This window comes from Faecalicatena orotica (assembly GCF_905197545.1).
Lineage (GTDB): Bacteria > Bacillota > Clostridia > Lachnospirales > Lachnospiraceae > Faecalicatena_A > Faecalicatena_A orotica.
Genome location: NZ_CAJJZH010000001.1, coordinates 1 through 230,686, shown reverse-complemented (window position 1 = coordinate 230,686; position 230,686 = coordinate 1). Strand labels below are relative to the sequence as shown.

The 230,686-nt window shown below is 45.3% G+C and carries 194 protein-coding genes, 1 tRNA gene, 3 CRISPR repeat arrays, 3 riboswitches and 1 other annotated feature (1 of these 202 cut by a window edge); of the genes, 44 read left to right on the top strand and 151 right to left on the bottom strand.

The window, feature by feature from the left end:
• From ABIN22_RS00975 to ABIN22_RS00930, 10 genes are all read right to left on the bottom strand, one after another.
• A protein-coding gene (locus tag ABIN22_RS00975; protein WP_346906114.1) for a metallophosphoesterase crosses the window boundary here: on the bottom strand, positions 1 to 879 show its 5' portion. Its footprint begins 258 nt before the window's first position; only the first 879 of its 1,137 coding nucleotides appear in the window; it begins with the start codon at positions 877 to 879; its stop codon lies beyond the left edge, outside the window.
• 12 nt (positions 880 to 891) lie between these two features.
• The gene (locus ABIN22_RS00970; RefSeq protein ID WP_346906113.1) at positions 892 to 1,608 is read right to left on the bottom strand and encodes a nitroreductase family protein; all 717 of its coding nucleotides are present in this window, start codon (positions 1,606 to 1,608) and stop codon (positions 892 to 894) included.
• A 153-nt stretch (positions 1,609 to 1,761) separates the two neighbouring features.
• A complete protein-coding gene (locus tag ABIN22_RS00965; RefSeq protein WP_346906112.1) occupies positions 1,762 to 2,799 on the bottom strand; it encodes a LacI family DNA-binding transcriptional regulator in 1,038 nt (345 codons plus the stop codon).
• A gap of 44 nt (positions 2,800 to 2,843) precedes the next feature.
• Positions 2,844 to 5,195 (bottom strand): YyaL domain-containing protein, encoded by a 2,352-nt coding sequence (locus ABIN22_RS00960; RefSeq protein WP_346906111.1) that lies wholly within the window; start codon positions 5,193 to 5,195, stop codon positions 2,844 to 2,846.
• 25 nt (positions 5,196 to 5,220) lie between these two features.
• Entirely contained in the window at positions 5,221 to 6,822 is a 1,602-nt protein-coding gene (locus tag ABIN22_RS00955; RefSeq protein ID WP_346906110.1) for a glycoside hydrolase family 43 protein, read from the bottom strand.
• Positions 6,823 to 6,837: 15 nt separating this feature from the next.
• The gene (locus ABIN22_RS00950) at positions 6,838 to 9,156 is read right to left on the bottom strand and encodes a glycoside hydrolase family protein (protein WP_346906109.1); all 2,319 of its coding nucleotides are present in this window, start codon (positions 9,154 to 9,156) and stop codon (positions 6,838 to 6,840) included.
• Between the two features lie 2 nt (positions 9,157 to 9,158).
• Positions 9,159 to 10,148 carry an ABC transporter permease gene (locus tag ABIN22_RS00945; RefSeq protein ID WP_207657845.1) on the bottom strand — a complete coding sequence of 330 codons (990 nt, stop codon included), beginning with the start codon at positions 10,146 to 10,148 and terminating at the stop codon, positions 9,159 to 9,161.
• Entirely contained in the window at positions 10,129 to 11,649 is a 1,521-nt protein-coding gene (locus ABIN22_RS00940; RefSeq protein WP_118621222.1) for a sugar ABC transporter ATP-binding protein, read from the bottom strand. Before ABIN22_RS00940 ends, ABIN22_RS00945 begins: the two co-directional genes overlap by 20 nt.
• A gap of 31 nt (positions 11,650 to 11,680) precedes the next feature.
• Positions 11,681 to 12,658, bottom strand: a complete 978-nt coding sequence (locus ABIN22_RS00935) for a sugar ABC transporter substrate-binding protein (RefSeq protein WP_346906108.1) — start codon at positions 12,656 to 12,658, stop codon at positions 11,681 to 11,683.
• A gap of 207 nt (positions 12,659 to 12,865) precedes the next feature.
• Complete coding sequence (locus ABIN22_RS00930) at positions 12,866 to 13,792, bottom strand: alpha/beta hydrolase (protein WP_118621220.1); 927 nt, start codon at positions 13,790 to 13,792, stop codon at positions 12,866 to 12,868.
• A gap of 279 nt (positions 13,793 to 14,071) precedes the next feature.
• On the opposite strand from ABIN22_RS00930, the gene ABIN22_RS00925 reads away from it, so the two are divergent.
• On the top strand, positions 14,072 to 14,374 hold the full coding sequence (locus ABIN22_RS00925) for a hypothetical protein (RefSeq protein WP_109729755.1): 303 nt from the start codon (positions 14,072 to 14,074) through the stop codon (positions 14,372 to 14,374).
• 101 nt (positions 14,375 to 14,475) lie between these two features.
• Here the strand turns inward: ABIN22_RS00925 and ABIN22_RS00920 are convergent, their stop codons facing one another.
• Positions 14,476 to 14,706 (bottom strand): hypothetical protein, encoded by a 231-nt coding sequence (locus tag ABIN22_RS00920; RefSeq protein WP_181368565.1) that lies wholly within the window; start codon positions 14,704 to 14,706, stop codon positions 14,476 to 14,478.
• Positions 14,707 to 15,257: 551 nt separating this feature from the next.
• A riboswitch (purine riboswitch) is annotated at positions 15,258 to 15,353 on the top strand.
• On the opposite strand from ABIN22_RS00920, the gene ABIN22_RS00915 reads away from it, so the two are divergent.
• Both ABIN22_RS00915 and ABIN22_RS00910 read left to right on the top strand, forming a co-directional pair.
• Positions 15,353 to 15,604 carry a hypothetical protein gene (locus ABIN22_RS00915; RefSeq protein WP_146203252.1) on the top strand — a complete coding sequence of 84 codons (252 nt, stop codon included), beginning with the start codon at positions 15,353 to 15,355 and terminating at the stop codon, positions 15,602 to 15,604. It overlaps the preceding riboswitch by 1 nt.
• A 69-nt stretch (positions 15,605 to 15,673) precedes the next feature.
• Positions 15,674 to 17,047 (top strand): NCS2 family permease, encoded by a 1,374-nt coding sequence (locus ABIN22_RS00910; RefSeq protein ID WP_118620635.1) that lies wholly within the window; start codon positions 15,674 to 15,676, stop codon positions 17,045 to 17,047.
• 57 nt (positions 17,048 to 17,104) lie between these two features.
• Here ABIN22_RS00910 and ABIN22_RS00905 read toward each other — a convergent pair whose 3' ends face one another.
• Positions 17,105 to 17,812: a DUF975 family protein gene (locus ABIN22_RS00905; RefSeq protein ID WP_346906107.1), complete on the bottom strand. Its 708-nt coding sequence runs from the start codon at positions 17,810 to 17,812 to the stop codon at positions 17,105 to 17,107.
• Between the two features lie 93 nt (positions 17,813 to 17,905).
• A complete protein-coding gene (locus ABIN22_RS00900) occupies positions 17,906 to 20,647 on the bottom strand; it encodes a family 78 glycoside hydrolase catalytic domain (protein ID WP_346906106.1) in 2,742 nt (913 codons plus the stop codon).
• A gap of 169 nt (positions 20,648 to 20,816) precedes the next feature.
• On the opposite strand from ABIN22_RS00900, the gene ABIN22_RS00895 reads away from it, so the two are divergent.
• Positions 20,817 to 21,881 carry an AraC family transcriptional regulator gene (locus tag ABIN22_RS00895; protein WP_118620632.1) on the top strand — a complete coding sequence of 355 codons (1,065 nt, stop codon included), beginning with the start codon at positions 20,817 to 20,819 and terminating at the stop codon, positions 21,879 to 21,881.
• A 57-nt stretch (positions 21,882 to 21,938) separates the two neighbouring features.
• Here the strand turns inward: ABIN22_RS00895 and ABIN22_RS00890 are convergent, their stop codons facing one another.
• A complete protein-coding gene (locus ABIN22_RS00890; RefSeq protein ID WP_182440691.1) occupies positions 21,939 to 23,324 on the bottom strand; it encodes an MFS transporter in 1,386 nt (461 codons plus the stop codon).
• A gap of 178 nt (positions 23,325 to 23,502) precedes the next feature.
• Positions 23,503 to 24,240, bottom strand: coding sequence for an AraC family transcriptional regulator (locus tag ABIN22_RS00885; RefSeq protein WP_346906105.1), 738 nt, complete (start codon positions 24,238 to 24,240; stop codon positions 23,503 to 23,505).
• A 235-nt stretch (positions 24,241 to 24,475) separates the two neighbouring features.
• On the opposite strand from ABIN22_RS00885, the gene ABIN22_RS00880 reads away from it, so the two are divergent.
• Both ABIN22_RS00880 and ABIN22_RS00875 read left to right on the top strand, forming a co-directional pair.
• Complete coding sequence (locus ABIN22_RS00880; RefSeq protein WP_118620629.1) at positions 24,476 to 25,381, top strand: SGNH/GDSL hydrolase family protein; 906 nt, start codon at positions 24,476 to 24,478, stop codon at positions 25,379 to 25,381.
• A 250-nt stretch (positions 25,382 to 25,631) separates the two neighbouring features.
• Positions 25,632 to 26,504 (top strand): alpha/beta hydrolase, encoded by an 873-nt coding sequence (locus tag ABIN22_RS00875; protein WP_346906104.1) that lies wholly within the window; start codon positions 25,632 to 25,634, stop codon positions 26,502 to 26,504.
• A gap of 152 nt (positions 26,505 to 26,656) precedes the next feature.
• On the opposite strand, the gene ABIN22_RS00870 is transcribed toward ABIN22_RS00875, so the two are convergent.
• The 4 genes from ABIN22_RS00870 to ABIN22_RS00855 form a co-directional block, all read right to left on the bottom strand.
• On the bottom strand, positions 26,657 to 27,883 hold the full coding sequence (locus ABIN22_RS00870; protein ID WP_118620626.1) for an NAD(P)-dependent oxidoreductase: 1,227 nt from the start codon (positions 27,881 to 27,883) through the stop codon (positions 26,657 to 26,659).
• 90 nt (positions 27,884 to 27,973) lie between these two features.
• Positions 27,974 to 29,383: an MFS transporter gene (locus ABIN22_RS00865; protein WP_109729759.1), complete on the bottom strand. Its 1,410-nt coding sequence runs from the start codon at positions 29,381 to 29,383 to the stop codon at positions 27,974 to 27,976.
• Between the two features lie 29 nt (positions 29,384 to 29,412).
• Positions 29,413 to 31,122 (bottom strand): glycoside hydrolase family 3 protein, encoded by a 1,710-nt coding sequence (locus ABIN22_RS00860; RefSeq protein ID WP_346906103.1) that lies wholly within the window; start codon positions 31,120 to 31,122, stop codon positions 29,413 to 29,415.
• A 75-nt stretch (positions 31,123 to 31,197) separates the two neighbouring features.
• Entirely contained in the window at positions 31,198 to 32,043 is an 846-nt protein-coding gene (locus tag ABIN22_RS00855; protein WP_346906102.1) for an HAD family hydrolase, read from the bottom strand.
• Between the two features lie 169 nt (positions 32,044 to 32,212).
• Here ABIN22_RS00855 and ABIN22_RS00850 point away from each other — a divergent pair, with 169 nt between their 5' ends.
• The 4 genes from ABIN22_RS00850 to ABIN22_RS00835 all read left to right on the top strand — a co-directional run bounded on the left by ABIN22_RS00850 (position 32,213) and on the right by ABIN22_RS00835 (position 36,630).
• On the top strand, positions 32,213 to 33,445 hold the full coding sequence (locus ABIN22_RS00850; RefSeq protein WP_346906101.1) for a helix-turn-helix domain-containing protein: 1,233 nt from the start codon (positions 32,213 to 32,215) through the stop codon (positions 33,443 to 33,445).
• A gap of 160 nt (positions 33,446 to 33,605) precedes the next feature.
• Positions 33,606 to 34,886, top strand: coding sequence for a sugar ABC transporter substrate-binding protein (locus ABIN22_RS00845; protein WP_346906100.1), 1,281 nt, complete (start codon positions 33,606 to 33,608; stop codon positions 34,884 to 34,886).
• A 29-nt stretch (positions 34,887 to 34,915) separates the two neighbouring features.
• A complete protein-coding gene (locus tag ABIN22_RS00840; protein ID WP_109729764.1) occupies positions 34,916 to 35,791 on the top strand; it encodes a carbohydrate ABC transporter permease in 876 nt (291 codons plus the stop codon).
• Positions 35,791 to 36,630: a carbohydrate ABC transporter permease gene (locus tag ABIN22_RS00835; RefSeq protein WP_346906099.1), complete on the top strand. Its 840-nt coding sequence runs from the start codon at positions 35,791 to 35,793 to the stop codon at positions 36,628 to 36,630. Before ABIN22_RS00840 ends, ABIN22_RS00835 begins: the two co-directional genes overlap by 1 nt.
• Positions 36,631 to 37,003: 373 nt before the next feature.
• Here the strand turns inward: ABIN22_RS00835 and xdh are convergent, their stop codons facing one another.
• The 6 genes from xdh to ssnA form a co-directional block, all read right to left on the bottom strand.
• Complete coding sequence (gene xdh, locus ABIN22_RS00830; RefSeq protein WP_346906098.1) at positions 37,004 to 39,568, bottom strand: selenium-dependent xanthine dehydrogenase; 2,565 nt, start codon at positions 39,566 to 39,568, stop codon at positions 37,004 to 37,006.
• Positions 39,569 to 39,645: 77 nt separating this feature from the next.
• Complete coding sequence (yqeB, locus tag ABIN22_RS00825; protein WP_118620620.1) at positions 39,646 to 41,004, bottom strand: selenium-dependent molybdenum cofactor biosynthesis protein YqeB; 1,359 nt, start codon at positions 41,002 to 41,004, stop codon at positions 39,646 to 39,648.
• A 31-nt stretch (positions 41,005 to 41,035) separates the two neighbouring features.
• Positions 41,036 to 41,785, bottom strand: a complete 750-nt coding sequence (gene yqeC / locus ABIN22_RS00820) for a selenium cofactor biosynthesis protein YqeC (RefSeq protein ID WP_346906097.1) — start codon at positions 41,783 to 41,785, stop codon at positions 41,036 to 41,038.
• A 72-nt stretch (positions 41,786 to 41,857) separates the two neighbouring features.
• Positions 41,858 to 43,228 carry a dihydropyrimidinase gene (hydA, locus tag ABIN22_RS00815; protein ID WP_346906096.1) on the bottom strand — a complete coding sequence of 457 codons (1,371 nt, stop codon included), beginning with the start codon at positions 43,226 to 43,228 and terminating at the stop codon, positions 41,858 to 41,860.
• A gap of 71 nt (positions 43,229 to 43,299) precedes the next feature.
• Positions 43,300 to 46,293, bottom strand: a complete 2,994-nt coding sequence (ygfK, locus tag ABIN22_RS00810; RefSeq protein ID WP_346906095.1) for a putative selenate reductase subunit YgfK — start codon at positions 46,291 to 46,293, stop codon at positions 43,300 to 43,302.
• A gap of 72 nt (positions 46,294 to 46,365) precedes the next feature.
• Positions 46,366 to 47,697: a putative aminohydrolase SsnA gene (gene ssnA, locus ABIN22_RS00805; RefSeq protein ID WP_346906094.1), complete on the bottom strand. Its 1,332-nt coding sequence runs from the start codon at positions 47,695 to 47,697 to the stop codon at positions 46,366 to 46,368.
• A gap of 336 nt (positions 47,698 to 48,033) precedes the next feature.
• Here ssnA and ABIN22_RS00800 point away from each other — a divergent pair, with 336 nt between their 5' ends.
• From ABIN22_RS00800 to ABIN22_RS00770, 7 genes are all read left to right on the top strand, one after another.
• Positions 48,034 to 48,681, top strand: a complete 648-nt coding sequence (locus ABIN22_RS00800) for a helix-turn-helix transcriptional regulator (protein ID WP_109729865.1) — start codon at positions 48,034 to 48,036, stop codon at positions 48,679 to 48,681.
• Between the two features lie 74 nt (positions 48,682 to 48,755).
• Positions 48,756 to 49,961, top strand: coding sequence for a diaminopropionate ammonia-lyase (gene dpaL, locus ABIN22_RS00795; RefSeq protein WP_346906093.1), 1,206 nt, complete (start codon positions 48,756 to 48,758; stop codon positions 49,959 to 49,961).
• Positions 49,962 to 50,019: 58 nt separating this feature from the next.
• On the top strand, positions 50,020 to 51,330 hold the full coding sequence (locus ABIN22_RS00790) for a YgeY family selenium metabolism-linked hydrolase (RefSeq protein WP_109729772.1): 1,311 nt from the start codon (positions 50,020 to 50,022) through the stop codon (positions 51,328 to 51,330).
• Between the two features lie 70 nt (positions 51,331 to 51,400).
• Positions 51,401 to 52,594: a knotted carbamoyltransferase YgeW gene (gene ygeW / locus ABIN22_RS00785; RefSeq protein ID WP_346906092.1), complete on the top strand. Its 1,194-nt coding sequence runs from the start codon at positions 51,401 to 51,403 to the stop codon at positions 52,592 to 52,594.
• A gap of 61 nt (positions 52,595 to 52,655) precedes the next feature.
• Positions 52,656 to 53,036, top strand: a complete 381-nt coding sequence (locus ABIN22_RS00780) for a RidA family protein (RefSeq protein WP_346906091.1) — start codon at positions 52,656 to 52,658, stop codon at positions 53,034 to 53,036.
• Positions 53,037 to 53,081: 45 nt separating this feature from the next.
• The gene (gene arcC / locus ABIN22_RS00775; protein WP_109729866.1) at positions 53,082 to 54,029 is read left to right on the top strand and encodes a carbamate kinase; all 948 of its coding nucleotides are present in this window, start codon (positions 53,082 to 53,084) and stop codon (positions 54,027 to 54,029) included.
• A gap of 14 nt (positions 54,030 to 54,043) precedes the next feature.
• Complete coding sequence (locus ABIN22_RS00770; RefSeq protein WP_109729775.1) at positions 54,044 to 55,399, top strand: uracil-xanthine permease family protein; 1,356 nt, start codon at positions 54,044 to 54,046, stop codon at positions 55,397 to 55,399.
• Between the two features lie 85 nt (positions 55,400 to 55,484).
• Here the strand turns inward: ABIN22_RS00770 and xdhC are convergent, their stop codons facing one another.
• Genes xdhC through ABIN22_RS00750 form a run of 4 tightly spaced genes read right to left on the bottom strand, consistent with a single transcriptional unit; the run spans position 55,485 to position 60,507 of the window.
• Entirely contained in the window at positions 55,485 to 55,976 is a 492-nt protein-coding gene (xdhC, locus tag ABIN22_RS00765; RefSeq protein ID WP_346906090.1) for a xanthine dehydrogenase subunit XdhC, read from the bottom strand.
• On the bottom strand, positions 55,969 to 56,856 hold the full coding sequence (gene xdhB, locus ABIN22_RS00760; protein WP_346906089.1) for a xanthine dehydrogenase subunit XdhB: 888 nt from the start codon (positions 56,854 to 56,856) through the stop codon (positions 55,969 to 55,971). The genes xdhC and xdhB overlap by 8 nt, the downstream gene beginning before the upstream one ends.
• A 54-nt stretch (positions 56,857 to 56,910) precedes the next feature.
• Positions 56,911 to 59,208, bottom strand: coding sequence for a xanthine dehydrogenase subunit XdhA (gene xdhA / locus ABIN22_RS00755; RefSeq protein WP_346906088.1), 2,298 nt, complete (start codon positions 59,206 to 59,208; stop codon positions 56,911 to 56,913).
• Between the two features lie 18 nt (positions 59,209 to 59,226).
• The gene (locus tag ABIN22_RS00750; protein ID WP_346906087.1) at positions 59,227 to 60,507 is read right to left on the bottom strand and encodes an amidohydrolase family protein; all 1,281 of its coding nucleotides are present in this window, start codon (positions 60,505 to 60,507) and stop codon (positions 59,227 to 59,229) included.
• 49 nt (positions 60,508 to 60,556) lie between these two features.
• Positions 60,557 to 60,652: riboswitch (purine riboswitch) on the bottom strand.
• 131 nt (positions 60,653 to 60,783) lie between these two features.
• Here ABIN22_RS00750 and ABIN22_RS00745 point away from each other — a divergent pair.
• A complete protein-coding gene (locus ABIN22_RS00745; protein WP_346906086.1) occupies positions 60,784 to 61,617 on the top strand; it encodes a helix-turn-helix domain-containing protein in 834 nt (277 codons plus the stop codon).
• Positions 61,618 to 61,694: 77 nt separating this feature from the next.
• The gene (locus ABIN22_RS00740) at positions 61,695 to 63,779 is read left to right on the top strand and encodes a HelD family protein (protein WP_346906085.1); all 2,085 of its coding nucleotides are present in this window, start codon (positions 61,695 to 61,697) and stop codon (positions 63,777 to 63,779) included.
• A gap of 114 nt (positions 63,780 to 63,893) precedes the next feature.
• Here the strand turns inward: ABIN22_RS00740 and ABIN22_RS00735 are convergent, their stop codons facing one another.
• The 15 genes from ABIN22_RS00735 to ABIN22_RS00665 form a co-directional block, all read right to left on the bottom strand.
• Complete coding sequence (locus ABIN22_RS00735; protein ID WP_346906084.1) at positions 63,894 to 64,427, bottom strand: hypothetical protein; 534 nt, start codon at positions 64,425 to 64,427, stop codon at positions 63,894 to 63,896.
• A gap of 66 nt (positions 64,428 to 64,493) precedes the next feature.
• Entirely contained in the window at positions 64,494 to 65,243 is a 750-nt protein-coding gene (locus ABIN22_RS00730) for a MurR/RpiR family transcriptional regulator (protein WP_118620609.1), read from the bottom strand.
• A 13-nt stretch (positions 65,244 to 65,256) separates the two neighbouring features.
• On the bottom strand, positions 65,257 to 66,084 hold the full coding sequence (locus ABIN22_RS00725; RefSeq protein ID WP_346906083.1) for a sugar phosphate isomerase/epimerase family protein: 828 nt from the start codon (positions 66,082 to 66,084) through the stop codon (positions 65,257 to 65,259).
• The gene (locus ABIN22_RS00720) at positions 66,081 to 66,698 is read right to left on the bottom strand and encodes an HAD-IA family hydrolase (protein ID WP_346906082.1); all 618 of its coding nucleotides are present in this window, start codon (positions 66,696 to 66,698) and stop codon (positions 66,081 to 66,083) included. The genes ABIN22_RS00725 and ABIN22_RS00720 overlap by 4 nt, the downstream gene beginning before the upstream one ends.
• The gene (locus ABIN22_RS00715) at positions 66,691 to 67,107 is read right to left on the bottom strand and encodes a PTS sugar transporter subunit IIA (protein ID WP_346906081.1); all 417 of its coding nucleotides are present in this window, start codon (positions 67,105 to 67,107) and stop codon (positions 66,691 to 66,693) included. The genes ABIN22_RS00720 and ABIN22_RS00715 overlap by 8 nt, the downstream gene beginning before the upstream one ends.
• 26 nt (positions 67,108 to 67,133) lie before the next feature.
• Entirely contained in the window at positions 67,134 to 68,054 is a 921-nt protein-coding gene (locus tag ABIN22_RS00710; RefSeq protein ID WP_109729786.1) for a sugar phosphate isomerase/epimerase family protein, read from the bottom strand.
• Between the two features lie 8 nt (positions 68,055 to 68,062).
• On the bottom strand, positions 68,063 to 68,545 hold the full coding sequence (locus tag ABIN22_RS00705) for a PTS sugar transporter subunit IIB (protein ID WP_109729787.1): 483 nt from the start codon (positions 68,543 to 68,545) through the stop codon (positions 68,063 to 68,065).
• 61 nt (positions 68,546 to 68,606) lie between these two features.
• Positions 68,607 to 69,437 carry a PTS system mannose/fructose/sorbose family transporter subunit IID gene (locus tag ABIN22_RS00700; RefSeq protein WP_346906080.1) on the bottom strand — a complete coding sequence of 277 codons (831 nt, stop codon included), beginning with the start codon at positions 69,435 to 69,437 and terminating at the stop codon, positions 68,607 to 68,609.
• Positions 69,430 to 70,209: a PTS mannose/fructose/sorbose/N-acetylgalactosamine transporter subunit IIC gene (locus ABIN22_RS00695; protein WP_109729789.1), complete on the bottom strand. Its 780-nt coding sequence runs from the start codon at positions 70,207 to 70,209 to the stop codon at positions 69,430 to 69,432. The genes ABIN22_RS00700 and ABIN22_RS00695 overlap by 8 nt, the downstream gene beginning before the upstream one ends.
• A 365-nt stretch (positions 70,210 to 70,574) precedes the next feature.
• Entirely contained in the window at positions 70,575 to 71,417 is an 843-nt protein-coding gene (locus tag ABIN22_RS00690) for a MurR/RpiR family transcriptional regulator (protein ID WP_118620603.1), read from the bottom strand.
• A gap of 259 nt (positions 71,418 to 71,676) precedes the next feature.
• Positions 71,677 to 72,414, bottom strand: coding sequence for a phosphatase (locus ABIN22_RS00685; RefSeq protein ID WP_346906079.1), 738 nt, complete (start codon positions 72,412 to 72,414; stop codon positions 71,677 to 71,679).
• Between the two features lie 271 nt (positions 72,415 to 72,685).
• On the bottom strand, positions 72,686 to 73,705 hold the full coding sequence (locus ABIN22_RS00680; protein WP_109729792.1) for a molybdopterin-binding protein: 1,020 nt from the start codon (positions 73,703 to 73,705) through the stop codon (positions 72,686 to 72,688).
• A gap of 21 nt (positions 73,706 to 73,726) precedes the next feature.
• The gene (locus ABIN22_RS00675) at positions 73,727 to 75,649 is read right to left on the bottom strand and encodes an NAD(+) synthase (RefSeq protein ID WP_346906078.1); all 1,923 of its coding nucleotides are present in this window, start codon (positions 75,647 to 75,649) and stop codon (positions 73,727 to 73,729) included.
• Between the two features lie 25 nt (positions 75,650 to 75,674).
• Positions 75,675 to 76,550 carry an Hsp33 family molecular chaperone HslO gene (gene hslO, locus ABIN22_RS00670; protein WP_118620600.1) on the bottom strand — a complete coding sequence of 292 codons (876 nt, stop codon included), beginning with the start codon at positions 76,548 to 76,550 and terminating at the stop codon, positions 75,675 to 75,677.
• On the bottom strand, positions 76,550 to 77,338 hold the full coding sequence (locus ABIN22_RS00665) for a class I SAM-dependent DNA methyltransferase (RefSeq protein ID WP_346906077.1): 789 nt from the start codon (positions 77,336 to 77,338) through the stop codon (positions 76,550 to 76,552). Before ABIN22_RS00665 ends, hslO begins: the two co-directional genes overlap by 1 nt.
• Positions 77,339 to 77,703: 365 nt before the next feature.
• Here ABIN22_RS00665 and ABIN22_RS00660 point away from each other — a divergent pair, with 365 nt between their 5' ends.
• Complete coding sequence (locus ABIN22_RS00660; protein WP_346906076.1) at positions 77,704 to 78,327, top strand: DUF3862 domain-containing protein; 624 nt, start codon at positions 77,704 to 77,706, stop codon at positions 78,325 to 78,327.
• 111 nt (positions 78,328 to 78,438) lie between these two features.
• Positions 78,439 to 78,608, top strand: a riboswitch (M-box (ykoK) riboswitch).
• A gap of 157 nt (positions 78,609 to 78,765) precedes the next feature.
• Positions 78,766 to 80,097, top strand: coding sequence for a magnesium transporter (mgtE, locus tag ABIN22_RS00655; protein WP_118620644.1), 1,332 nt, complete (start codon positions 78,766 to 78,768; stop codon positions 80,095 to 80,097).
• An 87-nt stretch (positions 80,098 to 80,184) separates the two neighbouring features.
• Here the strand turns inward: mgtE and ABIN22_RS00650 are convergent, their stop codons facing one another.
• The 11 genes from ABIN22_RS00650 to ABIN22_RS00600 form a co-directional block, all read right to left on the bottom strand.
• Positions 80,185 to 81,210: a branched-chain amino acid aminotransferase gene (locus ABIN22_RS00650; protein ID WP_430517186.1), complete on the bottom strand. Its 1,026-nt coding sequence runs from the start codon at positions 81,208 to 81,210 to the stop codon at positions 80,185 to 80,187.
• A gap of 137 nt (positions 81,211 to 81,347) precedes the next feature.
• Positions 81,348 to 81,857: an acetolactate synthase small subunit gene (ilvN, locus tag ABIN22_RS00645; RefSeq protein WP_109729803.1), complete on the bottom strand. Its 510-nt coding sequence runs from the start codon at positions 81,855 to 81,857 to the stop codon at positions 81,348 to 81,350.
• 59 nt (positions 81,858 to 81,916) lie between these two features.
• The gene (ilvB, locus tag ABIN22_RS00640; protein WP_346906074.1) at positions 81,917 to 83,635 is read right to left on the bottom strand and encodes a biosynthetic-type acetolactate synthase large subunit; all 1,719 of its coding nucleotides are present in this window, start codon (positions 83,633 to 83,635) and stop codon (positions 81,917 to 81,919) included.
• 215 nt (positions 83,636 to 83,850) lie between these two features.
• Positions 83,851 to 84,103, bottom strand: a binding site (T-box leader).
• A 117-nt stretch (positions 84,104 to 84,220) separates the two neighbouring features.
• Positions 84,221 to 84,856 (bottom strand): lysoplasmalogenase, encoded by a 636-nt coding sequence (locus tag ABIN22_RS00635; RefSeq protein WP_109729805.1) that lies wholly within the window; start codon positions 84,854 to 84,856, stop codon positions 84,221 to 84,223.
• A 78-nt stretch (positions 84,857 to 84,934) separates the two neighbouring features.
• Complete coding sequence (locus ABIN22_RS00630; RefSeq protein ID WP_109729806.1) at positions 84,935 to 85,768, bottom strand: metal ABC transporter permease; 834 nt, start codon at positions 85,766 to 85,768, stop codon at positions 84,935 to 84,937.
• Positions 85,761 to 86,474 carry a metal ABC transporter ATP-binding protein gene (locus ABIN22_RS00625; RefSeq protein WP_109729807.1) on the bottom strand — a complete coding sequence of 238 codons (714 nt, stop codon included), beginning with the start codon at positions 86,472 to 86,474 and terminating at the stop codon, positions 85,761 to 85,763. Before ABIN22_RS00625 ends, ABIN22_RS00630 begins: the two co-directional genes overlap by 8 nt.
• Positions 86,461 to 87,474 (bottom strand): metal ABC transporter substrate-binding protein, encoded by a 1,014-nt coding sequence (locus tag ABIN22_RS00620; protein WP_346906611.1) that lies wholly within the window; start codon positions 87,472 to 87,474, stop codon positions 86,461 to 86,463. The genes ABIN22_RS00625 and ABIN22_RS00620 overlap by 14 nt, the downstream gene beginning before the upstream one ends.
• 44 nt (positions 87,475 to 87,518) lie before the next feature.
• Positions 87,519 to 88,010 carry a dihydrofolate reductase gene (locus ABIN22_RS00615; RefSeq protein ID WP_109729808.1) on the bottom strand — a complete coding sequence of 164 codons (492 nt, stop codon included), beginning with the start codon at positions 88,008 to 88,010 and terminating at the stop codon, positions 87,519 to 87,521.
• A gap of 18 nt (positions 88,011 to 88,028) precedes the next feature.
• Positions 88,029 to 88,877 (bottom strand): thymidylate synthase, encoded by an 849-nt coding sequence (thyA, locus tag ABIN22_RS00610; protein ID WP_346906073.1) that lies wholly within the window; start codon positions 88,875 to 88,877, stop codon positions 88,029 to 88,031.
• Positions 88,878 to 88,953: 76 nt separating this feature from the next.
• On the bottom strand, positions 88,954 to 89,388 hold the full coding sequence (locus ABIN22_RS00605) for a MarR family winged helix-turn-helix transcriptional regulator (RefSeq protein WP_109729810.1): 435 nt from the start codon (positions 89,386 to 89,388) through the stop codon (positions 88,954 to 88,956).
• 146 nt (positions 89,389 to 89,534) lie between these two features.
• The gene (locus tag ABIN22_RS00600; protein WP_346906072.1) at positions 89,535 to 90,833 is read right to left on the bottom strand and encodes a homoserine dehydrogenase; all 1,299 of its coding nucleotides are present in this window, start codon (positions 90,831 to 90,833) and stop codon (positions 89,535 to 89,537) included.
• 655 nt (positions 90,834 to 91,488) lie between these two features.
• Between ABIN22_RS00600 and ABIN22_RS00595 the strand changes: the two genes are divergently transcribed.
• Together ABIN22_RS00595 and ABIN22_RS00590 are read left to right on the top strand one after the other, a co-directional pair.
• Positions 91,489 to 91,680, top strand: coding sequence for a helix-turn-helix transcriptional regulator (locus tag ABIN22_RS00595; RefSeq protein WP_109733711.1), 192 nt, complete (start codon positions 91,489 to 91,491; stop codon positions 91,678 to 91,680).
• Positions 91,681 to 91,743: 63 nt separating this feature from the next.
• Positions 91,744 to 91,962, top strand: a complete 219-nt coding sequence (locus ABIN22_RS00590; protein WP_109733710.1) for a helix-turn-helix transcriptional regulator — start codon at positions 91,744 to 91,746, stop codon at positions 91,960 to 91,962.
• Between the two features lie 132 nt (positions 91,963 to 92,094).
• Here the strand turns inward: ABIN22_RS00590 and ABIN22_RS00585 are convergent.
• Positions 92,095 to 92,167, bottom strand: a tRNA-Gly gene (locus tag ABIN22_RS00585).
• A gap of 272 nt (positions 92,168 to 92,439) precedes the next feature.
• Here ABIN22_RS00585 and ABIN22_RS00580 point away from each other — a divergent pair.
• Positions 92,440 to 92,703, top strand: coding sequence for a helix-turn-helix domain-containing protein (locus ABIN22_RS00580; protein WP_242996257.1), 264 nt, complete (start codon positions 92,440 to 92,442; stop codon positions 92,701 to 92,703).
• Positions 92,704 to 92,760: 57 nt separating this feature from the next.
• Here ABIN22_RS00580 and aspS read toward each other — a convergent pair whose 3' ends face one another.
• From aspS to ABIN22_RS00510, 14 genes are all read right to left on the bottom strand, one after another.
• A complete protein-coding gene (aspS, locus tag ABIN22_RS00575) occupies positions 92,761 to 94,545 on the bottom strand; it encodes an aspartate--tRNA ligase (RefSeq protein ID WP_346906071.1) in 1,785 nt (594 codons plus the stop codon).
• Positions 94,546 to 94,622: 77 nt separating this feature from the next.
• Positions 94,623 to 95,888 (bottom strand): histidine--tRNA ligase, encoded by a 1,266-nt coding sequence (hisS, locus tag ABIN22_RS00570; RefSeq protein WP_109733709.1) that lies wholly within the window; start codon positions 95,886 to 95,888, stop codon positions 94,623 to 94,625.
• Positions 95,879 to 97,306: a coproporphyrinogen dehydrogenase HemZ gene (gene hemZ, locus ABIN22_RS00565; RefSeq protein WP_346906070.1), complete on the bottom strand. Its 1,428-nt coding sequence runs from the start codon at positions 97,304 to 97,306 to the stop codon at positions 95,879 to 95,881. The genes hisS and hemZ overlap by 10 nt, the downstream gene beginning before the upstream one ends.
• Before the next feature lie 54 nt (positions 97,307 to 97,360).
• On the bottom strand, positions 97,361 to 97,981 hold the full coding sequence (locus ABIN22_RS00560) for an MBL fold metallo-hydrolase (protein WP_346906069.1): 621 nt from the start codon (positions 97,979 to 97,981) through the stop codon (positions 97,361 to 97,363).
• A gap of 6 nt (positions 97,982 to 97,987) precedes the next feature.
• Complete coding sequence (locus ABIN22_RS00555) at positions 97,988 to 100,294, bottom strand: RelA/SpoT family protein (protein ID WP_109733706.1); 2,307 nt, start codon at positions 100,292 to 100,294, stop codon at positions 97,988 to 97,990.
• A 113-nt stretch (positions 100,295 to 100,407) separates the two neighbouring features.
• On the bottom strand, positions 100,408 to 102,120 hold the full coding sequence (recJ, locus tag ABIN22_RS00550; protein ID WP_109733705.1) for a single-stranded-DNA-specific exonuclease RecJ: 1,713 nt from the start codon (positions 102,118 to 102,120) through the stop codon (positions 100,408 to 100,410).
• Between the two features lie 111 nt (positions 102,121 to 102,231).
• A complete protein-coding gene (gene secD, locus ABIN22_RS00545) occupies positions 102,232 to 104,469 on the bottom strand; it encodes a protein translocase subunit SecD (RefSeq protein ID WP_346906068.1) in 2,238 nt (745 codons plus the stop codon).
• Entirely contained in the window at positions 104,456 to 105,877 is a 1,422-nt protein-coding gene (gene scfB / locus ABIN22_RS00540) for a thioether cross-link-forming SCIFF peptide maturase (RefSeq protein WP_346906067.1), read from the bottom strand. The genes secD and scfB overlap by 14 nt, the downstream gene beginning before the upstream one ends.
• 118 nt (positions 105,878 to 105,995) lie before the next feature.
• On the bottom strand, positions 105,996 to 106,139 hold the full coding sequence (gene scfA, locus ABIN22_RS00535) for a six-cysteine ranthipeptide SCIFF (protein WP_009002406.1): 144 nt from the start codon (positions 106,137 to 106,139) through the stop codon (positions 105,996 to 105,998).
• 126 nt (positions 106,140 to 106,265) lie between these two features.
• Complete coding sequence (locus ABIN22_RS00530; protein ID WP_109733703.1) at positions 106,266 to 106,652, bottom strand: TIGR04086 family membrane protein; 387 nt, start codon at positions 106,650 to 106,652, stop codon at positions 106,266 to 106,268.
• A gap of 327 nt (positions 106,653 to 106,979) precedes the next feature.
• Entirely contained in the window at positions 106,980 to 107,306 is a 327-nt protein-coding gene (locus ABIN22_RS00525; protein ID WP_346906066.1) for an RNA polymerase sigma factor, read from the bottom strand.
• Between the two features lie 355 nt (positions 107,307 to 107,661).
• Positions 107,662 to 107,850 carry a cysteine-rich KTR domain-containing protein gene (locus ABIN22_RS00520; protein ID WP_346906065.1) on the bottom strand — a complete coding sequence of 63 codons (189 nt, stop codon included), beginning with the start codon at positions 107,848 to 107,850 and terminating at the stop codon, positions 107,662 to 107,664.
• A gap of 7 nt (positions 107,851 to 107,857) precedes the next feature.
• Entirely contained in the window at positions 107,858 to 108,457 is a 600-nt protein-coding gene (locus ABIN22_RS00515; RefSeq protein ID WP_346906064.1) for a hypothetical protein, read from the bottom strand.
• Positions 108,450 to 109,034 (bottom strand): TetR/AcrR family transcriptional regulator, encoded by a 585-nt coding sequence (locus ABIN22_RS00510; protein WP_346906063.1) that lies wholly within the window; start codon positions 109,032 to 109,034, stop codon positions 108,450 to 108,452. The genes ABIN22_RS00515 and ABIN22_RS00510 overlap by 8 nt, the downstream gene beginning before the upstream one ends.
• Before the next feature lie 307 nt (positions 109,035 to 109,341).
• Between ABIN22_RS00510 and ABIN22_RS00505 the strand changes: the two genes are divergently transcribed.
• From ABIN22_RS00505 to ABIN22_RS00495, 3 genes are all read left to right on the top strand, one after another.
• Complete coding sequence (locus tag ABIN22_RS00505; protein ID WP_346906062.1) at positions 109,342 to 109,683, top strand: plasmid mobilization protein; 342 nt, start codon at positions 109,342 to 109,344, stop codon at positions 109,681 to 109,683.
• Positions 109,684 to 109,800: 117 nt separating this feature from the next.
• Positions 109,801 to 110,058, top strand: coding sequence for a hypothetical protein (locus tag ABIN22_RS00500; protein ID WP_346906061.1), 258 nt, complete (start codon positions 109,801 to 109,803; stop codon positions 110,056 to 110,058).
• On the top strand, positions 110,055 to 110,882 hold the full coding sequence (locus ABIN22_RS00495; RefSeq protein WP_346906060.1) for a DUF4368 domain-containing protein: 828 nt from the start codon (positions 110,055 to 110,057) through the stop codon (positions 110,880 to 110,882). Before ABIN22_RS00500 ends, ABIN22_RS00495 begins: the two co-directional genes overlap by 4 nt.
• 95 nt (positions 110,883 to 110,977) lie before the next feature.
• Here the strand turns inward: ABIN22_RS00495 and spoVT are convergent, their stop codons facing one another.
• Together spoVT and ABIN22_RS00485 are read right to left on the bottom strand one after the other, a co-directional pair.
• Positions 110,978 to 111,523, bottom strand: a complete 546-nt coding sequence (gene spoVT, locus ABIN22_RS00490; RefSeq protein WP_109733696.1) for a stage V sporulation protein T — start codon at positions 111,521 to 111,523, stop codon at positions 110,978 to 110,980.
• 84 nt (positions 111,524 to 111,607) lie between these two features.
• Complete coding sequence (locus tag ABIN22_RS00485) at positions 111,608 to 113,239, bottom strand: Na/Pi cotransporter family protein (protein WP_346906059.1); 1,632 nt, start codon at positions 113,237 to 113,239, stop codon at positions 111,608 to 111,610.
• Between the two features lie 390 nt (positions 113,240 to 113,629).
• Between ABIN22_RS00485 and pduL the strand changes: the two genes are divergently transcribed.
• Both pduL and ABIN22_RS00475 read left to right on the top strand, forming a co-directional pair.
• Complete coding sequence (gene pduL, locus ABIN22_RS00480; RefSeq protein WP_346906058.1) at positions 113,630 to 114,271, top strand: phosphate propanoyltransferase; 642 nt, start codon at positions 113,630 to 113,632, stop codon at positions 114,269 to 114,271.
• Positions 114,272 to 114,334: 63 nt separating this feature from the next.
• Entirely contained in the window at positions 114,335 to 114,781 is a 447-nt protein-coding gene (locus ABIN22_RS00475; RefSeq protein WP_346906057.1) for a GatB/YqeY domain-containing protein, read from the top strand.
• Between the two features lie 406 nt (positions 114,782 to 115,187).
• Here ABIN22_RS00475 and ABIN22_RS00470 read toward each other — a convergent pair whose 3' ends face one another.
• From ABIN22_RS00470 to rhmD, 6 genes are all read right to left on the bottom strand, one after another.
• Positions 115,188 to 116,339 carry a zinc-binding dehydrogenase gene (locus tag ABIN22_RS00470; protein ID WP_346906056.1) on the bottom strand — a complete coding sequence of 384 codons (1,152 nt, stop codon included), beginning with the start codon at positions 116,337 to 116,339 and terminating at the stop codon, positions 115,188 to 115,190.
• A gap of 12 nt (positions 116,340 to 116,351) precedes the next feature.
• Complete coding sequence (locus ABIN22_RS00465; RefSeq protein ID WP_346906055.1) at positions 116,352 to 116,858, bottom strand: NanQ anomerase/TabA/YiaL family protein; 507 nt, start codon at positions 116,856 to 116,858, stop codon at positions 116,352 to 116,354.
• A 27-nt stretch (positions 116,859 to 116,885) separates the two neighbouring features.
• Positions 116,886 to 117,782 carry a dihydrodipicolinate synthase family protein gene (locus ABIN22_RS00460; RefSeq protein ID WP_346906054.1) on the bottom strand — a complete coding sequence of 299 codons (897 nt, stop codon included), beginning with the start codon at positions 117,780 to 117,782 and terminating at the stop codon, positions 116,886 to 116,888.
• A 1-nt stretch (position 117,783) separates the two neighbouring features.
• Positions 117,784 to 118,542: an IclR family transcriptional regulator gene (locus ABIN22_RS00455; protein ID WP_109733689.1), complete on the bottom strand. Its 759-nt coding sequence runs from the start codon at positions 118,540 to 118,542 to the stop codon at positions 117,784 to 117,786.
• A 282-nt stretch (positions 118,543 to 118,824) separates the two neighbouring features.
• Complete coding sequence (locus tag ABIN22_RS00450; RefSeq protein ID WP_109733688.1) at positions 118,825 to 120,207, bottom strand: GntP family permease; 1,383 nt, start codon at positions 120,205 to 120,207, stop codon at positions 118,825 to 118,827.
• A 48-nt stretch (positions 120,208 to 120,255) separates the two neighbouring features.
• The gene (gene rhmD / locus ABIN22_RS00445; protein WP_346906053.1) at positions 120,256 to 121,449 is read right to left on the bottom strand and encodes an L-rhamnonate dehydratase; all 1,194 of its coding nucleotides are present in this window, start codon (positions 121,447 to 121,449) and stop codon (positions 120,256 to 120,258) included.
• Positions 121,450 to 121,714: 265 nt separating this feature from the next.
• On the opposite strand from rhmD, the gene ABIN22_RS00440 reads away from it, so the two are divergent.
• A complete protein-coding gene (locus tag ABIN22_RS00440) occupies positions 121,715 to 122,635 on the top strand; it encodes an AEC family transporter (RefSeq protein ID WP_346906052.1) in 921 nt (306 codons plus the stop codon).
• 84 nt (positions 122,636 to 122,719) lie between these two features.
• Here the strand turns inward: ABIN22_RS00440 and ABIN22_RS00435 are convergent, their stop codons facing one another.
• From ABIN22_RS00435 to ABIN22_RS00415, 5 genes are all read right to left on the bottom strand, one after another.
• Complete coding sequence (locus tag ABIN22_RS00435; protein ID WP_346906051.1) at positions 122,720 to 123,796, bottom strand: ComEC/Rec2 family competence protein; 1,077 nt, start codon at positions 123,794 to 123,796, stop codon at positions 122,720 to 122,722.
• A gap of 46 nt (positions 123,797 to 123,842) precedes the next feature.
• Positions 123,843 to 124,157, bottom strand: coding sequence for a YbjQ family protein (locus ABIN22_RS00430; protein WP_109733684.1), 315 nt, complete (start codon positions 124,155 to 124,157; stop codon positions 123,843 to 123,845).
• Positions 124,138 to 124,365 carry a hypothetical protein gene (locus ABIN22_RS00425; RefSeq protein WP_109733683.1) on the bottom strand — a complete coding sequence of 76 codons (228 nt, stop codon included), beginning with the start codon at positions 124,363 to 124,365 and terminating at the stop codon, positions 124,138 to 124,140. The genes ABIN22_RS00430 and ABIN22_RS00425 overlap by 20 nt, the downstream gene beginning before the upstream one ends.
• The gene (locus tag ABIN22_RS00420) at positions 124,365 to 124,997 is read right to left on the bottom strand and encodes a cytidylate kinase-like family protein (protein WP_109733682.1); all 633 of its coding nucleotides are present in this window, start codon (positions 124,995 to 124,997) and stop codon (positions 124,365 to 124,367) included. The genes ABIN22_RS00425 and ABIN22_RS00420 overlap by 1 nt, the downstream gene beginning before the upstream one ends.
• Before the next feature lie 88 nt (positions 124,998 to 125,085).
• Positions 125,086 to 126,993, bottom strand: coding sequence for an EAL domain-containing protein (locus ABIN22_RS00415; RefSeq protein ID WP_346906050.1), 1,908 nt, complete (start codon positions 126,991 to 126,993; stop codon positions 125,086 to 125,088).
• Between the two features lie 238 nt (positions 126,994 to 127,231).
• Here ABIN22_RS00415 and ABIN22_RS00410 point away from each other — a divergent pair, with 238 nt between their 5' ends.
• On the top strand, positions 127,232 to 128,128 hold the full coding sequence (locus ABIN22_RS00410) for a YitT family protein (RefSeq protein ID WP_118620570.1): 897 nt from the start codon (positions 127,232 to 127,234) through the stop codon (positions 128,126 to 128,128).
• Between the two features lie 37 nt (positions 128,129 to 128,165).
• Here the strand turns inward: ABIN22_RS00410 and ABIN22_RS00405 are convergent, their stop codons facing one another.
• Entirely contained in the window at positions 128,166 to 129,539 is a 1,374-nt protein-coding gene (locus tag ABIN22_RS00405) for an MATE family efflux transporter (protein WP_118620569.1), read from the bottom strand.
• Positions 129,540 to 129,887: 348 nt separating this feature from the next.
• Here ABIN22_RS00405 and ABIN22_RS00400 point away from each other — a divergent pair, with 348 nt between their 5' ends.
• Positions 129,888 to 130,742, top strand: coding sequence for an AraC family transcriptional regulator (locus ABIN22_RS00400; RefSeq protein WP_109733677.1), 855 nt, complete (start codon positions 129,888 to 129,890; stop codon positions 130,740 to 130,742).
• Positions 130,743 to 130,951: 209 nt separating this feature from the next.
• Positions 130,952 to 131,315: direct repeats of the CRISPR family, unit length 32 nt; unit sequence ATTTCAATCCACGTTCCCGCGAAGGGAACGAC.
• A 415-nt stretch (positions 131,316 to 131,730) separates the two neighbouring features.
• Here ABIN22_RS00400 and ABIN22_RS00395 read toward each other — a convergent pair.
• From ABIN22_RS00395 to licT, 15 genes are all read right to left on the bottom strand, one after another.
• Positions 131,731 to 131,934, bottom strand: a complete 204-nt coding sequence (locus ABIN22_RS00395; RefSeq protein WP_109733676.1) for a hypothetical protein — start codon at positions 131,932 to 131,934, stop codon at positions 131,731 to 131,733.
• Positions 131,935 to 131,962: 28 nt separating this feature from the next.
• Complete coding sequence (locus ABIN22_RS00390) at positions 131,963 to 132,223, bottom strand: type II toxin-antitoxin system RelE family toxin (protein ID WP_109733675.1); 261 nt, start codon at positions 132,221 to 132,223, stop codon at positions 131,963 to 131,965.
• A gap of 77 nt (positions 132,224 to 132,300) precedes the next feature.
• A complete protein-coding gene (locus ABIN22_RS00385; protein WP_109733674.1) occupies positions 132,301 to 132,495 on the bottom strand; it encodes a hypothetical protein in 195 nt (64 codons plus the stop codon).
• A 150-nt stretch (positions 132,496 to 132,645) separates the two neighbouring features.
• Positions 132,646 to 133,006: direct repeats of the CRISPR family, unit length 32 nt; unit sequence GTTTCAATCCACGTTCCCACGAAGGGAACGAC.
• A 488-nt stretch (positions 133,007 to 133,494) separates the two neighbouring features.
• Positions 133,495 to 133,785 (bottom strand): CRISPR-associated endonuclease Cas2, encoded by a 291-nt coding sequence (cas2, locus tag ABIN22_RS00380; protein WP_109733673.1) that lies wholly within the window; start codon positions 133,783 to 133,785, stop codon positions 133,495 to 133,497.
• 9 nt (positions 133,786 to 133,794) lie between these two features.
• Positions 133,795 to 134,826, bottom strand: coding sequence for a type I-C CRISPR-associated endonuclease Cas1c (gene cas1c, locus ABIN22_RS00375; RefSeq protein ID WP_346906049.1), 1,032 nt, complete (start codon positions 134,824 to 134,826; stop codon positions 133,795 to 133,797).
• Positions 134,823 to 135,488, bottom strand: coding sequence for a CRISPR-associated protein Cas4 (gene cas4, locus ABIN22_RS00370; RefSeq protein ID WP_346906048.1), 666 nt, complete (start codon positions 135,486 to 135,488; stop codon positions 134,823 to 134,825). The genes cas1c and cas4 overlap by 4 nt, the downstream gene beginning before the upstream one ends.
• Positions 135,488 to 136,387 carry a type I-C CRISPR-associated protein Cas7/Csd2 gene (gene cas7c / locus ABIN22_RS00365; RefSeq protein WP_109733670.1) on the bottom strand — a complete coding sequence of 300 codons (900 nt, stop codon included), beginning with the start codon at positions 136,385 to 136,387 and terminating at the stop codon, positions 135,488 to 135,490. Before cas7c ends, cas4 begins: the two co-directional genes overlap by 1 nt.
• A complete protein-coding gene (gene cas8c / locus ABIN22_RS00360) occupies positions 136,388 to 138,118 on the bottom strand; it encodes a type I-C CRISPR-associated protein Cas8c/Csd1 (protein WP_346906047.1) in 1,731 nt (576 codons plus the stop codon).
• The gene (gene cas5c / locus ABIN22_RS00355) at positions 138,115 to 138,777 is read right to left on the bottom strand and encodes a type I-C CRISPR-associated protein Cas5c (RefSeq protein WP_346906046.1); all 663 of its coding nucleotides are present in this window, start codon (positions 138,775 to 138,777) and stop codon (positions 138,115 to 138,117) included. Before cas5c ends, cas8c begins: the two co-directional genes overlap by 4 nt.
• Before the next feature lie 61 nt (positions 138,778 to 138,838).
• Positions 138,839 to 139,529: a CRISPR direct-repeat array (repeat unit 32 nt; unit sequence ATTTCAATCCACGTCCCCGCGAGGGGAACGAC).
• A gap of 495 nt (positions 139,530 to 140,024) precedes the next feature.
• Positions 140,025 to 142,163 (bottom strand): CRISPR-associated helicase Cas3', encoded by a 2,139-nt coding sequence (gene cas3 / locus ABIN22_RS00350; protein WP_346906045.1) that lies wholly within the window; start codon positions 142,161 to 142,163, stop codon positions 140,025 to 140,027.
• A 24-nt stretch (positions 142,164 to 142,187) separates the two neighbouring features.
• Positions 142,188 to 143,021, bottom strand: coding sequence for a helix-turn-helix transcriptional regulator (locus ABIN22_RS00345; RefSeq protein WP_346906044.1), 834 nt, complete (start codon positions 143,019 to 143,021; stop codon positions 142,188 to 142,190).
• Between the two features lie 79 nt (positions 143,022 to 143,100).
• Complete coding sequence (locus ABIN22_RS00340; RefSeq protein ID WP_346906043.1) at positions 143,101 to 143,442, bottom strand: HIRAN domain-containing protein; 342 nt, start codon at positions 143,440 to 143,442, stop codon at positions 143,101 to 143,103.
• Between the two features lie 154 nt (positions 143,443 to 143,596).
• On the bottom strand, positions 143,597 to 145,021 hold the full coding sequence (locus ABIN22_RS00335; protein WP_346906042.1) for a 6-phospho-beta-glucosidase: 1,425 nt from the start codon (positions 145,019 to 145,021) through the stop codon (positions 143,597 to 143,599).
• A gap of 11 nt (positions 145,022 to 145,032) precedes the next feature.
• The gene (locus ABIN22_RS00330) at positions 145,033 to 147,015 is read right to left on the bottom strand and encodes a beta-glucoside-specific PTS transporter subunit IIABC (protein ID WP_346906041.1); all 1,983 of its coding nucleotides are present in this window, start codon (positions 147,013 to 147,015) and stop codon (positions 145,033 to 145,035) included.
• Positions 147,016 to 147,111: 96 nt separating this feature from the next.
• A complete protein-coding gene (licT, locus tag ABIN22_RS00325) occupies positions 147,112 to 147,957 on the bottom strand; it encodes a BglG family transcription antiterminator LicT (RefSeq protein ID WP_346906040.1) in 846 nt (281 codons plus the stop codon).
• A gap of 417 nt (positions 147,958 to 148,374) precedes the next feature.
• Here licT and ABIN22_RS00320 point away from each other — a divergent pair, with 417 nt between their 5' ends.
• Positions 148,375 to 149,682 (top strand): DUF4474 domain-containing protein, encoded by a 1,308-nt coding sequence (locus tag ABIN22_RS00320; protein WP_346906039.1) that lies wholly within the window; start codon positions 148,375 to 148,377, stop codon positions 149,680 to 149,682.
• A 96-nt stretch (positions 149,683 to 149,778) separates the two neighbouring features.
• On the opposite strand, the gene ABIN22_RS00315 is transcribed toward ABIN22_RS00320, so the two are convergent.
• A complete protein-coding gene (locus ABIN22_RS00315; protein WP_346906038.1) occupies positions 149,779 to 152,367 on the bottom strand; it encodes an ABC transporter permease in 2,589 nt (862 codons plus the stop codon).
• 123 nt (positions 152,368 to 152,490) lie between these two features.
• On the bottom strand, positions 152,491 to 153,420 hold the full coding sequence (locus tag ABIN22_RS00310; RefSeq protein ID WP_346906037.1) for a CPBP family intramembrane glutamic endopeptidase: 930 nt from the start codon (positions 153,418 to 153,420) through the stop codon (positions 152,491 to 152,493).
• A gap of 244 nt (positions 153,421 to 153,664) precedes the next feature.
• On the opposite strand from ABIN22_RS00310, the gene ABIN22_RS00305 reads away from it, so the two are divergent.
• The 4 genes from ABIN22_RS00305 (at position 153,665) to ABIN22_RS00290 (ending at position 159,147) form a co-directional block, all read left to right on the top strand.
• Positions 153,665 to 154,369 (top strand): response regulator transcription factor, encoded by a 705-nt coding sequence (locus tag ABIN22_RS00305; RefSeq protein WP_109733660.1) that lies wholly within the window; start codon positions 153,665 to 153,667, stop codon positions 154,367 to 154,369.
• Complete coding sequence (locus ABIN22_RS00300; protein ID WP_109733659.1) at positions 154,370 to 155,782, top strand: sensor histidine kinase; 1,413 nt, start codon at positions 154,370 to 154,372, stop codon at positions 155,780 to 155,782.
• Positions 155,783 to 155,970: 188 nt separating this feature from the next.
• Complete coding sequence (locus tag ABIN22_RS00295; RefSeq protein WP_416388293.1) at positions 155,971 to 158,442, top strand: ABC transporter permease; 2,472 nt, start codon at positions 155,971 to 155,973, stop codon at positions 158,440 to 158,442.
• A gap of 18 nt (positions 158,443 to 158,460) precedes the next feature.
• Entirely contained in the window at positions 158,461 to 159,147 is a 687-nt protein-coding gene (locus ABIN22_RS00290) for an ABC transporter ATP-binding protein (protein ID WP_346906036.1), read from the top strand.
• A gap of 79 nt (positions 159,148 to 159,226) precedes the next feature.
• Here ABIN22_RS00290 and ABIN22_RS00285 read toward each other — a convergent pair whose 3' ends face one another.
• From ABIN22_RS00285 to ABIN22_RS00265, 5 genes are all read right to left on the bottom strand, one after another.
• Positions 159,227 to 161,917 carry a glycosyl hydrolase gene (locus ABIN22_RS00285; RefSeq protein WP_346906035.1) on the bottom strand — a complete coding sequence of 897 codons (2,691 nt, stop codon included), beginning with the start codon at positions 161,915 to 161,917 and terminating at the stop codon, positions 159,227 to 159,229.
• A 23-nt stretch (positions 161,918 to 161,940) separates the two neighbouring features.
• Positions 161,941 to 163,116 (bottom strand): trans-sulfuration enzyme family protein, encoded by a 1,176-nt coding sequence (locus ABIN22_RS00280; RefSeq protein WP_346906034.1) that lies wholly within the window; start codon positions 163,114 to 163,116, stop codon positions 161,941 to 161,943.
• 3 nt (positions 163,117 to 163,119) lie between these two features.
• Positions 163,120 to 163,962: a carbohydrate ABC transporter permease gene (locus ABIN22_RS00275; protein WP_109733655.1), complete on the bottom strand. Its 843-nt coding sequence runs from the start codon at positions 163,960 to 163,962 to the stop codon at positions 163,120 to 163,122.
• Positions 163,962 to 164,840 (bottom strand): carbohydrate ABC transporter permease, encoded by an 879-nt coding sequence (locus ABIN22_RS00270; protein WP_109733654.1) that lies wholly within the window; start codon positions 164,838 to 164,840, stop codon positions 163,962 to 163,964. The genes ABIN22_RS00275 and ABIN22_RS00270 overlap by 1 nt, the downstream gene beginning before the upstream one ends.
• A 170-nt stretch (positions 164,841 to 165,010) precedes the next feature.
• Entirely contained in the window at positions 165,011 to 166,384 is a 1,374-nt protein-coding gene (locus ABIN22_RS00265; RefSeq protein WP_346906033.1) for an ABC transporter substrate-binding protein, read from the bottom strand.
• A gap of 532 nt (positions 166,385 to 166,916) precedes the next feature.
• Between ABIN22_RS00265 and ABIN22_RS00260 the strand changes: the two genes are divergently transcribed.
• Positions 166,917 to 168,989: an alpha-L-fucosidase gene (locus ABIN22_RS00260; protein WP_346906032.1), complete on the top strand. Its 2,073-nt coding sequence runs from the start codon at positions 166,917 to 166,919 to the stop codon at positions 168,987 to 168,989.
• A 46-nt stretch (positions 168,990 to 169,035) separates the two neighbouring features.
• Positions 169,036 to 170,151 carry a uroporphyrinogen decarboxylase/cobalamine-independent methonine synthase family protein gene (locus tag ABIN22_RS00255; RefSeq protein ID WP_346906031.1) on the top strand — a complete coding sequence of 372 codons (1,116 nt, stop codon included), beginning with the start codon at positions 169,036 to 169,038 and terminating at the stop codon, positions 170,149 to 170,151.
• A 61-nt stretch (positions 170,152 to 170,212) separates the two neighbouring features.
• On the opposite strand, the gene ABIN22_RS00250 is transcribed toward ABIN22_RS00255, so the two are convergent.
• From ABIN22_RS00250 to phnG, 20 genes are all read right to left on the bottom strand, one after another.
• Positions 170,213 to 170,920, bottom strand: a complete 708-nt coding sequence (locus tag ABIN22_RS00250; protein WP_109733651.1) for a FadR/GntR family transcriptional regulator — start codon at positions 170,918 to 170,920, stop codon at positions 170,213 to 170,215.
• A 204-nt stretch (positions 170,921 to 171,124) separates the two neighbouring features.
• Complete coding sequence (ppdK, locus tag ABIN22_RS00245; protein ID WP_118620550.1) at positions 171,125 to 173,755, bottom strand: pyruvate, phosphate dikinase; 2,631 nt, start codon at positions 173,753 to 173,755, stop codon at positions 171,125 to 171,127.
• A 449-nt stretch (positions 173,756 to 174,204) separates the two neighbouring features.
• The gene (locus ABIN22_RS00240; protein ID WP_109733639.1) at positions 174,205 to 175,647 is read right to left on the bottom strand and encodes an aminopeptidase; all 1,443 of its coding nucleotides are present in this window, start codon (positions 175,645 to 175,647) and stop codon (positions 174,205 to 174,207) included.
• Between the two features lie 237 nt (positions 175,648 to 175,884).
• Complete coding sequence (locus ABIN22_RS00235; protein WP_346906030.1) at positions 175,885 to 177,255, bottom strand: aminopeptidase; 1,371 nt, start codon at positions 177,253 to 177,255, stop codon at positions 175,885 to 175,887.
• A 97-nt stretch (positions 177,256 to 177,352) separates the two neighbouring features.
• Positions 177,353 to 178,120 carry a transposase gene (locus ABIN22_RS00230; RefSeq protein WP_346906029.1) on the bottom strand — a complete coding sequence of 256 codons (768 nt, stop codon included), beginning with the start codon at positions 178,118 to 178,120 and terminating at the stop codon, positions 177,353 to 177,355.
• Between the two features lie 115 nt (positions 178,121 to 178,235).
• Positions 178,236 to 179,627: a glycine--tRNA ligase gene (locus ABIN22_RS00225; protein ID WP_118620547.1), complete on the bottom strand. Its 1,392-nt coding sequence runs from the start codon at positions 179,625 to 179,627 to the stop codon at positions 178,236 to 178,238.
• Between the two features lie 200 nt (positions 179,628 to 179,827).
• Entirely contained in the window at positions 179,828 to 180,544 is a 717-nt protein-coding gene (recO, locus tag ABIN22_RS00220) for a DNA repair protein RecO (protein ID WP_118620546.1), read from the bottom strand.
• A 314-nt stretch (positions 180,545 to 180,858) separates the two neighbouring features.
• A complete protein-coding gene (era, locus tag ABIN22_RS00215) occupies positions 180,859 to 181,758 on the bottom strand; it encodes a GTPase Era (RefSeq protein WP_346906028.1) in 900 nt (299 codons plus the stop codon).
• Positions 181,759 to 181,830: 72 nt separating this feature from the next.
• On the bottom strand, positions 181,831 to 184,758 hold the full coding sequence (locus ABIN22_RS00210; RefSeq protein WP_346906027.1) for an insulinase family protein: 2,928 nt from the start codon (positions 184,756 to 184,758) through the stop codon (positions 181,831 to 181,833).
• Between the two features lie 165 nt (positions 184,759 to 184,923).
• Positions 184,924 to 186,627, bottom strand: a complete 1,704-nt coding sequence (locus tag ABIN22_RS00205; RefSeq protein WP_346906026.1) for a putative 2-aminoethylphosphonate ABC transporter permease subunit — start codon at positions 186,625 to 186,627, stop codon at positions 184,924 to 184,926.
• A 22-nt stretch (positions 186,628 to 186,649) separates the two neighbouring features.
• A complete protein-coding gene (locus ABIN22_RS00200; RefSeq protein ID WP_109731102.1) occupies positions 186,650 to 187,672 on the bottom strand; it encodes an ABC transporter ATP-binding protein in 1,023 nt (340 codons plus the stop codon).
• Between the two features lie 10 nt (positions 187,673 to 187,682).
• The gene (locus ABIN22_RS00195) at positions 187,683 to 188,771 is read right to left on the bottom strand and encodes a putative 2-aminoethylphosphonate ABC transporter substrate-binding protein (RefSeq protein WP_118620542.1); all 1,089 of its coding nucleotides are present in this window, start codon (positions 188,769 to 188,771) and stop codon (positions 187,683 to 187,685) included.
• A 111-nt stretch (positions 188,772 to 188,882) separates the two neighbouring features.
• A complete protein-coding gene (locus tag ABIN22_RS00190; RefSeq protein ID WP_118620541.1) occupies positions 188,883 to 189,695 on the bottom strand; it encodes a PHP domain-containing protein in 813 nt (270 codons plus the stop codon).
• Positions 189,695 to 190,405, bottom strand: coding sequence for a phosphonate C-P lyase system protein PhnL (locus tag ABIN22_RS00185; protein WP_118620540.1), 711 nt, complete (start codon positions 190,403 to 190,405; stop codon positions 189,695 to 189,697). The genes ABIN22_RS00190 and ABIN22_RS00185 overlap by 1 nt, the downstream gene beginning before the upstream one ends.
• A gap of 8 nt (positions 190,406 to 190,413) precedes the next feature.
• Positions 190,414 to 191,601: an alpha-D-ribose 1-methylphosphonate 5-triphosphate diphosphatase gene (locus ABIN22_RS00180; protein ID WP_346906025.1), complete on the bottom strand. Its 1,188-nt coding sequence runs from the start codon at positions 191,599 to 191,601 to the stop codon at positions 190,414 to 190,416.
• 59 nt (positions 191,602 to 191,660) lie between these two features.
• Positions 191,661 to 192,539: an ATP-binding cassette domain-containing protein gene (locus ABIN22_RS00175; protein ID WP_346906024.1), complete on the bottom strand. Its 879-nt coding sequence runs from the start codon at positions 192,537 to 192,539 to the stop codon at positions 191,661 to 191,663.
• Positions 192,491 to 193,336: an alpha-D-ribose 1-methylphosphonate 5-phosphate C-P-lyase PhnJ gene (locus tag ABIN22_RS00170; RefSeq protein ID WP_109731097.1), complete on the bottom strand. Its 846-nt coding sequence runs from the start codon at positions 193,334 to 193,336 to the stop codon at positions 192,491 to 192,493. Before ABIN22_RS00170 ends, ABIN22_RS00175 begins: the two co-directional genes overlap by 49 nt.
• The gene (locus tag ABIN22_RS00165; RefSeq protein WP_346906023.1) at positions 193,329 to 194,432 is read right to left on the bottom strand and encodes a carbon-phosphorus lyase complex subunit PhnI; all 1,104 of its coding nucleotides are present in this window, start codon (positions 194,430 to 194,432) and stop codon (positions 193,329 to 193,331) included. Before ABIN22_RS00165 ends, ABIN22_RS00170 begins: the two co-directional genes overlap by 8 nt.
• 41 nt (positions 194,433 to 194,473) lie before the next feature.
• A complete protein-coding gene (phnH, locus tag ABIN22_RS00160; RefSeq protein ID WP_346906022.1) occupies positions 194,474 to 195,070 on the bottom strand; it encodes a phosphonate C-P lyase system protein PhnH in 597 nt (198 codons plus the stop codon).
• Positions 195,071 to 195,073: 3 nt separating this feature from the next.
• A complete protein-coding gene (gene phnG, locus ABIN22_RS00155) occupies positions 195,074 to 195,502 on the bottom strand; it encodes a phosphonate C-P lyase system protein PhnG (protein ID WP_346906021.1) in 429 nt (142 codons plus the stop codon).
• Positions 195,503 to 195,736: 234 nt separating this feature from the next.
• On the opposite strand from phnG, the gene ABIN22_RS00150 reads away from it, so the two are divergent.
• Entirely contained in the window at positions 195,737 to 196,444 is a 708-nt protein-coding gene (locus ABIN22_RS00150; RefSeq protein WP_346906020.1) for a GntR family transcriptional regulator, read from the top strand.
• A 209-nt stretch (positions 196,445 to 196,653) separates the two neighbouring features.
• On the opposite strand, the gene ABIN22_RS00145 is transcribed toward ABIN22_RS00150, so the two are convergent.
• From ABIN22_RS00145 to ABIN22_RS00075, 15 genes are all read right to left on the bottom strand, one after another.
• The gene (locus ABIN22_RS00145) at positions 196,654 to 197,019 is read right to left on the bottom strand and encodes a DUF1667 domain-containing protein (RefSeq protein ID WP_346906019.1); all 366 of its coding nucleotides are present in this window, start codon (positions 197,017 to 197,019) and stop codon (positions 196,654 to 196,656) included.
• A 3-nt stretch (positions 197,020 to 197,022) separates the two neighbouring features.
• Positions 197,023 to 198,327 (bottom strand): NAD(P)/FAD-dependent oxidoreductase, encoded by a 1,305-nt coding sequence (locus tag ABIN22_RS00140; protein ID WP_346906018.1) that lies wholly within the window; start codon positions 198,325 to 198,327, stop codon positions 197,023 to 197,025.
• 44 nt (positions 198,328 to 198,371) lie between these two features.
• Positions 198,372 to 199,808: an NAD(P)/FAD-dependent oxidoreductase gene (locus tag ABIN22_RS00135; protein WP_346906017.1), complete on the bottom strand. Its 1,437-nt coding sequence runs from the start codon at positions 199,806 to 199,808 to the stop codon at positions 198,372 to 198,374.
• 166 nt (positions 199,809 to 199,974) lie between these two features.
• On the bottom strand, positions 199,975 to 200,919 hold the full coding sequence (locus tag ABIN22_RS00130; protein WP_346906016.1) for an aldo/keto reductase: 945 nt from the start codon (positions 200,917 to 200,919) through the stop codon (positions 199,975 to 199,977).
• Positions 200,920 to 200,989: 70 nt separating this feature from the next.
• Entirely contained in the window at positions 200,990 to 201,835 is an 846-nt protein-coding gene (locus ABIN22_RS00125; RefSeq protein ID WP_109731089.1) for a carbohydrate ABC transporter permease, read from the bottom strand.
• Entirely contained in the window at positions 201,832 to 202,674 is an 843-nt protein-coding gene (locus ABIN22_RS00120; protein WP_109731088.1) for a carbohydrate ABC transporter permease, read from the bottom strand. The genes ABIN22_RS00125 and ABIN22_RS00120 overlap by 4 nt, the downstream gene beginning before the upstream one ends.
• A 94-nt stretch (positions 202,675 to 202,768) precedes the next feature.
• The gene (locus tag ABIN22_RS00115) at positions 202,769 to 204,106 is read right to left on the bottom strand and encodes an ABC transporter substrate-binding protein (RefSeq protein WP_109731087.1); all 1,338 of its coding nucleotides are present in this window, start codon (positions 204,104 to 204,106) and stop codon (positions 202,769 to 202,771) included.
• Between the two features lie 61 nt (positions 204,107 to 204,167).
• A complete protein-coding gene (locus tag ABIN22_RS00110) occupies positions 204,168 to 205,127 on the bottom strand; it encodes an aldose 1-epimerase (RefSeq protein WP_346906015.1) in 960 nt (319 codons plus the stop codon).
• A gap of 43 nt (positions 205,128 to 205,170) precedes the next feature.
• The gene (locus ABIN22_RS00105) at positions 205,171 to 205,821 is read right to left on the bottom strand and encodes a DUF4867 family protein (RefSeq protein WP_346906014.1); all 651 of its coding nucleotides are present in this window, start codon (positions 205,819 to 205,821) and stop codon (positions 205,171 to 205,173) included.
• A gap of 13 nt (positions 205,822 to 205,834) precedes the next feature.
• Positions 205,835 to 206,833, bottom strand: a complete 999-nt coding sequence (locus ABIN22_RS00100) for a LacI family DNA-binding transcriptional regulator (protein WP_109731084.1) — start codon at positions 206,831 to 206,833, stop codon at positions 205,835 to 205,837.
• 70 nt (positions 206,834 to 206,903) lie between these two features.
• Entirely contained in the window at positions 206,904 to 207,860 is a 957-nt protein-coding gene (locus ABIN22_RS00095) for a carbohydrate kinase family protein (RefSeq protein WP_181368654.1), read from the bottom strand.
• Positions 207,861 to 207,875: 15 nt separating this feature from the next.
• Complete coding sequence (locus tag ABIN22_RS00090; protein WP_109731082.1) at positions 207,876 to 209,300, bottom strand: L-fucose/L-arabinose isomerase family protein; 1,425 nt, start codon at positions 209,298 to 209,300, stop codon at positions 207,876 to 207,878.
• A gap of 3 nt (positions 209,301 to 209,303) precedes the next feature.
• The gene (locus tag ABIN22_RS00085; RefSeq protein WP_109731081.1) at positions 209,304 to 210,488 is read right to left on the bottom strand and encodes an iron-containing alcohol dehydrogenase; all 1,185 of its coding nucleotides are present in this window, start codon (positions 210,486 to 210,488) and stop codon (positions 209,304 to 209,306) included.
• Positions 210,489 to 210,512: 24 nt separating this feature from the next.
• Positions 210,513 to 211,232 carry a radical SAM protein gene (locus tag ABIN22_RS00080; protein WP_346906013.1) on the bottom strand — a complete coding sequence of 240 codons (720 nt, stop codon included), beginning with the start codon at positions 211,230 to 211,232 and terminating at the stop codon, positions 210,513 to 210,515.
• Positions 211,233 to 211,284: 52 nt separating this feature from the next.
• Entirely contained in the window at positions 211,285 to 213,351 is a 2,067-nt protein-coding gene (locus ABIN22_RS00075) for a pyruvate formate lyase family protein (RefSeq protein WP_346906012.1), read from the bottom strand.
• Between the two features lie 148 nt (positions 213,352 to 213,499).
• Here ABIN22_RS00075 and ABIN22_RS00070 point away from each other — a divergent pair, with 148 nt between their 5' ends.
• Positions 213,500 to 214,363: a class II fructose-bisphosphate aldolase gene (locus ABIN22_RS00070; RefSeq protein WP_109731078.1), complete on the top strand. Its 864-nt coding sequence runs from the start codon at positions 213,500 to 213,502 to the stop codon at positions 214,361 to 214,363.
• A gap of 160 nt (positions 214,364 to 214,523) precedes the next feature.
• Here ABIN22_RS00070 and ABIN22_RS00065 read toward each other — a convergent pair whose 3' ends face one another.
• From ABIN22_RS00065 to ABIN22_RS00050, 4 genes are all read right to left on the bottom strand, one after another.
• Positions 214,524 to 215,015, bottom strand: a complete 492-nt coding sequence (locus tag ABIN22_RS00065) for an L-2-amino-thiazoline-4-carboxylic acid hydrolase (RefSeq protein WP_109731077.1) — start codon at positions 215,013 to 215,015, stop codon at positions 214,524 to 214,526.
• Positions 215,016 to 215,049: 34 nt separating this feature from the next.
• Positions 215,050 to 216,546 (bottom strand): glycerol kinase GlpK, encoded by a 1,497-nt coding sequence (gene glpK, locus ABIN22_RS00060; protein ID WP_346906011.1) that lies wholly within the window; start codon positions 216,544 to 216,546, stop codon positions 215,050 to 215,052.
• Positions 216,547 to 216,619: 73 nt separating this feature from the next.
• Complete coding sequence (locus tag ABIN22_RS00055) at positions 216,620 to 217,195, bottom strand: glycerol-3-phosphate responsive antiterminator (protein ID WP_346906608.1); 576 nt, start codon at positions 217,193 to 217,195, stop codon at positions 216,620 to 216,622.
• A 201-nt stretch (positions 217,196 to 217,396) separates the two neighbouring features.
• The gene (locus ABIN22_RS00050) at positions 217,397 to 219,058 is read right to left on the bottom strand and encodes a MutS-related protein (protein ID WP_346906010.1); all 1,662 of its coding nucleotides are present in this window, start codon (positions 219,056 to 219,058) and stop codon (positions 217,397 to 217,399) included.
• A gap of 154 nt (positions 219,059 to 219,212) precedes the next feature.
• On the opposite strand from ABIN22_RS00050, the gene ABIN22_RS00045 reads away from it, so the two are divergent.
• The gene (locus ABIN22_RS00045) at positions 219,213 to 220,136 is read left to right on the top strand and encodes a magnesium transporter CorA family protein (protein WP_243099284.1); all 924 of its coding nucleotides are present in this window, start codon (positions 219,213 to 219,215) and stop codon (positions 220,134 to 220,136) included.
• A gap of 61 nt (positions 220,137 to 220,197) precedes the next feature.
• On the opposite strand, the gene ABIN22_RS00040 is transcribed toward ABIN22_RS00045, so the two are convergent.
• Genes ABIN22_RS00040 through ABIN22_RS00025 form a run of 4 tightly spaced genes read right to left on the bottom strand, consistent with a single transcriptional unit; the run spans position 220,198 to position 225,642 of the window.
• Positions 220,198 to 221,376, bottom strand: a complete 1,179-nt coding sequence (locus tag ABIN22_RS00040; RefSeq protein ID WP_346906009.1) for a trimethylamine corrinoid protein 2 — start codon at positions 221,374 to 221,376, stop codon at positions 220,198 to 220,200.
• A 48-nt stretch (positions 221,377 to 221,424) separates the two neighbouring features.
• Complete coding sequence (locus ABIN22_RS00035; protein ID WP_346906008.1) at positions 221,425 to 223,878, bottom strand: glycoside hydrolase family 31 protein; 2,454 nt, start codon at positions 223,876 to 223,878, stop codon at positions 221,425 to 221,427.
• Between the two features lie 58 nt (positions 223,879 to 223,936).
• Entirely contained in the window at positions 223,937 to 224,767 is an 831-nt protein-coding gene (locus ABIN22_RS00030; RefSeq protein WP_109731072.1) for a carbohydrate ABC transporter permease, read from the bottom strand.
• Entirely contained in the window at positions 224,767 to 225,642 is an 876-nt protein-coding gene (locus tag ABIN22_RS00025) for a carbohydrate ABC transporter permease (RefSeq protein ID WP_118620134.1), read from the bottom strand. Before ABIN22_RS00025 ends, ABIN22_RS00030 begins: the two co-directional genes overlap by 1 nt.
• 194 nt (positions 225,643 to 225,836) lie before the next feature.
• On the opposite strand from ABIN22_RS00025, the gene ABIN22_RS00020 reads away from it, so the two are divergent.
• Together ABIN22_RS00020 and ABIN22_RS00015 are read left to right on the top strand one after the other, a co-directional pair.
• Entirely contained in the window at positions 225,837 to 227,642 is a 1,806-nt protein-coding gene (locus ABIN22_RS00020; RefSeq protein ID WP_346906007.1) for a sensor histidine kinase, read from the top strand.
• On the top strand, positions 227,620 to 228,378 hold the full coding sequence (locus ABIN22_RS00015; RefSeq protein ID WP_118620133.1) for a response regulator transcription factor: 759 nt from the start codon (positions 227,620 to 227,622) through the stop codon (positions 228,376 to 228,378). Before ABIN22_RS00020 ends, ABIN22_RS00015 begins: the two co-directional genes overlap by 23 nt.
• Before the next feature lie 258 nt (positions 228,379 to 228,636).
• Here ABIN22_RS00015 and ABIN22_RS00010 read toward each other — a convergent pair whose 3' ends face one another.
• Together ABIN22_RS00010 and ABIN22_RS00005 are read right to left on the bottom strand one after the other, a co-directional pair.
• Positions 228,637 to 229,857: an ABC transporter substrate-binding protein gene (locus ABIN22_RS00010; protein WP_346906006.1), complete on the bottom strand. Its 1,221-nt coding sequence runs from the start codon at positions 229,855 to 229,857 to the stop codon at positions 228,637 to 228,639.
• A 263-nt stretch (positions 229,858 to 230,120) separates the two neighbouring features.
• Positions 230,121 to 230,686, bottom strand: a 566-nt coding sequence (locus tag ABIN22_RS00005; RefSeq protein ID WP_346906005.1) for a thiamine pyrophosphate-dependent enzyme, incomplete at its 5' end; no start/stop codon positions are given.

Genomic DNA, 230,686 nt, shown 5'->3' with positions numbered 1-230,686 from the left:
CCTTGGCAGATTCTCTTTCTTCGCAGTATCGTCAAGCTCTGCTCTGTCTGAGCCCTGATTACCGATCGGTCCCGAATCCTTTCTGCCCGCCAGAATCAGCCTGCCGTCAATCACCACCTCTTCATCCTGAAGCAGGCGTACATGCGCTTTCTCCAGAAACTCCAGCATTCCTTCATATCCCGCCCCGGCATCATGATTTCCAAGACAGGCATAGACGCCATAGGGGGCGTTTATTTCCCGGAATAGTTTTTGAAGACCAGACGGATTCTCCAATGCCGTAATATCTCCGTCAAATATATCTCCCGCTATACATACGAGATCTGGTTCCGCCGCATTTACTGCCGCAACGATTTTTTCCAAATGTGTTTCCCCTACGACATATCCCAGATGTATATCGCTGATCAGGGCAATTTTCATCGAATCTGCTTTCCCGTCTTCCTTTAGTACAACCTCATAGTTTTTCGTCTGAATCCCCGACGCATGAATCCCTCCGTATACAGATAGCACCACGGATAAAACCAATGCAGCCGTTCCCGCCGAAAAAGCCGCCCCCTTCGGCAGTGGTGACGTAAGCATCCGGCTCAGCCTGAGCACGAATAAAACGAAATCTGTAAAGTTTACAAATATCACCAAATACACAGCCACACCCAATGCATAATGGTCTGCAAGGAAAACCTCTCTTGGAATCCGGCTGTCCGGCAAGCGGCTGAGTACAAATAAGACAATGACAGAAGTCATAATAATGCCATATATTACCCCGAATGCAAGAGGACTGGTGCCTGAAAGAAGCGGCCTGAACCAAAGAAAAAGTTTTCTGCCCGTATTTACAATCAGCCCTATAAAAGCCCCTAAAAATACTAGAATCATTAGAATCTGCATTATTCTTTTCTCCTATTTGACAGTTCCTACATAAGAAAACCCGGACGGCGGTGCCGGAACTCCCTCTTCCATTACAGCAAATTCAAACGTCCTTCCCTCATGTTCGCCTGCCACGGCTAAATGGCAGAGGGCAATGCCTACATCCAAGTCAGTAAGATTATACATCTTGCTGAGCAGGCCGCCGAGATTTGGTTTGTAATAAGTATGGATCTTTCCGCCATCCACAATAAAATACCAGGGCTGGCCGTTCATGCCGGACGGTGCAAGCCTCGCCGCTTCCAGGCGTGAATCCCTCCCACCTGTTATTTCACTCATTGCTTTACGTTTAAATTCTTCCGTTTTCCTCACAGCCGGCTCTGCCGGTTTTCCGAATGCAATCCCTATAATATAGTCCGGATCCGGCTCTTTTGGTTTCACACCTGCAAGCCACCGGGTCGCATATCCCTGTGCATACAGCCAGAGCTCGGCATGCTGGTATAAATATCCCGCCGCCGTATTGCGCAGCGGATGCTTTTTGCCGGAAATCAGCAGAAAATGGGGTGCTTTCGGAAGAGCCATCCCTTTCACATCCCTGCCTGACACGATCTCATGTTTCAGTTCCACATCGGGCAGCAACGGTTTTACCTCCCCCAAAAAGTCACCAAGCTTTGAAAGAATATCCTTAGGAAGCGGTGACGGGTCAAATTTGCGCGTAGAAGCGCGGGTAAATATTGGTGAATATAAATCCATAGTTTTTCTCCTTTGACTAAACTCGTATAGTTTGAATTATACTCGGCCCAGTCAGAAATGCAACCGGCACTTACTCCGATTTGTTCAAAATCAAAGGTAAAATTGAAGATCCGGGCACACCTTTTTCGATGTGCCCGGATCTTTCCTCATTCTCTACACTTTACCTGCTATGTTTTGCTTTATATGGATAGAAAGTTCTGTTAAATATTGATTTGCAGGTTCTATCCCCAAACCTATAAAATCATACAGAATCTGAAGCGGCAGTGCCCCTTGTTTTTCCGGCTGCTGACCGATTGTCGCAGAAATGATGCCTCTGTCCATAAAGCTTTTCTGTTTATTATTCACGTCATTTGTAATGATTTTGATTCTTCTTTCTTTGTCCAGCTTCTCAACTTCTTCACAAATGCTGTAGTCTCCCGGATTGATGATATATAAAGCCTCCAAATGGCCCTCCCTTTTCACCACATCCAGAATGTTTGAATAATCGCCCTTCTGAAAAACAAAATTAGAGTCTCTGTTAACAATCTCTATCTGTGGATATTCCTCATCAAGCTCTTTAATAAAGCCCTCCAGCCTCTGTCTGAAAGCCGGTGACTGTTCATCAAAGCTGGTTGCCAGAGCGATCCTCCCCTTTTCCCGCGTTACCAGGGATATCAAACCGGCAGCTACTTTTCCTGAATCGTAATAATCACATCCTACATAAGAAAGTCTTTGGACATCTTCCATATCAAGGTTGAAAAATACCATAGGAACCTTTCGGGCATTCATTTTATTCACAAATGTCTGTATGGACGACATCTTAAGCGGCACCAGTGCAATTCCATCCAGATCGTCTTCCTCTGCTTCCCTGAGAAGTGGTGCGATAAACTTATCTGACAATTCTTTTATCAGGTAAAAGTGAACAGTAACACCATATGTCTTTAACTCTTCCGCTTTTTTGCAAGCCGCCCTGTACACGTCTGCGAAGAACAAATCCACCGGGGTATCGCACACAATGAATCCCAGCCTGATCTTCTTCTTCCTTGCCGCCAGCATCTGCCCGGCCATATTGGGTTCATAGCCTAACTTATCTGCTATTTCTTTTACCTTGTGATATGTTTCCGCATTCACCCCGGGCCGGTTATTCAGCACCCTGTCCACTGTTCCTCTTGATACACCTGCTATTTCTGCTATCTTCTTAATCGTTACCATACCTTCATCCTCATCTGTGTGATTCTTTTGCTTTCATAAGTATATCACGCCTTCGGCCATTCTTGTTTAATTCTCATGAAAATTTTTCCAAAATCCAGCGTATCATAATTTTTCCCGAGAGAATCCAGATTCAGAAGTGCCATACCATTTACAAAACCGTTACACGTATCGTTATCATCCCCTTTATTCTTTGCCGCAGCTCCCGAAAATTCTTTATACTCCGTATCTGCCAGCCACAAGGAAGTCATATATCCCTCACACTGGACTCCGGGCATCGCATAGCCATACATATCTGCCGGAGACGAAAGCCCGTACTGCATCCCTTTTGTCACGGCCTCAGCAAGTTTTACAAGCTTCTCATCCCTGCAGTATTCTGCCAGCCTTAAAAGTTCCGGAACCACTTCCTGAAAGGAACAGTCCACATAACTTCCGGCAGGTATTACATCACATCCGGCCCAGCCTGTTGTCTTGAATTTATGCCTGCCTAAAAGTGTATTTTCATCAAACGGGATATTCCACAGATAAGTCCAGCTTGCAAGAATTCTTGCGGCATCTAATGCACCGGAAAGGTACTCCACGTTTTTAGTCTCTTCATATACCGCCAGCAGGCTCCTCATGACAAACATGACGCTTGCAGCATCCAATTTCACTGACTTTTTATGGGATGTATCATTAATGCCCCCTATATATTCTGCCTCTGCGACATAATTCGCAAGGATAAAATCTGCTGCCCTTTCCGCCGCATCCAAGTACTTCTTCTCCCCTGTATACCGGCTGACTTCCACAAGCAGGGGGATCGGGAAAATCGCACCAGAACCACGTTCTTTTTCTGAACTCCCGAACCATTCCAGAGGATATACCAATGGTTCTCCCTCCATCGTATACCCGCGGTTCCATGAACCGTTCGTATTCTGCATCTTAAGAAGCCTTTCACAGAAATCCAGAACGGCTGCGAGCCATTTCGGATGCTCCTGTCCATTTTCCTTCTCCGCCAGATAACACTTCATCAGATAGTACATCGTATCCGTCATGGATCTGGAATAATTTCCCTTTACTTTGCCAAGTTCCCCTGCAATACTCATCAATGCCACGACCACTTGATTTCCGAGGTAATTTTCCAATTCTTTTCTGTCATTTGAATATTGGAAAGGAAGTAATATTCCTGTCCACCAATACACCGTTTTTTCTTTATCCACATGATACAGCCCCACAGGAAGACCAGACTTTTCTATACAGTTTTCCACAAAATAGTCCAATGTCTTTAGCGCGCTTTCCCGATAATCTTCCCGGCAGGTCACACCGTCCGCTCCTTCCCATGCAGCCGTAAGCATATCCAGTGCCAGCAGCGTCTGCGCACCGCAAAAACCATATTCCAGAAGATTCTGTTCCCCATAGCCCTGCCGCGGGGAAAAATGAATAAAATATCCGGCCGGTTTTCCTTTCTTATCAGGAAATTCCCGGAAACTATGAAGAACCATTTCCCTTCTGTAATGTCTTGATTCCTCCAGCCCAACCGGCGGCCTTATCTCACCATGAAGGAGCCGCTCCATCTGCAGAGCTGTTGTCTGCCACGAGGCGTCCGTAAGGTTTCGTGCCTTCCCAGTCTGCAATAAGTAAGACATTTCAGAAGCCATTCCTTCCTTTACTGCTTTGTAAGCCTCCCACCCGGAACCATCCACATTCAGACAGAATGTATTCCGTTCACAAAATGGATAATCACAGCGCAGAATATACTCTCCTGCGTGGTATTCTGAAGGTGCCATGCCCAGAGACCCAATATCCGTATCATGGATAAAATGCCGTTTCTGAATCTGCCGGCGCGTAATGGTCGTATCTTTTTGTGGAAGATCCGCTCTGATCAGGGATACATAATATTTGCTTTTCCGGGCATAAGAGGTTACGGATAAAGAAGGGTTTCTGTCATCCTTATAATCCTGACTGTATGTGCAAAGGTAATCCTCCACCCCGTCTTCATCTGTATCATTCTTATTATAAAATGCCCCCGGGACGATAAACTGATAATCATCAAAAGACTTTTCCAGACCGCCCCTGCACCTGAACTCAGTCGTCAGGTGAATTCCCGTTTCTTTCACACACCGGATACACTCCAGTTTCCTGTCCAGCCTTACCGCCTCTTCTTCCACCGTCCATAAATCTGTTATCTTATACTGGCTGCCATATAAATCTTTGGCCTCCACCTCTCCTAAGTATCCATCTTTTGTTGTACTCCACACATCATAGCGCAGTTTCTTTTTAGCTCCTTTTATGTCTTTGAGTACAACCGGGAAATCCAGAAAGATACTGAAAGCCGGATCCTGACCGTTTCTGTCATCCCCTGCAGTAATCAGCAGCGAATATTTTTCATACCGGCGGATAAACTCAATTTTAGTGTCCAATACTTTCGCTCCCTTCCAAGGCGTATCATGCCTCCCCGCCTGAAGGCGAATAAGTCAGATACTCAAATTCTGCCGGACAGCGCTGCCCTGAGGTATCCTGACAGCATAGTACAATGAATGTCCCTGTAAATCTCAGGCCATGCTCGGCCTCATTATAATAATCATCCGACAGCTTCGTAGCGTCCAGCTCTTCCCCGATCTCAAAATAGTTTTCTCCATCCGGTGACCAGCTAAACTGCGCCGTCTTATTCTTTACCTTCATTCTCATGTATACATTGTCTTCTCCCTCAGCTATCTGGCATCTTTCTCCGCTTACACTTATTTCCCCGTGGTCGCAGACAATCATGGATACCGTTCTTCCCAGCACTTCATCCCAGGAAACATTCAGGTAAAAATAGTTCGTAGTATCATAGTACAATGCCATTCCTGCCATCTGCTGGTAATTCACCGGCCAAAACCGTACACTTGTCTCTGCCATAAAATCGAAGTGTTCTCTGCGTATTCCAACCAGACTCTGTGTATGTAAAGATTCCATAGACTCTTTCCCATACAAAACCAGTGACTGCCTCTCCTCGTTAAAAGCCATCCACCTTTGGTCAAGAGGAATACGCAGAGTTTGGAATTCATCCGGAAGTTTCGCCGGGAACACCCTTTTTACAGGCCTCTCGCTGACAATAAAATCCGGAAGGCCCGGAGACGGAACTTCATTCTGTGGCAGCCCGGACGGGTGGTCGATTACAAACCAGCCATCCTCTGTCATCTTAAGTTTCTGGATAGATGTCTCCCTGCCCAGCATGCATCGCTTATGGACGCCTTCCGGTCTGCCGCACAGGTGCGCCATATACCACTCCCCATTCTGTGTACATACCAGACTTCCGTGTCCACATTTCTGCAGGCGCAGTTCCGGATGTCCGTACGATGTCATCAATGGATGGTATGGTGACAGTTCATATGGCCCCTCTATATTTTTTGACCGTGCAACGGTCACTGCATGTTCATAAAATGTTCCGCCCTCTGCACACACTAAATAGTACATGCCGTTTATTTTATACAGGTGGGGACCTTCCGTCACTCCTATGCTGCTCCCTTTGAATATCTGCACAGGCTCCCCCTTCATACATTGCTGTTCTGGGTCATACTCCTGCAGCGCAATCCCGTCGAATGGATCGTTTTTATCCCGGTGGTCCCAGATCTGATTTAAGATATATTTTTTCCCGTTATCATCGTGGAAAAGGGAAGGGTCAAACCCACTGCTGTTGAGGTACACAGGATCGGACCACGGGCCATGTATATCCCTGCTGCATGTTAAAAAGTTATCCACATCTTTATGATAATTACGGAATGTTTTCACATTAGAATATACAAGATAGAACATCCCGTCCTCATATGTAAGACAAGGCGCCCACACCCCTCCGGAATCCGGCACCCCGGTCATATCAAGCAGCCGCTTTTCATCCAGCGGCCGGCCGGTAAACTCCCAATGTACTAAATCCCTGCTGTGGTACAATTCCACCCCGGGAAACCATTGAAACGTTGACGTTGCAATATAATAATCATCTCCGGCCCTGCATATGCATGGATCCGGGTGAAATCCCCGCAGAACCGGATTTTTAATCATTTCTACCATATAGCTCCTCCATCCCTACCCGGCCATAATCTGCCGTATGATTGTGTCAAAATCCATTGTCCTGTATTCTCTGGACAAATAATCAAGATTCAGCAGCGCCTGTCCATTCACCAGACCATTGCACGTATCGTTATCGTCCCCTTTGTTTTTCGCCGCTGCTCCCGAAAATCCTTTATACTCCGTATCTGCCAGCCATAAGGAAGTCATATACCCTTCACACTGTACCCCCGGCATTGCATATCCATACATATTCTGAGGCATCGACAGACCGTGCTGCATCCCCCTTGTCACGATCTTTGCCAGTACAGCCAGATCTTCATCCTTACAGTATTCTGCAATACGCAGCAGTTCCGGAATAAATTCAACAAATTCACAGTCCACATAGCTTCCTGCCGGGATGACATCACATACGGCCCAGCCTGTAGTTTTAAATCCATATTTTCCAAGAAGTGTATCCTTATCAAACGGAATATCCCAGAGATATGTCCAGCTTGCTAAAATACGTGCCGCATCACGCGCGCCTGCAAGAAGTTTTACATCTCGTGTCTGCTCATACACGACCAGCATGGTACGCATTGCAAACATAACGCCGACTGCATCAATCTTCACAGACTTCCTGTGGGTCGTATCATTGAGGCCTCCGATGTATTCTACATTTCCGGCATAATTATCATATACGAAATACGCGGCCCTTTCGGCTGCCCTCAAATATTTTTCTTCCTTAGTAAACCGGTACAGTTCCGTCAGGACCTGGGCCGGGAAGATTGCACCTGACCCCTGTTCCTTTTCAGAGGCGCCAAACCACTGCGGCGGGTTCGTAATCGGCTTCCCGTCCATCGTATATCCACGGTTCCACGAACCATTTCCATTCTGCATTTCTAAGAGCTTGTCACAGAATTTCACAACGGCTTCCAGCCATTTTGGATGCTCAATCCCGCTTTCCTTCTCAAACAGATAACATCTCAGCAGATAGTGCATGGAATCTACCATAGACCTGCAATAATTACCCTTTACTTTTCTAAGTTCCCCTGCAATTTCCATCAGAGAACTTACGACCTGGTTCCCAAGATAGGCTTCCAGCTCATCCCGGTCATCTGAGTACTGGAATGGGAAAAGAATCCCGGTCCACCAGTACACATACTCTTCTTTATCTACATTATAAATCCCATTTGGAAGCCCGGATTCTTCTATGCAGTTTTCCACAAAATAATCGACCGTCTTTACAGCCCTTTCCCTATATTCCTCAGAGCCGTTCTCCTTTGCCGCTTCCATCATATCTAAACTCAACAGAGTCTGTGCTCCGCAGAAGCCGTATTCAAGCAGATTCTGCTCACCATAGCGGCTGCGCGGGGAAAAATGGACAAAGTACCCCGCCGGCTTTCCTTTTTTATCCGGAAATTCCCTGTAACTGTTATGTATCATTTCACGTCTGTAATGCTGTGCTTCTTCCAGAGTAAACGATAATTCTACATCTGGGTCCATAATTCTTTGCATCTGAAGACGGGTCGTATTCCAGGACGCTTCCGTCAGACTTCCTGCCTCCCGGGCATATAGCAGATATTCCATACAAAAAACCTGATTCTCTACTACTTCTTTATATGCTGACCATTCTGAGCCATCCACGTTCAGGCAGAATGAATTTCTTTCATAAAAAGGATAGTCACATCTTAAGATAAATTCCTGTGTCCTGTACTCCGATGGCGAGATCCCTAATGACCCGATATCCGTATGGTGTATAAAATGCCTTGCACGGATCTGTTCCCGCGTTATTGTCTCATCTGTCTTTGGCAAATCACCCCTGATCAGTGAAACAAACCATCTGCTCTTTTTCCCATATGCAGTAACTGAAAGCGAAGGATTCCTATCGTCTTTATAATCCTGGTTAAAGGTCCCCAGATAATCATCCATGCCGTCCCCGTCTGTATCATTTTGATTGTATAAAGCTCCGGGGATTATGAATTGGTAATCGGAAAAATCTGCCGCTTCCAGATCTCTGCAGCGAAACTCGGATGTCAGTCGAATCCCTGTCTTTTCTTTTATTTCTTTACATGCAACCTGACGGCTGAGCTTATATCCGTTTTCTTCCTGACTCCATACATCTGTTATTTCATACTTATTGCCATATAAATCTTCGGCAGATGCCAAAGCTTCATATCCATTTTCTTTCTTCTCATAGCTGTCATACCGAAGTTTTTTTCCCGCACCTGAAATGTCCTGTAACACTACCGGGAAATCAAGAAATATCTCCAGTTTTTGCTCACCTTCCTGATGAAATCCTTTTATGACGATAGAATATTTTTCATACTGTCTGACAAATTCTAAATCTGTAAACATATTTAACCTCTTTTCTTAATGTGTAAACGTTTATTATTCCTTAAAGTATCCAGATATACTGCCAATAATATAAGAAGGCCTTTTACGATAATCTGCCAATATGATGTCACATGCAGCATATTCAGTCCATTATTCATAAAGCCGATTATAAGCACACCTATCATAACGCCTCCGGCAGTTCCGATTCCCCCGTTAAAGCTGACGCCGCCCAATACGGCTGCTGCAATTGCATTACATTCATATCCCGCACCGGATGCAGGCTGTGCGGAATAAACTCTGGATGCCAGCATGATACCCGCCATAGCGCTCATAACCCCTGTAAAGATAAACACACAGGCGGTTATTTTCCTTACCTTGATTCCTGCATACACGGCCGCACTCTTATTACCACCTATTGCGTACATTCCTCTTCCAAATTTTGTCTTATTCAGCAGAATGCAGGTAAAGGCCAGGCAGACAATAATCACGATTCCCAAAATGGGGACAGGGCCTATATACCCGGTGCCGATCGCACTAAATTTTTCATCATAGCACATGATAGATTTGCCATTCGTCATTAAATATGCCGCTCCCCTGAAACACTGCTGTGTAGCCAGAGTGATGATAAAACTGGGAATCGTTGTAAATGTTGCAAGCAATCCATTGATCATCCCGCAGAAAGCACCAAATACCAGCGTAATAATAAGCGCCGCCTCCGTAGGTATACCGCCTTCTATCATGGAAACACATACACAGCCGCTCAGTGCAAGCACACTGCCTACAGAAAGGTCAATGCATCCTATAATCAGTACCATTGCCATCCCAAATGCCAATACCGAATCCACACTGATCTGCCGCATGACTGATAAAATATTATCTGTTGTCAGAAACGTATCTGTAAATATTGACAGTGCCGATACAATCAGCAGCAGAGCTATCAGTATCATAGAATTACGCTTCAGGAACTTTAGCAGGCTTTTTTGATTTGTTATCTTATCCGTTATAGGTTTCATGTTCATATCCTCCTGTTGCATAATGCATTATCTGCTCCTGTGTAACCTCTTCTTTATCCGGTTCAAAAAACCTGACCAGCTTTCCTTCACACATCACGCCTATTCTGGAGCTCATATTCATAACCTCTGGTAATTCTGACGAAATCAGGATAATTGCTACTCCTGTTTCTGCGATTTTACATATCAAATGATATATATCAGATTTTGCCCCCACATCCACGCCTCTGGTAGGCTCGTCCAGAATCAGTATTTTAGGATTGGACGCCAGCCATTTTGAAATCACAATTTTCTGCTGGTTCCCCCCGCTCAGTTCCACGGCAAGCTGCTCTGTACCTGCCATTTTTATTTCGAGCTGGCTGATATATTCCTCTAATATCTGTTTTTCCTTTTTGGCATCAACAGATATTCCCTTTATGAACTCATCCATGACTGTAACGGTCATATTGAAGGAAATTGAATTTTCCAAAAATAAACCATTCTCTTTCCGGTCCTCCGGCACAAGCGCTATCTTTTTCCTGATTGCTTCCCCCGGCGATTTTATCGTGCATTTCTTACCATCTATATAGAGACTGCCGGAAAGAATCTCATCCAGTCCAAAGACCGCCTTTGCCAGTTCTGTACGCCCGGCTCCCATGAGTCCTGTTATTCCCAAGATTTCACCTTCTGCAAGGGAAAAACTGATGTCCTCTACCTTTTCCGTTGTCAGGTGTTCAACCCTGAGTATTTCTTTTCCAAGCCTGACTTTATAATCCGGATAGTAATCTTCTATTTTATGTCCCACCATATTCTGGATAATCTGCTCATAACTGATATCCCGGATGGAAGTAGTCAGAATATGATGACCGTCCCGCATAATTGTTATGCTGTCCGCGATCTGACTGATTTCCTCCATTTTGTGGGAAATGTAAATGATCGATACTCCTTTCCGGCTCAATGTTTTTATCTGCTCAAACAGAAACTCTACTTCTCTGTCAGTCAGGGAAGAGGTCGGCTCGTCCATGACTAAAATTCTGGAATTGGTGGAAAGTGCTTTCGCAATTTCCACCATCTGCTGCTGTGATATGCTCAGTTCTCTGACAATCGTATCCGGGCGAAGGCTTTCAAGGCCTATCCTCCCAAGAATCTCCGCCGCTTCCCTGTATATTTTCTGATAATCGATGAACCCCATTCTCGTCTTAAATTCCCGCCCAAGAAATATATTTTCACCGACTGTCATATCCTGCACAAGCACGATTTCCTGATGTATTATGGATACCCCCCGCTTCTGTGCGTCTTCAACAGAACCTATGCTGGTCTTCTCCCCGTCTATCAGGACCTCACCTGAATCACAGTCATAAATGCCTCCCAGTATTTTCATCAAAGTAGACTTTCCGGCACCATTCTCACCCGCCAAGGCCCTTACTTCTCCGGCATGCATACTAAAATCCACATCATACAGTACCTGTACTCCGCCGAAACTCTTGTTTATGCCTTTCATCTGCAGAATGTAATCCTCATTCATCATCCACTTCTCCTTTGCGAAGCATTTTCTGCTACTCTATTCCCCAGTATTCTTTATATGTATCGAGGTCGTCAATCGTACACAGACTAAATTTCAAACGTGGGTCCTCACCGCATTTTCCTGTTTTCAGTACTTCAACCGCCCGTTCAGATGCCGCTGCTGCAAGCTCCTTCATCGGATAAACAGCCGTCACATCCAGTGCACCGTCTTCCATGTTCCGGATATCCGCGGAAAGCCCGTCCACATTGGCAACCAGAATATCATCAACCTTGCCTGCTGACCTGACTGCCGCCGCTATTCCAACACCGCAGTTTGAATTGTTTCCAAAGATTGCAGTAACATCTGGATACTGCTGCAGCCAGTCTTCCGTTTTCTTCATGGCTTCATCTTCTGTACATACTCCGTCGAAGACTTCCAGCACTTCAATCCCTTCATTTTCAGCCATAGCATCCTTGAATCCGTCTCCTCTTTCCCTGCATACAAAAGCCACATCATAAGTAAGAATGCATACCTTCCCTTTTCCATCCAGTTCTTTTGCAACTTCTTTACCTACTTCATATCCTGCCGTATAGTTATCACTTGTAACAGAACCCGTAACAAGCTCCAAAAGATCATCGCCAAGTATCTGGTTTACGCTCAGAACAGGGATTTCTGCCTTGTTGCATAGCTCAAATGCGGATTTTACACCTACGGAATCACATGCCTCTACGATAATCAGCTTGGCTCCCTGACTGATAAAATCTTCTACATCCTTTGTCTGCTGTGCCTGATCCAGATTTGCGTCTTTGATAACTGCCTGATAGCCCTCTTCCTCTACCTTTTCTTTGATCGTGTCACACATGATTGTAAGTCCTTCATTCGTATACATAGAGGTGGTTATCCCAATAAGCCCTTTATCTCCTCCCTCTGATTCCTTAGTGGTGCCCTCTTCTTTTTTACCTCCTGAACTACATGCACACATAGAAATAATGACACCGATACATAACATAATACTAAGAATTTTTTTCATAAAATTTACTCCTTTCAAATAAATATTCTGACTTTTTGTTTATTGTGCCCGTGCACGGACTTTCTTTTTTTCAGAATAGCACCCGTATTTTTAAATGTCAATTGTTTTTTGCTTTTCAATTTATTTTTGTATAATTTCGATATTTTTTGCTTGTAAATTTCTCTGTTTTTACCAATAAAAAAGGACCGTGCAAAATTGCACACAGTCCTATATTCCCCCTGCTGTTTCCTGAAACAGTTCTTTTAACGCCTCCTTATATGCTTCTTCGTCCTTCAGAAAGCTCATGCAGTGATCCGCCCCTTCCACAAGAAGCAGCTTTTTCTGAGCTGTACATGCCTCATAATTACGCACTGTCATCTCATATGGCACGAAAGTGTCTGCTTTTCCGTGGATAAACAGAACCGGTACCCTGCAGTGCCCCATCGCCTCCAGTGTACTGTATTCCTTCAGGCCATATCCGGCCCTTCTTTTAAACAGCCAGTTCAGCTGATCCATAACCGGATGTTCCGTGAGTTTGAAATTCAGCTTACCGAACCGGTATACCATCTCATAGGGAGATGTGAATCCGCAGTCAGCTATAACACCTTTTACATCCCCGGAAAGTTCCTCCCCCGCTGCCATGAGCACTGTTGCGGCCCCCATTGACACCCCATACAGGTAGACCGGGAGTCCGCCCTGATTCCGCTTAATCAGCCAGTCCATCCATGCATGGCAGTCCTCCCTTTCCAGAACACCGAATCCCATATATCTGCCTTCACTTTCCCCCTGCGCCCTCTGGTCCACGAGAAGAAGACTCGTCCCCTCCTCGTAAAGCCACCTGATGCAGGGCCCGAAATCATGTCCCCAGGACCCCCTCCACCCATGAAACAGGGCAGCAATCCGTTTTGGGTTCTCAGCTTCCAGATAATATCCTTTCAGCTTCAGTCCGTCCCTGCTTTCGATCACTGCTTTTTCAGGGTTCATCCCTTCCATCCAGCAGACGCCCTCAGTACGCTTTAACTCCGGCTCTTTCTTCTTCCTTAAAAATACACATCGCCGCCCTGCTGCCAGATTAAAGAAGGCACCGACCGCCAGCACGTCAGCCGCTCCCAGTACCCCTGCCATAATTGAAAGCCCTTTCCACACACGTTTCATATTACTGCCATCCCTTTCTTCACAATTTATTATATATATGTTTACAATTCATTCAAATTTGTATCACAGTTTTTACACAAGTAAATCTTATACTATAATTGTTCAAAAGATAAGAACACTTTTTCATAAACTTTTTCCCCCTTAGAGTCACACACGGTGTGGCTCTTTCCTTTTGTATATCACACATATATCTCCTAAAAGTCTTAAAATGTTTTTCCAATTTAAAATTTATGCTATAATGTTCACGTTACTATATACTTCGGAAGGAGGAATTAACCCATGATTGATAAAAAGCTGATCCCCGTCCCGGGTTTGAAAAAGGAGCCCTTCTCCGGCTGTCACAAAGGCATGAGATACTATTTTGAAGCCGCCGCTGATAAAGAGACCTTTCTTGTCACGGTCTATCCCGAGCCCTGGTCCTTTGACAAGACACCGGATGAGAATAAAGAGCATGCATCTTTCCCGATGTCAGATGAGGGAATGGATTCTGCAATCCAGTGGCTCCATGAGATGTATGAGAAGAAGAAAGACTTCTGGCAGGACTCTGTCAGCAACAGTATGCATATTGTATATAAAAAATAAGAAGCTGCTGCAAAATGTTAGTTCTGTACAGGCTTTTCCTGACCCTGACTCTGGTCCGGGCAGTCTCCTGACAGTTCTTCACATTTTACGGCAGCCTCTTTTTATTCATCGAATTCCAATATTACACATTTCCCCATGAGGCTGGACTGAATATCCACTACGGTTCCCCGGGTTGTTTTCAGCCTTTCACGGTTCGGATAATTCCCGCTCATGGCAATCGCATGTTCTATCGTGTAGTAATAGGAACTGGGAAGTTTCCCTTCAATCACATTCACCTGATCTCCAATCTTCACTAACCCATCCCTGTCCATCGTAAATTCCATTCTTCTCATAAATCTCCACTCCTGCTGTTTTATCTCGTCATACATAATGCATTCTTCGCCGCAAATATGATAAAAGAATTATAACCCTTTCCCTGTCTGGATTCAATTATCTCTACTCCTCTTTTTCACCTTTTATAAATATCTTATATTAAATTAATAAATATTTCCATTTCTCGTCACAATGCATTCACAATTGGTTGTTATTCTATATACATGAAAAACAGAAGACGATGGCTGCACTTGCAGCGTGCATCTGCGGCCATTGGACTTCGCCTAAAACTTACAATTAACAATTTCAGATAGATTTTCCCTTTTCTCTGGGCTGCTGCATGTATGACATGTCAGCAGTCCTTTCCTTTTCCTGCCCCAGCCTATTTTATCTGGGATAAGTTCCCTGACTGTTTTTCACCCCCGCTTATTTAGTACTTTTTCACAATTTCTCTCTTCTTTTTTGGTCATCCACTATAATTTTCACAACTAATTTTCAATTTAGGATTGCATTTTCCCGGCAAATAGTGTATGGTAATTATAGGTTCCAAACGAATTTTTAGATAAACTAAATAATTTTTAGGTCGTAAATTTATATATGCCCATAATTGGTTGGGCGTCTCTACCAGCTACCGTAATAGCTGTCTATAAATTTCCCGTATGGATCATGGTGCAGGGAAATATAGACGAGTCCGGTAGTTTTTTTGTATCCAGATATTTCCTATCATCTCATCCATTTAGAATCATCGTACCTGTTCTGCTTCAGGAACAGTTACATACGGCATCAGATACAACAGCAGCCAACAGCCAGAATTCAGGAAAAAGGAGGTGTGTAAAACATAAGTTTCTCTCGAGAAACTCACGCCTGCGTCAGGCGCAGGACGGCATCTGCCATAACAGGCATGCTTTGACTGCTTAGAATATCAACCTAGAAAAAATGATTAGCTCACAGGGAAGATTTCCCGGGGAGTGGAGGTAGGAGGGAATTATGAATTTAGACAAAATATTTCATCTAAAAGAAAATCACACAGACGTTAAAACAGAGATTCTGGCGGGTATTACGACATTTATGACAATGGCTTACATCCTGGCCGTCAACCCTAACATTCTGGCTGAATCGGGAATGGACCGGGGGGCTGTATTTACGGCAACCGCCCTGGCAGCCTTTATCGCGACCTGCCTGATGGCCATCCTGTCCAATTACCCATTTGTTCTGGCTCCCGGTATGGGACTGAATGCTTACTTTACATACACGGTAGTCATGGGTATGGGATATAAGTGGCAGATGGCACTGAGTGCAGTATTTATTGAAGGTATTATTTTTATCGTTCTGTCACTGACAAATGTCCGCGAAGCAATCTTTAATGCGATTCCTATGAATCTGAAGCACGCTGTTTCTGTAGGTATTGGATTATTTATCGCATTCATCGGACTTCAGAATGCCAAGATCGTTGTAGATTCCTCTACACTGGTTGGCGTATTCTCCTTTAAGAGTTCCATCGAGAACGGAACATTCAACACAGAAGGGATTACGGTGCTGCTGGCACTTGTCGGGCTTCTGATCACTGCCATCCTTCTTGTAAAGAAGGTAAAAGGCAATATCCTGTGGGGAATCCTGATCACCTGGCTGCTCGGCATCGTCTGTCAGCTCGTCGGAATATACAAACCGACACCAGAGGCCGGATGGTTCAGCCTGCTCCCTGATTTTTCAGCAGGTATTTCTGTCCCGAGTCTTGCTCCGACATTCATGCACATGGATTTCTCAAAGGTATTTACACTGGACTTCGTAATCATCATGTTTGCATTCCTGTTTGTAGATATGTTCGATACGCTTGGAACCCTCATTGGTGTTGCATCCAAGGCTGATATGCTTGACAAAGACGGGAAACTCCCGAGAATAAAAGGCGCCCTTATGGCAGACGCTGTCGGAACATCTGTTGGTGCCGCACTCGGAACATCTACGACAACTACATTTGTGGAAAGTGCATCCGGAGTATCTGAAGGCGGACGTACAGGACTGACAAGTATCACTGCTGCACTGCTCTTTGGACTGTCCCTGTTCCTGTCACCGATCTTCCTTGCAATCCCGTCGTTCGCAACTGCACCGGCGCTGATTATCGTAGGATTCCTGATGCTGACATCCATCGTTAAGATTGACTTTGAAGATTACACAGAGACCATCCCGGCATTCATCTGTATCATTGCAATGCCGTTTATGTACAGCATTTCCGAAGGCATCTCATTCGGAGTTATCTCTTATGTAGTCATCAATCTTGTAACAGGAAAGGCAAAAGAGAAAAAGATTAGTTTACTTATGTATATACTGGCCATATTGTTCGTTTTGAAATATGTACTGATTTAAAAACGCAAAAAAGACGGGAAATGTTTTGGCTGACATTTCCCGTCTTTTTTTGTCCGTTTATCTGATATATCCGTTCTGATATGCCATTGCACGATTAAATGAATATAATTCCGCAAATGTGGCCTGACGGTATGGTTCTGCATAGAAGACACCGACAATCCCGCCTGTCATGACTGTGAGGATGCCCCAGCCGATGAAGGACAAATCCAGTACAAATGCCTCCCACTTCTGCCCCATCATCATCTTATTACTGATGAGGAAGGCTTCTTCTCTCGGCATTCCCGGATTCTCCGCAATGATGTATGGCACCATGAGATATTCATAGTGTTTTATGATACCCGGTACTATGAATAAGAGCGACCACAGGGCGGTAAACAAGTCTCTGAGGAACATAATCAGAACGATATTACCATAATTTCCCGACTTGAATCCGTAAGCAAGGGTTCCTGCCGTAACCGGTTCGGTCTGGTTCAGTACAAAGAAGCGGCAGCCTCCTGCAATCAGTACATTTCCGACAAATACATCAAATACAACCATCCCCGCTCCGAGAACCCCTGCCGCAGCTATGACTGTGGCATAGATCAGAGAAGATTCAGAGAAATAGCCTCCCCCGTAAAAGGAATGGCGTCCGCGCGCGCCATTGGAACCTGATGCATAAAATATTGTTGTTATGATTGACATGACCAGCGCTACGGCAACAGCTGACCAGTAATTTCTCCGGAACGCCTGTTTGGCCCTCATTTTTAGGCTCATTCGATTCCACATAATAATATCACCCTCCTGTATAATGAGCATTCTTAACTTAAGTCTTTTTCATTATACTCTGCGCGGAGATTAAAATCCACCAAAATATTCTTATTATATTTCGTAACTATATGATCCACTTCCAATTTCATGAATCGTTCCATCCGGCAATTCAACCGAAGCGGTTGTATTCACTGGAATCTCAAAGTTAAACACATATCCTTTTTCCGTTTTCTTCCACTTGGAAAGAATCATACCATATGGACTATCAAATTCTGCTTTTGCAAAAGTAAGTGTTCCACCAGGAATCGGTTTAATTTCAAAATGTTTGTATCCCGGTGTTTTAAGTAATGGCTGTACTCCACATGTCACTCCGAATAAGAAGTCACATACTGCTCCATAGCTATAATGATTGTATGAATTAATATGATTATCGAGTCCTGCCCATTCTTCCAGAATAGTAGTCGCTCCTAATGTTACTGCATGCAGCCAGCTTGGATTCTTTGTTTGTTCAAGAACCTGGTATGCTTCCTCTGTGTAGCCATTCTCCACTAACTGGTATAATAAGAATGGTGTTGACAAAAAGCCTGTGTTTAAACACATACCATTATCCCTTACTGCCTGAATTAATTTATCCGCAACTTTTTTCTTATTCTCTTCGTTACATAATCCAAATTGAAGAGCACGTACATAGGATGCTTGTTTGTTCTCTATAATCGTTCCATCTTCCTGTATATAGTATTTGTTATATACGCGTTTAATTTGTTTTGCTTTTTCCTCGTAATATGTCTTATCTTCTTCCTTTCCAAGTATCTCTGCCATCTGTGCAACCAATGTTGATGAATAGTACATGTATGCGGTTGCCACTATTGCATCATTGGGTTTTGTTGCAGAAGACATATCCTGATTAGCCGGATCTCCTGACTCCTCTGACAATGGTTCTAACCACTCGCCAAAGTGAAATTTTGTATCAAAAATATAATCTGCGTCTCTGACACCATCACAAAATGTATGATATTCAGGACGATCTAATCTTTCAGGATTTTCATCTTTTGCAGATGTCAGCATATAATCCCCCCATTTTTTTGAACTTTCATACTGATTCTCTAATACCTGAACATCTCCATAGCACAGGTACATCATAAACGGCACGATTGTCGCTGCATCCCCCCATCCAGAAGAACCGTCAAACATACCTGGCTTTCCGTCCGGCCCCGCAATACCCGGGATAATAAATCCACATTTATCTTCACGTATCAGTCTCTCAACCTCTTCAGCAAAATGCATGGACGTTGTAGCCGGAACAGAGTTTGCAACCATGCCATTACGATACTGTTCTGTTTTCACATCTTTTAGCCATTTCTCAAAGAATGCATACACGTCCATAAAGCGGGATGCTGTCTTCGCGTAGACCTGTGCGTCTCCTGTCCACGGACTTCGCTCACGGGTCGGACAATCTGTCGGAACATCAAGGAAATTACCTTTTTGACTCCAGCGGCTGTTTTTCACAAGTTGATTAATTAGATCGTTTGAACATATGAAATCACCTGTTTGTTCCATATCTGAATAAACTGCAATTGCCTCAAATTCTGGCTGGTTTTTTTCAAAATCAACCCCTTCCACTTTGACATAACGGAATCCTGAGATTGAAAACGACGATTTATAGCTTTCTTCGGCATCTCCTCTTGCAATATAATCAATCTGCTGATAATGCGTATTATCCTGAAGCGCGGTACACACATTTCCTAAATAGAAAGCACCATCTTTCAAACCTTCTGTATGTGTAATCGTAACTTTCTGACCACGTTTTAAATTCTTGAATTTCATGTCTACATAACCAACAAGATTCTGCCCAAAATCAAGAACGGTATCCCCTTGTGTATCTGTAAAAATAACTGGTTTAAAATGTTCTTTTTCTTTACTTGCCAGTCCTGTCTGAGAAATAAGAACACTTTTTTCTAAATGTTCCCCTTCTGCTTTTCTGACCTGCATCCATGAAGAATCATCGAATCCCGGTTTCTTCCAGTTTTCAGGCTCCATAGCTGCATCAAAGATCTCACCAAACTTCATATCACTCATTCGAAGGCCTAACTGTGCCCATTTAAATGATTCATCTGTTCCGATAATTTCTCTTGATCCGTCTTCATAATCAAGTATAATCTGACCTAAAAACTGCAATGTGTAGCCAAATGTATTGCGGTATAACCCGCCGCACATACCGCGCCACCACCCGTCGGCAACAGTAACCGCCCATGCATTGCGGCCCTCTGCCAGCAGGTTTGTAATGTCGTATATCTGATACTGCATGCGGTGATAATAACTTGTAAAACCAGGCTTGAATACTTCATCTGTTCCCAGTGCCCCATTAATCCAGAATTCATAGAGGCCATGAGCCGTCTGACAAATCTGGGCCTGACGTAATCCTTTTTTCACTGAAAATTCTTTTCTTAGATTTGAAGCAGGCTGCATTTTCTCAATATCTTCATCTGGCATAGATACATCAATCCAATCTGCCTGCCATTCATCCTCAGAAAGCATTGCCATTTTAAATTCTGCCATTTCACTTTCAGCCGAGTCACCTGCAGCCTCCACTTTCACTTTCCAGTATAATTTCTGCAGACTTTTCAACTCTTCCCCGGCATATCTGACATTTTGTGAAGCATCTGACCTTACTTCACAACTGTCCCAAATCACATGTTCAAAGCATTCATCAGCAGCTACCTGAATACGATATGTCTCCTGTTTCACATTTTGTTTGCTGCTTTTTAATTTCCATGAAAATCTTGGTTTCTGTGAATCAATCCCTGTAGGATTTATTCGATGTTCTACTCTTAAATCATATACTTCTAAACTCATTTATTACGTCTCCTCCTCGATCCAGCCAAATGGCAGGTTCTTTCTATAATTTTTCTATATGTCCTGTAAAAACAAACAAAATATAAGTCTTGTTATCCACATTAAAAAGGGTTATGATAAAATCGAAAACTAAAAAATAAATTTTTCCCGATTTGGAGTATCCCTTATCATGTACGAAAATTTTTATCAGCTTGATTCTTTGGAAATCGAATACAAAAAATTTTACGAAGCCAGCGGCAAACAGTATTTTATAAAGCCTATGACTTATAGCGAATTCGAGCAGCTTGATCCTCACATAAAAGAAACTTATAAAATAATGGTGCAGCATCACCGCCACGCGGGGAACAATCTGGACGATTCTACTGCGTACAATGTTTTTCATGCACCAGACGATCGTGTAGAGATTATTCGTCACAGTCGTTATAGTTTCCCGATTCTCCACAACCACGAATTTGTAGAGCTCATTTATGTATATAAAGGAGTATGTACTCATTTTATCGAAGATCAGGAACTTAAAATGGTGACAGGTGACCTTTGTATTCTGGCGCCAAATGCCATTCATGCGGTTTCAGCTACAGACGATGACACAATTGTTATTAATATACTAATGAGTCAGAAGTTGTTTGACCAATCTTTTATGCAGCTGATGAACCGTTTTCCAACACTTTTGCAGTTTTTCGAAAGTATTTTATACACGCATTCCGTGACACCGTATATCCTCTATCCTACCGGATCTGACCGGTGGATGCATGAACTGATGTATCAAATCTATCTGGAACGCAGTGATAAGGATTATTTATATAACGAATGTGTTGCCCTCATTGTCCGGCAGATTTTTATTCATATCCTTAGAAATTTTGAATTAATGGCCGTTGTTGCCGATCCATACAATGACAAGCCAAATGATTTGATTATTTCACTGATCGGATATATTACTGTTAATGCCAAAAATATTTCGCTTCAGACAACTGCTGATTTTTTTGGCTATAACAAATCTTATTTAAGCCGTCTGCTAAATAAATACACTGGAAAATCATTTGTGAACTTTGTAAATGAAATCACCATGAAACAAGCTGCTTCCCTTCTCTTAGAAAGCGAGATGAGTGTTACAGAAATAGCACAGGAATACGGTTGTTTTGATGCAAGCCACTTTAATCGCAAATTTACAAAAATTTTTCATATGTCACCGAATGAATATCGGAAGTTAAATCAGAAAAAAGAGGAGAAAACTTGATTATTCCATATATTTCTTCGTTTTCTCCTTTTTAATCTTCCAAAGCACAAGTCTCTATTATTCGGCTTCTTTTCCTGCGTGTTTTGCTGTAAGAATTTCCTGATTTCTCGCTGCTTTTTCTCTACTCATGGTGATAAAGAAATAGGGAATAGTTGCTAATAAAAGCAATAACGCTGGTACAAGATTAATTACAGCATTCATAGCCATTTTTGTTTCTGGTGACTGTACGGCATTTGCTACATATCCTACAGCACCTAAAAGAAGAACTCCTACGGTGCCTGCTAATGCATTTCCTACTTTAACAGAGAATGAAGTGACTGATAATACAACAGCGTCTGCCCGTTTTCCAGTACGTACTTCCATATCATCCACGATTTCTGCAATTAATCCATACGAGAATGTTCCAACAGCCCCTCCGCATCCGTGGAATACGGCTGTTCCAATGAGAATAAGCGGCAGGCTCATCATATTTCCTCCAAGGAATAAGACTCCGCCACCTACTGCGCCCAGAGCTAAGCAGGCCATCATCAATTTCTTCTTTTCAAATTTCTTTGCAAGGAATGGTGCTATAAAGTTCGGTACTGCCATCGCAGCCGTCATCACAACACCTGCTGTCGCAAGCCACATTGGTTTTTCAACTACATATAAGAAGAAATAGACCATAACTCCAATTCTGAAGAAGATACCACACATATAAAGAAGGTATCCGATTAAAAGTTTACGAATATTGCTGTCACTAAAAGCAAGCTTCAAACTATCAAGCATTGGAACTTTGGGAGCATCCACTTCCGGAACAATCACTTCCTTTGTACCGGCGAATGTAATCCAGTAACAAATCGTACCTAAAATAGCATAAATGACAACTGCGCTGAAATATCCTCTTGCACTTGATGCATCTCCATTACCAAAGAATAAAATCAGAGGCATAGTTGCCGCACTTGTAATTAAATTAGCAATTTGCGAAATCACACCTCTGAATGAAATCAGAACCATTCTTTCCTGATTATTTCGAGTAAGTACATTTGCAAGAGCCGTTCCTGCAACTCCTGTTGCCGTATAGCACATACCACAAAGGATATATGTCATTGCACTATAAAAGATCTGTGCCGGTCCTGTCCACCCGGGACAAGTAAAGGTTAATACTGTTAATAATCCAAGAATTGGAGCTCCAAATAACAAATATGGTCTGTATTTTCCCCACCTTGTACGGGTTTTCTCAGCAATCATCCCCATCATTGGATCATTGATGCCATCCCAGATACGGGCAACCAGCATGATAATACTGATTACCGCAGGTGTAAGACCTACAACATCTGTGTAAAATACGGTTAGGTAAGAGCTCACCATAGTAAACGAAAATCCTCCGCCTGCATCTACAAAACCGTAGCAAATTCGACGTCCTACTGAAAGTCTCCCGTCTTCTTGTTTTGAATTGTTACCCACAATCATTTCCTCCTTTTGTTAACCATTGCTGCTCCTTTTCAATAGCCGGAACAACATTTGTTGTTTCTGATATAGAGTATAATTGTATTTTTACGCAAGGACATGTATTTTTGAGATATGTTTATTGTACAAAATAGACTTTATACTGCTTCAAATAGTATAAATGGTTTTCAATCCATCAAAGTTTTATTATGTACTGTTGTGGTGAAACTCCATAACGTTTTTTAAATATTCGGCTAAAATAGTAAGGGTCTGTATATCCACATTGAAAAGCAATCTCCTTAATTGGAATTCTGTCCTTAAATTGGCGAAAGAGGTCCCCGGCATGATCGAGACGTCTTCTAGTAATAAATTCATTTGGAGTTAAGCCAGTTTCATCACGAAACATTTTTCGAAAATGATTCATGGTATATCCCGTCATTGTAATTACATTTCTTACATCATAATCAGCATTAGTATAATTTTTATTTATATCATTAATCACTTCAAATACTTCTGCGTTAATTTTACGCAGGCGGCTGCCGACAGCAACCAGTGCAGTAAACATAAGCTGATTGATTAATTCATTTATATTCTCATAAAATGGAAGAGTAATATCATGATTTTCAAGACCAAGATCGTAAAGCTTATGTATTAGTGCGGTATCTTTAGCCGGAAAAACATAAGGTGTTAGTATCGCCGACTCAAAATTTTTCAGCTCTATCAGGCCAAATAATAAGCTATTTTGTGGATCACAGCTGAAAGCAGCTTCTACATTTATTGGAATTAATGCGAGATCATGCTGTGAGAGTTCAAATGTCTGATTCTCTATATGGTAAAAACCTTTCCCTTTTAAAAGCAGCAGATAACGGAAATAATCTACTGGTGAAAGAACTTCATTATCCGAAATAATTACTGCTGAAAAATCCATCTTCATACGTTAAATCCTCCATCTAATAAAGTGAATAACCATTAATATAATTATTTTATACTAAAAAATAATTTAATAATTGTACTATTCGAACTCATGTAATGAAAATTAAAGTATATAATTATCCATTTTTTATAATTACTTACTCCATTTCACAAATAGACAAATCACCTTATACTTATTGCATATTGATATAACTATTTATATCGTATTTATTAAAATCGAAAATAAGGAGGGTAAAATGAAAACAACCTTCAGAATCAGGCAGCCTTATTCAGACATATTTATGCAATGTGCGGATAAGTTTGCAAATCAAAGCCCTGTAAAACCGGAACGATTTATCCAAAAGATGAAGACGAATACTGGTATGGCTGGTAGTCTATTTGGTTTTACAGATGATGACGGACTGGAGCGTAAAAATCCAGTAATTGTAGCACTTGGTGATTCTGTCACAGCGGGACATTTTGAAAGTATCATGACCCAAGAAATTCAGCAACAGATGGAATCACTATTCACAAGACTTGAGTCTTGTGTGGACCTCGAAGAAATAAGAATGGAAATTGAGCACATGGGAGGATTGCCTGTAGTCGAAATCTATGATGCCAGAGAAAGCTATATTGAGAAATTCAGGCAAAAATTGATTGATCAATATGAACTTACGTCTGTCTCTATTATCAATGCCGGCATCGCTGGAGACAACATGCTGTCAATGATGAACCGATTAGACAGAGATGTGGTCCGCTATAGTCCAGATTTAGTTTTAATTAACGGTTCATTAAATTGGGATGATGATAAGTTTGGTAATGCCGAAGTTTATAAGACTTTATTACGCAAAATGGTACAAAAACTAAAGAGAAAAACAAACGCAGACATTATTCTGCTTACACCTAATGGTGATCTTCCTAATAAACTACTTTCAGATTCATCTGCGACAGTATGTAATCCGACGACAGAGCAGAGAGCTCAGAAAATACGGGAGACTGCGCAGGAAGAACAAGTATGCTTAGCTGATGTAAGAGCTGTTTGGAACGCTGCAAAGGGCGCCGGCTGCCCTTGGGAAGAACTTCTTGCCAATAGAATTAATCACCCATCTGTCGAGGGACATGAAGTATATGCAAAGGTACTAATGAAACTATTTGAAGACTAACACACAACAGACACCACCTGTAAAACTAGCAATGAATGCAGTTATAAACATACTCCCTAGTGTACTGTTCCTATTAGCTATTATTCCATTTTTAATGATTAAAATGGATAACAAAAAGGCTGCTAAAAATACTAAAATTTTACTGGAACGTAATCAGGAAAAGATGTAGAAAAGAACCGTACAAATTTTGAAGAGTAACAATAATTTTGCTCAGCTATATTTATTATAAATAATTTTAGGATGGTAAAAAATGGATAAAGAAAGACAAAAAGCAATTTCAGTCGTAAAGAAAATGCAGCCAGCTGTAATGGAACAACTTAAATCAGAAAAAGCTGATTGGACATATTATGGTAAACATATAACATTCTCTGTAAATGGACAAGAACGAACCATTTATCACTTCTCTTCCGGCAAAGAAGCAGCTCCGGTATATTTCGATATTCATGGCGGCGGATTTGCATGGGGAACAATAGAAGATGGTAATTTCTATTGTCATGAATTGGCCAAAACACTGAAGATGAATGTATATTCATTGGATTATCCACTCAGTCCGGATAATGTATATCCAAGCCAGTTAGATTATCTAATAGAAACCATTAACTATATGGTAACACATCCTGAAAAATTTGGGATTGATCCTCAAAAAATCTTCGTTGGCGGTAGAAGCGCCGGTGGCAATCTTGCAGCTGCACTGTGTTTAAGAACTATAAATCAGAAAAATTGGAGTTTTCGTGGGCAAGTGCTGGATCACCCGTGGCTGGATTTAAAAGAACTCATCCCAGATGAAGAACGTTTTATACCAGAAGGGATTAATATGATGGATAATCTACGATGCCTGGGAAGAGCTTACGCGAGCGCCAAACAGAGAGAAACTGCAGATTGTTCCCCCATCGCAGCAGATAAAGATATGATCACTCTTCTTCCACCAGCTGTAATACAAACTTGTGAAATGGACAGCTTACGTAATGACGGAGACATGTATGCCAAAATACTAAAAGAGGCAGGAGTACAAGTCATCCACCGAGTAGCCCCAAAGGTTGGTCACGGTTTTACAGAACATAACACCCCAAGTGCAGAAGAAGGTAGAAAATGGCTGATTAAATCACTAATTTCTTTTCTATGAAATTGACTTTGAATATGATTCATTACTAATTGAAAAAGCTGCCGCATCAACTGATAAGTATATCATGATTGAATACTCGTGAAGCGACAGCTTTCTTAGTAGAATACAGGTCAGTTAAATCCATAAACTTCCAGAATTTGTTATAATATACCTTAAGAGGAAATCCCCCTCATATACAGGTCCATAGACTCTGCCACTGTCTTGGAGTGGGCGACCGCCTCAACGACAGTACGTGCCCCGTTTACAACATCCCCACTTGCAAAAATCTCCGGCCTTGAGGTCCGGCCTTTTTCATCGGCCAGCAGTAAACCGCGAGGGTTTGCTTCCAGGCCTTTAGTCGTGTTCACCAGCTGGTTCCGTGGTCCCTGGCTGATTGAGATGATGACACTGTCAGCGTGGTACAATCTTTCTGTACCGGGAATCTGTTCTACCGTACCGTCCTCATTTTCTCTCGCATCGGCAAAAATGACCCCTTCATCGGTGATTTCGAGCGGAATTTTCAGGTATATGAATTCGACGCCCTCTAATACCGCATAATCGAATTCATGCCGGCTTGCTGCCGCCGTGGATTCCCGTGAAAAACACTGAAGCTCCCTGACTCCTTTCCTCAGCGCTGTTCTGGCTACGTCCATCGCCGCATTTCCTGCCCCGATTACGATAACCTTCTCCCCAAGGTGAAAACTGTCCGGATTGTTCAGGTAGTTGATGCCGTAGTGCACGTGGCCCAGCGTCTCGCCTTTGATATGCAGGGCATTCGGACGCCACACACCGGTACCGATGAAGATGGAACGGTAGCCGTCTCTTAAAAGGTCGTCAATCGTGATGGCACCTCCGATCGTTGTATTCGGCCTGACTTTAATTCCCTTCAGAAGCAGGTGCCGGTACTCAAAGTCATCCAGTATACTTTTCGGCAGGCGGAACTCCGGTATTCCGTAACGGAGCACCCCGCCGATTTTATCTTTGCTTTCGAATATGGTTACCTGATAGCCTTTTCTGGCAAGGAGTACGGCTATGGTAAGCCCTGCCGGGCCAGAGCCGATAATGGCTGTACGCATCCCGTTGGATGGCGCCGGGCCTTTTACCATTTTAGAACTGTATGTGCCGGAAATATAATTTTCAATCGTAGAAAAATGTACCGGCGCACCTTTCCTTGCGAGTACACAGTGTCCCTCGCATTGCTTCTCATGATTGCAGATCAGACTGCATACCGTGGTCAGAGGGTTATTCTCAAACAGCTTCCAGCCCGCCTCATCCAGATGCCCATCCAGCATCAGCCGGATGACTTCCGGTATCGGAGTGCCGATGGGACATCCCTTCTGGCACTGCGGATTTTTGCAGTTCAGGCAGCGGTTCGCCTCATCAAGTACATGTGCCGCCATAGTATATTTCCTCCTTCACTTTTGATATCTCTACCATACTAAATTTTCCGTGAAAGCATTATAAAAATTTTTATTGATTCTAGTACAATTTTATGCCTGATTCTTTCCCTCTCTCTTTGCCCTGAGGAATTCTACGTTGGCTTCTACCTTCTTCTTTGTCAGCGGATATACAAAGATCAGCATTAAGGCAACACAGATAAACAGGATTCCCGGGACAATCGTTGCCAGCTTATAAAGGCCGCTTAATACTTCTGCCGTCTGGGTTTTTGCGGCAGATGCATAACCAATGATGCCAAGCGCATACCCCCCGAGTCCCCCTGCGAGTGCCTGCCCTACTTTTCTTGCAAAAGAATAGACCGCATAGACTGTTCCATCCTCTCTTTTACCGCTCTTTACTTCCACATCATCGATGACGTCAATAATGTTTGCCCAGATAATCAGGTTAAAGTAGTTGACCCCGAGGTAGCCAACTGCTGCCGCAATAGCAAATACCCATACGTTTTTTACATTCAGGAAGCCAAGTGCAAGGAAAACCGCCCCTGTAAAAATGGTTGCAACGGCCGCTGATTCTTTTTTCCCGTATTTCTTAACAACGACTCCTGTAATTGTCGCCATGAGCAGGGAGCATACCATCGTGATCATATTGTAAACAGAAAGTGCCTTTATGTTACTAAAATAGTCCGCATAGAGATAGGTGTTGACGCTGGAAAGCATCAGCGAACTCAGCAGAAGGAAAATGGCTGCGCCTATAATCCCAAGCAGCGCCCTGTTGGAGAAAATCGCTCCAAACGTCTTTGCCAGGGAGATTTTCTCCGCATTCGGGTCTGGCTGGATCTTGATACGCTCTGTCGTACACTTGTAGCAGATGATGTAGCAGATAATCGCGCATACTGAGAAGATTCCTGCAACTACCGGGAAAATTTTCCCGTCATTCCGGATCACCTGGTTGCCGGCTGCATCGGTCATATAGATGATCATCGGACCGCCCACACCGATAACAAGCTGTGCCAGTGTTGCACCGATACTTCTGAATGTAGAAAGTGCGGTACGCTCTTCCGGGACATCTGTGATCGCAGATGCCATAGAACCATATGGTATATTGATCCCGGTATAGCAGATACTGCCCCACAGGATGTATGTAGCATACATATAGATCATCTTTACAGTCATGGAAGCGTCTGCCAGAGATGACTGGTACATCAGGAAGCTGGCAATTGCCACCGGACCTGCCATGATCCGGATCCAGCGCCTGAATTTCCCGTCTTTTCCCGGCTTGCATGTATCCACGATTCTGCCCATTGTTACATCCGTGAATGCATCCACAAACCTAGCCACAAGGAATAATGTCCCCACGGCCGCCCCGCTGATACCCAGCACCTTCATGTAAAATACCATGAGAAAAGTACTGGAAAATATAAATGTGAAATCATTTCCGAAATCACCGAACATATAGCCGATTTTATCTTTCAGCCCAAATGGCTTTACTGCTTTTTCATTCATCTTCTTTCCCTCCTGAAATGATCCTTGTATTAGAATCTTGTCTCCCATCTTCCGCAGAATACATTTTCATTGTACCGTCCCTTAAACTCGCTTCTGCCCATCATCTTCTCCAGTGTTGCCGCGAAGCTCTCGTGATGGTCCATATAAGAATTGATGTAACATCTTGCCATCGGCACATCAATCAGGTTGTTTGTATTGCTTAAGGATACCACGAATGTCGGGAGTTCTGACATATACCACGGCTGTTTTGCAGGCTCATCCCATTTCACGCGCATGGTATTGTACTGGGCGAATCCCTGTACATTGAGAATCAGGAGTACACAGTCATAGTTCTTTTTAAACTCCTCTATTTTACCTTTCTTTGCCGGGACCTCAGAGTCCACCTCGAATCCTGCTTCTTCAAGCTGGGAAACGATATCCGCGATGATGTTCTTATCATTGGACTCAAACTTCATACCCGCGATCACGGTAGCCTCCGAACCGATATACATCAGTTTTATTCTTTTATATTTTTCCGGTGTCATCGGCAGGTAGTGCAGACGGTCTTTCACCAGTGTCACATACTTATCAGCGAATTCCTTTGACGCCCTGTGGTGTTCCTCACACCCGACCACTGAAAGGTTCTCCTTCGGTGCCGTCAGAGTGCCTTCCTTCTGAAGCGTGTGAAGGTTCAGTGCCGCTTTCACACCGAGGATCCTGTGAAGTGCATCATGCAGGCGTTCCTCCGTAATCGTTCCGTTTTTGTAGCCTTCCATCATGTAACCGAAATCTTCCTCCCTGTCATTGAAAAACAGGTACATGTCGCAGCCTGCCGCTATTGCCTGCGGAACCTGGCGGCTTCTTGGTATTGTCGCACCGAACATTCCGATCATGTGGGAAGCATCTGTTACAACAAGGCCGTTGAATCCCAGCTGCCCCTTTAAAAGACCGGTAATCAGTTCCGGTGCCAGTGTTGCCGGAAGGATATCCTCGTCCTTGATGCCGGGGCACAGCTTCTTAGAATATGCAGGAAGTGCAATATGTCCAGCCATGATTGTCATGACTCCTTCCTCAATCAGTTCCCTGTAAACCTTACCGTATGTCTGGTCCCACTTCTCACAGTCGAACTCATTGATTCCCATAATGAGGTGCTGGTCATTTTCCTCTGTTCCGTCTCCCGGGAAATGCTTCATACAGGTAGCCATATTCTGCGTCTTCATTCCCTTAAAAAATGACTTTGCATAACGGATGACATCGTCCGGATTATCATTGAATGCCCGCAGCTGCACAATTGTATTTCTCCAGTTGTAGGTCAGGTCTACAATCGGTGCAAAGTTCCAGTTGCATCCTACCGCAGCTGCTTCCCGCGCGGATATTTCCGCCATCTTAAATACTGCTTCCTCTGAATCGATCGCTGCCATAGCCGCCCCGTTTGCAATCGGCGTCCCGCCCTGTGTTCCGCCATTTCCGCCTGCTTCACAATTCGATGCAATCAGAAGTGGGATTTTTGTCGTCTTCTGCAGGCAGTCTGCCATCTCCCACAGTTCTTCCTTCGGCGCATTGTGGTAACGGATTGCCCCCGGATGGTAGGTATCCAGAATCTTTTTGATGTTCTCCGGTTTTCTTTCTTCCTCGTTTGATACCATGTTGACAAAAAGCTGCCCGATTTTTTCCTCCGTGCTCATCCCCGCAATCGTGTTTTCCACCCACTGGATCTGTTCCTCGTTCAGATAATAAGGTTTTTCTTTTAAATTTACCATGTTGGTTCCTCCTGCTCTTTCAAGAATATTTTCTATCTGTTTCTTTCTTCTTAATTTGTTATAGCCTCGTCTTTGTTATGGCCTCGTCAGGTTATCCACAAACTGCCGTATCAGTCCCGCCTGATATTCACCCTGGAATGTATTGTTTTTCACCTTTTCCACCGCTGCCTCAAGCTGTTCCCAGCTTTCGGACTCATGGGATACGAGAATCGGATAATACAGGACACCGTTTGATTGTGCCGCATCCATGTCTCCCGGTGCATCTCCAGTCATCAGGACATGTTCCTTCGCATATCCATAAGTCAGCAGCCTTTCGATACAGCTTTTCTTGGACCCTGCATTCTGCGCCAGAAGCACATCCACATATGTGAGAAGTCCGAATCTCGTCCATTCTTCCTTCACAGCCTCATAATTGGCCGAGGATACAATGGCTATATCACATGTTTCATGAAGCTTCCTGATGACATCCTGAACATGTTCAAATGGCCTGATATCCTCTTTCGGCAGTTCCGTAATTGCCTTATTTACTTCCCGTGACCAGTTCAGTGCCTTTTTCATACAAATACTGCCCGTTTCGTCAATCGCCTGTTGAAGCGCTGCATTAGACAGCTCATCGGAATCCTCCGTCCATTTTACAAATGTCTGTACATCTTCGATCTTTGCATATAGCCGGTCCGCTTCCTCAAGAGCCGCCGCAAGGCCCTTGAAACGGTTGATCCCTCTTGTCATAGAATAGAGGTTTACCTGATTCCAGCGCTTCAGGATTTCCTCCATGTGGGCATCCAGCCCCCATTCTGTTATCATACACGGCCCAAAACAGCGGATATGTTTGATATCCATGCTGTCTATGGCACATCCGTCCGAATCAATGCAGACAAGATATTCTTTCTTTTTACTAAAATCTGAAAAGGGATTACTCATTGTTCCATGTCCTCTCTTTCTCTTCTGATATAGTTAGCATACCCGTTTTTCCTCTATAAAAGAATAATAATATCCATTGTTTTTAGCACAATATTATGCTATTTTATAAATACAAACTATTTTGTCATATTTTGACGAATTATATATTTCCTTTACGAGGTGGCAAACTATGGAACATAAACAACTGGAACTATTTTGTCAGGCTGTCACTGCCTGTAATGTAGGCTGCTGTGTAATCTTTAAAGATAACTCGAATCTCTCCCAGACTGACAACGGACTGCGTCTTCGTCTATATGAGGACTATAATTACCAGACTCTTCAGGTTTTTCTGGAACAATACATAACACCCGGCAGGCTCGTCCGATATGAAGATGCTTTCGGGATGTTCCACATGCTCCTGCATATCCCTTCCCAGTATTTGTATGATTACGAATCTCCTCATTTTGTGATCGGCCCTTATCTTGAAAGCAGGCCGCCAGAGGAACAGGTACAGCAGGTTATGGAGCGGATGCACATCCCGGACCAGCTGTATCAGGACATCCGGCTCTTTTATGACTCCACGCCGGTACTCCCCGATATGGAGAGTTTTGAGTCTCTCGTTCTAAACCTGTCACAGGGACTGTTCCACACGGAATATACAGTCTTGCACCTGCCAGACAAGAATGAACTTTATATGGAAAACTCCCCCATGATTTTAAAGCTGCGTGAGAGGCCGCAGATTTCTGTCAGTACAATTGAGGAGCGCTACGAGGTGGAGAACCAGATGCTGGCTGCCGTATCCGCAGGTGATGACAAGAGCGCTCATGAATTATACCAGAAGTTCCAGACCTTCCAGCTTCGGCCCAGATCAGACAACGCCCTGCAGAATAAAAGGCATGGGGTCATTATCCTGAATACACTCTTTCGCAAGGCCGTGGAATCCGGAGGGGTGCCCCCGCTTTATATCGACGACCTTTCCGGGAAATTTGCCATCCTGATCAATGAAGCCCGGACAGAAAGGGCGCTGGACCACCTTTCTACAGATATGGTACACAAATACTGCCTGATGGTGAAAAATCATTCTATGTCCGGCTACTCCAAGGTCGTGAAGGAAGTCATTTCCTATATCGACTTTCACTATGCAGAGGATTTAAGTCTCGCATTTTTCGCGGAGATGTTCAGTATGAGTAAAAACTACCTCTCCGGGCTCTTTAAAAAAGAAACCGGGACCACCCTGACTGATTATATTCATCAGGTACGTATACGAAGGGCGGTCACACTGATTAATTCCTCTTCCCTGTCAATCACGACCGTTGCCGCTTCCTGCGGATACAACGATATCAATTATTTTATACGGATCTTCCGGCGTTCCCTCGGAATGTCGCCGAAGCAGTACCAGAAGTCCATCCTGCACCCGGAGTAGGTGGGATTATGTATATAGATAAAATCAATAAAAGCGCCTGATATATGTGAATAAATTATCATGAAATCCATCCTGTGTCTTGAAACCGGATGCTGAATTGGATATACTGAAAGGACATGGATAAAAAATGTGTCGAATCCTGACACATAAGGAGGGCTTTATGAAAAAGAAACTGTTAAGTGTGCTTCTGTGCACAGCCTTAATCGGAACGCTTGCGGCAGGATGCAGTTCGAAAAAAGGTGCAGAGGCATCACCAAAAGAAGATTCAAAAACTGAGGGAAAAGAAATCACGGTTATGGTCCCGGAATGGGCCGTGCCGAGTGATGACATGCTAGATGCATTCACAGAAGACAGCGGAATCAACGTGGTTATGAATGTGGTCAGCTGGGATGATATCCGCGATAAGGTTGCAATCGCAGCTTCAGGCGGCACAGCCGCTGCTGATGTAATAGAGGTCGACTGGTCATGGGTCGGTGAGATGAACAGCGCCGGATGGCTCGAAGAGATTGAGATGACCGACGAAGACAAGGCAGATATGCCAACACTTGAGACATTTTCCATTGACGGGAAGGTACTGGCAGTGCCTTATGCCAATGACTACAGAATTGCCTACTATAACAAAGAACATTTCAAGGCGGCCGGAATCGAGAAGGCCCCCCAGACATGGGATGAAGTATATGATGCACTGAAGAAGATCAAAGATGCCGGAATCGTGGAGTATCCTTATACGATGCCGATGAATGCGGATGAATCCGCTACAACCTCCATGATGTGGATGGCATTTTCCAGAAGCGGGCAGGTCTTCAATGATGACGGAACATTGAATAAAGATGCCGTCAGTGATGCCCTTGAATTTGAAAAGAAACTGGTCGACGAAGGATTCACAGACCCGGCCTCCAAGACTGCATCCGGCATGGATGCCTACCGCAAGCTTACGGCGGGTGAGGCAAGTTTTATGGTAGGGCCTACAAAGTTTGTCGGCATCAGCAACAACGAAGAGGAATGCAGCGTGGTAGGACAGATCGAAGCGATCCTCCTGCCGGGCAAAGACGGGACTTCCCCGCAGACGATGCCTCTTCCGGAAGCAGTCGGCATTACGAAGTTTTCCGAGAACAAGGATGCAGCTAAAGAATTCGTGAAATGGTATACTTCGGCAGAGACACAGAAAGAGCTGTATCAGGCAAACAGTTCCATTCCTACAAGAAACGCTGTGCTCAGTGACCTGATCGATGACGGAACGATCCAGAATGCGGGAGCCATGCTCGAAGAGGCAAAGCTGATTAAATCCCCGTTCCCGAACGGAATCCCGTCCTATTACTCTGAGATGAGCAATGCTATCTACAACAATGTTAACAAGATGGTGCTCGGAGAGATTTCCGCACAGGAAGCGTTCGACGCGATGGATAAGAAGGTAACCGAATTAGCCGGCAATGAAGAATAACAAGGCAAAAGAAGCGGAGAATCGAATACATGAAGAGAAAAACCAAAGGAGCGCTGGGCATTGCGCTCCTTTTGCCGATTATTATTATCATGGCAGTACTTGTGTACTACCCGATCATTAAGACATTTTCATACAGTATGCAGAAGATGAAGCTGACTGCCCCGCAGGATACCGGTTTTGTAGGCTGGGCGAATTATCAGGCCGTACTGAAATCTGATTCGTTCTGGTACAGTCTTCAAAATACGCTCTTTTTACTCGTTGTGGTCGTTCTGATCACAACTGTTTTTGGTATCTGTGTGGCACTCATGCTGAATGTGGATACGAAGATTTCCGGTGTCCTGATGGCCGCGGCCGTCCTTCCCTGGGCGCTGCCGCCTGTTGTGAATGGGATTATCTGGCGTTTTATCTTCTATCCGGGTTACGGTTTTATGAATAAGCTGCTAATTGGCATTGGCGTAATCGACAGCCCAATCGAATGGATGTCCCGCCGTTTCCTCCTGCTCTTTGTCGTGGCACTCGTCGTCGCATGGCGCAGTATCCCGTTTACAGCCATTGTATGTCTCGCGGGCCTGCGTGCCATCCCGCACGACCTCTATGAGGCCGCAAGGATCGACGGGGCAGGAAGGTGGTCCGCGTTCCGCCATATTACAGGACCGCTCATGGTCCCCTTTGTCGGGATCGGAATCACATCCGCATCCATCACGGCAATCAACATCTTCGATGAGATCGTGGCCCTTGCCGGATACAGCGACCTCGGAAAGAACCTTCTGATCGAGAGCTACCTCACCACGTTCTCGTTCCTCGATTTCGGAAAAGGCAGTGCCCTGACCTATATTATCATGCTGATCTCTGCAGTGCTCGGATTCTTCTATCTTAAGAACCTGACGAGGGAGGTGGAATACTAATGAAAACAAAAAGCGGAAAAGTATTGTATGTCATCGTTGTGGCATTGTTTCTGGTATTCACAATTGGCCCCTTTGTCTGGGCTTTCTTAATCTCGGTGACACCTGAATTTGAGATGTTCAAGAACACAATGAAGATGCTGCCAAGCAAGGTGAACTGGGAGAATTATATCACCCTGTTCACGACCTCCTCACGGCAGAGTAAGATTCTGTTTCAGGGAATGTCAAACTCCCTCAAGGCGGTCGGCATCACCCTCCTGATCGGCCTCCCGGTCGCTATGATGTCCGCCTACGCGCTTGCCAGACTGGAATTTAGGGGAAAGAAATTGATTAAAAATGCAGTCCTCATCACAATGGTAATCCCTGTATTTGCCACGGTTATCCCCCTTTACAGGATCTTTGTGTCCTACCATCTGCTGGATAAGATCTTCTGGCTCAGCCTCGTGTATGCAAGTTCCTTTTTGCCCATGAGTGTCTGGCTGATGCTTAATTACTTCAGCACAATACCCGTGGAAATAGAAGAAGCCGCCCGTGTGGACGGCTGCGGCAGGATTCGGACCTTCTTCGAGATTCTGCTCCCGGTTGCCTACCCGGTCGTGATATCCAGTGCACTCATCATGTTCCTGAGCGCCTGGAACCAGTTCCAGATTCCGCTGATCCTTGCCTCTTCTTTCCAGACGAAACCAGTGTCCATCGTCACCAGCGAGTTCATGGTGAAGGACTCCATACAATACGGGATCACGGCCGCAGCCGGGCTGCTCGCAATCGTACCACCTGCGGCCACGGCACTCATCCTTCGGAAATACCTCGTGTCCGGAATGACGCGGGGGACTGGGAAGTAAATTTGCTCGGTATGGATGATACAGGACGCCTGCCGGGGAATGGAAATGTACCCGCATGGATACGGGTTTGCACGATAAATGCCCCTAAATCAAAACGGAAACCGGCACGATGAACATCGCCGACAAACGCGAGAATGCTGATGCATTCTTGCTAAGTCGGCTGAACGGCAGGACTGGTGGTCCTGCCGTTCGTTCATGTGCTGGTTTCTGTTTTGATGAAGGGGCATTAATGGTGCAAAGACGCATCCTTGCGGGTACATTTTCATTCCCCGGCAGGCTGGTTCATCCAGTCGGAAGAGGAAATTTCGTTCCCAGCTATTGCCCCCGATATAACTAAGCAAGTGTTAGTTAGTTGCTGATATGATGTCTTTTGTTACTTATTTTTTCCCCTCTTCTCGTATGGCGTGCCGGTGAGGGGGAGGGTGGTTTGGAATTGTTTGTTCCATTTGTAGTAGGCTGCGGCTATGGCGGGGGCGGTGGGGATGGAGGTGATTTCTCCGATTCCGATGGCTCCGTATCCGACGTCTACTCCGGGTTTTTCTACTATGATGGATTCAAGCTCAGGCACTTTATCGGCTTTGAACAGGCCCAGTGTACCGAACCGGGATACCGGATATCCGTCTTTGATCTCATACTGCTCTGTGAGGGCATATCCCATTCCCATGACGACTCCGCCTTCTATCTGGCCTTCTACGCTGACGGGGTTGACTGCCTTGCCTACGTCATGTGCTGCTACCATTTTCTTTATGGTGCCGTCTTCGTTTAGGACACACATCTGTGTCGCATAACCATATGCCACGTGGGATACCGGGTTTGGCACGTCACTTCCCATTTTATCGGTTTTTGCCAGATATTCTCCAAGGAATTCACTGCCTTCCAGTTCCTCCATTGTCTCTGTCTTCAAAGCTTCCAACAGTTTTTCGGAGGCTCTTTTTGCCGCTTCCCCCGTGATCAGAGTCTGGCGGGAACCGGATGTCGTACCGGAATCTGGTGAATCCGCCGTATTCGGACGGCAGTATTTGATTTTGTCAACCGGTAGATTCAGTGTCTCTGAAACGACCTGGGTCAGCACGGTTCCGAGTCCCTGACCGATGCAGGACGCCCCGGCATGTATCTCTACGATTCCGTCCCTGATCAGCAGACGGCAGCGTCCCCAGTCGGGAAGTCCTACTCCTACTCCTGCATTCTTCATGGCACAGGCGATGCCTGCATATGGCTCGCTCTCATAAATTTCTTTTACTGCTTCAAGTGTCTCTGCCACACCGGTAGATTCATCGGCGATCTGTCCATTCGGAAGCACCTGTCCCGGGCGGACTGCATTGCGGTAGCGGATCTCCCACGGTGAGATGCCCACCATCTCAGCCAGCAGGTCCAGATTGCGCTCTGAGCCGAAACAGGTCTGAGTTACCCCGAACCCGCGGAATGCCCCCGCCGGCGGATTGTTTGTATAGACTGCTTTTCCATCAATATCCACGACCTGGAAGTTATAAGGCCCTGCGGCATGGGTACAGGCTCTCTGCAGGACCGGTCCCCCCAGTGATGCGTACGCCCCTGTATCCGAGACAACGACTGCCTTCATTGCCGTGAGGTAACCGTTCTCGTCACAGGCCGTAGTAATGTCCATCCACATCGGGTGGCGCTTCGGATGCACTACAATGCTCTCCTGTCTGGACAGCTTTACTTTTACGATCCGCTTCGTCAGATAGGCCAGCAGTGCTGCATGATGCTGTACACTGACATCTTCTTTTCCGCCGAATCCACCGCCGACTAATTTGTTTTCCACAATCACTTTTTCTGGTGGAAGGCCCAGCATGATACAGCACTCATGCTGTGTATCATAGGTTCCCTGATCCGTGGAATAGATGAACACACCGTCATCAAACGGCATGGCAACCGCACATTCAGGTTCAAGAAATGCATGTTCTGTCCACGGCGTCTCGTAATGCCTTGTGACCTGATATTTCGATCCGGCAATGACTTCATCCGCATTTCCCCTCACGAGGTGTTCATGTGCGAGGACGTTGCCTGACTCATGCACGAGCGGCGCACCTTCCTTCATGGCATCAAACGGGTCCAGAACGGGATCGAGCACTTCGTAATCGACCTTTACCAGACTCTTCGCCCGCTCAAGTATATCCTGATTCTCGGCAGCCACAAGACAGATAGCGTCACCTAAGTAATGTGTAACTTTACCTACCGGGATCATCGTATCCCAGTCCTGCTTCAGATGTCCGACCTTGACATTTCCCGGAATATCCTCCGCGGTAAATACTCCGATCACACCTTCCAGCGCTTCTGCTTCTTCTTTATGTATCGCAAGCACCCTTGCCCTCGGGTATTCCGACCTTACTGCACTTCCGTAGATCATCTCGTCCAGATAGATGTCATCTGGGTATTCCCCGGTTCCAAGCACCTTTTCCGAAGCATCGATCCTTCGGATGGCGTCCCCTACAAGCACGACGCCTTCATCATCCGTGGCAGGCAGATTTTCGCGGAACATTTTTGCACTTAAAAGGATACCGTCAATGATTTTCTTATATCCCGTACAGCGGCAGATATTATTGCGTATCGCAGCGATGACTTCCAGACGGGTCGGGTCCGGATTCACATCGATCAGGCCTTTTGCACACATCACCATCCCGGGGATACAGAAACCGCACTGCACCGCACCTGCCCGGCCAAATGCATATGCATAGACCTCCTGCTCCCGCTTTGATAATCCCTCGACTGTTACAATTTTCTTCCCCTCTAACTTAGAAAGCATCGGGATACATGCGCGTGTCGCCTTCCCGTCCACCAGAACCGTACAGGTGCCACATGCGCCCTGACTGCATCCGTCCTTGACAGATGTCAGCCTTAAATCGTCCCTTAAGAAACGCATCAGTTTTTTATCCTGTCCGGCCTGATAATCCTTTCCGTTTACATGAACAGTAATCATGATATTACCTTCCTTTCTTTCATAGAGTTTCGCAAGCGAAACCCGCGCCTGCGGCGGCCGTCCGTCGGTCCCGGACCTTATTCCTGCAAATCATTTTTTTGATCGATATCTTTTAATTCCTCTGGCTGCGCCTCTACATATCTGACTTTTTCCTGTAGTCCTGACATGATCTGTCTTCCTCCGTTATCGCCTGTCAGGTTACGCAGGTCGTCAAAAAATGCACGGTCCCACAGTACCGGGTTTCCCGGCCTGCCCGGATTTCCCGCGCAGATGATCCGACCTTTATGCACGCCTGCCATATTCAAAATTTTCTGTATTGTGGCCGTCTTTAAATTTGGCTGGTCACAGACCGAGAACAGAACTCCCTCGATATCCGGATTCTGCCTCAGGCATTCTTCAAGGCCAAGCAGGATAGAACGGGAGATGCCGAGCTCCGGCTCTTTGTTGATTACAGTCCTGATCCCCTGTCTTTCTGCCTCCTCTGCTATTGCCTCATACCCCGTCACCAGATACTGCGGATAATCCTGGAATGCACGCATCCGTTCCAGCGTATGCCGGTACAGCGGCTTTCCGGAAACGACCGCCAGCAGTTTGTTTTCTCCGAACCGTACACTTCTTCCCGCGGCAAGTATGATGACCGCGTATTTCCTGCGCATATGTTCAAACCTTGTCACGGCTTCCAGCACGCCTCCTCCGACAGACCTTGCCTTGTCGGAAATGGTGAAGCAGTGGAATGTTTCGCACCGCGCATCGATATCTCCGATCTTCAGATTTTCCCATACCCGGACCCCGGGCTGGAGCATGCCCCTGACAATACCATCCATCTTCGCACAAACTTCTTTTCCGCCAGTCAGTGCCACGGCCTGCCCTTTTTTCACGACATCGCCGATTGACACAAGAGGTTCGATTACGCCCTCAGCACTTGCACGGATCAGGCGTTCTGTCGTGTATCCCCCGACATTTCCCGGTACACCTGTATTGGGAATGGCACTGCCTTCGTAAATCGTATCGCCCAGCGTATGCCCCCGCTTTGTCTCAACGACACAGTGGCAGTCTTCCCCCGCCGTAAAGCCGGGGCCGACACCGATGACTAACGGTGCATCTGTAATTTTTGTCCCTAAATTTTTCTTTGCAAGAATCGCGTCTATGATTACATCGGGCTGATATCCATCCGCTGTCCGGGCACACGGGTCTACAATGACCGGGATATCCCCCGCCTCCATGATGGTGAGTGCCTCTTTCATTGAGGATACAAGAACACCTCTCATATCTTCAACGACTGCCTCCCCTTCATAAACGGCTCTGGACAGTGAAACCATCCTGCGTACAGTCAGAGGGACCTCTATCTCCGTCATAATGATCTGATGCCCGCTGCGGTACAGGCGGGAGGCTATCCCTGTTGCCAGATCACCTGCCCCCTTGATTAGTATTTTCATTTCCTGCTGCCTTCCTCTTGTTTTAATGACTTTATTGGTTACTGTTCCCCCGGGCCAGTACCGTGATTCCTGTATGCCCCTGTGCTTCTGCCAGACGGCAGATCCGGTATGCTGTCTGTTCCCTTTTCGTATTGTCTGCTTTATTCAGGATGACCCGGTATTCCATATATGGCAGGACGCCTTTCCTGCCGCCTCTGGAATCAAAAGCTAGTTTTGCAAGATCACGTTCCTTAACCGGGTCAGTTATCTTCATATCCAGGATTTCCGCCGCGGTACCTGTCCTGAAACATACCTCCGAAAGAGGCCTTCCGACCGCATCCAGACCATATAGACAGAGTACATGGGTTGTTTCTGGCAGGATCACCGGTTCATGGTCAGCCGGCACCTTCATCGGAAGTCTTTTCGCGCCGTCTGCTTCGATCAGTACCGGATACCCAAGTGTCAGCAGACGGTCTAAAAACTTCTCAGGCAGTGTCTTTATTTTCCCGTGTTCTGCCGGCAGGCCGGCCCACACCATTCCTTCTGCTTTCAAAATCTGTACCGCCTTCTCTTCAGACGGCTCCGTAAGAAACCACGGCCTGTCTTCTGCCAGCATATGGGTCGAAGTCGTTACTATGACAGGTATCTTCCTTTTCCTGTATTCCTCCGCCATTGCTTTGATCAGCGTTGTTTTACCACCGGCCCCCGTGACAGAAATAACCGGGTTTTTACTGTTTATATGCAAGGCTTCTGACAGAGAGTCCTGTTCTGTCAGAAGCCCTTCCTCATAATTCTTTACCATAAACGATATCCTTAATCTTCTTTCAACGATCTGGACAACCATCAGGAGTCCCTGGTGAGTCACATCCGCGGCCTATGAAATACCGCGCGGCACGTACCGGCCGGTTTTCTCTGCTATAATTTCTCCATTCTCAGCGGCCAGCTGCCCCCTCAGGAAAACCTTTTCGGCACGTCCTTTGATCTTCGTGCCTTCCATTGGGCAGTAGTCGATATTCGTCTGTTGGTGTTCTTTCGAAATCGTCCACTCCGTCTCTGGATTCCACACCACAATGTCCGCATCGCTTCCCGGTGAAAGTGTACCCTTCTGCGGATACATACGATACAGTTTTGCCGGATTCTCTGAAAGATATTTACACATCTGTTCCAGCGTAATCCGCCCTTCATTTACCCCGAACTGGTAAATCAGTGCAGGACGTTCTTCCCCTCCCGGCATTCCGCACGGTGTTTTGGAAAAGTCCTCCGCTCCCATGTTCTTCTGTGCGGTATCGAAGCTGCAGTGGTCGGTACAGATCGTCTGTATCCGCCCTTCCGAGAGCGCCTCCCATAAAACCTGCTGGTTCTTCTTTTTACGAAGCGGCGGGGCAATCATGTATTTACGCCCCTCCCCGTCGGGAAGGAAATACTTACTTTCATCCATCAGCAGGTACTGCGGACATGTTTCTACATATACCGTCTGCCCGTCTTCCCTTGCATGCTGGATCTCACGGTAGCCCTCCGCAGAGCTTAAATGTACGACTATGACCGGTGTATCTACGCATTTTGCAATTTTCAGCAGACGGTTGATTGCTTCTGCTTCTGCTGCAGGCGGCCTTGTGCCCGGATAGTCCGCCGTGTCGAGACGGTTCCCTTTTTCCTGAAGGACCTCATTGAGTCTCGCGGCTATGATACCATTGTTTTCACAGTGTACGCCTGCGATTCCCCCCAGTTCTTTCAGACGGGTCAGAATCTCATACATCGTCTTATCATCTACAATCATGTTGTCGTATGTCATATATAATTTGAAAGAAGGAATGCCGTCAGCCACAACCTGGGCGAGCTCCTCGCTCACCTTTTCATTCCAGTCGGAAATTGCCAGATGAAATGCATAGTCACAGGAGGACTCACCGTCCGCCTTTTTATGCCAGTTATCGAGAGCCTCTTTCAGAGACTCTCCTTTATTCTGGGTTGCAAAATCTACGATGCATGTCGTACCGCCTGCGATCTCGGCCTTTGTCCCCGTGTCAAATTTGTCCGCGGTTATGGTGCCGCTGACTTCCAGCGCCATATGGGTATGTGCGTCGATAAAGCCGGGGAACAGATACTTTCCTCTGACGTCCTCTATCTCGGCATCCCGAAATTCCAGATCTTCTCCTACTGCCAGAATTTTTTCCCCTTTTACGAGGATATCCAGCTGTTTCATTCCTTCTCCGCTTACAATTGTACCGCCTTTAAACAAACGTTTCATAACCATTCCTTCTTTCTGTCATTGCACTTTTGTTTCCTGTTGATTATGCCGTATACCGTCCCTGCTTATTTTTATACAAGCAGGTAGGGGTATTCACGAATGACTGTTTCGATCAGATTCTGAAGTCCTTCCGGTAGCTTTGTCTCCTCTCCCTTTGTCCAGGTGAAGGTTTCTCCAAGATATCTGACTTTACAGCTTACCTTTTCTTCATCCAATACAGTGAAGCCCTGATTTTTGCTGTCTTCCATGTCTTTTTCTGATGCAAATAATGTAAATTTATCCAGATATGGTGCGCTGTCATATGGGCAGAAGCTTCTGCAGTTGCCGCATTCGTTGCACATGTAATCTACGTGGATAATCTGGTGTTTTTCCATTCCCGGAACCCGTATGGAGAGGTTCGCACGGTTTGGACAGACTTCTGCACAATTCTCACAGATGCTGGAGCATCCAAGGCAGCGCCCGGTCTCTTTTGTGCCTTCCTCTGTTTCCTTGAGGACACCTCTTCTTGCATAAACCTTTGCCTCATCTGCCTGTTTATCAAAGTCTCTTGTAAGTGTCTTTCCGATGATGGCTTCGGCTGCTTTCTTTCCGTCCCGGATTCCTTCCACAACTGTAGCCGGCCCGCCTAACGCGTCTCCCGCAATATAGACATCTGCCTGGTTCGTCTCACATGTTTCTTCATTTACAAGGGCTTTCCCGCGCTCATTTACATGGATTCCATTTGCCTGATAGAAGTCTGAAGGTACTTTTTCACCGACTGCAACGATCACTGTGTCCGCCGGTACCTCGCGGATTTCTTCGGTCTCCACGACACCACGTCTTCCCGATGCATCGAAATCACCGAGTTTCATCACTTTGCATGTCAGCACTCCGTCTGATAGTTTCACCGGTGCAAGCAGTTCCTTGAAATCCACACCGTCTTCCACTGCCATCAGTAATTCTTCCTCATCGGCCGGCATGTAGCGTTTTGTCCTTCTGTATACAAGGGAAACATTTTCTACGCCCTTCGTGCGTTTCGCCGCCCTTGCAGTATCCATTGCCGTATTTCCGCCGCCGATAACAACTACATTTTTCCCGATATCGAGGCGTCCGTTTGTGTCTTTAAATTGTGCAAGGAATTCAAGCGCATTAACGGTCTCTCCCTCTTCCAGCTTCAGGGTTCCCGGTACAGACGCGCCGACTGCCAGCACTACGGCTGTATAGCCCTTTTCCTTTAATTCCTGTACACTTTCGATTCTGACATTATAGCGGATTTCCACACCTGCTGCTTCCAGAATCGCAGCATCTTTATCGATTGCCACGCCGGCAATCCTGAACTCGGGTATTACATGGCGTACGACTCCGCCCAGGGAATCGGTCTGTTCAAATAAGGTCACTTCCATGCCGCCGCGTCTTAAGAAATAAGCTGCTGCCATTCCTGCCGGACCGCCGCCGACGACTGCTGCTTTCCCTTTTTCCGTCACGTTAACAGGAGTCACTGTTCTCAGCCAGTCTGCATAGCCGTTTTCAGCAGCCTCCAGTTTCATTGCGCGGATATGTACGGGTTCCTCATAGAAATTACGGGTGCATTTGCTCATACAATTGTGTGCACAGATTGTTCCTGTAATAAACGGAAGCGGGTTTTTCTCTGTGATGACACGCATTGCTTCTTCATATTCACCTGCACTGACTAACTGCAGATATGTTGTGATATCCTGATGGATCGGGCATCCTTCCTTGCAAGGTGCTACAAAACAGTCCAGAAGAGGTACCTGCTGTTTCATTTTGCGGGACGGCAGCGGTTTTACGGCTTTCAGGTGGTGGGAGCTTACTTTTGCCTCCTCTGCAAGGATTTTTGCCGCTTTAGCGCTGACGCCTGTAAATACGTCGTTTTCTTTCTCCAGTATCTGTGCGATCTGGGACATTCTCTGGTATCCGCCCGGTTTCAGCAGTGTTGTTGCCACGGTTACCGGCCAGATTCCCGCATCTACGATTCCCCTGATATTATAGAAGTCCGCACCGCCGGAATAGGAAATTCTCAGTTTTCCGTCAAATTCCTCTGCCAGCCTGGCCGCCAGTGAGATGGACAGTGGGTACAAGGATTTACCAGACATATACATCTCTTCACTTGGAAGTTCGTTCTGCTTTACATCAACCGGGAACGTATTCGTGATCTTCACTCCAAATTCCAGACCGCGCTCTGCACAGACATCCATCAGGCGGGTGAGCATCGGCACTGCATCTTCGTACTGAAGGTCATCTTTGAAATGGAAGTCGCCGAACGCGATGTAATCGTATCCCATCTCATCCATCGTCTTTCTTGCGAATTCGTATCCTAATAATGTAGGGTTACATTTGATAAAGGTGTGGAACCCTTTTTCCGTAATCAGGTACATGGCGATCTTCTCGATCTCCTGCGGCGGGCAGCCGTGGAGCGTGGAGATGGTCACGGAATTACAGATTTCTGACTGGATTGACTCAATGTCTTCCTTCGTCACTTTTTTAAACCGGTCTGCATGGTCCAGCAGATACTGCCTGCATGACTGGAATACTTCGGAATCCTTCGCATCCTTCATCGTATTCAGGAACTGGTCGATCTTCGGAGACTGAATGCCCTGCAGGTCGTAACCCACACTGATATTAAACTGAAATCCGTCCATACTTCCCAGATCATATTCCTTTGCCATAACTTTCAGAAGGAACCATGCCTTGATATACTCTTCCATTGCCTGCGGGACATACAGCTCTGTTGACCACTCGCAGTTATAGCACTCATCATCCGCCTTGATACATGGTTTGCTTACACACGCAGAAAGCTCCGCACCGTCCATGACCTGTACGGTCTTCAGTTCAAAGAAACGGCTGCCCGTATAATAAGCGGCCACAATATTCTGCGTCAGCTGGGTATGCGGTCCCGCCGCCGGTCCCACCGGTGTCTCCAGCGGACGTCCAAAAATGGTCCTGTTAAACTTCGCATCCGCCTTATACGCATCATGCTCTCCGAATACAGTACCGTATTTCTCATGCTCTGTCATAATCCAATCCAATAACTGCCCGAAAGACATCGGGGTCATAATATCACTCATCTGTAAAAACCTCCTATATAATCTGAATATTCTGAAAATGGGGGTGCAAAGGGGTCAGACCCCTTTGAAAAACTACCCATTAATTCGCTTCCAAAGGGCTCCTGACGCTTCTTGGCAGTCAGCCATTACTTTTTCTTCATCGATCCCCTGCAGTTCACGGTCCTTCATCAGGACTTTTCCGTTTGCAACTGTTGTAACAACTTTGCTTCCGTTCATCCCGAACAGGATGTGTCCGTTTGCGTTATCTGCCCCGAGTGGTGTCAGCGGGTTGTAATCTACAATGATGACATCCCCGGCTGCGCCTTCTTTCAGGACGCCGAGCTCCTGTTTGAAGTAGCGGTTTGCGATCTTCGCATTATTGTAAAAAAGCATCTGCGGTACTTCTCCCCATGCTGCATTCGCGTCACAGAGGTGGTGCTTGTGCAGGACATTGGCAACTTTGAAGGATTCTGTCATATCGTGGGTGTATCCGTCGGTTCCGAGTCCTGTCAGTATCCCGCGGTGCACCAGTTCCATTGTCGGAGGGCATCCGCAGGCGTTGCCCATATTGGATTCCGGATTATGTACCACCATTGTATTTGTGTCCCTGATCAGGTCCATCTCATGTCCGTTGATATAGATACAGTGGCCGAGCAGTGTCTTCTCCCCAAGAATATCCCAGTCCATCAGACGGTCTACGATTCTCTTTCCGTAATGTTTCAGGCAGTGGTGCAGGTCCTCGATTCCTTCCGCTACATGGATGTGATAGCCTGCCCCGTCTGGTTTGTTTGCCGCCGCCAGTTCCATCGTCTCGTCGGAGATGGTAAACTGTGCATGCATTCCCATCATACCGGCTATCATGCCGCTGTCATCCTTCTGTGCATATCTGATGAATTCTGCATTCTCCATGACGGAATCTCTTGCCTTATCCTTCCCATCCCTGTCCGAAATCTCATAGCACAGGCAGGAGCGCACGCCCGTCTCCTTCGCCGCCTTTTCAATATGAAAGAGTGAATCTCTGATAGAGCCGAAGCTTGCATGGTGGTCGAAGATCGTCGTGACACCATTCCTGATACAGTCAATATACGTTGCCATAGCACTTAAATATGTGTCCTGAAGTGTAAGGTTCCGGTCGATTGTCCACCACATGCCGTCCAGAATATCAAGAAATCCTTTCGGGTCGTATCCTTTTACGGAAAGACCTCTTGCAAATGCGCTGTAGATATGTTCATGCGCATTGATAAATGCAGGCATGATCACTTTTCCCCCTGCATCAATAAAGTCCGCATCCGGATACGCTGCCCTGACCTCTTCAAGGCCCCCTACTTTCTGAATCGTGGTTCCCTCGATCGCCACGGCACCTTTCTCCAGAAACGGATTCTTCTCGTCTCGTGTGATTACCCTTCCATTTCCTAAAATCAGCATACTTTCTTCTCCTTTTCTTCTTTCATGAATTCTGTTGAAGCTGTCCAGGTATACAAATTCTACAAGGGTGTTACTTTCCTTGCACGTCGCACTATATTTTGTATATTTGTAAAAACAGCCCTTTCTTTTTCGAACAGATATTTTGGACTGCTTTTGTTGTCTATAGAATACCATTAATATAAGATAATTGCAATACAAATCCTAAATAATTTTTAGGCAACCTAAAAAATTTTTAGAAAAAGTATTGATTTATATTTTTTTTATGCTATGATGGGTTTAAGGGCGAGGTAATTCCTCAACCAGGAAGCAGCAAAATACGCGAAAGGAATGATGACTTTGAGCCAGAAATTAGAACTACTGAAACAGATCGCACACGGCCTGGCCGTACAGTTTGGCAGCTCCTGCGAGATTGTCATACACGATCTGAGAAAGAAAGAACTGGAAAGTTCCATCGTCTACATTGAGAACGGACACATTTCCAACAGAAAGTTAGGTGACGGTCCTTCCAGCGTCGTTTTGGAGACTCTGAGCCGGGATCCCTCACAGATCCAGGACCGTCTCTCTTATCTTACGAAAACGGATGACGGGCGTATTCTTAAATCAAGCACCATGTATATCAGGGACGAGGACAACACGATCGCATACATATTTTCCCTGAATTACGACATCACCGCACTGCTCACTATCGAAACTGCCATCCAGTCATTAATCAGCACCGACACAGAAAAAGAACAGGAAAATGAAAATAACCAGCCGCAAAAAATCACCCATAACGTGAATGAACTGCTCGACACGCTGATCGAACAGGCACTTTCACTCGTCGGCAAACCTGTTGCTTTGATGAACAAGGATGACAAAGTCGCAGTGGTGCAGTACCTCAACAATGCAGGTGCTTTCCTGATCACCAAATCCGGAGACAAGATTGCTTCTCTTTTAGGAATTTCAAAATTTACACTTTACAGCTATATGGATGCGGGCAAATAATCCTGCCACATCCCCGCACCAGAAGGCGGGAAACGGAACAGTTAACAGTTATTTATGAAGGAGGTTTTTCAAACATGGAAACAATCAAATGGGCAGTGAACCATATGCCTAAGACAGACGATGCACAGCTTAAGGTTATGGCACTTTCCGAGGTAGAAAAGGCGAGGGCTTTCCACGAAAGCTTTCCGCAGTACAGCATCACACCGCTTGCAAAGCTTGACAAGATGGCCGGAAGACTTGGCCTGAAAGAGATTTATGTCAAAGACGAGTCCTACAGATTCGGACTGAATGCATTCAAAGTGCTGGGCGGCTCTTTCGCAATGGCACGCTACATAGCACAGCAGGTCGGTAAGGATGTCTCAGAACTTCCCTATCAGGTACTGACTTCTGAAGAATTGAAAAAAGAGTTCGGCCAGGCAACCTTCTTCACGGCAACAGACGGCAACCACGGACGCGGTGTCGCATGGGCCGCAAATAAACTGGGGCAGAAATCCGTTGTCCTGATGCCGAAGGGCACGACACAGACCCGCCTGAATAACATTCTTGCAGAAGGTGCACAGGCTACGATCGAAGAGTATAACTATGATGAATGTGTCCGTATGGCTGCTGCTATGGCTGCGGAAACGGAAAACGGGATCATGGTACAGGATACCGCATGGGACGGATACGAAGAGATCCCGGCATGGATCATGCAGGGATACGGGACGATGGCAATGGAGGCCAATGAACAGCTGCAGGAATACGGCTGTGAAAGACCGACACATGTGTTTATCCAGGCAGGCGTAGGTTCCCTCGCCGGAGCCGTTCAGGGATATTTTGCAAACCGTTATCCTGAGAACCCGCCGAAAGTGATCGTCGTGGAAGCCGAGGCTGCTGCCTGCCTCTACAAAGGAGCCGCATTAGGAGACGGAAGCATCCAGATCGTGGACGGTGATATGGTAACCATCATGGCCGGCCTTGCCTGCGGAGAACCGAACACAATCTCCTGGGATATTCTGAAGAACCACGTAGATACATTCATCGCTTCACCTGACTGGGTAGCTGCAAGGGGAATGCGTATGCTGGCAGCTCCTGTCAAAGGAGATACCCCTGTCACTTCAGGAGAATCGGGAGCAGCACCGTTCGGCACACTGGCATGCATCATGTGTATGGATGAATATAAAGAGTTAAGAGAACATCTCGGACTGGATGAGAATTCAAGAGTCCTCCTCTTCTCAACAGAGGGCGACACAGACCCTGAAAGATATGAATCTATTGTCTGGGGCGGAAACAACCGCTAAATAATAAGTTTAAACAATAAATCAATTATTTCTATAAATAAAAAAGGAGCGTATAAAAATGGATTTTAACAAGATCAAAGAAGCTGCACAAAACTATCAGGCGGACATGACAAAATTCTTACGGGACATCGTAAGAAACCCGGGCGAGAGCTGTGATGAGAAGGCTCACATCGAACGCATCGCCGAAGAGATGAGAAAACTCGAATTTGACAAAGTTGTCATCGACCCGCAGGGCAACGTTCTCGGATACATGGGAACAGGCGAAAAGATTATCGGATTCGATGCCCACATCGACACCGTGGGAATCGGAAATATTGACAACTGGACTTTCGATCCATATGAAGGATACGAAAATGATGAAGAAATTGGCGGACGCGGCGTTTCTGACCAGTGTGGCGGTATTGTTTCTGCAGTATATGGTGCAAAGATCATGAAAGACCTTGGCCTGTTAAGTGACAAATACACCGTACTCGTAACAGGAACTGTTCAGGAAGAAGACTGTGACGGCCTCTGCTGGCAGTACATCATCAACGAAGACAAAGTACGCCCTGAATTCGTCGTTTCCACAGAGCCTACAGACGGCGGCATTTACCGCGGACAGCGCGGACGTATGGAAATCCGTGTCGATGTCAAAGGTGTTTCCTGCCACGGTTCCGCACCGGAACGCGGTGACAACGCAATCTACAAGATGGCTGACATTCTCCAGGATGTACGTGCATTGAATGAGAATGATGCAGAAGACGGAACCGAAGTCAAAGGCCTCGTAAAGATGCTGGATGAAAAATACAATCCGCAGTGGAAAGAAGCACGCTTCCTTGGAAGAGGAACCGTCACAACATCCGAGATCTTCTTTACTTCCCCGAGCCGCTGTGCTGTTGCCGACTCCTGCTCCGTTTCACTCGACCGCCGCATGACAGCAGGCGAGACATGGGAAAGCTGTCTGGATGAGATCCGCGCACTCCCAAGTGTAAAGAAATACGGCGACGATGTCATCGTTTCCATGTATAACTATGACCGTCCTTCCTACACAGGATGCGTATATCCGATCGAGTGCTACTTCCCGACATGGGTAATCCCGGAAGACCATGCAGTAACAAAGGCACTGGAAGACGCTTATAAGAACCTCTACGGAGAGAGCAGAATTGGAAACGCCGAGACAGAGGCAATGAGAAAAGCACGACCTCTGACAGACAAATGGACATTCTCCACAAACGGCGTATCCATCATGGGAAGAAACGGCATTCCATGTATCGGTTTCGGACCTGGTGCAGAAGCACAGGCACATGCACCGAATGAGAAGACATGGAAACAGGATTTAGTTGTATGCGCTGCTGTATACGCTGCACTTCCGACACTTTACTGCAAATAATTTCAAAGGGGTCAGACCCTTTTGCCCACCAAATTCAGAATATTCTTAAAATTTAGGAGGATTTACTACTATGAAAACTTTACAGGATTATATCGACAAATTGAACGCGCTTAACTTCAAGGAAATGTACAACGGTGACTTTTTCCTCACATGGGAAAAGACAGATGACGAGCTCGAGGCTGTCTTCACAATCGCTGATGCACTTCGTTTTATGAGAGAGAACAATATCTCTACAAAAGTATTCGAGAGCGGGCTTGGAATCTCTTTATTCCGTGATAATTCTACACGTACACGCTTCTCTTTCGCTTCTGCCTGCAACCTGCTCGGTCTGGAGGTACAGGATTTAGACGAGGGGAAATCCCAGGTGGCTCACGGTGAGACTGTCCGTGAAACTGCAAACATGATCTCTTTCATGGCTGATGTTATCGGTATTCGTGATGATATGTACATCGGCAAGGGAAATGCATATATGCATGAAGTTGTTGATTCTGTAACTCAGGGAAATAAGGACGGCATTCTCGAGCAGAAACCTACCCTTGTTAACCTGCAGTGCGATATTGACCACCCGACACAGGCTATGGCCGACATGCTCCACATCATCCATGAATTCGGCGGTGTTGAGAACCTGAAAGGCAAGAAGCTTGCCATGACATGGGCTTACTCTCCTTCTTATGGTAAACCTCTCTCTGTTCCGCAGGGAATCATCGGCCTGATGACACGTTTCGGAATGGACGTTGTCCTTGCACATCCTGAGGGATATGAGGTATTCCCGGAAGTAGAAGCAGTTGCGGCAGACAATGCAAAGAAATCCGGCGGTACATTTACAAAGACAAATAACATGGCAGAGGCATTCAAGGACGCTGATATCGTTTATCCTAAGAGCTGGGCTCCGTTCGCAGCTATGGAAAAACGTACAGAGCTTTACGGAAACGGTGATTTCGAAGGAATCGACAAACTGGAAAAAGAACTGCTTGCACAGAATGCAGAGCATAAAGACTGGGCATGTACAGAAGAACTGATGTCCACGACAAAAGACGGAAAAGCGCTCTACATGCACTGCCTGCCTGCAGACATCACAGGCGTAAGCTGTGAGACCGGTGAGGTAGATGCAAGCGTATTTGACCGCTACAGAACTCCTCTTTATAAAGAAGCAAGCTTCAAACCATACATCATTGCTGCCATGATCTTCCTCGCAAAATTCGCTGATCCGGCTGATGTATTAAAAAAACTGGAAGAAAAAAGCACCCCAAGAGTCTTTGAATAAACCGTAAACATCGTATTTATGGTATGATAGGAAAGAAAAAACAATTTAGGAGGTATTTGACATGTTAAATTATGTTGAAACAAAAAACGCACCAGCAGCAATCGGACCATATTCCCAGGGTATCGTAGTAAATGATATCGCATTCTTTTCCGGACAGATTCCACTTTCTCCTGAAACCGGGAATGTCGTAGGCACAACGATTCAGGAACAGACAGAGCAGGTTATGAAAAATATAGCCGCTTTACTGGAAAGTCAGGGCGCTGAATTCAAAGATGTCGTAAAGACTACCTGTTTCCTCGCTGATATGGCAGACTTCGCAGCATTCAACGAAATCTATGCAAAATATTTTGTCGGAAAACCGGCACGTTCCTGTGTCGCAGTAAAAGACCTGCCAAAGGGCGTTTTATGCGAAGTAGAGACAATCGCCTATATAGGAAAATAATTCTTTTTACATCATAGGTCGATGAAAAAATCGGAGGAAAAGAAAATGGCAAAAAAGAAACGGATTGTCATCGCCCTGGGGGGGAATGCACTCGGCAATACCCTCCCCGAGCAGATGGCTGCGGTAAAGATTACCGCACGTGCCATTGTAGACCTGATCGAAGAGGGCTGTGAAGTCGTGGTTGCCCACGGCAACGGCCCCCAGGTCGGAATGGTAAACAACGCAATGCTGGCACTGACCCACGAAGACCCGCAGCAGCCGAACACACCGCTGTCTGTCTGTGTGGCAATGAGTCAGGCATACATAGGATACGATCTGCAGAATGCCCTGCGCGAAGAGCTTCTGAACCGAAATATCGATAACATCCCTGTGGCAACAATGATCACACAGGTACGCGTGGATGAAGACGACCCGGCATTTGAAAATCCATCCAAGCCGATCGGACGTTTCTTATCAAAAGAACAGGCTGACAGCATGGCTGAAAAATATGACTACATCATGAAGGAAGATTCCGGACGCGGATACCGCCGTGTGGTAGCTTCCCCAAGACCTCAGGAAATCATCGAGATCGGGACGATCCGTACAATGGTAGAATCCGGTGACCTTGTCATCGCATGCGGAGGAGGCGGTATTCCTGTGACACGCCAGGGAAACCACCTGAAAGGCGCCAGCGCGGTTATCGATAAAGACTTTGCAAGCAGCCTTCTCGCACGCGAACTGGATGCAGATTTCCTCATTATACTGACAGCGGTAGAAAAAGTTGCTGTAAACTTCGGAAAGCCTGAAGTAAAATGGCTGGATCATATAACTGTAGATGAAGCAAAACAATATATGACTGAAGGCCATTTCGCACCCGGTTCTATGCTGCCAAAAGTACAGGCTGCCGTAGAATTCGCAGAATCAAAACCGGGCCGCCAGGCTCTGATCACCTTACTGGAAAAAGCCAAAGACGGAATCCAGGGCACAACAGGTACCAGAATCAGTCAGGCTTAAAGGGGGATTATAGCGTGAAAAAAGAAGTAACCCGCTCAACTATATTTGAACTAAACGGTGTGCCGAGCTTTAAACAGGCGTTTCCACTTGCCCTCCAGCATGTTGTCGCCATGATTGTAGGCTGTGTTACCCCGGCCATACTTGTTGCCGGGGTAGGCGGCCTCTCCGAGAAAGAATCCGTCATCCTCATACAGGCAGCTTTGATTGTATCGGCACTGTCCACACTGCTCCAGCTGTTCCCGATCTTCCGGACAAAATGGCTCGCCATCGGTTCCGGACTTCCAGTCATCATGGGTGTCAGTTTCGCATATCTGCCAAGCATGCAGTCCATTGCCTCGGATTTTGACATCCCGACCATATTAGGAGCACAGATCGTCGGCGGATGTGTGGCAATCCTTGTAGGAATTTTCATAAAGAAAATCCGCCGCTTTTTCCCGCCTCTGATCGCAGGAACTGTCGTTTTTACAATCGGCCTTTCCCTTTATCCGACTGCCATCAACTACATGGCCGGAGGAACCGGAAGTCCTGACTACGGCTCCTGGCAGAACTGGCTTGTAGCAATTATTACATTAATCATCGTAACCGTTTTAAACCACTATGGAAAAGGAATCTGGAAACTGGCATCCATCCTGATCGGTATCATCGGAGGATATATCGTCGCGCTGTTCTTTGGTATGGTAGACTTCACCGCCATCTCACAGGCATCTGCATTCCAGCTCCCAATGCCCCTGCACTTTGGGGTAAAGTTTGAAGTTTCCTCCTGCGTGGCAATAGGCCTGCTGTTTGCGATCAACTCCATTCAGGCAATCGGAGACTTCTCCGCAACAACAAGCGGCGGACTCAACCGTATGCCTTCAGACAATGAACTTCAGGGCGGTATCGTCGGCTATGGTATAACAAATATCCTCGGCGCCCTTTTAGGCGGGCTTCCGACTGCAACCTACAGCCAGAACGTGGGTATCGTGGCAACAACTAAGGTTGTCAACCGCTGTGTACTCGGCCTTGCAGCAGTCATTCTGCTTGTAGCCGGACTGATTCCGAAGTTCTCATCTGTCCTGACCACGATTCCATACTGCGTGCTCGGCGGAGCGACCGTATCCGTATTCGCATCCATCGCCATGACTGGTATGAAACTGATCACCTCAGAGAATATGTCCTACCGGAATACTTCCATCGTTGGACTAGCAGCCGCACTGGGAATGGGAATCTCTCAGGCGAACGGTGCACTCGCAACCTTCCCGGACTGGTTCGTTATGATCTTCGGAAAGTCACCGGTTGTTATCGCAACACTGCTGGCAGTACTGCTTAATATCATTCTTCCGAAGGATAAAGAAACACCACTGGAACCTGCACCGGCAGATGACAAATAATATCTCTCATGTTAAACAGCCCGCGGGCATAAAGAAACAGCCGAAAAAGGATGAAAAATTCCTTTTTCGGCTACTTTTTTTTAAATCAGCGTCTCTCTAACCGTTTGTGCATCGTCTTTTCTACCGCATTGAGGATATTTTCATATCCTGTACATCTGCACAGGTGTCCGGACAGCAGTTTGCGCAGTTCATCTCTTGTATACTCTTTCCCGGATTCCAGTATCTCCACAGCGCTCATGATTACGCCGGGCGTACAGAATCCGCACTGTACAGCTGTCTCGTCGATGAATGCCTGCTGGATATCTGAAAGTTCCCCGTCCGGCCCCATAAGGCTTTCCAGTGTCCGGATTTCTTTTCCGTCTGCCCAGACTGCCAGGTAGATACAGGAGTTAAAACATTCTCCGTCTATGATCACATTACAGGCCCCGCACTCTCCTACCTCGCAGCCTTTTTTGACACTGGTCAGGCGGTAGTCATTCCGCAGCATATCTGTCAGGGACGCCCTGACGTCCACCATTGTTTCTCGTTTTTCACCGTTGATCGTGCATCTTACCAGCTTATACTGTATCTCACTCATGAATCACACCTCCCGCCAGTCTGACCGACTCTTTCAAGGCACGTTTGCATAAAACCTTTGCGATATGTTCCCGGAAGGCCTTACTTGCCCTCCAGCTGTCACGCGGGGTAACATCTTCGAGGACCGTATCCCCGATCTTCTCGATCGAATCTGCACTGACTAAAACTCCTCTTCCGGCCTCTTCTGCATGGACTGCACGCATTGGAACCGGTCCTGCAACGCCATATGCAATCCTGACGTCCTCCAGTGTGCTCCTGTCATCTGAGAGTTTCACATTAACAGAGCATCCCAGTGTTGCAATATCCATTGCATTACGCATTGCATACTTGATATAGTGTCCGTAATATCCTTCATAAGATGCCTTTGGTATGAGAATCCCTGTCTGGATCTCTGCCGGCGCCAGTGCAACTTTACCTGCTTTGATGTAGAACTCGCGGATCGGCATTGTGCGGATTCCTTCCGGACCTGTCAGTTCTACGACGGCATCCCACGCAAACAGTGTAGCCGCTGAATCTGCGGAGGTCACCCCGTTGCATGTGTTTCCTCCGATTGTACCGATATTCCTGATCTGGGGCCCTCCTGCCTTGTCTACTGCTTCCCCGAGCACATTGATATATTTCTGGATAACCGGGTCCTTCGTAATATGGGAAAAACTGGTCAGGGACCCGATCCGGATCGTCCCGTCTTCTTCCATTTTTACACCGCGCAGTTCATCCAGTCCATATATGCTGACCAGTTCCGCACCGGCACGCTTTCCTTCTCTCATCTGCACCAGGACATCACTTCCGCCGGCAATAATCTGGGCTTCTGGGTGTTCTTTAAGCAGCTGTATGGCATGAGGCACGCTTTCGGCCTCGTATAATGCTTTCATATCATACATGTTTTCTTTCCTCCCTTCCGGGGCATGCCAGTGCATCACACTGGCTGCCCCTTTCTATACTAAGCCCTCTTCTTTGAATCGTTTAAACAATATGTGCGGTGTCAGCGGTATCTCGTCTACTGCTACACCAGTCGCCTGCAGAACGGCATTGCGGATGGCCGGGGCAACAGAACATACCGGAGGCTCTCCCAGAGCTTTTGTGCCGTATGCACTGGTCGGCTCATAGTTTTCCACAAACTGCCCTTCCAGATGCGGGTGATCCATGAATGTCGACAGCTTATAATCCAGAAGGTTATTATTCAGCGGTTTCCCGGTTTTCTCATCAAAGATCAGTCTCTCGGTCAAACCATACCCGATACCCATGCTCATGCCGCCATGTACCTGAGCCAGCGCCAGTGACGGGTTAATCAGCTGCCCGCAGTCGTGTACATTGATGATATTCGTAAGCTCTGCCCTGCATGCCGGAATATCGACTTCTACCTCGGCAAACGTGCATCCGAAGGAATAAGCATTGGTTTTCGCCTGATAAGTACTCTCCGCCGTCAGATGACCGTTGTTCGTCAGACTGTACAGCTTCTCCATCGCCAGATCGGCAAGGCTCATCAGAACCTCTCCGTCCCCTCTGCGTATGATTTTACCATTGATAATATCCAGACTTTCCTTTGTATGTCTCGTCAGCTCCTGTGCGGTATCCAGAATATGGCTCTTTAACAGGGCCGCTGTCTGATTGATGGAAAATCCCGCCATGTACGTCTGTCTGGAAGCATATGCCCCAGTGCCGAACGGCGTAATGTCCGTATCCTGTACCGTCATCACATGGACCTGGTCCACGGGAACACCGAGTGTCTCGGCCGCCATCTGTGCAAATGCGGTGTCAGCCCCCTGGCCGATCTCGGTCTCACCTACCTGCACCTGAATAGAACCGTCCTGATTCAGTACCATACGGCAGGAAGAAGTCTCCAGTGAAATTGGCCATACACCAGTGTTGTACCAGAATGCAGCCACACCGATTCCTTTTCGGACTTCCCCGGTCTGGTTCTCATATTCTTTTACTTTCCTGTCGTAATCTATGTAAGCCTTTCCCTTTTCCATACATTGATGGAAGGTATCATAATAATTAACGTTCTTTGAAAATCCATCCGTATACCCCACCGGCATCAGATATTTCCAGCGGAATTCATATGGTGACATGCCCACGGCCTTTGCCACATCATCCGTGTGGCTTTCCAGTGCAAACATTGCCTGCGGGATACCGTACCCCCTCATGGCCCCGGATACCGGCTTGTTTGTAAATACCGTATAGGCGTCTCCGTCCACATTCGGGCATGGATACAGCTGTGGAAATGCTCCCAGCCCCTTTGCGGCGATACTATGCCCGTGGGACGCGTATGCCCCCTGGTCGGAAAAGCATTCAATCTTTCTTGCCGCAAAACTCCCGTCCGGCCTCACATAAGAAATGATATGCGTACGGACAGCATGGCGTACCCTGTTGGATACAAATGTCTCTTCCCTTGAGACATCCAGCTTCACCAGTCTCCCTCCCACTACTGTGCTTAAATATGCACAGAGAGGTTCGTACAGAATATCCTGCTTGTTTCCAAATCCACCGCCGATATAAGGCTTGATCACCCTGACTTTGCCCCAGGGGATGCCAAGCGCCTGCCCGACAACTCTCCGGCAGATATGGGGAATCTGCGTGGATGATACGACAACAATCCGGCCCTGTTCCATATATGCATAACAGATAAAATTCTCAATATGGCAGTGCTGTACGGTTGGCGTGTCATACCATCCCTCTACCTTGATCAGGCCCGGCTCTTTTCTTGCCTCTTCATAGCTGCCGTTCCGGATCGTCGTATGTTTTAGGATATTATTCGGATATTCCTCGTGAATCTGGGGTGCGGTATCCTCCATTGCCTTCTGTACATCAAGCACAAAGGGCAGTTCCTCGTATTCCACCTTCATCGCACGCACAGCCTGTGCAGCCGCCACTTCATTCTCAGCGACAACAGCCGCGACATCGTCGCCATAAAATTTCACATGTTCCTGAAGAAGCAGCCTGTCAGCCACATCCTGATGTGCCGGCTCTGTAGACCAGGGATGCCCTGCCGTCGGGAAGTAATTCTTCGGCACGTCAAAACAAGTCACGACCTTCACAACTCCGGGGATCTTTTCCGCCTCCGAGGTATCCACCGACTTCACAATCCCGTGTGCCACCGTAGAATGCAGGATTCTGACTACATAGGCGCTCTTATCACACAGGTCATCGGTATACTTCGCGCGTCCGGTCACCTTTTCAAAGGCATCCACACGCTTCACACTTTTACCTACTGCATGTTCCCTTTCTTCCATTTTCCCATCTCCTCTTATTTATAAAATCTGTACACCTGCCACATATTTTGCACAGATTTCTCTGTCATCTGAAAAATAGATCATTCTTTCTAGCCTTTTTTTCACATCAAGATCCTGCGGGCGTCTCAGACGCGTATCATCCAGAACGACTGCGTCCAGCTCATATCCCGGCTCAAAACTGCCGACTTTACCGAAGAATTCCCCACCGCCTTTCGTTGCCATGAAAAAGGCTTCTTCAACTGTCAGAGGCTTTAACGATTCATCCTGTAACCTCCAGCGCAGCTTCGATGCCTGAATGGCATGTGCCATTGCCGTGAAAATACTCTCCGTGGAACCTCCTGCCACGTCACTTCCCATTCCTACATGGACGCCTTCATCCAGAAACTTCCTGACTGGGGCTACACCGGATGCAATATTCATATTGGATTCCGGACAATGGGCAACGAAAACACCGTTTTCCTTCATCCTTGCAATCTCCCTGTCGTCGGAATAAACACAGTGGGCCATCACCGTCGGGCAGTCCGCACCGAATAATCCGAACTTATCATATGCATCACCATAGAATTCAGACCACGGGCACAACTCCTTTACCCATGATATCTCACCCGGGTTTTCTGACAAATGTGACTGTAACGGCAGACTATAGCGCATCTGTATCATCTTCAGTTTCTCCATCAGCTCATCCGTACAGCTCGGTGTAAAGCGCGGTGTCAGGATTGGTTTTGTATGCTTATACTTCTTATGCAGAACATCCTTGATCCATTCCACCGTTTCCGCCGCAGATTCCTCTGCCGATGCCTCCCTCAGATAATCCGGGCTGTTCCTGTCCATATTCACTTTTCCAACCATTGTGTCGAGTCCCGCTTCCTCGAGCATATCCATCAGAAGCAGCGTGGCCTGCCTGTGTATCGTCGCAAAAATACAGGCCCTCGTAGTTGCACTCTTCTTCAAATTCTCAACAAAGATCCCGTAAGCTTTGCGTGCATACTCCATATCACAAAACTTGGATTCCTCCGGAAATGTATTCGTCTCCAGCCATTCCAGAAGCTCCATATCCATCCCCAGTCCGCGGAATGAATACTGCGGCGCATGCACGTGCAGGTCCACCAGTCCCGGGATAATCAGCCGGTCCCCGTAATCCTCGACCGGGTATCCTCCGTATTCGAACGGCAGTGTCTTATAAATCCCCCTTACCACGCCATCCTCACACACGAGATAACTGTTCTCACATACCTCAAGTTCTTTCGCGCTCTTACTGTAGATCAAGTTTCCTTTCAAAATAAAAATAGATTCATTCATCTGCTGACGCCTCCTTCCTTACATCCCTGTGCCCACAAGTAACTACAGAGATGCCTCTGCAGATACTTATAGTCAACTATTCCGGTAGTTGGTAGAAACGTTCACCCGATTATGAACCTATATAAGTATTAGTAAAATTTGATATATTTTTTGTTAATTTTATCCTAACATTTATTAAAATTGATGTCAACCAAATTTATTTTTAAAACCGCAAGAAAGATTAAACATATCCCCCTAATTGCGGCTATAATAATAGTCTGGAAGGAGGGAATATGTATGCCAGTCCAAAATATTCAGAATATTATTTCAACAATTGATTATCTGGAGGCGCATCTAACTGATTGTCCGAATCTTGATATGGCCGCGGAAGCGCTCCACTATTCCAAATATCATCTACACCGGATGTTTACGGATACTGTGGGCCTTACTATCCACGAATATGTTTTGCGCAGGAGGCTTACGGAAGCCGCAAAGCTGCTTGTTTTTTCTGATAAACCGGTTCTTGATGTGGCGATGGCGGCAGGTTACGGCAGCCAGCAGGCATTTACTAAGATTTTTACGGCCATGTACAAGCTTCCACCAAATAAATACCGGGAAAATGAGAAGTTTTATCCCTTGCAGCTTAAATATAAATTAGAGGGGAGTTATCATATGCTGGACAACCGGGAGTTTACAGAACAGGATATTGCATTTGCTAAAGAAAAGGACATTCCCTGCTGGATGGAGCTGGTACGGCTTGTGGTCGATGGTTTTCCGAATCTGGATGAAGAAGAATATATCCATGTCCTGAGAGAAATGATCCGAAAAAGGCAGGCCCTGATTTTAAAGGATGGGGACACTGCCATCGGGATTATGATTTTTTCTGAAAACAGAGGCAGTATTGATTTCATGGGTACCCACCCTCTTTATCGGAAAAAGGGGATTCCAAAGGCATTTCTTGATAAGGTCATGGGGGAACTGCTGAAGGGGAAGGAAATTAGCATCACAACCTACCGCGAAGGCGACCGGGCAGATACAGGGCACCGCAGTGAGATTAAAGAACTCGGCTTTGCAGAGGCGGAGCTGCTTGTGGAGTATGGTTATCCAACCCAGCGTTTTGTCCTGAAATGAAGCAAAACATATGTGCCACCGTAGATTTACCGAAACCTACTTGAACTTAAAAATCAAAGACAGCAAGGAGCACTACTATGAATGAGCAACAGAAACCATCAAAAGACAAAGAGATAGCAAAAGACCCGGTCCCCTTTCCTGATGAAGTCATTCATCTGGAAGTGACCATGCAGAAACTGGATACCGCGCTTAAAAGAGCCGAAGAGGATGTCAGCCGGATTGACACGGAATACAGGGATTCCAAAAGGTATATGGCGGAATACAGAGGGGAAATCGACCCTCATGAAATGTTTCAAAACGAACTGCTTCTCAGGCAGACAGACCGTACAGGTGCCTTTGCCGTGAGTGTCCGGGACAGGCTGGCAAAGTTGAAGAAATCCCCTTATTTTGCAAGGATCGATTTTCAGGAGGAATCAAAAGAAGCCGACCGGTTATATATCGGACGTTTTACATTCAGATTTGAAGAGGAAATGCTAGTCATTGACTGGCGCGCGCCCGCTGCCGGCATGTTTTATGATTATGAACCGGGACCGGCGGGTTATGACGCACCAACGGGCAGGATTGACGGGAAACTTATCCGGAAAAGGCAGTTTAAAATCAAGGACGGCATTATGGAATACGCGCTGGAAAGTGCCTCCCATATACAGGATGACATTTTACAGCGGGAGCTTTCCCATACTTCGGATGAAAGAATGAAGTCCATCATCTCGACCATTCAGAAGGAGCAAAACCAGATTATCCGCAGTGAAAATACAGGAACAATGATTATACAGGGAGCGGCGGGTTCCGGAAAGACTTCTGTCGCCCTGCACCGGATTGCCTTCCTGCTCTATCGGTTCAGGAACCAGCTGAATTCCCAAAATGTCGCCATCATCTCCCCAAATAAAGTATTCGGAGACTATATCTCCGGCGTCATCCCTGAACTTGGGGAGGAACCGGTCTATGAGCTAAGTTTCCCGGATATTGCGGAAATCCAGCTTCAAAATACACTCCGTTTCGAGCCGGATAAGGACCCGCTGGAATCGGAAGACAGGGCGTGGGCACAGCGGGTACTGTTCAAATCTACTGCCGGTTTTGTCCGGTTGATGAATACATTTATGGAGACACTGCCCGAGAGGATATTTTCGCCTGCGGATTACACATTTGGCAGGTTTAACGCGGACAAAAGCTGGATACAGAAGCGTTTTCTGGCATACAAAGCATACCCGGTTAAACAGAGACTTGCAATGACGGCAGAGGATATCCGCAGCCATTTTGAATCCGGCAACATCATGGGAGACCCCCTGCCCGGAAAAAGACAGATTCTGAAAGCACTCACTTCCATGCTCACAGTTAAAACACCGATTTCTCTATATCAATATTTTTATAAAAGCATAGGGAAACCCGAACTCCTGTGCCTGCCGGCAAAAAAGACGCTGGAATGGGCCGATGTCTTCCCGTTCCTGTATCTGAACTCAGAATTTGAAGGGTTAAAAGAAAGTCGGAGCACAAAGCATCTGGTTATCGATGAAATGCAGGACTACACCCCCATACAGTATGCCGTGATCAACAAAATCTTCCCATGCCGGAAAACCATTCTCGGGGACTTCGGCCAGCTTCTGAATCCAAACCACTCTCACACTCTAAATGACCTGTTGGACCTTTATACAGATGCCCGATTTACAGAGCTGAAAAAAAGCTATCGTTCTACATACGAGATTATCACTTTTGCAAAGCGCATCCTAAACACGGACTCACCTGAACCGATTGAACGTCACGGAGATGCACCGGACGTTATTTACTGCGGCAGTAAAGAGGAAGAGCTTAGGGAAATTTCAAAGGCCATTCAGGATTTTTACCACAGCGGACATACATCAATGGGTATCATACTGAAAACGAACAGAGATGCCAGAGAGCTTTTTGATATGCTGCCGCCGAAACCGGAAGTTCACCTGATCACGCCGGAAAGCAGCTGTTTTCAGAACGGTGTGTCCGTCATATCTGTTCAGATGTCGAAGGGGCTGGAATTCGACGAGGTAATCATTCCTGATACAGACCAGTCCCGCTATTTCACGGACTATGACAGGAATCTCCTTTATATAGCCTGTACCCGGGCGATGCACCGGCTGACACTGCTGTACACAAAAGAGCTCTCAGCTCTGATTCCCGACAAAACCGCATAACCTGAAACACGGCAGGCGGCGCTTAAGCTCACAGAAAAGTCTGTAAACTGTAACGCCGCCTGTTTACTGTTACTGTTTTCCGCCTTGGTTTACGCAGTAACTGCCTCTGTCTGCTCATGTTGTCCTTCTGTGTTTCTTATGCTTCTTATATTCCTTCAGCTCATTACGCAGCATTTTCCGAAGCTCTTTTTTGCTCATCCCCTGTGCCGCCTTTGCATAAATCCGAAACTGTTCCTCCCCATTTTCCAGATCTGACACGATCTTTCCTGCGCTTATTCCCAGTTCCATATGGTACTTCTCAAACATATACTTCGAATAGACGTTGCTGACTTCATACCCGCGTACCTCAAGGTCTTCTGCGGCACAGCGGATCGCCGTAAGCTCCCGGTTCCCTCCCGTGACAGCCAGAAAGTACTGCCCCTTCTTATTCATAATGATCCGCCATATAATGTGTCTGACAGCATAAGGCACATTATCCTTATCGCTCTCAAAAACAAATCCCACCGCGGAATTTTCCTCATAAATCAGAGGGTACCCAATATATTCAGAAGCCGGTTTGCATAAGATTCCCTCATACTGTCCAAACAGCTTTGCATATTCCCTGCAGCTGCTCTTCGTGTCATCATAATAGACCGTGCACCAGTTCATAAATCCTCTCCCTTCATTACTCCTTTTATAATATATGAGAAGAAATATCCGCACATTCTAATATAATCACAGTTCTGTGAATAAAATATCAAGCATAACCAACGTTGAAATCTGTAATGAACCCGCATAATTATAACCGATGCAATCTATTGTTGGAAGTTCTATTATTTCAGAACACAAGTTTTTATAATTTCCAGTATTACCTCCGGTAAATAGTACAGTCTTTGCCTTTTTATAGTTTGCCTCTTGAAGCAATCTAAACACATCTTGATCGTTCCCCTCAAAATCAAATGCAATTACCATAGCCGTTTTATCCAAGCGGGCTATTTGCGTTTTAATCATATCTGTACCTGTAAGCATAACCACATTAAACCCTTCCTGCATGAAACGCAGGGCGGTTTCCTTTACAGAAAACTCAGAGCTCTCTTTTCCACAAACTAAGACTCTTTCAGAACATTTGATCTTTTTTAGAATTTGCCCCAATTTTTTATTATCAATATTACTGCATATCTCGATTAATAATTCTTGGTATACACGGCAAATTTTGTAGGTATTCTGGTTCGCAGTTTCTCCATAATTTCTAAAAGCTGCTTCATATTGATATCTTAATTCCTTATATCCATGATAGCCACACTTTTGTGCAAATCTAGAAAGTGATGCTTTTGATACATACAATTTGTTTGACACAGCTTTGGAGGAAAAATCTATTTTTTCCTGGTTATAAAGAAAGAAATCACCTATTTTTTCTTCTACTGATGTAAAGTTTTCATAATGTTCCTTAATATTCGACAGAACAGAGCTATAATAATATTCCATTTTATCACTCTTTCTATAAATATCTCATTAAAATTTCCTTGCTTTTAACCAGCTCATCATACGTACTATGATACAACTCCATCATACAAATCCCCTGATAGTTAACATCCTTTAATGCCTTACAAAAACTCCTCCAGTCAATCGTTCCGGCCCCTACTGCAAGATGTTCATCTTTTGAACCATGATTGTCATGAAGATGGAGATGTCTTAACCATTTATTGCACTTTAAAATTTCATCTGACACATTATGACTTGTGAAATGTCCATGCCCGGTATCATATACAATATAAAGATTTTTCTCATCTACATCCCTGATATAACGTTGTAATTGTTCTGCATTTTGTATTAACATATTATCCGTTAAATTTTCTGTGTAGACTAAAATATTATACTTTGCTGCAATTTGACATGCTTTTTTCATTGTCTCCACCGAAAGTTTCCACATTTTTTCATATACTTCTGTGTGTGTCTGCCTTGATCCATCCTTATGCCTTATAGAAATATGCATCAACTTTCTGCTTCCACAATGCATTATTATTTCATGTCCGTTAAATGCTTTAATATATTTACAGCAATTTTCAAACTCATCCAAAATAGCATTTTGCAATATTATATTTTCTTCCGACAGATTAAAATCAGAAATATGTACCAGTACTTTGGTTTTATACATATCAACTAATTCGAAGATTGCCTGATTATATGAAGTAGTATCAATATGCCGCATATGCTCTGAGTATGTCACCTCAATAGCCTGAAATTCATTCGTTTTAAGCAGCAGCTTTCCCAACTCCAGAATTTCATTTCTGCTATGACGCATGCTTATATTAAAACCATAATTCATTCCAAATTCAGCTCCTTAAACAATTCTGTTTTTACTGTAATAATATTGGTAAATACAATCCCTTTCATCCCAAGTTGAATTCCTTTGTCGATATTCTCTTTTTTATCGTCTATAAAGATACCTTCTCCGGGATCTAAATGATATTTTTCAAAAAGAGCTAAATATATCTTTGAATCAGGTTTATTGGAGTGAACCTCATAAGAAAATACACTGCCGTCAATAAGTTCGAAATCTTTAAACTTATCAAATATTTGTTCTTTCCATTCCTTCCCCATCGTAGATAGAATATATACTGGAATTTTATATTCTTTCAATTCTTTAAGCATCTCCCAGCTTTCATCCATATAAGTGGTAAGTTCCTCCCAATGATTGACTGTTCTTTTAATTTCCTTTATATGGCTTGGGAATCGCTTACCATATATATCAATCAATTCTTCATTGGTGTACATCCCTTTTTCATACTCTGCAAACTCTGGCTGATGGAATACTTCACTAACGAGTTGTTCCGCAGTATCTTTCTCATAAATCTGTTGTAAATACTCTCTGTGTGTCGCTTTTAAAAGAACATTTCCAATATCAAATACAACATACTTTGTTTGTGAATTATTATTCATCGTCCCCATTCTGTCGTTCCGCTTTTCCGCTCCTTATTCCATCAATCCCGGCTTTTTTTACAGTTTCTGCAAGGCTTAATAAATCCATTGTTCCTTTTGACATAAGCGCTTCTACCAGCATGGGCAGGTTTAGACCTGTTACGATTTCTGCTGCATGACTTTTCTGTGCTATCATGAACGAGGCATTAAAAGGCGTGCCGCCGAACAAGTCAACCAAAAATAAAACACCATCCTCCGAATTCAGTTCTTCAACTGCTTCTTCAAGTTTTATCTTTAGCATCTGTCCGTCCTCATTCTCAAAAAATGGCACCGCCTTAACGTTTTCTTGTTTTCCAAAAATCATTTCTGCAGAATCAAGTAATGACTGGGCTGCCTCCTTATGTGTAACTGCTATAACTCCTATACTCATTAGATTGCTCCTTCATCTAACATTTCCTACTTCCAATCCGACGTAAAGTACCCATTTTCCTGAATTTTTTCTAGGCTTTCCCAGAACATAATAGAATTTTTTATTCCCACGACCCGGTCTACATAAGGCCATCTAAAGAATTCATACGTTGCTGTCCCTTGATAACCAATGTCCTTTAAAGCCCTGATGATACTAATCCATTCTAAATTGCCGAAGCCTATAGGCAAATGTTGATCTTCCTTTCCATTATTGTCATGTAAATGTACTTCAAATAGTTTACTACCCATTCTCCTGATGGTCTCCGGTATATCCACATGATCAAGATTGGCATGCCCACTGTCCAAGCAATAACCGACATTGTCTAAGGCAACTCCTTCAACCAGGCCAATTAATTCTTCTACATTGCTATAAAAACGACCCTGGAATAAATTTTCAACAGCTATTTTTATATCATATTTGGCTGCTAATTTTCCAAAATGGCGAAGATTCTCAATTAGCATGGCATGAGTTTTTTCTCTCCCCCATTTATCAACAGCTTTTTGATGAGCTATTTTGTTGCATTTAAAGCCCCCTTCACCATATGTTCCCGGATGAACCACAATACTGCCTGGTTTACAATCCGCAAAAATCTTCAGTGTTCTTTCCATATAAAATCTTACTTTATTTTGTGATTCGTCATAACAATCCAGTACTGATCCGACAAAATGAAACGATGACATTTTGATATCCATTTCTTTCATTCGCCGCGATAATATTTTTGCAAATAGGATATCGTCTTCATCAGACTGCGGATAAACGTCGTCATTGCACCATGTATTAAAATATTTAATTCCAAGTGATTTCATTAATGTAAATGCTTCTAATGCCCGTTTTTCAGAAAACATTTTATTTCCATTTACTTCTTCTTTAAAATCAAAATGTAATGAGATATCAAATTGTGTTTTCATAGGGCCACCTACAATAGATCTTTAATTTTTTTCGCTTTATCTTCAGGCGCCATCTGCACAGTTATATCTACCCCTCTGCTTAACAATTCTTTAAAAATTTCTTCTTCCTCCTGTGTAATACTAATAGAAGAGGTTATTACCCTTGTATTATCACGCGTAGCCATGTTACCAACATTAATTGCCTTAATATCAATACCATTATCCATAAGGTATTTTAAGTAATACGGCGTTTTAACTAACAGGAGGACCCTCTGATTTGCATATTTGCCCGTTTTGATATTTTCAAGTGCTTTCTCCTTGGCTAACAATGATGTGGCTACTCCGGCCGGTGCCACCATGCGGAGCAGCTCTTTCTGCATATCATCAACAGCAACCTCATCATCTATCACCATGATTCTGGATGCCTGTAAATAGCCTGTCCAGAATCCCGCAACCTGTCCGTGAATAAGTCTTGTATCAATTCTAATGTGCACAAAACCTTTTAACTCCATTCTTTTATCCCTCTCTTTTTTGGTATAATCTGTTTTCTATGAAACCTGCTTATTTTGAAAGCTATCCCATAATGTTTAATGCATTCAAAATCACGCATAGAGCCATAACAATGAAAATAACACGTGTAGAATTCATATTTTTACGCCCCAGCAGCCAATAAACAAAACAGACAATACCAACAGGAATGATGTTCGGCATCATTGGATCAAATATTTGTTCTTGAATATTAATAACATTTTCTCCAATCTGGGGCTGCAAAGTAACTGTTGCTTTTATTACTGAGGGGACTAATGCTCCAACTACAGTTATCCCCAGAATAGTAGCTGCATTTGTGATTTTCTTTAACGCTCCGCTAACTGTAGATACTGCTTTCTTTCCATGCGCATATGCTAAATGTGTAAACCATCTTGCAAACCCTAATTTTACAAATCCAGCCAACAGCCACAGAATAACCCCGATGGGGTTTCCTTCCAAAGCCATGTATGTAGCAATGGAACCAAGAATTGTATTAATAGTGACAGAAAAAAATGTGTCTCCGATACCCGCCAAAGGACCCATGAGTCCCGTTTTTAGTGCCGGAATCATATCCTTGGCTTTGTATCCCTGCTCTGCTTCAACTGCCATGTCAGCACCAATAACAAAACCTCCGGTCGTAACGTTCGTGTTGTAGTACTGTGAATGCAGCTTAACCATTTCTTTTAATTCAGCAGGATCCTTGTAATTTTTCTTTAAGAATGGCAGCATTGTACAGCAATATCCCAATCCCTGCATTGTCTCATAGTTCCATCCTGCCTGTGATCTCGTTATCCATCGAAACCAGGCTCTGTCAATATCCTTTTTTGTGATTTCAATTTCTTCCTGAGGCCGATTATTATCATTTGTATTATTCATCTTCATTACCTCCTGCATTCGCCTGAACTACTGCCGGCTCCCTTTCTGAATCCCTCTGATAAGTAACTACTGCTATTACAATTCCGATCAAAGCTACCCCCAACATTGGCATGTTTACATAAGAGAATAATACAAATCCCAAAATTAAATATGGAAAATATTTCTTCACTGGCATAAATTTAAGCAGCATCGATATACCTACTGCCGGTAAAACTACTCCTGCAAATTTAAGTCCGGAGAGCAGCCAGTCCGGCGATACATCCAAAATGGCCTGTACAAATGAAGAGCCAAAGGTAAGGGCCAGAAAAACAGGAAGCCCACGGGATGCCCCCCAGCCGATCATACCGCAAAAATTGTATCTGTCTAATAGATGATATTGCTCTTTCTCAATCGCTGCCTGAGCTTTCTTATTCCAGAAGATATTTACTGTCCTCGCTATGATATCCAGCTGTGTCAGCAAAAGACCAATAGGAACTCCCAGGCCAATTGCAAAGTCAACATCTTTTCCAGCCACAATCGCCAGTGGAGTGGCAATAAGTGCTGCTGAAGTATAATCAGGAATCGTGGCCCCGCCAAAATTACTGACACCTAAAATCATCAATTGGAGTGTGGCCCCAATAATCAGCCCTGTTCCAAGATCCCCCATGACAAGGCCTGCAAAAGCGCCTGCCATCATAGGTTTATTCAATTCAAATTTCGTATTCAGTCCATCATATATACCAATGATAGAATACAAAGTTAATAATATAATTTGCCAAACCTGAATATGCATAAATTCCTCCTACTCTTCCTTTTTGAATCCTTCATAATTTGAATTCTTCAATTTTTAAACGACATTTTTATCCGCCCCTGCATACGAAACTCTGCATATGAAAACTTGACAAATGTATCAAAAAGTGCTACATTTTGCTCTATAGCTATAAGTAAATAGTGTTTCCTGCTTATTGAGTCTTATAGCTGTACAGTTGGGCGGATCTGTTCCCAAACCTTTTCTTATCGGAAATAAAGATGTTATCTCTAAGGTGTTCATCCATGGGCCAACATGGTACTACAATTTTTAGAATAGTATAAGTGATTAATCTACATCTTTTATAATGGTTACCAGAGGGCTTAAGAATCCGCCCAGTCTTTCATTTTTTATCCAATAGAAGTGTAAACATCCCTTATCATTTTCAAACGATGCTTTAAATCTTTCTTGATTATTCCTAAAAATAAGATATCAACAATTGAGAAAAATGCTATTCTGGAACTCATTGCCGCGGTTCTGAATATAGTTTCATTAGAGATTATCTCCAGCGTTAAACCAGCAAGCTTTCCCATCGTACTTTTTACATTTTTAGTTACTAGAATTATTTTTGCATTATTTTTTTTAGCATTCTGTAATATCCTGACTATTTCCTTGGTTTCCCCGCTAAAAGAAAACACAATGAATAGTGCTTGTTTGTCTGCTGACAAGGATGCTGCTTCTACCGACTCCAAATCTTGATACCATAATACAGGTAATCCCAGCTTCATCAGTTTACTAGATAAATCTTGTGCAGGCAGGGTTGATGAACCTTTTCCACAAATGTAAATTCTTGGTGAACTATCTATCCATTCGATTGCCTGATTAAACGAGTCTAAATCCATGATGTCGAAAGATTTTGTCAAGGCAGATATAGATTCGGATACAATTGCTTTTGCCACATCCTCCAGTGGTGCCTCCAATGATATATCATCGTGGGTTAACGGAAGAATATTTTCATCTCTTACAAAAGATTGGCTCAACTGAATTTTGAAATCCATAAATCCGTTGAATCCGCATTTCTTAACAAATTTTATAATCGTAGATTGACCAACACCCAATTCTTCTGCTACTTCTGTCGAACTCATCTGAGAGAAATTGTGCCCCTTATTTAAAATATATGTTGCAATTTTCTTCTCTGTCTGAGTAAATTCTGAGTCTTTTCTTGATAATTCTTTTCTAATATCAATACCCATCTTTTTTTCCTTCCTAATGCTTGTTTAGAATATAATATCCTCCTTTCTTTTAATTTGGAATATTTTATTCTTCCGTTGTTTAAAGAATAGCACATGTTATACAAATTGTAAATAAATAATTTTATATTTTCTTGTATCCTAATGTTAATTTTTTAAATAAATACAGCCCTATTTCACTTTATATGCAAAATAGGGCTGTATAGCTTGTATTTACTTTAATAAATATTTCTTAATATTGAATTTCAAAACGTCCATTTTACTAATACAATACATTAATCGAATTCAAATACTCAGCAATTCGATCTTCATTAATGTTAATTATCAATTCCTCTGGAAATTTTATATCCTCGAGCATTGCAAAGGCATTATCGCATGATCCCACATCGTATTGGGAATGTGCGTCTGAATTCACCATGATTCTGAACCCATATTTTTTACACAATTTAGCTATTGTAATGCAATTGCTAATTGATTTTTTTCTGCATTTAAATGTATGGTCATTAATTTCAAAAACCTTTTTTGCTTCTCCTAATACGGGGACCACCTTTTCATAATCAAATGCAAAATTTTCAGTTCCGGCATGGCCAATAATGTTAATGTAAGGGTTTTTGGCTAATTGCAGATACGACTCTGTATGCTGCTGTACAGTTCCGGGCCTGGTACATGATGTATGATAGGATGCAATAACTATATCTAGTTTTTTTAACGTTTCTACAGGCATGTCTACTTCGCCTTTGAAATTCATTATATTTGCTTCAACTCCTGTTAAGACTCTAACCCCGTCCACAACTTTAGGCAGTGAAGGTAAATTTTCAAAATAGCTAAGACTGGGGGAATCCTCAGTCCCAATTGCATGGTCAGTGATTGCCAGGGCCTTTAGCCCTTTCACTTTTGCTGCCTCAATATTTTCACCAATGGTACTATATGCATGAACAGATGCTAAACTATGGCAGTGAAAATCTCCAACTAACGTGTGTATTTTTTTGATGTATGACATATTTTTCCCTCTCTTTTTCTGATACTATTTATATTGATTTTAAGTATATGTGCCTAAAAGATTATTTCAATAGTATTCTCAGAGACTGGTTCCTGTTTCACAAAAACCTTCAAAGGGTAATATATATCTTTCAAAATACTAAAAAAATGAAACTCGTTTCAGTATACACAAGCCTCACGCCAAAATATGCCGTGGAACCATCCACGGCATTCGTAAATTTTAATATTTTGACTATGTCTAGTATATCCTCTTCCTTTCTTCCAGACGTCGCTTAGCCTTTCCCAAACCCACAGTTGGGATATGTACAGGTCTCGCAGTTCAGGCACAGACCGCCCTGTCCCAGTACGGTAAAGTCCCCGATCCCCAGACGTTCTCCTGCCACGATTCTTGGCAGGACCAGATCGAATATCGTCCGTCTTGCGTACATGACACAGCCCGGCAGTCCCATCACCGGGACTTCTCCCGCGTATGCCAGCATGAACATCGCCCCCGGCAGGACCGGTGCGCCATATGTAATCACTTCGTCGGCTGCATTGCGTATGGAAAGAGGCGTCCTGTCATCCGGGTCAACGCTCATCCCACCTGTACAGACTACCATATCCACGTCCTGTTCCAGCCAGTTTTTAATCGCTCCTGTCACCATATCCGAGTCATCATTACATACAGTATTCCCAAGCACCTCCACGCCGCATTCTTCCAGTTTTTCAACCACGACCGGTGTAAAACTGTCCTGAATCCGTCCGTGATATACTTCACTTCCGGTTGTTACAATTCCCGCCTTCATCTTCTTGAAAGGCAGGATCTGGAATACCGGTGTTTCACCGCAGGATTCTTTCACCCGGTTCATCTTTTCTTCTTCGATGACCAGAGGAACAACCCGCATACCTGCGATCTTATCGCCCTTCTTAACCGCAAAATTCCCGTGGCGGGAGGCAATCACGATCTGGCCCATTGCATTGAGCATATTTAATTTTTCCCGGTCTACCTTCAGCAGCCCGTCACAGGCAGCCTTCAGGTCAATCTTCCCTTCTTTTGCCTCGGAAGGTTCCATATAATCGCCCTGACACACCTGGCGCAGTACCTCCGCCGCGTCGTTTTCGTGGAGCATCCCTTCCTGCTTTTCCCATACATAAAGATTTTCTTTTCCCACAGAAAGCAGGACCGGGATATCTTCCTTCGTTACGACATGTCCTTTTCTGAATACCGCATCTTTTGTCACACCGCGGATGATCTGCGTGATGTCATGACACAGCACGCAGCCTTCCGCTTCTTCCGTTCTGATCAGCTTCATAAGATAAGTCTCCTTCTATTTTCAATCTGCCAGTGCTATTTGCTCCAGATCATTCAGCCAGACTGCCGCACACGCGTCACTCGGCATTCTCCAGTCCCCCCTCGGTGAGAGTGCAACCGTACCTACTTTCGGGCCGTCAGGCAGGCAGGAACGCTTGAACTGCTGTGAGAAAAATCTTCTGCAGAAGATCTCCAGCCACTTTAATATGGCTGCCTTATCATAGCTGCCCTCAAAAGTCTCCTCCGCCAGTCTGAATATCTTACTCGGCTCATAGCCGAATCGTACCATGTAGTAAAGGAAGAAGTCATGAAGCTCATAAGGTCCCACCAAATCCTCCGTCTTCTGTGCAATATTGCCGTCCTTAGGGGGCAGAAGTTCGGGGCTGACCGGGGTATCCAGCACATCATAGAGCACTGCTTTCAGCTGCTCGTCCGGCGTCACATCGGCCGCATACTTTACAAGATGCCGCACAAGCGTCTTCGGAACCGATGCATTGACTCCGTACATGGACATATGGTCTCCATTGTAAGTCGCCCATCCCAAAGCAAGCTCAGACATATCGCCCGTACCAATGACCATACCGCCCCTCTCATTTGCAATATCCATTAATACCTGTGTCCTTTCTCTTGCCTGAGAATTTTCATAGGTCACACTGTGGTCCCCAGGGTCATGCCCGATGTCTCTGAAATGTACGCTGACCGCATCTGCAATCCGCACCTCCATGAGTTCTGCCCCGAGCTGTACCGCCATTTTGCACGCGTTCTGATAGGTCCTGTCTGTTGTCCCGAAACATGGCATCGTAACAGCAGTAATGTCTTTCTTGTCACGTCCAAGCATTTCGAACGCACGCGCCGTCACAATCAGCGCAAGCGTGGAATCCAGCCCTCCTGAAATACCGACTACCGCACTCTTGGCGTGGGTATGGGCAATCCTCTTCTTCAGTCCCATTGCCTGAATCGTCAGGATTTCCTCACACCTTCTTGCTCTCTCTTCCTCATTTGCCGGAACGAACGGCTGCTTTGGGAAATGTCTTGTCAGCACAGTTTTTTCCCGCTCAATATAAAACGGAACGCGGATTAACTTTCTATCCTCTGACGTTTTAAATGTCGTATTTTTACGCCTTTCGCCTAGCAGACGATATATATCAATTTCGGAGTAAATAATATCGTTTCTGAAGCGCTTTGCCTCACTCAGTACAGCGCCGTTTTCCGTAATCAGGTTATGCCCGCCGAAAACAAGGTCAGTTGTAGATTCGCCTTCCCCTGCGTTGGCATATACATATCCTGCGATGAGCCGCGCAGACTGTCCCGCAATCAGCTCACGGCGGTACCTGTCTTTTCCGATCGTTTCGTCGCTCGCGGAACAGTTGACAATCACAGTTGCCCCTTCCATCGCCGCCTGAATACTCGGCGGAATCGGTGACCAGACATCCTCACAGATTTCAGCGGAAACGATCAGTTCTTCCATTGAAGATGCCTGAAACAAAATCTGGGGACCGAACGGGACCCGTTTTCCTTCAAATAAAATCTCACGGGCCTTTTCCGGGCCGGGCGTGAACTGGCGCATCTCATAGAATTCCGCATAATTTGGCAGGAATGTCTTTGTCGTCAGTCCCAGAATCTCCCCGCGGTTCAGCGCCGCCGCCACATTATAGAGTTCACCGTCAACAGAAAGCGGAACCCCGACAAACGCCAGAATATCCTTATCCGCTGTGAAATCCGCTATTTTCAGAAGAGCGGCCCTTGCATCGCGCAGCAGCACATCCTGCGTAAACAAATCCCCGCATGTGTACCCTGTGACACACAATTCCGGGAACACCACGATCTTCGCCTTTTCCCCTGCGGCTGCTTCGATTGCCTCACAGATTTTCTCCGTATTATATTTGACATCCGCTACCCGGATATCCGGTGTCGCTGCCGCTGCTTTTACAAATCCCTGATTCATTTCCTACCTCCTGGTTCAATAACCTCTATCTGCTCTTTTTCAAAAGTTCTTTCAGCTCATCCACTGTATAATTGTAGGCAGTATTGCAAAAATGACATTTCACTTCAATGTCCTCGCCGTCATCAATCATAGACTGGATATCCTTTTTCCCAATACTGATGATCGCCTTTTCAATCCGTTCCTTTGAACAATTACAGGAAAACTGTGCAGGCAGTGTATCCACAACCTCAACATTCAGCCCTTCCAGCACCTGTTCAAGCATCTCCTCCGGAGTATGCCCGTTGTCGAGCATTGCCGTCACAGACTGGATATTCTGGATATTTTTCTCCAGCCTGTCCAGTACCTCATCCTCTATAAACGGCATGACCTGAACGATGAATCCGCCCGCACATCTCACCGTATTATCCTTTTCCATCAGTACACCGAGCCCTACCGAAGACGGGACCTGCTCGGATGTTGCAAAATAATAAGTCAGGTCTTCTGCGATTTCCCCTGTCTGGAGGATCGTCTGTCCGGAGTAAGGCTCCTTTAATCCCATGTCTTTAATAACATTCAAAAAACCTGGCCCCAGCGCGCCTCCCACATCCAGCTTGCCGTTCTTTGCAGGAAGCATCACATCGGGATTATTCACATATCCCTTGACACTTCCCTGACTGTCAGCAGTGACCGTCAGCCCCCCGATCGGTCCGCCGCACTGCACCTGAAGTGTCAGTACATCAGTCGGGTTTTTCATCATGCTTCCCATCATCACACCGCCTGTCAAAAGACGTCCCAATGCCGCCGTCGCTACCGGGCTTGTATTATGGTGCCGCCTTGCCTGCTCCACCAGCTCCGTCGTCGATGCTGCAAATGCACGGATCTGTGTATTCGCAGCGGTTGCCCTTACAATATAGTCTGCCATTATTCTTCTCCTTTTCCTGCAATAATATAGATTCTTTCACTTGTTTCAGATGGTGCTTCTCTGGTAAATGCATCATATGCAGCCAGAAAACGCAGGCCTGCTGCTGACAGCAGTTCTTTCATCTCTTCCAGTGTATAGCTTCTCTGATAATGAGTTTCCTGATAACGCCGGTAAATCTCACTGCCGCCTTTTGACAGCTCCTCATCCCGGATAAACAGGCTCAGTTCATACTCATTGATGCGCTCCTCTTCATAATAATAGTTGTCCCAGATAAAACTGCATTCTTCCCTGCTTTCCGCGATTGTCTGGTCCCCAAGGATCTCTCTGTATTTATATTCTGTGTTAAAATCAAAAATAAAAACCCCGTCCGGATCAAGATAATTATCCGCCCAGTAAAAAACCTGCTTTAGTTCCTCAGGTTCTGTTATATAATTCAGCGAATCGCAGATGCTCACAATCGCACGCACAGTCCCGTACAATTCAAATTCACGCATATCCTGCTCAAGATACAGAATATCATGCCCGGATTCCACTCTTTTTTCCATCGCAATCTCGAGCATGTCCTCAGAATTGTCCACCCCGATCATATCATATCCGCGACCGGCAAGATATTCCGTCATCGTTCCCGTACCGCACCCCAAGTCCAGCACAAGTCCGTCACATATGCCATATTCTTTCAACAGTCCATACAGATAGTCACCCCATTCATCATATGGCACGTTGTCCATAAACAGGTCGTAGACAGAAGCGAAAGTACCGTAGGCGTTAGATTTATAAGTATTTATCATTATAGAAACCTTCCTTTACTACAGATTTTGTTTTCTATTTATCTTTTATATGATCTTGATTCATTATCGCTATCCGCTTCGCGTCCGCACATTCTGGTATGTCGCCCTACAATGTGCTTAACGTGTTCACTAGTGCTTTTTTGTCTCGTAGACAATTATAAAACAGCGTCAGCACATTGTCCACTATTTAATTTTGGGGAAGCTGTAACTTCAGTACTATATGCCTCTGTCTTCGTCATGCTCTCACTGTCAGTTCGAAAGATCACAATTACGAGAATAATCCTACTGGTTTTAGCTGTAAGACTGTTGCTTTTTATGACGACATTTACTATAATCAAAGTATCATATAAAGGGGGACTTCATCCATGAAGAAAAAATTATGTATCGTAATGCTTTCCTTATGTCTGGCTTCCAGCTTTACAGCTTGTGGCTCTAAGGAAGAACCGGCGAAACCAGCGGAGACAGAAAGCCCGAAAACAGAAGAATCTGAGATGGAAACACCGGCTGAAACGCCTGTTGAAAAACCGGCGGAGGACGAAATCCAGAACGTGGATAACCCGATAGACCTTATCAGTACCGGAATGACATATGAAGAAGTAGTTAAGGCTTTCGGGGTAGAGGGCGGGAAAATGTCAGAAACTACCGTATCAGGTTCCACAGTTACTCAATGGTTTTGGAATTACGCCGACGGAAGCGGCTACATAGCCGTAACCACACAGGACGGCATTGTTACAGCAAAGAACGACGTAAGGATTAATACAACCACCTCAAATATTACTTTAGACATCTTCAACCAGATTACTACCGGGATGACTTACGAAGAAGTGAAAAATCTAATAGGAAGTGACGGTACTCTAACGACTGATACCAATATTGGCGGCGTACAGTCCACAATGTATATGTGGAAAGCTGCTGACGGTATAGGAATAGCTTCTATCATGTTCCAGAATGACGCCGTAGTATCAGCCAGCCAGACTGGACTCAAATAATAGCCCCCCCCAGAGCGTCATGTTCTGGGGGTATTTCTATTCATGTCAATAGTATATCCCCCAATTTTTTCTTGACACATCCCGCTCTTTGCTCTACAATGAGTACGAATAGAATCATTTCGGTAGGTGAGGCTACCACAGGGATTGGGATTTTCCTTAAGATTGCTGCCGCGAGATTGTGGAGACACAACAAGTTGGTTAGCAGGCTATGTCGTGAAGGCATAACCTAATGCAATTGATATGCCCTGTGATGCTAAAGCTTGAACGGTGAGTAATTTTTTTGGAGTGCATATTTAGCTCCGTCATTGTTCAGGCAGTGACGGAGCTTTTTTAACTCTTTTTTTAATCAGTAGAAAGGTGGTGAGGTTATGGACGCTGGCGCCAGTTATCATTCGCAGAAACTAATAGAATTGAATACAGATTGGAGATGTAATAATGATGGACAAAAATATTTTTGTAGAACTCCTTATCCAGCACCAGTTCAAGGCTGTGAGGAGTATTTTGGATGTCATGAACGAAGTGGACATAGCCTCCCTTCTTTCAGAATTAGATGACAAAGAGCTGGCACTCGCATTCCGCCTGATTTCCAAAGATAAGGCAGCGGAAGTTTTCGCTAACATGAATAATTCCATGCAGACTTATCTTGTGGAAATGTTTACAGAAAAGGAACTGCGGGAGCTGCTGGACGATTTATATATGGATGATACTGTGGACCTGCTGGAGGAACTCCCGGCAAATTTGGTTACCCGTATTCTGGATACGGTCAGCCAGTCAGAGAGAAATATGATCAACCTTCTCTTAAATTACCCGGACGACAGCGCAGGAAGTATCATGACAACAGAATACGTGGGTCTGAGACAGTCAATGACTGTTGATGAATCGATGGCCCATATTAAGAGAACCGGGATCCACAAGGAAACCATTTATACCTGTTATGTAACAGATAAAAGAAAACTGATCGGAATCGTCACTGCAAAAGAACTGATGACCTCCGATGACAATGCCGTGATCAGCGACCTGATGGAAACAGAGATCATTTCCGTCAGCACGCATACAGATAAGGAAGAAGTTGCACAGCTTTTCAGAAAGTATGACCTGCTGGCAATTCCCGTTCTGGATGCAGAGGGATTGATGGTCGGAATCGTTACCTTCGACGATGCAATGGACGTTATGGTAGAAGAGGCAACTGAAGATATCACAAAGATGGCCGCTATGAGCCCGAGTGAGCAGAGTTACTTTGAGACATCCGTGTTCAGCCACGCAAAACACCGTATTGCATGGCTGCTTGTCCTGATGTTCTCCGCGACACTCACAGGAACCATCATCACGAAGTACGAGGATGCGTTCGCCGCGATTCCCCTGCTTGTATCATTTATCCCCATGCTGATGGACACCGGCGGTAACTGCGGTTCCCAGAGTTCAACACTGATTATCCGCGGTATCGCGCTGAACGAAATCCAGTTCCGGGATATTTTCCGCGTCATGTTTAAGGAATTCCGCGTCTCGATTATAGTCGGAGTCGTACTGGCGCTGGCTAACGGAGTGCGTATCCTGATTATGTACCACGATGTGTCACTGGCACTGGTCATTGGATTGTCCCTTTCTGTGACAATCGTTATATCAAAACTGATCGGCTGCATGCTGCCGCTCCTTGCAAAAAAGGTAAATCTGGACCCGGCCATCATGGCAGCACCGCTGATTACTACGATGGTAGATACTTGTTCTATACTTGTATACTTTAACATTGCGACACATGTATTTGCTTTATGAACCAATACACTTTCCGGCAGGAAAAAACGGCTGGCGCAAAAGAATTTTTCATTCCTTTGCACCAGCCAATTTTATTTTCGATATTTTCTATTCAATTACTCTGATCCATCCCTCAGGTGCCTCGATATGCCCCATCTGGATTCCGGTCAGGGTATCGTACAACTTCTGGATCGTCGGTCCCATCTTTTCCATGCCGCTTGGCAGGCAGATTTCCTTGCCGCGGTCTACAATCTTGCCGACCGGTGAGATGACAGCAGCCGTTCCACACAATCCGCATTCGGCAAAATCCTTCACCTCTTCCAGATATACGTCTCTCTCTTCCACTTCCAGTCCCAGATAGTGTTCTGCCACATAAAGCAGGGAACGTCTTGTAATGGAAGGAAGGATCGTGTCAGAATGAGGTGTTACAACTTTATTATCCTTTGTTATAAAGATAAAGTTCGCCCCTCCTGTCTCTTCTACTTTTGTTCTCGTTGCTGAATCGAGGTACATATTCTCATCAAATCCATTGGCATGTGCTGTTACGATAGCATGAAGGCTCATTGCATAGTTAAGGCCTGCCTTGATATGCCCTGTTCCTCTCGGCGCTGCCCTGTCGAAATCTGATACGCAGAGAGTCAGAGGCTTTACACCGCCCTTGAAGTACGGGCCCACCGGTGTTGCAAATACACGGAACTGGTACTCATCTGCCGGTTTTACTCCAATGACCGGATTGATTCCAAACATATATGGCCTAATATATAAAGTCGCTCCTGATCCATATGGCGGCACATAGGCTGCATTGGCTCTGACAACCTGCTCCACAGCCTCCACAAAACGGTCAGCCGGGAAAGACGGCATCTCGAGTCTCTTTGCAGAATCAACCATACGCTGGGCATTCAGGTCCGGGCGGAATGTGACGATACGTCCGTCCTCTGTCGTATATGCCTTTAACCCTTCAAAAATCGTCTGTGCGTACTGGAGCACGCCTGCACACTCACTCATCGTAATGTTGGCATCCTCTGTCAGTCCGCCTTCATCCCATTTACCATCTTTAAAATTGGAAACATATCTCTTGTCTGTTGTGATGTATCCAAACCCCAGATTCTCCCAGTCAATGTTTTTCTTATCCATCCGTATCTCCTCCATTCCTCTGCTTTCATGCAGTCCAAAACTGTCTTTGTGCCAATTATAATACTTTCATTTGCAAAATTCAAGAGTGCGCTCTGTTTTTTATTCCTTTTCACGCCTTATAAATTATCAAACACACTCTAACGTTCCATCATGCTGATTGATTCGATTCCAACGCTTCCCCCGCGTACTACTTCTATATTCTTAAACTCTTCTTTCATCAGCTTGATGACCGCATCATTCTTCGTTGCAGTCTGCACAAATTCCAGAAGAAGGCTGTCTTTTCCATAATCTATGACCCTTGCCTTGAAAGTCTCGGCGATCTGGAACAGCTCCACTTTATCTTCCTGCGTGCACTTTCTGACTTTGACATACAGGATTTCCTTCATCCTCACAAATATATCAGTAAAATCAATCACCTTTATGACTTCCACCAGACGGTTCAGCTGCTTTTTAATCTGTTCAAATGTCTCATCGTCACTAACCGTTGCTATGGTCATCCTTGAAATCGTCGGATCTTCCGTCGTACCTACTGTCAGACTGTCCAGGTTATATGACTTTCCGGAAAACAGTCCTGATATTTTAGACAGCACGCCCACCTGGTTCTCTACATATAATGAAATCCATCTCTTTTTTAAGTTATTATCCATACTCTTCTCTCCTTTCGCGGGCAGAAAGCAGCTTTTCCTTCCTGCCCCGCCATTTACGTTTAGCAGTCCATGATCATCTCTTCCAGTGTACCGCCCGGCTGGATCATCGGATATACCATCTCTTCCGGGTCAATGATAAATTCAATCAAAGTCGGAACTTTCGTATTCTTCTTTGCTTCCTCAAAAGCAGCCGCAATTTCCTCTTTCTTCGTTACCCGGATGCCTTTTGCCCCGTAGCTCTCTGCCAGTTTTACAAAATCCGGCGTGTACTCCGGCATCTCCTGTCCTTCTGTCCTGCGGAACAGTGCTCCGGAACGCAGATTTGTCATTCCATATCTTTTGCCATAAAATAGTTTCTGCCACTGACGTACCATGCCGAGATATGTGTTATTAAATACACAGAGCACCATCGGAAGTTCTTCCAGTACTGCCGTTGCAAATTCCTGAATATTCATCTGCATTCCGCCGTCGCCGGAGATTGCAATGACCGGTGTATCCGGATTACCCAGTTTCGCCCCGATTGCTCCCGGGAAACCGTATCCCATTGTACCGAGACCGCCGGACATAATGATTTTTTTCTTAGCCGTAATCTCCACATACTGCGCCGCAAACATCTGGTGCTGCCCTACATCTGTTACTACGATTGCCTCGTCAAACTGGCGGTTCAGTTCATCTATGATATCCTTCGGGCCCATCTGTGCATGCTTTTTCATGGTCAGGGGATGTTCTTCCTGCCATGAATCAATTACTTTCAGCCATTCCCCTGTATCGCATGGTTCAACATACTCCTGCATTTTTAAAACTGCTTCTTTCGCATCGGCAACGATTGGAATATCAACATGGATGTTTCTGGATATCGCCGCCGTGTCTATATCGATATGTACGATTTGTGCCTTCGGGGCAAATGCATGCAGTTTGCCTGTGATCCTGTCATTAAATCTGGTGCCGATAGAAAACAAAAGGTCGCATTCGCTGACAGCCATATTCGCCGCATATGCACCGTGCATACCGAGATTTCCGATATAAAGAGGATGATTTGTCGGGATGGCGCCTCTTCCCATTACTGTTGTGATAACCGGTATATTTGTCTTCTCCGCAACCTCGGTAAAAATATCGTTGGCATGTGCGATGTTCACTCCCCCGCCCGCAAGGAACAGCGGGCGCTCTGCTTTATTCAGCATCTTGATCGCTTTTTTCAGCTGGCCGATATGAACACTTGTGTTCGGCTTATAGCCGCGGATATTCACATCTGCCGGATATTCCGGGCTTCCCAGCTCTGACATAACATCTTTGGGCAGGTCAATCAGTACAGGCCCCGGCTTGCCTGTTCTTGCGATATAAAAGGCTTCTTTGATGATTCGTCCGAGGTCTTCTCTATTCCGTACTGTCACACCGTATTTTGTAATGCTTCTTGTAATCCCTACAATATCTACTTCCTGAAATGCATCGTTTCCAATCAGATGCCTTGCCACCTGGCCGGTAAAACATACAAGCGGAACGCTGTCATAGTTCGCGGTTGCGAGCCCTGTCACAAGGTTTGTCGCTCCCGGTCCGCTCGTTACCAGACAAACGCCGACTTTCCCCGTCGTCCTCGCGTAAGCATCTGCCTCATGCACAAGCGCCTGCTCATGTCTCGGAAGGATCACCCGGATATCACTCTGCTTATACAATTCATCACTGATATCGATTGTACAAGCTCCCGGATAACCGAAGAGTGTGTCCACTCCCTCCTCTTTCAATGCCTTCACCAACAATTTGTTACCTGAAATCTGTCTCATACATATACCTCCTTTAACTTCCCCAGTGGTTTTCTTTCCAGAGGCCCTGAATAATCCCCTGTAAGCTAAAATAGAGTTTCGCTTGCGAAACTCGCGCCTGCGGCGGTCGCACTGCGACATCTACAGCTTACGCCGCAGTGCGCATCCCGCCGGGAAGACTTTTTATTTCATAGGACGTACTTCCCTATGAAATAAAAAGCCCTAAGCTATAATTAGCTTAGGGCGAATCTGCAATCCGTGTTACCACCTAACTTCAGAGAGTCTTCTCTCTGCACTCTGCCAGTACGGGAACTTCTTCCGATACTGCTTCCCTGTAACGTAGGAACTACGTTGGAGCCTACTTAGGATTCTTCCTGTTCGGTCCACTGCTCAGAGGCTACTTCCATAATCCCTTCACGAAGGCTTCCACCTGCCGCCTTCTCTCTTGGCATCTGAGAATTATGTACTCCTCCCCGTCTTAGCATTTCACCAGTTATGTTTTCATAAAAGTTAGTTTTAATTATAATGTGTGTATTTAACTTTGTCAATGCCGGATTCTTGATGTTTCTTATCTTTTATCAAAATGAACAGTAACAAACAATACTTCTATGCCACAAAATACTGCCCAGCTGCAAGAAGATACACCGCCAGATAGTACAGCACAAGCAGGACCGCGCTGTATGCACGCCGGCGTTTTCCACTCAAATGGCTCCATCCAAGGATCGTGTCCGAAACAACAAAGCAGACGCCCCCGATCCCGGTCAGCACGGCAGGAAGAGCAAAATGCTGTATGCCAAGTGACACCGCCATTGCTGCCATCACACAGAGCAGGGCCGCATAGGCCAGCCCCGGAACCAGCAGGTTCTCAAGGTCTTTTAAATAACGCCTCACGGCCACAAACATCATACCGTAAAGAATCACAAAACATCCGGCCACATACCACGATGCCGCACCCATGTATAAAAATCCTGTAATTACACAGATATGGCCGATACCAAAGGAAGCCACTCCTGTGAGGAACCAGATTTCCAGAAGGACATCGGCCGCCATATAAAAGACCACGCCTGCAAAAATCCACCAGGCTGAAACTTCCTCCGTCACCGCCGCACGGTACAGTGCAAGCAGCACAGGCATAAAGGTGGCGAGTGCCTTGAATACAAGCGGCTTCCTGCTTCCGCTTTCCTTCCAGAAAAAGTAAATCAACCCGAAACCGGCCATCAGGACCGCAGCTGCAGCTAACATGAGTTTCCCTCCCTAAGCAGATTACTGGTTACTGTTCAAATGATGCTGTGCATCCCCGCAGGGCGTGCACAGTAACGTTTATTTTTTGCGCAGGGCACCGCTCTTAACCCCACCGGCGATCGTATAGACAAGCAGGGCACCCATGTTTACAATCACGACACTCGCTCCTGCCGGAGTCGCGCACAGGTAGGAAATAGATATCCCGACAAACAAACAGATCACCGACACTATTGCAGAGTTTATTATGACACTTTTAAATGTCTTGCACACTCTCATGGACGTCAGTGCCGGGAAGATGATCAGGCTGGAAATCAGCAATGCCCCCATCATGCGCATTCCCAGCACAATCGTGACTGCTGTTAGAACCGCGATCAGAGTATTATACAGATTCGCCTTTACACCGGTCGCCTGTGCAAATGTCTCGTCAAAAGTAATCGCAAATATTTTGTTATAAAAGATCACATACAGAATCAATACGGCAGCTGAAAGTGCGATACTCAGCTCCACATCCCCGCTGCTCATTGCGAGTATACTGCCGAACATATAATTGTAAACATCCGTATTCATCCCGGTTGTCATGGAAATCACCATGACCCCCACGGCCAGCGCTCCTGTAGAAATCAGCGCAATCGCTGCATCCCCTTTTATCTTGCTGTTCCCGCTGATTCGAAGAAGCAGCACAGCCGCCAGAATAACAATCGGTATGGCAACAGCAAGCGGGGCCGCATTCATTGCAGTAGCAATCGCGAGCGCACCGAACCCGACATGTGAAAGCCCGTCCCCGATCATGGAATAACGCTTCAATACAAGGCTGACCCCCAGAAGTGCCGAACACAGAGACACCAGTGACCCGACCAGAATTGCCCGGACCATAAAGGGATAAGAAAACATCTCGATCAGTTTCTCAGCCATGATACTCACCGCCCTTCAAAAATGCTTTACCGACCTCACTGTTTTTATATTCCCCGGCACGGCCGAAAAACAGGGCCGTCTCCTGAAGGTGGAGGATATGGCTCGCATATTCCATCGTACTTTCTATATCATGGGACACCATAACAACGGCAATCCCTGATCTTTTATTGATTTCATTAATCAACTGGTAGAATTCCTGTGTCACGATTGGGTCCAGCCCGGTTACGGGTTCATCCAGAAGCAGCAGTTTTTTTGTCGCGCACAGCGCCCTTGCAAGGAGGACCCTCTGCTTCTGTCCGCCGGAAAGGTCCCGGAAGCACTGCTTTTCAAGATCACGGATACCCAAAAGTTCCATGTTCTCCCGCGCCTTTTCTTTATCGGCTGCTGTGTAAAACGGGCGAAAGCCCCTGCTGTTGAGCCGCCCGGACAGCACGACTTCATAAACACTCGCCGGAAAATCCTTTTGCACATCATTTTGCTGCGGCAGATAACCGATCTCATTCTGTTTCAGTCCGTCTCCTAATGTAATGCATCCTTTCACAGGCGACTTCAGTCCCAGAAGGCTCTTAACCAGTGTACTTTTCCCGGACCCATTTTCACCCACGATGCAAAGATAGTCAGCCTGTCCGACCTCGAAAGATAAATCGTGTACGACGGTCTGTCCCTCATAGGCGATGGACAGGTCCTCACATTTAATTAATGCCATCCGACAGCGCCTCCTTTAATGTCCCAACATTCTTCTCCATCATACTCAGATATGTTTCACCTGCACGGAACTGTTCAGCTGTGATATTGTGGCAGCTGTAAAAAACTTTCACCTCTGCTCCTGTAGCTTCTGCAATTGCTTTCGCAATATTATCATTGCTCAGTTCCATTTTTAACACAACAGGTATCTTCTCTTCCTTCACTTTATTAATCAGATATGCCATTGTTGCGGCACTTGGCTCTGTATCTGACGCACAGCCTGGAAACGCCGCATAATAATCAAGCCCGTATGCATCGGCAAAATACCGGAACGGGAAACGGTCCCCGAACAGTACAGTATGTCCCGGCGCGTCTTTCACAACCTTTCGGAATTCACTGTCAAGATTTCTTAATTTTTCCGTATATGTTTTTTCCGCCTGCCTGTACGTTTCCTCATTCACAGAATCTTCCTGACAGAGAATTTCTGTAATGTTTTCCACAATCTTTACCGCATTCTTAGGAGATGTCCACACATGTTCGTCAAAAGCCCCCTCTTCTTCCTCTTCATGGCGTTCTTCCTTCATACCTGCAACGTGTTCTTCCTCTACAGTATCCACACAGTCAACCAGGCGCAGTGTCCTGAGCTGTCCGCGGTCCACAGAGTCCAGAATATCCTCGACCCATTCATCATTCTCACCGCCTACGTAGATAAACAGGTCACATTTCTGGATATCAATGATATCTTTCGGCGTCGGTTCATAGGAATGACTCTCCTCACCCGGCTTCAGGAGCATCTTCAAATCAACCTTGTCCCCCGCAATCTGACGTACAAAATCGTACTGCGGAAAGATGGTCGTAACCACTTTCAGTTTTTCCATGTGCGCAGAGCCATTTTCCTGTTCCTCCTTTGCACACCCCTGCAGGAAGACCGCCGAAAGAACCAGTATGAGGATCAGGCTGCATACCTTTCCACGTTCCGCCCAGTCAGAAAACTTCCTGCATTTTAACCATTTATATATCATCATTCAATATTCACTTACCTTCTATCGTCAGATATCCCGCTTCTTTACAGACGGTTTTCATATTTCGTGAACATATATTCCAGATCAAAGCATGTCTGCTCCTCACTCACCTGTGTCATCTCCCAGTTTTCCATTTCATCCAGATTAGGGAAAAACGTATCTGCCTGAAATGCATGGTCGATCTTGGTAATATATGCCGTGTCACAGTAAGGAAGAAGCTGGCGGTACACGCTTTCCCCTCCTATCACATAGATATCGTCCGAATTATATTTTTCCAGTTCCTTATGCAGTTCCTCTAAAGTATGCACAATAATTGCATCTTTAACACGGTAATCTTTGTTGGATGTCAGTACAATGTTTGTCCTGTTCTTCAACGGCATCCCGTTCGGAAAGCTTTCCAGTGTCTTCCTGCCCATAACAATCACCTTCCCGGTCGTTGTCTCACGGAAAAACTTCATATCAGACGGTATGCTTACAAGTAACTTATTCTTATAGCCAATTCCCCAGTTTTTATCAGCTGCTGCAATTAGATTCATTGTTCTTTCCTCCCTTTATTAAACCGCAATCGGTATATTCTTAATCTGCGGATGTGTCTGATAATCATCCAGACGCACATCCTCCCTCGTAAACTTATAGAAATCCTTTACATCCGGGTTGAGCCAGAACTTCGGCGCCGGATATGGCTCCCTCGAGATCAGTTCCTCAATCAGTGGGATATGGCGGTCATAGATGTGTGCATCCGCAATCACATGGACAAATTCCCCGGCCTTCATATCACATACCTGTGCCAGCATATGCAGAAGTACGGCGTACTGGCATACATTCCAGTTATTTGCCGCAAGTACATCCTGAGAACGCTGGTTCAGGATTCCGTTCAGCGTCAGCTTGTCACTGCCCTTTTCCTTTGTCACATTGAACGTCATGCTGTATGCACACGGGTACAGATTCATCTCATGCAGGTCCTGAAGCACATATATGTTCGTCATAATCCTGCGGCTGTACGGATTATTCTTCAGGTCATAGATCACCCTGTCCACCTGGTCCATCATCCCTTCCCTGTACTCGTGCTTCACGCCCATCTGGTAGCCATAGGCTTTTCCGATCGATCCATCTTCATCCGCCCAGCTGTCCCATATATGACTATTCAGGTCATGGATATTATTCGACTTCTTCTGCCAGATCCAGAGCATCTCATCCACACAGCTCTTAATCCCCGTACGCCGCAGCGTCAGGGCCGGGAACTCCTTCGAGAGATCATAACGGTTCACCACCCCGAACTTCTTAACCGTATAAGCGGACGTCCCATCCTCCCATACCGGGCGCACCTTCTCCCCCTCAGTACTCGTACCATTCTCAATAATATCACGGCACATATCAATAAAAATACGATCTGCATTACTCATAATTTCGTCTCCCTTCTGTAAATTCCGCAAAGGGGTCTGACCCCTTTGCCCTCCGTTTTCTGATAATTCTGAAAATTTATGGATCAGCTATATTATACAGCATCTTTTCAAGACCTCTTGTTAAAGCTGCTATTTCCTTTTTTGTCATTCCGCGTGTCATTTCTCTGTCCATTTTCCTGCGGTCCGCCTCCATCCTGCGCTGGATGTCATAGGCTTTTTCTGTCAGATAAATGTTCTTTTTGCGTTTATCTGTTGTATTTGGAACGCAGAAGATAAATCCTTTTTCATCCAGCCTTTTAAGCAGTCCTGTCACAGTAGGATTCTTCAGGCTCAAATGGCGCTCCACATCACGCTGGCTTACCTCTTCCTTGTTCGTGTGGAACAGGTAATCCAGAACCGCGCACTGCGATGCTGTAATTCCAATTGTTTTCAGCTTTTCATTCAAATCTTTTTCAAATACGTTATTGATCTGCTTAATGGTAAAACCGATCGGCTGGTTTCTTCGCTCCATGCTTTTCTCCTCTCCATGAAATTTACCAGATACCGACGCCTTTTATATATATAGCGTGCTATATTCTGTTATACCATTATAAAAGAGGTGTGTCAACTTCACACCTCTTCCACGGACAAAACTACGCTCTGGCAGCATCCTGTGCCCTAGTACTCGCGTATCAGGCTGCTGATGTCCAAAATACTGTCTATTCCTCTTAATTCCCCCAGAGCGTCCTTTAAATGGTATTCCTTTACCTTATCAGTTACAATAACCAGCTCCGCCTCATTTTCCTTCACATGTTTCTGCACAACCCGCGCGATGCTGACCTTATGGTCTCCAAAGACCTTTGCAATGCAGGCCAGAACGCCGGGCTGGTTTTTCACCTGCATCCTGAGGAAGAACTTATTCTTCACATCATCAAAATCTTTGATCGGAAGCTCTTTATAACAGGTACAGCTGATTCTACCGTTACAATGATACTGAATATCCCTGGCCACATCAATGATATCCCCCATCACCGCACTTGCAGTCGGCAGTTCTCCGGCACCCCTGCCGTAGAACATGGCGTCATCCACGGCATCGCCGTGAACAAACACCGCATTGAAAGAATCACGCACGGACGCCAGCGGATGGTCTTTATTCAAAAGCATCGGGTAAACACCGACTTCGATACCATTTTCCGTATTATGGGCCACTCCAAGCAGCTTGATTACACTGTCAAACTCTTTCGCATAAGCGATATCTTTGGAAGTAATCTTCGTGATCCCCTCCGTATAAACATCCTTAAAAACAACTCTGGAATGAAAGGCAATGGAAGCCATGATCGCAACCTTGCGCCCTGCATCCAGTCCCTCAACATCAGCAGTCGGGTCGGCCTCAGCATACCCAAGCTCCGTCGCCTTTGCCAGAGCTTCTTCAAAGCTCATATTATCTTCAAACATCTTTGTTAAAATATAGTTTGTTGTACCGTTTACAATTCCGATCACTTCGGAAATCTCATTTCCGGCCAGACACTGTTTCAGAGGACGGATAATCGGAATTCCGCCTGCCACAGCGGCCTCGAAGAGGAAATCACACTTTCCGGCTTCTGCCGCATCCAACAGCTCCTTGCCATACTCTGCCACAAGGTCCTTGTTCGCCGTAACGACGTGTTTTCCCGCATGAAGCGCATCCAGTATCATGGTACGGGCTGGTTCGATGCCTCCCATCACCTCTATCACAATCTGAATCTCATCATCAGCCAGAATCTCCTGCCACTTATCTGTCAAAAGAGATGCATCAATACCCGGACGCTCTTTCTTCAGGCTATGTACCAGAATCCGGGAAATCTCAAGTTCAGCACCAATCGTGCGCTCCATCACATCCCCTCTTCTGTGTATGAGTTTATAAACGCCTGTGCCAACCGTTCCCAGTCCAAGCAGGGCCACTTTTATCTTATTTTCTTTTATCTTATTTTCTTCCATCTCTGCACCTCTTCATCGCTAAGTATTATATCCTGCCAGAAGTTTCCCCTCCGGAATAACCGCCCCCTGCGGGCGGGCAAAGCATACAGACGCATAACATCACGCACATCAGAACGCATGCTCCGCCGCAAAAACACCGGGGCGTATTTGAATGGGACATATTATAGCATAAATATGCAGAAAATACCAGCGGGTTTTAACAGAACATCTGGATATGCACAAACTAATTTAGTGATCACAGGCACGTTTATAAACAGTCTCACAAAAATACACGGTGCCGTCGAATCGGTACCGATAATGATTACAAAGTGAAAAGATATAAATAGTTCTTTAATTTTCTAAAACAAGATGGTATTCTAAATGAATACATGAGAAAGTATTATAAATAAAAAAATTATTAATAACATACAATATTAAACAGTCTTAACTTCATAACAACTGGCAGTACCCCGGCTATCATGAAGAGACCTGTTTCAAGTCTCTTTTCTATAGACAAAAATAGTCCCTCGTTAATATAACAACTGAATTTATGGAACCTTACGAAATTTGTCAAAAAAAGTCGACAGATATCGGTCATCTTTATGTGGTAATATTTGGTATGTAAACGAAGGCTGGGATTTACGCATACTAAATAATTAACCAGGTGTGTAAATATATGAACAATAGACTGCAAGCAATACGTTGGGAAAAAGACTGGTCTCAGGAAAAACTGAGCAGATTGAGCGGTGTTCCAAGAACTACAATATCAGCAATTGAATCTGGTACTACAACGAATCCATCCGTAGAGACTGCACTTCTTCTCTCCAAGGCACTTGGTATCCCTGTTGAGAATATATTTGTTCTTTAAAGAACGCGTATATTTGCATACAAGGGTGATATTACTTAAAGCAAAAAATGGTTGGTGAAGGATATGACAGAAAAAGAACTAGGAAACAGGCTGAGAATGTATCGGACGGCCCGCAGAATGACTCAGGTTGATCTGGCAAAGCCGCTGAATATGACACGCCAGACCGTGTCTACATATGAGACAGGAAGCCGCATCCCGGATATCTATACTTTATGGGCGATGGCGGACATCTACAATATAACTATCGATGAATTGATAGGGCGGAGAACCGGGCACCATTAGCCGGGGCTCCGTCTTTTTGTTTGCTTCACTTTGTTTCATAAAATGAACTTTCCTTTGAAATAAAAACAAGTGTTAAATAATCGTCTCTAAACAGATTACCTAACACTTGTCTTTTCTTTCTGAAGCCTTAAGAGCGATAGACGGGATTCGAACCCGCGACCCCGACCTTGGCAAGGTCGTACTCTACCAACTGAGCCACTATCGCGTATGTTGTATATTTCCTGACCGGAACAATAATTACTATACTATATGAAGTTCAGATTGTCAACACATTTTTTAAAGTTTTTTATATTTTTTTAAATTTCTAATTTTTTGCTCAGTTTGGATTTCTCCCCCGATTATTTATTTCTTACTAACGCATAACCATGTCATCATTATGATGCCCGCCTACCACGCTTTTCCATTTGTAATTTCACAGGCTATCATATAGAATGAACATAGAATTTAATAACTCCGTGCAAAAATTTGGTGAAAATAATGATAACTAATGATACGATTGGCCGAAATATTAGACGGCTGCGCAAAGAACGCAACATGACACAATTAAATTTAGCTCGAAAGATCAACCTGCATCGTGCCACTTTATCCGCTTATGAACTCGGGAAACGTCTCCCTGATATTTTTATCCTAATATCAATTGCAGACGCATTTCATGTAAGCCTTGACGTGCTGGTGGACAGGGATTTTCGCCCTGCCTCGCCGGCACTTTCCGATTCTGAAAAGAATATTCCGAAAATCTAAGGCCTATCTGACTTCTATTTTATTGATAATCGACACTGAACGACCTTATCCTCAACTTTATTCAGCAGAGCATTTTTCCAGTCCCAATTCCTCAAGCTGTTTATCATCAACCTCACTTGGTGCTTCCGTCATCAGGCAGGAAGCATCCTTTACCTTCGGGAATGCCATGACATCACGGATGCTGTCCTCTTTTGCCATGAGCATGACCAAACGGTCCAGACCATATGCAAGGCCTGCGTGAGGGGGCACACCGTATTTAAACGCATCCAGAAGGAAACCGAACTGCTCATATGCCTGTTCTTTTGTGAACCCAAGCACTTCAAACATCTTTTCCTGAATATCATTCTGGAAGATTCTGACGCTTCCCCCGCCGATCTCGTTCCCGTTCAGTACGATATCGTAAGCTTTGGCACGGACCCTTCCCGGATCGTCATCGATGTACTTAAGGTCTTCCTCCATCGGCATGGTAAACGGATGGTGCATTGCCATGAAACGGTTCTGTTCATCGCTCCACTCGAGAAGCGGGAACTCTGTGACCCATACAAACTTATATTCATCCTTATTCAGGATTTCCATCTGTTTCGCAATTTCCAGACGCAGGTTCCCAAGTACATCCCAGACAACTTTATTCTTGTCTGCTGCAAAGAGAAGTAAGTCTCCCGGCTCTCCGGCCATTGCCTGAATCAGGTTCTGCATCTGCTCTTCTGTCATGAATTTTGCAAACGATGACTTCACCGTCCCATCCGTCTGGAGTGCAATATAGGCAAGTCCCTTTGCCCCGAAATCCTTTGCAAAATCAACCAGCTTGTCGATCTTTTTACGCGGCATGCCGCCCTGTCCCTTAGCGTTGATGCCCCGGACAGTTCCGCCGTTTTCAATAGCGCCTTTAAAGACAACAAATTCACAATCCTTTACCGTATCCGTTACATCTGTCAGCTCCATGCCGAAACGGGTGTCCGGCTTGTCAGAGCCATAACGGTCCATCGCTTCCTGCCAGGTCATTCTTGGAATCGGGAGTGTAACCTCCACATCCAGAACTTCTTTGAACAACTTCGCCAGAAGCCTCTCATTCACATCAATCACATCGTCCACATCCACAAAGGAAAGTTCCATGTCGATCTGTGTAAACTCAGGCTGCCGGTCGGCACGCAGGTCCTCGTCACGGAAACATTTTGCAATCTGGAAATAACGGTCATATCCTGAGCACATCAGCAGCTGCTTGAACAGCTGTGGTGACTGCGGAAGTCCATAAAAACTGCCCGGATGTATACGGCTCGGTACCAGATAATCCCTTGCGCCTTCCGGCGTACTCTTTCCAAGCACCGGTGTCTCAATCTCTAAGAACCCTTCCTCTGACAGGAACTGGCGTGTCAGAGTCGCAACCTTGCTTCTCATCATCAGGTTCCGCTGGAGATCCGGCCTTCTCAGGTCCAGATAACGGTATTTCAGACGGAGTTCTTCCTTCGTCTTGCTGTTTTCTTCAATCGGGAACGGAGGGGTTTCTGATTCTGAAAGAATCCGCAGTTCCTCTGCCCTTATTTCAATCTCACCGGTAGCCAGATTCTCGTTCACTGCCCCGCTTCGGGCTTCAACATTACCTACAACTGCGATAACAAACTCACTCCGGAGTTTTGCCGCCTTTTCGATCAGTTCTGCCTTATCTTCGCCTTCAAATACAATCTGCAGGATACCAGAACGGTCACGGAGGTCCACAAACACAATGCCGCCTTTATTCCGGTTCTTCTGAACCCATCCCATTACAGTCACTTTCTCACCGGTATTTACGCTTGACAGCTCCGCACAGCGGTGAGTTCTCTTCAAGCCCTTCATTGATTCTGCCATAATTTCCATCCTCTCTTCTTCAGAGGGGTCTGACCCTTTTGCAAAGGGGTCAGACCCCCGACACACTTTTTTCACATTTACAGTTCGTTTATGGAGTCGCGGTAGCATTCAACAATGTCTTCATATCCCTGCTCCACCAGTTGTTCCTTCTGGAATTTTTTATTTTTCTTCATATTAACGATCATGACCTGTTTTCCTGCCGCGCGTTCTTCTTTTGCAAGGCTTAATACTTTCAGCATGCCTTCCTGAGGCATGTTCTTCTCGATGAGGAACGCCTTTTTAGACCTGCTTGTCGGCACTTGATAGCCTCTTTCCAGCAGGAGCATGACAATTCGTTCGAACCCGATTGAGAAACCTACCGCAGGGGTATTCTGTCCCGTGAATTTCCCGATCATCTCGTCGTAACGTCCGCCGCCGCCTACAGAACCGCCGAACTCGTCCATAGAGATTTCGAAAATAGTCCCGGTATAATAGGACATTCCACGTACGAGTGTGGGGTCGAAGCTGATCTTGAAATCAGCCTCTCTTGCCGTTTCCACACTTGTAATAATCATTTCCAGTGAAGACGCTGCTTCATCCGGGAGAAAGCCTTCCAGTTTCTCTTTGCAGTAGCGTACGCCCTCCACGTTGTTTGTAATTTCTTTGAAAAGCTGAAGATATTTTTCCACCGATTCTTTCTCATATCCGCACTCCTCTAATTCAGATGCAACACCGTCCATGCCGATCTTGTCCATCTTGTCCAGTATAATGAATACATTCTCGTAGTCTTCTTCTTTGAAACCGCTGTAAGCCGCCATCGCCTTCAAAAATCTGCGGTCATTGATGCGGATCGTGAAATTTCTGAAATCCAGCTTTCCAAGCAGCGTGGATGTCGCAAGAATCAGCTCGATCTCCGCGAGATTGCCCGGTTCGCCCAAAATGTCGATGTCACACTGCATAAACTGACGGAAACGCCCTCTCTGCGGTCTGTCGGCGCGCCACACATTCCCCATCTGCAGTGCCTTGAAAGGTGACGGGAGGTCGTTGGCATTATTTGAATAATACCGTGACAGCGGCACGGTCAGGTCATAACGCAGTCCCCCGTCAACCAGGTCACTCTCTGTCTGTGCTGTATCGATCTTTAACTTTTCGCCTCTTTTTAGTATCTTGAAAATCAGCTTTTCATTATCCCCGCCCTGCTTGCTGCACAGGTTTTCAATATGTTCCACACAGGGAGTCTCTATGGATGAAAATCCAAATGCTTTGTAAGTTTCTTTGATGAGCCCTATCACGTAATCTCTGATCTCCATCTCAGCGGGCATCATGTCCTTCATTCCGGTGACCGGTTTCTTCTTTAACGCCATAACCATTCTCCTTTTCGCTCTATCATTTCGTCAATACGGCCGATATATTCCGTAATGTCTTTCACATTCTCAATCCTGACCAGGTTGCTCTTCTTCCCGTTCTCCATCTGTACCTTCTCCGGGAGCACGATCTTTGTAGAAGAACCTGCCCCGGCCGCAAGGATTGTCTGTTTTTCTTCCATAATAAGTATATTGTATATTCCGGCTTTGTCAACCTTTGCGTAACCAACATTTTCAAAATTTCCCGCAATATTCTTCTGCCGGTACAGATAATAAGGAACAAGCCCCATCCTCTCTGCCGCCCCGGCGCTGTCCTCCACCATCTGTTCAATCTCGCTGTGCAGGTCAATCCTGCAGTGTTCCTGTCCTAGACGGGCAGCCCGTTTGATTGCGAGCGCATGTACGGTCAGGCTGTCCGGCCCCAGTGCTTCTATCTGTCTTAAGGTATCACGCATATCCCCTGCATTCTCACCGGGCAGTCCTGCAATCAGGTCCATGTTAATATTGTCAAATCCAAGTTTCCTCGCCATATGGAACACATCTTTCACATCCTGAACAGTATGTCTGCGCCCCACCTCATCCAGAGTTTTCTGCTGCATGGTCTGCGGGTTGATAGAAATACGCGTTACCGGATACCGGGAAAGCACTTCCAGTTTCTCCCTTGTGATACTGTCCGGTCTGCCGGCTTCTACCGTAAACTCCTTCAGTTCCCCGTAAGAAAAGGTGTCCCCCAGATGCAGAAGCAGCCGTTCCAGCTGATCCGCCTCAAGGGTCGTCGGAGTCCCGCCGCCTATATAAATGGTATTCAGTTTCTTTCCCTGTACCGCCCTGCCAATTGCCATAATCTCCCTGCAAAGCGCGTCCAGATAAGCGTCCATCCGGTCTTTCCATTTTTCGAGAGGTGAGGAACTAAAAGAACAGTAGGAACAGATGCTCGGACAAAACGGGATCCCCACATACAGACTGTACCCATTGTCATAGTCCAGACGGTCCAGCTGCGCCTTTTCTCTCTTTGCAATCTCCAGTCCGAGCTGTGCCTTCTTCGCGCTGACCGCGTATTCTTTTTTCAGAAACTGAATAATTTCTTTTTCATGCATTCCTGTTTCCACTTGCTGCATGATGAGTTTCGTGGGCCTTACACCGGTGAGCATCCCCCACGCAAGCTGTATCCCAGTCTCTTTGGACAGCCAGTCATACACATGTCTGGTCACAAACTTCTTGCGCTCCTGCCGGTCCGTAAGGGCGTTGATTTCACCTTCGGTAATGGAAAAGCAAGAGCCCCCTTCCAACGTTAGTTTTACCAGAGGTTCTTGCCCTTCATCCACCTTTTGCCCGATCTCCGTGTTCGGGAAAAAGGCCTTCGTGATATGATATAAATTATACATATACAGTGTATCTTTACTGCTTATTTCAATCATAATAGTTTTAAAAATCCCGCTTTCTGCTATTCATTCGCAATCTGGTACCCTATATTAAAGAAACGGATTGTTCTTCTTCTCAAAAGCAATCGTCGTCTCGTCCATATGTCCCGGATATACCTTTGTCTCATCCGGAAGGCACATCAGCCTTTCCTGGATGGAACGGATCAGCTGTCCCGCACTTCCTGTCGGGAAGTCTGATCTGCCAATGGAGGAACAAAATAAAGTGTCCCCGGAAAACAGTACACCTTCTGCCGGAATATAGTAGCAGCAGCCTCCTATTGTATGCCCCGGCGTATAGATAACTTCAATATCGAATCCCGCTGCTTTAAGCTTCTCCTTGTCCTTCACATATACGGCATCCGAAAATGTATATCCCGGTCCGTATGTGGCGGATGAATTCAGCGAGGCATCATTTAGCAGTGCCTCCTCTTTTTCATGTGCATAAACGGGTACAGGGAATTCCTTCAGGAACCCGTCCACACCCATGATGTGGTCGAAATGCCCGTGTGTCAGCAGAATGGCTGTCAGCTTCAGCCCCTGGTTCTTAATATGGCTCACAATCTCCGCCCTCAAAACCGCGGGATCTATCAGAATACATTCCTTTGTGTCTTCATTCTGCACAAGATAGCAATTCGTGCCTATGATACCTATTGCAAACTTTTCTATCTTCATCTTAATTTAACCTGCCGTTCGTTCAATATCCATCACGCCGTCTAACTGGCGCAGTTTCTCAATTACTTTGTTCAGCTCATCCCGTCCGTGCACGATGAATCCCATGTCCAGTGTGGCTGTGCCTTTCTTACTGGTACGGATATTCATGGACTTCACGTCTAATTTCGCCTCTGTAAAGATCTTAGAAATGTCCATCAGAAGTCCCTGCCTGTCATGGGCATACATCTTCAGCTCGGCCAGATACTGCCCGCCGCTCTCCGCCTCTGCAGTCTCTTCCCATTCGGCATCGATCAGGCGTTCTCTTTCCTTCTCTGACAGATGGAGCATATTCACACAGTCCGTCCTATGGATCGACATTCCGCGCCCGCGGGTGACAAATCCAACGATCTCATCTCCCGGAACCGGATTACAGCATTTCGAAAAACGTACCGCCATATCATCGATTCCTTTTACAACAATACCACTCTTGGACTTGGCAATGTGGACTTTCTGATTATTCGCTTCTGAAATCTTCTCCAGAATCGTCTCATCCGTGATCGTCTTCTTGTGTTCCTTCTCGTACTCTTCTACAAGGCGGTTCACAACCTGGCCTTCCTTCAGCCCGCCGTGCCCCAGCGCAGCCAGAACGGCATCCCAGTCTCTGAAACCGTACTTCTTCTGCACAATCTGCTGGTACTTCGGCTTCATGATATTCGTCAGACTAATCGTCTTCGCCTTGCAGTAGGCATTAATCAACTCCTTGCCGCGCACGATATTGTCTTCTTTAAATTCTTTCTTAAACCACTGGTTGATCTTATTCTTTGCCTGTGTGCTCTTAACGATATTCAGCCAGTCCCGGCTCGGTCCCTTGGAATTCTGGGAAGTCAGAATCTCTATCCTGTCACCGTTCTGGATCTTATAGTCTATATTCACCAGCTTTCCGTTTACTCTGGCGCCGACCATCTTATTGCCTACCGCACTGTGGATCGCATATGCAAAATCAACCGGCGTCGAACCATTCGGCAGGTTCTTCACATCACCGTTTGGGGTAAAGCAGTATACATCCTCCGCGAACAGGTCCAAATCACCTTTGAGCAGGCTTAAAAACTCCCGGTTGTCTGACATGTCACGCTGCCACTCCAGAATTTGGCGCAGCCAGCTCAACTTCTCTTCCTCCTGGGCCTTCACACTCTTCGTGGAGTCTCCGCTTTCCTTGTATTTCCAGTGTGCCGCAATACCGTACTCAGCGGTCTTGTGCATCTCCTCGGTGCGGATCTGAATCTCGAACGGCTGTCCTGACGGCCCCATCAGTGTCGTGTGGAGGGACTGGTACATATTCGCCTTTGGCATGGCAATATAATCTTTAAATCGGCCCGGTATAGGTGTGTACATCTCATGAATTACACCGAGGGCCGCATAGCAGTCCTTCACGGAATCAACAATGATGCGGACTGCAAACAGGTCATATACCTGATCCAGAGTCTTATTCTGGTTCACCATCTTCTTATAGATACTGAAGAAATGCTTTACACGCCCGTAAACCTTCGCGTTAATATGAGAATTCCTCATATGTGAAGAAACTTCCGCCACGATCTGCTGTACAAAATCCTCGCGCTCAGTCTTCCTCTCATTTAAATCTTTTACCAGGTCATAATATACTTCGGGCTGATAATACTTTAATGACAGATCGTCCAGTTCTGTCTTAATCTTGGAGATACCGAGGCGCTGCGCGATGGGCGCGTAAATGTCCATCGTCTCCCTTGCCTTTTCCTTCTGCTTGGCCTCTACCATAAATTCCAGCGTCCGCATATTATGGAGCCGGTCAGCCAGTTTAATGATAATGACACGGATATCCTTTGCCATTGCAAGGAACATCTTCCGCAGATTCTCCGCCTGAACCTCCAGTTTATCCTGGGAATAGGACAACTGTCCCAATTTTGTGACACCATCCACGAGAAGTGCAACCTCATCTCCGAATTCTTTCGCCACGTCTTCGAGAGTCATCTCCGTATCTTCTACTGCATCGTGCAGCATGCCTGCCACGATCGTCTCCTTATCCATCTCAAGGTCCGCCAGAATAATCCCGACCCACAGAGGATGGATAATATAAGGTTCGCCAGACTTGCGCACCTGACCGTTATGTGCCTGATTTCCGACCCTGTATGCTTTCTCAATCATTGTAATATCCGCAGACGGATGATATTTCCTGACTCTGGCAATCAAGGCCTGATATAATTGTTCAGGGTCTTGATAATCTTCGGGCGCTTTTACGGCATGCCCGTCTACGATCTCCAGATTCATATTCAGCAATTCATATTCCGGAGTCCCCGCCATATCAATTCCCCCTTTCTTCCATCGTAAGTTTCATATTCCTAAGTATACCATCATTTTTATTTTTTTCAAACTATTTCAAACAGAAAATGGCGCAAAAACGCCAAAAAATGACCTTACTGGTAGTTGGTCACCGTAATCTGAAGCGTACGGTTTCCCATATATTCGTTTATTGACGGATAAAAGGTAAACGACATCTCCGGTTTCCCCCGCATATACTCCATACATGCGGCAGCATCACCGAAATAAACTGCCTCCATCTGATTGCCCCGCTGATCCTGTACCCTGAACTTTAGAACATTCTGATTCTTGCCGATAATTTTCGGGCTGATTACTTTCAGATTTTTTTCTGCGAACACGGGTTTCGTATTTCCCTTGCCGAACGGTTCTAAAAGTTCCAGTTCGGAAACAAGTTCTTCCGTCACATAAGGAAGCGGAAGCTGCATGTCTATAGAAACCTTCGGCAGCATGTCCTCCTCAGACAGGTCCGCAAGCTCATTAATCACCTCCCGGAACCGCCCTACATTCTCCTCTTTGAGGGAAAGCCCCGCCGCCAGCTTATGTCCGCCGAACTTAGTAAACAGGGCTCGGCATTTGCACATTTCCTCAAACATATTATAGGCCTCGATGGAACGTCCCGAGCCCTTCACACCTTCCTCACCTGCCGTCAGAACAAAGGTCGGCCTGTAATACCTCTCTTTAATTCTTCCCGCTATAATCCCGGCTATACTCTCATGGCAGTCCGGAAGATAGATAACGAGAACCTTATCCTCACCCATAGAGGTATTTTCGATCTGCTCCACAGCTTCTTCAACACCCTTTTCGGTCATCTCCTTGCGGCTGTCATTCAGGGCTTTTAAGTCTTCCGCCAGCATGACCGCTTCACGGCGGTTCGGCGCATTTAAAAGCTCAAGCGCCCGTTTTGCAGTGTCCAGACGGCCGCTTGCGTTGATGCACGGCCCGATTACAAAACCAATATGGTAAGCTGACAGACGGTCCACGGGCACACCCGTACATTCCATCAGTGCTTTCAGGCCGTGATTATTCGTTCGTTTCAGCATTTCCAGACCCTGCTTTACAAAAATCCGGTTCTCACCGACAAGGTCCATCACGTCACCAACGGTCGCAATTGCCACATTTTGCATCAGGTAATCCACATCGTCCACATCGCGCTGCATCACCTCATATAATGCCTCCACCAGCTTGTAGGCAACTGCCGCCCCGCATAAGCCCTTAAACGGATAGTCACAGTCTGCCCGGTGCGGGTCAATGACCGCATCTGCCTGTGGAAGAAGGTACTCCCGCCCGCTTCCGGCATCCAGATAAGGCACTTCATGATGATCCGTCACGATGATTGTGAGCCCCTGCTTCTTCCCATAGGCAATCTCCTCCGATGCGGCGATCCCGTTATCACAAGTAATAATGGTATCGATCCCCTCATCCAGTGCCCGGTCGATCAGCATACGGTTCAGCCCGTAACCATCCTTAATCCGGTCCGGAATATCCGTATCCACATCTCCGCCAAGCTTCGCGATCCCCTCCTGGAGTACATATGTCGCGTTGACACCGTCTATATCATAATCGCCAATTACGCGGATTGGCGCTCCCTCACGAATTTTCTCCGCCAAAATCTCTACTGCTTTATCCATATCCTTCATAAGCATGCCATCAAATAAGTCTGCGATCGTACCATTCAGATAAAAATCAATCTCCTGATCCGACGTCATATCCCGGTTCCTGATCAGCCTTGCAAGAATCGGAGATATCCGGTACTTTTCGGCAATCTGGTTAAAATCTGCTTTTTTCATAGAAACAAACCATTTTTCCACCCTTTATCCTCCTTGTGTATAAAATTTTATCAGAAATACCTGTGGGGTAATCTAATTCTGCAAAGGGGGCACCGCCAATTCACGGCGGTGCCCCCTCCTGCATATACGTTCTTACTTCTTTTCCTGTTTCAGTCCCTTGCCTTTCATCACATACCAGAGTGCGCCTGTGATACATACGGATGAATATGCCCCGCAGATAATACCTACCATCAGCGGCAATGCAAATTCTTTAATCGAACTTACACCCATAACATATAATACTGCAACCATCACGAACGTTGTCAGTGAGGTATAAATACTACGTGTCAATGTACGTGTAATACATCTGTTCACGAGATCTGAGAGTTCCTCGCCGCGTTTCTTTGTCTTCATCTCCTCACGGATACGGTCAAAGATAACGATCGTGGCATTGATGGAGTAACCTACGATTGTCAGCATACATGCGATAAATGTATTACCTACTGATACCCTTGCAACAACGTAGAATGCAAGTACGACCAGAACATCGTGCAGCAGCGCCAGCACGGCACTCGTTGCAAAACGGATGTCCTTAAACCTAAACCAGATATAGAGCAGCATACAAATTGTTGCAATCAGAACTGCAACGATGGCATCCTGTCTCATCTCCGAACTTACAGTTGAACTGATATTCTCTGTTGTAATCTCGTCCTCATTTACATTGAACTCATCTGTCATCGCCTTATTAAATGCTTCACGTCTGTCAAGTTCAAGTGTCTTTGTCTTGAAGATTACCTGATTGGTTCCTTCTACTTTCTGAACCTGTACATTATTGTCCCCTGTTGCATCTTCAATCAGAGGCACGATATTCTTGTCGATCTCCTCCAGACTGTAATCTTTATCAAAGGTCACGTTGGTTGAGGTACCGCCCTTAAACTCAAGGCTGTAATTTAATGCACCCTTGCCCTGGCTGCTGTTAATTCCCATAAATGCAAATCCAGCCAGAACAATTACAATTGATATTGCAAAGAATATTTTTTTCTTACTTAGGAAGTCTATTGGCTTACGTTCCGGTTTTACACGGCCATAAACCTTTGTATTGCGGATTCCCACTGCATAGAAGGAATACACAATCAGACGTGTAATCACCAGTGCGGTAAACATGGAAACCACGATACCAAGTGCCAGTGTCTGTGCGAATCCTTTTACACTTCCACTTCCCTTCAGCCACAGCACGGCCGCTGCAATCAGGGTTGTAATATTTCCGTCCAGAATCGCCGACATCGCCTTATGGAAACCTGCATTCAGCGCAGCCCTTACGTTCTTGCCGGCCGACAGTTCCTCACGGACTCTGGCGAAAATGATAACGTTCGCATCCACCGCCATACCGATACCAAGGATAATACCTGCGATACCCGGAAGTGTCAGTGTAATATCAAATGCATTCAGCAGGACAAGAATCAGCCCCGTATAAATGAGCAGTGCAATACTTGCCGCAAATCCCGGAAGCAGGTATACAAAACACATGAAAATAAACACAATTGCAAGTCCGATCGCGCCGGCCTTTAAACTGGTGCTGATCGCTTCCTGCCCCAGCTGTGCACCAACAACATTGGAACGCAGCTCCTCGAGTTCCAGACTCAGTCCACCGATACGGATCGTGGATGCCAGCTGTTCTGCCGCTTCAAAATCCATACTTCCTGAGATCTGGGCCTGCCCGTCAAGGATTTCATTCTCCACATTCGGCACACTGACGAGTTCTCCATCATAGTAAATTGCAATCGTCTCTTTGCCTGCCGCTTCTTTTGTTGCAGCCGCAAATTTCTCAGTTCCTTCTTTTGTAAAGGAAAGCTCGACGATATTCTTTTTGTTATTCATTGAATCCTGCGTTGTTGCTGCAGATGCATTCTTAACATCTGTACCGGTGAGAACGATGGAACCATCCTCCTTTAGCTCATCGATCGTCTTGTTAAGCTTATATTCCCCAGCAGATACCTGTGAATAGTTAGCGTTGCCGTCACTGTCCTTTTCTCTGATAAAATACAGTGAGCCCGGCTGTCCTAATTCGTCCAGAATCTTGTTGGCATCCTTAACACCTGGAATCTCAATGCTGATACGGTCATCGCCCTCCTGATATACGGTAGCCTCTGTACTGTAACCTTCCACACGTCTCTGCAGCTTATAAATGGTATCATCCATATCTGCCTGGGACGGTGTGTCCCCTTTGACCTGATATGTAATACTTACGCCGCCTTCCAGATCAAGACCAAGCTTGATATTCTTTGCGGCACCTGAACCTGTTTTCCCGAATCCGACCACTGTTGTAAATCCCAACAGGGCAATCAGCAGGGCAGTCAGAATCAGGCTGATAATGCCTTTACTTTTCTTCATGAGTCACATTCCTTTCTTCATCTGCCAATGCAGCCTTTATCATAATCGCACATTCTACACGTTTACGTTCCATCTCACAGCTCACATCATACGTATCATGAATCGTATTGTGGAATTTATAAGAGTTTGCCATACAGCCGCCGCTGCAGTAGAATCTGGCAAAACACTTCCGGCATTTTTCTTTGGAATAGACGCTGCAGCCTCTGAAATCATCCGCGATTTCCGGTTTTACGATTCCGTCATCCACATTTCCCATCAGGAACTTTTCATTCCCGACAAACTGGTGGCACGGGTATAAATCCCCCCACGGCGTAACAGCCAGATACTCTGTCCCTGAGCCGCAGCCTGAAAGTCTCTTTGCGACACACGGACCGCCTTCTAAATCCAGCATAAAATGGAAGAATGTAAATCCTTCCCCCCTGCGCTCTCTTTCCACCATAGTCTTTGCCAGAATATCATATTCCCGGAAAATCTGCGGCAGGTCACTTTCCCTGATTGCATATGGGTCTGTGTCCTCTCCGACTACCGGTTCTATGGAAATCTGTTTGAACCCCAGCTCTGCAAAATGCATGACATCATTTGAAAAGTCAAGATTCTCCCTTGTAAACGTCCCTCTTATATAGTACTTCTCCTGGTTCCGGCTCTCCGCCAGTTTCTGAAACTTCGGTACAATCAGGTCATAACTGCCTTTTCCGTTTCTGAACGGGCGCATTCTGTCATTTACTTCCTTACGGCCGTCGAGACTGAGCACGACATTGTCCATCTCGCGGTTCACGAACTCCTGAATCTCATCATTCAACAGGACACCGTTAGTCGTCACGGTAAAACGGAAATGCTTATTGTGCAGCTTTTCCTGCTCCCGCCCATAAGCCACCAGGTCTTTCACAACCTGCCAGTTCATCAGCGGCTCCCCGCCGAAGAAGTCGACTTCGAGATTCCTCCTGTTCCCGGAATTCTCGATCAGGAAATCCAGTGCTTTCTTCCCCACCTCGTATGACATCAGGGCACGTCTCCCGTGGTATTCCCCTTCTTCCGCAAAGCAGTACTTACATGCCAGATTACAGTCATGCGCAATATGCAGACAAAGAGCCTTAACAACGGTCTTCCTCTGCTTCACTTCCCCTATATAGTCTTCATATATATCTCTTGCAAAAAGCTGTCCTGCCTCTGCAAGTTCAGCCACGGCCTCCAGCACTTCACAAAGTTCTTCTCTGGCATAGGTATCTTCCAGATTCCCGCAGAGATACTCCCGGGTCTCATCACTGCGTAAAGTTTCCGGGGTATGAAGGGGATTCATACCCTCCAGACAGCCGATCACGTCATATGCAATCTTGTCCACCACGTGCACAGAACCACTGTTCACATCGAGGACAATGTTATATCCATTATTCTGGTACTGATGTATCACAACAGATACCCCCACTTTCATCTTAATTCACATGCCCGGAAAAAGAATCCCGGTAACAAGCGTAAGGCAGCGGCCGAGGTCGCTGCCTTTCATGGTTCTTTACTAAATTATATGTATCTTATTTCTTATGTTCGCAGGTCTGATTTCCTACTGTACAGGAAGTCTTGCATGCTGACTGGCAGGATGTCTGGCATTCACCGCAACCGCCCTTTTTTACTGTATTGTTCAATGTCTGTGTATTCAATGTCTTGATATGCTTCATGGTTCTCTCCTCCTACTATTCATGCTACAGGCATGTATTTACCTCGTAACATTATAGCATACTGTTATATGTTTTTAAAGTGTTTTTTTCATGAACATAATCGTTGCATAATCGTATGTCTCAGGATCAGGATATCATCCCCCCAAGCATTCCGCCGCCTGCACAGAGCAAAAATGTTGTCAGTACATTGGCCCCGCTGCCCTGCAGTGTCCGGTACACCCCCAGAGAAATCAAAAGCAGCAGTCCAAAATACAGGATCCCAATCGTCAGTCCCCACGCAAACTTGCGTACCTTCGCCATCTTTCCTGCTGCAAACCCACCGACAAAAGTAGAAATGACATAGATTGCAATAATTCCCCCTGTTACTTTTCCTTCATCCAGATTCAATTTATAAAGCAAAAGTGTCAGCAATAGCAGCAGGATCCCTGTTACTACATAGGCGCACAAAAGGGCTTTCAGAATCCAGACAGCTTTTCCTTCCGCCCCGCGTCCTCTGTTTGTCTTTTTCTCCATCCCAAACCTCCTCGTCCATCATATACTAATACAGCATATGATTGTCCCGCGGGAAATATAACTTAAACGAAAAAAACAGCAGCAGTTTAGGCGAAAGCCGATAAGGAAGTATTGAAAACAAACAGACTTAACGGCTGACAAACAAGGTTGTTATGAAAGACGAGCGAGGGGCATAACGCTTTTCACCCGTCTTTCTTCTTGTCACGCAATAGAAGCCCATTTTTAAGGTAACGAGTATAAAACCATTACGTCCCCCGTTTCCGCATCTGCAAAACCGCATGGCGCAAGGCTTTGTTGACCTCTACGGGCAGCAAGGAAAATCCTCTGTTATTCTTCATCTTTCAAGCTCTCCATTTCTTTTCGTAACTGCTTGATTGCAACGCTTCTTCGATACTGAATGGTGCTGCGATTGCGCCCATACAGCTTGCCGATTTGCTCGTCTGTGCAGCGCAGGAAAAAGTGCAACAGTATCAACTCCCGTTGTGCCGCCGTCAAGCGTTTCAATGCTTCGCCTAACTGTTCATTGTCTACAATTACAGTCTTGTTGCATACGGTAAAAGCGATTGGCTTGTCTTGCTTTACGAAATATTCGTCCGTTGTTGACACGTCAAAGACAAACTCGATATGTTCTTTTTGTTCCTTTGAATACGTCATTTTCATCACCCCCTTTCTGTCCGGAATGAGGGATATAACAAAAACCGTCTGTACAGCGCAAAACTGTACAGGCGGCTATGCTATATGATGTAATAAGGCATATATGATGATGTGTGTGCATTTTTATGGACGGAATACTCCGTCGGCGGGTAATGGTTTTTTTTGACCGTAAATTATGCGGTAGGCTATGAAAAACAGAAAAGGACACGGCGATACCTCCTTGATACCGTCATATCCTTAAAAAGGTAACTCTAATACACCCTCCATATTTCCAATTTTGAAAAAGGAAAACGGCGGCTTTAATTGTTATCACAAATAAAATAAGCCGATAACATACAGTTGGACTACCTGCGTATTATCGGCTCTGCGTCTTAGCGTCTGGCTCTTTGATAACTGACATATTTAATTGTTGTATGTTGATTAAGATTTCTTGCTTGCATTTGGGACAGAATAGCGGAAAGTTTTTTAGCTCTGTATCCTCTCGAATTTTCAATCTTGTTTTATTTCCGCAGACAGGGCAACGTATCCATTCTATTTTGCTCATAACCGCCTCATTCCTTGCACTTAGAAAAGTGCAAGAACGATAAAATACTGATAGGGCAAAAATACAAGCACCAAAATTCCAATACGGCAACGCCTATCCAAGATGGGCTATCAGCTTTGAATAATCCAAGCATAGGCATAATTAAACAGCTTATAAAAAAAGCTCCATGTATTATAAGTAGATATTTCAGCCATTTATCCACTTTGGAGTGTGCATTTATCGCCAAGCCTGCAAAAAATGTTGCTAATGCCATTAGTGCATATCCTAACAAATCATAGTTAAAAAATAATCCAAATTGCTGAAAATCAAGAAGTTTAACAGCTTGTTGCGTTAAATCATTAAGTCGAACCGTTGTTAATTGAGCAAAATAAACCAGCAAGATAATTGTTGCATACACAGTAGCAAAGCCCGCTGAAATATAACCCGACAATTTGCATTTTATTTCAGAAAAATAAGCATATGCCCACATCATAATCACAAAACTAAAAGCTATAAACATTGAACAAAAATAGCTGCCGTAATTAAACCCGATTAGCATAGACAATGCGAAACCGATGATAGAAATCAAGTTAATTACACAACTGAACATTCCTATTTTCCTATTCATCAACTTGCCCCCCTCTTTCAAAGAGAATATCTATCACTTTTTTAATATAGGCTTCTCTGTCGTTTGCTTTCGTGAAGTCATAGCCAAGAACTTGTTTTGCTACATCACGCCCTAAAAATGCCGTTTGCATTGCTGCGGTAAGAATAAACACCAATACGGATTTATCATCCTTTGAAATGTCATTTTTCAGGGAATGCATAAATCCTTGCTGCGTAAGAACAGAATTACAATTTTCCACATAATTCTGTAAATCTCCAAGAATAGAAATTCGGGAAATTGCAGAATGTTCAAAAAGAAAGTGAAACACATAAGAAGCCCAAGCTGTCAAGCGTTCTTTATCAGTTTGAAATGTTTGCTCCATATGAAAACCTGTCACTATCTTTCCTATAATTCGTTGCACACATTCAGTTATCAGATTGTCTTTGCTCCCAAAATGATAGTTGATTAACCCTAACCCAATATCTGCTTGTTCTGCAATCATACGGGCGGTAATATTTTTTGTGTCGCCGTTATATTGCTCTATTAAATCAGTAGTAACCTCAACAATATGATTTTTGACATTTTCGTTTTTACTCATTGTAATAGTCCTCCTTGAACAGCGTTCAATTATATTATATTGAACGCTGTTCAGAAAGTCAATAGGCTTAAAAAATTTACATACCGCCGTATTTATATTCGCTATTATTTTCAATACTATGACCTTGAATTCTCGCAACACAGGACACAAAAGATTAAGGAAGCCAAAAGGACAAATAAAATGTCCCGCACAAAACAGAATAGACATTGAAAAGCGTTGCAATTTTTTTGAGATTGCAACGCTTTCTTTTGCGGAAGTTTGGCAAAATTGTTATACCAACCGTAGTAGGTACTAAGGAGGTAATCACATGGAAAATCGAAAACGCAAGGTGCAAATCATTGTTCGAGTGACAGAGGAAGAACGGGCGTTGATTGAAGAAAAGATAAAACAGTTCCCAACTCAAAATCTCGCCGCCTACGCCCGCAAAATGCTCATTGATGGGTACATCATTCTGCTTGATATACCGGAGATAAAAGCACATTCCGCGCAACTTCAAAAAATAGGAGTTAACATCAATCAGATTGCAAAGCGCGTCAACGAAACCGCCCGTATCTACACCGAGGACATGGACGAACTAAAACGGCTCATGGACGAAGTTTGGAAGTCGGAACGGCGGTTGCTTTTGCAATTTAGGGGACTGACGAAATGAGGGTTTGGGAAACTTTCCAACAAGCGTTTTGCAGGACAAAACACGCAACAGGCTATCCTGTTGCTATGCTTGCTCCGAAATTAGTAACTTACAATACTTACGAAAGGACGGAAAGAAATGGAACAGAAACGAGAACATGAACATAATGATTTGCTGCCTAAAAAGGGTAATCCGCTGCATGAAACGGTCCACTATAAAATCGGCGGTACAGTCTTTGAAGTATCTACCGTTTGCGGCGGCTCTGAACCGCTGTATGGCAAAATGGTGCGGCTCATAAAATCGGAATCCGTCACATCGCCTACTGACAAAAAATCAGAAGTCCACTATAATACAGATAGCAACCTGTTTGTCGGGCGTTCATCACAGGAGGAATGAACATGACGACAACAACGAATTACCCCGACAACATTACCGCTTTATATGCCCGCTTATCCCAAGAGGACGCGCTCGACGGCGAGAGCAACAGCATTGCCAATCAGAAGAAAATCCTTTTGAAGTACGCAACAGACAACGGCTTTTCCAATCCCTTGTTTTTCATCGACGACGGTGTTTCCGGCGTTACGTTTGACCGCCCCAGTTGGAATGAGATGATACACCTTGCGGAAACGGGCAAGGTCAAGACGGTCATTGTCAAGGATATGTCCCGCATGGGGCGCGACTATCTGAAAGTCGGCTACTACACCGAAAGCTTCTTTGACGACATTGGTGCGTTTCGCAGTGTGATACAGCGGCAGCAATCGGCGGAAATGGAAAAGGCATTAAAGCGGCGCAAAAAAGAACTGGAACAGGCACAAAAGCGGATTGCGGAGCTTGACCGTATCTTCAAGCGGATTTACGAGGATGACATATCCGGTGCTATCTCTCATGAACGGTTTTTGAAGTTGTCCGGCGAATATGAAGCGGAGCAAAAGGAACTGATGGCGTTTGCAAAATCCGAGCAAACGGCGGTCAATACTTACGAGCAGGACAAGGCTGATTTTGATAGCTTAGCCGCCATTATCCGCATGTATGTGGGAATAACGGAGCTGACGCCTACTATCGTCAACGAGTTTGTGAAGAAAATCGTAGTCCACGCCCCCGACAAGTCCAGCGGACACCGCCGCCAAAAGGTGGAAATCATTTGGAACTTCATTGGCAAACTGGAGCAGGACGAGGGCACGCAGACGCTTGAAAGAGAAAGAAAAAGCAAGACGGCATAGCCTTTCGACTATGCCGCCCCGCAATTACTAATTTACTTCCTTATGGGTGTTACCCTTTATGTCTGCCGCTGTCTTTATTATTATAACACTTTCATTTACTGCTCCATCTGCCGTCCTAAAAATCCTGCCGCACTCTGGGCAACCTTTTGTTCCAGTTCCCCGAATTTTTTCTTGTCGTCTTTATTTAAGAACACAACCGCCCCGATTGCATCCCCTTCACAGAGGATCGGGCAGATCACTTCTTCTTTGAATTCTTTTTCATCCGCCGTGATTCCGGCATATTTTGCGGAATCTGACTTTGCCAGCACCTGTTCTCTCGTCTGAATCACTTTTTCCAGTTCTTTACTGATATACTTATCCTGCAGATCCTTTTTCCCACTGCCTGAGGCCGCCACGATCTGATCCGTGTCCGTGATACATACTGTGCATCCCATCGTCTGTGCCAGACTTTCGGAATATTGCTTGGCCAGCGTTCCCAGTTCCCCGATCGGAGAATATTTCTTAAGTATCACTTCACCTTCTCTGTCTGTAAATATCTCCAGCGGGTCTCCCTCGCGTATCCGCAGCGTTCTTCGTATTTCTTTCGGAATGACCACCCTTCCCAGGTCATCAATCCGCCTTACGATTCCTGTAGCTTTCATAAAAAATTCCTCCATTTAACGTCATAGTAATAATTAGCACTGCTACTATTATTTGTTAAACAGAGGAAAATATTCGTTGTTTCATCAGTTTTCCATTTCTACATATTGTTCGGCAATATTTTTCACATGATCCCCCATTCTTTCAAAATCCGTCAAAATCTCTGTAAATATGATGCCTGTCTGAGGCTTACATTTTCCTTTTTTCAGGCGCTGCATCTGTTTCTTAAAATATTTATCCCTTGTGTCATCAATCTTCTGTTCCATCGCCGAAGCCTTTTCAAGAATCACGCCAGAATTACCGGGAAGCATTTCTTTTACGATATCCAGCGCATCCATACACTGCTTCTTCATAATCTCCAGTTCTTCCCTGGCCGTTTCTGAAAATCCGGCATCCCAGCCTTTCAATTCCTTTGCATATCCGGCCAGATTCACCGCATGATCGCCAAGGCGTTCCAGATTGCTGATGACCACATAGTATCCGTTGATCTGGCGCGAATCTGCCAGAGACATTTCATTTGCCATCAGAGACACGATATAGCTTGATATTTCTGCATTCAGATAATCTATGTATGTTTCCCGCTCATCTATTTTTTTCAGCTCCTTATCATTATATTTAATCAGGACATTATAGGCACTGGAAATATTTTTTTCGACCATCGCCTGCATTCTCCCCACCTCATTTTTCACCTGGGAAATCGCCACTGCTGCCTGTCCGATCGCATAGGACGGTTCAAATCTGGTAATATACTTCAGCCTGTATTCCTCGTCCTCTTCCTTTCTACTGTCAGGGAGAATTTTCTCCGCCGCAGCCGCCATATATGTTCCAAACGGAAGTAAGATTAGTGTGGTCACAATATTAAAAACAGTGTGCACATTTGCAATCTGCGAAACCGGATTTCCCGGTGCAAGTGCCTCCATCCAGCTCACAAAAGGTGTAACCAGACAGACCACCGTAAACAAAACGGAACCAAAAATATTAAACATCAAATGTATAATCGTTGTCCTCTTCGCATTCACCTTCATCCCAATTGATGCCAGCACCGCCGTGATGCACGTTCCGATATTCTGCCCGAACAGAATATAAACAGCACTTGACAGAGGAATCATCCCTGTCCCGGCCAGTGCCTGAAGAATCCCGACTGATGCGGAGGAGGACTGAATTACCGCTGTAAACACGGCGCCAATCAGAATTCCCACCAGAGGATTCCTAAAAGTCGTCATAAACTGGATAAATGCCGCCGAATCCTGCAGAGGCTCCATTGCATTCCCCATCATGTCCATTCCCATGAAAAGTATACCGAGTCCCGCAAAAATACTGCTGATATGATGTACCTTTTCATTTTTCACAAACATAATCGCAGCAACACCCGCAATGGCAAACAAAGGCGCAATGGCCCCAATATCCAGCGCAATCAGCTGTCCCGTAATCGTCGTTCCTATATTGGCCCCCATGATAACCCAGACAGCCTGTTTCAGCGTCATCAGTCCCGAATTCACAAACCCGACCACCATAACCGTGGTCGCCGAAGAAGACTGAATCACAGCTGTAATCCCTGCCCCGACAAGGACCCCCTTCACCCTGTTCGAAGTCAGCCTCTCCAGAATCGCCTTCATCCGGTTCCCGGCCGCCGCCTCCAGCCCATTACTCATCATCTGCATCCCATACAAAAACAAAGCCAGCCCGCCCAAAAGCGCCAACACATCCTTAATACCCATAATCCCATTTACTCCTTCGTATCCCCATACTGTACGCCTAACCCTCACTTAACATCAACGCACTCCGGTCCAAGAATATCACGCAAAAATCCCCCCGGTCAACCAGCCCTTCCCCTTCTTAACACAATCTTAGCACAACTTCTTTAGTACACGGGCGTCAGCCTCGTGTACGTCCCTCCCCACATAAAGTCCCACCACGCGAATCCATCCGCAGCCCTCCGCCGATTTCCCCTCCCATGATCGCGCTATTACTGACCGGCATCCCGCCCCGGCTTACGGCAGGCGCCCCCCTTCACCATCCCGTACAAGCAAGATCATATTGAAATCCTCACTTGATTCTGCTAAAATTTAGGTGATGTTAAATACACGCACAGGATGGAGTTAATCATTATGAGCCTGAAAATTCCTATAGAAACTTCCGCCAGACACATTCACGTCTCTCAGGGAGATTTTGAACAATTATTTGGTCACGGCGTGCGCCTGAACTATGTAAAGGAACTCAGCCAGCCCGGACAGTATGCATGTAAAGAAAGACTCACGGTCATTGGTCCGAAAGGGCGTTTTGAAAAAGTCATCGTACTGGGCCCGTTCCGCCCGGCGACCCAGGTGGAGATTTCCGTAACTGACGCCAGAAGGCTCGGGATTCCCAGCGTCATCCGGCAGTCCGGAGATATCAAAGGAACTCCGGGATGTATATTAGAGGGGCCAAAAGGCAGAATAGAACTAAAAGAAGGGGTCATTGTGGCAAAACGCCATATCCATATGACACCTCTCGATGCCGTCAGGGCACATGTCAAGGATAATGACATCGTCTTTGTCATCACGACAAGCTATGAGCGTTCTCTGATTTTTTCAGACGTCGTTGTCCGCGTCAGCCCGGGCTTTTCTCTGGCAATGCATGTTGACACAGACGAGGCCAATGCCTTTGCCAACGAGGATAATCCTACCGGCGTGATTTTAAAATTATTTGACGGGCATACTTATAATCTGCAGACATGGGCAGACGAATTGCAGTCCGGAATCAACCGTTAGACGTAACTGTTCAGAACCATGAACAGTTACCGGTAGACAATAAACCAGATGGAGGTATGAAGAATGACTAAAATTGAAGAAGTAAGAAGTGCTATGGTCACAGCTATGAAGGCCGGAGACAAGGAGAGAAAGGCAGCTCTCTCTTTTCTGTTATCAGCTCTCAAGAACAAGGCAATCGATAAACGTGCAGACCTGACTGAAGAGGAAGAGACCCAGGTTATTTTAAGAGAGATCAAACAGACAAAAGAAACTCTGGAAATGACACCTCAGGACCGCACGGATATCATCGACGAATGCAAGAAACGCCTCGCAGTTCTTGAGGAATATGCGCCTAAGATGATGGGTGAAGATGAGATTAAAGAAATCATCAACGGGGTATTGGCAGATCTGGGTATTGAAACTCCGACAGCAAAGGATAAAGGAAAGATCATGAAAGAACTGATGCCAAAAGTAAAAGGGAAGGCAGACGGAAAACTCGTCAGCAGCATTGTAGCGTCCCTGATGGAATAAGGTTTATTCTTTTGGGATAATTGAAGTCCGCCCGTCAGGCGGCGCGCAGAGGGAGACAGCCCGTGGGATATGCTGTTTTCAGGCTGGTCATTCGCTAAGATGTACTAAATGAAGCAAGGTCGGATTTTACAGAACTAAAGAGATTCACTCCGTTTGCCGATGCAAACGCAGCTCAGCTCTTTATGGCATTTGATTTTGGAGAATCAAATGCCATCTGTAAAATCCGGCCTTGCTTCATTAAGTACCTCTAAAGCTTATTTTATGCCCGTAAAACAGCATATCCCACGGGCTGTCTCCCTCTGCACGCCGCCTGACGGGCTAGGTTCATCCAATCATCCATAAAAACAGGGGAACAGTTCCTGACGAAATCTGGACATAAGGAACTACCAGAAACGCTCGTATATGACTAGCGGTTGAAGACGGATACCAGCAGGCCTTCTTCGCGGATTGCGGCCCAGTGGGCCTCGTTGATCTGGGGGAGAAGGTATCTGTGGGTGATTAATTTGTACAGGGGTATTTCTTTTTCCTGTGCTTTTTTTAAGAATAAAAAGCATTCTTCGTAGTCTCTTGAGGAGTAAAATCTTCCTCCGGACGGCATTGTTTCTTCATAAAATTTTGCCGTTGCTTTTCCCCTGCCTAATATGTAGCCGAGTTCGCATACGCTGCCGCTAGGTTTTATCAGGCGTTTTGCTGTGCTGCGCCCCAGGGAGGATGTGGTGCACTGGAAGACAGTGTCTGCCAGAGTCCCACCTGTGTATTTTTTGATCTTTTCCAGAATGGCCAACATTCCTTTCTTGTCACGGTAGTCTATCACTTCCGGGGCACCGAATTCTTTTGCCAGTTTTAGTCTGGCTTCTGATCCGTCGATTGCTATAATCTGACTGATTCCCATACATTTCAACGCAGCGATTACCGTAAGCCCTTCCAGGCCGCATCCTAATACGATTACTTTTTTGGTATCTTCTAAATGATTTAATTTTTCTGCCCTCTGTACAGCGCTGTTTACTGCTATAGCGGTCTCAGTCAGCAGACGGGACTCCAGATCCAGATCATTGACCTGATATATTTGGTTTCCTGCCTGAAGGACTATATAGTTTGAGAACCACCCATTTGACATAATGCCCGAATGCATGCGGTTTCCGCTAAACGATGAAGCAGAGCCTCCTGCTTTTTTGACAGCCACAATCCGGTCGCCCACTTTCAGTGTATTTCCATTCGCATCCTGAAGAGCGGGGCTTCCGAGTTTTACGATCACACCGGTTCCCTGCTGTCCTGTAAATACAGCCTGTCCGATTCTCTTTTCTTTCATAAATTCCGCAGTATCGGAAGGTGATACACAGCAGCCTTCGACCTGTACGAGAATCTCTTTCCCACTGATCTTTGGGATTTCACAGTCTTTAACTTCATAATTTTCAGGAGAAGAAAGAACTGCAGTCCTTCCTGTTTCCTTGCCCGTAAAAACAGGTTTTCTCTCTAGCATAAAAGGTGTCTTATCCACTTTAGGAGTACCCACCTCAGACAAAACCTGTTTTACGATATCATCTATCTTTATGTCCATCTTCAATCTCCTTTACCAGGATATTTTTCTCTGATTCATGCCCATGCTGTCTGTACCCACCCTGTGCAGCAGCTTATCGATCCGGATCTTCACTACCACCTTACGGTAATACACAGGGGTACTCTCATGACAACACGGTTTGTGAGCATCTGTCGGATAAACAAGATAAAACATTCCCGGCTTCATCCTGATCTTGTCCCCACTTCCTTCCAGCCATTCAATATCCTTCTCGGGATCATAGGGTGTCCTGACCGTCAGATCCGACTTATCCGCATATTCCCACATTTCACTGCCTTCTATCAGTATCTGCACATCCAGATATTTATTGTGTGTTTCAAAGTCCGCCTCTGTAAAGCCCCGGGTCTGTCCTTCCTGTACAAACGCAAATCCCTTTCCGACCGGATATCTCCCGACCGGCAGATGCTCCTTTTCCACACGCTGTACAAAACGGACCGCATCCCATAATTCAGGAACACTCCGCTGATAATAACAGATATGCTCCAGTTTATCCATTATCATAGTGCATTCACTCCATTCTCACATATTCTACAGAAGCCGTAATTCCTTCATCTTATTATAGACATCTGCCTTTGCCTGTGCATCAAGTGAAAGCGCCGGAAGCCTCTCATGCCCGTCCTTGTTTAGCACACGGTAATACATCGCCTGCTTGCATGCCAGAAACAGAGGGGAACTGTAAGCGTATATATCCATCGCATTTACCATCTTTTTAAACCAGACTGCCGCCTCATTGTAATCTCCTCGTTTTGCCGCCTGATATGCATTGACTGTAAATTCGGGGGCGAAGTTGGCAGTCGCATTGATAAACCCGTCCACGCCACAGACCAACAGGCCCATCGCCTGATTTTCGTAAGCAGAGAACACAGAAAAATCAGGATTGACTTCCTTTACTTTCTGCATAGCAAGCACATGGTTAAAATCATTGATTGTATCCTTGATTCCCACGATATTCGGATTATCCTTCACAAGCTTGCAAACCACGTCCGGATTAAAGCAATATCCTGTCAGGTCCGGGAAATTATATATTATAATAGGAAGTGATGTGTGTGAAGCAACATATCCGAAATATGCCTCAACCATCTCCGAACTGTATACACTAAAGTACGGATTAATCAACAGAACCCCGTCAGCCTCTGCTGCTTCTACATATTTCAGGAGCTCCATCGTATTTTCCAGACAGGTGTCGCCGACACCTACGATCACATTTACCCGGCCATTCACATGCTGTATCATTTCCTTTATAAAACTCTTTTTCTCCTCAACGGTCATAATACTGAATTCACCCGAAGTCCCTAGGTAAGCCAGACCATCCACACCATTTGCAATCAGAAAATCCGCCTGCCGTTTACTTGCTTCTATATCAATCTTACTTTTATCGTCAAAAATCGTGATGACCGGCGGGTTTACGCCACATAGCTTCTTCATCCTATTTTTCCTCCTTCTGATACCCCAGTTCTCTTGAAAGCGTCTTACCCGCCTTCAGCATCTCACCGGCTATCAGTTCTTTCTTATCTATCATCCTTGCTTTCGGTCCCGACACACTGATTGCCGCAACCATCCTGTGATAACCGTCATAAACCGGAACGGCCAGACACCACAGTCCTTCTTCTATTTCCTGATCATCTATTGCATAACCCTGAAGCCTGAACTCCTGAAGCTGTTTTCTCAGTTCTTCTTTGTTTCTTACAGTGTTCTCTGTAAATGCCTTGAAGTCAAGTCCATTCATAATATCACGGCTTTCTTCCGGAGGCAGGAAAGAAAGAAATGCCTTTCCGAGACCTGTACAATAGACCGGCTTTCTGGAACCGATCTGGGCATTTGTATTAATCGTACGTTCACAGTTCTCTTTTGCAATATAGACGATCTCCCCCTGTGAGAGAACTCCTAAGAAACATGTTTCTCCCAAAGTCTGCATGAGATGCTTCAGATACGGTGTGGCCATCCTTCCTATATCAAATCTGGAAGCAGCCACAGCTCCCAAACTCACAAGCTTTCCTCCAAGAGAATACTTCTTCTGTTCATCGGCAATGAGATATCCATTCTCCGCCATAGTCTGCAGGAGCGCAATCGTACTGCTCGGTGCATAGTTCAAACGCTCACTGATATCCTTGTTTGTCAGCCCATCGGAGCTGCTTTCTAAAAGTTCGAAAATCCTCAATACTCTTTCCGCAGATTTTACCGCCATAAAAACACCTGACCTTTTCCCAAAATAAAGGCTGACTCCAAATTTTTCTCATATTACGGATACACGCCTAATTTATCATTTGCTGCCTATATACACGAAAGTGTACATAGTTTCATTGATAAATTTACATTACCACGCCCAACTTTCCTTGTCAACTTTGTGTGAACAGTAACCAATAACGCAAAGTAGGACAGGAGCCATAAAATATGGCCGGCAGCCTTCAGGTTCCGGGGTCTCCCCGGAACCTGCCTCACAGCCGCCGCTCCTGTCACTGCTGTTATACTACACGAACAAGCATGAAATCAACCCTACTATGATAATCAGGATGATACCTACCACAGAGGCAATCGCCTGACCCAGCGTGTAGGTCTTCAGACCACCTGTAAAGTTAAATCCTGTCATATTTGAAACAATCCAGAAACCAGAGTCGTTTACAGTTGCCCCGAACAGCGCCCCATCCAGACACGCAAGTGCGATGAACACCGGGTGAATCGCTACCGTAGCAGCTACACTCTGCATGATTGCAAATGTTGTGAGTGATGCAACCGTACCCGAACCTGTAATCTGTCTGAACAAAAGGCCGAGTATCCAGCCAATCAGCAGGATCAGCACGATATTATTAGAGATGTTGGAAACCATGTCCTTAATCGCTTCGCTTACTCCTGATGCCGTAATAACAGATGAGAAGGAACCGCCGGCACCTGTAATCAAAAAAACAATGCCTGCCGACTTTAGTGCATTTGTTGCCACTTCTTCGGTCCGTCTGAGCCCCAGTATCTTAATAGAAACAGCCATTCCTGCAAGTGTTCCGAGCAGCATGGATATCGTTTTCTGTCCGAGGAAATCAATCCATGCCGGTGTCTTATCCATTACAGCTCCTGCAACCGTATTGATAAGAATAAAGATGATTGGTATTATAATAGGAAGAAGTGAGAGAAAGAACCCGGGCAGCTTTTCCGGGAGTATGAGTTCATCCACACTCAGTCCATTACCATTTTCGTCTTTCTCTGCATTCCAGAGTCCTCTGTCCATCAGTTTTCCATGTATAGTAACAGCTATCAGCGTCATAGGAATACCAAATAACAGACCGGCAGCGATCATAATGCCCAAATCAAATCCGAAATATTCTGGTGCCACAAGCGGGTTCGGAGTAGGAGGCACTAATGTGTGGGCAACACCCGCACCAATGGATATGGCGCCTACGATATAGCCGATACCCTTGTTCAGTTTTTTCATCAGTGCTACGCCGATCGGAATCAGAATCACAAATGTAACATCAAAGAATACAGGAATGGAGAGCACAAATCCTGCAAACCCGACTGCATACATTGCCCATTTATTCGGAAACAGTGAAACCAGTTTATCTGCAATTACGCTGGCTCCTCCGGTGTCACTGACAAACTGCCCCAGAATAATCCCCAGACCGATTGGGAAACCGATGCTTGCGAGCATGCTTCCGAAACCATTATTGATCACATTGACTAACCCAGTCGTTACTGTGCCGTCAGCACCGGTAATATCTGTCAGAGGAACTTTTGTTAAAAATCCGAGAAGCAATGAACCAAGAATCAATGCAATGGCCGGATTCATTTTTGCTTTGATGATTAATAAAACAACTGCTGCAATAGATATAATCAAACCTATGATTAAAAATGATGTTGACATCTTTACCCTCCTGCATAACTGCTATGCTGGCACTTTTACTGACAGTATTTACAGTCTTGTGCCCTTCTTCACTTCAATGAGTGTCTTGTCTTTGTTCAGTTCAACTCCAAATCCCGGCTTGTCGCTGACTTTCAGTTTTCCGTTAACCGGCATCGGCTCGTCTTTCAGAAGTGGATAGTACTGAGGTACTACCTTATCAGCCTGAGGAGCCATCATCAGGCATTCTGTGATCGGTGAGTTTGTCTTCGTTGTTACATAATGATAACTGTATGTGCCGCTTCCGTGAGGAATCACAAGTTTCCCGTGGGCCTCAGCCATGTTGCCAATCTTGATCAGCTCTGTCATACCTCCGCACCAGCCGACATCAGGCTGGATCACGTCAAGGTCGCAGTCTTCAATCAGCATGCGGAATCCAAACTTGGAAGCCTCATGTTCACCGCCTGTTACCATGATTTGATTGCCGGCCGCTTTCTTTAAGTCTCTGTAAGACCAGTAGTCATCCGGGTTAAAGCACTCCTCAATCCAGTTAAACTTCAGATCAGCAGATGCCTGCATCAATCTCTTAGCATAATACAGATCAAGTGCCATCCAGCAATCCCACATCAGCAGGAAATCGTCACCACATTTTTCACGCATATCGGCTGCCAGATCAATACTTTTCCTCAAGCCTTCCATTCCGTCATCTGGTCCGTAAACAAGCGGAATCTTTCCTCCAACAAATCCCATGTCCTTTGCAAGGTCCGGTCTCGGCCCGGTTGCATAGAATGTAAGTTCTTCACGGACTTTTCCGCCCAGCATTGCATACACAGGTTCCTCACGCAGTTTGCCGAGCAGATCCCATAGTGCGAGGTCAATCGCGGAGATTGCATTCATAACTACACCTTTTCGTCCATAATACAGGGATGCACGGTACATCTGGTCCCATGCCGCTTCAATCTCATTGGCATCTTTTCCAACTACAAACCGGTCCAGATGGTTCATCACAAGCCATGCCGCAGGGTAGCCGCCTGTGGTAATACCGAATCCTGTTACTCCATTATCGGCTTCCACCTCGACTACCAAAGTTTTCAATGCATTGATTCCAAAGCTGGTCCTTGTCGCTTTATACTCCGGATAGATGCTCATTGGTGTTGCAATTTGTCTGACAATCCAGTGTTCTTCACTCTGGTCATGATAATCTGCTCCGCCGCCCTCGACTACATATGCGCGGATTGCTGCAATCTTTCTTCCCATTAATGCCATGATAAATACCTTCCTTTCTTATAATTCATATATGTGAATCCAATTCTCATTTCTCACTAAGTTTATCATTTTTTTATAATTAAGTCAACACGGAATAGATCTTTTCGACAGTATAGTCAATTTCTCACGTTATTTTTTGTCTATTTTGCACAACCTCTTTCCTTTTACTTATTTTTTGTAGGATTGCTTTTTCAGAAAATATCAAGTATACTTTACTGGACAGCCGGAAGGCTGTCTTAATCTATGAGAGGGTAAAGTAATTACTATGTTTGTATTGATCTTCAACCAATTGTTAAAAATGCTTATCATTATGATACTGGCTTTCATCTGTTATAAACTGAAAGTTGTCACACAGGAGGGGAATAAAGCGATTTCCAATCTCCTGCTTATGGTTGTGAATCCTTGTCTGATCATTACTGTCTATCAGACCGATTACAACGCAGGCCTTGTAAAAGGTCTTCTGATTGCATTTGTCGCTGCCTGTGTATCCCACATCATCGGGATTGTTATGGCAAGATTTCTTGTTCCGGAGAAGAATAATCCGGAGTATTATCTCGACCGCTTCGGCGCTGTCTACTCCAATTGTGGTTTTATCGGCATTCCTTTGATATACAGCGTTCTTGGGAACGAAGGAGTCTTCTACCTCACGGCATATATGACGGTGTTCAATCTTTTCACCTGGACGCACGGACTCAGTCTTCTGGAGAATAAGTTTTCCTTAAAACAGCTTAAAGAGGGGCTTCTCTCACCCATGATTATTGCCACCCTTGCGGCAATTGTATTATTTTTTATCAGGTTCCGTATTCCGGCGACGGTTCTCGCATCAATGAATTATGTTGCAGACATGAATACACCGCTCGCCATGATGGTTGCTGGATTTTCTGTTGCACAGGCAGATTTGAAACGGATTTTTTCCAACCTGCATATATACTGGGTCAGCTTTTTAAAACTGATTGTGATGCCGCTGCTTGTAACCCTGTTCCTTTATATCACCAGAATCAGCCATGATATTGCCTACACCACACTGATCGCGTCTGCCTGCCCGACTGCTACGACTATGACTATGATGGCTATACGCTATGACAGAAATTATACATACGCCTCGGAAATATTTGCTTTCTCAACCGTTTTGTCAATGGTCACCATACCGGTTGTCACCTTTATCGCCGGATTTTTAATACACTGATTAAAAGACAAAGAACCGGCCAGTAATCCGCTTTTTTAAGCGTTATTACTGGCCGGTTCTTTTTTATGCCCGCATAAACTGATCTTATTTATCCATACAGTTCTGACATGGTGTATAGCCTTCTTTCTCCAATTCTTTCAGAGATTTTTTTGTTTTTTTCTTATTTTTATCTGCCATCTTTTTCACACTGCTGCAGGAAGGACGATGGACTTTCTTTGTATTTGTATTCAGAATATAGGAACCGCCATTTTTCTCTTCTTTCGTGTTCTTTACTGCCGGTTCTGCATCTGAACGGGTTCCTTTTGGTTCTCCTGCTCTCCAGCTTTCATCGGGCGACATATTCCATGTAATCTTCTTACCATCTGAGACAGCAACTATCGTTCCCTGCTCATCCGTCCTGAAAACTTTTATTCCCTCTGTTCTCAACAGGTTCATCACATCTGCATGGGGATGTCCATATGAATTGTCTTCCCCGCAGCTAATCACTGCATACTGCGGGTTCACTGCTTTTAAAAAGCCCTCTGTTGTCCCGCTCCTGCTGCCGTGATGACTAACTTTATACACATCCGCGGACAGTTTCTGCTTTGTTTTCAACATTTCCTGTTCTGATTCCTCTTCTGCGTCTCCCACAAACAGAAAATGGTTGTCTCCATGTTCCAATCTGATTGCAATAGAGTAGTCATTTGCACTGTCAAATTTACGGTCTGACGGAGCCGTTACTGTAAAGGAAGCATCCCCCAGCTGATAGGTGTCTCCCGTCTTCGGGTGAAGTGCTTTATAGTTTTTTGCCTTCAGTGTATCTACAACCTCTTCATATGTTTTCGTATCCTTACTGTAATCTGGCAGCATTACTGTAGTGCAGTCAAATTTATAGATAATGACATCCAGTCCCCCAATGTGGTCTGCGTCCGGATGGGTCCCGATTACATAATCCAGCTTCTTGATTCCCTGCTTCTGTAGATAACTCTGAACAGCAGTTCCTTTGTTGTTATTTCCTGCATCGATCAGCATTGCATGTCCATCTGACTTGATGAGCGTCGCATCCCCCTGCCCTACATCTATGTAGTGCACTTCAAGTAAACTATTACTGCTTTCTGTCCCGGCGGCTTCTGCTCCTTGTAAGCCTGTCATCCAGCCTATACAAAGCAGAAAAGCCGCCATGAATATTGAAATTATTTTGTTTCTAATAGCCCTTTTTTGCATATCTCTAATCCACGAACTTCACTGCCGTCCCATAGGCCATTACTTCTGCCGCTCCTGCCATGACGGCCGCGGAAGCATAACGGATATTGACAACCGCATCCGCTCCCAGCCTCTCGGCTTCCTCTGTCATACGCTTCGTCGCAAGGGCCCTTGCATCATTCATCATCTCATTGTAAGCTTTTAATTCGCCTCCGACCAGAGTCTTAAAACTTTGTGTAATGTCTTTTCCTACGTTCTTTGACTGAATGGTGCTGCCCTTAACCAGTCCGAGCATTTCAAACTTCTTTCCTGATATATAATCAGTATTTACTAAGATCATCTTCTTCTCCACTCCTTATCTCTCTAATTCTCTGGATGCATACCCCAAGTGCTACTCCTGCAAGTGCAAGAGGGATAACCGCTCCAATAATACATGCTGCTAATGGCGGCCTGAGTAAAAATACAACTACAGCAAAGCCGATAAAATATAATAATAAAAGTACTGTAATAATTACCGGAGCAACCATTTTCTTTCCATGTTTATTCATTACTTTCTACCTTCCCACGTTCTGTAAATGGCTTCCAGTGCATCTACTACACTATCCACACCCATCAGGCTTACATTGAATACCATCTCATGGGACTCGGCACTGCCCCATTCGCGCCCGGTATGTGCCTCATAATACAGTTTACGTTCCTTATCGACCTTCTTGATTTTATCCCAGGCCTGCTTTTCAGTCAACTTATAAATATTAGAAATTCTCCGGATCCGGTCTTCTTTATAAGAGTAAATAAATACATTAATACAATTTGAATAATCCCCGAGCACATAATCCGCACATCTGCCAACAAAAATACAGGAACTCCTGTCTGCCAGCTTCTTTATGATACCGGTCTGCGTCTCATACATCCTGTCACTTAACGGCGTGCCATAGACATCCGTTCCCATAAACGCTGTATAATCCCCTGTGCCAACCACATAGGCCGACAGAAACTTGCCCAGAATCGTCTCATCTACACGGGACGCCTCCTCATCACTGACCTTCAGCTCCTTTGCAGCCATTCTGATCAGGTTATGGTCATAAAGAGGAATGTCCAGACGTTCTGCCAGACGGTTTCCAATCTCATGTCCGCCACTGCCAAACTGTCTGCCAATTGTTATAATCGTGTGTTCTGTCATACTCTCAGCTCCTTTTCTCTGACAAATAGAATTACCGCCTTTTAGTTAGCTTTATTATAACTCATTTTAACTGAAAATAGATAGTTATTTACAGATAATCTTTGGCAAATATTTCTTCCGGCAGAGGCTTGCTGTAATAATACCCCTGAATCCTGTCCGCCCCCATCTCTTTCAGAAGTTCTGCCTGATCTGCTTTCTCAATCCCTTCCACTACAACGACCTGGCCAAGGCTGTGGAAAAGATCGATCAGTGTCTTTATAAGCACTTCTGAATCTGTATTCCCTGGGAAGCCTATCAGCAGGCTGCGGTCTATTTTCACACACTCGAACGGAAACTCTAGTACACTGGCCAGATTCGAGTAGCCAGTTCCAAAATCATCCAGATAAAACCCGATGCCAGCCCGGTTCATATTATGCATCACATTCTTCATGTATCTCATATCCTGAAGAAGCACCCGTTCCGTTACCTCTATCTTAAGTCTGCCGGGCTGCAGATGGTGTCGTTTCAGGCAGTCCAGAATCCGTTTTTCAATTCCTGCATCCGCAAACTGCTGCATAGATAAATTGATGGAAATACTCTTAATACTGCTCTCCGGATTCTTTTCTAACAGTTCACACACTTCTTCCAACACAATCCAGCTCAGTTCATCAATCAGTCCGGATTCCTCAGCAATGGGGATGAATCTGGACGGAGGCACCGGATTGCCCTCATAGTCATTCAGTCTCAGCAATGCTTCTGCAGAACTGAAACTGCCGTCTTTATGGCGAACAGGCTGATACCAGACTCTGAACCTTCTCAGTTCCACAGACCGCTGCATGATCTCCAGAATCTTCTTATCTTCTTCATATTTCTGTATCTCTGACTCCGCAAAATGGATACTGCGGTCAGGTGCTTCCTTCGCCTTCTGAATCGCATATTCCAAATGGTCCATCAGCTGCGACGGTGTAAGCTGCTGACCAACACAGTCAAGATACATAAATGCTGTTTTAATATGTGTATGTATATCCCCCACTGACCAGACGCCCTGGCATCTCTTTTTCACAATGCTGTAATTCTCTTTTGACTTTTCTTCTGATTCAAAAGGAATAATGAGGGCAAATTCTACATTTCCGAATCGGAAAACTTCTGCCCTGGGAATAATCCTGCTCAATTCAGTTGCAATTGTATAGAGAAATTCATCGCCTTTCTGATGTCCGTAGTTTTTGTTGATGACATCAAACTTTCTAAGTGCTGCCATAACAACCTGGAAATGCTGTCTCCCTGCAAGCCGCAAGGAGATATTCTCAAAAAAGCTCTCCCGGTTGCCTACCTTTGTCAGATGATCTTTCTTAAATTCCCGATTCTGGAAACTAATGAAAAGAATCAAATTGGCAATAGCCATGCCAGTCCCGTTCATGAGCATATCAGGATAACATAGTTGGAAAATACACATCAGTGCAATGATCGGAGGTAATGTGCGGATAATCCTTACAATCGATTCACTGACACTTGGACGGTTCCTCCAATAGCAGATGTAAACCATCACAATCTCAGCCGCCATTACTCCATACCCCAATACATTCAGTACTCCCCTGTGGTACCTTCCGGCATTATCAAAATAGAAAAGAATTCCTGTCCTGATATTAGTAATCAGTGCCGCAAAATAAATGATATTCACTGCTGCCAGCCCTTTGACGGCACGTATCAGACACTTCTTATCATATACATGCGCCAGCATCATAATAAACACATATGCCGCAATTATTGAGCATATGATGACCGTGAGCATGAAATAAATGCTGTTCAGAGCCATATTGACCCCATACGGGGTACCTCTGTGCCCTGCCGCAAACACACATACCGCATCCAGAATAATAGAAAACAGCGAAAGCCAAAGACATACACGGTATAATTTTTCTCTCGCGTTAATAACCGTACGCCTTTCATAAAAGTATAAGATCAGCACAACAATGACAATAAATGCCATGTATTCCCCTGCAAGTGACCAATGTATCATATACACACCCCGATTATGAATCATAATGGAGATATTATAGCATATTTTGACAATACTGGCAGAAACAATTTACATTCTGCTTTTCTTTTCACACTTTTTTACGGTGCAATAATGCATGATTATAAGCATATAATGAAATATTATAAAATTTCGCTTTTTTTATCTTGTAATGGGGAAATCAAAATGCTAGAATAGATACGCGTCAGACAACTTTATTACAGCAGTGGGGGAAATTAATATGTCATTCTTTAATAAATTAGATAATATGCAGAAACAGCGTGTTTATGGGATGGGCAATGCAATTCTGGGTTCTGTAATGTTTGCCTTTGGGCTTAATGTTTTTATCACGCCTCTTTCATTATATAACGGCGGCTTTATGGGTATCTCACAGCTGATCCGTACCCTGATTGTCCAGGTATTCCATTTTTCCTTTGGACAGACCGATATCGCCGGTATCATTTATTTTTTAATCAACATACCTTTGATCTATATGGCATGGAGCAAGATGGGTAAAGAATTCTTTGGACGGTCCGTTATTACAATTATTGTACAGACAGCGGCGCTTACCTTTTTGCCTGTTCCGGCCAGCCCGGTCATCGATGACTACCTGACCGCCTGCGTAATCGGGGGCATTATCGCAGGTACCGGTTCTGGCATGATCTTACGAGGCGGCAGTTCCGGCGGGGGACAGGATATTCTGGGAATTTATTTCACAAAGAAATTCCCGGGATTCAGCGTAGGCAAAGTATCCATCATCATCAATTTCTTTGTCTATGGCATCTGCCTTTTGATGTTTAATATTGAAATTGTTATTTATTCTTTGATTTACGGTGTTGTGTACTCCATCGCATGTGACCGCGTACATATTCAGAACATCAATATGAGTGTTATGATCTTTACAAAAAAGCTCGGAATCTCGAGGGCAATCATAGAACAGACCGGGAGAGGCGTCACTAACTGGGACGGGGCAGGTGCCTACACGAATGAGACATCGTACATTCTGTTTGTTGTTATTTCAAAATATGAGGTCAGCCAGCTGAAACGGATTGTGCGGAGCATTGACCCGAATGCATTCATGATATTTACGGAAGGGTGCTCGGTATCGGGTAACTTCGAAAAAAGGCTGTATCCATGACGGATACAGCCTTCTTTCACGTTATCAGACTATTTTCTTAAGAAGCAGTCTGTTCCTCATACTTCATACAGGCTTCTGCCCTCTGCTGCGTAAGCTTCCGCATTGTCATAAAATAGGCTGCCGCAAGTGGGATACATGCGCCAATCCATGCCAGCGGACTGGCCCAGCACGCACCAGCAAAACCAATGGAGGCTGTAAGGAAGATTGCGGCAAATGTCCTCATAACCAGTTCCATAATCCCAGCCACCGTAGGCATAAATCCTTTTCCGAGTCCCTGCAGTGTAAATCTATAGATGAACAACAGTGCCAGTACAAAATACATAACTCCATTGATCTGAAGATATGTCTGGGCCATACTCTGGACACCTGTTTCCCCTGATCCTACAAACAATCCCGCGAGCTGATACCCGGCAAAAATATTCACGAGTGCCATCACAATACTGAATCCCACAGATATCAGGCTGCATTGGAAAACTCCCTGTTTTATCCTGTCTATCTTTCCTGCACCATAATTTTGTGCCGCATAGGTCGCCATCGTTGTTCCAAAAGAGTTCATCGGCTGTGCCGCAATCTGGTCGATCCTTTGTGCCGCCGAGAATGCCGCAACTGCAATCGAGCCAAGCCCGTTAAGTACAAACTGAAGTACGACCGCACCAATTGCAATGATAGACATCTGGAACCCCATCGGCATCGCAACTTTAAAATGCTGGCCGATATCCCATCCAGAAACCTTCCAGTCATCCTTTTTCAGATGCAGTATCGGAAGTTTCTTCTTAATATACCATAAGCACATCAGCGCTGACGCCATCTGTGCAATAATCGTAGCCCAGGCTGCCCCGGCCACCCCCATTTTCGCTCCCATGATGAGTGCAAAATCGAGCACGATGTTCAGAATACATGCAATAATTAAAAAGAAAAGCGGTGTCTTGCTGTCCCCCAGAGCTCTGATGATATTGGATAAAAAGTTAAACAGCATACTGGCTATAATACCCCAGAAAATGATCACGATATACTCATATGCCGAATCAATAATCTCCGCCGGGGTCCGCATCAGTTCCAGAATATTTCTTGCCAGCGGAACGGAAACCACTGTCAGTACAACAGTTACTGCAAGACTGATCCACGCCCCTGCTGCCACACTCTTTCTGACACCGGCCTCATCTTTTGCCCCAAACCGCTGGGCTGTAATGATAGCGAGCCCGGCGCTCACGCCCATTGCAAATCCGAGTATCAGGAAACTAATACTGCCCGTGCACCCCACTGCCGCCAGTGCATGCACCCCTAATGTCCTTCCCACAATCAAGGTATCTACCATACTATATAACTGCTGAAAAATATTCCCGATCAATAAGGGAATCGTAAACATCACAATCAATTTCCACGGTCTGCCTTCTGTCATCTTTTTCGTCATGTCTTGTTACCTCCTGTTTTGCTTAAATTTGTTTCCAGTTAACTTCCTGCGATGGAAACATTTCCGGTAAACATGTTCTATTATAATCAATCCCGGAAAAAGCAGAATGTAATATGTTGTGCTTTAAATGTAGTATTTTGCTTTATTCATCCCGGACAACCCGCAGGACGGGCATGACTGCCAGTACCATCCATTTGACTTTTCTGCAGGAATGTTTATATTTTCATTGAATTATCCCCCCGTACAGGAGTATAATTTTTAGTACATGCAATTCAGGACGCTCTTATATCCTATGCGGTGTCAGACGAATTATCAGCATCAAATATCATTTATCCGGGAGGTGACTTTATGTACAGACAGGAATATGACCTGACTTATGATGACTTAAACCCTACTTTTTTATTTATCTGTAATCTGAAGCGTACAGAAACTGAAGAGAATTACCACAGTCATGAACATTTAGAGATTTCTGTCGTGACAAAGGGATATGGTACTTATTACATAGACGGAAAAGAATACCCGATCAAAGCCGGAGATCTGATTATCCTGAATCCCGGAACTTATCACAGAAGTCTCGTAACTTGCCCGCAGTGCTGTGCAACAGAGTATTACATCGGATTCAGCGATATACACATTCGGCATATGCCCCCAAATACCCTGCCTCTGCCAAACGGGAATATGATTATTCCTATGAAAGACGGTATGCGTCAGGATGTGTACCGTCTTTGTTCTGCTATGGGGAAGGAATTTCATACATGCCGCCCCGGACGCTACTTCATGCTGAAGTCCTACCTGATCCAGTTTATCCTGCTCCTGTTAAGAGACCAGCAGGAAGTCATGGAAGAACAAAATGGCTGTATCTTCGAATCTCCAAACAAGAAATACGTCGTAAAACAGATGATCCGCTACTTTAATGAACATTATCACGAAAAAATCTCGCTTGACCAAATCGCGAAGAACATGTATCTGAGTACATTTTATGTCTCCAAAATTTTCAAAAGTGAGACCGGTGATACCCCTATTAATTATCTGATCGAACTTCGAATGGAAAAAGCGCGGGAACTGATGGAGGAGTCTCCGGAACTTAGTATACAGAATGTGGCAGCTATGGTCGGGTATGACGACGCCTACCACTTCAGCAAGCTTTTCAAGAAACATTTTGGGACGGCACCCAGTAAATACCGGGCAATAGGGAATCAATAGCATGCAATGGAATCTTCTGGCGGTTCTTTTATGGCCAGATTATGATTTATACTTCGGGGTATATGCCCCGAAGTATTTTTTGTGCTAGCATCTTTTAGGGAACTGCCTGCTATATAGGGGTTTGGCCGAGAGCTTAGTTTGTTTAACTTCAATGACGTTCCAGCGAAGGGAACGACACATTTGCGAGTCAGGTAATGGCTAATGCGATAATTTCAATCCACGTTCCCGCGAAGGGAACGACCTTGCTATTTAATGATTTGAGCTTCGGTTTAAGCATTTCAATCCACGTTCCCGCGAAGGGAACGACGACATTTAAAGAACTATACATAGCAAACAATGGTTGATTTCAATCCACGTTCCCGCGAAGGGAACGACGTGTTGTATTTGGTCGCTCAGCAGAATTTGTGGAATTTCAATCCACGTTCCCGCGAAGGGAACGACGCAAAGGTGATCCTGCAAGAAAAACTGGAAAATATATTTCAATCCACGTTCCCGCGAAGGGAACGACAACGTGCCGCAGAAGTCCTTATACTGGCTGACAATTTCAATCCACGTTCCCGCGAAGGGAACGACGGCAAAATAAACAATTCCCACCCTTAATATTTAAGCATTTTCACCTAAATATCAGAGCAACTTGTCTACATTGCGCTCTTTTTTCTCTTTTTCATTTGCAAACGCACTCATTTTGTGTATTTTTTTGGTGCGAATCTCCCAGAGTTTTTATGTTCACTTCGGGTTCGCACTACATACTTAATATCTCGTCAAATGTTATTCGCCCCTCCGCACCAATATGTTTAACACTCACCTTATAGTTACGTCTCAATAAAAAATACCAAAGACTGTTAAGCTCTACATCTATGATAAATTTCAAGTCCCGTCCCCACAAGGGAACGACACTGTCAAAACCTATGTTTATGACAGAACAAATCGAATTACTGGCCCCTAAATAAATCAAAGTTCAGAAAAAGCCACCATTACGGCGGCTCTATCAATCCCAGTTAATAGCCTCATGTGGGATTGTTTCCGGGTCTGCAAGTGCTTCTTCGAGACTTGCTTTCTCGGCCAGAGTCAGCTTTGTAAAATCCGGATCCCACGCAAGGACAAGCTTACGAACAATCTCCAGTGCTAAATTTTGGTCACTCTCTGGCAATACCTCCATGAGATCAATCATCTCTTTGGTTGCTGTATTCATCTTCTTACCTCCTTTTATGGAGAAGATATTATTTATATATATCCCCTCTTGAATCCACATTGATAATATATAATATCTCTATTATGCCGTCTGAGCCATAATTATATATTATCCTATACTTGCCTACCCTTAGCCGCTTCCTGCCATCTGTAAAGCCCTGCAATAGCTTTATATCTCCCACGGGTGGCTTTTGCGTTAACCCTTCAATTCCTGCCTTTAAGCGCTGTTTTGTCGGTCTATCCAGTGCGTTAATATACTTAGCGGCTTTCTTACTATACTCAATTTGCATCTCGGTATCTCCTTTATTTTGATACCTTCATCATAGCATATTTAAACTATTCCAGCAATATATATATAAACTACTCTTCACTTTTTCATTCGTTCTAATTCTTTTTCCACGCAATCTTGTACAAATGCAGATAGTTTCATTCCTTTAAATTTTGCCGCCGCTTTATATTCTGCTTTTTTCCCCTTTGCTGCCATAACTGTTATTCTATCATATTTTTCTTTTTGATAGTTATTTACATAGGCTATTGCATCTTCCTTTTTTGCGTATGCCATTGTAACACCCCCTATTATATTAAAGGTAGCATATTTAAATAAATGTGTCAACTTTACTTGTCGGTATCGTCATATATTAATTAAAAAAGCATTTTGGAATATTTAAACTATTCTATCATGTACTTAACAACAAAACAGCACCACAAACTTATTTCAATCCACGTTCCCGTGAAGGGAACGACTTTCCAGCTACTAGCTCACAATCACATCCGGAATATTTCAATCCACATTCCCACGAAGGGAACGACTGAGGTCGTTCTGTTCCTCATCATTATTCTTGAAGTTTCAATCCACGTTCCCACGAAGGGAACGACGTTTACTGCCGCTTTCGATAGACTGCTTAACGCCGTTTCAATCCACGTTCCCACGAAGGGAACGACTGATCTGGTGCATGAAAAAGCCCGCCGGTGATAGTTTCAATCCACGTTCCCACGAAGGGAACGACGACAACTGTAATCAGCCGCGAACTTTCAAAAGTAGTTTCAATCCACGTTCCCACGAAGGGAACGACGGCAAAATAAACAATTTCCACCCTCAATATTTAGGGATTTTCACCTAAATATCAGAACACCTTGCCTACATTGCGCTCTTTTTTCGCTTTTTCATTTGCAAACGTACTCATTTTGTGCATTTTTTCTGGTGCGAATCTCCCAGAGTTTTTATGTTTACTTCTGGTTCGCACTACATAATTAATGTCTCGGCAAATGTTATTTGCCCCTCCACACCAATACGTTTAACACTTACCTTATAGTTACGTCCCAATTAAAAACACCAAAGACTGTCAAGCTCTACATCTATGATAAATTTTAAGTCCCGTCCCCACAAGGTAACGATCGCAAAATAGACAATTTCTACCTCTGATATTTAGGCATTTTCACCTAAATATCAGAGAAACTTGTCTACATTGCGCTCTTTTTTCTTTCATTTACAAATACACTCAATCTATGCATTTTTCCAGTGCGAATCCACCCGTGTTTGTTTATTTACTTCTGGTTCGCACTACATAATTAATGTCTGATCAGCCGCTACTCCCCTATCCACGCCAATGTGCTCCACCTTCGTTTTATAGTTATTTCCCAAATAGTAAAAGCGGAGGCTGTCTACATCTTCATCTATGATGTCCGATAACTTTGCTTTCAGCATAACACATTGAGCATTATCTAAAATACATTCAAAAACTGAATTCTGTACTCTTCTACCATAGTTTACGCATTGCTTTGCGACTTTCCTCAGCCGTCCTCTGCCCGCGGCAGTTTCGGTATTTACATCATATGTAATCAGTACCAGCATCTCCACACCTCATTTCCATAAAAATACCGGATATCCGTCAAGATCACCTCTAAGATATCTCGCAAGCAGCATTGCCTGTACATACGGAACCATTCCCCACTCTATTTTTTCTTTCAGGTATGGATGCGTCAGGGTTTCTTTCTTTTTATTCTGCCATTCTGTCAGTACAGTCCTGCGTAAATCGTCATCCATCAAAACCGCACCATTTTCCATTTTATCAAAATTCTTTCCTGTCACTATTTTTTTATTAACTAGTGACAGAACAAAACGGTCTGCCAATACTGCCCGCAATTCTTCGATAAGATCCAGAGATAATGATGCCCTTCCCGGACGATCGGTGTGTAGATATCCTACATATGGGTCCAGTCCGACAGTTTCTAAGGCTGAGGTAATTGTATTTGTCAATAATGTATAGACAAATGAAAGCAAGGCATTCATATTATCCATAGGCGGCCTTTTGTTTCTGCCGTGAAAAATAAAGTCTTTTTTCTGTTGAAGAATCAATTCGTCAAAAACACTAAAATATACGCTTGCCGCTTCCCCTTCGTAACCTCGCAGTTGATCTTTTGATCCACTATTCTGTATAAGTTCAAGCGAACTTTTCAAATTATCAGAAGCTTCCTTAACCTTACCGACATCAATCTGCATACTGTGATCTCTTGTGGCACGCTCCAGAACCCATCTTGCATTATGAACCTTACCAACAATGCAGTTTCTGGAAATTTCCATACTCCTCGCTTCATCAAGGCTGCTCTCATACTGCTGTTTTCTTAAAATCACGTTTCCCTTAACCTTGCCTGTAACCCTTGCCAAAAACTTTCCCTGCGGGGTCAGATAACACAGGGAAATATTTTTGTCTGCACAGGCACCCATCAATGCCGGGCTGGTCCCCCTATATCCAAAAGATACAATTCCTTCCAGATTATGCAGGGGGAGGCGCCCGATTTCCTTATCCGAATCCCAAACAACAACATTTTCGCCGTCCAGAGCCAAATAACTGTTCTCAGAGGTTACATAAAGCGTATTCAATAATTTTTTCATTCTTCATCCTCATTCAAAATCTGATGCATGTAATCCTTCACGGAAACTGCTTTCCCAAGTTTAGGAAGACATATGTCTTTTAGCGAACATGCGTTACACGCCTTGCTGTATTTTACTTTTGGTGTATAGCGTCTTTCATAGTACTTATGCATTTCATGAAAGATTTCATTTACCTGCTGGCGGAGGCCGTCTGTTATTTCTACAATTTCACGCCTTCGTGTTTCCCCGTAAAAAATAGCTCCTTCCGGGATAGATGTAGAAAACATCTCTTCCAGACATAGCGCCTGTGCCACGAGCTGTAATATATCTTCTTCACCTGCTTTAGGCTTCCCCTTTTTATATTCAATAGGATAGACGTTATACAATCCCCGGTGCCCCTGCAATTTAATCCCATCTTCATTTTTATGAAACTCCACCACATCACACTCACCGCTGACCCCCATTTTTCTGGAGGAAACCGGCAGTGCGCGGGTAATAAGCACATCCTTTCTTTTTTCTGTTAAATAGGGATCGTGTACCTTTTTGTGCATCAACCCGCCCACTGCAGTATGTACATTTTCATCCCATTGCTGCTCAATATGGATAAGTGCCCATTGCCGGCGACAAAATTTAAAATGCTGTATCCCAGATATCATTAAATACTCATCTTCACGGTATTCCATTATATTTTCCTTGTCATTTCCACTGTCTGCGGAATTGCATCCTCATGAATTTCCACCGTATAATCCTGATATTTCCTTGGAAATTCTACACCTTCTTTTCTCTTAACCTCTACCGCGTCAAATAACTTATAGGCCGGGCAGTCTCCTAATTCTTTACTATGCTTAAATACAATCAATTCACGGACTGCCATTTTACCTCTTGCTGCAGAATGGTCAAGTTCAAACATATTAATGATCGCCTCCCATAAAAGCTCCAGGTCGTCCTCTGAAAATCCGGTAACCTTTCTGGCAAGATTTGCAGAAATATATCCTTCTGCACGATACAGCGCATATGGAACGATACTTTTTCTTCCCATTTCTGTGCTCTTGTTTTCGGCATCCTTTTCTGTCGTAATTGCCACTCTTGTAATTGTTACTTCCTGACTGATAATAGGATCAATGCTTCTTGCGAAACCAAGCTGCACAGGACCTCTGACCTGACCGCAGTTCAGCGCCGCTTTTACAAATGTAGTCATAACAGCACCAAATGTCCTGATATCATAAAAGTTACTGCACATGAAATCCCTGATTTTCTCATCTGCTTTCGGATCTTTTTTCTTCAGGTCCTTTACAGTCTTATCGTTAACTCCAAGATATTCGTATGCCTCATTATCACTTCGGTTCAGAGGGACATCTTCTTTAATATAGATTCTGTATCCTGCAGCATCTTCTGCATCTTCTTTTACAGTCTCAACATAATTCCGGATCTTTCTCTTCAGGCAGACGTCTGTAACAAGTCCATAGCCGCTTTCCGGATCAATTCTCGGCATATTCCCTGCATCCGGGTCACCATTTGGATTTCCATTTTCCACATCAAATAAAATCACAAATTCATACCTGTTTTTAATCGCTTCACTCATTTACTTGTCCTCCTTTTTCTCATATCTTTTCTGAACCTGATGATAGTAGCCTAAAATAAATCTCCCCTGCTCTTCCAGTGTCATCCTCTTTGGAAATTCTTCTATGCTTCCCATAAGCTGTGTCAAAAGATTTTCATAATATATCTTAAAGCTTTTTTTAGAAGTTTCGATCTTTTTAACATGACTATTCTTCAACTTCATTAAGACAGGAAAGACAGATGCAGGGGTTGCGCATGCTGCATTAAAATACCTGTCCCGGATGGTTGCATTAATTCCCGGATTTGCTTCCTCCTGAATTGCTTCCAGTACAGAAAAAACTCTCCCCAAAACATACGCCGTATCATGATTTTCTTCATTGACTCCCATATATTTCTCTCCTTCCTCCATTACAGAATTTCTGATCAGGTAAGCTTTTGTAATCGCCGCACGGCCCCATGTTACCCGGCCCTGTTCCGACCTTATACGAATCATGAGGTTGCTGTACAGACTAACCGGGTATTTCCCGCCGGATAGTATTGCCTGCAATACCATAGCTGCCATATTTGAAACAGGCTTTTTCTCTTTCGATTTCTGGTTCACCGTTTCCTGAAGCATTTGCCACACTCCCAGATACTTCCGTTCTTCCCAGGATGGCTTCACAATCTCCATTCGTTCATAATGTTTCGCTATATTACTTAATATACTGCCAAAGCAATCCTGATAAAAAAACCTCACAGACAGCCTGGCCGCATTTGGTGCCAGCCCCATAATAAAGAATCGCTGGCTCGTATCCAACTCTATATCATCTACTGCAACCGCCCGATGCTCCTTTAAGGCATCAAAGATACCTTTCATTACCTCCTGATTATCCGGCTGGGGGGCGACAGACCAGCAAAAAGCATCCTGATAAATTTTATCCCCGTTTTCTGCCCAAAATACCACCATAGTATCCCCAAGCTGAAATGTGTACTCTCTCTGGGACAGCAGGTAGTTCAGTGCCGTAGTGTATGCAAATGCAGCATATTTTCCAACCGGGGCATTATAACTCTGCTCCTTCCCATATGACTCAAATGCCGGAGCATTAAAGGATACCAGCGCCGCACCGCTGGACTGAGCGCCCGGAACACCTTTGACCGTACTGTGGATTCTTGCGATTTCCGCCCTGTTTCCTGTTACCAGACAAATGCCGTCTGATTCTCCTGATTTCGATTCATTAGCCTGCATCCATGCCGTTCTAATTTCTGGATCATCCTGAGCATAATCCCCTCCCATACAGAATATCAGATTCGCACCTTCCGTAATTTCGTCCCAAAATTCCTGAAGCTCATAATGTTCTTTTGCACGTTCCGGTTCCCATGTCATGAAAAACTTTTTTATTGCTTCTGCCATGTTATTATGTACATTTTCCAGAATATCAATATGTTTTTCTTTTGCTGCCTGAAAACAGTCCAATACTCTTTGGTTCGTCCCCTCTTTATCAATTCCAAGTAAATATTTTGAATTGTCGCACAGAAAGTTAGAGGACACTCCTGACGATCTCGAAACCATTTCCGGAACTTCAATAGGGCGTGGAACCCATACCTGCTTCTTTCCCCTGTTATCCTCCAGCTTAAGATCGATTACACCTTTCAGCCTTCCGTCCTCTGCCAGATTCAATGCAAAAGAAACTTTTGCGTGACACCATCCCCTTCGGGAAACTTTTCCATCCTCCGCCAGAGTCTCATAATGTTTAACAAGTGCCTGCAGTATCATCGAACCACCTCACAGTCTCTCAGATCCAGTACGCCCCTTTTCATCACTGCCCTAAAAAACATTGGCTGGATATTTTCAGGGTCTGAATAATCCATATCATACAGCATAAATCCCAAATCCTTTTCCTCAACTGCTTCATAGGCTGTTATAATCTCTTCCTCTTCACAAAGGCAGAAATTGGCCGGAAATTCCCTGCAGCCGAAATACGGCATATGATAACATTCTCCTTTTCTCAGGCGCCGCATCATAATGTCCTTAAACTTACCCGGATTGTCACCTTCATTCGCTTTGTCAGTCATTTCAAAGTGAGCCTCAATGACATATTCCACATCACGAAGAAGCAATGATGCCCTCTGCACAATCTCTTCTTTGCTGCTCATAAATAAAGGTTTTTCCCCTCCATTATATACCGACAGAGCATTGTTCGCGGAGACTTTACTTTTTACTTCATTTCGCCTCACACTTGTAAACTGAATTGGCTTGTTCACATAAATCCTGTCGATGATCCACCTTAATCCCGGGTGCCAGTATATGGCTTCCAAAATTCCCCGGGCTGACGAAGGTGTCATGACATCGTAAGTACATCTTTCCACTTTCATCTCTGGGCGAGAGAATAGGGCAAAATCCCCCCATACTTTAACTTTCACACCAATCCCCATGTATTTTTCTCCTTCCTACTGTAATTTAACTTTTTCATTTGATGACTCATCCCCTTTATTCATTTCAATCCATGTCCCCACGAGGGGAACGACACAATCTTAACATTAACCCATAAGCGCCTGACAGATTTCAATCCACGTCCCCGCGAGGGGAACGACATTACCTGAATTGTTATGCGTAAGGAGATATGATATTTCAATCCACGTCCCCGCGAGGGGAACGACATGTATGCGACAGATATTTCATTCGGGCTAGGAATTTCAATCCACGTCCCCGCGAGGGGAACGACGTTATGGTTTCCCCTGTTTCCTCATCTGTTTTATATTTCAATCCACGTCCCCGCGAGGGGAACGACATTTGCCAGTTCCGATCCTCCCGGTCCGGCTTCGAATTTCAATCCACGTCCCCGCGAGGGGAACGACGCGAAAGATATGATGTTGGGAAACTATAAAGGGATTTCAATCCACGTCCCCGCGAGGGGAACGACGACGTTTAGGGAGCTGGTCGATTACATAATGGGTATTTCAATCCACGTCCCCGCGAGGGGAACGACATGTAGACTGCTAAAATATAACGGTTTATATATCATTTCAATCCACGTCCCCGCGAGGGGAACGACGACCATTCATTCCATTAAGCCCATCAAGGGGAATAATTTCAATCCACGTCCCCGCGAGGGGAACGACGTTATCCGGTGGCTTTTCTATTCCCAGAATTTAATTTCAATCCACGTCCCCGCGAGGGGAACGACTGCAAAATAAACAATTTCCACCTCAGATATTTAGACATTTTTAACTAAATATCAATATAGTTTGTCTACATTTTGCTCTTTTTTCTTTCTTTCATTTAAAAACACACTCAATTTGTGCATTTTTTCTGGTGCGAATCCCCCAGTATTTTTATGTTCACTTCAGGTTCGCACTAAATAATTAATGTCAAACCAATTTCTATCCTCACCTTATAATCATCTTCCAATTAAAAATACCGAAGACTGCTTCTCTATCTATATTATCAGATGATTTTGATTTTCACATAACACATTGAGCATTATCTAGAATTTATTCATTGCTAATGGTAAATGAAACTAGTAAACATTAACCTTGCTCATAAAAAATACTCCAAATTGCATACCCCCATACTATGTAAAATGATAAAAACACTTTTATAAGTGATTATTCCTTATTTTTAATAATAGCATAATTTGCTAGATATATTAATAGGTTATCTGTTCTTTATTTTTTTCAACTCAAAATACTACCGCCCTCCCATATTCCACATCCAGCCTCAACCCCATCTCTTCTGTATACTGCCCGTCATCCCGCAGCAGAAAGAAGTCTTCACCCCCGTCTTCTGAGATTGCCTGCAGCATTCCCGCGGCATTTAATTTATCAAAATCATTTTCATATACATTGATGCAGTATTGTCCTGCCTGACGCACCAGTTTTTTTGTAAAACCATTACGTTGTATTTCTTTAAGAAGATTATCTGCCTCTTCTTCCCGATTAATAAAGATTGTCGTTGTATTCTCTTCGATTAATTTGAATTCCTTTGCGACTTTTGTGAAAGGATACCTTCCACGCCTGAATTGTGCAAGTATGTTTTTCTTATTCAGACCCTCCCCACGGAAATGATACAGCATTTCAAAATATTCCATGATAGCTTCTAGTGATGAAATGTCCCGCCCATCCTCAATCAAATCGTTTGCCACCGCGATCTGCTGCCGCTGCCCGGATACATATCCCCTGTCTTCCAGCCTGAATATGTAAGTATTACTTTCTTCTGCTGATCTTTTTCCTTCCCTGTTACATCTTCCTGCGGCCTGTATGATGGAATCAACTCCTGCTAATTGTCTGTAGACAGACTGGAAATCCAAATCCACTCCCGCTTCTACAAGGCTCGTTGAAATGACGATGCATTTTTTCTCATTGTCTAAACGTCTCCTGATGTCTTCTAGTACACACTTCCTATGTTTCGGATACATGCTTGTGGATAAGTGATAGACGCCCTCACCTTTGAGCCTCTGATAAATGCTTTGGGCCTTCTTTTTTGTATTTATAATACAAAGCGCTTGTTCCTCTTTCTCCAGTTTCTCCGCTAATTCTTCTTCTGAAATCCGGCTCAGGTCCTTCAGTGTAACTCGTTTAAAAAACCGGAACTGCTCGTCCAGTCTCGGGCATAATTCCACCGCATCTATACTGCTCTGAAAAAACTGCTGTAATGCTGGTTGTGTCGCTGTGCAAAGAACAATACTGGCCCCATAATGCTGTATCAGTTCCTCCATTGCCGCAATACACGGCTTTAAATAATCGTTCGGAAACATCTGTGCTTCATCAAAAATAATGACACTATTTGCCATGTTGTGTAATTTCCTGCACTTAGATGACCTGTTTGCAAAGAGCGATTCAAAAAACTGGACATTTGTTGTAACAATGACCGGTTTGTCCCAGTTTTCCGAAGCCAGATGCATTGGCTTTAACTCCTCATCACTTTCATAATCGATATTATAATGATTTTCCAAAACATTATCTTTTCCCAAAATGTCGCTGAAGACTCTGGCATTCTGTTCAATGATGCTTGTATAGGGGATTACATAAATAATACGGTCCATCTTGTTCTTAACAGCATGGCGAAGTGCAAATGCCAGAGAGGCCACTGTTTTTCCGCCCCCTGTGGGTACGGTCAGGCGGAAAAGCCCCTTCCCTAATTCACCTTTTTCCAGACAGCTTCTAAGGATCTCCGTTCTTCTTCCGTTTACCGTATCCAGATTGTCATTGTCAAGCCACTTAGAAATATGCTGTTCCAGTTTCTTAAGAAGGGTTTCCATATCTTCTCCCGAATCACGCCCTGTCTCACCCTGTTTCATAAAATATTCTGTATCCAGAAAATCTGCATCTACCAGACACGAATATAGCATTCTTATAAACATGCTCAGGGCAAAGTCAAAATTGGCTGCGCTTTTTGGATCAAAGGGAGGATTTTTAAGAGCTGGGACCCTTATCTCCTGCTTATATGCCTCAAAATCTTTCACATTTTTCTTCAGCCGCCCCATCAGCGTAGCCGATGTTCCCAAATCCGCCTTCTCCCCTGTATCTGGCAGGCCGGAATGATGCCCCGCTATGCAATAACTCAGAAACCCATACAGACCTCCCATTTCATAACAAACTTTTGCCCCGGCAGTTGCATGGTCAACCTTTTTATCACTCCCTTGCAGCCGCTGCTGAAATTCCAGAGAATATTTTCCAATATCATGCAGCATACCACTGCAGTATCCCCATTCATAACACCCAAATGTCTCTGCGAATTTACCTGCCCGTTCCGCCGTGCCTGTCAAATGTTCCTTGATACTTTGTTCCCTTATTCCTTCAATATGAGCCAGATATTCCATAGTTACTCCTTTCCTCTTATACGACTACTTCATATGGTAACATTTCAGCAGACTCTTTAACCATTCCACATACATTTCCACAACGTCATCCGGTCCGAGAATTTCTGCACGATCACCCAAACTACTGATCCACCCGAAAAACTGTCTGCTTACATTAACAGCAGGATGAGCAATAAAGTGATCCGCATCATCCATATGAATCAAAATTCCTTTCCCAAAACGGTCTATTACGACACCAATCAGTTCATTTCCAAAACGCAGCTTTAAGCTTCGTTCTTCGCCACCGTACATACCAAACGTCTTCTTAGCAAATGCCGCCAGATCAAAACGGGCAAATTCTTTTCTCCCTGCTCTGCGTTCTTTCGTCATTTCAGTATTTATCATCTTATCAACTCTATAATATTTTACAGACTTCACCGCTGAATCATATGCAATCATATAATAATTTTCATCATCCCATGTAAGTGCCCAGGGGCTGACTATATAGAATTCACCATTCTGGCGTGCCTCAAATTTACTTGTTAGATTCTCCAGCTTCTTTATCAATTCATTCGTCTTGTTTTCCGTAATAAACTTTGATGCCTGTACTGCATCAACCAGTAATTTTAATTCCGGAAGTTCAAACTCCCTGCCTGCCACATAAAATCCGGACGGCTGCGTACGTTTGTTTATGATATCCATTCCAAATTCATTCAGGGCCTCAATGTCATCATATATACTTTTTCTTTCTGCACTTATTCCGTACCTTTTCAATTCATTAATCAGTTCCATTGTAGAAAGTACATGATCCTCATCCGTTTGTTCCAACAATATTTTCATTAAATACAGCAATTTTAATTTTGTCTCTCTTGTCGCCATATTTTTCGCTCCTTCTCACAATCGTCTAAGTCAATTATAAGTCACTGCAAATGTCAGAACAACCGTAAACCCCAGAATTTTACTCCCTTTCCTGCTTTACAGGTTCCACTTTTTCTTTTACTTTCATTCCGCTTATGACCTCACAAATAACTTTGGAATTTGTAATAAACCGTACTTTTACTTTAAAATTTTTCGAAACTTTAGAGTATATCCGCCCGGCTGTATAGGTTCCCGTCGCTGATGTGTAAGGCGTATTAGCAACATACCCGACTGTTCCTATGTTTTTTATCTTTACTACAATTGCATCCCCGTCATATGGATTATCGGGTTCCTTTACACATTTCAATGTCTTACCAATTTTAAAAGGTGTAACTCCAAAATAGTGATTAAAACCTGTAACTGTAACATAATGCTTCTTCATATTTCACGACCTCCTTTTGTTCATAAATAAACTTTAACAAATACCCAGTCCCAAAATCCGGCCTCACCCCTCGTACATACATTCGTTTTATTAAAAAAAGAAGACCGATGGCTCTTTATCTGCCACCAGTCTCCCACTGATTTCCATTCTTACTTTATAGAACTTCACCATTCGTCTCTATTACTTTCCTGTACCAGTAAAATGATTTTTTCCGGCTTCTGCTCAATGTTCCTTTTCCATCTTCCTGTTTATCCACATAGATAAACCCGTACCGCTTCCGCATCTCGCCGCTTCCTGCACTGATCAGGTCAATCGGCGCCCATGATGTGTATCCCATCAGCTCCACGCCGTCCTCCTCTACAGCCGCCTTCATTGCCCGGATATGCCTGCGCAGATAATCGATCCGGTAATCATCCTCAACCTCCCCGTTTTCATTCGGAATATCAACCGCACCCAGCCCGTTTTCCACAATAAATAATGGCTTCTGGTAACGGTCATATATCTGGTTCAGAGTGATGCGAAGTCCAAGCGGGTCGATCGGCCATCCCCATTCGCTGAAATCCAGATAGGGGTTCTTTGCAGATTTAAAGAGGTTTCCCCCTGCTTCTTCCCAGCCGCTTCCTGGTGCGGCGATGCATCTGCTGTTGTAGTAAGAAAATGAAATAAAATCTACCGGATGTCTCTTTAATATCTCTTTGTCCCCCGGCTCCATGACCGGAAATACACCATTTTTTGCAAGACGGGCTGACGCATAAGACGGATAATACCCCCGGGCCTGAACATCCACAAAGAAATAGTTTTCCTGATCCGTCTTAAGTGCCTCCCACACATCCTCCGGCTTACATGTATACGGGTAGGCACTGCCCGCCGCAAACATACACCCGACCTTATTTTCGGGGTTCACCTCATGTGCCATTCTGGTTGCCAGCGCGCTTGCCACGAGTTCATGATGAGCAGCCTGATATTTGATGCGCTCTTCATTTTCCCCGTCTTCAAAATAAATTCCCGCCCCCATAAACGGGGCATGCAGGATCATATTGATCTCATTGAATGTCAGCCAGTATGTCACATAATCCTTATAACGGTTAAACAGTACATCGCAGAGATGAAGATAGAAATCTATCATTTCTCTGCTTCTCCATCCCCCGTACTTCTTAATAAGGCCGATCGGGCAGTCAAAGTGAGAAATTGTAACCAATGGCTGAATCCCATACTTTCTGCATTCCTCAAATATTTCTTTATAAAACTGAAGTCCCTCCTCATTCGGCTCCTCTTCATCTCCATGCGGGAATATACGGGTCCATGCAATACTCAGCCGGTACACCTTGAATCCCATCTCTCCGAAGAGACGGATATCCTCCTTGAAATGGTGGTAGTGATCAATAGCCTCTATGGCCGGATACACATGAGCATCATCCATTTCCAGCATCTTCAAATGCCCTGTGATCACTGCCCCCCTGTCACTGCCGGACGGACACACATCTACATTTGCAAGCCCTCTTCCGCCTTCGAAAATCCCACCCTCACACTGGTTCGCCGCTGTTGCGCCTCCCCATAGGAAATTATTTTGAAATCCCATTCTAACACCTCTTATTTCAATACTTTCAACAGGTTTTCACCCGGATTAACCTGTTCCTTAACTGTCTCAACTACGTCCAAAAAGTCATCTGTGTTTGCAACAATGACAGGTGTTTCCATGCAGAAGCCTTTATTTTTAATAAATTCTATGTCAAACTTCACGAGAAGCTGGCCTTTCTGAACCCTGTCCCCCTGTTTTACAAGAGCCTCAAACCCTTCGCCCTCCAGCTGCACCGTATCCAGACCGATATGTATCAGGAGTTCTACCCCCTCATCCGTTTCCAGACCGAGAGCGTGCAGTGTCGGAAACAGTGTCGAAACAACACCGTCTGCCGGGGCGAATACCTTTCCTTCCTGAGGAAGAATCGCCGCCCCCTTCCCGAGAACACCGGATGCGAATGCATCGTCTTTGATGGATTCCAGTTTCAGGACTTCCCCCTTTATCGGGCTTGTAATATCTATCTGTTTTAAGATGCTGCTGTGTTCCTGCTTCCCGCCATCTGCCGCAGCTCCTTCCTCTGTCTGATTGTTTTCCACATCAATTCCATCGTTTATCTCTGTTTTTCCACATGCCCCCCCAATTTCTTTCACATCCTCTTCTCTGTAGAAAATCATCGTCGCCGCAAAAGCAAGCACCATCGTAATCACAACACCCACGACAGCTACGATCAGGTTCCCCATACTTCCGTCAGGCTCGATCATGGCCGGGAATTCAAAAATGCCCATACCGCCCATCATAAATTTTCTGAAATTGAACGCACCATAGAATCCCCCGCCGATTCCTCCGACGATACAGCTGATAATAAACGGTTTCTTTAAAGGAAGCAGGATACCATATATGGCCGGTTCTGTGACACCGAAAATACCCGAAATAAAGTTCGGCAGGGCCATTTCTTTTATTTGTTTGTTCTTCGTCTTGAAAAAGATTGCCAGCACAACCGCTGAGGTCGCAAACGTACATGCAAAGAACGGCATCATAACATTGTCAAACCCATTTGTCATTATGTTGTTAATATAGACTGGGATGAATCCCCAGTGCAGACCGAATATAACAAGAATCTGCCATGTAAGCCCGACAATCGCCCCAGCCAGCATCGGGCTGAAATTCCGTACTGCCATAACGCCCTCTGCAATAATCGTTGAGGCAAATGTAGCCAGAGGTCCGATCAGAAGAAGGCCTGCCGGAATTGCCACGAGCAGTGTCAGCATCGGGACAAAGAAGAACTTCACCAGATCCGGCACGATTTTATTAAAGAATTTCTCACACTTAGATGCAAAGTATACGACGAAGATCACCGGGATCACTGTGCCGGTATAATCCATTGCAATCAGCGGAATCCCAAAGAAATCTGTATACACCGCGGATTCAAACATCGTCCCTGAAAATAATGTATAAAGTACATCATTACCTGCCGAAAGCGCGCTTCCCTGTATGGCGGGATAGCACATGATTGCGCCGATCACGAGACCGAGCATCGGCTTGAGATTGAACTTCTTCGCCGCCGTATAACCAAGAAACAGCGGAAGGAAGGTGAACAGGCCGTCACCGACCGCATTCAGTACCAAATAACCGCCGCATGTATCAGAATACAGATGCAGAGCTACAAACAGGGCATTTAATCCCTTGATCATACCGCAGGCAGCCATGATTCCAAGAATCGGCTGGAAGATACCCGAGATGATGTCGATAAAACGGTTGAAAATATTCCCGGAAGGTTTTTCTTCTATGCCTGCCGCGCCTTCTTCCAACCCAATCAGAGGCATCACATCAGCATAGACATCCGGTACATGATTGCCTATGACTACCTGATACTGCCCACCACTTTTCATAACCGTGACGACACCGTCCATATTTTTCAGGACATCGTCCTTTGCCCTGCTTTCATCCTTTAACTTGAAACGAAGTCTTGTGATACAGTGTGTCAGACTGATGATGTTTTCTTTTCCGCCGACATTTTTGACAATTTCTTTTGCCAGATTTTCATACTTACCCATTTTCTTTCCTCCATTGATAAAAATTATATTTATGAAGGTTTGGCCAACTTAATGTCACCATCCTGGCATACATGGTATCTATGCAGCAGGTTTTCATTACCTGCAGGTTTTATTAATCACTCTTTCTATATGAATTGTAAGATACAGCTGTTCTTCCCTTGATAAATGATATTCGTATTTTTTCTGAATAAACGTTGTGATCTTCTCTACACACCGGTATGCATCCGGATACTTCTCTTTGATAATCTCCCACAGGCCATCGCTGTCATCTTCTTCGTATGTTTTATGTTCCGTAAGCCGTTTTGCAAAGAATTTCAGATGTGTAATAAACCGGTAATAATAGACGTCATCTTCATCGAACTCAATGTGGAAGAAATATTTTACAATATTCACGACTTCCTGCATGATTCTGGTAATCTCATACATGTTATGCATCTTCTCTTCATTCATCTGCGCATTCACAAGATGGAGGGCAATGAACCCGGCCTCATCCTCCGGTAGCCTTACCTTGCATTTCTCCTCGATCAGGTCCAGCGCCCACAGCCCTGTCTGGAATTCGTCCTTATAGAAACGTCGGATATCCCAGAGTAACACATTCTTCACTGTCACGCCCTCCAGAAAACGTACAATAGACGTATGGACGTGGTCGATCAGGGAAATATAGATCATATCGTTCAGTTTGTTTCCCAGCCGCAGCTTTGCCTCCGTAATGATCTCTTCGCCGATGGCAATATGCTCCATCGGAACATCCTGAATCAGAACCTGAAATTTATTGTTTGCTTCGGATTCCGATAGAAAAAAGGTCTTGTCAATCACTTCTTTCGGAATATCGTCACCTGTCTTTTTCTTGAAACAGATTCCTTTCCCCATCACAATCTTTTCCTGGCCCTGCTCATCCAGTACAACTGCAACATTATTATTCAAAGTCTTAAAGATTTTCATTCTCTGTTACCCCCTGAAAATAAAATAGAGTTTCGCTTGCGAAACTCGCGCCTGCGGCGCTCGCTCTGCGACATCTACCTTATACGCCGCAGTGCGCATCCCCCGGAAGGCTTTTTATTTCATAGGATGTACTTTCCTATGAAATAAAAAAACCTATATGCACAAATAAATCTGGAAACTCCTGCGTCCAAAATTATCTCTACATATAGGTTTAGCTTGCTTACGCAATCACCATCCCATTTACAAAACAGAGCATAGCACAGCTTTTGTGAGAAGTCAATCTCCTGCTTATCAGCTGGATGAACTTTCTCTGTTTTTCATAAATTTTCTACTGTATTTTTGTTCAATCTGCCTTCTGTCACGAAAAGGCAGCGGCAGAATAAAATATATTAATAATGAAAGAAAGGTCAAAACATTATGCTTACAGTTTATATAATCATTGCGGCTGTAGTCCTAGTGATCGCAGTCCTTGCATTCTGTATCGTATGGCAGGTCCGAAGCCGTCGTTTTCGTCCCTCTGGCAATAAACAGAGCCAGCAAAATGAATTAAACGCCGATCTCGAAGAAACCGGGTTTGCCTATGAATTAAAAGGTGATTATTTCTATTCTCTTATGGACTGCTGGCAGAGAGAAGTCGGTTACTGCCGCCTTTATGATGAAGCCGCACCGCTGTTCAATATGATCATGGATTGTGAACCAGTTACCTTTAGCTATGCCGGCAAACGCTGGCTGATTGAACTCTGGAAGGGCCAGTATGGTATCACGACCGGCGGTGAAATAGGAATCTATAACACGGAAAGAAACGATATCGATTCCGATAAATTCAAAGGAACATTTTACGAAAACATTAGTAATGAAGAGATGCTGAAGATGTCGTTTGTGCTCCGCAGAAACGGCAGGGTTATTTTAAAGAGAAGTGCTGTTCACTGGTGGCTCACAGGTTTTAAACTCGGACAGTTTTCCCATACTGACATGCTGACGATGAATGCCAGAATCAGCTTCCCTGACCGCGGCATGAGAAATGCCTTTGTGGAATCACTCGTAGATATCGGTTACCGCAAAAAGGAATATTCAATCAGAAGGAACACCGTTTGTATTCATTATACGACACCGCATTCCCCTCAGGCTGAATCCCGCAATAAGGTAAGTGCAGCTCTTGTACAGCAGACAAATCACAACAACTGTAAACTCTACGAATTTGCAACAGGAAAATACAGTGATACCCTTGATAAACTGGAATACGCAAAGGCAATGGCCCCGGAGCTTTATAAATTATTCATCGACTCACTTTATGCAAGGGGAATATATGAGGCCTTCGAGTGGATCAAAGACTGGCTGGGCGGGAAACCACCGCACCCGGTTCCGCCAGTACCGCCATGCCCGCCACCTAAGCCTCCGATACCACCGTGCCCGCCTGAACCACCCTGCCGCCCGGAGCCTCCGTGTCCGCCTGAACCTCCATGTCCGCCGAAGCCGCACTGTCCGCCACCTTGTAACTGCCCGCCGTGCAGTCCGAATCCATGCACGCCTTGCCCGCCAAGGCCCAGTTGTCCACCACAGTGCAATCCGTGTCGTCAGGGAAATTATAATTCCTGCAATATGGAGCAGCGAAACCAGATGCAGTGCAGTCCCTGCAGAAACAACAGGCAGATGAGAGATTCACAGTATGGATACCAATCGGAAGAGACAGAATCCTATTCTGACAGAAATGATGATTTTGAATAGACCGCAGAAAAAACCTAAGTTTCTTTAGGATAGAAAAATTCCGGAAATGATAGAATCTTCATTTCCGGAATTTTTATTATACCTCATTTTTAACCTTTATGTCTGTATCATTTTTATAATATGCTTCTCCAGTAAATGGATTCCGATTGCATATATAAATATATACCCAGTTAATATCATCAATAAAATCATATAATAAATACCGGATTCTTTACTGCTGAACATCCTCATCACAGGCAGCTCGATGAAAAAGATTGCTGAAACAGCTGCCGCAGACAGTAATGTCCACCATGAATGTGCGGACAGTTCCTGATGAAGAAGCCGTAATCTATCTTTCCCGTTCATTCCAATAGCGTCTAACATTTCATCCCTGCGTCTAAGCTCTGTGACTTCCAAACTGTATTTCAGATAAAAGATAAACAGGCTGCAGATTAACAAACTCACTATTACAGCAGAAAATGCAATCTCCTTAAAAAAACGTTCCCCCTCAGCCAAATGCTGCCGGACCTGCTTTTCATAACAAGGAAGAATTGCAGCATCCCAGGCAGAATCAGAAACATTTTTTTTAGTAAAATCCTCTAACCTATCTGCAATCTCCGGATACATACTTTTAGAAGTCCGAATTGTGACCAATTGTGTGGGGGAAGGCTCCTTATCAAGCCGGTCTAACACTAACTTCTGCTGCTGTTCAAAATAGGCATCAGAAAAAACGACTATATTTTCCTGATCCCCGCCATGAAACATACCGGTTAAAACTAACTTTTCCTGACTTTTTATCCTATAAGGCGGATACAGCTCATCCCTGCTTTGCAGATCATAGTAACGGATACTTCCAGACCGTAGATGTGGATCATACCCCAAACGTTCCATAGGAGAAAAATACCAGTCCAGAAGTCTCGCCCGCCCAGAAGCATCCTGCTGAAAAACGACATAGATTTCTTTATCCTTCAGATGAGGAGTGCCTTTATCAGCAGGTGCAACGACAGCTTTTAGTTTTTGATATGTAGTCTCTGAAATCCCAATATGCTGCCCGAGAGGGAAAAACATACCACCCGTTGTCGAGCTGGTAAGAGTATTGAATGAGAACGGTTCTGACAATAAGGTATCAACCCTCATCATTGGATAGATATCCATCTGTACCCCATCGGATTTTTCAAGATTCTGAAAAAATTCCATATCATCCTCATGTGCCATGCAGACAAAATCATATGGGTAATCAGCCTCCTCAAAATTAGCCGTCAGACAGGAACTTAGACGGGGCAGATAGACAGATAATATCAAAATCTGTATTGTAAACAAAAGAAAGAAATACTTAGCATTTGTCTTAAACCGATATTTCCATGGGAGAATTTGAAACACATGTTTCAGATATCGTTCCTTTTTTTTCATAAACCAAGTAATTATTTTTGTTCCGCCACAGTAGATTAACAGCAAAAAGCCAAAAAGCATAACCGCTATTCGGGAAGCTTCTTCCATCCAGTATCCATAACGAAAGCCCCGAATCCCTGAAATAATGCAGTAAAATCCGTATACGGTTCCCAAAAGCAAATATCGTTTTGGTAATCCCTCTTTTTTAGCGGCATTAACAGCAGAGGATGTAATATCGATTCCCTCAAATAAATGATAATTGATCAGCGTTGCAAGTCCTGTAATGAGTAAAAAAGTAATGGCAGCCACCAAATTAATAATCCCATAGGACGTATGGATTGAACCCTGAATTCCAATACGCTGCAAATAAACATATTTCATAAGTCTCAGACCAAAGTTCCCCAATAATAATCCAATAGTCAAAGATATCAGGATACAAAAGATATACTCCAGAGAGATGATCAGCCATAATGTCTTTTTACGGATGCCTAAGCTAAGAAAAATCCCGTAATTTCTCATACGCATTTTAATATAATTAGAAATGATCAGAACCAGCAGCATTACGGAAACAAATATCACAATCTTAAGGACTTCGCTGAAGATTTTGCGTCCTTCTCCTAATACCATCAAATTCTGGTCAGTGTTTGACTTATAAATGACGTACTGTGTTCCAAACAAGATATAAAGCAAAGCCGCAGACATCGAAGCAGCTGTAATAAACAAAAAGTAGCCTTTCAGGTTACTGCGGAAATTTGCGAATACCACTGCAAAAAAGTCTCTGGAATATCGGCCCGGAAACCGCATACGCCGGATCTTATCCAGCCGTTCTTCCTTCTCCCTCTGCTTGAGTTCCCTGGCCTTCCTATTCATCTCATCTCTTTCCATAATCAGCCGGGCACCAATATAATCTGCCAGCATAAAAAATATACAGATAAAAAGCGCAGGACAGATAAAATATGGCGTTAAAAAAACAGTCAAAAGATAAATCAGCCCAATCCAATAAGCAATATTTGTAAGCACCCCAAAATCTCTGCCACTAAAAAGAAGGGCTGACCGGATAAGCAGCACTACGGCAAGTAAAAGAGGCAGAAAAAGAAAGATATAAGCAGGAACTATGCTTATTCCACTGGCAGTGACTTCTTCCATATCTTCAAACGCCTTAGAAAATGCAGTAATCCCCCCATAATGATGAACCTTAAAATAAAATCCCAGAATTGTATACCCAGCTTCTTTAAAACGAATCCACTTAGCAAAAAGAATAAGAGCAGAAACCAGAATCCCAACCACACCACAAAACCTTTCCTTAGTCTGTTTCATAATCCCACTCCCGTCTGCATAAAAACATTCAATAACTCAACATTTTCACGACTCCATATACTTCTTTTGTACCCAGTTCTATATTGTCCCGCTAGCAGTAATTATCTTTTTTCTTAAATCTTTCTAAATAGAATTATCAATTACATTATATTTGTCATTTTTGTATGCCTTGCTAAAAAGAAGCGAAAAACAAACGCATGAAAGAATAATAATACAAGGCAAATAATGTGTATCTTTATAATCCGGAAGGAATGTTAGAATTATATTAGTCATAAAATGCATAAATGATATAATCCATATATTTTTAGTTTTCATATACACATAGCCAAACGCAACTGAAAGGGCAGGCAAATAAATAAACCTGGCGAACTGTACCGTCCAGTTCCAATTATCAATTGGAAAGTAAAATGGTATATGCCATATTTGCCAGAGTACACCGACAAAAATAACACCCAGCCGTTTTCCGAATCTTCTTTGTAATAATGGCTGGAGATACCCCCGCCATCCATATTCTTCCCCGAATGTCAATATACACTGTAATGGAAATGTTACAATAGATGCAACAGGAGCAAAAAATATAGTAGATGTTATTCCTTTAAAATTCATACACATAACTACAATAAGCATAATAACTGTATATAATAATATATATTTTGCCCCGGCTTTTATGTTCTTAGAAGGATCCAACTGTGGACAGGACATCCATGCATATAAAAGTATAATTAGACTTAAGATACCATTACCTATTACTATGAAGTTCTTTAGCAGGGGTTCCCCTATAACACCTGTAATCCTAAACAACAATGCGAAAAGAGACATACAAAAAGCAATTATAATTATTTTATATATTTGTTTTACTCCCTTTTCTTTATCGCTGTTTCGTATTTTTGCTAAAGCGACACCAGCCGCAGGCGTTAACATCATAAATAGAGATATGTTATAAACTTCTTCATATATCCCCAAATAAATAATGATGCCAAAAATTAAGGAACATCCATACGAAATAGCAAAAAAAATTGCAATCTCTGCTTTTTTAGAATTACCTGCCCTCATTCTATTCCTTGTATAATATTTGTAGAAGCTGAATATTATACTCTCCTTCCTTTACTCCCAATTCCCCTTATTTCCATATTTTAACTATATCACTTTCAATTTTTAATTCAATAGTTCAAAAATAATGTTAAAAGAAATAATCCATCAGTAAATCTCTTCTTGTATATCGTGCCCTCCCGAAATATAATGAACATCAGAGAAGTTTCTAAATCACAGGGCAATAGCGGGGAAGGAAGTGGTTAATATGGACGGTAAAATATTATTGGTAGATGATGAGAAGGATATCGTGGATTTAATGGAAGAGGTTCTGCGGCAGGATGGGTTCCGGTTTATTAAAAAGGCTTATACCGGTATGGAGGCCTTACAATTATGCAAAGAATTTGAGCCGGATATCGTGGTTTTGGATATTATGCTGCCAGATAGCAACGGCATAGATGTGTGCAGAAAAATCCGTGAATTTTCTATCTGCTCGATCCTTTTTCTTTCTTCAAAAAATGAGGATGTTGATAAAATCCTTGGCCTGTCGAGCGGCGGTGATGATTATATTACGAAGCCTTTCAGCCCGCGTGAAATTGTATTCCGGATTAAAGCACAGCTTAGACGCCAGCAGTACCATACCGATTTTCAGCCGCTTGAAAAAAGCATGATTACTGCCGGCCCCCTTTCGCTAGATAAAGAGAGCTGCCGCATTTATAAGGACGGAAATGAAATCAGCCTGACTGGGCGCGAATTTCTGCTTCTGTCTTACTTCATGGAAAATGCGGATAAGATTATAAGCAAAGAACATTTATACGAACATGTGTGGGGTGAGTACAGTGTCATTTGTGATAACACGATTATGGTCCATATACGGCACCTTCGTGAAAAAATTGAGGACTCCCCTTCCAATCCCCGGCAGCTTATTACTGTGAAGGGTCTGGGATATAAATTAAAGAAAAGGATTGATTAGATGAGAAAATCTGGATACCGTTCGACACTGCACATATATTTCATTTTTTTAACAGCATTACTATGTGTAACTATTTTTGCAGCCCTCTTTTCGTTATCCATAATCACGGTCCATACTCCCGGCGGTTCTGCTGAAAGGAGCAGTTACCCGAAAGAGTTTACCGTGGGTTTTCAGGAACAGATTGTTTTTACAGATAATACACCTCGTATCAAACAATCCGGGTTGGAACTGCTGCAGTCAAATCATGCGGGAATACAGATTCTCAATGACAGCGGACAGGAAATAGTCAGTTATCAGAAACCTGAAGATTTCAGGGATTCTTATTCTTACAGAGATCTCTTGGAGATAAGTGAAACAGGACATATAAACGACAGTGGGACAACATCCTTTGTCGGCGCTCTGGAACATAATGGAAAAGATTACACTTATATCGTTCATTTTCCAGTAAATATAGCAAAGGTGACGATGTATATGAACGGAGACCGGTTTACAGCAGGGAAGCAAGTCCTCTTCCTGTGCTTAGGTGTTATGTTTTTAACCATACTTATCGCCGGATTTATTTACGGATTCCGGATCACAAACATCATTAGCCGCTTGTCTCACTCGATTCAGAATATTGCACAACGTTCTTATATCCCAACAGCAGACAGGGGTGCCTTCCGTGATCTCTTTGACAGTCTGGACCATTTGGATGCAGAAATCAAAGCAAGTGATAAAGTGGCGGAAGAAACGGAAAACTTGCGTAAAGAATGGATTTCCAATATAACACATGATCTAAAGACACCCTTGTCCCCTATAAAAGGCTATGCGGAGATGCTGTCTGAAAAAGATATCATATCTGAAGAACAGGTAAAAAAATATTCTCAGGTGATGCTAAAAAATGTTTCCTATATGGAGTCGCTGATCAATGATCTAAAGCTGACCTATCAGCTGGACAGCGGCATGGTTCCTATCCAGAACGAGCACAGGAATATTGTCCGCTTTTTAAAGGAACTGGTGATCGATATTCTAAATAATCCTGAATATGAGAACCGCGAAATTCATTTTGACTGTCCTGAGGAAGAAATTACACTTTTCTTCGACAGTAAGCTCATGACAAGGGCCTTTCAAAATTTAATTCTGAATGCTTTTGCGCACGGGAATGAAGATACAGAGATTACCTTACGAATTGCAAAAGCCGGAAGCATGGTGCAGATCATTGTCTCTGATAACGGAAATGGTATAAAACCTGAGGAAGTCAACCGGCTTTTCCAGCGGTATTACAGAGGGACAAACACGGAACAAAAGACAGCAGGAACAGGCTTGGGACTTGCTATAACAAGAAGTATTATCGAGGCACAGGGTGGCAGTATCATGGTCGAAAGTGAACTCGGAATCGGAACTGATTTTAAAATTTATCTGGGAAACGGATAAGAAGTGCACCCCACAGATGCATACAGGTGCGTAACTGCATTTTCATGAATTAAGGTTAATTAAGGATGCCTGCAAGTTAGATTAAGGTTGATAGCTTATTATGTTATGTAATAGCTATTAACCTTTTTTGTTACATTCACTGAACATCAAAAATACAGAAATTGAAAGGAGGAACAGCTTTGAAGATTATTTTGAAATATATTCTCACAAATGTTAAGGAAAGGAAAACACGGACAATTGTCATGCTTCTGTCAATCGTCCTTTCTGCAGTACTTTTGTTTGTTTCGTTTTCAATCGGTACATCCTATGAAAATGCACAGCAAAAAATGGCACGCGGAATGGCCGGGTCTGCCGCGATATCAGTCAGTCCCCTGTCCCCCGATGATACGGTCGGCTTAGATGATATCCCGGAATTAACTTCTATTAAGGCAAAAGCCGGCATGCTGGAGGGCAGTGCCCTGTACCATGAGGATGGTTATTATGAAACCATTGATTTAATCGCTTCTGACCTCTCTTTGCTGAACCAGATAAATAAGCCCCGCCTGGTCAGCGGCGGGGACATCGAAAATTTTACGGGTTACAAGGTTATCCTGCCTGACCGTTTTACTTCTAAATATGGAATTGAAAAGGGGGATACCGTCATTCTTCAAATCAACGGAGTCCCCACCCGGTTCGAAGTTGCCGAAATAGCTTCTTACGATACAGTCTTTTTAAGACATACAAGAGGTGCAACGGCTCTGCTGCCGGAATCCACACTCGCAGAAATTTTACAGAAAAAGAATGGATACAGCGAAATTCTGATAGAACCTGCCGGGGATGTATCTGCCGGGGAATTGGCGGACACGTTGACTGAGGAGCTTTCCGGCCGCCCCCTTAGCGTATCAAAGGTCGTGAATGAGGAGCAGATAGAAGCCGATGCCAGACAGAAATCAATGCCGTTCTTCCTCATCAGCTTCTTCGCCCTGACGATGAGTGTTTTTATTATTTACAGCAGCTACAAGGTCATTACATTGGACCGTTTACCAATCATTGGAACATTTCGCAGTATCGGGGCGACACAGAAAACGGTAACCCGTATATTAATGCTGGAAAGTGCCTTATATGGCTTTACCGGTGGTATCATTGGTATCTTGCTCGGCACAGTTATCCTTAAACTGATTTTACGGGGCATGGGCGATTCTTTGTCAGCAGGCATCGAAATTCCTGTTGTTATTACTCCTGCGGCAGTCCTGCTTTCTTTCGGGGCGGCGGTTGTCGTTTCCATACTCAGTGCATGGATTCCGGTACGCCGTGCCAGCCGGCTGCCAATTAAGGATGTTGTATTAGGAATGGTGGAAGAAAAACATATGCCAAACCATCACGCTGCCGGCATCGGTATCGCGCTTCTTGTGGTTTCTGTGTTACTTCCAAGGCTTGCCTCAGGGAAATTCCTGTACCCCGCAGGTGGTTTTTCATTACTCGGATTGATATCTGCGGCAATCATGGTCATCCCGCTTGTTACAAACTTATTGTCAAAAGTTCTGGAACGAGTGTATACGGTTATCTTCAAGAATGAAGGGATGCTGGCAGCCAGAAATTTAAGGGATAATAAAAACATAACCCAGAATATCACTCTCTTGTTCATCAGCATTTCCGCTGTGATTGCAATTACAGTTGTCGGTAATTTTGTCAATACCTATATCACAGATGTATTCAATGGCGCTGAACTTCAGGGATTTGCAGACGGGGAAATGGATGAAGATTTCATCAGACAGGTGGAAGGGATGGAGGGAATTGAAAAGATACTGCCGGTCTATGTATTCAATAATGAAATGCAGTGTCAGGATCATACATTCTCACGACTGGAGGCCACAGACAACCTTGAACTATACAACTCGATGTTTCATCTCATCTATTCAAAAAAGGACATGGAAGTCTCCGCCATTTCCGCTTTTTCGGAGACACGTTCCATCCTCATTCAGGAGGATGTCCTGAACAGGGATGACTATGAAATTGGTGATTCGCTGACACTGGAGAACGATTCCGGCAGGAATACTTACACCATAACCGGAAGTTTTAAATCGAGGGCTACCGATGTCGAAGCTGTTATCCCCTCGGCTTATGCCATCCCGGATTTCAAACCTGCGGCATATCATTTTCTGGCCTATACGGCTGCCGATCCGGATTCTATTATGATTCAGATCAGGGATTTGTTTGGAAATACACAAAACTGGAGCCGGACTGTCGAAGAATTTAATACAGATGCACTTTCCACGGTTGGGGCATTTCTGGAGCCAATGTATAGTATGACCTATTTGATACTGCTGCTGGCCGCAGTGGGCATCATAAATAATCTGCTGATTAACTACATCCAGAAACAGCGTTCGATTGCCATGTATAAATCAGTCGGCCTGAGCAACAGGCAGAATATCAAAATAACAATCATCGAAAGCCTCACCTCCGGGATCATTGGAGCCGCCATCGCAATCGTTGTATCTTATCTGGAGATCCAGACAATCTTTCTTGTGGCAGGTCCTAAAATATCCATGTCACCGGATTTGGATTTCAAGACCTTTTTATCAGCCGGATTATTGGGAATCCTCGTCACACTGGCAGGTTCGGTTGTTCCTATGGTAAAGAGCAGAAAAATGAAACTGGTTGAAGAGATAAAATTTGAATGATAAATAGGAGGACGTGAAATGAAATCAATTACTGGCAATATTGCTGTCGAAGGAAAGAATATCGTCAAAGATTTTATAATCGGAGATACAACGACAAAGGTGCTGAAAGATATCTCTTTAAAAGTTTTAAAGAGTGAATTTGTCTCTATCATGGGACAGTCCGGTTCCGGGAAAAGTACGCTCCTCTATATACTGGGCGGCCTTGATACACCGACCAGGGGAACTGTTTCTATGAATGGAATAGATATCTCTAAATTTGATGATGAAAAAATGAGTAGAATCAGGCGTCAGAAAATAGGTTTTGTATTCCAGTTTTATAACCTGATCCCGAATCTGGATGTAGAGGAAAATATTATGCTGCCTCTGCTGCTGGACGGGAAAAAAATACGGGATTATAGAAAACGGCTGGATGAAATCCTCGAAGTAGTAGGGCTGACGGACAGGAAAAAACATACACCAAGGGAGCTGTCAGGCGGACAGCAGCAAAGGGTCGCAATCGCCCGTGCCCTAATGGGCAGTCCTGACATTTTATTTGCGGATGAACCTACTGGGAATCTGGACAGTCAAACCGGGGCAGAGATTATGGAACTCTTACAGTCTATCAATAAAAGCAGCGGCCAGACGATTATTATGGTCACCCATTCACCAGAAGCAGCGAAGAGCAGTGACCGTATTATTACCGTAAAAGATGGAGTGATTTTGTAACTGCTTTTTGGGAGGGGAGAAATACAGGGGCATCATGACCCGGGCTGAATCATGATACCCCTTATGGATAATTAATCTTTTAATTCATTCCAACAATTCTGACCTCTCCCCAGATCCCTGACGGGAATGGTTCTTTTATCATCTCTCTCTCCCGCCAGTTGAATACTTTTTCTTCCCTGCACCGGTTCAGCCCGCCAGAAGCATATGGCCATTCCGGTATGATTTTATCTTCCAGTATTTCCGGGTATTCCGGATCGATCATTCTGTTGATCAGGAGATTTGTCACGACCAGTTTCACGCTGTTTTCACCCTGGTGCAAAAGCCCGGTGATATCTGCCCTGTAAGGATGCTTGATCACGGTATCAGCCAGCGTGCCGTTTACATAGATCTCAGCCGTTTCTCCGAGGTGCTCCATATGCAGTATTACAGTGCCACAGCCTCCCAGTTCCTTCCATTCGTCTTCTGTGATACAGAAACATTTGCCGTACCTTCCGCTTCCAGAGTAATACTTAAGCTCCGGTTCTTTCTCCCAGCTGTCCAGCACATGGTATTCTTTTCGGAAATCTTTTTCCGGTATATCGAGAATCCAGCCGCGGGACAGGTCCAGAGATATGATTTCCTCTTTTCTGCGTTCAGGCTCAGGCATATCCATCCCGTCATGAAATACAAAAAGCAGGGACTGATATGCTTCTATATCAAGGCTTACCTCTATCCCATCCTCTGTCACTTGTATCTGTCGGATCTCCTTTTCTTCACAGGTCATAGGGTCAAATACACAGAATCCAGTTTTGGTATTTGTAAATTTTATCGTTTCTTCTATATCTTTTTTACTAATATTAGACATAAAATAAATATCATCCGTCTCTGTTTCACGCTGTACATACCCGACGGTTTCCGGATGGTGGTATATCAGCACATCCGGGGTTTTTATCCTGCGCAGTTCCTGAATCAGACTGTCAAACTTATCCTCTGTGACGGTAACATTCCCCTGTCTTTTCAACTCATTTCCAATCTCACGGATTCTGGCAGTATCCTCCTCAAACCGGAGCATTCCACAGGACTTGTCCGGAATCCTCCCGGCTGCAATGACGTTCCCGCCATTTTCCGCAAACTGCCGGATCTTTTCCATCGTATCGAGCGGGATATGGTCGCACTCAATCAGGAGCAGTGTATCATATTCATACTTTTCCCAATTTTCCAGAACATCATCATTGACGTAGTCAAACCAGTAGCCCGCCTTATGGATCGCATTTATGCAGGATGATTCCAGTCTTTCGTCCAGCTTCATGCACATATGCGTATCCGCGAGAGGGGTTTTTGCCCATATATCATGCTGTGGCAGATACACGCCCGTAGAAACCACCGGCCTGCCCCGCTGCAGGAAGTCACACACACGGTTGATATAAATACTGATCTCTTTATAATACTTCCACCATGTGTTTGTATGGTTAATGTTTGTGGATGCATAAAATGGAGTCATCCCCACACCGTCTTCTTTACTGTAGCTGTATCCGTGGTTGACAATCTGGTTGATTCCATCCAGAAAAATACTGTCTGCCGCCGCCTTAATATTTTCCAGTGACACTACAAACCGCGGGAAACGAAGCCAGGTAAAGGATTCATTGGAAATAACCGGTTTGTGGTAGACATGCCCGGCTGAAACTGCCAGCCTTCTGTGTACCGTATTCACAGCATATCTGTCAAATGCTGAGAAGGTCTCCCCCTCTGGAATATCCGCAGCCCCGTACGCCTGAAGGATATCCCCCCATGTCCCGTGCGCCTGGATTCTGGAAACGGCACCCTTTTCATGACACCACTTAGTCAGTTCCCGAAAGAAATTCTCCACGGTAAGCTCACCCATTGTTTTCTGGAAATCATATCGGATCTGTTCTGTCAGCCCTTTTACCTCCCCCCACAGGGCATAGATGTAAGGTCTGAGCTCGTACCCTCTTCTTCTGCGGAACTCATCATACAGGATATCCGTCCAGTTATGTCCGAACACCTCGATGGAGTCACAGAAAAAATTACTTATTTTTCCCCGGCCGATGTTCTCTACAATAGGGTCCCCGCCATATTCCAGAAAGGCCCTCAGGGAATCCTTCCGGTTATGGTCTATGATCAGCCCGTCCCCGCCCCGCAGAGGTTTCAACACTCTCTGCCTTTTATCACTGGACACAAACAGGACGATTTTGTGCACGCCCTCAGGTATCACGATCTCTTCGATTTCCGTGCCCCAGGGCCAGTTAAACAGATACTTATCCACCACATGCTCTGTGATATCCACCATTGTCTCCGGAAGCATCTGGGCACCTTCCATTTTCCCCAGTACTGCACCGACAACTTTCCCGTATATGACTGTCGTCAGGTCTTTCGAAAAACGGCATGGCCCTTCGACATCCAGACAGAACGGAAGAACACTCGGCCCGCTTAGTTCTTCTGTAAGAAACGGCCCACCAAAGGGCCAGGATGACCCGAGTGTCAGATCAAACTGCATCCCCCGTGCCGCGGCCTCATCTGCTGCAAAGCGTATCATTTCAAAATACCCCGGAGAAAGATATTCGTAGTTTTCGACATTTTTTTCTTTATCATTCGCCTCTACAGGATATAAAATCTGCAGTTCAACGCCCCCGATCCGTGCCTCTTTCATCAAATCCAGTTCCCTAATAATCTCATCCTTATCCACTGCACAGCCGTACCACCACCATCTCGTGCGTCCTCTTGTCTCACTGCGCGGCTGGTTCAGCTGATGAATGACTTCTTCTTTATTCATTTGAACACCTCCCGGCTTAATTGTTATATCTTTTCCAATGCCTGCTCCAGATCTCCGATCAGTACATCGGCCCCCTCCAGGCCGCAGTGTATCCGGATCAGGCCGCTGTCATGCCCGTTCAGGTTCAGGAACTCCAGTTCCTCCTTCTTGTAATGTATCAGGGGGCACAGTGCCAGACTCTCAAACCCGCCCCATGAACAGCCGATTTCAAATACGTTCAGGCTGTTTACAGCCTTCACCGCTTTTTCAGGATCTCCTTTTAATACAAAACTCATGAGTCCCGTATGTCCCGACTGCTGTCTTTTGATCAGTTCCGCCTGTGGATGGGAGGCCAGTCCTGTATAGTAGACCCGTTCTACCTTCGGATGGTGCTCGAGATAATCTGCCACCTCCATTGCGGTCTGCTGATGCTGTTCCACCCGCAGGTGCATCGTCCGCAGCCCCCGGATTCCCAGCCACGCCTCCATCGGCCCTAAGATCCCGCCAAAAAGCTCACGGATTGTTTCCCGGATTAGTTTCCCCAGTTCTTCATCCTGAACAACAAGAATGCCTCCGATGATATCACTGTGCCCGCCTATATACTTCGACAATGTGTGCATAACAATGTCGATTCCCATTGTCAGCGGTTTCTGGAAAAGCGGCGTACAGAATGTATTATCAATGTAAGTCTTGATGCCGTGGGCCTTTGCAACCCTGGCCGCACCTGCGATATCTGTTACGGTAAAAACAAATGTCGCCGGGCTTTCCAGCAGAATCATATCCGTATTATCCTGAATCAGGTCTTCCAGCCGGTTTAGATCTATCCCGTCCCAATAGGATACCGTGATCCCCATTTTCGGAATAAAATACCTGTTCAGAATATTTTTCACCGGCTGGTAAACATCCCGCATGCAGATCACATGGCTGCCTGCGCGGCATACCGCCAGTATTGCTGCCGATGCTGCCGCCATGCCGCTGGAGAATGCGATTGCGGCAGCTCCCTTCTCAAGGGCCGCTGCCTTCTCCTCTAAAATATGTACAGTAGGATTTGCCGCACGCCCATATACATAGGCCTGGTCCTCCTGATGTGATGCATAGGATTCCAGACTGTCAAATACATGGAGAGAGTTCATAAATACTGGGGGAACGACCGCATTCATATATTTGCTTTGTTCTTCCCCAAGATGTGTGATTGCTAATCTGTCTTCTTTGTTCTGCATGACTTACTCCTTTACAGCCCCGGCTGTCATTCCTTCCACGATGAATTTCTGCATGGCCGCAAACATAACTGCCGTAGGAAGGAGTGCCATCACACCGCCCGCCATGAGCAGGCCCCACTCGACGTTGTATTTTCCGATCAGGGTCTTCAGTCCTACCGGGATCGTCCACATTTCCGGCGTACTTATGAAAATAGATCCTGCAATCAATTCGTTCCACGCTCCGATAAAGCCAAATACGAATACGGAGACGATGCCGGGGAACATGATCGGAAATACAATTTTAAACAGAGACTGCATTTTTGTACATCCGTCCACCTTCGCCGCCTCCTCCAGTGTCACCGGAATCCGCTCGAAGAAGCTCCGCATCGTAATCACACAGAACGGCAGGTTCACGGTTACATAATAGATAAACAGCCCGATATGTGTGTTGATCAGACCCATTTTTGAGAAAATGATGTACAGCGGAATAATCACAAGGATTCCGGGTATCATCTGCGTAATCAGGAAAAAGAGGATGACTGCCTGCTTTCCATTGAACTTATATCGTGCCAGTGAGTATCCGCCCAGCATGGAGAAGACCGTCACAACCAGTGCCGAAGTCACCGATACCAAAAGACTGTTTTTTAATAGCACGCCGTAGTTAAACTGTTCAAATAAGTCCGTATAATTCTTCCATGTAAAATCCTTCGGGAAGAATGTCAGGTTATTGATGTCCAGAATTTCCCCGCTTGTCTTAAATGAAGTGATCACAATCCAGTAAATAGGCAGTACGACAAGTAAAAAGAAGAAAATCAGAACAAGAACACGTATAGTGCCGCCAATTGCATTTTTTGTCTTTCTGCTCATTAGAAATCACCTGCCTTATCATATTTGGTCGCTTTCAGAAATACCATTGCATAAACTCCCAGAATAATCATCAGTATCACGCCAAGTGCTGCTGCAAACCCGAAGTCATAAGAGCCGAACGCCTTTGAATACATATACGCGGGCAGAGTCTGTGATGTATTCGCTGGTCCGCCGTCTGTAATAATAACCACCAGGTCCAGCGAATTAAAGATCCAGATTGTCCTCAGCAGGATTGTCGTAATCAGCGTTGGTTTGATGTAGGGAAGCGTAATCTGGAAAAACTGCCTTACTGTCCCGCATCCGTCCACATCCGCCGCTTCATAGACATCTGTCGGGATCGACTGCAGAGCCGCGAGGATCATGATTGCAAAGAACGGGATTCCCATCCAGATCATCGCAATAATAACAACTGCAAGCGAAAATCCCGGTGTTCCCAGCCAGGCAATATTCTTGTCGATCAGTCCCAGTTTATCCAGAAGGTTATTTACAACGCCATATTCCCCGTTGAAAGACCAGCGGAAAATCAGACCAACCACAAATCCTGAAAAAGCCCACGGCAGAAATACAATTGACTGGTAGATGCCTCTTCCTTTGAACTGCTTCTTCAATGCTACTGCCAGAGTCATTCCAAGCAGAAACTGTCCCAGTACAGATACGATGACATAAATAAAGGAATTCTTTATGATCATCAAAGCGTCCGGATCCCCCATCAGCTTAGCAAAGTTATCAAGTCCATTGAAATGAATATCGTTTGGCGCTGTCAGTTTGTAATTTTGAAATGCCATGATAATACTGTTGATCAGCGGATATCCAAACAGCAGCAGCAAAATCACAAGAACAGGAAGTAAAAACAGCCAGGGTTCCATTTTCTTTTTCATGTAGATATCACTCTCCTTTATCTAGTTTTCAAAAAATGCGTGGCAGTTGTTCTGCCGATTGTAAAAATTCGCGGTATCCGGTATGAAATGGAAAAGGGGTTAATGCTTTTTTTCATTTTACATTAACCCCCTTCTCATCTTATCCTGCAATAACCTTTCCTGCTGTTTTTTTACTGCATTGTTTTCGGTGTTTCTATCGTAGATCCTTCATTATCAGCAAGGTACTGTTTCATTCTTGTTGTAAGTTCATCTCCGATATGAGTCAGGACGTCTTCAGCTGACTGCTGTCCAAGCAGATATTTCTGAAGTTCTGTGTGGAACATATCCTGATGAAGGTCTGTGTAATTGAAAGGACCATACATCGGCGGAACCGTAAAATTCGGATCATTTAATTCATCCAAAAATACTGCGTAAGGTCCGTCTTCCCCGTATGTTGCATCGTCTCCGACATCCTTCTTGATCGGAATCAGTCCGCCCATCTTGCAGTATTCAATGTTATTGTCAGCTCTCACAAGGAAATCAATCAGCTGCATGGACTCTTCCGGATATTCAGAGCTCTTTGCGATTGTATATGAGTAAGGGCTGCCCGCGGTATTCATCATCTTACCGTCAACAGTAGATACCGGCATCGGGAGGACTCCCCATTTGGAAGCATCCATCTTCTCTTCACATGCCTTTGCTACTTCAGAGTCATTGGAAATAGTTCCTGTAAGGCCGCCCGTAAAGTTATCCACCATCTCAACGAATCCCCAGTTAACAGAGTCTTCCGGTACATATCCGTCTTTATAGATTTCACACCACTTCTCGACTGCCTCTACACACTCCGGTGTATTCAGAATGAAATTCCCTTCTTCATCATATACATAGCCACCTGTAAAGGACTGCAGATATGCGAGCAGCGGGTCGAACGCGCCTCTTGCCCCGCGGAAGGAGTTTCCGTAACGCTTCTGGTCTTTGTCTGTTAATGCCTTGATCAGATCAAAATATGCATCATATGTCCAGTCATCCCCGGTCGGTATATCGTATCCGATCTCTTCCACCCAGTCTTTTCTGTAGAAGATACCCTTTACCATGAATCCGTCAGGAACGGAGTAAACATGTCCATATCTTTCTTTTTCCTGTGCCCAGTTGATTTTCCGAACTGCATCAACAAACTGGTCCCCGTTTTCTTCCACATAATCGTCAATCGGAATTACCCAGTCGGCCTCTGTAAACTGTCCCAGCCAGAGCGGGTGGGTCGTGATAACATCCGGTAATTGTCCGGAAGTACCGAGTACCGTCAGCTTGTCGGCTGCATCATCCCACGGAACGCTTTCGTACTTAACTGCCACTCCGGTCTCCTCTTCAAACTTGGCAAATGCATTCTCATAATACTTCTGCCTCTCCGGGCTCGGGCTTACATCAATAAAGCGCAGCGATGCTTTTCCGCCGTCCTTTGCCGAGTCTTTGGAGGAACCAGACTTCTTATCGGATGACCCGCATCCTGCCAGCAATCCGCCTACCATAACAGCTGCCAATGTTGCCGCTAAAATCCTTTTTTTCATAACTTCCTCTCCTTTTCTTTTTTCAAATCACAATACCAGATCATTTGAATTATTTAGTTACGCTTTTCCCTTAGCTGGTAACTGACCGCCACTCTCGTGAGGTATTTCCGGTCTGACCACTTATGCGATTATACTATCATTTGAAACTCCTCTTGTCAATATCTTTGTTATTTTTATACTTTTTATCTAATTTATCCACTCCTTTTTTGGTTATTTTTCACCAATTAACTTTTTGTTTTCACTTGACAATACTGTACGTTTTTTATATTCTTAGCTTAATAAACTTTTCCCTTATCTGATCTCAAGTCTATTCACTTATATGCTAAATCGTAACTGTTCAGTACAGGACTGTGCATTTACTGCACAGTCCGTACGAAAACGTAGAACAGCCAGAAGCAAGCCCCATCGCCAAAGGCGATTTTCATGGGCTTGCGGCGTAACTGTTCATGGTCCTGAACAGTTACGTTGAATCTTAAAATTTCACCTATACAGAAAGGAGTCAGGCAGTATACAGACGTATATTGCTTAAATCATGATGAGTAAAAAATACACGGCCACCAGGCGATGCTACTTAATAGACCATCACTCCCCCCAGCCACCTGACGTCACGCTGAACCATCTCGATATAAAAGAATATGAGGCATTTTTCGAAACTGCCGGTATCGACTCTCTCATGGTGTACTGCAAAGACCACTGGGGCGTCACTTATTACCCGAGTGAAGTGCCCGGGGCACAAAAGCATCTCGGAATTAAAGGTGACTGGATTAAAGAAATCAGTACACTTTTAAGAGAAAAAGGCATTGAATTTGTTGCCTACTACTGTATTGAATATGATGAAGGAGCCGCCAGGAGATTTCCGGAATGGCAGGTTAAGAAGGCGGACGGCTCCGCGCTGATCCGGGACGATGAATTTGCGAAATGGACACTCTGCTGCTGCCAGACCGGATACCGGGAATACTGTCTGAAACAGCTCGAAGAGATTGTAAGAAACTATGCCCCTGATTCTTTATTTCTGGATATTTTCGGGGCGTCCCTGTGCTACTGCGATCACTGCCGCACCAAATTTGCTTCCCTTTATCATTATCCTCTGCCGGAAACACAGGAGGAGATTCTGGAACATAAAACAGACATTGTAGAATTTCTGAATCAGAATGCGATGAGTTTTCTCGCCGAGCTGAAGCAGCGTGTAAAGGCCATTGATCCGTCACTTGCCATTACGATTAATTTTTCCTGCCATTATCCGCAGGAACTCCGGGATATGCTGGACTACCAGTTTTCAGAACCACTGCTGAAAGACAACTGGTTTTCCTCCGCCTATGCACGTGACACTGCTGTAGGGCAGTATCCGATCCTCGCTCCCGGCGAGGCCTCGCAGGTCTATAATTACAGCTCTGTCAATGAATACATATGTGACCTCTCCTCGATCGCCGCACAGGGCTGCCGAGTAGGCATGTACAGCGGTTCCCAGCACATCGACGGCACACTCGATTTTGAAGAGGCAAGAAGGCTTGGCGCCGTCTATACCGAACTAAAGAAGATGGAGCCCTATTTCAACGGGCGCACCCCTGTAAAGTGTGCCGGCATCGTGCAGAGCGACCTTTCTATGGCCGTCAATATCCCTTCGCTGGATGCAGACGCCATCCTGCGGATGAAGCACCACAATCCGCACCAGAATGCTGTCCTGGGTGCCATGCAGCTTTGTGAAAGGGCCAAAATCCCTTACGTGGTTCTTCCTGAACGCACACTGGACAAAGCGCTTCTCGAACAGTTTGACCTGCTCCTGCTGCCGGAAGTATTTGTCATAGAAAAAGAAACTGCCGAACTACTGGCTGATTACACAGAAAACGGCGGTACCCTGATCAGTTCCGGGCAAAGCGGGCTGTGGACGGCAGATTCCAGAAAGCTTCCTGCCTCCACGATTGCCAGAATCACAGGGACCGGCGAGTGTACCATACACACTGAATATGCTGCCAACCGCTGGGCCGCATATCTGAAGAATACCGGCACGGAAGACTTTTCGGGACTTTTGTCCTGTACAACGCCTCCGGTCAGTGAACACTTCATTGAAACAGTAACCGAAAAGAACGCCGAAACGCTCCTTACTTTCATACTGCCGTGTGTCGCGTGTGATTCCCGGCATTGGGTCAACTGGTGGAGTCCTCCGCCGGGGGCCGATTCCGTCTTTCCCGCCCTGATCCGGAAAACAGTCGGAAAAGGCAGTGCTTATTACATGGCCTTCGACTTCTTTACAATGGCCTCACTGGACAGCTTCCAGTATCCGCATGAGTTATTCAGTGATCTTTTAAAGCATGAAAAAATCACACCAGCGGTGCGCAATATAACAGAAACACCTGATATAATCCGCACAGCTTATTTTGAAACAGAGGACAGTTATATCATCCACCAGATCTCTATGGTTCCAAAACGTTTCCACGGAGACGCCTTCCCGGTCAGCGGAGGAACTCTGGAACTTGACCGCACAATTTCACAGGCTGAGCTTGTATACCCTGAATGTGCCACATTGGAACAGCATATGGAAAATAATAAAACAGTCATATCTCTGCCTGCTTTTTCACTACAACAGATAATTGTTTGTAAGAAATAGCAAAAGAACAGATGTGAGAATCTTATGATGAAAGGAAGTATGGATCATGAATAACCGAGAACGCCTTCAGGCGATTATGAATTACGAAAAACCGGACCGGATGCCCACCGTACATTTTGGCTTTACCCCGGAGGTCATCGAAAGATGGGTTCAGGAAGGGCACCTTGGCAAAGATATTCTGGATTTAGAAGAATACTCTTTTGAAGGAGAAGAAATTCTCTCACAAAAATTAGGATTTGATTTCGGGTGGCATGCCAGCCGTATAACTACCACCGAACTTTTCCCCTTCTTCGAGGAAAAATTCGTAGAACATCTGGATAATGGCTTCGATAAATATATCAACTGTGACGGAGTGTACATCCTCCAGCGTGCCGGGGCCAAGTCTATTCCCGCCGAGGTCGGGCACCTGCTGGAAGACAGAGAATCCTGGGAAAAATACTATTTACCGAAACTAACTTACACAGAAGAGCGTTTTTCCCAGTCAGAATTAAACCGTGTCATATCGGAACAAAAGAAGGGGAATCCCATCGGCCTCCACTGCGGCAGCCTTTGCGGGCGTATCAGGGACTATCTCGGAATTGTAGAATTCAGTTACATGATGGTAGACGATGAAGAACTTCTCGAAGAAATGTTTGATACCATCGGAGACCTCTGCCTGAAATCCGTAAAAAGGACTCTGGATACGGGCATCCGGTTCGATTACGCACATTTCTGGGAAGACGTCTGTTATAAAAACGGCCCCTTATTAGCCCCGGATGTATTCGAACAATACACCGCACGCCATTACAAAAAGATAACGGACCTGCTCATGGAATATGATGTCAGAACCATCAGCGTAGACTGTGACGGGCTGGTAGACTCCCTTCTCCCGATCTGGCTGAAAAACGGAGTCAATACAATGTTTCCAATCGAAGTCGGGACCTGGGATGCCAGCATAGCCCCCTGGCGCGAGAAATACGGGCGCCCCTTAAAAGGAATCGGCGGCATGCGCAAATCTGTGCTCTCCCAGGATTATGCAGCCATAGACGAAGAAATAAACAGGCTGAAACCGCTGGCCCGGCTGTCCGGCTACATCCCCTGTCCGGACCACCGGATTCCCGATGATGCAAAGTGGAAAAACGTACAATATTACTGCGAGAAAATCAAAAACATTCTGGATTAAGGTTACATTTCCAACAGGCCGGGCACGGGAAACACTCGTTCTCCCATGCCCGGCCTGCTCTTTACTTAATCTGTCCGTATATTTCCAGATCTAAAGCGACTATCTTATCAAACCTTTTCAATGCCTCTTCTACATTCCTCTCCTTCATCATCCGCACCATCTCCAGATGATATGGAAATGTCTGAAGCAAAATTGGTAAATAATCAAAATCTTTGTCTTCGAAATACCCATACAGGTCATTATCAAAGGTTTCATACATCTCGATCATATTGCAGACCAGATTAGCCAGTTCCTGATTCCCGTAACTCTCACTTATGCTGCGGTGGAACTGGTGGTCCATTTCCTTAGGCATGATCCCTTTCGCCGCTACCGCATCCATCTGTACAGCCATATCTTCCAATTCTTTCAGCTTTTCTTCGGATATATTGGGAATCGCTTTCTCAAGACTGTATCTCTCCAACACAGTCTTAATCTCAAATAGTTCCAAAAAATTCTTTAAAGCAAGATTAATGCTCAACTGCCTTCCCTCTACATAATCAGTGACAAATGTCCCTTTTCCCACTTCCACACGGACAATCCCCTGATTCTCCAGTTCCCGGATCGCTTCACGCAGGGACGGGCGGCTGACCTTCCAGTCCGCCGCCAGCTTACGTTCCCCCGGCAGTCTGTCCCCCGGACTTAAGTGCTCTTCTTTTATGTATTGGTATATTCTATCTGATAGCTTAGAATATAATAATCTTTTTCTTCCTGTATCTCTACCGTACTCCATAATACTCCTAACCGGTCTGACCGCTTTTTATTTGATTATAAGGTCAGCCGCGTGCTTAGTCAAGTCTTATATGGAAATTAATCGTCCACGCATTTCGAGTACTGTTTATTATGCCGCGAAGGTACAATTAAAAACCTCTCACACCATCGGTTTCCCAACGGTATAAGAGGTTTCCATCACATATCAGTCAGATAAATCCGCCGATTATGCATTCTTTTTCGTAATTGCAGCCTGAGCAGCAGCCAGTCTTGCAATCGGTACACGGAATGGTGAGCAGGATACATAATCCAGACCAAGTGTGTTGCAGAATTCTACAGAACTTGGATCTCCACCGTGCTCGCCGCAGATTCCGATGTGCAGGTTCGGGTTAACCGGTTTTCCTAATTTGATTGACATTTCCATTAACTTGCCGACACCTGTCTGGTCAAGCTTAGCAAATGGGTCGTTCTCGAAGATCTTTGCATCATAGTAAGCATCTAAGAACTTACCTGCATCATCACGTGAGAATCCGTATGCCATCTGTGTCAGGTCATTTGTTCCGAAGCAGAAGAAATCAGCTTCTTTAGCAATCTCATCAGCTGTAAGGGCAGCTCTCGGGATCTCGATCATAGTACCAACTTCGTACTTCAGGTCGCTTCCTGCTGCTGCGATTTCAGCGTCTGCTGTCTCAACAACAAATTTCTTTACATACTTTAACTCTTTGATATCACCAACCAATGGGATCATGATTTCCGGGCAAACGTTCCAGTCAGGATGTGCCTTCTGTACGTTGATAGCTGCACGGATAACAGCCTTTGTCTGCATCTTTGCAATCTCTGGGTAAGTAACTGCAAGACGGCATCCACGGTGTCCCATCATCGGGTTGAACTCATGAAGAGAATCAATGATTGTCTTAATCTCTTCTACAGTCTTGCCCTGGGCATCAGCCAGTTTCTTAATGTCTTCTTCCTCTGTAGGAACGAATTCATGAAGCGGCGGATCTAAGAAACGGATTGTAACCGGGTTTCCTTCCAGAGCTTCAAATAAACCTTCAAAGTCTCCCTGCTGTACTGGAAGAATCTTCTCAAGTGCTGCTTCTCTTTCTTCTACTGTATCTGAGCAGATCATCTCACGGAATGCATCGATTCTGTCGCCCTCGAAGAACATATGCTCTGTACGGCAGAGTCCGATACCTTCTGCTCCCAGTTCACGAGCTTTCTTAGCATCTGCAGGTGTATCTGCATTTGTGCGGACTTTCATGGTTCTGTACTTGTCAGCCCATCCCATGATTCTTCCGAATTCACCGGCGATTGTAGCATCAACTGTCGGGATTAATCCGTCATAGATATTACCTGTGGAACCATCCAGAGAGATTGCATCTCCTTCATGGTATTCTTTTCCTGCAAGTGTAAACTTCTTGTTAGCCTCGTCCATAGCGATGTCACCGCATCCGGATACACAGCATGTACCCATACCACGTGCAACAACGGCAGCGTGAGATGTCATACCTCCACGTACTGTCAGGATACCCTGGGCAGCCTTCATACCTTCGATATCTTCCGGAGATGTCTCAAGACGTACAAGTACGACTTTCTCTCCTCTTGCAGCCCATGCCTTAGCATCGTCAGCTGTGAAGACAATCTTACCGCATGCAGCTCCTGGTGAAGCTCCTAAAGCCTTTGCAACAGGTGTTGCAGCCTTCAGTGCAGCAGCGTCAAACTGTGGGTGAAGCAGTGTATCTAAGTTTCTAGGATCGATCATTGCAACAGCTTTTTCTTCTGTGATCATTCCTTCATCAACCAAATCACAAGCAATCTTCAGGGCAGCCTGAGCTGTTCTCTTACCATTACGTGTCTGCAGCATGTACAGTTTTCTATCCTCGATTGTAAACTCCATATCCTGCATGTCTCTGTAGTGGTCTTCCAGTTTATCACAAATTGCTACGAACTGATCATAAACTTCCGGCATAACTTCATGTAACTGGGAAATCTTCTGAGGTGTACGAACTCCGGCAACAACGTCCTCGCCCTGAGCGTTCATCAGGAATTCTCCCATGAGCTTCTTCTCTCCTGTTGCAGGGTCACGTGTAAATGCAACACCTGTTCCTGAAGTATCACCCATGTTACCAAATGCCATCATCTGTACGTTAACAGCTGTTCCCCATGAATACGGGATATCATTGTCACGACGGTAAACGTTAGCTCTCGGGTTGTCCCATGAACGGAATACAGCCTTAATAGCGCCCATTAACTGTTCCTTCGGATCAGTCGGGAACTCTTCGCCTAACATCTTCTTGTATTCATCTTTGAACTGTCCTGCCAGAACCTGAAGGTCCTCTGCTGTCAGGTCAACGTCCTGTGTAACACCTTTTTCTTCTTTCATCTTGTCGATGAGTTCTTCGAAGTATTTCTTACCAACTTCCATAACTACGTCTGAATACATCTGGATGAATCTTCTGTAGCAGTCCCAAGCCCAGCGTGGATTGCCGGATTTAGCAGCCAGTACTTCAACTACTTCTTCATTTAAACCAAGATTCAGGATTGTGTCCATCATTCCCGGCATGGAAGCTCTTGCTCCGGAACGAACAGAAACAAGAAGCGGATTCTCTTTATCACCGAATTTCTTTCCGGTAACTTCTTCCATCTTTGTGATGGATTCCATGATCTGATCCATGATCTCGTCATTGATCTTTTCACCATCTTCATAGTACTGAGTACAAGCTTCAGTTGTGATTGTGAATCCCTGTGGTACCGGAAGACCTAAATTCGTCATCTCAGCAAGATTGGAACCCTTACCACCAAGCAGGTTTCTCATGGTCGCGTTACCTTCTGTAAACATATAAACCCATTTTGCCATGTCTTAATGACCTCCTAAAAATATTTTTTACAAATAATATTGCACTAAGTCGCATATAATATTTTAATGGTTTTATTTAGGCTCGTCAAGCACTTTGTACGGAATTTTGACCAATCTTTAGCAAGATTTTTTGTTTAAAATACCCTTTTCCGACAAGCCCGATTTTTTATTTGGAATTATTCACAATTTTATTTCACATAATATCAAAAAACTAGGCAAACTCCCTTATATGAAGGAATTTGCCTTGTGTACAAAAAAAGGACATCACAGCAGGCGGGCTCATTTTGCTAGAGTGTATTTGATAAATCATATATATGGCTGATTGTCCTACTTTGCGAGATATTTGAGCCAAATTTTTGAAGGGTAGTGGTTCTACGTTGATAAAATTTGGCTCAAATAGGTCGTGAAGCGGGGCGGTCAGACGTGTACAATGAATTATCAAACACACTCTAAGCCTCTTTCAGAAATGCCAGATATCCTTTTAGTGATTCGTAGATATCGGCCTTACTGGATACTTCCCACGGAGCATGCATGCTCAGAACCGGAATACCGCAGTCAATCACATCCATCCCGTAATCTGCCATCAGATAGGCGATGGTTCCTCCGCCCCCTCTGTCTACCGCCCCCAGCTCCGCTGTCTGCATGACAACCTGGTATTTCTCCATGATCCGCCTTAAGTCCGCTATAAATTCAGGATTTGCATCGTTTCCCCCTGATTTCCCCCCACTTCCAGAATATTTATTGAATACAAGCCCGTTTGCAAGATATGCGCTGTTCTTCTTTTCGAAATATTCCTCAAACATCGGGTCATAGGCCGCGCTGACATCTGAGGAAAGCATTTTGGAATTGGAAAGGCAGCGGCGCAGCTTCAGTTCTGAATAATCACCGCCCAGTTCCATTATTTCCGCAAGGGTGTTCTCGAAAAAATGGGAACGCATTCCGGTTGCCCCGGTGCTTCCAATCTCTTCTTTATCAACCAGCAGACAGCAGGACGTACGTTTCGCCATTTTCTGCTCAAGCAGTGCAAGCAGCGAGGTAAAGGCACAGCTCCTGTCATCCTGCCCGTACGCCAGTATCATGCTCCTGTCAAAACCGCAGTCCCTGGCTTTTCCGGCAGGCACGATTTCTAATTCTGCTGATATAAAATCCTCTTCCCTGATGTGGTACTCTTCCCGCAGAAACCTTAATATTGTCCTCTTCACCAGTTCATTCTCTTCAGCGGTTTCCTCTCCGTCAACAATCTCCAGATGCTTTTTCCCAAGCGCCTTCTTTTCTATGCCCTTCCCGGCCGGCAGGTTCCCAATCAGAAGGTCCATCTTCTCTGCATCAATGAACTCTTTGACCTTCTTTTCATTTTGCTCCTTTCCCAGATGGGGCAGGAGATCTGTTATGACGAAAACCGGATCCTTTTCTCTTTCCCCAATTTTGATTTCTGCCTTTGTCCCGTCTTTTCTGACCACAACACCATGAATAGCCAGCGGGAGTGCCATCCACTGATATTTTTTAACACCCCCGTAGTAATGTGTGTCCAGATAGGCATTTCCATGACTTTCGTACAGCGGAACTTGCTTTACATCAATCCTCGGCGAATCAATATGCGCCCCCAGAATATTCATCCCCTTCTCCAAAGGTTCCGCACCTATCTGAAAAAGTACAACAGCCTTGTCCATGTGGCAGGCATATACTCTGTCGCCCGGTTTCAGCGTCTCCTTCGCTTCCTGTATCGTCTTAAGGTCCCTGTATCCCTGGGCCCTTGCAAGTTTAATAGCCGCAGCGGCACATTCCCGTTCTGTTTTGCTGCAGTCCAGAAAATGGCAGTATGCGTGGCAGATATCTTCCACCCGTCTGCGTTCTTCCTCACTATAGTAGTTCCATGCATTTTTTCTTTCCATATAGTTCTCCCTTTCTCCAGACACTTTTTCACATTTATCATGCTTGAGGCACATAACACCAGCAGGATAAAAACATATCAGCACATTAATCAGACATCCGGATTCTCTTTGATTATTATGGAGGATTTTGGGAAAACTATACCTTACTTCTGGGAACAAAAAAACGGCTGGTCAGCCGTTTCTTTGTTTTTTAGTGTATTGAGTTTCATACATGTTTCTGATTTTATACCTTTTTACTTAACGCATATCAGTCAGAAATGCGCAGTATGCTCTGTATGCTTCGTATACATCGGCTTTGCTTGCAATTTCCCAAGGTGCGTGCATACACAATACAGCAACACCGCCGTCGATTACTTCCATTCCAAACTGCGCCAGAATATAAGCAATTGTACCGCCGCCACCGACATCTATTTTTCCCATTTCCGTCATCTGGAAAGCTACCTGATTGTCGTCAAATACTTTTCTCAGCTTCGCAATATACTCCGCATTTGCATCATTAGAACCACTCTTTCCCCTGGAACCTGTATGCTTCTTGACTACAATCCCTTTTCCAAAGAAAGATGATGATTTCTTGTCATAGGCATCAGCGTACATCGGATCATAAGCTGCCCCTACATCTGAAGAAATCATAGCAGAATTAGCAAGCGCATGGCGCAGCTTCAGTTCTGAGAAACATCCCATTTTATCCATAAGATCGGCTACTGCATTCTCAAAAAATCTGGAATGCATACCAGTTGCACCTACACTTCCTATTTCCTCTTTATCCACAAGTATACAGCAGGAAGTACGCTCCACATTTTCTGTTTTTAACATTGCCGCCAGAGAAGTGTATGCACATACCCTGTCGTCCTGCCCGTAAGCCATGATCATACTTCTGTCAAGACCGCAGTCCCTTGCCTTTCCGGCCGGAACAATCTCCAGCTCCGCTGACATGAGATCTTCCTTTTCTATGGCATATGTATCTTTCAGGAGCTTCAGGATCTGCGCCGCTGCCGCATCCTTCTCCTCTCCCGCAAGAGGCCTGCTGCCGATCAGGATATCCAGATTCTCACCTTCAACCACCGTAGCGGCGTTCTTCTCCATCTGCTTTCCAGAAAGATGAATCAGAAGGTCGGTCACAACAAAAACCGGGTCCTCTTCCTTCTCACCAATCGCAACCTCAACCTTCGTACCGTCCTTTCGCACAACAACTCCATGAATGGCCAGTGGAATCGTAACCCACTGATATTTCTTGATTCCACCATAATAATGAGTATCAAAATAAGCAAATCCACTCTCTTCATAAAGCGGGTTCTGCTTCAGATCCATCCTCGGAGAATCCACATGCGCACCGAGAATGTTCATGCCATCCTCCAAAGGCTCCTCCCCAATGTTGAAAAGAGCAATTGATTTTCCCATCCAAGCGGCATAAACCTTATCACCTGTCCTTAACACTTCAGCCGCTGCCAGATCCCTGTATCCCGCAGCCTCTGCCTGCCTGATAACCTCCGACACACACTCCCTTTCCGTTTTGCCTGCATCCAGAAACAATTTGTACGCAGACGACAGAGAATCAAGCTCTGCCAATTGATTGTTGTTGTAAACTTCCCATAAATTCTTATCCATCATACCCTCCTTGGGGACGTAATATTTTTAAGGTTTGCTACGTCCCAAATTGCATTTAATGGTGTACCAAAATGAAATTTACCCTGTCCCTTTTTGGTAATCACTTAGCCATTATACTCTTTTTTATGTAATTATACAATTTATCCGCTTTTTTTTGTGAAATATTTAAAGAACTTTTCAGACTTTGCATGTACTTTTCTCTTAAGACTTTATCTTCTAGAATCTCAACATCTTCCTTTACTTTTTCGGCTTCTGCCATAGCACTAAGTATGGTAGATGCAGCACTCTTCATCTGCATTTCTACATCGGCAGCTATATCCTGATATGTATAGGTATCCTGCATTTTATGAAAATCTAGGAAGTTATCAAAATTATCAAATCGATTTTCCCACATTGTGATTACGCTTTCGTGTATAACTACAGCCTTTTTCTGTTGAAATTCTTTCATACTGCTGAATTTGTAAGTACATACGTCTTTTGCCATTTTCGCTTTCACTGGGTTCATGTGGATATATCTAACGCAATTCCATAAATACTGCATTGTTTCAATACATTCACTTCCAAACCTGTTTTGAAATACATGGCCATTTCTCCCATGTTTATAATTATAATAGGCAGCATATTCAGCTAATACCTTTGCCATAAAAAGCGATAAAATGTTCAGTTCTGAACGGATAATTATATGGATATGGTTCGACATGATGCAATATGCATATATCTTTACATCATATTTTCCCAGATGTTTTAACAGAATTTTCTTGAAATAATAGCGTTCCCTGATTTGATTAAAGATTTGTTCTTTATTTATTCCTTTAGCAGTCACATGATAAATATCTGTGCTGCTTTTTCTACGTCTCTTTGTCGGCACACATTCACCCGTCCTTTCATAGTTCATTTAGGTACAGGGTAAATTTCATTTTGGTACACCACTTAGGTTAATTTGGGACGTAGCCTTCCTAAAAAAGATTACGTCCCCATATATATTAAAATTTTAATTTTTCTTCGAAGTATGTTTTCAGATCTTCGATTTTTACTCTTTCCTGCTGCATTGTGTCTCTGTCACGGACGGTAACTGCCCCATCTTCTTCTGAATCGAAGTCGTATGTTACGCAGAATGGGGTTCCGATTTCATCCTGACGGCGGTAACGTTTTCCGATGTTTCCTCTATCATCAAATTCACAGTTATATGTCTTTGATAATTCTGCAAATACTTTTTCCGCCCCTTCATTCAATTTCTTGGATAACGGAAGTACTCCAATCTTTACCGGAGCGAGTGCAGGGTGGAAATGAAGAACTGTACGCATGTCTCCGCCTTCCAGCTCTTCTTCGTCGTATGCACTGCAAAGGAATGCAAGTACCATACGGTCAGCTCCGAGTGATGGTTCGATTACGTATGGAATGTATTTTTCTTTTTTCTCATCATCGAAATAAGACATATCCTGTTTGGAAACTTCCTGATGCTGTGTCAGGTCATAATCTGTTCTGTCAGCGATCCCCCACAGTTCTCCCCATCCAAATGGGAATAAGAATTCTACATCTGTTGTAGCCTTGCTGTAGAAAGAAAGTTCTTCTTTATCGTGGTCACGGTATCTTACTTCTTCATCAGTAAGGCCGAGTGAATGCAGCCAGTCAAGGCAGAACTGTTTCCAGTATGCAAACCATTCTAAGTCTGTGCCCGGTTCGCAGAAGAATTCTAGTTCCATCTGCTCAAATTCTCTTGTACGGAATGTGAAGTTACCCGGTGTGATCTCATTTCTGAAAGACTTACCAATCTGGCCAATACCAAACGGTATTTTCTTTCTGGATGTTCTCTGGACATTTTTAAAGTTTACAAAAATACCCTGTGCCGTCTCTGGTCTTAAATAAACAGTATTCTTAGCGTCTTCAGTAACCCCCTGGAATGTCTTGAACATCAGGTTGAACTGACGGATATCTGTAAAGTTGTGTTTTCCACAGGATGGGCATAAAATATTGTGTTCCTCTATAAATGCTGACATCTGCTCCTGAGACCATGCATCGACTGCGCCTTCAATAGCGATGCCATTTTCTGCACAATAATCCTCGATCAGCTTATCTGCACGGAAACGTTCATGGCATTCACGGCAGTCCATAAGCGGGTCTGAAAATCCACCAAGGTGCCCGGAAGCCACCCATGTCTGCGGGTTCATCAGGATTGCACAGTCAACCCCCACATTATATGGAGATTCCTGAATAAACTTCTGCCACCATGCTCTTTTTACGTTATTCTTCAACTCTACGCCAAGGTTACCGTAATCCCATGTATTGGCAAGCCCACCGTAAATCTCGGAACCCGGGTAAACAAATCCTCTTGTTTTAGCAAGAGCTACAATCTTATCCATCGTTTTTTCTACCATAATACTGCTCCTCACATTCTTTTTCATCTCGATTGCTAACTATTATAAGGTCTATTTCCTTTTTTTTCAAGCCATTTATTACAATCCATGATTCTCCCATTACGCTTGTGACACAACACGGAGATTTCCATTCAATTTACCATATGGTATCATAACCATCAGGCATGGCTGTTACTGTCACTTCGGTATACTGGCAGCGTTTATATTAGTGTCTCCAGTATTTCCAGAGATTTAAACTTTTTATCCACATACACATCCCGGTACCTGTCCATGACTTTAGCCAGCTGCTCCAGAACTTCCTCTTTCACATTAAAGGTATACAGTTTCTCTATTTTGCTTGTTTCAATGTATTGCATACTATATAACGTAGAACCATCCAGACGCATCCCATCGATCACATCGTGGCCGCATTCCGAACAAACTATCCCCCCTTTATTCACACTGAAAACCGCAGGCCGGTCTTTATCCCCGCACACCACGCACTGGAATACCTGAGGACCTTCTCCGTTAATACAGTAAGCCCTCAGTTCAAATATGTAACGGATCAGCCGGTTCGGAATATGGGGATTCGAGAGGGCCCTGAGCGTCTGGTATAAGAGTTTCAGCATTTCCCGTTCATCATTGAATTCTTTTGTATAGTAATTCGCAAATTCAAGAAAATAAAACCCATAGTAAGCCCCAATCATATCATTTCTTAGTTCCGAAAAATAATTTGTAATATTGGCGGACTGTATCGTATGTGATGTCCGCCCTTCATACATGGTGAATTCACCGAACGTAAAGGGATTTACCGCCCCCACCAAAGGACTGTTCGGACGTCTCGAGCCCTTAGCGAACGCGGCTATTTTCCCCTGTTCTTTTGTCAATATGACGACTCTTCTGTCATACTCTCCAACCGGAGCTGTAGACAGTACCATTCCTGTCAGTACAATCTGATTCACGGTTCCCTACCTCATTGTTTCTTTCCTTATTAAGTCCAGATGTACCGCTTTTCTGCTCCATCCTGTAACTTAAATAATCTTCCACCTTTCCAGTGGATGTAAACTGCTGCCAGTATTCCTTCTCCATCAGATCACCTCTTCTTCAGTCATATCTGCCCGCGCGGCATGTATTACGATGTGCGCTTTGGGTATAATATTAGGTTCTCCGATTCAGACAGCAGTATACCTCGTAAAATATACCAGTACTATTTTGTCAAAATGCCTTGACAATCACCGGGCAAAACGATTCATTAATTTTCTTCTTCCCGGTATCCGAAATTCTTCATCAGGAAATCGCTGTCACGCCAGTTTTTCTGTACCTTAACCCACAACTTCAGGTTCACCTTGCAGTCCAGCAGGCGTTCGATCTCAAACCGCGCCGTACTGCCAATTTTCTTCAACATGCTTCCCTGCTTCCCAATAATAATCCCTTTGTGGGAATCTCGCTCGCAGATAATCGTTGCGTCTATATGCATCACCTTTTTCTGCATCTTCATACTGTCGATCGCAACCGCAATCCCATGCGGAATTTCTTCCTGCAGACTGTGCAGTGCTTTTTCCCGTATCAGTTCCGCTACAATCTGGCGTTCCGGCTGGTCCGTAATTGTATCTTCGTCATAAAATTGTGGCCCATAAGGAAGATACTGCATAATCACCTTGACCAGTTCATCCGTGTTATCCCCATTCCTCGCAGAAACCGGGACAATCTCTGCAAAATCATATTCCTTACGGTAGACATCAATATAGCCCAGAACTTCTTCCTTCTTTACCATATCAATTTTGTTGATAACGAGAATAACCGGCGTTTTCACATTCTTTAGTTTCTCAATAATATGCTGTTCCCCTGCGCCGATAAAATCCGACGGCTCCACCAGCCACAGTACAACATCCACTTCATTTAAAGTCTTCTCTGCTACATTCACCATATATTCACCAAGCTTATTCTTCGCCTTGTGAATTCCCGGTGTATCCACAAAAACAACCTGCCCCTCATCCGTTGTCAGCACCGTCTGTATACGGTTCCTCGTTGTCTGGGGCTTATTCGATGTGATAGCGATCTTCTGCCCGATCAGCTGGTTCATCAACGTAGATTTCCCCACATTCGGCCGTCCGATCAAAGTAACAAAACCCGACTTAAAATTATCCTTCATTCGTTCTCCTCTCATTTAGGTACACCACTTAACTCAATTTGGGACGTAGTAAAACTGAAAAAGATTACGTCCCTAAAAAAGGGTTTTTACTTCTTTGAATAGTGTTTTCTGTTCCTCTATTTTTTCTTCTCCGCCGATTACGCAGAGCTGCCCAGCCTCGAGCACTGCTGCCACGACATCGGCCAGTCTGCGTATATCTTCCTGCTGTGCCCCTAAGATTTCCATCCGTTCTTTTTTGATCATTTCTTCAGTGACATGGTTCATATACAGGCTCATCGAGCGGTCTCCCTTTGCGGAAGGGTTCATCGGGCGGTCGATATTGCTGATTGTACCGATCACGTACTTTGTCATATCCCGCTCATCCACAGTGAAGTTCTTCAGGTAATCTACGATTCCTTCGTAAACTTCAATTGTTTTCTCGAGGTTCGGATCACGGTAGGATATAAAGTACCCTTCCCCGAGTCTGTTGAAGCTGCTCATGCAGCCGTATGCGCCGCCTTTGACGCGGATATTCTGCCACAGGTAGTCGTAACTTAGGATTACCTTCAGTATCTGAAGTGCACCGTTGTACTCGGCGCCGTGGTCGATGAAGTTTCCGACTCTGGCCACATACTGTACTTTGGAAGAGGTCTTGAAGCCTTCATTTCTTTTATGGCAGTGGATGATGCATGGTGTCTCTTCACCCACAGGTTCCTCATGCAGGCTCTTTGTAAGTTCCCGGATCCCCTCATATGCAGGCTCAAGCCCATCTTCGGAAGCGGTATAACTTACCATCATGTTGTCTGCCCTAAAGAGCTTTGCAGCCAGTTCCTTCAGGTTAGCAATCAGTTCGCCCTTCTTCTCCTCAAAGTGTTCCTCAATCTCCTTTACGGCCTCGTAATATCCGATTCCGTCCACATCATCCTTGAACTTTGCCAGCGGAGAGTCATAGGAAAGTGCACGCAGTGCGGCAGTTGTATGTCCGGATGACAGAAAACTCATCTGCAGTCTGGACTTCAGCATGGACAGGATCTCTTTCAGACGCTTCTCATCGTCCAGCCTGGACTCCATCAGAATCTCGCGCATCATTTTGAAAAGGACATCCATTTTCGGATACAGTGCTTTTCCTTTAATCTCAAATGTGGCACGGAAGTCTTTTTCTTTGACCTTTGTCACATCCGCATATAACTCAAGGGAAGTCCCGATTCCACCGGTATGCACATTGATCTCATTAAACAGTTCCCCGTACTCATAGTTCGTCGTATCAATCAGGCCGAGCACTGCCTGCAGCAGTCCTGCATAGGCAAGCTTTTCCTCCGGCACACAGGATAAATCGAACATCAGCGTCAAATAACCGATTCCGTTCGTATCGACATCATGATAGACCATCTTCGTCCCGTCCACATCTTTTTCTTCATTATAAATAGGGGCAGTCTCTTTCGAAATATCTTCCCTGCGAAGGACCGGGATCTTCTCCATATCTTCCTTCGAATCTTCCTCTTCCTGATACTCAATCAGTGCCTTCGTATCCCGGACAAGCTTTTTCACTTCCTCATCATTTAAACCCGCCTTATAGTTCTGGAGTTTGTCATCCAGTTCCTTATCCAGTCGCGCGGTTCTTCCTTTTTCCGGCTTCACGATCACGACAGAAGCGTGCGTATTATCCAGCAGGTACTTCTGAATCAGTTCTTCAAAATAACCGGTCCCCACCTGTGCTTTCAGAAATTCAAACGTCGGAATCGCCTGCATATGGATAAATGGCTTATCCTCTGCATACAGCCAGCTGTCAAAGAGCTGAAGTCCATACATCAGTCCCTTCGGATAGCTGCCGAAATCGGCCTCACGGAAACGGAATTCATGATAATTGATTCCTGCCTCCAGTGCCTTCTTGTCAATACCGTTCTCCACCAGATTCTTCAGCGTATTCTCAATCACAACCAGAAAATCTTCCTTCTGCTCCAGGTTAGCATTTTTTGCAATCACAGAAAAAATAGGCTGCAAAATCCCGTTGTCATAGGATCCCATGATGTCTTTTCCAATCCCCGCATCCACAAGTGCCTTCTTAAGCGGTGCGCCCGGGGCAGACAGAAGCGCATAATCCAGAATCTGGAACGCAAGGTACAGCTTCTCATCCAGACTTGTCCCGATCACCTTATTGTAAGAAAGATAGGTATTGTCCTCCTCCGGCTCCTCACTGGAGATCGAATATTCCATCTCAATTTCCTTCACAGCGTCAAATGGTTCCTGATAACGGATCTCGGAATCCACTTCGATTTTATCAAACTTACTCAGATATTCACGGTCCAGCCACTTAAGCTTTTCCTCCATATCCATGTCACCGTACAGATAGATATAACTGTTGGAAGGATGGTAATATTTCCTGTGGAAATCAAGGAACTGCTCATAGGTCAGTTCCGGAATCACATCCGGGTCCCCGCCTGATTCATTCGCATAAGAAGTATCTGGAAACAGGGAATTCAGAACCATGCGGTCCAGCACACCCTCGGGTGAGGAAAACGCCCCCTTCATCTCATTGTAAACAACTCCATTGTACCCGAGCTTGTCCTCTTCACTGTCCAGCTTATAGCTCCAGCCCTCCTGACGGAAAATCTCCTCATGCTCATAGATATTCGGATAAAGAACCGCATCCATATACACATGCATCAGGTTCTGGAAATCCTTGTCATTGCAGCTTGCAATCGGGTAAATCGTCTTGTCCGGGTAAGTCATCGCATTTAAAAATGTATTCAGCGACCCTTTCACAAGCTCCACAAACGGATCTTTCACAGGGAAATCCCTTGAACCACATAAAACAGAGTGTTCCATAATATGCGGAACACCCGTACTGTCAGACGGCGGAGTCCTAAAACCGATCGCAAATACTTTATTGTCATCGTCATTCTCCATCAGGAGAATCCTCGCCCCGCTCTTTTTATGTTTAAAAAGATAGCCTTTCGATTTTAAATCAGATAAGTTTTCCTGCTGTATCAATTCATATGCATTCAAATCCAAAATACTCATATTACACCTCACTTTTTATTCGATGCTCCTATTATAGCATCTTCCCAAACACAATAAAAGGGGTCTGCATATGTCAAATATTTTCTCCATGCAGAAAAAATGCGAAAAAAACAGCCTGTGGAGCAGACATTCTGCCCCCAGGCCATTATTAAAAAACGGAATATTCTATTTCCTTCCCCTGTATTTTTTCAGATTCTCATACAGAAGTCTCACAATCAGATTGATAAACAGCAGAAGCATACACATCGCTGCCGCCGGAGCGGTCTGTCCCGCACCCTCCATGCTTACGATGACAACGGATGCGATCGGTGCCGCCGGTGAGAACAGAAAGACCACTGCGGATACGGTCACAAGTGAGTTCACGAAGAAGTATACCCACATCTCGCAGATTGCGGGCATGCATAAAGGTAAGGTAACACGCCCCAGTGTCTTATAAAACGGAACCGCTAATGATTCCGAGACGGTTTCGAACTCTTTGTCCAGTCCCTTCAGCGCCGTTGTTGCCGTGGAGAATGGAACGGAGTAAAAATGGATCATATTGGCAAGCACAATAATCCAGATGGTCCCGTATATGCCGTGGAACGGATTCTGCAGCATATACCCATCAAGGAACGGGATCTGAAAGTACGGTGCATTAAAAAACATAATAAAACTCAATCCCACCACGGTACCCGGAATTGCAAGCGGAGTGATCGACAACAGGTAGGCCGCCCTCCTGCCCGTCTTGAATTTCTGGTTCTTCTCGATCACATAGGCGCCAATAAATGTGATGCATGTTCCAAGGAATGCCGAGATCAGCGATATCAGAATAGAGTTCTTAAAAGCTGTGAAACCATTCCCGGATGATACCTTGCTTAAATCATAGTTTGAAAGTGTAAATGTCAGGTTATAAGGCCACAGCTTTATCACGGAGGCAAACAGTGCCACGGCGAAAAACAGCATCATGGCAACCGTCACCAGAAGGCAGAATAAGGTGGCCGCTGTATCCGAAGTGCGGTGCGGCTTGATCTGGTACGGCACGGATTTGGCGCTGATTGCGGCGCTCTGCTTCTGGCTGGTGATCCGGTCTACCGCAAAGGACAGGACGGCTGGGAATAACAGGATGATTCCGACCACGGCCCCCATGTTGAAATTCTGCTGCCCGACGACCTGCTTATACACATCCGTCGCCAGAACATTATAATTGCCCCCGACAACCGACGGGGCCCCGAAATCGGTAAAGCTGTATGTAAATGCCACGAAAATCGCGCTGATCAGACCATATTTTACATTCGGGATCGTAATGGTAAACATTTTTCTTATGGCTGAGGTCCCCATCGTATCCGCCGCCTCATACAACCGGTTATCCGCCGCCGAAAACGCCACCATCAGGATCGTGGTCGCCACCGGGAAGCAGTAGATACTCTCCGCGATGATAATGCCCACTTTCCCGTAAAGTGGAATCTGAAGTCCCAGGCCTGTCAGGATTCCCTTATTTCCAAACAGATAGATCAGTGCGATACCCAGCAGCATTGTTGGTGCAAAGATCGGTATCATGCCGATATATCTGAAAAACCCCTTCCAGGGTACATTTTTTCTGGAAAGCGCATAGGAATAAAAGAAAGCCAGTGTCACGGATATTATAGTAGAAACGATTGCTATAAAAAAAGTATGTGAAATGGAATAAACCATTGACTTGCTCTGAAAATATTTTATAAACTGGTCAAGTCCGACAAATGCCCCGTCTTTATTCTGGAATGCCTTCATAAAGAGGGTGCACAGAGGAAATACCAGAAACAAAACGAGAAATAAAACAACGCAGCAGATCAGGATTCCCCTGACAATGTCTTCCTTCGTCCCCCCTCTTATTTTTGCTTTTATACGTTCCATGTCCTGTTAATCTCCTTCCCCATCATGCTGATTCAAAACACAGCAGTTCTTCTTTCGGCAAATTCACGTACACATTCTCCCCCACCCTGAATTTCATCTCTTTTGCCGTCTGGAAAGGAACATCCACATACAGAACCATATCTCCGTAAAGAACATGGCTCACCTGAACAGAAACACGGTCATAAAAACCTCTGAATTCGATATCCGTGATCCTGCCGCGGAGCACATTGTCAGACGGGTTTCTTGTGATTTCTATTTTTTCAGGACGTATTGCAACACGCTCATAATTTCCAAGGTCATATACTTTGCTTTTTTCTTTATCAATAAAATTAATAGAACCGATAAAATCCGCCACAAACGGATTCTCCGGGTGTTCATAGATTTCTTCCGGCGTTCCTTCCTGCATCACGACCGCCTTATTCATCACGACAATTCTGTCCGCCATAGTCAGTGCCTCATCCTGGTCATGTGTTACCATGATCGTCGTCAGGTTCAATTCTTTCTGTATATTGCATATTTCTTTCCGCAGGGAGATACGCACCTTCGCATCCAGCGCGGACAGTGGTTCATCCAGAAGGAGAAAATCAGGTTCCGTCGCAAGCGCCCTGGCCAGTGCGACCCTCTGCTGCTCCCCGCCGGACATCTGGGACGGAAGCCGGTCCTTTGCACTCGTCAACTTGATCATTTCAAACAGCCGGTCTACGCGCTCCTGGATATCCTTGCTCTTCATCTTCTTATTACGCAGTCCGTATGCCACATTTTCAAACGCAGAAAGATTCGGGAAAAGGGCGTATGACTGGAACATAATACCGAAATTCCTTCTGGAAGGAGGAAGGTTCGTCACATCTCTGTCATTGATATAGATCTTACCTTCACTCGGCCTGTCCAGACCGGCAATCAATCGCAGAAGCGTTGATTTGCCGCAGCCTGACGGGCCAAGCAGGCAGACAAATTCGCCTGCCTGGATCTGTAAGTCTACGTTATTCAATGCTACGTTCTTATCAAATACCTTTGAAACGCCGCTAATTTTTAAACTTACACTCATAGTCCTGCCTCTAACCTTCTTCCTGAGCACTCTTAGAATCGTATTTCTCCGTCCATGTTTCAAGTACTGATTCCCTGTCCTTTGCAGCCTTGTTAAAGTCCATGTCCGGAATCAGCTGGTCAATCGGATTCTGGGAATATCCTTCCGGAATATTGTCACCAACACCTGTTGCCACGATCGGATAGTTTGTCGCATATTTTTTCATTACATTCTCTGAAATCGCCCAGTCAAGAAACTTCTTAGAAATCTCTTTTTCCTGATCTTTCTTAATCAGAGCGTTCGCTTCCATGTCCCATCCGGAACCTTCCTTAGGGAATACAGCCTCACAGATGTCACTTCCTACTTCTTCGGCTGACTGGATACAGCGGTATCCGAAGGAAATACCAATTCCGTATTCCCCTGCTGCCGCAGATTTTGCCGGCTGGGAACCGGAGTGCATATAGACTGCAACATTTTCATGCAGCTTGTCCAGATAATCCCATCCCTCTTCATCGCCGTATAAGTTCAGGATACCATTTACAGTCAGCAGCCCCGTCCCTGAGGATGCAGGGTTGGACATTACGATCAGGCCTTTATACTTCGGATCCAGCAGGTCTTCATAAGATTGGGGAACGGTATCAATCCCCTTGGACTTCAGTACTTCCTTATTTACAAGGAATGCTGTCTCCCATGCATCAATCCCGACCCAGGTCGGAACCTCCGCATCATCCTTGAATTCTGGCAGAATCTTATCAACGCCCTCGGGTGAATATCCCTCCAGCATATCATCCTGACCGAGCACGAGCAGGCTTGTTGCTGATAATCCCCATACTACATCCGCTACTGGATTGTCTTTTTCTGCAAGGAGCTTTGATGTAATAATACCTGTAGATTCCCTCGTAACATTTACAGTCACATCCGGGTTCTGCTCCTTGAACTCAGTCAGGTAATCCGCAACCTGCTCATCTTCCAGAGCCGTATAAACATTAAGTACATTCTCGTCCGCTGCCTGGGCAGTATCTTCTGTCCCTGTCCCGCTGGCATCAGCTTTCGTCACACATCCCGTCAGTACACTTACGGATAACATGGCTGCAAGAGCCAATACAATCATTTTCTTCATAACTACCTCCAAATAACTTTTTTAAGATTACAAACGAAGTATAGCGTCCAAATGTTGAATCTTCATCGGCTTTTTGTATAAATTATGTAAAATGATGTAAATTGTGGTTTTTTATGACAGGAAAAGGATCTCGCTGCTCTTATGGGCAGGAAAACCGCCAAGTTCTGTCCTTGTCTTTTCATAGCTGCCGTGGAAATCACTGCCGCCCGTCATGATGAGCTGATAGGTCCGGCAGTATTCCTCTACTCTTATCCTGTCATTTTTCCTGTGGGACGGATGGTTTAATTCGATTCCGTCAAGGCCGGCTTCTGTCAGGCGGTGAATGGAACTGTAATTGTTCTGCTGGCCGGGATGAGCCAGCACTGCACTTCCTTTATCTGCCTTAATCGCCTGTATGACATCTTCTGCCGCCGGGTAGGTGATATCAAAATCACAGGGGCCGTTGTTTTTAAAGATGTTGTGATATACCTCCCCAAACATCGTCTCTTCCTGCCCCGTTTTTACAAGGTAATCCAGTATGTGCTGCTTGTAAATGCCAGTCCTTCCCATCCTGGCCGCCTCTTCCTCAGGAACATGGTAGCCGAGTGTGTTCAGTATTTCTATCTGTTTCAGGCAGTTTTCTGTCCTCTTCTTTAACGTCTCACGACCAATCGCCTCGATCTGGCGGTTGGTCTGATAACCATATCCTAAGATATGGACTTTCTTCTTTTTCTTATAATCATAGGCAGACATTTCTACTCCCGGGATTGCCCTGATCCCGTATTTTTCTGCCAGTTTTAGATGTTCTCCTGCACAGTCCGTGGTATCATGGTCCGTGAAGGCCAGATGTGTGATTCCTTTATCAAGGGCAAGCTTCAGGATTTCTTCTGCGTTCATACTGCAGTCGGACACATCTGTGTGTATATGTAAATCTGCTGCATACATTATGATGCCTCTCCTTCCTGAAAACTTCCTTTTGAAATATTGTAAACATGGTCACACAGCCCTTCCATGAACTCCAGATCATGGAATATACCGATCATGGATGTCCCCTCTTTTTTTAGTTTCATCAGCAGCTCCTTTACGAGCAGCTTTGTGTCATTGTCAAGGGAGGCCGTCGGCTCATCCAGCAGCAGCAGCCGGGGCGCTTTTACCATTGCATGTGCCAGGTTCAGGCGAAGTTTTTCTCCTCCGGAAAATGTATTCGGGTAGATGTCCCACAAGGTCTCACTCAGTTTAAAATACCGGAGCATCTCTTCCGCTTTTTCTACGGATTCCTTATAAGAAAAACCGGCATCCAGTGCACCGTTAATCACATGTTCCCTCGCTGTCGTTCTCGGCAGGATCGTCAGAAACTGGGAAACATACCCAAGCTCCACCTTCCTTAAGTGAATGATTTTTCTTTCATCCGCCCTGACCAGATCCAGCTTCCCGTAAGACAAAGAGTCATATACCACTTTCCCCGTGGTCGCGAGGTATGTGCGGTATATGCAGCGCAGGACCGTTGATTTTCCTGCCCCCGACGTCCCCACAATTCCGATAAACCCGCCCTTATTCAAAGTAAAGGTAATATCACTGCAGCTCTTGATTTCCCGATCCTGTTCATATAAATAAAATTGTTTCGACAATCCCTGTATTTCCAGTATCTTTTCCATCTCTCCTCCTAATCCGTCGCGCGGTAATGACATTCTGCCACACATTCACCATTGACAAACACAAACTCCGGGACCGGCCTTTTTCCCGAGGCATCCACTACGAGCAGGTCCGCCTTTTTCCCGGTCTCAACAGAGCCCAGCATTCGGTCCAGCCCAACCGCCTTCGCGGGATTTATCGTCACATACCGGACCGCCTCCCACAGGGGGATGCCCTGCTCCTGATACAGATAAAAGACGGACTGGAGCAGGGCCTGCGGGTAATAATCAGAAACAAGAATGCCCGCCGCATTCTCCCGGATGGCATCCATTGCAGATAAATTACCCGAGTGTGATCCCCCCAGCAAAATATTTGGCGCCCCCAGAACGGTCATGAATCCTTCTTTTGAAGCAGCCTTTGCCACCTCTAAGGTGATCGGGAACTCACTGATTTTTATCCCAAGCTCCTTGTTCAATTCCAGCTTTTCTATTGTATCATCATCATGACTGGCTATGGAAATGCCCCTTTTCCCAGCCGTTTCTGCCAGTACTTTCAACTCATCCAGAGTAACAGTATTCTTATTTTTTTCCCGTTCTACCAGCTTTTCAAAATCTTCATCCGAAATCTTTTTTCCTTCCCCCGGCTGGTGTTTTCTGTATACATCCAGATTTTTATACTGCCCCTGTCCCGGAGAATGATCCATGAAGGAAAGCAGGTCGACGAAACCGTCCTCCAGCATTTTTTTGACATCCTCATAGCAGTCCAGATTGTCTATCTCGTAGCGCAGATGATACCTGTGGCGGATCAGTCTCTTCTTGTGCCTGTACCCGCTGATTAGTTCTGCCAGCCTTTTCACCTGCGGCGCTTTCCGGATTTCCTTTACATCCCAGGACCCGTCGCGGAACATGGAAATGGAATGGAACATCGTCGTAATTCCGCAGACGGCCAGCACCCGTTCCGCCTCACCAAGCCCCATTTCAAAATCCATGACCGCGGTGCTCCTCGGCTGGATATAGGCTTCAATCATGTCGGAATGAATGTCGATAATCCCGGGCATGATATATCCCCCTTTTGCATCATATACGGATATGTCCCCTGTCATATCCATACTTCCCGCTCTTTGTATTCCACTGATCAGGCCATCCTCAAGAATGATGTCACAGCCGTCCAGAAGCTGTTCCTTTAGGATGATCCTGCCATTTGTAATGATTTTTTTCATTTCCCTCTCCTTATCACATTCTTTTCGCAGACTCCCCTAAGCCCAAAATCCCCTCAGGCTTACAGCAGGGAGTGCACCAGCTGCTGCGTATACGGCTGCTGCGGGTCATCCAGAATCTGGTCGGTCAGTCCCTGCTCGATTATTTTCCCGTCCAGCATGACGATAGTCCGGTCTGAGAGCATCCTGATGACCGCCAGATCATGGGACACAAGCATAATCGATATATGGAATTCCTGCCTGATCCTGCGTATTAGTTCCAGCACCTTCGCCTGTACGGATAAGTCCAGCCCGGTCGTCACCTCATCCAGCAGGAGGATTGCCGGGTTATTTGCCAGCGCCTTTGATATCTGTACGCGCTGCTGCATTCCGCCGCTGAAGTTTTTCGGGGGCTCTTTCTTTCTTGACTGCAGGATCTCTACGGCATCGAGCAGCTCCCCGACACGTTCATTCATCCCGGCATAGTTACGCCGTCCTGCCGCTATTAGTTTCTCTGCAATATTGCCAGCACTGGAATAGTCCATGCGCAGTCCCAGCATAGGGTTCTGGTACACCATCCCCATGACATGATTCTTGATATATTTTTTCTGCTGCAGGCTTTGTCCGAAAATATCCGTCCTGCCGTCTTCAAAATCCCGGAGATACCCTTTTCCTTCTGTAACAGGGAAGTCAAAATAAAGACTCTTCATCAAAGTGGATTTCCCTGACCCCGATTCCCCGACAATGCCAAGTATTTCCCCTTCATAGAGTGTCACGTTAACATCATTGCATGCCCATACCGTCTTGCAGTGCGGACAGGTATTCTTCACCAGCCTGCCGCCATTTCTGCAGTACTCACATGTCCTGCCGTAACGGACCGTCAGGTTCTTCACTTCCAGTACCGGCTGTTCCATCATGCCCCACGCTCCCTTCTTTTTTGGCAGAACCCGGTATCGCTGCATTCGTATACCGTTTCGCCTGTCTTCTCGTCAATGATTTCATCCAGATAAACGCCTGCCGCCCCACAGAGCCTGCAGTGTTTGCCTTCGAAATCCTCTGTCTGAAAAGGAACATCCTCGAAACACATGGACTCTATCTTTGTGTGGGGGGGAACTGCATATATTTTTTTCTCGCGCCCCGCACCGAACAGATACAGGGTGTCACTGTCATTCAGTTTCTGATTGTCGTATCTCGGGATCGGGCTGGGATTCATAACATACCGCCCCTCGGCCATGACCGGGTATTCCGAACTGATGCTGATCTCCCCGAACCGGGTCAGATCCTCAAACAGGGACAGCCACATGCCGCTGTATTCCGCTTCTGCATGCATCTGTTTTGTGACAGATTCTTTCGGTTCCACAATGCGTAAGGGCTCCGGGGTCGGTACCTGTAATACCAGAATCTGGTCGTTTCTCATCGGAATCTCCGGAATACGGTGGCGGCTCTGGATGATGCTGGCCTCCTCTGAATCTGTCGTCAGTTCTACACCTGTGCACTCTTCGACCAGTTTCTTGATATTTACCGCATTCACACTGTCATCACTGCCCTGGTCAATGACTTTGAGTACATCTTCCTTTCCGATGATCGAAAGCGTGATCTGGATTCCCCCTGTTCCCCATCCCCTTCCGATTGGCAGCTCACGGGACCCGAACGGAACCTGATATCCCGGAATTGCCACTGCTTTTAAGATGCTCCTTCTGATTTCCCGTTTCGAGCCCTCATCAAGGAATGCAAAATTATAATGCTTCGCGTCAATCATTTTTCTCCTCCTGCTCATCCTCCTGTATTCTGACACGGTCCAGTTTTGACTGGAAGGTGACATAGTGCGGCAGCTTCAGATGGGAAATAAAGCCGCTCATTTCCAGACAGTCCCCGTGGGTCAGCACAAATTCCTCGTCCTGGGAAGGTGTGTTCCCCTCCGTTTCCAGACTCGCATCCGCAATGGACATCGCGATTGCTTTATTTTCATTTCTTCCGAAGATGAGTCCATATCCTCCGGAAAGTGTCATTTTATCAAACTCTTCCTCTGTTTCCGTGTGGGAGGGGACAAGTGCCTCGACCTCTGTGACCAGAATATCCCCGATACAGATTTCCTCAGATTCATCCAGTACATAGGGGATGCAGACTTCGACATAGCCGCAGCGCAGTTCAGAAACCGTTGGATGGACCGCCCCGTATCCCCGCATGGAACTGTAGGCCACCCCGCCAAGGAAACCGGCGTCACTCCTTGCAAATGTCTGCAGTCTCGCGCTTCTCGGTGCGGGAAATGTCAGCACATCGCTTGTCACATCGAACGGAGGGGTATTGTCCTCCTCTGTCTCCGCCAGCACCTTCTCTTTTTTCAGGATGTCCGTCACACGTCCGCAGCGGATATCATATCCTTCCTTTGCAACACTCCTGCCAGTATCTTCACTTACTTTTTCTTTCTTTTTTTGCTGCCGGTTGTTTTCTTCCCCATCCATGAGGGAAAAGTCCAGAAGGCGATGGGAATAATCGTAAGTCGGTCCCAGTATCTGTCCTCCCGGTATGTCCTTGAATGCCGCCGAAATTCTCCTGATCAGCCGCATATCAGAGGTATCGACCGGCAGGGAATAATAATTTCTCGGGAGGGTGGAGCGATATGCCCGCAGAAGGAAAACAGCCTCCTCCACGCTGCCCTCGCACTGTTTCAGCGCCAGTGCCGCATATTCCCGTGAATAGAATCCGGCTTCACTCATAATTTTGTCGATTAAAAGCCCCATGTTGTCTTTGATGCAGGACACACTGATATCAGTTTTACTGTCCCGGAATATCTCCAGCAGCTTCAGGGACTGCTCAATCGCCTCCCGGCCGCCGGTTACTGCTACATAAGCCATCTTTTTTCTCCTTTTCTGCTAGTAAATGTGTCATGCCGGTATCAGTCTTTCAGCCTGCACAAACGTGGAACCCCCATGATGTTCCCCTTTGTATCCGCAAAGACCAGGTCTATTCCAAGCGGATATTCAATATGGAGGCTGTCACGCAGCGCAGTCACCTTTTTTATGTAAGGATACACATTGACCCGGAGCGTATCTTTGATCCCCGGCCCCTGTACCTTCATCTCCTCCGTCCCTTCTATCGCCGCGCACTTCAGGAATATAGTCGCCGATAACTGGGGGTCCGCATAAGTACCATGCTTTACATTCTTAAGGATCTGCTCCATAGAACCATAGTTCATTTCCGAAGAGAGAAATACATAATCCGCTTCGTCCAGACTTCCCTCATGGCATAAAGTCAGGCTGTGCAGCTCAGACGAAAGGTCCGGATTTTTTTCCACATACATTGTTTCCTCATTATCGAGCAGCGTACACCCCAGGGCCATAAGCTCCGGATACGCATTTTCAAATTTTCCCGCCTGTACTCTGATATTCTCAATCCTCCCCGGATTGGACAGGGCATCCAGCAGTTTTCGAAACACCTGCTGCCCGTCAAACACAAAATCAAACTCATACGCCAATTTTAAATTCACTGCCATTGCCTATTCTCCCATCACATTAAAGTTCACCTTTGACTTTTGGACTGCAAGGTTCAATTCCGCCCGCTTTTCAGCCTGACGGTTTTCCAGCATCAAAAGCCGGTCCAGTATAACCTTCTTTTCATCCTGCCTGCCCTCCAGATTCAGAAAACCATCAATCACGGCTGCCGCCACAGCTTTCTCAAAATCATCCCCCGCTATCATTCCTGCCCCCTTCACACCATCCACAAGGACCATGCACTCTGACGCCAGCACCTCCCCGAGATAGAATAAGGACTTCTTTATCGATTCCCGGGCCTTCACCATAACCAGAGTTTTCTGCGGCTGCTTCATAATCTGCACCCTGCATCGTTCATAAACAATAGACGCAGTCTCTGCCGCTTCCTCCTTAGACGCCCTCGCCAGAATCCTGGAAACCTCCCGTTTTGTCATCCATGTACCCTCCCAACTTCTATGAATAGAAACCTGTTTTTCCGCTTCTTTGTGCATCTTATTGCAGGTGTGTAAAGTCGCCAACTAAATTACGTAAACTCTCTGTAAAGTTGTCTGAATTGTGTTGTGTGCCCATATTTATGTTGATATAATCCAGAGGAAACCGGAAGGTACCGCAAAGGGGTCAGACCCCTTTGCGGGCCATTGTCTGAAATCTATGGGAGATGTGTGCAAATGAAGAAAAAATGGACATGGGAATCTATTGTAGATGTTTTAATTCGCGAATTTCAGGAATGTAAGTACAAAAAGGGGGAAAAGATGCCGAGCGAAAATAAGATGGCTGTCCGTTTCGGGGTGACACGCTCGGAAATACGAAAGGCGTATGAACGGCTGAAGGAGCTGGGATATGTGTATTCAATGCAGGGATACGGCAGCTTTTTTTCCGGGAAACGTGAGAAAATCCGTCTTTCTATGACGGATCAAAGTTTCTCCGAGAAAATGTCGGCTCTGAATCTTCATTTTGAGACGAAAAATATCGGCTGCCAGAAGCTTCGGGATGATTCGCTGATTCATTCCATGCTGGATGTTGATTTTAGTGAGCCGGTCTATAAAATTACACGGCTGCGCATTCTGGACAGTGAGCCCGCGGCGATCCATATCAGCTATATGGCGGAAGACTTATTCCCGTGTATCCGGGATGACGGAGCATCCATCACTTCAGTGTATGATTACATCCATAACTGCGGATATGTAAACCTGCACAGTGAAAACACGCAGATCACGGTTTCTTCCCTTAGTAAAAGGGAGCGTGCCCTCCTTGAAATCAAAGGATACGCCCCCAGTCTTGTGCTGACCTGCCGCTGTGTGACCCTGCCCTCCAGAACGGTTGTAGAAGTGGCACGCACGATTTACCGCAGCGACCGGTTTATATTTGAAATTTAATGATGCCAGGGTCAAAAGGTCATACAATGCATGCTTGCATGCAATTGGATGACTTTGGGACCCGTAAAACATGAGAAAGTAGCCCGATTAGGGCGGATTTCGAATGTTTTTAGGATTTTGGGAGCACGCAGTGCGGAGAAATCCGTAGGCATCAGGGGTCAAAATACCTTTTGACCCCAACATCAATTTAATGAAACTAAACATGGTGCTCAAAGAGCATCCACGTTTTTCGTTGCTACGATGTCAACTCCGGTCCCGGCCGCGTTCTGAAGAATTACATCACCAATGCGTACAGGTGCTTCTGCCTGTGCGTTTTTTAATGCCTTCACACAGTCAAAGATTTTTCCCTTCGGAATATCCGTTTTCGTCTTCACGGAGACCATTTCCTGTACACCGCCTGTGACCCGCACGGTTGTCGTTACAATCCTCGTCGAATTTGTGACTTCTTTTCTTGCATAGCTGTCTCCTCTGGGACAGGTATTGCCTGTCACAGAAATCACTTTCCCTTCCTCTGTCTCCACACTCAGGGGACAGCCCATCGGACAGCCAATACAGATTAATTCTCTTCGTTCCATCTTCTACGCCTCCTCTACCTGAATGCTAAGCTCCGCCGGTCCTGACAGTCCCGCCAGCTGTGATTTTTTGATTTTAACTTCCTCCATCTCACCGGGCGCCATGACCGGGCGCTTCCTGTGGAGAATCCGCTCTCCATTCAGATAAACACCAATATAGCAGTTCTTATATACACTGCCTACACGGAATCTTATGATCTGCTCCTCACGCATTCTGTCAGGATGGATAAGGGACGGTACCGTATAGCGCACGCCGTTCTCCGGCTTTAATGTAACCGTGGCAGATGCTTCCTGACCCGCCGCCGAATCCGTTTTTTCATATGCTTCCGCTGTTCTCTGAGAGTTATCCACATAATGTGCCGCATTTTCCCCCGCCATTGCCGCCTCTTCGGAAACAAAATCAACCAGATCGTGAACATGCAGTACATTTCCACAGGCAAACACGCCTTCTATATCAGTCTCCAGACTCTCATTCACAACCGGACCTGAGGTTACAGGGTTCAGCGTCACGCCCATCTGCCCTGAGAGTTCATTCTCCGGGATCAGGCCAACAGACAATAGAAGGGTGTCACATTCATACTCTTCTTCCGTCCCCGGGACTGGTTTTCCCTTCCCGTCAACCGCAGCAAGTGTAATCCCCTCGACCCGCTCCCTTCCTTTGATGTCGGTCACGGTATGGCTTAATTTCAGCGGTATCCCGTAATCATCCAGACACTGCACAATATTACGTTTCAGCCCGCCGGAGTAAGGCATCAGTTCCGCCACCACCTGTACCTGTGCACCCTCCAGCGTCATACGCCTTGCCATGATCAGGCCGATATCACCGGAACCGAGAATGACTACTTTGCGCCCCGGGAGAAATCCTTCCATATTGACGAGCCGCTGAGCTGTTCCTGCCGAGTAAATCCCTGCCGGACGGTATCCGGGTATATTCAGGGCGCCTCTGGAACGTTCCCTGCATCCCATAGCAAGAATGACCGCCCCTGCCTGTATCTGATACATCCCCAGTTCCCGGCTCATAGCCGTCACTGTTTTGTCCGGGCTGATATCCATAACCATCGTATTCAGCCGGTATTCAATCTGGAGCTCACATGCCTGTTCAATAAACCGGGCCGCATATTCCGGTCCCGTCAGTTCCTCTTTAAATGTATGTAACCCAAATCCATTGTGGATACACTGGTTTAAAATTCCCCCCAGCTCCTTATCCCGCTCCAGTATCAGAATCCGCTGTGCCCCTGCTTTTCTTGCAGAAACTGCCGCTGAGAGTCCTGCCGGGCCGCCGCCGATAATCACAATCTCATATTGTTCCATGTTCTTTCCTCCCTGCCAAAAATATCTAAATCCGGTAATAATATCTAAATCCTGTCCTTGTTCGTTCCCACAATCAGTCTTGAACCGCCGCCGGACTTCGTGACTGCCTCCATTGGTTCCCCCAGTTCCCTCGCCAGTATCTCCATCGTACGCGGGGAACAAAAACCTGCCTGACAGCGCCCCATGCCGGCCCTTGTCCTGCGCTTGACACCATCGAGCGAGCGGGCCCCCAGCGGCCTGTGGATCGCATCAAGAATCTCCCCTTCGGAAATCATTTCACAGCGGCAGATGATACTGCCGTAAGCCGGATTCTGCCGGATCAGTTCGTTTCTCTCCTCCATCGTAAGTTTAGACGGATCTAAAATCCCCTTCCGCTTCCCCTGAAAACACGGATTCACTTCCAGATTCAGTTTATCTTTTAATATCCCGGCAACCATCTCTCCCACTGCCGGAGCACTGGTGAGCCCCGGCGATTCGATGCCTGCACAGTCGATAAAGCCGGGGGCGTCCTGCACTTCTCCTATGACAAAATCATGCCGGTCCTCGTGGGCACGCAGACCTGCAAAACTGGTGATTACTTTCTTAAGCGGCAGGCCGCTGACATTCTGCCCCGCCTTCTCAGCGATCGCCGCAAGCCCTTCCGGCGTCGTATTCACACCGTCCTTGTCTTCAATATCCTCAGCCGTAGGCCCGACAAGCAGGTTGCCGTGGACCGTCGGCGTCACAAGCACCCCTTTCCCAAGTTTCCCGGGCAGTGCAAAGATCGTTCTCGAAACATGGTCACCCGTGCTCTTATCCAACAGATAATATTCACCTTTCCTCGGGGTGATATGCAGCTTTTCTCTGCTCACCATGTTGTGGAACTGATCTGCATATACACCGGCCGCATTCACAACATATTTTGTCTCATACACTCCCGCTGAAGTCTCCAGCAAAAATCCTTTTTCAGTCTTCCTGATATCCATAACCTCTGTATTAAAATAAAATTCAATGCCATTTCTATTTGCATTTTCGGCAAGGGCAATATTCAGTCCGAACGGGCATACAATACCGGCACTCGGTGCGTAAAGTGCCGCAATGACATCCTTTGTCACATTCGGCTCCAGTTCAAGCACCTGCTCTCTGTTCAGAATTTCAAGTCCCTGCACACCATTTAACTCTCCACGTTTCTTAAGCTCCTCCAGTGCCAAAAGCCCCTCTTCTTCCCTGCAGATCACCAGTGACCCTTTTCTGGAAAACGGGAAATCCAGCTCCTCTGCCAGCTCCCCCATCCTGTCATTTCCCCTGACATTCAGCTTTGCCATCAGGGTTCCCGGCGCCGCATCATACCCCGCGTGTACAATCCCGCTGTTTGCCTTCGAAGTACCGCAGCATACATCTTCCGCCTTTTCAAGGACACACGCCCTGACCTGATATCTGGACAATTCACGGGCTGCTGCCGAACCAGAAACACCTGCGCCTATAATAATTACATCATACATCTTCATACCTCCCATATTCCTTTTAAACGAACAAAAACAGAGTCCGACAAATAAACATATCTGCTGATATGTCATCTGCCAGGCTCTGTTCTCATAGGCATACATTATAAATTTCTACGTCTATTATACACCCCGCCTTTTTAAATTACAACTCTAAATTCCATTACTATGGCAGCACATTCCCTGCCGCACCATATAATTCATACCACTCTTCTTTGGTGATTTCGGTATTCTGCCCTTCTGCAATGTCCCGGATCCTCTGTGGATTCATACTTCCGATGATCGGCTGTATCTTCGCCGGATGGCGCAGTATCCAGGCGATCACGACTGCCGCCGGGGTCACGCCCTTTTCTTTGGCAAAATCGTCCAGTACCTGATTCAGTTCCGGATATTTCTCATAATCCCCAATGAAGGTTCCTTCGAAGAATCCATGCTGGAATGGTGACCATGCCTGAATCGTAATGTTCTTATCACGGCAGTATTCCAGTACTTCACAGGAGCGTCCGACGGACTGGCCGTCATTCATGTTCATATAAATCTGCTGGTTAACCATCCATGTGTGGGCCGGGCTGAACTGGAGCTGGTTCACGATCAGCCGCTGGTTTAATTCCTTCTGGAGCAGCTTCACCAGTGCAGGAGATTCATTGCTGATACCGAAGTAGCGCACTTTTCCTTTGGAAGCCAGAATATCGAACGCCTCTGCAACCTCCTCAGGCTCAACCAGTGTGTCAGGACGGTGCAGCAGGAGGGTATCGAGGTAATCTGTCTTCAGCCTGCTAAGGATTGCATCAACCGCCTCAATGATATGTTCCTTTGAAAAATCATAGTACTGTTTACAGAACGGATATCTGCCGCGGCCTTTCCGGATTCCGCATTTTGACTGAATGACCAGGTCCTCTCTGCGGATGTCTGTTCTTTCCAGTGCTTCTGCAAAGATTTCTTCTGACTTACCAAATCCATAACAGTCTGCATGGTCAAAAAATGTGATCCCTGATTCTACGGCTGCATCGATTACTTTCTGCGCATCCGCTACATCCAGATTTTCCATACGCATACATCCAAGGCCAATTGCGGATGCCTCTAAGGCGCCGCCTAATTTTATTGTTTTCATATTATACAAGTCTCCTTATCTTTCAACAATTTATTTTCACTGTGCTGCTTTTCCTTTTCCCGGAGTCACATTACCCCTTCACCGAGCCGAGCATGATACCACTGACTATGTATTTCTGCAGGAACAAATACAGAAGCAGGATCGGAATCATTGTCAGGAGGAATAATGCAAATGCCAGATTCAACATAGATGTATTCGATGTAATAAATGTAAACTGAAGCAAAGGCAGTACATAATTCGCCGGCTTCGTCAGAACGATGAACGCCAGTCCGAAATCATTCCAGATACTCAGTGCATTGATGACAATTGAGGTCATGAAAATCGGTTTCAGAAGCGGCATGACAATCTTTACAAACATTTTCGGGATACTGGCCCCGTCAATCAGTGCTGCTTCCTCTATTTCCACCGAAATATTTTTTACGAATCCGGTCGTAATGATGACACTGTACCCGACCTGTGCCCCGACCTTCGCCAATATAAAGCCAAGGTTCGTATTCAGCAGTCCCATCCCCCTCAGTTCATCATACAGAGGGAACATATATGCCTGGATCGGCACAAGTAATGTAACAACCATCAGCGTGTAACAGATGGAATATATTTTCCCTTTCCTGCGTGCAATTGCATACGCCGCCATAGCGGAAATAAATACAATAAGTGCCGTACCTACCAATGTAGCAATCACAGTATTCATCAGTACTTTAAAGAAAGGCATTCCTGCGACATAAGTCTGGCGGATCGCTTCCGTAAAGTTCTCAAAGTGCAGTTCTTTCGGCCACGCCAGACCGGTCTGTGCAATCTCCTGTTTTGTCTTAAGTGCATAATTCAGTGCCACATAAAACGGGCTCATAAAGAGAACCAGTACGGCAATCTTAAATATATTCTGTAATACAGAAGAGAGACGTTTTTTCCTTGTCATAGTTCTACCTCCCTCTTTCGTAATGTTTTCGATACAAAGTTAGTAATGATAAATACGACAATCAGCCATACCAGTGCGACCGCCTGCCCGTATCCAGCCTGATATCCCGGGAAGATCATCCTGTATACATAGACATTGATGGACTCTGATGCATCTCCTTTTACCGCTGTCATAGAGTAATCGAATAACTTCAGTCCCCAGGACAAAAGCAGCGTTACGTTAGCTGTAAATGCAGGTACTATCATCGGCATCGTGATTTTTCTGAACTGCTGGAACCTTGTCGCCCCTTCTATAGAGGCACTTTCATACATACTTTCATCTACACCCAGAATAGCCGCTATGTAAATAATCATACAGTATCCGGAATCACGCCATATGGCAATCAGGGCAAGACCCGGAATTACCTGGCTGGGCACAGCCAGAGGGCTGGTCCATGAGAAGGTCTGGCATACCTGGTAGATAAGGTACTGTACCATATATGATGATAAAACCAGACTGATTACAAAAGGCATAAAAAACAATGTTCTTAACAGGTTGTTTAACTTGGTTGCTTTCTTTACCGCAAGTGCCATAGCGAGCCCAATCACATTACAGATGACAGTTTCAATCGCTGTAAACAGGAGTGTATTCTTTAAATCCCTCGGGATATTGATATCACGCAGGATACGCTTGAAATTATCCAGTCCGACAAAGTTCGAAGTCTTGCTGAACCCGTCCCAGTCTGTAAAGGCAATCGGGATGCCACGGATTAATGGATAGTACAGGAAAACAATCATGAATAGTACCGTTGGCAGCAAAAATAGTAAATAAACCCGTTCTCTTTTCCAATACCGCTTCATACTTCCACCGTTCCTTTCCCAAGCCGTCCGCCTGCCCGCAGAACCTGTCTGGCACACCCTGCCGGGCAGCGGAAGCTTTCAAAACCAGATGCCCTTAAAAAGCGGAAAATCTGGAATCAACTTCATCGAGGAAGCCTGTTACAAATTCTTCGGAATCTTTCCCGTCACCATAAGCTGCGAGTCCGTCTGAAAAGAATTTCTGAGCCATGTTCTGCCACTCTGACAGGTAACTTCCGTCAAAATATTTAAGGTCGCCTTTGAAATAATATTCACCGTTATCAAAATATTTGTTAATATCCTGGTTAATCGGATCTGGATTCTCAATTTCAGCAACCAGTTTTGATGCTGAATAAGACTTGCTGTTATCCGCCCATATGCTTAGGCCTTCTGCTGAAGTTGCATATTTCATCCAGGCCAGCGCTGCTTCCGTATTGCCCTCTGCAGCGATCATCATGGCATCATCCACGCCGTAGCGGAGCTTATCTGTTGACTTGTCATCGCCCCACGGAACTGGGAATATTCCGATCTCTCCGTCAGGTGCGCCTTCACGCAGGATGCTTGCACAGAAGTTTCCGTGAATTGTAAATGCGCGGTCCATTGAGCAGAAGTTCTCATATGCAGTATCTCTGGTGATACTCATGTCATTTACTTCAATATATGGAATCAGCATCTCATATGCATTTTTCAATGCCTGCTTGAATTCCGGAACATCTTTGATTGAAATTTCTTTGTCCATAACCTTCTGGATTGCATCGGTATTGCCTCCCGCAATCAGGGCTGCATCCCAGAAAGTCTCCAGTGTGTAGTTACACGGATCTGTGTCTGCGCCGCCAAAGGCAACCGGTGTTACACCGTTTTCTTTTAAGGTATCACATACCTTGATCCATTCTGCTTTGGTTGTCGGAATCTCCAGGCCATACTTATCCAGCAGCTCCTGACGATAGAATACACCGTAGATTTCTTTATCATATGGTACGGACCATATTTTTCCGTCCAGTGTTACTTCTGCGCGGAGTTTTTCATCAAAGTCGTTGATAAAGTCCTCATTTGTCAGGTCATACACCTGTCCTGCCTTGACAAATTCGGGGAATTCTTTCGGACGTCCTGTGAAAATACTTGGAGGGTCGCCAGCAGACATTTCCTGTTTCAGCCGCTCTACATACTTGTCATAAGACAGGCAGATAATTTCAAACTTGTACTCCGGATGTGCTTTTTCCACTTCCCGGCTGATTGCTTCCAGCCCGGCTTTCTTGCCGGCCTCTCCGAACTGTGTCAGAATCTCTACAGTCTCGGTTTTTCCGCCGCCTTTACCGGAATTCTTATCTTCATCTTTAGAATCAGATCCCGATCCACATCCGGCAATCAGAGCCGCGCTCATCGTTACGCACAGTGCTGCCGCTGCAATTTTTGAGAATAAATCTCTTCTTTTCATTTTAATACCTCCCTTTCATCGCACTTCATTTTTTATCAAAAATCCCCTGTCCTGATATTATTTAGATATATGCCGTCATTTCGATCCATCCTCTGTGTACGCTGCCAGGCTCTGCAATAATCAGACCACTTTTTTCATATCCTTTGTTATAGAAGTTATGCGCGTCCGTCATACAGGTCTGGTTTTCCAGACAAAAGAAATCTTCCTCCGGTGTAAATACTACCATCTTATCAAATTCACTGGATGCAGATAATACAAGCCGGTTCCTGCCGTAGCTGATTTCCGCCTCCTGACCACTTAACCCGGTATATACGTCATCCAGCGAAAGGCTTGTTACCTCGCGGGGCCTGCTTAAGTCGAAGCCGGTCCCCCCGGTCTTAAGAATCTTTCCTGTCGGGAAACGGTCCGGTGTACTTTCAAATACCTGCTTCGCAGGAACCCGTATCTTTGCTGTCTCACCAAATGCATATACCGGGAAAAACGGGTGGATTGCAAATCCGAACGGCAGTTCCTTCTGCCCCTGATTATGTACCTCATATTCCAGCCGTATCCCGTTCACTGTCAGCTCCCATGATACCTTCAGGGTATGCCTCCACGGAAAGCTTTGATAAGGGGCGCTTCCCTCTTTAAACTCGATCCATGCACACACCTTCACGCCCTGTTCGGTAAACTCCGGCTGGCCCGCCGCCCATTTCTCATCGTACACAAGTCCATGCAGATACCGTGGCACACCGTTTTTTTCAATTGAATATATCTTTCCTTTAAACTGAAACCTTGCATCCTTTACACGGTTCGGTGTCGGGTATAAAACAGGAATTCCAGAAACCCCTTCATTTCTCAATGTTTCCGGTCTGGTATAAATCAGGTCTTCCTGTCCCGCTTCATACCCGATCAGATTAAAGCCGTAATCCGGCGCAAGATATAGTTTCTGTTCTTTTCCTGATTCATCCGTACTTCGCAGTACGATGACATTCCCGTATTCCCTGTGCTGTATAGTTTCATAATTAAATCGCTTCTTCATCCGAACACATCCTTCTCAATATCAGTCTGGGATATTTTTGCTTTTACTCAATTACAACTGTCCGATTCTCTCCTGTCACGCCCGGGTAAGCAAAGCTGTTCTTTGCATCGTCACACTCCGGGTGTGCAATCATCCACTTATTATTACCGAACAGCAGTCTCTCTTCGCCCTGTCTCTGGGGGATTGCTTTTCTGGTTTCTTCACTTAGCGGAGCATTCGTCATCTCCGGAAGAATAATCGCTGTAGCAAAACCTGTATTACTCGTCTGGCACGGTGCGAAATGCAGCGTCGTTCCAAAAAGTTCGACTGCAGTCCCCTTCGGGATAAAGAACAGTTCCAGCAATTCAGAGTCATAGTGGTTATCCTTTACGTCACGCAGATCTCCCAGCATCAGGACCATGTCCTTCGCCCCGATATTAATTTCAGAAGAATGGTGGTACTCCACTGCATTCATTTTTATATTGTGTCCCCAGCAAAGTCCGCACTGAAGTGCACCTTCTCCTCCAAACCATTGTTCAATATACCGGAAGTCTTCCGTTTCTTCCAGTTCCTTAATTGAACGTTCATATTTCACCCCGTCAAAGTCCCTGCCAAAGCTGCCGGCCACCCGGATCAGTTCCTCTACCGGCAGTCCTTCCAGAATCCTTCCATAACGGGCAAACCGCTCATTGGTTATATCATATATCTGTCCCATTTCTTCTCCTTTTTTATGGGACATACACCTTTACATCCAGCACAATTTTCTTGACCTCCTGAGAGGTTTTGTGTATCAGGTCCAAAAGAAGACTCGTAGCAACAACTGACATCTTAATATCCTTCGCTCCCACGCTGGCAATCTTTATCGGTAAAGGAAATGTCGCCATAACATGATCAAACCCTATAATATCCCGCGCACTTATCGCTTTGTCCTTAAAATCTTCGCTGTCCAGCAGTGAATACAGCCGCATGGCCGTCATATCACTGTAGGTAATTACTCCCGTATAATCGAGTACCTGGCTCAACTGGTATTTCACCTGATCCCATATCATCTTGTCGTTTTTCAGGTCGCAGTGCAGTACTTTTCTTTCATCGTAAGGAATCCCTGCCTCCAGTAAAGCCTGTTTATACCCGCTCAGACGTTCTTTGCTGCTGTGTGCAAAATCAGGTCCGTTTAAAAACACAATGTCTCTGTGCCCTCTTTCCAGAAGGTACTGTGTTGCAATATATCCGCCTTTCTCATCATCCAGTCCCACCGTATTAATTTCCGGGTTCTGACTGATACCTCCAAAAATCACAAACGGAATATTGGATTTTGCCAGCAGCTCTGTATTCGGTCCATCCTTTACTACCGGACAATACAAGATTCCGTCTACATTCTGTCTGAGCGCGGAAAGGATACTATTCTTCTCATAGTCTTCCCGCTCCTCTGTATTGTAAATGATTGCACTGTACTGCTGTGCGCTTAATAAGTTCACAGCACCCTTAATGATTGACGCAAAATACGGGTTGGCAATATCTCCGACTATGATGGCAATCGTGCCCGTCAGGCCGGAGCGCATGGAACTTGCAAGGGCATTTCCGATATATCCCATCTCCTCTGCTGTCTCCACAATCAGTTTCCTCGTATCCTCACTTACTCTCTGTCCCTTCATTGCCAACGATACTGTATTGATTGAAAACCCTGTTTTTTCTGCGATATCTTTCAATGTTACTTTTCTTTTATTCATTATGGATGCTTCCTCTCTTTTTTTTTCTTCTATTATATATATTAACGTTCAAATTTGCAAAACAAGAGAGTTAAAATAAGCCTTTTTTATAAATATCTACCCTTTTATCAATTTCGGTATAGTCGATCACGCCTGTCTCCAGAAACTTTCTGGTCGTTTCTGCATCCGGGATTCCTGCACGTCCTCCCTGCCTTGTACATTTGATCGCAGAAACAGCAGATGCAAACCTTGCGATATACTCCGGTTCCCAGCCCTGAAGCATTCCATATATGAATGCTCCGTGGAATACATCACCTGCCCCATTCGTATCCACAACGTCTATCTCTGTAAATGCCTTCTGGTCGATGACGGTATCCTTATATACGCCTCTGCATCCTTTGTCGCCCAGCGTTACGAGTGCCACTTCCGGCCCCATTGCCTGTATTTCCCTGCAGTGCCCTATATAATCCTCATCCTCGAACATGCCCTGATAAAATTCTTCGGAACAAATGAATACATCAATCAGTTCTATGTTATCCATTGTTCTTTTTTCATAAAGGTCAGCATCAATGACAACTTTCACGCCATTCGCTCTGGCTATGATGGCAGCCTTAATACTAATTTCATCCATTTCTGTCACAAGCAGATATTTTGCCTGGCTTATATATGCCTCATCCAGCTCTTCAGCCTTCAGATTCCTCTTACTCCCGTCATTCGCGACGAAACAGCGCTCTTTCGTGTATGTCTCGGTCAAAACAATGGTGTAGTTGGTCGTTCCTTCTTCATCTACGTATAAATGACTCGTATCCACTCCGTTCATCTTGAAGTCATTGATACAGGCTTTCCCATAAAGATCGCCTCCCACTACTCCGATAATCCCTGCCCTGGCCCCCAGCACGGAAGCTGCGGCCAGTCCTGTAGAGACCATGCCGCCCCCCTGCCAGCTGGAAGAAAGGATCTTGGACAAGACATGGACACGTGCCTTTGGTATCTGCTCAATCCGGACAAGCATATCCTGCACCGGGTATCCTACTCCTACAACGTCCATATACATTCCTCCGCTTTATACGCTTCTCCAGTATGCTTCAATCTCTTCCTTTGTCGGTGAGACCGGATCAGCCTTTATGCCGATATATTTACATGCTTCATACAGGATATGTGCTACTTTGCCGTGTACTCCCGCACAGTGGTGGATATAAGGGCCCTTTACAAGGTGCTCTTCCCACATCGGCCAGTCATTGACTTCGAACCAGCTGTATGTACCGCGTGTCTTCGGTCCATCCACGCCTTTGCCTTCACCGATCAGCAGCTGGTATTCGCCATGATCTCCATCGAAACGGCATACAGTAATATCTCCGTGTTCAATCTCCCAGTGGTTCTGTGTCGGCATCGGTCCCAGATCCTGACAGAGAAGCTCTACCTTGTGCTCTGCCCCTTCCCTTGCCAGTGACGGCGGGAAGTTTCCGCAGTGCCATAAAAGCTCTGCATTGTCATTTTCCGGATGGCGGATCGTCAGGTCTGCAAAGAATATGGATCTCGTGCAGAATACTGCTGACTGCAGAATAATGGATGTAATCGCGCCATGTATATCTGTCTCACATGCAACAGGGATTCCTTCTTCCGTCAGAAGGCTGTTCACTGTACATGTAGCTGATTTTACTGCCTTCTGAAGCGGTCCCCAGCAGTGGATTGCTACAGAATTGCAGTCATTGATCCTGCACAGTTCTTTTACAGCCACATAGAGGCGGACGCTGTTCATAAGCTGTTCTTCTGAAATTCCTTTGAGGCAGAGGCTGTTTTCAAAACGCGCCCTTGCTTCTTTTACAAGCGGACTGTCTGTTTTCTCCAGTTCCTCTGTCATATCCTTGACATCCTGGATCGTAACCGGGAATACCTCGATTCCGAACTTCTCAACCAGCTCGCCTTCATTACAGATAACGCTCCAGAAAGGCTGTGGGCGGGTACTGATCTGCAGGACTCTTGTTTTCTTAAAGTTCTTGACGATGGAGCAGACTGCCACGAATGATTTGTATCCTTTTTCAAAGACCGGATCTTCCAGTGCCACATTCGGAATGTAGGTAAATGGCAGATTGTACCGGCGCAGTGCCTTGCCAATCGCGAACAGCCCGCACTGTGTATCTCTGTAGCGGTCCTCATCAGGTACAGGTGTGTTGTCCCTCGGTCCCCAAAGCAGGATAGGTTTATTCACTTCCTTTGCCACCATAGCGGCAACAGATTCCTCACCGAAATTGCAGTTTGCAATGAAGAGTCCGTCTACCTCTGCATCCTTGAAAACTTTTACCGCTTTTGCCACATCTGATGGCTCTACGAGAAGTCCTTCGTCATTAATACCGTCAATGTCAACCAGTTCTGCCCCCCATCCGGAAACCATTTCTTTGATTTTCTCGCGGAATTCATGTCCCTCCGGGTGATTAAAACAGCCTCTTCTTGTAGCTGCGTATCCGATCTTTACTACTGACTCTGGCATATCTTAGCCCTCCTTTTTTGCTAAATGATAAATAGCTTCTACATCCTCTGTTTCCAGTTCTACAAAATGTCCGACCTTTCCAAGTTCATTTCTGTCACAGCGCTTAGCCAGGAAATGTAACTTAGCATCGTCGGCTTCGATTCCGGCATCCTCAAGTCTTGTAGGAAGTCCCAGTGACCGGAAGAATGCCTCTAATCTGACAATGCCTTCGTATGCTGTTGCTTCTGCATCATCCCTGTCATACTCAACACCCCATACTTCCGTTGCAAAGCGGATAAATTGGGGAAGTCTCTGTCTGTATACATATTTCATAAATGCAGGGTAGATGATTGCAAGTCCGCCGCCGTGAGCCATATCGTACTCTGCACTCAGCTCATGCTCGATCGGATGGCTTGCCCAGTCTGCCTGTCTGCCGCAGTTGATTAAATTGTTATGTGCAAGTGTCCCGTTCCACATGATTTCTGCACGGTAATCATAATTCTCCGGCTCTGCCAGAGCTTTCGGTGCAAAATGGATCATGTTCTTCAAAAGTGCCTCGGCCATGCGGTCTGATACTCCATTGTTCGGTGTCTGTGTAAAATAGCGTTCCATGATATGTGCCATAATATCCACACATCCGCATGCGATCTGGTATCTCGGCATTGTATAGGTAATCTCCGGGTTCAGGATAGAGAATTTCGGATAAATATCATCTGAATCGCAGGAACGTTTCAGCCCTTCCTCCTCATTGGACAGAACCGACGAGTTGCTGGATTCACTGCCTGCAGCCGGTATCGTCAGTACGACACCTACGCCTACCGCTCCGACCGGTTCTGCTTTTTTAGCATATAAATCCCACACATCACCGTCGTATTTGATTCCCATTGCAGCTGCCTTTGCGGAATCGATGACACTGCCGCCCCCTACGGCCAGAATGAATCCAACCTCTTCTTTTTTGCAAAGCTCAATAGCTTCTCTGACAAGGCTGATCCTCGGGTTTGGTTTTACACCTCCCAGTTCCACATACTCCACCTGTGCCTCCTCAAGAGACTTTTTCACTTTGTCCAGAAGGCCGCTTCGTATAACGCTTCCGGCTCCGTAATGTAAAAGTACCTTCTTTGCATATCGGGCACATTCTTTCCCGACTTCCTTCTCCGTCCCTTTTCCAAAGATAATTTTCGTAGGGTTCCGGAATTCAAAATTTTTCATAGCCATCACTCCTTTTCTTTTATTTTATAAAATCCCACATGGGATTCCATATCGTGTAAATATCTGTGTATCCTCGCAAACAGCATCCTCTTCATCAAAACTAATTCTATATTCCTTGTGAATTGCATCGTATTTCGCCCTTGTCAGGGTATTGTAAGGTAAAAGTTCCACTGGAAGTTTCCTTGGAAGCCCTGCTAAAAACTCTGCTGTCTGCCTGTAATTTTCTTCTGTTGCATTCACCCCCGGTATCATGGGGATCCGGACCGTGCATGGAATATCTGTTCCTGCCAGCCACCGGATATTGTCCAGAATAAGTCTGTTGGATATTCCTGTATACCGTCTGTGCTGTTCTTCATCCATCAGTTTCAGATCTACATATACAAAGTCGGCCCGCCTGCATATATTTTGAAAGACCTGCCCCCGAACGGCAGCCGAAGTTTCAATCGCTTTTGAGACATCACCAATCCCATCCATGATTTCCGCCAGAAAAGCTTCCTGCATCAACGGCTCGCCTCCCGAAAAAGTCACACCACCTGTGCATCCTTTCCACATAACGGCATAATCCCTGATCTCATCTATGATTTCAACGGAACGAACCGTCCTGCCGCCTTCCACCGGCTGCCCCTCAGGGTTATGGCACCACTCACATCTCAGCGGACATCCCTGCAGGAAATACGTCACGCGGATTCCTTCTCCATCGTAAACGGCAAATTCCTTTGTATCGAATATCCTTCCCGTTTCCATAATACCTCCTATAAGCCCCGCCTGTATGGGCTCCGGCAGACTATCCTTCCATTTAGACCGTATACTCTGCCCGCCTGATCAGGTGATCCTGGTAAACCTTATCCAGTTCTACGAAGTAAGCACTCCATCCCCATACCCTGACAATCAGGTTCCTGTAGTTTTCCGGGTGGCGCTGTGCATCTTTCAGTGTCTCTGCGTTGATTGCATTCAGCTGGAGCTGGTGCCCTTTATTTTTTATAAACATCTGCACGAGGGATGCCACCTTCTGAATTCCCTCTTCGCCCCTGAAGACACTGTCATGGAATTCCAGTGTCAGAGGCCCGCCGTTTGCCACACGCTCCAGATTGGGTGCAGTGAATGACTTAATCACAGATAAAGGCCCTTTTGTCTTAACAGACAGTCCCGGTGAAAAGTTTGCCGGGAAATATTCACCCTTCCTTCTGCCGTCCGGTGATGCCCCGAGTTCTTCCGCATGGCGGATATAATACATCGCCGATCCGGTTCCTGCACGGTATATGCCGCCTCTTTCATTCTTCCTGCCAGCCACTTCGTCCGCAAATGCGTCCAGAAGCCAGACTCCATATTTATCCACCGCAGGGTTCCCATCCCCCATATGCGGCATCTCATCTCTTACGAGCTTCAGATAAGGCAGATCTTCCGGAAAATCATCCCTGACCGCCCCGATCAGTTCTTCCGCCGTAATTTTCTTTTCAGTAAAATAGTACATTTCCAATGCATACAGGGAATCTGCCGCACAGGAAATCCCGGTGCCGTGCAGGCCGTAATTATTGTAAACACATCCCTGCGAAATATCTTTAAGCTCTTCCGTGCATCCATACATCAGCATAGACAGGTAAGGCGCCGGGTACATAAAAATCGGTTCCAGCCGCTTTGTAATATCATCAACTTCCGCCTTCAGTTCCTCAAGAAGTTTTTCTTTGAATGCCCCGAAGCTGTCTGTTTCTTTTAAGTACTTCTCCACACACCGGTTCACAATCTTCGGAAACGATACTGCTTCTATATTCGGAATGTCCATCCCTTTTCCCGGTATAATGAATTCCCAGCAGGCCGCCACCGTGTAATTGCGTGCATCTTCTAACTGATATCCCCATCTTGTCAATGCGGGAATGACTACGTCATCATTCGAATACTGTGGGAATCCAAGGCCCGCTTTTGTGAGTCTGGTCGACTCTTCATACTGCTTAATCCCGGTATCCTGGTTCACCCTGAGATTAATCTTCGGGTCGATCAGCTTCAATTCCCTGCTGGCGCGAAGGCACATCTCTGACAGTTCGTTGAAACAGTCCTTTCCATCCTTATCCACACCACCCAGCATCAGGCTCTGTCCGTTATCCCCCTGCTGGACCCCCGGATACAGGTCATTGTCAATGTTGCATGCCAGAAAGAATTCCTCGATGCAGGAAAACGCTTCTTCATTCATCAGCCTTCCTTTTTCTAAATCTTCTTTATAGTAAGGATACAAATACTGGTCAAACCGTCCCAGCCCTATATGATATTCCCCTTCCAGCCATGCCAGATAGTGCAGGAGGCGCAGAAGCTGCAGTGCCTCCGGAAAACTCTCTGCCCCGGTATGTACACTTCTTCTTAAAGAAGCCGCCTTGCCTTTGCGTCCGTCCTCCTCAAGTGCCTCTGCATACTTTTCTGTAAAAGAATAGATGCTGCGGATGATCTCTGAAAGAATATCTGCGTACTCCTCTTTATCAGAACCGCCGGGCTCTGTCTTTGCTTTCTGAATCTTCTTTTCTATGCTTTCAAAGCCCCCTGCAAGTACTTCACTGTAATCAGGTGAGATATTACATACATGCCCTTTTTCATGTAAATAATATTGATTCCTGAGTGCTTTTTCCTCGTTTGTATTAACGATACAACTATTTTCAACAATCGTTCTCATGAAAACCAGATCCATTCCCGGTATGAATGCCGGCTGCTCCTGCTCAAGCATCCAGATCAGGCGGTTCTTCTTCCTCAGCAACAGTTCGTGACTTCCAAGTGCCGTGTTTACCTGACTTTCTGTTAATTCACCACTTCTGTCCCAGTCTTTATTTTTTCTAAATTTTGCATGTTTTTTGTTTAATATGTACTTTTTTATTTGTTTCATTTCTTCTGTCACTATTTTTTTACCTCACTTTCAAAAAAGGTATTGACATTAACGTTAATATGAACGATAATACAATTATAGCAACGAGAGACACATCTGTCAATACAACTCGTGAAGAAAAATAATTATTTTAAAGGAGGCAATTATTATGGCACTCGTATCAATGACTCAAATGTTACAAAACGCACGTGCAAACAAATGCGCAGTTGGAGGATTCATGATCTGGAATTATGATTCTGCCAAAGCAATCGCAGAAACCGCTCAGAAACTCGGACTTCCTGCTATCTATATTATCGGGGAAGGGGAGGCTATTTCTATGGGTGGCTTCGAGAATGTTGCCCGCATCGCAGAAAGCGTTGCAAAGACTGTGGATGTGCCGATTGCCCTGCATGCAGACCACTTCCGCTCCTATGATGCAATCGTACAGGCAATCGTTGCCGGATATTCTTCTGTTATGATTGATGCATCCCGTTTCCCTATCGAAGAGAACATCCGCCTTACGAAAGAGGTTGTAAAAGTGGCTCACGCTGCCGGCGTCAGTGTAGAGGCAGAACTGGGACGTCTTCCCGGTAATGAAGGTGATGAGGATGTAACGGTAGAGGAATCTTTCCAGACAGATCCGGAAGAAGCTGCTTATTTTGCAGAGCAGACCGGCATCGACGCACTGGCTGTTTCTATCGGAACCATGCACGGCGCTTATCCGAAGTCTTTCAAACCAGAAATCAATATTCCGAGACTGATTGAGATCGAGCAGAAAGTTTCCATTCCGTTAGTTATGCACGGTGGAAGCGGCACACCTCAGGACAAGATTGCAGAAGCTGTAAACCACGGAATCGCTAAGATCAATATCGCAACAGACCTCGTAACCGCTGCTGCAAAGAGAATCGCAGAAGTACAGCAGGCAGAGGATTTCAGATATAATGTAAACAGCACCTTCCAGGCAGGCAAAGAAGCAATCTGCGAAGTTGTTGAGCAGAGAATGAGACTGCTGAACCAGAATATCCTGAAATAAATACGCTTATACAGATTATCCATGTGAAAAGTTACATATAACCCAAAAAGTGTGCAGACCTCCCGAAAGCTGTCTGCACACTTTTTCTCTAATCTTTCTTTATTTCCATAATGCAGAAAACAAGATAAAAGATATTTTAAGACTGTGCCTGTCCTCTACATCATTTATGATAATACAGACGGCATACCTCATCCCCTTTTGCGATACTCTTCAGCAGCTTCAGTTCCCCACCATAAGCCTCGCCGATCCCATGATCCCCGCACATTGCAATATCACAAAGCGTCGCAATCTCCTCATCAGAGCAGCCTGCCTTCTGCCACGCCTTAACAAGCGGACAATAATGAAAATCAATAGCCAGTACCTGGGGCGTACTTCTCCTGATCTTCATTTCAAACACGAGTTGGGCGGGTTTCGTAAACAATGTCTTACGAAGTCCGGTAAAATCCTTTGTCCTGCCCTTTTTCACTAACCCGGCCCCTTGGCTCAGTCCGCATCTTTTGATGGCTGCACTTCCAAAATCTTTCCAGTCCAGACCACGTTTTCCCGCCTCATCACACAATAAATAAAGCCATAGCGCCCGATGTTCCAGCTGTTCACGGACAGCTGTTATCACACCATTTTTAATCTTAGGTTCATTTTTTATCCTGCTCATATTCCTCCCTTTCCGGCTTTGTTATCATTCCGGCCTAATCTTCCTTTGCCCATTCATAAGAATACCGTACCGCCTTATTCCAGCCGCGCAGCATCTTTTTACGCACATCGGGATCGATATCCGGCTCGAATACCCGGTCGATCGCCCAGTTGGTAAGCACCTCTTCTTTATTTTTCCAGTACCCGACGGCAATCCCGGCAAGATAGGCCGCCCCCATCGCCGTTGTCTCGACACACTGGGGACGTTTCACCGGTGCATCGCTTAAGTTCGCCTGCGTCTGCATCAGGAAGTTATTGGCACTGGCCCCGCCGTCTACCTTCAGTGCAGAAAGCGTGATTCCGGAATCCGCCTCCATCGCCTGCAGGACGTCATTCACCTGATATGCCAGTGATTCCAGCGTCGCCCTGATGACATGATACTTATTCACACCACGGGTAAGGCCTACGATCGTCCCTCTCGCATACTGGTCCCAGTGCGGTGCCCCAAGGCCTGTAAACGCGGGCACAACATAGCATCCGTTCGTGTCCTCGACCTTCTGTGCCATATATTCCGATACCTGTGAAGAATCGATCAGCTGCATTTCATCCCGCAGCCACTGGATTGCCGCTCCTGCTACGAAGATAGAGCCTTCCAGCGCATAAGTGACTTTCCCGTCTATCCCCCACGCGATCGTCGTTACAAGCCCGTTCTTGGAAAATACGGGTTTCTCCCCTGTATTCATAAGCAGGAAGCATCCTGTCCCATATGTATTCTTCGCCTCGCCCTCTTTAAAACAGGTCTGTCCAAAGAGCGCCGCCTGCTGGTCTCCCGCTGCGCCGGCAATCGGGATTGGCGCCCCAAAGAACCCGGCATCCGCCTCACCGTATACACAGCTGGATGGCTTTGCCTCAGGCAGCATAGACGCAGGTATCCCGAGCTCTGCCAGAATCTCCTCATCCCACCGGAGTGTATTGATGTTAAAAAGCATCGTCCTTGATGCATTGGAATAATCTGTCACATGGACCGCACCTTTTGTCAGCTTCCAGATCAGCCATGTCTCCACTGTACCGAACAAAAGCTCGCCGCGCTCAGCCCTCTCTCTCGCACCTTCTACATTGTCCAGAATCCATTTTACCTTTGTGCCCGAGAAATACGCATCGATCACAAGCCCTGTCTTTTCCCGGAACTTATCTGTCAGCCCCTTCTCTTTCAGGCTGTCACAATATTCCGACGTCCTCCTGCACTGCCACACAATGGCCTGATAGACCGGCTCCCCTGACTCCTTATCCCATACAATTGTCGTCTCCCTCTGGTTCGTAATACCGATCGCCGCAATATCTGCCGCCGTTGCGTTGATATTTGCCATCGCCTGCTGTGCTACCTCCAGCTGGCTTGACCAGATTTCCTCTGCATTGTGCTCCACCCAGCCCGGCTTCGGGAAGTACTGCGTGAATTCCTTCTGTGCCATACTGCACATTTCACCCTTCTCGTTAAATAGGATACACCTGTTGCTGGTTGTCCCCGAATCCAGCGCCATTACATACTTTGACATATTACTGCCTCCCTTTTGTATAATAAGTTTTAACGATTCATTTCCCTGATTAATCACATAAAACAGGCGGCTCCTACAGCATCCAGACTTCCTGTTTTGTTGTGGACACAGCAACCGCCCCGGCATCCAGCGCCCCCATCACATCCTCTTTATCCGCAATGAGGCCGCCCGCAATGACGGGTATACGGCTGAGCCCACAGATCTTCCTGATGACCTTCGGCATCACTCCCGGAAGCACCTCGATAAAGTCCGGTCTGCCGCCCTTCTGCCTGTCCAGACTTTCAATACTTTTCAGCGCCATAGAATCTATCACAAAAAACCGCAGAACCGCGTACATCCCCAGTTCCTTTGCCCTGTGTGCCAGCGGCTGCTTCGTAGTAATAATGCCGTCTGCCCGGGTGTTCTCTTTCATAAAATCTACGGTAACCTCCTTGGAACTAAGTCCCGTAATCAGGTCGATGTGTACCAGTGCCATCTTCCCCGCCTCTTTAATCCTCTCTACAATCTGCCGGATGGTACAGATATCCCCAAATAATACGAAGATCACCTGAATTTCTTCGGCCGCACAGCTTTTTTCAAGGCCATCCATATCTTTTACCGCTGCGATCATTGGATTTCCTTCCACAATCTGATAGAAACTCTGCACGATTCCCCTCCTTATTCTTTCTTCTTCAGGAGCTGTCGCAAAAAATATTTCCATGCCCCTCCCGTTATTACAGCTACTCACATAATATCATAACCGCCGGTCATTTTCATCAGAATACATTTAATTTATCTATGATTTTCCGGTATAAAATAAAATACAAAAAGGATAACAGCTTCCCCGTCCGAAAACTGTTATCCTTCACTGTCAGTTCCACTTTCCTGTGCTCAAAAACTGCTCCACCATCGCTTTTGCCCCGTTAATGATCTCCGGCTCATATCCCAATATCTCCAGCAGCTGTATCGCATTACGGGAAGTTGCCCTGCCGTCATAAATGAGATAATCAAATATAATCTCACCATCAGCCACCTGTTCCTGAAAATGGTAATTATCATATTGTTCTTCCAGCAGATAGGTCAGTTCAATATCATGGGTGGCCGCAAAACACAGGATTCCTTTTTTCTGGAACTCCTTCAGTACTTGTGTGGAAGCGGCGATGCGCTCCACTGTATTCGTTCCCCTGAGCACCTCGTCTACGAAACAGATCACAGCCTCTTCTTCCACCGGCTCCATAACACGCTTCAGCGCCCTGATCTCCGCAATGTAATAGCTTTCCCCTTTATACAGGCTGTCTTTGAGCGCCATAGACGAAAATACATGGAACCATTTTCCACAGTAAGCCTTTGCCGGGCACGTATGCAGGCTCTGGGCCAGTATGACATTCATTGCTATCGTTTTCAGGAATGTGGATTTACCGGACGCATTGGAACCGGTAATCAGAATCCCGTCCTTCACACTCACAGAATTCGGTACGGGTTCTTTCAGCCCCGGGTGATAGGCATCAATTATTCGAAGCATCTTCTCATCTGTAAATTCAGGCCTGCACCAGACCGGCAGCGCCTCCCGCAGGGAACCTACAGCCAGCATACTTTCAAGGAACCCCATTGTGGTGAACATGTTTTCCACAATATCAATATTCCTGCCTAAGCGGCTCATGCAGTGATAGAAGAAAATGCAGTCGATATGCGTAACAAGCCGGATGTAATCCAGAAACATCTCTGCAATCGACGGGCTGTCCCAGTTTGCAGGACCTAAGTAAGCGCTCGCCCCCATCAGTTTTTTCAGATGCCTGTAGTCCTTTTCCACTCTGGAATGGTATTTCGGATTACAGATCAGCTTCTTCTTTGTGAGTGACTTTGCCCCCTCCATCAGCTTTTTAAAGTATTGGAGCGCCTGCATGGAACCTTCCAGTTCCTTCCTTTTATAGAAGTAGAGAAGCACATTTACCACCATCGCCAGAATCAGAAGTCCCAGTCCCTCGGACGGTGATATCACAGTAATCACCACTGAAAATATAAAGAATACAAATGAAAAATAATGAACCGGCGGAACCTTCGTATTGAACCGGATACAGTCCATGATGTAGCTGTAAACAGAGGATGCGTGGTTTTTCCCAATCCGGGTAAACTCCATCTGCATCTCTATACGCTCTTTTTCATGCTCCTGATAATATGTAATCATTTCCTCCTGCTCTTCCCATTCTTCGGGCATCACCTTCGGAACATGCAGGAGGTAATACAGGTAGTCCTCCCCTGCAAAAGACCATGTGTGGTCGATGGACATAAACAGCGCATCCATATCCAGGTCATTCCATGTGATATCATCAATCATAGAGTCCTTAGCCGCAGTATATTCACCAATCACAGACAGTACCGCATCCGAATAATCTACCTCCCTCCAGCGTCCGTAATTATACTCAAGCCGTCTCTTTATCTTGTATATCCGCCTCATATTGTCTATATATGAGATCACAAAACACACTGCTATGACACCCAATACCACCAATGCAATAAAAATAGATTCTGTCATGGCGCTCCTCCTATCATTGTATTATTCAACTAATACAATAATACCACCAGAGAATCCTGCTGTCAATCACCCGCGTATCATGGAGAGAAGATTATAGACTTCATATCCGGCAGATGGTACAATGAAAGAAAACTCTGAAAGGAGTCACGCACATATGATTCAATATACTTTGAACATGAAACTAACCAGACTTTCAGGTAATATGCACACAGACAGTGAAGGCATCTCCGTGAAAATACTGACCTCCGAAGAATATACGCAGCATTACCGGGATACCCCTGAATATCCGGTGATGCTGCGGAACCTCAGCCATATCCACTGCTGTAAAGCAGACGTCCTGGGAGGATCTGCAGCCGGTACATTCGCTGTACCTCGCAAAGAATCCCCGACTGCTGAAAAGCTCTGCTTCTGCTTCTTTCTGACAGATTCCGAGCTTTTATTTATAGACGACAAAGATACTGCAGCACCTCTCCTTTCACAGCTGGAGGATATGCCACTCACAGGGCCTTTGTCATCGCTTGGCCTGTTATTCGACCTTATGGAATACCTAATCAAAGACGATGTCTTTTTCCTGCAGAATTATGAAGAGCACCTTACCCGGCTGGAGGAACGCCTGCTGGATGGTGAGGATGACAATTTCGACAGGGCGATTCTCCACATCCGCAAAGAATTGACAGCGCTCGGTTCCTATTACGAACAACTGGCTGATATGGGCGAGTCTCTTCAGGAAGCGCTCCCCGATATGGCGCAGGACAGGAGCAGTGTCTTATTCGGACTGTTTACAGACCGTGCCGGCAGACTGTATTCCAACGTCCAAACGCTCAAAGAGTACTCCATGCAGCTGCGGGAAATGCACCAGTCCCAGATTGATGTGCGGCAGAACCAGATCATGAAGGTGCTGACGATCGTGACAACATTCTTCATGCCGCTTTCGCTGATTGCCGGCTGGTACGGCATGAATTTCGTTAACATGCCGGAACTCACCTCTTCTTCCGGATATGGGGTGGTGATCCTTGTCTGCCTGCTCATCATCGTTATCGAACTCTGGTTCTTCCATAAGAAAAAATGGTTCGACTGAATCCCATTACAGACAAAGGTGTGCAGGCCCCTCATTTCTGAGAAGTCTGCACACCTTTACATTAACTCCACGTTCCTTCTACATCGCTCCAGTTCTTTTCCGCGTAATCAAGCAGTGTTTCTGCCTGCTCCATCGACATTTCCGGGAACAGCAGGAAGAGGCTGTGTGAGCCGTATTTTTGTATAATCCGGTCTACATTCCTGATCCAGTCTTCAAACTCGCCGGAATACACCTTTATCCAGAGAGATTTGCCTGCGGCACGTACCTTGTCGTAGATAACGTCCCATTCTTCCAGCGTTCCGTCCGGCCCTGCGTCCCCGCTGGTCCACTGCAGTGCATCGATCTCCTCTATTTCCATCAGTGCATCCAGATGGCGGATTGCATCCGGTCCGTCCAGATGATACAGAACCTGGTCCGCCTTTTTAGCCTGTTCACGAAGAGATTCCTGTATAAAATCCCGGAAATTGTCAGGTGACAGCATCGCAGAGAAATCGCACTGGAGCTTCACTGTCTTCCCCGGGCCCCATATCTGGAATACGGTATACGCATTTCCTCCATTTTCATCTTTGATAATCTCGTGGAAACGGTTATAATATTCATAATATATCTTTCCTATCTGGTTAATCCGCTCCTCCACTATCTCCGGGTCATCGATTATGTCATACAGCATGTCCTCTGCCCCGCGCAGTGACACGAGCACATCAATGTTCTCCATCAGGTCAGGCATATCAACAAGAAAATCGTCTCCGGCCAGTTCCCTGCATTTCTTTACGAGTCCGATATGCTTTTTAAACCATTTATTCTCGGGATCAAACTTGAAATCAGGCGCCTCTTCCCAGTCATCAATGCAGGACTCGAACCAAACTGTATCCTCCTTAAAGCCTATCTCGGAACCAAGATAGGCGGCAAGGGAACCAGGGCCGAAATCCACATCCAGATTCGGGAAACTCTCCCCAAGGAACTCGTGGGTCTCGCAGAACTGGCGGTATCTCGCTACAATACGCTCCGCATCCTGATACTTATCCTCCATATCCTTCCATTTCAATTCTTCCGGCAGATTGTAATATTTCCCCTGACAGATGACATCCATACAACCGCCCTGCGCCGGTTTTCCATCGGAATACTTCTCGATCTCTTGTTTTCTTGCAATCACGCACATCAGCGGTCTCCCTGTATTCTGATGCTTCCAGTAATTTTTCCATTTCTCCTGAGTTTCTTCCCAGTTCTTTTTATATTTCATTTTCTTTTCCTCCTGCTCATATCTCTGTGGATGGATTTGAATATATTTCTAAAAATATATTTTTATTTCTTCCCCATAATAATCGACTACCCGTTCCGTCCGGCCCGATTCTTTTTTATTCAAAATAATTCTTAAGCTCCTGTTGCGGATACTCTGTGGGAAATCATGCTCTGCCGGCCCAACCGTAAGCGTTTTCTCCCGCTCCTCCCAATTCAGTGTAATCCGGTTATAGATTCCCTCTTCATAACTATAATCGTCCCCTGCATCCTCATATAAAGTAAAAACAGTGTCCTTACCCGGATAAATATTGATTTCAAACGGTGTGTCCACTTCCTCTGATGCATACTCCAGACTTTCTTCCATTGGAATGACAGATCCTGCTTTTACAAATACTGGAATATATGCCAGTGTAACCGGGATGTCAATCCACTGACCACCCTCAAAATATCTTCCACTCTCAAAATCGATCCAACTTTCTCCTGCCGGAAGATAACATTTCCAGTTTCTGGCTGCATCCAGTTTCTGACTCCCTGCACCAAAGTACATTGGCTCCGTGACCGGACATACCAGCAGGCTTTCCCCGAACATAAACTGGCTGTCCATCGCGGAGGCTGTTTTATCTTCCGGGAAGTCAAACAGGAGGCTTCGCATCATCGTATAGTCTTCCAGACATACTTTTCCAGCCATAGAATAGATATAAGGCATCAGGCGATATCTTAAGCGGATACTTTTTTCCAAAGCATCATAGAACATTCCCCCCTTTTCTCCGAAATTCCAGATTTCTCTGGGCGTATCCGTTCCGTGAGAACGGAACATCGGGAGAAACGTACCGTACTGGAACCACCTGACGTACAGCTCACGGTATCCGAGATCACTGACTCCTTCGTCATAGTCCCCCCGCCAGAACCATTTCATGGAAGGGTCCTGACTGCATCCGCAGCCTCTGTTCTGCCATTTTTCATTGACTGTAAAAAATGCGCCGATATCCAGTGTCCAGTAGGGCATACCGCTGATACACATGTTCAGACCCTCTGTGATCTGCTTTTTAAAGTTTTTCCAGGTCGCACAGGTATCCCCGGACCAGAGCATGGTACCGTACTTCTGCGAACCTGCATATCCGGACCGTGTCAGGTTCAGGACGCGTTTTCCCGGGGCGCTTTTCCTCTGATTTTCGTAAATTCCCTTTGCGTGGGCCGCTGCATAGAGGTTGGCCCTGTCGGCACGCAGGAATTTTTTATGCTCGTTTCCGACCATCTGAAATCTCTCCCACGGTTCTCTTAAGCAGGCTCCGTTCCAGTCCGGCCCTGAAAACGGCTCCGTGGAGTCACACCACCAGGAGTCGAATCCCCCTGAAAACAGCTCTTCTTCCGCCTGTTTCCAGTACAGCTTCCTCGCTTCCTCATCGTATGCGTCATAGGTTGCATAGTCATTCAGCAGAAATCCATGTGCTTCCATCTCATCGCAGTTTTCCGTGCCGGAATTCATATTCGGCCAAACCGACACCATTGTATGTACATGCATATCATGTAATGCCTGATTCATTTTCTTAAGGTCAGGATAGCGGCTCTTATCTACCTTCTTATTGCCCCATTTACCGTCTTCCCATGTATTCCAGTCCTGCACCACACAGTCCAGTCCAATCCTGCGTTTCCGGTATTCTTCGGCAATTTCGATCATTTCCGCCTGCGTGCGGTACGCTTCTTTAGACTGCACATATCCGTATGCCCACTTCGGCAGCATGACCGCTTTCCCGGTAAGCTTCCGGTAACCCGCGATGATCTCATCCACAGATTCCCCGGCAATGAAATAATAATCCAGCTGCTCAACCATGTCCAGATAGAGGTAAGATCCCCTGCTGTCATCATTGAAGGTCATAAGGCTTCCGCAGTCCGCCAGTATTCCATATTTCCGGTCTGACAAAAGAAACGGAATCGGGATCCTCATGTTGTGCTGGTAGAGGTACTGCACATTGCCGCGGTAATTGTAGATACCCTCCTCTCCCTGTCCGAGCCCGTGTATCTGCTCGTCCGGGGCCCAGTCAAAATACAGTTTTCCCCTGTAAGCCATGTGGTCTTCTTCCGGTTTTAAATTCTCTACGAAATTCCGTTCTCCATCCACCGTCACCACCCGGCGGATCACCGGCTTTTCTCCACCTGTGGAATAGACCATAAGAGGGTTCTCAGCCAGTTCTTTGCTGTCCTCCTTCAACAGGATTTTCCCGCTTTTCCTGTCACTCCAGATAAACCTCCCGGTTCTTTTCTCTATTCTGATACTAACACCGGACGTAGCCAGGATATAGCAGTCTTCCTTCTCTTCTATACAAATCCCGGCTTCTGTGGCTCTTTCTATCCCAACCGGTGACAGAGAAAGCACCTCTTCTCTTTTTGTATAGACACATCGGATGATATTCTCTGTTATCCCGTAAACTGCCAGTTTTCCCTGATCGGTCATAAGCTCTGCCGACCTGTGATCCTGACTGGCTGTACATGATAATACTTTCATCGATTCGATCTCCTTTTCCTCTCTTCCCCGGACACGCCGGGGGCTCTTTAAGCACAAGTTAACCCTTGACCGCTCCTGCCGTCTGCCCGCCGACGATATATTTCTGGCAGACAAGATACATAATGATAACCGGCAGACACGTAAGGAGGATATCTGCACAGATTAAGTTCCAGCTCTTACTGTACTGTCCGAAGAAGTTATAAACAGCAAGCGTCATCGGCCATTTTTCGGAGGAATTCAGGAAATACAAAGGCATGACAAATTCATTCCATGTATTCAGGAAACAGAGTACCGCCGCTGTTACGATGCTGGATTTCAGCATCGGAAGGATGATGTTAAAAAACAGCCTGAATGGACCACAGCCGTCAATCACTGCCGCTTCATCCAGATCCACAGGTACTTTGGATACAAACCCATAGATCAAAAATACTGTGAATGGGAGCTGTGTTGCCACATAGAGCAGGATGATTCCCGGCACGCTGTTATTGAGCTGTGTCACCTGCATTACCTTCATCAAAGCAACATAATTGATCGGAATAACGATTCCGAGCACCATATACATATAAACGCTATTGTTCACCCTGTCACGCCTTCTGGAAAAGACATAGGCTGCCATCGCGCCCAGCACCACGGCAATCACAGTTGCACTGCCTGCATAAAGGAAACTGTTCAGGAAGCTCCTGACTAATTTCCCTTTTTCAATTACTGTAGTAAAATTACTAAAAACCCATGTTTTCGGGAGCGAAAGCGTAAGGGACATCGCTTCTGAATCACCTTTGAATGCATTGACCACAATCAGTGCCAGAGGTATCAGCATGATCAGTGATATGACCCAGGCCAGAATGTTTTTTAATATATTAACAGCTTTCTTCTTTGTTTGACTATTCATTATTCCTCCACCTCGTCTTTCGTCAGGATTTTAATCATAAAGAATCCAACAACTATCATGAACACGAACATAATGGAACTGATCGTTGTACCTTCCGCGTAAAGTCCCTGTGAAAACTGTTTGAATACCGCGGTGTACATAACCTCTGTCGTATGTCCCGGGCCTCCATTCGTCAGTGCATATACCATATCAAATACTTTCAGGCCATACAGGACGTTCAAAACAATCGTAACCGCCATTGTCTGCCTGAGCATCGGCAGTGTAATATGTACAAATTTATTCCAGCCGTTTGCCCCGTCTATGCTGGCCGCCTCGTAGTAATCCTGCGGGATCGCCAGTATTCCAACGATCAGCATAGTCATAATGTAACCCGTGCCCCTCCAGATATCGACCGCCATAACGGACCAGAAAGCAATCTTCGGATTAGTCAGCCACTGCTGTGCCAGACTGTCCAGACCGATCGCCCTAAGACCTTCGTTCAGGATTCCCATCTTCGGGTTTAAAATGGAAGTAAACACAAGGCCGATAATGAGGATGGATAATACTGAAGGCATGTACATCACGCCTCTGTGGAAATTCTTCAGTTTGATGTTCTTGCTGAGCGCGAGTGCAAATAATAACCCGAGCCCTGTTTTCGCAACCGTCGTCACCACCGTAAATAAAAGTGTGTTCGTTATGTATTTGAAATAATTTGTGTCTGCGCTGAATACCTTTCTGAAATTTTCAAGACCTACAAAATGCACCTCTTTGGAATATGCAGACCAGTCTGTAAATGAGTATCCGATACCAATGATTCCGGGTATTACACAGAGCGCCGTATAGATCAGAATTGCGCCTGCCGCAAAGTACCAGGGGTATAACTTTGATTTTTTCACTGAAATTCTCCTCCGTTCTTTTCCTTTTTATTTATTTTATACAAATCCAGAACGTAATCACATGCATACATTGAGCTATTTTATGTGTTTTTTTAACCACCCGATGCATATTCCTGTACAATGTGCTATACTAATTGAACCATTAAAAGACAGTTTTTCTTATATAATAAGGAAGCTTGCCGGGGAGGATTGTTATGAAGCGTAAACCAAGAAGCATACAGAAGATTCTTTCTTCCTATTTTTTGCTCATCATGCTGACTTTATTGGTTCTGGCAACGATTTTGTTTTCTGTTGTGCAGTACCTGAACCTTCGTTCCAATACGGAGCACGATATCCAGAGGACATGCTCGGCAATAGCGGAGGATATTGACCTCCAGCTCAGCCAGATGGATACTGTCTGTATGAACACGATACATTCGACATTAATTAAGGATACCTTTTCAGATTATCTGAACGATGAGGATGCCACGCCGTATGAACAGACCCAGCGACAGAATACGCTTGCCAATACATTAACTTCAATGAAAGGGGTGGATGCATCCATTCGCCAGATAAATCTTTATGGGCTGACGGAAGGCGGTTACGGAACCGGGAATTACACTGGGACACTTCATACCATAACGGCCCAGGAGCCCTGGTTTGCAAAAGCCTTTGCTTCCCACGGCTTCAAATATTTCCCTCCTGCATCTCAGAATGAGGTGCTGTCGTCCAGTACGGGAACAAACAAAGACAGGTTTTATTTCTCCCTGCTGCGTATGTATTATGATAATTATCAGAATCCTGCCGGCTTCGTAGAGGTAATGAAATACTATGATATCCTTTTTGAACGCGCTTTCTATCCCGACAGTACATACGATATCGACGTCATCATTTACGATGCCGAGGGAAACATCATCTTCCCCTTAAACAAAAGCCAGAAGGACGTCTTTCCATACTTTACTTACAGGGAATCCGAAGAAACTGAAATCTACAACACCCAAAAACAGTGTCAGGAATATGTATATTATTCAGATATGGAATACAGCGGATTTACAACGGTAACCACAATAAAAAGCACAGAATTTTTTGCTCCTGTTTATCGTTCTCTGAGTCTGACGATCTTCATTTTTCTGATTGTCCTTCTCATGTGCCTCTTTTTTGCCCGGATCTTTGCCGGAAGATTAAGTGCACCGCTGAAAAAGATTTATCGTTTTCTTTCTCATATCGACCCTCAGGACCAGTTCCGGGAAATTGAGATGGCAGATTCCGGGGTAATAGAGATTGACAAACTGCGAAACTCTCTAAATGAAGCGATGCGCTCGCAGAAAGCATCCACGAATTCAATGATGGTACTAAAAGAACAGGAACTACAGGCACAGATGCTTGCACTCCAGTCCCAGATGAACCCGCACTTTTTGTATAATTCCCTCATGACCATTGCCGCGATGGCAGAAGAGGGACTAACACAGCCAGTGGCACAGATGTGTCAGGATATTACATCGATCCTGCGCTATATCTCCTCAAATAAAGAACAGGTTTCCTCGCTTGAAGAAGAACTGGAACACTGCGACCTGTATTTAAAATGTATTAAGCTCCGGTTCGGAGATTCGCTTAAATATGAAATTGATGTGGAAGACGATATGCTTGAGCTGCCTGTTCCAAAACTCTGTATACAGCTCCTCGTAGAAAATGCCGTCAAATTCACAGCCAATACATCTCCACCGTGGCATATTGTTATACAGGGGCATATGGATAAAGAATGCTGGTATGTAGAAGTAAAAGATAACGGCCCGGGCTTCGGTGAAGAGATTACTGCCCACTTGAAGTCGCAGATGGATATCATACTGGAAAAAGGACTTCTGCCGAGTCTGGAGCTGGACGGTATGGGTATCCTGAATATCTTTATCAGGTTTTACCTGATTTATGGAATTACATTTATATTTGATTTTGGAAACCTCCCGGAGGGGGGAGCTATTGTGAAAGTAGGAGGAAGGTTCAATGACCAGATTAAACCATTATAATGTACTGCTTGTGGAGGATGAGATGCTGCTGATGCAGTCTCTTTCCCGCCATATCGAATCTCTTGAGGCCGGCTTCAAGGTTGTCTGTCAGGCCTCTAACGGCGAGGACGCCCTGAAGTGCCTGAAAAAGGAGAATATCCACCTCGTCATGACAGATATACGTATGCCTGTCATGGACGGGCTTACACTTGCCAAGAGGATTCATGAGCAGTACCCACATATCCTGACAGTCATTCTGACCGGATATGCAGACTTCGATTACGCACGTGAAGCCCTCAAACAGGGAGTCTTCGATTATATGCTAAAACCTGTCACAATGGAGGATTTAGAGAACACGCTGGGCCGTGTACGTCTCCATCTCCAGAAGTTCTACGAACTTGAGGAAGATCCCGCGCTCGTCGGAAAAGATGCTGAAGAAATCGTGGAATACACGGTGCTGTATATGAGAGAGCATTATATGGACGACATCGATATCAGCTCTTTTTCTGCCTCCTTAGGTTTTACCTCGGCTTACCTCACAAAGCTTTTCAACAGATACAAAGGGGACACGCCGCTGAAATACCTGACCGATATACGAATCCACGAGGCTAAACGGCTGCTGACCGATACGGGGCTTCCGATACGCGAAGTCGGGGAACGGGTCGGCTATCCCGATCAGTTCCATTTCAGCAAAACCTTCCGGAAACTGACCGGGCTGAACCCGACGGCCTACCGGAAACAGGAACAAAAACCCTAGACGTCCGACCAGCGGCATCGCTGATGTCCAAACCTCATGGTGTGCATAGCAACAGCATCTGCCTGTGAAATTAGAAAAGCTTTCTGCAAAATAGCCATAAAACGACTATTTTGCAGAAAGCCTTTTCTTTAATTCTAAATGTTACACCTCCAGGATATTACTGTCCTGAATTCAAATCTTACTTCCAGGCTTCGTCTCCTGCCGCGTCTGCCTGTGTTGCTCTTCTTGTATCAATCTGTTTGAGCACATCGTCTGATGTCATGTCACCGATAAACATAGATACGATATCCTGTCCCAGTTCTGTCCACTGTGGGTTGAGGTACTTGATGGAATCCATTCTAAGAATTCCTTAGTTGTCTCGCTGTAGGCAGGTTCCTGTCCGGCATCATACGGGAGGTTTTCTACTTTCGGTTCGTTGTCGATCATGTGCTGGATGCTTTCCTTGGTTGTGATGTATTCAAGATACTGTTTTGCCTCGTCTGCATGCTTGGAGCCTGAGTATACAAATCTGGACGGTCCGCATGGATGCTCATTTAAAACATCATTGTCCAGCGTGGGAATCAGGAACATATCAAAGTCTTCTTCTGTGTATGTACCACCGGATGCCTCCGCTGCCTCTATCATCGCACCTGGTTTGCCGATTGTCATTGCATATTCGCCGCTTCCGAGCATTGCTGCTGTATCTGTGTATTCGTCCGACAGATAGTTGTCACCGAAGTATCCATTCTGGGCCAGCTTATTCAATTGGTCAAGAGCTTCTTTAAACTCAGGAACATCTGCGAATTTCACCTCGTTATTATTTAACTTGTCTACAATACCAGAAACAAGCTCCTCATATTTCCCACCGATTTCACAGAACCACATAACATGGTGCCAGCCATCGGCTACCGGTTCATATACTGGTGTCACACCCTTGTCAAGCAATGTCTGACATACCTTTTCAAATTCTGCAAAGGTCGATGGTACTTTTACACCATTTTCCTCAAAAATCTTCTTGTTATAAACCATGTAATAGTCTGTTGTTGTATCGAAATACGTTGCCCCGTAAAGGGTCCCGTCAACAGAAGTCTGCTCTGCTGCAAACTCATTATAGTAAGATGTCCACGGCTCGTCCGTCAGGGCGATCGCATTATCTTCGATACTATACTGCGAAACCAGGTCATAGCTTCCTGACTGTCCGCAGAAAATGTCCGGGCCCTCCCCGCTGTTTAATTTAGTCATCAGCAGGTTGTAATACTGGTCAGACGGTACGATCTGATAATCCACCTTGATTCCTGTTTCTTCCTCAAACTTTTCACCCAGCTCCATCTCGGCATCATATATCCAGTCCTGGCTTGCCAGAATCGACAATGTAGTGCCGCCTTTGCCGCTGTCAGAAGAATCATCCTTGCTGTCAGAATCAGAACCTGAGCCACATCCCGCCAGTGTACAGACTGCCAATGCTCCGCTCAGCAGCATTGCTACGATACGTTTTTTCATGTTTTTGACCTCCCAATCTTTTATAACAAGATCTTATCAGTAATTATGCACATTCTCCATGTATGTTTTCATTCTGTTTTTGTCATTTTTTAACTCACACATAAATATAGCACACTTTTTTATTCGTCATATTGCATAAACCAATTTCTCTCGCAGCAGACACAATCAAAAAAGGACCTTACTGACGTGAAAATCAGTAAGGTCCTTTGATTGATACCTTTGAATCCTTTACTCAGTTCTCGGATAAAAAGCAATCATGCTTCTTATTCTTCTCCGTAAAGAGTAACGAGTTTCTTCAGGTAAGAATATCTTTCCATAGCTTCCTTCTCATTCTGTGCAAAGAGTTTCTCAGCTTTTTCCGGATTAGCTCTCTTCAGGGCATTGTAACGAACCTCTCCGTCAAGGAATGCCTGATATTCTTCCTGTTTTGGCTCTTTGCTGTCCAGTGTGAACTTAGCGCCTTCTGCTGCAGGATTGAATCTGAAGTTGTTCCAGTATCCGCACTCTACTGCTAACTGCTCTTCTGTCTGAGCTTTGCTCATACCCTTCTTGATTCCGTGGTTGATACATGGAGCGTAAGCGATGATGAGTGATGGTCCCGGATAAGCCTCTGCCTCTGCGATTGCTTTTACTGTCTGATTGAAATCAGCACCCATAGCAATCTGTGCTACGTATACATAACCGTAGCTCATTGCGATTCCGGCAAGGTCTTTCTTCTTTGTTTCTTTTCCGCCTGCTGCGAACTGTGCTGTTGCACCTGTCTTTGTAGCCTTAGAGGACTGTCCGCCTGTGTTGGAGTAAACTTCTGTATCGAATACCATGATGTTGA

What these genes read in the sequence shown, in the direction of transcription:
- ABIN22_RS00970 (WP_346906113.1), bottom strand. Translation starts at nt 1,608, where the DNA reads ATGGATTTATATTCACCAATATTTACCCGCGCTTCTACGCGCAAATTT.
- ABIN22_RS00965 (WP_346906112.1), bottom strand. Translation starts at nt 2,799, where the DNA reads ATGGTAACGATTAAGAAGATAGCAGAAATAGCAGGTGTATCAAGAGGA.
- ABIN22_RS00955 (WP_346906110.1), bottom strand. Translation starts at nt 6,822, where the DNA reads ATGGTAGAAATGATTAAAAATCCGGTTCTGCGGGGATTTCACCCGGAT.
- ABIN22_RS00950 (WP_346906109.1), bottom strand. Translation starts at nt 9,156, where the DNA reads ATGTTTACAGATTTAGAATTTGTCAGACAGTATGAAAAATATTCTATC.
- ABIN22_RS00945 (WP_207657845.1), bottom strand. Translation starts at nt 10,148, where the DNA reads ATGAAACCTATAACGGATAAGATAACAAATCAAAAAAGCCTGCTAAAG.
- ABIN22_RS00940 (WP_118621222.1), bottom strand. Translation starts at nt 11,649, where the DNA reads ATGAATGAGGATTACATTCTGCAGATGAAAGGCATAAACAAGAGTTTC.
- ABIN22_RS00935 (WP_346906108.1), bottom strand. Translation starts at nt 12,658, where the DNA reads ATGAAAAAAATTCTTAGTATTATGTTATGTATCGGTGTCATTATTTCT.
- ABIN22_RS00930 (WP_118621220.1), bottom strand. Translation starts at nt 13,792, where the DNA reads ATGAAACGTGTGTGGAAAGGGCTTTCAATTATGGCAGGGGTACTGGGA.
- ABIN22_RS00925 (WP_109729755.1), top strand. Translation starts at nt 14,072, where the DNA reads ATGATTGATAAAAAGCTGATCCCCGTCCCGGGTTTGAAAAAGGAGCCC.
- ABIN22_RS00920 (WP_181368565.1), bottom strand. Translation starts at nt 14,706, where the DNA reads ATGAGAAGAATGGAATTTACGATGGACAGGGATGGGTTAGTGAAGATT.
- ABIN22_RS00915 (WP_146203252.1), top strand. Translation starts at nt 15,353, where the DNA reads ATGGTGCAGGGAAATATAGACGAGTCCGGTAGTTTTTTTGTATCCAGA.
- ABIN22_RS00910 (WP_118620635.1), top strand. Translation starts at nt 15,674, where the DNA reads ATGAATTTAGACAAAATATTTCATCTAAAAGAAAATCACACAGACGTT.
- ABIN22_RS00905 (WP_346906107.1), bottom strand. Translation starts at nt 17,812, where the DNA reads ATGTGGAATCGAATGAGCCTAAAAATGAGGGCCAAACAGGCGTTCCGG.
- ABIN22_RS00900 (WP_346906106.1), bottom strand. Translation starts at nt 20,647, where the DNA reads ATGAGTTTAGAAGTATATGATTTAAGAGTAGAACATCGAATAAATCCT.
- ABIN22_RS00895 (WP_118620632.1), top strand. Translation starts at nt 20,817, where the DNA reads ATGTACGAAAATTTTTATCAGCTTGATTCTTTGGAAATCGAATACAAA.
- ABIN22_RS00885 (WP_346906105.1), bottom strand. Translation starts at nt 24,240, where the DNA reads ATGAAGATGGATTTTTCAGCAGTAATTATTTCGGATAATGAAGTTCTT.
- ABIN22_RS00880 (WP_118620629.1), top strand. Translation starts at nt 24,476, where the DNA reads ATGAAAACAACCTTCAGAATCAGGCAGCCTTATTCAGACATATTTATG.
- ABIN22_RS00875 (WP_346906104.1), top strand. Translation starts at nt 25,632, where the DNA reads ATGGATAAAGAAAGACAAAAAGCAATTTCAGTCGTAAAGAAAATGCAG.
- ABIN22_RS00870 (WP_118620626.1), bottom strand. Translation starts at nt 27,883, where the DNA reads ATGGCGGCACATGTACTTGATGAGGCGAACCGCTGCCTGAACTGCAAA.
- ABIN22_RS00865 (WP_109729759.1), bottom strand. Translation starts at nt 29,383, where the DNA reads ATGAATGAAAAAGCAGTAAAGCCATTTGGGCTGAAAGATAAAATCGGC.
- ABIN22_RS00860 (WP_346906103.1), bottom strand. Translation starts at nt 31,122, where the DNA reads ATGGTAAATTTAAAAGAAAAACCTTATTATCTGAACGAGGAACAGATC.
- ABIN22_RS00855 (WP_346906102.1), bottom strand. Translation starts at nt 32,043, where the DNA reads ATGAGTAATCCCTTTTCAGATTTTAGTAAAAAGAAAGAATATCTTGTC.
- ABIN22_RS00850 (WP_346906101.1), top strand. Translation starts at nt 32,213, where the DNA reads ATGGAACATAAACAACTGGAACTATTTTGTCAGGCTGTCACTGCCTGT.
- ABIN22_RS00845 (WP_346906100.1), top strand. Translation starts at nt 33,606, where the DNA reads ATGAAAAAGAAACTGTTAAGTGTGCTTCTGTGCACAGCCTTAATCGGA.
- ABIN22_RS00840 (WP_109729764.1), top strand. Translation starts at nt 34,916, where the DNA reads ATGAAGAGAAAAACCAAAGGAGCGCTGGGCATTGCGCTCCTTTTGCCG.
- ABIN22_RS00835 (WP_346906099.1), top strand. Translation starts at nt 35,791, where the DNA reads ATGAAAACAAAAAGCGGAAAAGTATTGTATGTCATCGTTGTGGCATTG.
- xdh (WP_346906098.1), bottom strand. Translation starts at nt 39,568, where the DNA reads ATGATTACTGTTCATGTAAACGGAAAGGATTATCAGGCCGGACAGGAT.
- yqeB (WP_118620620.1), bottom strand. Translation starts at nt 41,004, where the DNA reads ATGAAAATACTAATCAAGGGGGCAGGTGATCTGGCAACAGGGATAGCC.
- yqeC (WP_346906097.1), bottom strand. Translation starts at nt 41,785, where the DNA reads ATGGTAAAGAATTATGAGGAAGGGCTTCTGACAGAACAGGACTCTCTG.
- hydA (WP_346906096.1), bottom strand. Translation starts at nt 43,228, where the DNA reads ATGAAACGTTTGTTTAAAGGCGGTACAATTGTAAGCGGAGAAGGAATG.
- ygfK (WP_346906095.1), bottom strand. Translation starts at nt 46,293, where the DNA reads ATGAGTGATATTATGACCCCGATGTCTTTCGGGCAGTTATTGGATTGG.
- ssnA (WP_346906094.1), bottom strand. Translation starts at nt 47,697, where the DNA reads ATGCTGATTTTAGGAAATGGAAGGGTAATCACACGAGACGAGAAGAAT.
- dpaL (WP_346906093.1), top strand. Translation starts at nt 48,756, where the DNA reads ATGGAAACAATCAAATGGGCAGTGAACCATATGCCTAAGACAGACGAT.
- ABIN22_RS00790 (WP_109729772.1), top strand. Translation starts at nt 50,020, where the DNA reads ATGGATTTTAACAAGATCAAAGAAGCTGCACAAAACTATCAGGCGGAC.
- ygeW (WP_346906092.1), top strand. Translation starts at nt 51,401, where the DNA reads ATGAAAACTTTACAGGATTATATCGACAAATTGAACGCGCTTAACTTC.
- ABIN22_RS00780 (WP_346906091.1), top strand. Translation starts at nt 52,656, where the DNA reads ATGTTAAATTATGTTGAAACAAAAAACGCACCAGCAGCAATCGGACCA.
- arcC (WP_109729866.1), top strand. Translation starts at nt 53,082, where the DNA reads ATGGCAAAAAAGAAACGGATTGTCATCGCCCTGGGGGGGAATGCACTC.
- xdhC (WP_346906090.1), bottom strand. Translation starts at nt 55,976, where the DNA reads ATGAGTGAGATACAGTATAAGCTGGTAAGATGCACGATCAACGGTGAA.
- xdhB (WP_346906089.1), bottom strand. Translation starts at nt 56,856, where the DNA reads ATGTATGATATGAAAGCATTATACGAGGCCGAAAGCGTGCCTCATGCC.
- xdhA (WP_346906088.1), bottom strand. Translation starts at nt 59,208, where the DNA reads ATGGAAGAAAGGGAACATGCAGTAGGTAAAAGTGTGAAGCGTGTGGAT.
- ABIN22_RS00750 (WP_346906087.1), bottom strand. Translation starts at nt 60,507, where the DNA reads ATGAATGAATCTATTTTTATTTTGAAAGGAAACTTGATCTACAGTAAG.
- ABIN22_RS00745 (WP_346906086.1), top strand. Translation starts at nt 60,784, where the DNA reads ATGCCAGTCCAAAATATTCAGAATATTATTTCAACAATTGATTATCTG.
- ABIN22_RS00740 (WP_346906085.1), top strand. Translation starts at nt 61,695, where the DNA reads ATGAATGAGCAACAGAAACCATCAAAAGACAAAGAGATAGCAAAAGAC.
- ABIN22_RS00735 (WP_346906084.1), bottom strand. Translation starts at nt 64,427, where the DNA reads ATGAACTGGTGCACGGTCTATTATGATGACACGAAGAGCAGCTGCAGG.
- ABIN22_RS00730 (WP_118620609.1), bottom strand. Translation starts at nt 65,243, where the DNA reads ATGGAATATTATTATAGCTCTGTTCTGTCGAATATTAAGGAACATTAT.
- ABIN22_RS00725 (WP_346906083.1), bottom strand. Translation starts at nt 66,084, where the DNA reads ATGAATTATGGTTTTAATATAAGCATGCGTCATAGCAGAAATGAAATT.
- ABIN22_RS00720 (WP_346906082.1), bottom strand. Translation starts at nt 66,698, where the DNA reads ATGAATAATAATTCACAAACAAAGTATGTTGTATTTGATATTGGAAAT.
- ABIN22_RS00715 (WP_346906081.1), bottom strand. Translation starts at nt 67,107, where the DNA reads ATGAGTATAGGAGTTATAGCAGTTACACATAAGGAGGCAGCCCAGTCA.
- ABIN22_RS00710 (WP_109729786.1), bottom strand. Translation starts at nt 68,054, where the DNA reads ATGAAAACACAATTTGATATCTCATTACATTTTGATTTTAAAGAAGAA.
- ABIN22_RS00705 (WP_109729787.1), bottom strand. Translation starts at nt 68,545, where the DNA reads ATGGAGTTAAAAGGTTTTGTGCACATTAGAATTGATACAAGACTTATT.
- ABIN22_RS00700 (WP_346906080.1), bottom strand. Translation starts at nt 69,437, where the DNA reads ATGAATAATACAAATGATAATAATCGGCCTCAGGAAGAAATTGAAATC.
- ABIN22_RS00695 (WP_109729789.1), bottom strand. Translation starts at nt 70,209, where the DNA reads ATGCATATTCAGGTTTGGCAAATTATATTATTAACTTTGTATTCTATC.
- ABIN22_RS00690 (WP_118620603.1), bottom strand. Translation starts at nt 71,417, where the DNA reads ATGGGTATTGATATTAGAAAAGAATTATCAAGAAAAGACTCAGAATTT.
- ABIN22_RS00685 (WP_346906079.1), bottom strand. Translation starts at nt 72,414, where the DNA reads ATGTCATACATCAAAAAAATACACACGTTAGTTGGAGATTTTCACTGC.
- ABIN22_RS00680 (WP_109729792.1), bottom strand. Translation starts at nt 73,705, where the DNA reads ATGAAGCTGATCAGAACGGAAGAAGCGGAAGGCTGCGTGCTGTGTCAT.
- ABIN22_RS00675 (WP_346906078.1), bottom strand. Translation starts at nt 75,649, where the DNA reads ATGAATCAGGGATTTGTAAAAGCAGCGGCAGCGACACCGGATATCCGG.
- hslO (WP_118620600.1), bottom strand. Translation starts at nt 76,550, where the DNA reads ATGGCAGACTATATTGTAAGGGCAACCGCTGCGAATACACAGATCCGT.
- ABIN22_RS00665 (WP_346906077.1), bottom strand. Translation starts at nt 77,338, where the DNA reads ATGATAAATACTTATAAATCTAACGCCTACGGTACTTTCGCTTCTGTC.
- ABIN22_RS00660 (WP_346906076.1), top strand. Translation starts at nt 77,704, where the DNA reads ATGAAGAAAAAATTATGTATCGTAATGCTTTCCTTATGTCTGGCTTCC.
- mgtE (WP_118620644.1), top strand. Translation starts at nt 78,766, where the DNA reads ATGGACAAAAATATTTTTGTAGAACTCCTTATCCAGCACCAGTTCAAG.
- ABIN22_RS00650 (WP_430517186.1), bottom strand. Translation starts at nt 81,210, where the DNA reads ATGGATAAGAAAAACATTGACTGGGAGAATCTGGGGTTTGGATACATC.
- ilvN (WP_109729803.1), bottom strand. Translation starts at nt 81,857, where the DNA reads ATGGATAATAACTTAAAAAAGAGATGGATTTCATTATATGTAGAGAAC.
- ilvB (WP_346906074.1), bottom strand. Translation starts at nt 83,635, where the DNA reads ATGAGACAGATTTCAGGTAACAAATTGTTGGTGAAGGCATTGAAAGAG.
- ABIN22_RS00635 (WP_109729805.1), bottom strand. Translation starts at nt 84,856, where the DNA reads ATGTTAGCTGCAGCTGCGGTCCTGATGGCCGGTTTCGGGTTGATTTAC.
- ABIN22_RS00630 (WP_109729806.1), bottom strand. Translation starts at nt 85,768, where the DNA reads ATGGCTGAGAAACTGATCGAGATGTTTTCTTATCCCTTTATGGTCCGG.
- ABIN22_RS00625 (WP_109729807.1), bottom strand. Translation starts at nt 86,474, where the DNA reads ATGGCATTAATTAAATGTGAGGACCTGTCCATCGCCTATGAGGGACAG.
- ABIN22_RS00620 (WP_346906611.1), bottom strand. Translation starts at nt 87,474, where the DNA reads ATGATATATAAATGGTTAAAATGCAGGAAGTTTTCTGACTGGGCGGAA.
- ABIN22_RS00615 (WP_109729808.1), bottom strand. Translation starts at nt 88,010, where the DNA reads ATGAATCTAATTGCAGCAGCTGATAAAAACTGGGGAATTGGCTATAAG.
- thyA (WP_346906073.1), bottom strand. Translation starts at nt 88,877, where the DNA reads ATGAGTAATGCAGATCGTATTTTTATTGATATGTGCCGTGATATTATT.
- ABIN22_RS00605 (WP_109729810.1), bottom strand. Translation starts at nt 89,388, where the DNA reads ATGGAGCGAAGAAACCAGCCGATCGGTTTTACCATTAAGCAGATCAAT.
- ABIN22_RS00600 (WP_346906072.1), bottom strand. Translation starts at nt 90,833, where the DNA reads ATGGAAGAAAATAAGATAAAAGAAAATAAGATAAAAGTGGCCCTGCTT.
- ABIN22_RS00595 (WP_109733711.1), top strand. Translation starts at nt 91,489, where the DNA reads ATGAACAATAGACTGCAAGCAATACGTTGGGAAAAAGACTGGTCTCAG.
- ABIN22_RS00590 (WP_109733710.1), top strand. Translation starts at nt 91,744, where the DNA reads ATGACAGAAAAAGAACTAGGAAACAGGCTGAGAATGTATCGGACGGCC.
- ABIN22_RS00580 (WP_242996257.1), top strand. Translation starts at nt 92,440, where the DNA reads ATGATAACTAATGATACGATTGGCCGAAATATTAGACGGCTGCGCAAA.
- aspS (WP_346906071.1), bottom strand. Translation starts at nt 94,545, where the DNA reads ATGGCAGAATCAATGAAGGGCTTGAAGAGAACTCACCGCTGTGCGGAG.
- hisS (WP_109733709.1), bottom strand. Translation starts at nt 95,888, where the DNA reads ATGGCGTTAAAGAAGAAACCGGTCACCGGAATGAAGGACATGATGCCC.
- hemZ (WP_346906070.1), bottom strand. Translation starts at nt 97,306, where the DNA reads ATGATTGAAATAAGCAGTAAAGATACACTGTATATGTATAATTTATAT.
- ABIN22_RS00560 (WP_346906069.1), bottom strand. Translation starts at nt 97,981, where the DNA reads ATGAAGATAGAAAAGTTTGCAATAGGTATCATAGGCACGAATTGCTAT.
- ABIN22_RS00555 (WP_109733706.1), bottom strand. Translation starts at nt 100,294, where the DNA reads ATGGCGGGGACTCCGGAATATGAATTGCTGAATATGAATCTGGAGATC.
- secD (WP_346906068.1), bottom strand. Translation starts at nt 104,469, where the DNA reads ATGAAGAAAAGTAAAGGCATTATCAGCCTGATTCTGACTGCCCTGCTG.
- scfA (WP_009002406.1), bottom strand. Translation starts at nt 106,139, where the DNA reads ATGAAGCATATCAAGACATTGAATACACAGACATTGAACAATACAGTA.
- ABIN22_RS00530 (WP_109733703.1), bottom strand. Translation starts at nt 106,652, where the DNA reads ATGGAGAAAAAGACAAACAGAGGACGCGGGGCGGAAGGAAAAGCTGTC.
- ABIN22_RS00525 (WP_346906066.1), bottom strand. Translation starts at nt 107,306, where the DNA reads ATGACGTATTCAAAGGAACAAAAAGAACATATCGAGTTTGTCTTTGAC.
- ABIN22_RS00520 (WP_346906065.1), bottom strand. Translation starts at nt 107,850, where the DNA reads ATGAGCAAAATAGAATGGATACGTTGCCCTGTCTGCGGAAATAAAACA.
- ABIN22_RS00515 (WP_346906064.1), bottom strand. Translation starts at nt 108,457, where the DNA reads ATGAATAGGAAAATAGGAATGTTCAGTTGTGTAATTAACTTGATTTCT.
- ABIN22_RS00510 (WP_346906063.1), bottom strand. Translation starts at nt 109,034, where the DNA reads ATGAGTAAAAACGAAAATGTCAAAAATCATATTGTTGAGGTTACTACT.
- ABIN22_RS00505 (WP_346906062.1), top strand. Translation starts at nt 109,342, where the DNA reads ATGGAAAATCGAAAACGCAAGGTGCAAATCATTGTTCGAGTGACAGAG.
- ABIN22_RS00500 (WP_346906061.1), top strand. Translation starts at nt 109,801, where the DNA reads ATGGAACAGAAACGAGAACATGAACATAATGATTTGCTGCCTAAAAAG.
- ABIN22_RS00495 (WP_346906060.1), top strand. Translation starts at nt 110,055, where the DNA reads ATGAACATGACGACAACAACGAATTACCCCGACAACATTACCGCTTTA.
- spoVT (WP_109733696.1), bottom strand. Translation starts at nt 111,523, where the DNA reads ATGAAAGCTACAGGAATCGTAAGGCGGATTGATGACCTGGGAAGGGTG.
- ABIN22_RS00485 (WP_346906059.1), bottom strand. Translation starts at nt 113,239, where the DNA reads ATGGGTATTAAGGATGTGTTGGCGCTTTTGGGCGGGCTGGCTTTGTTT.
- pduL (WP_346906058.1), top strand. Translation starts at nt 113,630, where the DNA reads ATGAGCCTGAAAATTCCTATAGAAACTTCCGCCAGACACATTCACGTC.
- ABIN22_RS00475 (WP_346906057.1), top strand. Translation starts at nt 114,335, where the DNA reads ATGACTAAAATTGAAGAAGTAAGAAGTGCTATGGTCACAGCTATGAAG.
- ABIN22_RS00470 (WP_346906056.1), bottom strand. Translation starts at nt 116,339, where the DNA reads ATGGACATAAAGATAGATGATATCGTAAAACAGGTTTTGTCTGAGGTG.
- ABIN22_RS00465 (WP_346906055.1), bottom strand. Translation starts at nt 116,858, where the DNA reads ATGATAATGGATAAACTGGAGCATATCTGTTATTATCAGCGGAGTGTT.
- ABIN22_RS00460 (WP_346906054.1), bottom strand. Translation starts at nt 117,782, where the DNA reads ATGAAGAAGCTATGTGGCGTAAACCCGCCGGTCATCACGATTTTTGAC.
- ABIN22_RS00455 (WP_109733689.1), bottom strand. Translation starts at nt 118,542, where the DNA reads ATGGCGGTAAAATCTGCGGAAAGAGTATTGAGGATTTTCGAACTTTTA.
- ABIN22_RS00450 (WP_109733688.1), bottom strand. Translation starts at nt 120,207, where the DNA reads ATGTCAACATCATTTTTAATCATAGGTTTGATTATATCTATTGCAGCA.
- rhmD (WP_346906053.1), bottom strand. Translation starts at nt 121,449, where the DNA reads ATGGCATTAATGGGAAGAAAGATTGCAGCAATCCGCGCATATGTAGTC.
- ABIN22_RS00440 (WP_346906052.1), top strand. Translation starts at nt 121,715, where the DNA reads ATGTTTGTATTGATCTTCAACCAATTGTTAAAAATGCTTATCATTATG.
- ABIN22_RS00435 (WP_346906051.1), bottom strand. Translation starts at nt 123,796, where the DNA reads ATGGCGGCTTTTCTGCTTTGTATAGGCTGGATGACAGGCTTACAAGGA.
- ABIN22_RS00430 (WP_109733684.1), bottom strand. Translation starts at nt 124,157, where the DNA reads ATGATCTTAGTAAATACTGATTATATATCAGGAAAGAAGTTTGAAATG.
- ABIN22_RS00425 (WP_109733683.1), bottom strand. Translation starts at nt 124,365, where the DNA reads ATGAATAAACATGGAAAGAAAATGGTTGCTCCGGTAATTATTACAGTA.
- ABIN22_RS00420 (WP_109733682.1), bottom strand. Translation starts at nt 124,997, where the DNA reads ATGACAGAACACACGATTATAACAATTGGCAGACAGTTTGGCAGTGGC.
- ABIN22_RS00415 (WP_346906050.1), bottom strand. Translation starts at nt 126,993, where the DNA reads ATGATACATTGGTCACTTGCAGGGGAATACATGGCATTTATTGTCATT.
- ABIN22_RS00410 (WP_118620570.1), top strand. Translation starts at nt 127,232, where the DNA reads ATGTCATTCTTTAATAAATTAGATAATATGCAGAAACAGCGTGTTTAT.
- ABIN22_RS00405 (WP_118620569.1), bottom strand. Translation starts at nt 129,539, where the DNA reads ATGACGAAAAAGATGACAGAAGGCAGACCGTGGAAATTGATTGTGATG.
- ABIN22_RS00400 (WP_109733677.1), top strand. Translation starts at nt 129,888, where the DNA reads ATGTACAGACAGGAATATGACCTGACTTATGATGACTTAAACCCTACT.
- ABIN22_RS00395 (WP_109733676.1), bottom strand. Translation starts at nt 131,934, where the DNA reads ATGAATACAGCAACCAAAGAGATGATTGATCTCATGGAGGTATTGCCA.
- ABIN22_RS00390 (WP_109733675.1), bottom strand. Translation starts at nt 132,223, where the DNA reads ATGCAAATTGAGTATAGTAAGAAAGCCGCTAAGTATATTAACGCACTG.
- ABIN22_RS00385 (WP_109733674.1), bottom strand. Translation starts at nt 132,495, where the DNA reads ATGGCATACGCAAAAAAGGAAGATGCAATAGCCTATGTAAATAACTAT.
- cas2 (WP_109733673.1), bottom strand. Translation starts at nt 133,785, where the DNA reads ATGCTGGTACTGATTACATATGATGTAAATACCGAAACTGCCGCGGGC.
- cas1c (WP_346906049.1), bottom strand. Translation starts at nt 134,826, where the DNA reads ATGAAAAAATTATTGAATACGCTTTATGTAACCTCTGAGAACAGTTAT.
- cas4 (WP_346906048.1), bottom strand. Translation starts at nt 135,488, where the DNA reads ATGGAATACCGTGAAGATGAGTATTTAATGATATCTGGGATACAGCAT.
- cas7c (WP_109733670.1), bottom strand. Translation starts at nt 136,387, where the DNA reads ATGAGTGAAGCGATTAAAAACAGGTATGAATTTGTGATTTTATTTGAT.
- cas8c (WP_346906047.1), bottom strand. Translation starts at nt 138,118, where the DNA reads ATGATACTGCAGGCACTTGTTAAACATTATGAGACTCTGGCGGAGGAT.
- cas5c (WP_346906046.1), bottom strand. Translation starts at nt 138,777, where the DNA reads ATGGGGATTGGTGTGAAAGTTAAAGTATGGGGGGATTTTGCCCTATTC.
- cas3 (WP_346906045.1), bottom strand. Translation starts at nt 142,163, where the DNA reads ATGGAATATCTGGCTCATATTGAAGGAATAAGGGAACAAAGTATCAAG.
- ABIN22_RS00345 (WP_346906044.1), bottom strand. Translation starts at nt 143,021, where the DNA reads ATGGCGACAAGAGAGACAAAATTAAAATTGCTGTATTTAATGAAAATA.
- ABIN22_RS00340 (WP_346906043.1), bottom strand. Translation starts at nt 143,442, where the DNA reads ATGAAGAAGCATTATGTTACAGTTACAGGTTTTAATCACTATTTTGGA.
- ABIN22_RS00335 (WP_346906042.1), bottom strand. Translation starts at nt 145,021, where the DNA reads ATGGGATTTCAAAATAATTTCCTATGGGGAGGCGCAACAGCGGCGAAC.
- ABIN22_RS00330 (WP_346906041.1), bottom strand. Translation starts at nt 147,015, where the DNA reads ATGGGTAAGTATGAAAATCTGGCAAAAGAAATTGTCAAAAATGTCGGC.
- licT (WP_346906040.1), bottom strand. Translation starts at nt 147,957, where the DNA reads ATGAAAATCTTTAAGACTTTGAATAATAATGTTGCAGTTGTACTGGAT.
- ABIN22_RS00320 (WP_346906039.1), top strand. Translation starts at nt 148,375, where the DNA reads ATGCTTACAGTTTATATAATCATTGCGGCTGTAGTCCTAGTGATCGCA.
- ABIN22_RS00315 (WP_346906038.1), bottom strand. Translation starts at nt 152,367, where the DNA reads ATGAAACAGACTAAGGAAAGGTTTTGTGGTGTGGTTGGGATTCTGGTT.
- ABIN22_RS00310 (WP_346906037.1), bottom strand. Translation starts at nt 153,420, where the DNA reads ATGAGGGCAGGTAATTCTAAAAAAGCAGAGATTGCAATTTTTTTTGCT.
- ABIN22_RS00305 (WP_109733660.1), top strand. Translation starts at nt 153,665, where the DNA reads ATGGACGGTAAAATATTATTGGTAGATGATGAGAAGGATATCGTGGAT.
- ABIN22_RS00300 (WP_109733659.1), top strand. Translation starts at nt 154,370, where the DNA reads ATGAGAAAATCTGGATACCGTTCGACACTGCACATATATTTCATTTTT.
- ABIN22_RS00290 (WP_346906036.1), top strand. Translation starts at nt 158,461, where the DNA reads ATGAAATCAATTACTGGCAATATTGCTGTCGAAGGAAAGAATATCGTC.
- ABIN22_RS00285 (WP_346906035.1), bottom strand. Translation starts at nt 161,917, where the DNA reads ATGAATAAAGAAGAAGTCATTCATCAGCTGAACCAGCCGCGCAGTGAG.
- ABIN22_RS00280 (WP_346906034.1), bottom strand. Translation starts at nt 163,116, where the DNA reads ATGCAGAACAAAGAAGACAGATTAGCAATCACACATCTTGGGGAAGAA.
- ABIN22_RS00275 (WP_109733655.1), bottom strand. Translation starts at nt 163,962, where the DNA reads ATGAGCAGAAAGACAAAAAATGCAATTGGCGGCACTATACGTGTTCTT.
- ABIN22_RS00270 (WP_109733654.1), bottom strand. Translation starts at nt 164,840, where the DNA reads ATGAAAAAGAAAATGGAACCCTGGCTGTTTTTACTTCCTGTTCTTGTG.
- ABIN22_RS00265 (WP_346906033.1), bottom strand. Translation starts at nt 166,384, where the DNA reads ATGAAAAAAAGGATTTTAGCGGCAACATTGGCAGCTGTTATGGTAGGC.
- ABIN22_RS00260 (WP_346906032.1), top strand. Translation starts at nt 166,917, where the DNA reads ATGATGAGTAAAAAATACACGGCCACCAGGCGATGCTACTTAATAGAC.
- ABIN22_RS00255 (WP_346906031.1), top strand. Translation starts at nt 169,036, where the DNA reads ATGAATAACCGAGAACGCCTTCAGGCGATTATGAATTACGAAAAACCG.
- ABIN22_RS00250 (WP_109733651.1), bottom strand. Translation starts at nt 170,920, where the DNA reads ATGGAGTACGGTAGAGATACAGGAAGAAAAAGATTATTATATTCTAAG.
- ppdK (WP_118620550.1), bottom strand. Translation starts at nt 173,755, where the DNA reads ATGGCAAAATGGGTTTATATGTTTACAGAAGGTAACGCGACCATGAGA.
- ABIN22_RS00240 (WP_109733639.1), bottom strand. Translation starts at nt 175,647, where the DNA reads ATGGAAAGAAAAAATGCATGGAACTACTATAGTGAGGAAGAACGCAGA.
- ABIN22_RS00235 (WP_346906030.1), bottom strand. Translation starts at nt 177,255, where the DNA reads ATGATGGATAAGAATTTATGGGAAGTTTACAACAACAATCAATTGGCA.
- ABIN22_RS00225 (WP_118620547.1), bottom strand. Translation starts at nt 179,627, where the DNA reads ATGGTAGAAAAAACGATGGATAAGATTGTAGCTCTTGCTAAAACAAGA.
- recO (WP_118620546.1), bottom strand. Translation starts at nt 180,544, where the DNA reads ATGGTACTGTCTACAGCTCCGGTTGGAGAGTATGACAGAAGAGTCGTC.
- era (WP_346906028.1), bottom strand. Translation starts at nt 181,758, where the DNA reads ATGAAGGATAATTTTAAGTCGGGTTTTGTTACTTTGATCGGACGGCCG.
- ABIN22_RS00210 (WP_346906027.1), bottom strand. Translation starts at nt 184,758, where the DNA reads ATGAGTATTTTGGATTTGAATGCATATGAATTGATACAGCAGGAAAAC.
- ABIN22_RS00205 (WP_346906026.1), bottom strand. Translation starts at nt 186,627, where the DNA reads ATGGAACGTATAAAAGCAAAAATAAGAGGGGGGACGAAGGAAGACATT.
- ABIN22_RS00200 (WP_109731102.1), bottom strand. Translation starts at nt 187,672, where the DNA reads ATGAGTGTAAGTTTAAAAATTAGCGGCGTTTCAAAGGTATTTGATAAG.
- ABIN22_RS00195 (WP_118620542.1), bottom strand. Translation starts at nt 188,771, where the DNA reads ATGAAGAAAATGATTGTATTGGCTCTTGCAGCCATGTTATCCGTAAGT.
- ABIN22_RS00190 (WP_118620541.1), bottom strand. Translation starts at nt 189,695, where the DNA reads ATGTATGCAGCAGATTTACATATACACACAGATGTGTCCGACTGCAGT.
- ABIN22_RS00185 (WP_118620540.1), bottom strand. Translation starts at nt 190,405, where the DNA reads ATGGAAAAGATACTGGAAATACAGGGATTGTCGAAACAATTTTATTTA.
- ABIN22_RS00180 (WP_346906025.1), bottom strand. Translation starts at nt 191,601, where the DNA reads ATGAAAAAAATCATTACAAATGGCAGGATCATCCTAAAGGAACAGCTT.
- ABIN22_RS00175 (WP_346906024.1), bottom strand. Translation starts at nt 192,539, where the DNA reads ATGCAGCGATACCGGGTTCTGCCAAAAAAGAAGGGAGCGTGGGGCATG.
- ABIN22_RS00170 (WP_109731097.1), bottom strand. Translation starts at nt 193,336, where the DNA reads ATGATTGACGCGAAGCATTATAATTTTGCATTCCTTGATGAGGGCTCG.
- ABIN22_RS00165 (WP_346906023.1), bottom strand. Translation starts at nt 194,432, where the DNA reads ATGGCTTATGTAGCAGTAACCGGCGGCCGGGAGGCGATTGAGCAGTCC.
- phnH (WP_346906022.1), bottom strand. Translation starts at nt 195,070, where the DNA reads ATGGCAGTGAATTTAAAATTGGCGTATGAGTTTGATTTTGTGTTTGAC.
- phnG (WP_346906021.1), bottom strand. Translation starts at nt 195,502, where the DNA reads ATGACAAAACGGGAGGTTTCCAGGATTCTGGCGAGGGCGTCTAAGGAG.
- ABIN22_RS00150 (WP_346906020.1), top strand. Translation starts at nt 195,737, where the DNA reads ATGAAGAAAAAATGGACATGGGAATCTATTGTAGATGTTTTAATTCGC.
- ABIN22_RS00145 (WP_346906019.1), bottom strand. Translation starts at nt 197,019, where the DNA reads ATGGAACGAAGAGAATTAATCTGTATTGGCTGTCCGATGGGCTGTCCC.
- ABIN22_RS00140 (WP_346906018.1), bottom strand. Translation starts at nt 198,327, where the DNA reads ATGGAACAATATGAGATTGTGATTATCGGCGGCGGCCCGGCAGGACTC.
- ABIN22_RS00135 (WP_346906017.1), bottom strand. Translation starts at nt 199,808, where the DNA reads ATGTATGATGTAATTATTATAGGCGCAGGTGTTTCTGGTTCGGCAGCA.
- ABIN22_RS00130 (WP_346906016.1), bottom strand. Translation starts at nt 200,919, where the DNA reads ATGAAAACAATAAAATTAGGCGGCGCCTTAGAGGCATCCGCAATTGGC.
- ABIN22_RS00125 (WP_109731089.1), bottom strand. Translation starts at nt 201,835, where the DNA reads ATGACAAGGAAAAAACGTCTCTCTTCTGTATTACAGAATATATTTAAG.
- ABIN22_RS00120 (WP_109731088.1), bottom strand. Translation starts at nt 202,674, where the DNA reads ATGAAGCGGTATTGGAAAAGAGAACGGGTTTATTTACTATTTTTGCTG.
- ABIN22_RS00115 (WP_109731087.1), bottom strand. Translation starts at nt 204,106, where the DNA reads ATGAAAAGAAGAGATTTATTCTCAAAAATTGCAGCGGCAGCACTGTGC.
- ABIN22_RS00110 (WP_346906015.1), bottom strand. Translation starts at nt 205,127, where the DNA reads ATGAAGAAGCGATTTAATTATGAAACTATACAGCACAGGGAATACGGG.
- ABIN22_RS00105 (WP_346906014.1), bottom strand. Translation starts at nt 205,821, where the DNA reads ATGGGACAGATATATGATATAACCAATGAGCGGTTTGCCCGTTATGGA.
- ABIN22_RS00100 (WP_109731084.1), bottom strand. Translation starts at nt 206,833, where the DNA reads ATGAATAAAAGAAAAGTAACATTGAAAGATATCGCAGAAAAAACAGGG.
- ABIN22_RS00095 (WP_181368654.1), bottom strand. Translation starts at nt 207,860, where the DNA reads ATGGACGTTGTAGGAGTAGGATACCCGGTGCAGGATATGCTTGTCCGG.
- ABIN22_RS00090 (WP_109731082.1), bottom strand. Translation starts at nt 209,300, where the DNA reads ATGCCAGAGTCAGTAGTAAAGATCGGATACGCAGCTACAAGAAGAGGC.
- ABIN22_RS00085 (WP_109731081.1), bottom strand. Translation starts at nt 210,488, where the DNA reads ATGAAAAATTTTGAATTCCGGAACCCTACGAAAATTATCTTTGGAAAA.
- ABIN22_RS00080 (WP_346906013.1), bottom strand. Translation starts at nt 211,232, where the DNA reads ATGGAAACGGGAAGGATATTCGATACAAAGGAATTTGCCGTTTACGAT.
- ABIN22_RS00075 (WP_346906012.1), bottom strand. Translation starts at nt 213,351, where the DNA reads ATGAAACAAATAAAAAAGTACATATTAAACAAAAAACATGCAAAATTT.
- ABIN22_RS00070 (WP_109731078.1), top strand. Translation starts at nt 213,500, where the DNA reads ATGGCACTCGTATCAATGACTCAAATGTTACAAAACGCACGTGCAAAC.
- ABIN22_RS00065 (WP_109731077.1), bottom strand. Translation starts at nt 215,015, where the DNA reads ATGAGCAGGATAAAAAATGAACCTAAGATTAAAAATGGTGTGATAACA.
- glpK (WP_346906011.1), bottom strand. Translation starts at nt 216,546, where the DNA reads ATGTCAAAGTATGTAATGGCGCTGGATTCGGGGACAACCAGCAACAGG.
- ABIN22_RS00050 (WP_346906010.1), bottom strand. Translation starts at nt 219,058, where the DNA reads ATGACAGAATCTATTTTTATTGCATTGGTGGTATTGGGTGTCATAGCA.
- ABIN22_RS00045 (WP_243099284.1), top strand. Translation starts at nt 219,213, where the DNA reads ATGATTCAATATACTTTGAACATGAAACTAACCAGACTTTCAGGTAAT.
- ABIN22_RS00040 (WP_346906009.1), bottom strand. Translation starts at nt 221,376, where the DNA reads ATGAAATATAAAAAGAACTGGGAAGAAACTCAGGAGAAATGGAAAAAT.
- ABIN22_RS00035 (WP_346906008.1), bottom strand. Translation starts at nt 223,878, where the DNA reads ATGAAAGTATTATCATGTACAGCCAGTCAGGATCACAGGTCGGCAGAG.
- ABIN22_RS00030 (WP_109731072.1), bottom strand. Translation starts at nt 224,767, where the DNA reads ATGAATAGTCAAACAAAGAAGAAAGCTGTTAATATATTAAAAAACATT.
- ABIN22_RS00020 (WP_346906007.1), top strand. Translation starts at nt 225,837, where the DNA reads ATGAAGCGTAAACCAAGAAGCATACAGAAGATTCTTTCTTCCTATTTT.
- ABIN22_RS00015 (WP_118620133.1), top strand. Translation starts at nt 227,620, where the DNA reads ATGACCAGATTAAACCATTATAATGTACTGCTTGTGGAGGATGAGATG.
- ABIN22_RS00010 (WP_346906006.1), bottom strand. Translation starts at nt 229,857, where the DNA reads ATGAAAAAACGTATCGTAGCAATGCTGCTGAGCGGAGCATTGGCAGTC.